This window comes from Enterococcus sp. DIV1316a, assembly GCF_050536915.1.
GTDB classification, from domain to species: Bacteria; Bacillota; Bacilli; order Lactobacillales; family Enterococcaceae; genus Enterococcus; species Enterococcus faecalis.
The window spans coordinates 631201-861886 of record NZ_CP172913.1 but is presented as its reverse complement, the minus strand read 5'-3'; the positions used below and the strand labels follow the sequence as shown (position 1 = coordinate 861886).

Genomic DNA, 230686 nt, shown 5'->3' with positions numbered 1-230686 from the left:
TGATAGAAATATCTTCTGGCACACGAATGGCTGCTTCTTGTAACGCCCGCATTGCACCAATCGCCAATGTATCACTTGCAGCGAAAAAAGCGGTTGGACGAGTGTCCGCTTCTTCAATAAAGTCTTTCATCGCTTGATAGCCTTCTTCAACAGAAAAAGCTGCTTCGACAACCCATTCTTGATGATAAAGGTCCAGATCTTTTAAGGTTTCTTTAAAAGCGACAAAACGTGGATCAACCAATGCCACGTGGGACTCTTTCGTATATTCTTGCCCAGAAAGCATACCAATTTTCTGATGCCCTTGCGCCAAAAATTCTTGCACAATTGTTTTAACACTTCCAGCAAAATCAACAACAATGGAGTTTTGGCCAAAAGCCATTGCATCAAAGTCTACAAATAGAAGAGGTGCGCCTAAGGCGGCTAAGGCCGCCACTTGCTTTTCATCAAATTTTCCTAGGGCAATTGTCCCATCAAATCTTTTTTGAGACAGGTTTGTCAGAGATTCTTTGACTAAAAGAAAACCCAATTCCTCTGCCCGCTTTTCAACACCTAAACGAATCGATAAATAGTAAATATCATCCAGTTCTTCTGGATCGCTGAACCATTGGACAAACCGAATTTTCTTTTTGCCTGCTTGTTTTTTTCTGGCTCGCTTTTTATAATTTAACGTTTCTGCTGTTTCAAATATTTTCTTCTTCGTTTCATCACTAACTGATAATGTTTCATCATAGTTCAAAACTCTCGAAACTGTCGCTGAAGAAACACCGACTTGCTCTGCTATATCTTTAATGGTTACGATGTTCCTCACCTCAAATTAATCATTTTCAATACATTGAATAAATCGTTCAAAAGCACGACGGCCTTCTTCATCACGTTTAAAGACGCCGGCATCTGTTAAAATTTGAACAAAAATTGTCCCAATTCCTTGTTGGATCACTTCTTTGACATTGGCTTCAGTGATGGTTTGCTGACTGAGTTCATCCGCCCAAGCTCGATGACTTTCAGCAATTTGATTGGGTTGCTTTAATAAATACTTTTCGACTTCTCTTAATTCTTGTGCCAGCCTTGGTGGCAAAATAGCTAGTCCCATTACTTCAATTAAGCCAATATTTTCTTTCTTAATATGTTGTACTTCTGGATGTGGATGAAAAATGCCATCTGGAAATTCCTCCGAAACATTATTATCTCGTAAAACTAAATCCAATTCAAATAATGACCCTTTGCGTCGGGCAATTGGCGTAATCGTATGATGCGGTGTGCCATCTTTTGAATAGGCCCGAACTGAGACACGTTCATCAGAATAATTGCGCCATTTGGTCAAAATTAATTCGGCCGCCTCAACTAGTTCCTCTTGACGATCACTTTGAAGACGAATCACAGACATCGGCCATTTTAAAATACCAGCAGTTATCTCAGGATATTTTTTCAAAGAAAATCTTTTTTCCATTGGTGCTAAATCCATTGGAAATGTATGACGTCCTGCTTGGTAATGATCATGAGATAAAATAGAACCACCAACAATTGGCAAATCTGCATTAGAGCCCACAAAATATTCAGGGAATAACTCCGTAATTTTAAGGAGTCGCTGGAACGTTTTTTTCTCGATTTTCATTTCTCGATGTTGTTGGTCCAAGAAAATCGCATGCTCATTATAGTAAGCATATGGCGAATATTGAAAGCCCCAAGCTTCGTCCTCTAAATTTAGTCGGATAATCCGATGGTTTGTACGTGCTGGATAATTTACACGGCCATAATAGCCTTCATTCTCCATACATAACATACACGCTGGATATTTTTTTTGACTCATTTTCTTTTCAGCCAAAATTTTTCGAGCATCCTTTTCTGGCTTCGATAAGTTAATGGTAATTTCTAGTTTACCATAGGGTGAGTCCATTGGGAAAATAATATTTTTGGCGATTGCTTTCGTTTTAATGTAGTTATTCGTTTTACATAACTGATAAAAATAATCCGTTGCTTTTCGTGGAGACTCTTGATAATAATCCATAAACTTCTGATTAATGATGGTTGGGGTCGGCGTAATAAAATCCATTAACTCCGCTTCTAGTTGTTCTGCTTCCGTAATTGAGTCATCGATTTGGTGATTGGCTTGTGCAATGTTTAAAAGATGTTCCACCACACGCAACGGTTCTTGCTCACAAGCAACCGCTTCTGGTTGTTCAAAAAAATCACAGCCAACTAGTTTGGCAATCCGATTCGTCAAATAATAACGGTCTGTTTCCGTCCAATCGCCATTTTCTATGATTATCTCTACAAATGCAGCAATCCATTTACTACTTTCTTTCATCATCTGATGTTCTCCTATTCATTATAGCCTTGAGGATGTTTCACATGCCATTGCCAAGCGGTGGCGATAATATCCTTGACCTCAGTTACTTCTGGTTGCCAGCCTAAAACTCGTTTGGCTTTTTCACTAGAAGCAATTAACGTACTAGGATCCCCTGCTCGGCGTGGGGCGATTGTCGCAGGAATTTCTTGACCTGTCACTTCGCGAGCAGCATCTAACATTTCTTTAACAGAATAGCCGTTGTTGCTACCCAGGTTAAAGACGTCACTTTCGCCGCCATTTTTCAAATATTCTAAAGCCAAAATATGTGCTGCAATCAAGTCTTCAATATAAACATAATCTCGAATGCACGTGCCATCTGGTGTATCATAATCATCCCCAAAAATACTTAGCTCTGCTCGTTGGCCCAATGCCACTTGTAAAATAATTGGCACAATATGCGTTTCTGGCGTGTGATCCTCACCAATTGAGGCATCTTTTTTTGCTCCTGCAACATTAAAATAACGCAAAGCAACATATTTCATTCCATAAGCGTTGTCGCACCATTTCATGATTTTTTCCATCATTAATTTACTTTCCCCATACGGATTTTTAGGATTCGTTGGGGTTTCTTCTGTAATAGGCATTGCTTTTGGTTCGCCATAAGTGGCCGCTGTGGAAGAAAAAACAATATGTTTCACTCCGAATTCTTGCATGACTTCCAAGGCAATTTGAGTGCCGTGAACATTGTTATTGAAATACATTAACGGTTTCTCCACGGATTCTCCTACTAAAGAATTGGCCGCAAAGTGCAACACCCCTTCAATTGATTCTTTTTCAAAGACGCTACGTAAAAAAGCTTTATCACGAATATCGCCTTCATAGAAAGTCGCTTGTTCATGAACTGCTGAACGATGCCCCGTTAATAAATTATCAACAACAATAACGGCATATCCTTTTGAAATTAATTGATCGACGGCATGTGAGCCAATGTAGCCTGCGCCACCTAATACTAAAATAGACATTTAAAGCCTTCCTTTCTAAAATAACTTTCTGGCACCATCATCAATTGATGCAGGATAAAAATCAGCAGCATAGCCAATTTTATCTTGATAACTCTGGCCAACAGCTTCAATAAATGCATCTATATTTTGCTTTGGTACCAAAGCAATACTACAACCGCCAAACCCTGCACCAGTCATCCGTGCGCCCAAAACGCCTGGTTGTTCTTGCGCACAAGCCACTAAGGTATCTAACTCAATGCCAGTTACTTCGTAATCTTCTTTTAGCGAACGATGTGAGGCATTTAATAATAAGCCAAATTCTTCCAAATCCCCTTCAGTTAGCGCTTGTTTTGCCAATAAAGTTCGTTCATTTTCTGTGACGGCATGACGCGCTCGTTTAATCAACGTTGGATCTCCAATCAATGCTTGATATTGTTCAAATGTCTCGCTGTCTAATTCACCTAAAAATTCAATAGATAACTCTTTTTGAAGCAAACGAACGGCTTCTTCGCATTCTGCACGGCGTTCATTATATTTTGAATCTGCTAATTCGCGACGTTTGTTAGTATTCATAATAACAATCGTATACTCACCTAATTTGGCGGGAACCATTTCATAGTGCATATTATTGGTATCTAGTAGAATAGCTTGATCTTTTTCTCCCATCCCTACGGCAAATTGGTCCATAATTCCTGAATTAACGCCAATAAATTCATTCTCCACTTTTTTACCGATTTGCACCAATTCAAGCATTGGACAGTGTAAAGCATATAAATCATTACAGATCGTTCCCATTAAAAGTTCAATAGAAGCAGAAGAAGACAAGCCAGCACCATTAGGAATCGTACCGTAGAAGAGCACATCTATGCCAGAATCAATATTGTGTCCGCTTTCAATCAAGTAATTTAAAACGCCTTTAGGATAATTTGCCCAATCATCTGAATCTGAATAGGTTAAATCTTCTAATGAAAATTCGATGAGACCAACCTCTTTAAAATTATCAGAAAACATCCGAATTTTTTGGTCGTCTCTTTTTCTTGCCACACCAAATGTCCCTAACGTAATAGCCGCTGGGAAAACATGACCGCCATTGTAATCTGTATGTTCACCAATCAAATTAATTCTTCCAGGGGCAAAATAACAGGCTGTCCCTTTCTCACCAAATATTTCTACAAATCGATTCATTAACAGTTCTTCCATCACTAATCGCTCCTTTCACTAGTAAACAAATTGTATAATATTTACTAAAATTTTGCAAATATTTACTTAACATTTCCTTAATTGTCATTTCGGTTGAAAACGTGTACAATACAATTAAATAAAGATTTATTTTCTTAGTGTTTCTTTTCGACTATTTAAATAATCTAAAAAACAAAATTAAATTTACTAAATATTTACTTAAAGGAAGGATTGATTATTTTGACTATTTCAACTGAATCATTTGGACAAGGAATGCTTCTTTACACACTGACGAATAAAAATGGTGTGACTTTAAAAGCAACAGATTTTGGTGCGCGAATTGTTGCGCTCGACGTTCCTCTTACAAAAAATGAATCCCGATCACTCGTGCTAGGCTTTCCCTCAGCAGATGAATATTTGTCTAAAGACTTATATTTTGGTGCAACAATTGGTCGAACAGCTGGCCGAATTGCCGATGGCTCCTTTGAACTAGCGGGTAAAAAGTATCAAACGATGATTAATACTCCTACTCAAACAACACTTCACGGTGGCACACCTGGGTTTGAAAGTAAAAAATGGCACAGCGAAATCCAAGAGGCACAAGCGAATCCTTCTGTGAAATTTTGGCTAGAGAGTCCTGCTGGTGAAAATGGTTTTCCTGGAAATCTCACTGTTTCAGTCACGTATACATTGACTGAAGAAAATGAATGGCAAATTGAGTATCAGGCAACTACAGATGAACAAACACTTTTTAATCCAACCAATCATGTCTACTTTAATTTAACTGGAAATCCTACAATCCCCATTGATGCACATGAGTTACAAATAAATGCCCAAAAGTTTGTCCCGCTTGATGAAAGAGTTTTACCGCTTGGAGAATTAGCTTCCGTCGACCAGACAGCTTTTGATTTACAAAAACCTAAAAAATTAGCTGAGGTTTTTTCAAGTACCGATGAACAAATTCAAAAGATGAACGGCTTCGATCACCCTTTCATCTTAACCAATCATGATTTAATTAACCCGGATGTTATCTTAAAAAGTCCTACTAAAGATATCACCTTAGAGATGTTCACTGATCAACCTTCAGTTGTTATTTTTTCAGCAAATTTTGCTGATAACGGTCCCGATATTCAAGGGCAAAAATTAGTCAATCACGGAGCGCTCACATTTGAAACCCAAGTCTGTCCTGGTGCTGAAAGATTTCCGTTGTTCGGTTCTATCACCCTCTCACCTGAACAGGAATTTCACTCAACGACCCGTTTCAAACTAATTTATTAAGTGAAATGGTGCTCTTAACCAAACTTATCTTCGAACTAAAAAAGATAAGAATGGTTAAGAGCACTTCTATTATTTGACATTTTTAATCGCTCCATTTACACTATTTTCAATTAGAAAGGCGGTGATGTCTATGTATGCAATCAAATTTTTTCATGGCTATTTAACTGCAGATGGCAAACGTACGCGAGATAAATCAGGTTGTTTAGTTTACCACTCTGAAAAAGAAGCACAAAAATTAGCAGATAAAATTGGCGGGAGAGTTAAAAAAATTGGATAACCTTAGGTAAAGGATAGATAAGCAAGGCTATTTTGCTATCTGTCCTTTTTTATTTTACATATTCCTCGACTTATTGTATTGATTTGATACAATAGAGAAAAAGCCTAAAGGAGCGCTTACATGAAACAAAATGACTTTGATTATATGCAAATGTTAAAAGGTGAATTATATTACGCCCCCACCATTTTACCCGAAAACAAATCAACAAAAGGCAAGGTGTTAGCTCAAAAAATCAATCAACTTCCTATCGATAATGTGAAAGAAATTGTGGCCCTAGAAAAAGAATTATTAGGAAAAACTGGCAATGAGTTATATATCACCCCACCCCTCCATGTAGATTACGGTCGCCATATTGAGGTAGGAGAAAATTTTTATGCAAATATGGATTGCATTTTTTTAGATGTAAACAAAATCATCTTCGGTGATAATGTCATGGTTGGCCCTCGTGCTAGTTTTTATACTGCCGGCCATCCAATTGATCCAACGATTCGAACTGCAGAATTAGAATTCGGGACGCCAATTATTGTTGAAGATAACGTGTGGATTGGCGGAAGTGCCACCATTTTACCTGGCGTTACAATTGGAAAAAATGCTATTGTTGCTGCTGGTGCTGTGGTTACAAAAGACGTTCCTGCCAACACGATTGTTGGGGGTAATCCAGCAAAAGTCATTCGCAAAATTGATGAAAACGATCAGCAATTTTGGACAGAAAAGCAACGGCAGTATCAAATCGCTAAGAAGCAATTCTTTCATGAATAAAAAATCCCCAATCCAATGAAAATAACGGATTGGGGATTTTTTTAATCTTCTTCATAATAATTAAACATCCAATGGATGCCAAACTGATCTTTTAGGGAACCATACTTTTTGGACCAAAAAGTTTCAGATAATGGCATTGTAACAGTGCCACCTTCAGATAATCGTTTAAATAAGCGATCAATTTTTTCATCATCATCTGTGCTAACCACGAGCGAAAGGTTATTTCCTTCCGTAACTTCAAAACCAAACATATCAGGAACATCTGAAATCATTACATAGGTTCCTTCAATAATGATACTTGCGTTCATCACTAAATCCTTTATCTCGTCGTTTATAGGATGCTCAGGATCCTCAGGTGCTTCGCCAAAAGTCATTAAATTTTGACATTTTGTATCAAAAACATCTTCATAGAACGCAATTGCTTCTTTTGCTTCACCTTTAAAATTTATATACAGCTCTAACAAATGACTCACCTTCTTTCATGATCAAATTTTATACTTTATTTTCTCATGATTTGTCAGAAAGCAAAAATAGTCTGCTTAAAAATCTGATTTTTCTAGTAACAAGGTAACAAATTTTTCCAAATACAGTTGGTCAACCGCATCATAGCTATTTGTTACACCACTATCAATATCTAAAACACCGACCAATTGATGATTTTTTACCATCGGTACAACGATTTCAGACATCGCAGCTGAGTCACAAGAAATATAATTGGCGTGTGTCTTCACGTTATCAACAATCAATGTAGCTTGTTTTTCCGCTGATTCACCACAGACACCTTTGCCCATTTTAATTCTGGTACAAGAGACTTTCCCTTGAAAAGGCCCCAAAACTAATTCTTCATCTTTATATAAATAATACCCAGCAAAAACGGTATCTGGTAATGTTTGTGCAATTAACGCGGACGAGTTTGCTAAATTTGCAATAGCATCCGTTTCTATTTCTAACAAACCGCTCAATTGTTGTAAGCACAATTCGTAGGCTGCTTTTTTGTTTTCTCTCGTTTGTTCAGTCATGCTTGGTTCATCTCCTTCATTTTGTCTTATTATAAAGGAAGATACGCAAAAGTGCTATGTTAAAGTGAGTCAAACAAACTTGAAACGCTGATCCACGTTGTGAGCAGAAGCACTTTATAAGGATTAAACTGTGACGAGTAACCGCTAGACTGACACTATGCGTTGCTCAGAGCTGAACCTTGTTTCCTCTGTTTGGCTTTTTAGCATTCTATTTCTACCTAATTTTAAAGCAAGTTAAACCCATTGTCCTTTCAACATAATCTGGCGTTTCTGTGGTTTTCTAGCAATCACTTCTGCTGTAGAAGCTGCTTCTGTAAAAATAAAGTTTGCTTCGTCTCCTTCTGTAAACCAAAGGCGTTCTTCTTCAAATGAAAAAGGTGCTTCTTTGCCACAGCCATGGACGTAAGCTTGAGTAAGTTGCTCTTCTGTAATCTTTCCTGTCATTTCACAAAAATTACGTAATTTTTCAAATAAATCACCTGAAACATTAGAACTCCAAGAGTCAAAAAAGCCATCACTACCTAAATGAACCGATACACCAGTTTGGCGTAACACATCAATTGGTGGCAATAAATAACGAGGATCATAGGGAATTGTAGACATAATCGCCGTTTGATGCGTTGCCAAGCGTTGGTATAGTTTTTCTTTTTCTGCTGGTCGTACATCTAGCAGCGCAAAGGCGTGACTGATAGCTGTTCGCTGAGTAAATTTTCGTTCTTCCAAAATGTCTAAAAATTTATCAATTGTATAAACACCCACTTCCCCCGTATCATGCAAGTGAATATCGATTCCTACTTGAAATTCTTCTGCCAGATCGAAAATAGTTTCTAAAGATTCTTCAATTGCATAATCAATGCCTGCAGGATCTAAACCGCCAACCATTGTTCCACCATTTTTTAGGGCTTCTCTCATGAGTAAAACCGTTTGGGGATTTTTTAATAATCCATGCTGTGGAAAGACAACAATATCATAATCAATCACATGCGCATATTTTTCTAAGGCTCTTTTGACGCCCCAGAAGTTTTCTAGTTCTACATAAGGATCAATGTTGACATGTGTCCGAATATAAGAGGCTCCATAACCAATCAATTTTTCAATCATGGCCGTCGCTCGTTGTTCTGTTGACGGAGCTAACAATTTAAGTTCACTGGCTTCGTCTGCTAAACGCTCTTTTAAATTTTTAACAGGTTGGCTAGCACGCCAGCCTAATGAAAGGTAGGTTTTATCTAAGTGATTATGGCTCTCTTGAAAAGCGGGAATAGCCAGTTGTCCGTTTAAATCAGTGCCTTGTTGCTTTTCAGTGACTTGATTTTGCGGAATAATCGCTTGGATTTTGCCTTCTTGAATCGCTAAAGTATAGCGTGCGGTTTTAGTATACGTTAATTCGTGGTGGTCTTTAGCAAAACCAGTTTCTAAACGAACATTATTCAAATAAACAATGGATGCTGTCATTCTTTTTCCCCCTTTTGAACGGCTTCAACCAGTTGTCCTTTTAGTATCAGTTGTTGGATTGGCTGTTGGCGTGCAATCACGTGAGCAGTGCTCTCAGCATTAAATAGTAGGAAATCTGCAGAATCGCCGACGTTAGGCCAAACTCGCTGCCCGTTAGGATCAAGAGGCGTTACAAAATTACTCGCTAAGCCCCATAAACGATTCAAGCGATACTCATCGCTAATTTTAAATCTTTGAGCGGCTGTATTTAATTTTTCTATTGTATTGCCACTGCCAAAAGGCGACCAATGATCCGTCAAACTGTCATGAGCCACAGAGATCTTAACACCTTGTTCAACCAAGGTTGGAATCGGCATGGTGGGCATTCCAATTGGTACAGTCGAAGTCAAATCAATACCTGTTTCGATGAATTTTTGCGCAATGTCTCTAATTGCTGCTTCTTCTAAGCCCCCTAAGGCTAAAGCATGACTTAAAGTGACTTCTCCAAACATCTTTGCTTGTTCTGTATAATCAACAAATTTATTAAATTCATAAAGTCCCAAAGTATCACGGGCGTGTAAATGAACATCAATTTTTTTATTAAATGTGGTAGCTAATTCAAATATTTTTGCGATTGAATGATCCACATGACGATCCACAAGGGCTGGATCAACGCCGCCGACATGAGTTGCCCCCATGCGTAAGGCTTCGCGCATCAAAGGTTCGACTTGTGAGCGGAGTAATCCGTGTTGAGGAAAAGCCACAATTTCATGAGTAATGTATTGTTCATATCGACTAAATGCTTCTTTAGTGATTTCAATATATTTCGTTCCAATAGATGGATCTACATTACAATGACTGCGAATATGATAATGGCCTTGTTGAATATACTGCTCAATAACTTGGCAAGCACGTTCTAAACTAGTTGGTAATTGTTCAGGTAACAGCCAAGTTTCTTCTTCAATACGTGTTAAAATTCCTTTCGTTAGTGGACGACAGGCCTTCCAAGGTCCCCCAAAATACGTTTTATCAATATGAATATGCATTTCTCTTAGAGCAGGTAAAACGAGTTGCTGATTCACATCGATAACTGTTTCGTTCTCTAAAGGCCTTAACTGCGGTGCGACCGCAGTACAGACCTCGTTTTCAATTCGAATATCATAGCTAGCTGTTTCTGTCGCAACAATTCGCTGATTCACAGTAGAAAATCCTGTTTCTAATTTACAGTTTTTTAAAAGCATGACAAACCCCTTCCTACCTTCATTCAATTAGTTAACATAAGCCCATTTTAAACTGTACGTAGGTCCAAATGAATGCCAATACAGATCCTTGATTTTTTGATTAGCTAATACAGAAATGCTTCGATTGTAGATTGGTGCTAAAACCGTTTCCTGATTCACCAAAATATCTTGTGCTTGAGCAAAGTCATTTAAACGAGCCTCTTGATCAGCCGCATGTGTTGTTCTAGTCTCTTGGATTAATTGATCATACGTATCACTCTTGAACGTTACGCCGCCCAAGGTACTATCCGAAGTAAAGATGCGCATAACTGTTAATGGATCACGATAATCGGTTCCCCAACCAGATAATTCTAAATCATAGTCTCTCGTTTGATCACGATCAACACGAATAGTAAAAGGAACTTGAGTAACATTCACTTCTAATCCATCTAGATTTTCTTCCAATTGAAATTGGAAAAACTCAGCAGCTTTTTTGGCGCTGTCTGTATCATCTGTTAAAAATTCTAATTTGATTTTATCCAGCCCAATTTCTTTTTTCCCTTTTTCCCAGAATTCTTTTGCTTTCGCTGTATCGTAGGTTAAGTAGTTATTTTTCTTAGCAGCTAGTTTTGTGAAATCTGTTCCATCTGGCGCAATCGTTTGTCCCGGAGGAATTACTTGATCTGTAGCCGTTGATTGATCTTGCAAGACTTCTTTTACAAAACTTTCTTTATCAAAAGCTTGTGCCAACGCTTTACGAATATTGTTGTTCGCTAAAGCCGGATTTTCTTTTCCATCACGAACGCTGTTCATTTTTAAAAAGTATGTGACGAATTGAGGAATTGAAAGAAAGTCTGGATTATCAACATAACCAGGAATAAATTCACCACTTAGCTTATTCACTACATCCAATTCATTCGAGTCAAACAAATTCACCGCTGTCGTTGGGCTCTTAATTACTGAAACTTTCGCTTCTGTTAATTTAACTTTTTCAGCATCCCAATACGTATCATTTTTTTCGTAGGTCCAGTCATCGGAAGAGGCATTATCCCATTCTTTCAATTTAAAAGGACCATTATAAATCAAATGTTCTGCATCAGTGGCATATTTATCCCCTTGTTCTTTGATATATTTTTCATTTTGCGGAAACAAAACAGGAAACGAAAGCAAAGATTTCAAATAAGGGGTGGGCCGTTCTAAAGTTATTTCTAACGTTTTATCATCTAGCGCCTTAACCCCAAGAGTATTCACATCTGCGCCTTCTAAAGCAATTTCCTTAGCATTTTTAATGACATCAAAAAATAAAGCTTGATGAATCGATCCTGATTTAGGGGAAGCAACTTGTTGCCATGCATAAACAAAGTCGTTTGCTGTTACTGGATCATCATTCGACCATTTGGCATCTTCTCTAATCTTAAATGTATAAACGGTTTCATCTTCAGAAATCGCTGGTTCTTCGGCAGCGACCCCCAACTCTAATTCATCTTCTTTACCTAAAACATAGAGTCCTTCATAAACTTGATTCATGACTAAAGTCGAGGTCGTATCCCCCGCTGTGTGTGGTTCCATTGTCGAAATAGCCGCTTCAGAACTAATTGCAATTTTTTGTTCCGCTGCTTTGTTACTATCAGCCGAGTTTCCCGTTCCCGCCTGACAAGCCGTTAAAGCTAAAAGCAAACCGACGCATCCTAACATTTTTAATTTCTTCATACCGATCCCTCCATTTTACAAACTATAACCTTCAAAGTTACCAGAATTTTCTGATAAAATATAGAAAAAGAAGCATATCTGATAAGAGTCTCAAAAAACTTACAGATTATAGAAATACTTGAGAAATTTAAAGTAGCTGAAACAATAGTAAAAGCATTAAAAATTAAGTATACTATTGCTATATCTTTAAACGATGCGTTTCTATAGGTTGTAAGCGCTGATTGTTCTTATTTGGTCATTTGTGACTACCAATCACGTAATGACTTGGAACTTTTTTCTATTAGTATAAGGATACCTTATTTTCCCTAAAATAGTTTTGTAACATCTTACAATAAATACACTTAATTTTTAGATAATTCATACAAAAGGAGGCCTTGCTAATGATGACGGTCAATGATCTACTCCATGCAGAAGAACTACCTGGTTTAACCTTATTGACGCACGAGACCAATTTAGATGCGCCAATTCTACAAGCAAATATTTTAGAAAATCCTGATGCTTTTGACTGGTTAACGCCAGGAGAAATTTTATTAACTACCGGCTATATTTTCAAAGATCAGCCTTGCTTGCAAAAACGTCTTATTCAAGAACTAGCAAATATGAACTGCGCTGCTCTAGGCTTTAAAGTCCAACGTTATTTCAATGAAGTTCCACAAGAGATGATCCAATTAGCGAATGACGTCGGATTACCAATTCTCTCAATCCCTTATAATTACAACTTTTCTCAAATTATTTCATTGGTCAATCGCCGAGTCAATCAACCTGACGAAACGATTAGCCAACATTCTGTTCATATGCATAATAAATTTTATACAATTATCAAAGCTGGCGGAAAAAGTACCCAATTACTGGAAGTATTAAGTGCCGCGATTCAAGCGCCTGTAATGCTTTTAGACGAGCGTTTTCAGATTATGAATCATTTTGATTTACCTGATGCGCCAACAAGAATCACCAGTATTTTAAACAACGCGACTCTCAAAAAACAGTTTGAGACAGCTTTAAAAGCCCAGAACAATGAGCTCCTATTATTTTATAAAGAACCATTGACTGTTGAATTTTCCTTAGCGAACCATCAGTTATCTTTGCGAATTTTACCCATCAAAAAGAAAAATCTCAGCTTATCTTACTTAGTGATTTGGCAAACTACCAAAAAATTACAGACGATTGATTTATTATCTGTAGAGGTCTGTGCTCACTACCTTTTACCACAACTTCAATTAGAATCTTCGGAAAATTTAACAACGAGGCAAAAGATCGGGGCGCTGTTTCAAGACCTTATCCAAGAAAAAAATACCAATCCTCAAGCTTGGCAAGAATTTAGTAATTATCTGCAATTAAATGAAAAAGATACATTTAGTCTCTTGCTTGTAGCCATTGAACAATTGGAACAACTGTTTAATCCGACTATTCAAATGAATAGCATTGGCCATCAATTGAATCATATTTTAGAAGGATATCGACAAAAAATTACTGCCTTTCCTACACAAACTGGCTTTATTTTATTACTAGAAAATCCAGCGCAAGAGGAAGCCACCTACCTTGCACAAACCACTCGTCTTGCCAAGAATTTACTAGAGCAACTAATGAAACTGAATCCAAAATTATCATTTAAATTAGCGATTGGGCCAACTGTCAAAAAAATCACCAATCTGTGTGATTCTTATAAATTAGCACAAGAAACATTCCACTTAGCACAAGCAAGTCAAGAATTACAACAACGAACTATTTTGAATTATGACGACCTCTTTTTTTATCGTTTAATGATCGAAACCCTGACCAAACAAGCCAAACAAAAAATATATCAACGATTGATTGAACCATTAGAAAAAGAAGATCAAAAACATGAAAGTTCCCTACTAGAAACCATCAACACCTACTTTCAATCGAATAAAAATATTTCGTTGACTGCCACAAATATGTATGTACATCGTAATACAATTATTTACCGCTTAAAAAAAATAGAAGAGATTCTTCACTTAACTTTAGAATTTCCTGATAGTTCGCTACAACTAAGTTTGGCTGTTTATTTATATAAACAAAAATTACTATAAAAAGGCCACCACGAATAGTAAATCGTGGCGGCTTTTTTAACTGTTTCAATTTTGTTAGCGAATAATCATTACAGAAATCGGTGCATATCGAGCCATATAAGCTGCTTGGCTACCAAAAAAGCTTTTTAATTTGCTAGTTGACTTGGAGCCAATAATTAACAAATCTGGTTTATTCAAAGGAATAAGCTTATTAATAATTAATTCTCCTGGGTTCCCTTCATTGACAATTACACTTACTTTATCGATGCCATTCGCTAACGCTTCTTGTTGATATTTTTCCGTTTGTTTCTCTAATTTCGCCAACTGTTCTTGCCAATAATTTTTATCTAACGATTGGTAAACATTAATCTCTTTCTCTTCTAAAATCGAAACAATAACCAATTCAGCTTGTTCTTCTTTTGCTTTTTGGATAGCATAATGAAATGCTTTTAACGCATCTGGCGACTCTTCAACACCAACCATAATTTTTGAAAATTTCATTATTTAACCTCCTCTACTTGTTGCTCCATAGCTGCAAGCTGCTGTGCATATCGTTTATCGCCTTTATATAATTCCACAACCGTCCAAACTAACAAGAGGATGACGAGTGCTATGATGACATAGGCGATATTATCGGCTAACGTAATTTGACTCGCTGTCGGATTATCACCGAAAAATCCTTCAATTTGATCAGGTAAGCCTTTCATATTGAGGTAAATTAAGCCAATGACAGAAACCCAGCCTAACAATTTAATTAACCACGAGTTTTTAAAATGTTCACCCATTTCAACACAGCTATCTGTAAACATCAGTAAAGGCAACATCGAAAATGGCAAAGCAAATGCTAGAAAAACTTGTGAATTGTTCATTAAATTATTAATCGCAATATGCTCCTCCACTGTACTTTTTCCGCTGGTCATTAAAACACAAATTAAGACAGGAATAACAGATAACAAACGTGTGACCATCCGACGTAACCAAATTGGTACGCGCATATGAATAAACCCTTCCATAATAATTTGACCAGTTAAGGTTCCTGTAATTGTTGAATTTTGTCCTGATGCCAATAAGGCTACCGCAAATAAAATTGATAAAATTCCAGAACCTGCAATATGCGCTAAAATAGAATTACTCATAACCGCTGGATTTGATAAAGCATCAAACAAACCAAAGAATGAAGGATCTTTGACACTGCCGGATTTAAAAACGGCCACACCCATAATCAATAACAAAGAGTTAACAAAAAATGCCATCGTTAATTGAATATTAGAATCCCAAGTTGAAAAGCGTAAAGCGCGTTGAATATCGGTTTTATCTTTACGATCAATTTTACGACTTTGCACAACAGAAGAATGTAAATACAAATTATGAGGCATCACTGTTGCACCAATAATCCCCAATGCACCTGTCAATGGCGTTTGCCCATTCACCGCATGTGATGTAGAAAAAGCTTCTGCGCTAGGAACCAGCCCTTTAATTACATCTCCCCATACTGGATTTGACAATGCCACTTGATAAGCAAAAATCACAAAAATAACAACAATTAAAGCAACAACAATAGCTTCAATTTTTCTAAAACCAATTTTTGTCAATAACAACAAAAGTAAAACATCAAATACCGTAATGAAGACAGCCAGACCTAAAGGAATATGAAATAATAAATATAAGGCAATTGCGCCCCCGATAACTTCAGCGATATCTGTAGCCATAATTGCTAACTCTGTTAAAATCCATAATACAATACCTAACGTCTTACTAGTTCTAGCACGAATCGCTTGTGCTAAATCCATCTGTGAAACAATGCCTAATTTAGCAGCCATATATTGGAGCAACATTGCAATCAAACTGGAAATTAAAATAATCGACATCAATAAATATTGAAAATTTTGTCCCCCAGTAATTGAAGTAGACCAGTTTCCTGGATCCATATACCCCACTGCTACCAATGCCCCTGGACCTGAGTAAGCAAATAACGTTTTCCAAAAACTCATATTTTTAGGCACGTCGATGGTGCCATTAATTTCTTCAAGCGAAGGACCATTTGCATATTCAATCAAATGATGTCTTTGCTTTGGTTCATGTTCTTCTGAATTTTTCAATTCAATTCCTTCTTTCGTTTTGCAATAATTTTAAAAGGCCCTTCCCGTTAGAAGGTTAACCTCTAATATATTTTAGGTACACCTAAAATATACTGCTAAAAATAACAAAATGCAAGACTTGAAAGAAAATTTTGACAGTGTAAAAATAGATTGTCGTAAATGTGCGATCTTAAAGTTTGAAGAAATCAGGGTAGCTGGTAGTTGATTATCTTAAGAAGTAGAAAATAAGGGACCTAAGTCATTTCGGCTTAGGTCCCTTATTTTATTTTTATTCGGTTATTCTATTAAGAATGGATGCTACAATTTCTGTCGTGTCAGCTGAATGATTTCTAAAAATCTCGGTAAACTTAATCTGACGAAAACCTTCAAATACTTCGGGCAACTTATTTTTCCCCCATTCAAAAGTTCCATCATTTCTTTTCAATAATCTCTGTAAAATTTCTTCTTTCTCGACCGCTAACAAAAAATGATAAACGTCAATGCCAGCTCGTCTCAAATAACCAATCAGCTCTTCTTCATATTCTTTTTTATAAAGGGTCATTGGAACAATAATCGGCCGTCCAGACTCTTTGGACATTCGTTTTAATAAATGAGCATTCCAGCAACGCCATTCCTGATACTCTTGAAAATCATTTTCTTTCATTTCTTCGGGAACTAACTCCATCAATGCACTACCAATAATTTCTGGATCATAAATGATTGCATTGGGAAGTTTTTGTTGTAACTCATGTGCAATGGTCGTTTTTCCGGCTCCAAACGCACCGTTTAACCAAATAATCATCATAATTTCCTTTCTTCTGAACAAATTTCTTTGTTGTTTAATTTAGGTGCTAGATTACTTTTAATTTTTTTAGCTTTTGTATTTGTTCATCTACGCTATGTGTGCCATCTAAAAGATAGTCTGAACTTACTGATACATTTTTTTCATGTTCTATAAATAGCGGTCTAACATTATTTAAATAGTTATGGGCCCACTTAATAATACTTTCTCCTTGAGAATAAGAATAATCTCTAATCACTTGGCGAGCAAAACAAACATCTAATGGCGTTTTCAGGTAGATCACAATATCAATAAAAGGCTTCAAATCATCGTGTAAATAGCCAAATGGAAAGTCTATAAAAATATAATTAAATTTGCCTTGAGCATTCACAGAAAAAAAGTCTTTCATTAACTGGGTAATATCGAATAAATTGACTGCAACGTTGAAATTTTTTAATAAAAAAGCATGGGATGGTGCCGATGGCAAAGCATCAATACTATAATCATCGAATGAAAGTACATAAGCATTTTCAACAGTATCAGATAAAGCATTAATGAGTGTCGTTTTTCCACTTGCTGTCACACCGCTAATTACTATCACTTTTGTTTTCAATACACTACCTCCCAAAATTTTATCCATTCACTTATAGTTACTACTTACATCTTTAACAGTAAACGAGACAAACTAAAAATACAACATCCTATGCTATTCACCTCGGGTTATATAACATACTCATCTGATAATTTCTCCCTAAAAAAACAGAATGTGGGCAATCTTTTTAAGAATCATTGAATAGAATAACAACAAACAGTAATTCAGGTATAACCAGCTAGAAATTGTTTTATTTTTAGTCACGAGTATGATAAGCATGTAAATCAAATAGAATCATATTAGGTGAGGTTACTCTGAAGAACACAGGTTATCGCTCGGAAATGTCGAGAGACAGTAACGAGTAAAGCAGGGATTGTCGAATTAAGGCTTTCCTAAGATAACTAGAATTTTTTTCTTACGTCTCAGAAAGCCAAAGCTCAATTATTGTGATTACCCTATAATCTTCTTTTATTCGGCGACCTCTTTAATATGATTAATTGGAGGTTTTTAAATTGAAAGCTGTCACTGCATCATCTAAGAAAAATACCCTACTTGCTAAAAGTATCGGGAATCTTACCTTGCTCATCATTTTAGGCATTTTCATTTTTATCATCGTCTTCTCTTGGCTAAAAATGAATCGCCCTCTCCACACCCTTCCCTCAGAAGAATTCCTCGCAACACCAAGTAAAACAGATGATTTCTTATCTCCATCAAATCTTTTTTACTTTTCAATTCGAACCATGTTTCGAATGATTGTGGGTATGGCTTGGTCCTTCCTGTTTTCCTTTGTTTTTGGTATTTTAGCCGTAAAATATAAAACGGCAAGAAGAGTCATTTTACCATTAGTTAATTTCCTTGAATCCGTTCCATTACTAGGATTTTTAACCTTTACAACTGCTTGGTTACTTGGTTTATTTCCAGGAAATGTGATGGGCGCAGAAGCGGTTGCTATTTTTGCCATCTTCACAGGTCAAGCTTGGAACATCATGTTGACTCTTTATCAAATAATGGAAGTTATTCCTTCAGATCTAGTCAATGTGACCGATCAGTTCAAGTACAATGCTTGGGAAAAATTTTGGCGGCTTGAATTTGTTTACTCAATTCCTGGCTTACTTTGGAACGTTATTATTTCTCAAACTGCGGCTTGGTTTGCCTTGGTGGCCAGCGAGCAAGCTTCTGTTGCCTTTCCTAAAGAAACCAACCTTTATTTACCAGGAATTGGTTCTTATATCCAAGTAGCATTAAATCGAGCCGACTTTAAATCCTGTTTATGGGCTGTTTTTGCCTTATTAATCAATGTGGTGATTTTAAACTTTTTAGTTTTTCAACCTTTAGTTCGAGCCACTTATTATTTTAAATATGAAACAGATGTCGAAAGTACAACGCCACCTAAATCCATCATTTATCATTTATTAAAAAAAGCAACTTTAACGAAATACTTTTCAAAAGCTTTTGTGAAATTCAGTCATTTTTGGATTTACGATTTACCAAAAGTTTGGTACTTTTTCAAGCTAGACTATCTCTATCGATTACTAGCAAAATTACGCCATTTCTTCAAAACATTATGGTATGTCAGCTTAACCATTATTGGGGTTTATTGTTCTATTAAGCTCTATCATTTCTTGCCCCATCAAGATTTCAGCATGATTCCTAGATTAACCCTTTATACTACGCTACGGGTTACCTTGGCTATGGTCGTTGCTGGCATTATCTTTACTCCCTTAGCAATCTGGGTTGCGAATGATAATCGGCGCTTAAGTATCGTTCAACCGATTGGACAAATTTTAGGCTCCATTCCGTCAAATGTTTATACTCCATTCATTGTGTTGATTATTAGTATGGGCTTCAACAAATTAGAATGGTGGATTTTACCACTCATCATGGTTGGTTGCCAATGGTATTTTTTCTTTAATGTAATTGCTGGCTACTTAGCCATCCCTGATGATATTCGTGACGTAACCAAACTTTTTAAATTATCTAAATGGCAATGGTGGACAAAATTTTTGATCCCTTCTATTTTACCTTACCTCATTACAGCAATTATTAACGCTGCTGGTGCTGCTTGGAACGCTGATATCGCAGCAGAAAGCATTCAATGGGGCAAAAAATCAATAGATGTTACTGGCCTAGGACAATATATTGCGGCAAACGATGGCGTAAAAGATAAATCTGCCTTAGGAACCTTAGCGATGTGTTTCGTTGTTGGTTTATGTATTGCCTTTGTTTGGCAACCTTTATATCGAGCAGCAAAACAAAAATTTCACTATTAATAGCTGGACGACTCAACTCGACTAAATTTTTAAGATAAACTAGAGAGGAGAACGATAGGTGATTTCCCTTGACCTATCTAATAAGACGATGGAAAATAAAGAATTATTAAGCATAAAATCAGTATATAAAGAATTTGAAATTGAAGGACATTCAGAACATTTAAAAGTCCTTGAAAATATTGATTTAACAGTTAAAACGAATGAATTTTTAAGTATTATCGGACAATCAGGAACAGGAAAATCAACGTTGCTCAGAAGTATCGCTGGACTTCTTCGTACAACTAGAGGTGAAATTACTTTTGAAGATAAAATCATTAATGAGCCTGATGCCAATATCGGCATGGTTTTTCAACATTTTGCCCTTTTTCCTTGGTTGACAGTTGAAAAAAATATCAGCTTTGGCTTAGAAAACCGTAAAGAAATTTCTCGCGAACAAATAAATAAAAGAGTCAGTAATCTCATTGAAATGATTGGTTTAACTGGTTTTGAAAAAGCTTATCCCAGAGAGTTATCTGGTGGAATGAAACAGCGTGTAGGCTTTGCTCGTGCTTTAGCCATCGAACCTAGCTTATTGCTCTTAGACGAACCTTTTTCAGCTTTAGATATCATTACAGCCAGCCAATTATCTAACGATTTATTAGAAATTTGGCTAAACAATCAAATTGCGACTAAATCAATTGTGATGATCACGCATGATGTTCAACAAGCAGTTCAACTTTCTGATCGGGTTGTATTAATGGATGCAAATCCTGGTCGTATTGCCAAAATTTACTCAATCGATATCCCCAGAAATCAACGTTCGCCAAAAACAACCATTGATATTGTAGAACAAATAACAGAAGAAATGGTTCGTCGCATTCATTTGTAAATAGAACTGTTTTGACTTCTGCTTATGTCTTGACAAAGAGTTACTTAAAAGACTATTATTTCTTTGTAATAAGTTAGGTGAGGCTCCTATACAAACATAAGCTATTGCTCAGAAATGTCGAGAGACACCAATGAGTAGAACAAGACTGGTCGAGGAGAAGGCTTTTCTCAAAATAGCTAAGAGTGATCTTTACGTTGTATAGTGCTAAAGCTCAACGTTCATGTTGATGTATCTTTTTAGTCTCTAGTTAATCAGTTAAGTACTTTTATTTAAAATTAAGAGAGGAGTGAAAGTATGACTACTATGTTAGCAATCATTGGAACTGTTGCAATCATCACAGTTCAAGTTATTGAATATAATATGACAGAAATTCATATTCCTACTGCAGGAACATTTAATGACGACGATGCAGAACCCCCACATTCTTCTGTAACCCTTGTATTTATTCGCACTATACTTATCACTCTCTCACTTAACTTTCCATCTCATTTTTTTGAGATGGTTTTTTTATGTATTCGAGAAAATAATAAACAAAAAAGACTGTTAAATCAATGATTTAACAGTCTTTAGTATACCGGCGGCCGGGGTCGAACCGGCACTCCCGTGAAGGAACTGGATTTTGAGTCCAGCGCGTCTGCCAATTCCGCCACGCCGGCAAGATATTTTGGAAGGCGGTAACCGGATTTGAACCGGTGATGAAGGTTTTGCAGACCTCTGCCTTACCACTTGGCTATACCGCCATATTCCATTTTTGTTACAAAAAAACTGGGGTAGCTGGATTCGAACCAACGCATGACGGAGTCAAAGTCCGTTGCCTTACCGCTTGGCTATACCCCAATAAAATTACAAAGGGCGACCGATGGGAATCGAACCCACGAATGCCAGAGCCACAATCTGGTGTGTTAACCACTTCACCACGATCGCCGTAATCTTAAAAAGTGTATCTATTAAATAATTAAATGGCAGGGGCAGCAGGAATTGAACCCACACCAACGGTTTTGGAGACCGTTGTTCTACCTTTAAACTATGCCCCTAAAATGGAGGAAAGTGGATTCGAACCACTGAACCCTAAGGAACGGATTTACAGTCCGTCGCGTTTAGCCACTTCGCTATTCCTCCATAAATGGCGTGAGACAGAGTCGAACTGCCGACACACGGAGCTTCAATCCGTTGCTCTACCAACTGAGCTACCACGCCTAAAACAAAAGCTTGTTCAAATAATTTTCAAGTAACAACATTAAATGGCGGTTCCGACGGGATTTGAACCCGCGATCTCCTGCGTGACAGGCAGGCATGTTAACCCCTACACCACGGAACCAACCGAGTAATGGAGGTTAACGGGATCGAACCGCTGACCCCCTGCTTGTAAGGCAGGTGCTCTCCCAGCTGAGCTAAACCTCCAAAAAGGAATGTTACTATTAAAATAAATGACCCGTACGGGACTCGAACCCGTGTTACCGCCGTGAAAGGGCGGTGTCTTAACCGCTTGACCAACGGGCCAGTTTGTAAATATGAAACGGAGAGTAAGGGATTCGAACCCTTGAGACAGTGTTTACCGCCTACATGATTTCCAATCATGCTCCTTCGGCCTCTCGGACAACTCTCCATAGCTGAAAGAAGCACATACTCATGATATTTCATATGTTAAACTCCGGCAGTAGGACTCGAACCTACGACATCATGATTAACAGTCATGCGCTACTACCAACTGAGCTATGCCGGAATAATCGCGTGGCGACGTCCTACTCTCACAAAGGGAAACCCTTCACTACAATCGGCGCTAAGAAGCTTAACTTCTGTGTTCGGCATGGGAACAGGTGTATCCTTCTCGCTATCGCCACCACACTGGGTGTTGTTTCTTATTGAGTTGAATCTTCATTCACTCAAAACTGGATTGAAGTTTGAATCAAAATAACCAAGTTGCTTTTACTTATCCATTCTTTGGTTAAGTCCTCGACCGATTAGTATTGGTCCGCTCCAACTATCACTAGCCTTCCACTTCCAACCTATCTACCTGATCATCTCTCAGGGGTCTTACTTTCTTAAAGAAATGGGAAATCTCATCTTGAGGTGGGCTTCACACTTAGATGCTTTCAGCGTTTATCCCTTCCCTACATAGCTACCCAGCAATGCCCTTGGCAGAACAACTGGTACACCAGCGGTAAGTCCATCCCGGTCCTCTCGTACTAAGGACAGCTCCTCTCAAATTTCCAACGCCCGCGACGGATAGGGACCGAACTGTCTCACGACGTTCTGAACCCAGCTCGCGTGCCGCTTTAATGGGCGAACAGCCCAACCCTTGGGACCGACTACAGCCCCAGGATGCGACGAGCCGACATCGAGGTGCCAAACCTCCCCGTCGATGTGGACTCTTGGGGGAGATAAGCCTGTTATCCCCAGGGTAGCTTTTATCCGTTGAGCGATGGCCCTTCCATGCGGAACCACCGGATCACTAAGCCCGACTTTCGTCCCTGCTCGACTTGTAGGTCTCGCAGTCAAGCTCCCTTCTGCCTTTACACTCTTCGAATGATTTCCAACCATTCTGAGGGAACCTTTGGGCGCCTCCGTTACCTTTTAGGAGGCGACCGCCCCAGTCAAACTGCCCATCTGACACTGTCTCCCACCACGATTAGTGGTGCGGGTTAGAGGGTTCATAACACAAGGGTAGTATCCCACCAGCGCCTCCTCCGAAACTAGCGTTCCGGTCTCATCGGCTCCTACCTATCCTGTACATGTGGTACAAACACTCAATATCAAACTACAGTAAAGCTCCATGGGGTCTTTCCGTCCTGTCGCGGGTAACCTGCATCTTCACAGGTACTAAAATTTCACCGAGTCTCTCGTTGAGACAGTGCCCAAATCGTTACGCCTTTCGTGCGGGTCGGAACTTACCCGACAAGGAATTTCGCTACCTTAGGACCGTTATAGTTACGGCCGCCGTTTACTGGGGCTTCAATTCTGAGCTTCGCCGAAGCTAACCCATCCTCTTAACCTTCCAGCACCGGGCAGGCGTCAGCCCCTATACTTCATCTTACGATTTTGCAGAGACCTGTGTTTTTGATAAACAGTCGCTTGGGCCTATTCACTGCGGCTGACCGAAGTCAGCACCCCTTCTCCCGAAGTTACGGGGTCATTTTGCCGAGTTCCTTAACGAGAGTTCGCTCGCTCACCTTAGGATACTCTCCTCGACTACCTGTGTCGGTTTACGGTACGGGCAGTTGTTTTCTCACTAGAAGCTTTTCTTGGCAGTGTGACATCAGGAACTTCGCTACTATTATTTCGCTCCCCGTCACAACTTGTCCTTAGAGAGTAAAGCATTTAACTCTACTCAAGACTCATTGCTTGGACATGCACTTCCAATCGCATGCATTCCTTAGCCTACTGCGTCCCTCCATTGCTCAAACAAAAACAACTGGTACAGGAATATCAACCTGTTGTCCATCGCCTACGCCTATCGGCCTCGGCTTAGGTCCCGACTAACCCTGGGCGGACGAGCCTTCCCCAGGAAACCTTAGTCATACGGTGGACAGGATTCTCACCTGTCTTTCGCTACTCATACCGGCATTCTCACTTCTAAGCGCTCCAGCCGTCCTCACGATCGACCTTCAACGCCCTTAGAACGCTCTCCTACCACTACACCTAATGGTGTAGTCCACAGCTTCGGTAATATGTTTAGCCCCGGTACATTTTCGGCGCAGGGTCACTCGACTAGTGAGCTATTACGCACTCTTTAAATGGTGGCTGCTTCTAAGCCAACATCCTAGTTGTCTGTGCAACCCCACATCCTTTTCCACTTAACATATATTTTGGGACCTTAGCTGGTGGTCTGGGCTGTTTCCCTTTCGACTACGGATCTTATCACTCGCAGTCTGACTCCCGGATATAAATGAATGGCATTCGGAGTTTATCTGAATTCGGTAACCCGAGATGGGCCCCTAGTCCAAACAGTGCTCTACCTCCATCATTCTCAATTCCGAGGCTAGCCCTAAAGCTATTTCGGAGAGAACCAGCTATCTCCAAGTTCGTTTGGAATTTCTCCGCTACCCACACCTCATCCCCGCACTTTTCAACGTACGTGGGTTCGGTCCTCCAGTGCGTTTTACCGCACCTTCAACCTGGACATGGGTAGATCACATGGTTTCGGGTCTACGACTACATACTCATTCGCCCTATTCAGACTCGCTTTCGCTGCGGCTCCGTCTCTTCGACTTAACCTCGCATGCAATCGTAACTCGCCGGTTCATTCTACAAAAGGCACGCCATCACTCATTAACGAGCTTTGACTTGTTGTAGGCACACGGTTTCAGGATCTATTTCACTCCCCTTCCGGGGTGCTTTTCACCTTTCCCTCACGGTACTGGTTCACTATCGGTCACTAGGGAGTATTTAGCCTTGCGGGATGGTCCCCGCGGATTCCGACGGAATTTCTCGTGTTCCGCCGTACTCAGGATCCTCCTAGGTGTTGTCAGCATTTCGTCTACGGGGCTTTCACCCTCTTTAGCGGAATTTTCCAAATCCTTCAACTATACTAACAGACTACCATATCGGAGTCCTACAACCCCAACAAGCAAGCTTGTTGGTTTGGGCTCTTCCCGTTTCGCTCGCCGCTACTCAGGGAATCGAATTTTCTTTCTCTTCCTGCAGGTACTAAGATGTTTCAGTTCTCTGCGTCTACCTCTAATCAGCTATGTATTCACTGAAAAGTAATATCCTATAAAAGATATTGGGTTCCCCCATTCGGAAATCTCTGGATCATAGCTTACTTACAGCTCCCCAAAGCATATCGGTGTTAGTCCCGTCCTTCATCGGCTCCTAGTGCCAAGGCATCCACCGTGCGCCCTTATTCACTTAACCTTATCAACCTTACGGTTGGGTCTTGATCACTTCTTCTAGCGATAGAAGGTTAATCAATAAATAAGCAATTGAACTTATTAAAAAACTCATTCAACGCGGTGTTCTCGGTTTGTTTTGATTCTTTTTACTTCAATATCCAGTTTTCAATGAACGAATCTGATAGCAAAAGCTATCAATGGAGCCTAGCGGGATCGAACCGCTGACCTCCTGCGTGCAAAGCAGGCGCTCTCCCAGCTGAGCTAAGGCCCCGAATTTATTTGATTGAGAGTAGACCTCTCAAAACTGAACAAAGTAAAGACGAAATGTGTATTTCCGTAATATTCCTTAGAAAGGAGGTGATCCAGCCGCACCTTCCGATACGGCTACCTTGTTACGACTTCACCCCAATCATCTATCCCACCTTAGGCGGCTGGCTCCAAAAAGGTTACCTCACCGACTTCGGGTGTTACAAACTCTCGTGGTGTGACGGGCGGTGTGTACAAGGCCCGGGAACGTATTCACCGCGGCGTGCTGATCCGCGATTACTAGCGATTCCGGCTTCATGCAGGCGAGTTGCAGCCTGCAATCCGAACTGAGAGAAGCTTTAAGAGATTTGCATGACCTCGCGGTCTAGCGACTCGTTGTACTTCCCATTGTAGCACGTGTGTAGCCCAGGTCATAAGGGGCATGATGATTTGACGTCATCCCCACCTTCCTCCGGTTTGTCACCGGCAGTCTCGCTAGAGTGCCCAACTAAATGATGGCAACTAACAATAAGGGTTGCGCTCGTTGCGGGACTTAACCCAACATCTCACGACACGAGCTGACGACAACCATGCACCACCTGTCACTTTGTCCCCGAAGGGAAAGCTCTATCTCTAGAGTGGTCAAAGGATGTCAAGACCTGGTAAGGTTCTTCGCGTTGCTTCGAATTAAACCACATGCTCCACCGCTTGTGCGGGCCCCCGTCAATTCCTTTGAGTTTCAACCTTGCGGTCGTACTCCCCAGGCGGAGTGCTTAATGCGTTTGCTGCAGCACTGAAGGGCGGAAACCCTCCAACACTTAGCACTCATCGTTTACGGCGTGGACTACCAGGGTATCTAATCCTGTTTGCTCCCCACGCTTTCGAGCCTCAGCGTCAGTTACAGACCAGAGAGCCGCCTTCGCCACTGGTGTTCCTCCATATATCTACGCATTTCACCGCTACACATGGAATTCCACTCTCCTCTTCTGCACTCAAGTCTCCCAGTTTCCAATGACCCTCCCCGGTTGAGCCGGGGGCTTTCACATCAGACTTAAGAAACCGCCTGCGCTCGCTTTACGCCCAATAAATCCGGACAACGCTTGCCACCTACGTATTACCGCGGCTGCTGGCACGTAGTTAGCCGTGGCTTTCTGGTTAGATACCGTCAGGGGACGTTCAGTTACTAACGTCCTTGTTCTTCTCTAACAACAGAGTTTTACGATCCGAAAACCTTCTTCACTCACGCGGCGTTGCTCGGTCAGACTTTCGTCCATTGCCGAAGATTCCCTACTGCTGCCTCCCGTAGGAGTCTGGGCCGTGTCTCAGTCCCAGTGTGGCCGATCACCCTCTCAGGTCGGCTATGCATCGTGGCCTTGGTGAGCCGTTACCTCACCAACTAGCTAATGCACCGCGGGTCCATCCATCAGCGACACCCGAAAGCGCCTTTCACTCTTATGCCATGCGGCATAAACTGTTATGCGGTATTAGCACCTGTTTCCAAGTGTTATCCCCCTCTGATGGGTAGGTTACCCACGTGTTACTCACCCGTCCGCCACTCCTCTTTCCAATTGAGTGCAAGCACTCGGGAGGAAAGAAGCGTTCGACTTGCATGTATTAGGCACGCCGCCAGCGTTCGTCCTGAGCCAGGATCAAACTCTCATAATAAAAGTTAGAACAATCTTGCGATTGTTAAGCTCAATTTGTTTGCTAGCATATTGCTTGCTTGTTAAAAATGTTTGTTGTCTTGAATTGAATCAAGACGCCCTACACATTTGGTTCGTCTATTCTTTGTTCAGTTTTCAAAGGTCTACGTTACCTCGCAGCAACTTTTATATCATAACAAACTTTCGTTCGAATGTCAATAACTTTTTTTAAAAAGTTTTTTAAGTTGTTTTGCTCGGTTGTTGTTGTCTGTTGTGACAACTTCTATATCTTATCATTATCTCAGTTGTTTGTCAACAACTTTTTAAAACTTTTTTGTTATTTTATAACAAGTTTTTTTGATCAAACGATTGATTTAAAAGCAATCTCTTTAACGACTTTGTTATTCTAACATGTTATTTATCTTTTCGTCAAGAAAAATTTTTAACTTTTTAAAACTTTTTTCTTAACGAACTGTTTGTCAGAACAGATATTAATATACCAAGGATTTTTCTAAAACGCAACTATTATTTTGCAGAAAAATAACATTTTTTTCAATTTCGAACGATGAATATTTTCTGCAAAGAAAACATTCGTTTCTTTATCTTATAATCCCTTTTCTCTTACTTAAATGTTCGTTAATCATTCGTAAAAAAAGCAACGTACTTTATTGTACGTTGCTCTCTTCTTTTATTCCAGCGATTGGAATAAAAATTCTAAAGATCGTTCCTTGATGCAATACGCTTTCTGCATCAATACGTCCTTTATAGTTTTCGACTAATTGTTTTGCAATCGATAGTCCTAAGCCATTACCGCCTTTATTTCTTGCACGGGCTTTATCTACTCGATAGAATCGATCAAATATTTTCTCCAAGTCTTCTTCAGTGATTCCTTCACCAAAATCTTGCACAGCTATTTCAAATTCATTCATCGTTCGAGAAATGGAAATATGCACTTCTTTTCGATCTGTTGAATATTTAATCGCATTATCTAATAGAATAATTAGCAATTGTTCAAAGTGATTACGATAGATTTTCAGTTCAACTTCGGTTGGTAAATCGTCATCTAACGTGATATGAAACTCAGGATAAACCAATTGGAAGTTATTAAATACTTGGTAGACTACTTGTTTAGCATCTGTTCGTTCATTTGCATATTGGGTGTCCACTTGTTCAGCGCGTGAAAGGTCAAGCATTTCTTGGACCAAACTCTTCATACGACTAATTTCTTGTAAACTGGCCTTTAATGATTCATCTAAAATTTCAGGATCGTCTTTCCCCCAACGATTTAAAAGGTTTAAATGGCCTTCCATAATCGCAACGGGCGTTCTTAATTCATGGGAAACATCTTCAACAAACTGCTCTTGTTGTTCGATATAGCGTCTCATACGATCTAACATTTCATTAAAGATTTCCGAGATATCTGCTAACTCATCTCTCGTATTAATCTCCGGCATGTGGACATCTGATTGCGGGTCTTTGCGGATTGTATCCATCGTGTCTCTCAATACTTTTAATGGTTTTAAGAAATAAGAAGAGAGGATAAAGCCTAAGACACTACTTACAATCAGAGAAATCACTTCTAAAACTACAAGTGTTAATAATAAATGATTACGAATTTCATAAAAAGAAGAAAGTTCATAAAACGCTTGAATATAGCCAATCTTTTCTCGTGTTTCTTTTGAAAAAATAGGTTCCACGGAATAAAAACCGGTTTTATCAAAAACAGTTCGAACAACAGGTAATTGTCGATCCAATTGTAATAACTTATCATATTCATTTTGTGTTTTAAAAACTAGCTTTTGGTTTGTGTCATACACAGATAAATAAAGTTCTGGTTGTCCTAGTTCAGATATGAAACTGTCCATTTCCATAAACGAACCTTCTACTGCTGTATGCTTATTATAGTAGTTTTCATCTCTTTCACTCGGCGTTTTTAAATAGTCAAAAACGTCTGTTACCGTTAAATTTTCATTGGCATTAGCTAATCGATTTGTTACTTCTGCAATCGTTGCTTCGACATTTTCCTTTTCTTTGGCAACAATAAGACTGACAGAAGACTTATAGGTAATCACCGCAAAAATGGTAAAAACTACAAATATAAAGAAAGAACTTGCGAAAGCCCACTTTATAGTTAAAGATGGGCCTTCCAGTTCTTTTTTAATCGTTCTTTTCATTAATTAGTTCTCACGAACGCATAACGTAGCCAGTTCCACGGACAGTTTGGATGTAGCTTTCTTCTCCAGGTACGTCAATTTTATTTCGCAAGTAGCGGATATATACATCCACAACGTTTGTTTCTACTTCTGTTTCATAGCCCCAAACTTTATTTAGTAACACATCACGTGCCAAGACAACGTTCACGTTTTCCATTAGCGTTAATAGTAATTCGTATTCGCGTTTTGTTAATTCAATCATTTCAGAATTACGACGAACGACACGATTTTCTTTTTCAATTGTTAAGTCACGATATGTAATCGTTGTTTGTTTTGCAACGTTTTTATCGCCCTCAATATCAATACGACGAAGTAACGCACGTAAACGAGCTAACAATTCTTCAATTGCAAATGGTTTAACAATATAATCATCCGCTCCATGGTCTAAGCCAGAAACACGGTCAATTACTGAATCACGCGCAGTCATCATAATAATTGGTGTATTTTTCACTTGGCGAACACGGCGACATACTTCTAATCCATTTAATTCTGGTAACATCAAATCAAGAAGGATAGCATCCCATTCGTTGTTAAGAGCGGCTTCCAATCCTGTACGACCATTGTAGTGTACTTCTGTCGTATACCCCTCATGTTTTAATTCAAGCTCAACGAATCTCGCTAAGTTCTTTTCATCTTCAATAATTAAAATGTTGCTCATTTGATTAATTGTCCTTTCTCTTTAAAAGCTATACTCAAGCTCAACCTTTTTACTCCTTACTACTTATTAGAGAATTACTACTCAATCTGTCTGGTTCTTTTTTAAGCCACAGTAAAACCATGAGCATGGTGAGCCACACTCATGGTCTCCAGCGTGTTTATTCTTCGTTGTACCAGCTGTAATGGTAGATTCCTTCTTTGTCTGTGCGTTCGTACGTATGAGCACCGAAGTAATCACGTTGTGCTTGAATTAAATTCGCTGGTAAGCGATCTGAACGATAAGAATCGTAATAAGCAATTGCAGATGAGAATGTTGGTACAGGAACACCTGCTTGAACAGCAATCGCAACAACTTCACGAACGGCTTGTTGATATTTTTTCGTAATTTCTACAAAGTATTCATCTAACAACAAGTTTTCAAGTGCTGGATTTTTTTCATATGCATCGGTAATTTTTTGTAAGAATTGTGCACGGATAATACAACCTGCTCGCCAGATTTTTGCAATTTCACCAAATGGCAAATCCCATCCGTATTCTTCAGAAGCTGCACGGAGTTGTGCAAAACCTTGCGCATAACTCATTAATTTACTAAAGTATAATGCTTCGCGAATTTTTTCAATCAATTCTTTTTTATCGCCTGCAAAGTTAAAGGCTGCAGGTTTTGATAAAATGCCACTTGCTTTTACGCGTTCTTCTTTGTAAGCCGAAATAAAACGTGCAAATACTGATTCTGTAATTAATGGTAATGGTACGCCAAGATCTAACGCACTTTGGCTTGTCCATTTACCTGTTCCTTTGTTGCCTGCTGCATCAAGAATAACATCAACGATTGGTTGGTCGGTTCCTTCATCATCTTTACGTGTCAAAATGTCAGCCGTGATCTCGATAAGGTAACTGTCTAATTCGCCTTCGTTCCATTCTTTGAAAATCTCTGCCATTTCATCAACAGATAAACCTAAGATTTGTTTCATTAAGTCGTAGGATTCAGCAATTAATTGCATGTCCCCATATTCAATCCCATTATGAACCATTTTTACATAATGTCCAGCACCATTTGGGCCAATGTAAGTCACACATGGTTCACCGTCTTCTGCTTTAGCTGAAATTTTTTCAAGAATTGGCGCAACTAACTCATACGCTTCTTTTTGTCCACCAGGCATGATAGATGGTCCTTTCAAGGCTCCTTCTTCTCCGCCAGAAACGCCAGTACCAATAAAGTTAATTCCTGAGTTTGCTAGTTCTTCATTACGTCGCATTGTGTCTTTGAAGAACGTATTACCGCCATCAATTAAGATGTCGCCTTTATCAAGGTGTGGTAACAATTCTTGGATTGTCGCATCTGTTGCAGGTCCAGCTTTAACCATCAACATAATTCGACGAGGTTTTTCAATTGCATTCACAAATTCCTCAATTGAGTATGTTGCTTGAAAGTTTTTGTCAGGATGTTCTTCAACCACTTCTGTTGTTTTTGATCCTGTACGGTTATACAGCGCAACTGTATAGCCTCTGCTTTCAATGTTTAAAGCAAGATTTTTTCCCATGACAGCCATGCCGACTACGCCAAATTGTTGTTTTGTCATTTTATGACCTCCTATATTATAATCAACGAAAATTCTATGAGCATTCTCTTATAATCCTCACTATTATAACGCACTATCTTTCATATGAAAACAATATAGTGCCAATAAATTTCCAATTTCTTCATATTTTCTTAAAAAAATACAAATCCCCTAGGCTCCATGGTTAGCCTAGGGGATTCAACATTTCAAAAAATGTTTTTATGCTTATGCTTCTTTAGACATTACGTCTTTTCCATCGTAGTGACCACATGCTGGACATACGTGATGGCTTTTTTTCATTTCACCACAGTTTGAGCATGCATTTAAGCCTTTGATTGTTAATTTGTAGTGTGTGCGACGTTTTGCTTTTTTCGCTTTAGAAGTTCTTCTAGCTGGTACTGCCATTGTTGTTCCACCTCCTTGTAAAGATGCGTGTATTTACATACACAATATATTCCAACCTAGCTGTTATCTTCCTCTTCAGCATTATCGCTGAGTAATTCTGATAGTTTAGCCAGACGAGGATCCACTGTTTGTTCTGCTGCTTTCTGCTTACTTTCCAAATATGCTTCTTCTGAAATCACTTCCCAGTCATTGCCACTTGGCATTTCTTGACTGTTTTGTTCTTCTTCCGTAAGCACTTGAATTGGAATGGACAATAGAATGTTGTCTTCGACAGATTCATCTAAATCAATTGTTGGCTTGTCCAATAAAATAATCTCTTCAGCTGCAAATCGTTCATCTCTTGTATCCATTTGTTCTTTTGTCATAAAGACTTCATCGACCGTGATTTGCATTGGCAAAGCCACAGGTTCTAAAGAACGGGATGAAGGAACGGTTACAGTTACCTGAATAGTGTAATGAAGTAAATATTCTGATTTATTGACTGCTAATAAGCCTTCTACTTTGATTGGACTAACATCCAACAAGGTATCATCTCGTTGAAGAAGCTCTTCTTTAAGATGCAATGTTTCTGAAAACACTAGCGGCTCTTCTTTGTATTTATTTAATTCTAACAAAGACCACTTCATAATTATCACTCCTAAGCAACAAAAGCTATTATACAGGGGTATGAAAGCTTTGTCAATGAAATTTTCTTGACAGCCCTTTCTTATTTCCTGTTTTTCTTTCGTTTTTTTTATAATTGTTTTTCTGTTGAAGATAACTTAGCGCTTATTTAATTAAATAACAAAATTTTTGTGTGAAATAACATAAATAATTTAAAACTCAGACATAATTTTACTATTTGCGCCCAACTCTTTATTTACTGAATACGTGTTTTCTGAACATTTCATACCACTGTCTTCCTTGTAAAAAAAGCTGAGACAAACTGACGAATCGGTTTGTCCCAGCTTTGCGTCCGAGTACATATTGCTTAAAATCAAATGATTGAATTAATTAGACTTAGATAGCTGTTGTTGCTCCGCGGTAAACAATACCACGACGAGGATCAACAGTAATCACTTCGTCATTATTAATTAATGATGTTGCATCTGCAGCACCTACGATAACTGGAATATTTTGCGCAATCGCTACAACAGCTGCATGAGAAGTTAAACCACCTTCTTCAACAACTAATGCTGATGCTTTTTCAATTGCAGGCATGTATTCTTTATCTGTTGTTTTTGTAACTAAAATAGCTCCTTCAGTCGCTTTAGCAACTGCTTCTTCAGCAGTTCCTGCCACAACGGCTTTTGCAATAATTGCTTCTTCGCCGACACCTTGACCTTGAACTAATTTAGAACCGATCATTTGAATTTTCATTAAGTTTGTTGTGCCTTTTTCGCCAACTGGAACACCAGCAGTGATAATGATTAAATCACCTTCTGAAGCATAACCTTCTTCTTGTGATACTTTTGAAGCTAAATTAAACATTTCATCTGTGCTTGATGGTTTGTCAGCAACTGTTGCGTAAACACCCCATGATAATGATAAGCTACGTGCTTTTTGTTCTGAGAACGTAATTGCAACGATATGTGCTTTTGGACGGTATTTAGAGATCATACGTGCTGTATGGCCTGATTCTGTTGCCGCAACGATTGTTTGGATACCCAAGTTACGTGCTGTATGACCAACAGATTGTCCGATTGCTTCAGTCATATCTGTTTTGCTATATAATTTCAATGCGAATGAATCTTGGTTAACTAATGTTTCTTCTGTACGAACTGCAATACGAGCCATTGTTTGAACAGCTTCTAATGGGTAATCCCCTGCTGCAGTTTCGCCTGATAACATTACTGCATCTGTTCCATCGTAGATTGCGTTTGCTACGTCATTTGCTTCCGCACGTGTTGGACGTGGGTTACGTTGCATTGAATCTAACATTTGTGTTGCAGTGATAACTGGTTTACCTAAAGCATTACATTTTTTAATTAAAGCTTTTTGGACAACTGGAACATCTTCTGTTGGAATTTCAACACCCATGTCACCACGAGCAACCATTAAACCATCAGAAACTTTTAAGATTTCATCGATATTATCGATACCTTCTTGGTTTTCGATTTTAGGAATGATTTGGATGTGTGTTGCGTTTTCTTCTTCTAAAATTTTAGTGATTTCTAAAACGTCAGAAGCACGACGAACGAAGCTAGCTGCGATAAAGTCAATTCCTTGACCAATTCCGAAACGGATATCGTTAGCATCTTTTTCAGTGATCCCTGGTAAGTTTACAGAAACGCCTGGTACGTTAACGCCTTTTTTGTTTTTCAAGACGCCTTCGTTTTTAACAACTGTTACGATTTCGTTTGCATCACGGTCGATATCAGTTACTTCTAAATCGATTAAACCATCATCTAAAAGAATGTGTGAACCTACGTTTACATCATTGATTAATTCTGGATAAGTGATTGAGAATTTTTCATTTGTTCCTAAAACTTCTGTCATAGAAATACGTACTGAATCACCAATTTTCATTGTGATTGCGCCATTTTCCATGTCATTTGTGCGGATTTCAGGACCTTTTGTATCTAGTAAGATCGCTACGCGTTTCCCTGTAATTTTTACAGCTTCACGAATGTTTTTAATACGAGCACCATGCTCTTCGTAGTCACCATGTGAAAAGTTCAAACGGCAAACATTCATACCTGCATTAATTAAGTTTACTAGCATATCAACGGATTCACTAGCTGGTCCAATCGTACATACGATTTTCGTTTTTTTCATTACTAAAACGCTCCTATTCCAAATTTGTTTATACAAAGCTAATAAGATTAGCTAATATACAAGATTAAAAAGAAATTTCATGATTTAACTCATAAAGAGATAAATCTGGTTTGTGTTTATTGTTTTCTAACGTGTCAATAATATCAGCTGCAACTACTTGGTTATCTAACATACCGATACATAAACCGCCTTTGCCTTCTTTTAGAAGTTCAACAGCATATGACCCAAATTTACTTGCTAATACACGGTCACGAGCACTTGGCGAGCCCCCACGAACCACGTGTCCTAAAATTGATACACGCGTATGGAAATCACCGTATTCAGAAAGTTTATCAGCAAATTCATTTCCGCCCATTACGCCTTCTGCTAAAATGATTAAGCAATGTTTTTTCCCGCGGTCGCGGCCTTCTTGAATACGTTTGGCAACGTTTTTCATATCAAAATCATGTTCAGGAATAATGATTTCATCTGCTCCGCCTGCCACGCCTGACCACAATGCGATATCACCAGCGTTACGTCCCATTACTTCGATAACGAATGTACGAACATGAGAAGTCGCTGTATCACGAATTCGGTCAATTGATTCCAAAACAGTGTTAATCGCTGTATCAAAACCGATTGTGAAATCTGTTCCAGGAATATCATTATCAATCGTTCCAGGAATTCCAACAGCGGGGAAACCACGTTTTGTCAAAGCCATTGCGCCATGATAAGAACCGTCTCCACCAATAACAACTAAGCCTTCAATACCGAATTTTTTCAATTGTTCGATTCCTTTTAATTGCCCTTCTTCAGTAGCAAATTCAGGATAACGAGCAGAGTACAAGAATGTTCCACCACGTTGAATCTTATCGCCAACGTCAGCAACATCTAAACGACGGATGTCGCCTGCGACTAAACCGGCAAATCCATAGTTAATACCGTAAACTTCGATTCCATCAAAAATACTTTTGCGTACGACTGCACGAATTGCAGCGTTCATTCCAGGGGCATCTCCCCCGCTGGTTAAAATACCAATGCGTTTCATTCGCTATTTCACCTCATATAATATACTTTCAACTGCCAAAAGAAACCTTTTCGCAAAAATTGATATACAAAAATATTACGTCATTCATTTTACCATTAAAGAACCAAAATGTCTTGAGTTAAGAAGAAAAAAATGAAAAAAGTTGAAAACAACTAGTATTTTTTACCGTAAATCATTTGAAAATGACGTTTTGCTCACCTAAAACGTAAGCTAATTGTTGCTGACTAGCGCTTGTATGAGCGACCCAATTTTCTTCATTTAATACTATTTTCTTTCCTGTTTTTTCAAAATAGACAATCACTGGAATGTGTCCAGCATGACGACTGAGTACCTCTTTCATTTTCTGAAAAACGTCCGTTTGTTCGACATCTTTTGTAATTCTGATAAAACACGTTTCGTCACTAATTGATGTTTCTACTTGTTGCGCTTTTTCTATTCGTTGAACCAATATTTGCAATTCTTGATTGTACGTACTGCGTTCCACTTTTCCTTCCACATAATAAACTTGCCCTTTCTCGACACTCTGTCTTAACTGGCGAAAAACGGTTGGGAACAACGTTAGTGAAATACTTCCTGTTGTATCATCCCCATCAACAAAGGCCATTTGTTCTCCCTTTTTGGTCCGAATCGTCCGAATGTTTTTGACATAAATCAATAATTTCGTGGGCTGATTTTCAACAAGTTCATGAACAAGTTGCGTTTGCTTGGCTAAGCGTGTTTTTTTGAACTCTTCTGTCGGATGTCCTGATAAATAGACCCCTAAATATTGTTCTTCTTGTTCTAGTCGCTCTTCTAGCGGATAATCGGCAATTTCTTCTTCCTTTGGCTTCAATGTTTCTAACAAATCCATACTACCACCGCTGAGAAGAATACTTTGGATATTACTCTCTAAACCTACCGCTAATTGACGGCGATTAGGCGCAATTTCGTCAAATGCACCGATGGCAATCAATGGTTCGATATTTTCAACTTTCAACCACTTACGGTCAATTCGCAAAAGAAACTCATCGAACGTTTTGTACGGTCCATTTTCTCGGCGTTCATTTAAAATATTTTGAATGAAGTCTCGGCGGATTCCTTTTAAAGAACTAAAACCAAATAAAATTTGCTGTTGCTGATTTAGGTAAAAGCTGTAGTGACTTTGGTTAATTGACGGCTGCAAAATCGTCTGCTTGTTTTTTCTAGCTTCGCCAATATATTCTTTAATTTTTGTTGGATTATGACGAACAGAATGCAACAATGCGACATAAAAAGCACTCGGATAATGAACCTTCAAGTAAGCCATTTGAAAACCAATAAAGGAATAGGCAAATGCATGCGAGCGGTTAAAGCCATAATTAGCAAAGCGCTCTATATAATCGTACACTTGGTTAGCTGTCTCTTGAGGATAGCCTTGTTGTAGCGCACCATTAACAAAATGATTTCGTTCTTCATCTAGCACATCTTTTTTCTTTTTACTAATGGCCCGACGTAAAATGTCAGCTTGCCCTAAAGAGAAGCCTGCCATTTTCGCAGCAACTTGCATAATCTGCTCTTGGTAAACAATAATTCCGTACGTATTTTCCAAAATGGGGGCGAGACTAGGCTCTGGATAACTAATTTGTTCCAAGCCTTTTTTCCGGCGGATGAAAACATCAATATTTTGCATCGGACCAGGACGATACAGGGCATTGACAGCAGCAATATCTTCAATGCTAGTTGGCCCTAATTTTCTTAATACATTCCGAATTCCAGCAGATTCAAACTGGAAAACGCCACTTGTTTCCCCTTTTCTAAATAAAGCCAGCGTTGTTTCGTCATCTAATGGAATCTGATTTAAACGAATGGTTCGATTATAGACGCGTTTAACAGCTGTGAGGGTATCATCAATGATGGATAAATTTCTTAAGCCCAAGAAATCCATTTTCAGAAGACCAATTTTTTCAACATCATTCATAGTAAATTGGGTCAATAAAATTTCATTCGATCCTGGTTGTAACGGAACCAAATTCAAAAGATTTTCATCACTAATTACCACACCTGCTGCGTGCGTAGAAACATGGCGAGGCAATCCTTCTAGCTGAACAGCTGTTTTATAGAGCAATTGATTATTTGGTGAAAAATTGACCAATTCTTGCATCCGTTTTGACTCTTGGTATGCTTCTTCTAACGTAATTTTCAGCTTGTTGGGGACAGCTGCCGACCAACGATTCGCTTCACTCTGGGACAACCCGAAAACACGTGCAACGTCCCGTAAAACCATTTTCGCAGCCATCGTACCAAACGTGGCAATTTGCGCCATATGATAATGACCATATTTTTGACTGACATAAGCTAAAACTTCCTCCCGCCGATTATCAGGAATATCTAAATCAATATCGGGCATCGTGTAGCGTTCTGGATTCAAAAAACGTTCAAAAAGCAAATCATATTTGATTGGATCTACATCTGTAATTGATAACACATAGGACACTAAAGAGCCTGCAGCTGAACCTCGGCCAGCGCCTGTAACAATTTGATTGTTATGACAGAAGTCCATCACATCCCAAACGATTAAAAAGTAATCATCAAAGCCCATATTGTGAATGATGGTTAACTCTTTTTCTAATCGTTTTTGGTAAACTTCATTTAGATGAGGCACTCTTTCTGGTAATTTTTCTAAACACAATGAGCGTAAATAAGAACCAGCCGTTTGATTATCAGGCACAGGAAAATGCGGTAATAATTTTTGATGTAAAGGAATGTCAACTCGGCAATTTTCAGCTAGCTGAATCGTATTCTGGACCACTTCTGAACCAGCTATTTGAAGCATTTGTTCCATCGTCGTCTCTGCTTCGCGCAAGTAATTCAGACCTTCTATTTCCGGTGTTTGGCTTGTAATATTCAATTGATTATTTTCTTTGATGCTCTCAAGAACAGTAACGGCAAAGCCTTCTTCCCTTGTTAAATGACGTACCTCTTGCAAAGCCACGCCAGGTAATTGTTCTCTTTGGTAAAAAGAAAAGAGCGCTGGATTGCGTTGTTGATTCATTGAAAAAGAATGTTCAACAAATAACGACTGGGGATCAAAATATGAAGCAAGTTGTTGGAAAGCGTGAACCGCTTGTTGTTCATCTTCAAAAAATGTTTGGGCGACTTCTCCTTTAGCTGACAAAGTCACGGCAAATAAATCACTTAATAAGGATTGATGTTCCGCTAAGTAAAAGGGACCCTCTGTCGTCATTTTGCTGCTAGATAGTTGCATTAATTGCTGATATCCTTTTAAATTTTTAGCAAATAAAAGCAACTCGGAATGCCCTTCTTTTTCTGCTGGGGTATATTCTAATCTTAAACCGATAATTGGTTGAATTCCCGCTTCTTGGCATGCTTCATAAAATTCAACCGCCCCATGCAAGACATTGATATCGGTAATCGCTAATGTTTGATAACCTAACGCTTTCGCTTGTTTTACATAGGAACGAATCCTAACCGTACTAGATAAAAGCGAGTAGGAAGTAACGGTATGTAATTGTGGAAATGACATTGGACAGCTCCTTTTTGAATCCTTGCTATTTTTTGCCTCTTCTCTTATTTTCCTATCGCGGATTCTTTACTTTTAAAGAAAATATGCTAAACTAAGAGCTAGAAAAGAGGTGCTCATATGCGTTATCTTGTTGTATTTTTCTGGACCTTCGCATTAGGCCAAGTCGTTGGATATATCGGCGGTGCATTATCTGGTGGTTCATACGACTTTAAAATGACAACGATTCTATCGTTGGCAACAGCCGTTATTATTTTATTAATTGCACACTTTGCAGTACCGAAAGAAACCAAACCTGTTAAATAAGAAAAAACCAGTTACTAAAGTTATTGTAACTGGTTTTTTTATCTTTTCAACTGTTTAGAGCTTTTTATTTAAAACTTTTCGGAAATTAAAGAAGGACAACCCAATGTTTCCTAAAACGAAACAAGCGGTTACCAGAAAAACAGAAGAATAGCCAAAACCATGGGCAACTGTCGACCCTACCATCGGTCCTAAAACTTGACCGAAATTACTACACATCTGATTGTAACTATAAACTCTACTTACGCCCTCCGTTGGCGTTATTTTACTAATTAACGTATTGATTGATGGCATTAAAGCACCTGTTGAAAAACCTAAAAGGAATCGTAAAACACCTAACTGAAAAGGTGTTTGCACAAACGCCATGGGAATGTAACAAATAAAAGAAAGAATTAATCCGCCTAATAAAACTTTTTGGTTCCCAATGCGGTCCCCAATTTTTCCCAAAGTTGGAGAAGAAATAATTGCTGAAACGCCGGCAATCGAAACAATCAAACCACTAACAAATAATACATTCTCTGTATCGCCACTTAAAGATCGAATATATAGCGTTAAGATTGGGCTGATACTTGTAATTCCTAATTGTAAAATTAACGTAGTCACAAACAAACCAATCAATACTGAAACATGATCCATCTTACTAAAAATTTCTTTAGTCGTTAATAAATCCTTTTTCTCAACTGGTTGAAAATCTTCTTTAACTAAAAAGATAGTCAACAACGTTGTAATGAATAAAATAACGCCGGTAATAATAAAGACATTTTCCATTCCAAACCACTGTGCCAACGCACCGCCAATTGATGGCGCAATTAACGTCCCAGCAATTGCACCTGTTGATAATGTCCCTAGAGCCCAGCCATTTTTCTCTTTTGGCGCCTGCGATGCAATCATCGCTGTTGCGTTAGGAATATAGCCGGATAAAATCCCGTTCATAAAACGCATAATCAACAGCCAGTATACATTAGGGACAAATGCTAACGCCCCCATTGTGATCGTCATTCCTGCTGCAGCCCGAATCATCATAATTTTCCGACCTTTTCGATCAGCTAAATTTCCCCAAATCGGTGCAACAATCGCAGCAGCAAACGCCGTGACAGAAATTGCCAATCCAGAAAACAACTCTACTTGACTCTTAGGCGTCCCTAATTGTTCAACGTATACTGGAATAAACGGCATAACTAAGCTAATACTCGCCCCTGTAAAAAAGCAACCAATCCATGCGACTAACAAATTCTGCTTCCATTTTATTTTCATACTTTTATCCACCTTATCACCTCTTCACCTACCACTATACTCTAAAAGAGTGAATCTCTCAAAAGAAAATTCTTTAAAAAAAAGTCTGACAGACCGGTCAAAACGACCAATCTGCCAGACTTCTTAACACTTGGGCTTAAGATAAACAGCTGAATAAATACAACACCTTCAAAGCTAACCGCTGTTATCTTAGCCTCACTTCTGTTTACTATAAAATAGCTAAGATTACAAAGTTTAAGATAAACAACGCATCAATGACCCAAATAATTGGTGAAACTTCTTTGGCTTTTCCTTTGACTACTTTCACCACTGCATAAAAGATGAACCCAGCAGCAATCCCATAAGAGATGCTATAACATAATCCCATGAAAATTGAAGCAAAAAATGCTGGAATCGCATCTTCTAAATCCGTCCAATTGATGTCTTTGAAAGAAGCTAACATCATAATTCCCACTAAAATTAACGCTGGAGCCGTAGCTTGTGCTGGTACAATAGCAATAAGTGGTGAAAAAAGACTACTTAAGGCAAATAGAATTGCTACCACTACCGATGTCAAACCTGTTCGACCACCCGCACCGATTCCTGCTGCACTTTCTACATAAGTTGTCGTATTCGATGTACCAAAAATCGCACCGATAGATGTTGCAATAGCATCTGCAAATAGAGCTTTGTCCATTTTAGTGCTGAAACCCTTACTATCTTCTAAAGCTAATTCATCTTCTTTAGAGAAAATCCCTGTTCGACGTCCCGTACCGATAAATGTTCCAATTGTATCAAACGTATCTGATAAACTGAAGGCAATAATGGTCATTAAGACTTGAGGAATTTTTGAAGAATCACTAAACAATGACTGTAAGCCCTCAGCACCAAAAGCAGCGCCAAAAGTTGTACCTAATTCTTTAAATGAATTGCCCAACGAATTAGCATGCCAATCAACCGAAGCAGTGTCTACCACCCCCATTGGAATTGCGACTAACGTAGTAACCACAATGCCAATTAAAATAGCCCCACGAACATTCGTGACAACTAAAATCGTTGTTAAAACTAACCCAATTACCGCCAAAATAATGGCTGGATTATCAAAATTTCCTAAAGCGGGCACGATACTCGAACCATTCACAACACCATTTTGAGGTTCTGCTTGTACTGTGAAACTTAGTAAGCCAGCATTTTTCAACCCTACATAAGCGACAAAAATTCCAATCCCACCACCAATAGCATGTTGTAAACTCTCTGGAATTGCTTTAATAATCATTTTGCGAATTTTTGTCACTGTAATTAAAATATTAATCAAACCACAAATAAAAACCATTGCTAATGCTTGTTGCCATGTATACCCCATCCCAAAAACGACCGTAAACGTGAAGAAAGCATTGAGTCCCATCCCCGGTGCTTGAGCGTAAGGTACATTAGCAAACAGCCCCATAATTAATGTACCGATGATTGAAGCAATAATGGTCGCTAAAAAAACAGCCTGAAAAGGCATCCCTGTTTCTGAAAGAATGGACGGATTAACAAATAAAATATAACTCATTGCAAAAAAGGTCGTGACCCCCGCCATTATTTCAGTTGATACCGTTGTCTTGTTTTCCTTTAATTTGAAAAACGTATTCATAATTGCACTTCTCTCCCTTAAAATCCATGTTTTCGAATAATTACTCTTTGATTATAAGAGAATCGCTATCTTTTTACAACAAAATATTAACTATTATATATATTTTTCTATATAACGTTCGTGTTTTGTGGGTATAAAAAAAGAAAAAGCTTTACATTGCTTCTTCTTTTCCTAATAATTGGATTAGCCCAAACAACAGCATCTGTAGAAACATCATTAATAAAATAAACATTAATTTTTGAAGGGACCAGTCAAAAAAGATAATTTTCACTGTTTCAATTGGACTCATAAAAAGATAGACACTGTGTAATCGATCAAAACGTCCAACATAAATCGCCAAAGCAGACAAGAAATGAAGGCTGGCTTGAAAGACTACAATTGTTCTATAGTCACAATAACTTTGCAATTTCTGACTAACAGTTGTTACTGTTTTCATCCCTAAAAGTCCATATATAACAATCCCGCTAGTTAAGCAAACAAACGCCCACCAATCACCAATTTGGTTTGCAAAAATCGTATTAAAGCCTCGATAAATAGATAGCGTTTCTAAATGAAAAAAATCCGTAAATAGGTACGGCGCATTAGGATAAAAAATTAACCAAGCAAAACCTATCAACCAATCCCTTTTACGTTTTTCTGCGTTTAAAAGATAACTAAGTTCAATTGGAATATAGGCTAACAACACGTTCAACGCCATAAAATGAAAATGCGTAGCAAATAACCACATATAGATACAATAGATTAAGGTGATCACTCGTAAATAATTTCTAGAATTTTTCAAGATGCTCTGCGCTCCTTTTTCAAACGGTTTATTTTAGTGTAGCATACTTCTTAAGCTTTTTTTTAAACCTTATAAATGAACATGCTTCTCCCCTTGATAATCTTCGGTTTTATGCTAGACTGAGTAAAAGGCATTTAGGAGGAATTTTTACTTGAAAAAATTAATTGCTATTGATTTAGACGGCACAACATTAAATGCACAGTCTTTAATCAGTCCAAAAACCGAACAAACACTAAAAAAAGCGATTGACAACGGTCATTACGTCAGTATTGCCACTGGACGTCCCTATAGAATGAGTCATCAATTTTACCAACAACTTGGCCTAACGACCCCTATGGTTAACTTTAACGGCGCTTTAGTCCACATTCCAGAGAAAAAATGGGACTTGGAAAGCGAAGCCAATATTGAGCGTGACCTAGTCTTTGACATTTTGGCACAGAAAAAAGAATTACAATTAGATTTTGTTGCTGCTGAAAACAAAGAAACATTTTATATCGATACGTTAGATGGGTTCGATCCGAAATTTTTTGCTTCCAAAGCAACCTTAGATAATTTACTTACTGCTAAAAATTTACGAACAAATCCTACCTCAATGATGGTTCGGACCACACCAAACCAAGCTGAAAAAGTTGCTGATACATTGACAAAACAATATGGTGATTATATTGATGTCCGCACTTGGGGCGGTCCAATGCCTATTTTAGAAATGGTCGCAAAAGGAATTCAAAAGGCCCATGGCGTTGATCAAGTGGCGAACTTTTTATCTGTCAAACCAGCTGATATCATTGCTTTTGGCGATGAACATAATGACGAAGAAATGTTAAGTTATGCTGGTTGGGGTGTTGCTATGAACAATGCCACGGATAAAATTAAATCCGTAGCCAACGATGTCACTGAAAAAACAAATGATCAAGATGGTTTAGCAGATTACTTAGAAAATTATTTAGATCTATAAAAGGCTAAAATAAAAGTATTTCTTTAAAAAGAACTCACTTTGGTTTAGCTGATAATCTTAAGATTACAAAAGTAGGGCATAAGTCGAAACGACTTATGCCCCACTTCCGTTTTTTTATTCCTTCAATGAATTTTGAAACGTGCTGATTTTTTCAGCCAATCTTTGATAAGTAGTAAAAGACGGATGCTGTAGCTCTTGTTCTTCGTTAACGGATAAAGTTTGTTGTGTCGTAATGGCCTTTGTTAGTGCATCTACAAAATGAATAAAAGAATTGTTGGTTTGTTTATTGTATCCTGGTGAATAATATTTCGATTGACGATAAAAAGGCCGCAGGGCTGTTTCTGTGATTTTTTCCTGTTCATCTGAAAAGTATTCATCATAGCTGACATGTTTTATTTTCTGCTCTTCTGTTATCACTTGAAGTCGAGCGATTAGGCCATTGCCTAAATCTTCTGCGTAACCGATATACGTTTCTTTCGATGGCTCTTTTAGCCAAGTGTCCATCTCTGCTGCTAAAGGCATTAATCCTTCACGCGCAGAAGTTGATGAACCGCGTACCGTATAAAAATTACCTGTAACACGATTTTCGTCACGCATTTGTTTTTCTACATAAGTAATACCATTAACAACGGTGACTAACGTATCGTCTGTACGCGTGTTGCTTGCTTGAAATTCAGGATAATCCGACAGGCGTTTGTTGACACCCGAATAGCGTGTATCATAATAAGGATCACTAGCAAACTCTGTAAACTCAACATTCAGAATCCTTTGCGTTTCAGGTTCCGTAATAATCTCTACAATGCCGTAATTTCCGCCAGTAAATACACCTTCATTTTTATAATAGTTACCCGTCATTAATCCCAAAGGCGGTTGATTGGACCAAAACATTTTTTTCTTTTTTTCTTCCGGTGTATATTTTGCTGGTGGGGTTGTTCCAAATGTCGTTTGTGTGGCCCCTGTAACCACTTCGTACGTGTATTCATGAGAATCAAAAGTCAATTGATTAGCAATCAGTTCGTCATTTTTAGTCGGCGCTTGTTTTTCCACCGCAGAAGTCGTTTGATTGGTGACGGTAACTTGCTTCACTTGCTTTGTCTCTTGCGGACCACTTGTTGTTTGTTTCGTTGGCTCTTGATCTGGCGCACAACCAACCAAAATAAATAATCCGATAAAAACCAACATTCCTTTAATATGTTTCATTCACTTCTCTCCTTTTTATAAACGCTTAATTTCCTCTTATCTCCAGTGTAGCAAACATTTATAAACCAAAACTGACGGAAAAATGAATAAATAATAAACAAAAACGCTAAGTCTCCTGCAGCTTAAGAGACTTAGCGTTTTTTTATTTAATTGCTTGGCGCTTTTGGCGCAACCACTCTTCTTTAATGTGTTCAGATAGGCGAATCATTCGTTTACCAACTTCACTATATTGGTTAGTAGCTAAATTGGCTAAAGAAATTCGAACTGACCATTTGTCACTCCCGAAAGCATCCGCTTTTAAAAGCATTAATTTTTCTTTTTCTGCTAACGAAGTTAATACTTTTGTGATCGTCCACGATTTCGTTAAATAACTTGAAAATTCTGGGCCATAACGTTTTTCTGTCCAATCTCTAAAGTTAATTTCACAATAGTATGCTGTATTTAAACTTGCTAAAGGCTCTTCAATGCCTAAGGTGCGGAACAAGAGCTTTTCACGCGTATGACAGATATCCATCACTTCGTCTTTATATGCTTGACCGTCTTTTAACAAAGCATACAAACTAAATAAAGCCATCATTGCTTGCTGAATAGAAGAAAGTCCCGCTGCATGGTTCAACGCAATATCGCGGCTGTCTGCGACTAAGCGGCTGATAAAGTTAATTTGGCTTGTGTCTGCATTCAATGTAGCATAACGTGCCTGTAATTCCATTTTTCGAGCCACTGGCAATTCTTTTAATAATTGATCAAAGATGTTCTCTTGACTGACCGCAATAGTCCCCACACGCCAACCGGTAGCGCCAAAGTATTTAGAATAAGAATAGATACAGGCTGTATTGTAAGGTAACTCCGTAAATAGTGAACGGAAAGCTGGCACAAAGGTTCCGTAAACGTCATCTGTTAAAATCATTAACTTAGGGTTATCCACTGCAACGATTTGTTTGATTTGTTCAATGGTAGGTTTTCCCATAGCATTAGCAGTTGGATTGCTGGGATTTACGACAAAAACCGCTTTGATGGACGGGTCTTTTAGTTTATCAATTTCCTTGTTTGAGTATTGATACGTCGTTTTTCCATCAATAATCATTTGCTCTGCTTTGATTTTAACCACGTCAAAGTCATAACGTGGTAGTTCTGGAATTTCTAAATAAGGAGCAAACGTTGGTAATAACAACGCAATACGATCACCTTTTTCTAGTAAATAATTATTTGCCAACGTATCAAACAAGTAACAAATCCCTGCTGTACCACCCTCAACGGCAAAAATATCAAACGGTTGTGCTTCGCTGGAAAATAATTCTTGATTTAAATATGCTTTAATCGGTTGTTCACACGCCTTCAAGCAACGAACAGGATTCGGATAATTATCCCCAATCACATAGTCTAACATGGCATCTAACCACATTTCCTTATCCATCCCAAAATAGTTATGCTCTGCTGTCCAAATTTCTTGTAAGAAGGTTGCCCCTTTGCTTGGATTTTCTGCTAAAAAGTTTAAGAAGCGTTGCGTTCTACCAAAACTTGGCTGAATCATACCAGCCGTTTGTTCGCTCCCCTCTCTTAACGTTTCTTTTGTAGCAAATTGACCTAATAAAAAAAAGGCTTCCCTTGGTGTTGGCGCCGTCCAATTAGGATTGCCTCGCCCTGCATTTAACAATGTTTCTAAATTATGATTTTCTTCATGTAATTTCTTCTCTAAAAATAGACTTAATTCAAACGGACTAAGGTTTTCTGTCAATTCATCACTTGTTATCATTTTATCCTCCTGAAGCACACACAGTCATTTAGTATTTAGTATGTAGTCTATACTACTCTTCTACCTCCAGATGTCAACCATTTAAGCGGAATATTCTGACAATTAATAAAAAAGAAACAATCCTTTATAAAAAATAAAGGATTGTTTCTTTTTTGCTGATTAACCAAAGAACCGTTGCATCTCAATTTTTGCTGATTGAACAGAATCAGAAGCATGGATTAAATTTTTGGTGACAGACAACCCATAATCCGCTCGTAAGGTGCCACTTTCAGCATCTAACGGATTCGTTGCTCCAACTAATTTACGCACTTTTTTAACCACATTGTCCCCTACAACGACCATCACAACCACTGGGCCACTTGTCATATAGGCTAATAATTCAGGGAAAAATAGTTCATCTTTTAAATGCTCATAATGTTCCTTCACTGTTTCTACTGTTAGTCGTTCGAATTTAAGGTGCAATAAGTCAATACCTTTATCTTCAAAACGTTGAATGATTTTGCCAACTAACTTTCGTTCAACGCCATCTGGCTTAATAATTACTAAACTTGTTTCCTTCATTTTTTCCATCCCTTTCAAAACTTCCTTTTGCCCTTTCCCAAGGGGTAGCTACAGAATAAAATGAAAGCGGATACTTTGTCAATGATAAATTTTCTTTTCCTTTTGATTAAATAAAAAATTAAAGATTATTCACAAGATTTGTGAATTGTTCTTTCAGTTCTGTATTGCTTGTTTCTTTTAAAAACAAATAAGGTTGCTCCTCTACTGGCTGTTCTTTACTCACATAGACTTTGGCTTCACCATTCACTAAAGTAAATAAATAGACATGCTTCTGGGCAACTTGTGTCGCACTGTCAGAGTATACTGCCACCAGACAATAACCCCCTTCGCTGCCTGTTTCTGACCAATTTAACCAAATGGGATTGTTCCCAATAGCTGGTTGTATTTTAGGTTCATAACTCAATAAATCATCAGGCACTTGAATCGTGTAAAAAGCTACAGAGTGACCTGGTTGGTACGCTTGATAGTTCTGATTGCGTTCTTGACCCCAGGTTTCCATGTATTGTCCTAACTGTTTTGCTTTTTGCTGATTCCAAATCGTCCCTTCTTCTGTAACTAATTCAGTTAATTCTTGTGTTTGCGTTGTTTGCTCTAATTCCAACGCCGTGGTTTGACTAACTTCGGTTGCTGAAATTGCTCTTGTTTCTTCAGTATTTACATTGTTTGTTTGTACGGTTTGTACTTTCTGTGATTCCTCTTTCGATTTTTGCCAACCACAGCCAGATAAAACGCTTCCAACAACCGTTATCATAATAATCCCGTTTAGTTTCATTCCTTAAACTCCTGTTTTTGTTTTTATTCTATCGAAATAAACCTAAAATCTCAATCCCTTTCTTTGGATAGTTGAAAACCATTTGGGAACTAGTAATTCTCCACAATTATAGTCCTCTAGTAATTGTTGGTATTGCTGTTCCATAGTCCTGATTTCTTTTTCACCAAAGCTCAGTGCCCAAACTAAAGAATAGAGTCCTGCGTGAAAAGTATAAAGCTTTTGAAACTGCCAAAATAAGGTAGGAACTTTCCCAGCAAAATAACCTTGTAATTGACCATAAGCAAACAATGGCGAAACATTTCTTGAAAAAAATTGTAACTTGTAAAATTCTTCATAAGGATCCCCAAAATCCCATCGATTAAAATCAATCACACCGACCTGCCTAGTTGGCAAGTAAATAAAATTTCCTACATGGAAATCTCCATGCTGATAAACTACAGGCCGTTGTTGCAATAACGGTAATTGTTTTTCTAAATATGAAATTATTGGCTGCTGGTACGGCATACAAAATTGAGATTCCTTATACTTATTTAGTTGGCTCTGCTTTTTTTCGTATAAATTTCGCGCAATCTCTCTTTGACTAATCCTTTCAGGCAACAAAAGCTTATGGATTTTGTTTAAATAGCGGCCTGCCTCTACGCCTAAGTTCAGTTGTCCTTTGGGAGAAAGAGCGGGTAAAACACCGCTTAAGTCTTCACCTTCTAGATACGTTAATAACATGTATCCTTGTTCACTTTCAGGAATAGGTGCACATAAAAAAGGTTTAGAACTGGGAAATCCTAACGCCGCTACTTTTTTGATAAATTGATATTCTTGTTGTTTGGCTAATAACTCTTCTTGTTGAAAAATTCGCAATAAAAAGGTTTCTTGATTTTTGGTAACTTTAAACTTTAAATCAGTTGACCAACCACGGTGAATAGCTTCAACTTTTTGCCATTGCTGAAACGCTGGAATCTTCTCAAACGCCCTCATTACTTTCGCCTCCATTTCCCTATTGGTTTTAGTATACCAAAGAAAAAAGGCTGGAGACAATTGGGGATAAATTGTCTCTAGCCTTCACTGGTTATCATTTTCTAGTTTTCCTTATATAAATCGTTCCACTCGTTACTAAGAAAGCTCCTCCTAAAACAACCCAGAAAGTACTAGGTACTTCTGCACCTGCTTTTGGTAATACTTTTTTGGGAAGCTGTTCTTGTTTCCCAATCATACTTTTATTAGAAAAAGCATGCGTACTTTCTGTTGATTTGGTTCCCTGATTTGCTGATGAATTCAGCGAATTATCTAAGGATGACTCACTAGTAGTTTTTCCAGCTTTGTCTGGGTTTTGGTTTTGATCTTTTCTTTCGATTGGTCCTTCACTTGTTTTTGTTTCTTTGTCTTTTTCTGGTTTGCCACTTGCATCTGAGTCTTTATCTTTTTCTGGTTCGCCACTTGCATCTGGTTCTTTGTCTTTATCTGGTTCGCCGCTTGCATTTGGCTCTTTGTCTTTGTCTGGTTCGCCACTTGCATCCGGCTCTTTGTCTTTATCTGGTTCGCCGCTTGCATTTGGGTCTTTGTCTTTGTCTGGTTCTTCTACATGTGGTTGATTTATCTTGTGGTTATTTTCAAATAAAGCACCTAATTGTAGCAACGTTCGGTCTTCATTTAATGCACTATTAAATTGAATCCCCAAAGGCAGTCCTTCTTTTGAAACGTAAGTTGGTACACTTAATGCTGGATGTCCAAATAAATTTGCTTGTTGTGTAAACGGTGTATATGTGAACGCCGTCAGCCATTGGTCATAAATCAATTGTTTTTGTTCTGCTGGTGACAATTGATCAATTTTTTCCATCTGTGCTGCATGTTCTGGTTTTAGTAACAGATTATCAATACTAGGTGCCGTGGCAGCTGTCGTTGGTGTTAATAAGATAGGATACTGTTGATAAAATTCGTCCATCGCTTGTGCTTGTAAAGCAATATCTGTCCAAGCCGCAGTTGTCTCTTCACTCGTTATATTTTTTCCTGTTTGAAAAAGCGCCCATGTTAACAGTTCTACATCATTTCGTTCAAGCGGTCTTTTTAATTTCTGCCGCGCCATAAAATCGGCAATTCCTGCTGAGCCAGCAGCTACAGTATAATAATTTTTCATTAGACGTTCCCCATCAACAGGGTGCTTCACTTCAACCAATGTGTACCCTTGGTCTTTTAAAAAAGCAACAGCTTCAGCGACCGCCTCTTTTGCTTCGGCACTTACAGGCGTTCCGGCAGGGGATTCTGTTGTATAAGCAATGGGTTGCGCTTGACTTAAATGTCCCGCAGGAAGATCTTTTTTGGTTAATAAGGTTTCAAATAATGCATTTGTATCCGCCACGGTTCGACTTAAACCAAAGTGAACAGTTTGACCTTTTGCACTATTAGAATTACCAATGATTACTCCTCTAGAAGGTTTCAAGCCTACGGTGCCTGTCCAAGAAGCAGGGATGCGGATAGAGCCACCAGCATCACTTCCAGAAGCAATGGGAACAAATGCCGCGGCGACACTAGCACCCGCTCCGCCTGAAGAACCACCTGAATAATGGTTAGGATTCCATGGATTGACGGAAACGCCATATAACTTTGAATCTGAAATATTCTTCCAACCTAATTCTGGATAATTCGTTTGACCAATGATTATGAATCCGGCATTTTGTAGTGCTTTGACAAAGGTCGATGTCCCACCAGCTACTTGATCTCGGAGAAAACCAAAACCGTTCGTGTTGCTTTCACCTTTCAAGGATTGTCCTAACCCTTTTAGTAAGAGCGGCACACCTAGAAATGGTTGACCTGTATCTTGTAAAGCTTTTGCTTCTGTCAAAGCCGCTTCTTCTCGTAAAGTAATGACCGCATTTAATGTAGGATTTTCACGTTTAGTGATGGCCAACGCAATTTTTACTAATTCTTCGCTCGTCACCTTTTTTTCTCTTACTAAAGTTGCTAACTCCAGTGCAGTTGCTTGTTTATAATCTGCTTCTGAAAAAGCATTCTCTGCAGAAACAGCTTTTCCATCTGTATCACTATTTTGTATCTCATTTGTGGTTTCAGTGGTTACTGCAACCACATTTCGGCTACTGCTTTCGGCGATTGCCGAAGAGGATTCTTTTTCCTGCATCACCGTTTGGCTAGTAGTTTCAGATTCCAAGTTAGCTACAGTCTGACTGGTTTCTGTTGTTACTGATTCCGTCTCTGTTTGAACGGTTGTTTCTAGTATACTTTCTTGTGCCAACATTGGTACCCCTACCAGTGTTTGGCTAATTAATAAAATAATCCCTAACTTTTTGAACAAAATCGACTTCTTCATAAGTCACATCCTTTATCTATTAATACAGATAAAAAATCTGTATTACTTATAGCATAAATGAAAGCGATTAAAAAGTAAAGTTCTCTTGAAAATTCCAATGTTCAACTTTTAGGCTAGGTTCTTTTTATATGCTAAAATAGAATAGAAACGGAGGTTTTTTAATGGAATGGATTGAAATTAAGCACGCAACACAAAATAATTTGAAGAATGTCTCTGTCAATATCCCTAAAAAGCAACTAACTGTTGTTACTGGACTTTCGGGTTCAGGAAAGTCCTCCTTAGTATTTGACACATTAGCCGCTGAATCACGTCGTGAACTAAATGATACATTTAGTTCGTTTGTTCAAAATTACTTACCCAAATATGGTCGTCCAGAAGTTGAAAAAATCGAGAATCTTCCTGTTGCAATTGTCATTGACCAGAAAAAAGTAGCAGGTAATTCTCGTTCGACAGTGGGAACGTACACAGATATTTATACGTTTTTACGTTTGCTGTTTTCACGAGCAGGTTCTCCATTTGTTGGTTATTCAGATACTTTTTCGTTTAATCATCCGGATGGAAAATGTCCAACATGCGATGGCTTAGGAAAGATTACCGAAATCAATCTTCATCAGCTAGTTGATTATGACAAATCATTAAACGAAGGGCCTATCGATTTCCCCACATTTACAGTTGGCAACTGGCGGTGGAAGCGTTATGCCCATAGTGGTCTATTTGATTTGGATAAAAAAATCAAGGACTATTCCCCTGAAGAGTTAGCATTATTTTTATATGCTCCACAACAAAAACTAGCTAATCCACCCAAAGAGTGGCCTCATACAGCTTTGTATGAAGGAATCGTCCCGCGCATGCAACGTAGCATATTGCATACAGACGAAGGCAAACGTCATCAAAAATACCTTAATCACTTTGTTACCGTAAAAAGATGTCCTGATTGTTTAGGAAGTAGAGTCAATGAACGTGTTCGTAGCTGCAAAATTAATCAGAAAAGTATTGCTGATGCTGTTGACATGCCACTCACTGAATTACATTCTTTTATTCGTTCAATGGACCTTTCCTTAATAAAAAATATTCAAGAAGAGCTACTTGTACGTCTAGAAGCATTAATTAATATCGGTCTCTCCTACCTCACATTAGGACGAGCAACTGAAACACTTTCTGGTGGTGAAGCACAGCGGATTAAAATTGCTAAGTATGTAAACAGCGCCTTAAACGATATTATGTATATTTTAGATGAACCAAGTGCTGGCTTACATCCAAAGGACATCGAACGGATCAGTCGTGCATTGCTCAATTTAAAAAATAAAGGAAACACCGTGGTTCTCGTGGAACATAATCCACAATTAATTAGAGAAGCTGATTTTATCATCGATATAGGACCTTTCGCAGGCGAAAATGGTGGCCATGTCCAGTTTTCAGGAACGTATGACGCATTTTTAGCCTCCAAAACCTTGACTAGTCAAGCCCTTCAAGAGCCGCTCCCTTTAAACGACCAACCAAGAAAAGCAAGGAAGTCTTTATCAATCGAACATGCGACACTGCATAATTTAAACAATCTATCTGTCGAAGTTCCGTTAGGAGTTTTGACTGTTATTTGTGGGGTCGCTGGTTCAGGTAAATCATCATTAGCGGAAGAAATTTATCAAAAAGCCCAAGCTGATAATCAAGAAATTATTCATCTTTCACAAAAAAGCATTACCGCAAATTTACGATCCACACCAATGACCTATCTCAATATTTTTGATAAGGTCCGCAAACTGTTTGCGGAAGAAAATCATGTTAGTCCAGCTTTATTTAGCTATAATTCCAAAGGCGCCTGTCCTACTTGTAAGGGGAAAGGCATAATTGTCTCCGATATGTCTTTTATGGAGGATGTTACTAGTATTTGCGAAACCTGTCACGGAACGCGTTACAAAGAAGAGGTGCTTCATTATCTGTATAACGGAAAAAATATCGTTGAAGTACTAGCTTTAAGCGTTAAAGATGGCTATGATTTTTTCAAAGACCAGCCTTTTGCTCTTTCATTAAAAAATTTACTGGAAGTTGGCTTAAGCTACCTTAAACTCAATCAATCGCTCTCAACATTATCTGGTGGCGAATTGCAAAGGGTAAAATTAGCAGACACACTTCACCAAAAAAAAGCTATCTATTTAATGGATGAACCTACAGATGGCTTACACTTAATTGATATCCAACAAAGTCTTCAACTTTTCAATCGAATGGTAGAAGAAGGAAACAGCTTGATTTTATTAGAACATCACATTGATGTGATTAAAAGTGCCGACTGGTTGATTGAACTAGGTCCCGAAGGTGGAGAAAATGGCGGACAGCTTCTTTTTACAGGAACCCCAGCAAATATGCTAAATTCCACTCATTCTATTACTAAAGGCTATCTGTAAAATAAAAAGTACAAACGGTGCAAGCAACAAGCACCGTTTGTACTTTTTCTATTTTAACCCAACTTCCATCTTCACAGGTTGGTGATCTGTATATTTAAATTGTTCGTCCTTTGTTTTCACGCTATGAACAGCCACATTATCAGAAACAATAAAACCATCAATTACATACACTTGAGATGTTTCATAAGAGCCAGTGTAAGGCTTATTAAGCACCCGCACAGTCGGTTGTTGATCATCATAAGCAAGTGAAAAATGTTTAGGTAAGTCTGCAGGATCAATTTCTCCTGGTGCCCAACCAGCTTCACCTAGGTTAGGATATCGATGACTGCCTTTGAAAACTTGATTAAAGTCACCTCCAGCAATTACATAGTTTCCTTTAGCGTATTCTTGGGATAATACGTCAGCTAACTTTTTGCTTTGAGCAATCTTCCCATCCCCATTGTCATAGGCTTCCAAATGTAAGTTAAAAACCACTAATTCTTTGTCTGTGCCTTTAATTGAAAAGCGCGTTTCTAGAAGCGCTCGTTTTAAGTTACTAATGCTAACGGGCCAACGAAAGGGATTGGGTAAAGCAATGCGTTTAGCCTCTGTTATTTTTTCATTTGATAATGTTAATAAACCACTTTCTACTCGTCCAATCGGCGGCCAAGGAATGGGCACATAATCTACCTTAAAATTATAAGCAAATGCGCTGTTCAGCTGTAGCTGTTTTTGTAATTCTTCCTCTTGATTGACTTCATAAGAACGTTGCGAGCGACGATCGACTTCTTGGAATAAGTAAATCATCGCTGGTAATTCTTTTAAGGTTCCTTCAATGCCTGTTAAATTCTGTTGGACTATTGCCTTATTAACTGGTTGGACAGTTTTGCCACCGTCCATAAAAAAATCTTCTGTTTGTCCTAGGCCAGCATAGCCTATGTTATACGTGACTAAAGAAATGGATTGATGTTTTTCGATGGTTTGCTCTGAAAATTGTTTATTTATAGCAACTGGTTCAACCGCTCGTGGTCGAAACTCTCGAAAGGTTAAATATCCTATCAAAATTAAAGCTATGCTTAAAAGAAGGACCATCAAGCTACCGAGATATTTAAAAAACTTTTTCATTGATTCCGATGTTCCTTTCACATTAGGTCAAACCAAAAGTAGCAATTATCTTCGTTGCTACTTCTTCTGGTGTCATGTTTGAATTATTTATTTTCGTTATTTTTACATTTGGAAATGTACTTTCTAGTTCACCTTCGTGGCTTACTAATCGATGTTCTTTAAAGGTATTGAGTAATTCTTTTCGAGAAAAGTCGACATCGCGTTTTGAAGGTTTTGCCTCTAGCCGTTCTGGATGAACATTTCGTTCTAGGCGGATTGATGTTGAAGAGACGAGTTCGACGAAATAAACGGACTCATGTTTACTAAGAAAAATTTCTGATATTTCTTCTAAAAATTGAAAATCCTGTTCTTGATCAAAAGCAATCACCACTGTAAAAATAATGTTTTTTGTTGTATTTGTGGCTGGATTTTCGACAAAGGCATGAAAAAGTTCCTTTCTAACGGAATCAGACAATTGAAATGCACGTTCCGTATACCCAAGATAGTTTGCAAATAAGTCAATGGTTTGATGATTAAATAGTAATTTAGCATCTAACTGCTTTTCTAAAGCCTTGCCAACGGTCATTTTCCCGACAGCTTGGGCACCAATTAAAACGATTAAAGACATCAACTTCCCCTCCTCTAGTCTAATTTTTAGGTGGCTATCTTCTACTATATCACACTATATTACAACACCTTACAAAACTGTTCGGAAAATTTTCTGTTTTTTATTACAAAAAAAAGACAAAAGACTCTATAATGAGAGAGGACTCGATTGATTATAGATGAGATAGGTGACGGAGAATGGCAATAGAAAAATATTTTCAAACAATAGATGGCAGTCAAATTTTTTATCAAATTTTTGGCAAAGAAACAAATTACCCCCTTGTGTTACTTCATGGTAATGGCAATGATCATACTTTTTTTAATTATCAAATTTCTTATTTCTCCAAGGAGTATCAAGTTATTGCGGTGGATACCCGCGGACATGGACGTTCCACCAATACACAAAGTCAATTAACTTTTCCGCTTTTGGCAGAAGATTTAGCTGGTATTATTCAACAAGAACACTTAACAAAAATTAATTTATTGGGCTTTAGTGACGGAGCAAATATTGCCATGGTTTTTACCCATTTATATCCTGATTTCGTCAACAAACTCGTCTTAAATTCTGGAAATGTCACCATGTCTGGTCTGAAAAAATATGTAACGATTGCCACTTATTTTCAATATTGGTTTTGTCGTATTGGCGCTTTTTTTTCAAAAAAATTGCGCACACGGCTCCCTATCGTGGCTCTGTTATTTGAAGATACTGGACTGACAAAACAAGATTTAGAACACATCCCCTGTCCTACTCTTGTTATTACTGGCAGTCGAGATTTAATTGCGCTTTCCCATTCACGGGCGATTGCTGATGCCATTCCTGATGGTAAATTGGTCTTGGTAAATAAACAGGGTCATTTATTTGCCAAAAACTCACCAGATATTTTTAATAAAACAATCGAAAAATTCTTAAAGGAAATGAAGGTGTCTAAATGAAACAAATTATTCATTGGATCAAAACGCATACAGGATTACTAAAAACACTGTTTGTTATTGCGGTCTCAATTATTGTTGTTGCCCAACTTTTATCAATTGGTAAAACGATCTCATTTGAACAGTTAAAACAGATTTTTGATGAGATTCCGCTATGGAAATTGTTATTGATGATGGTTATCGGTTTAGTTTCCGTTACTCCGATGCTAAATTATGACTTAACATTAAATCGCATTTTAAACTTGAAAGTCTCAAAACGGGAACTCCTTGAATCTAGCTGGATTGTCAATACTATCAATAATATTGGTGGATTCGGTGGTTTGGTCAGCATGGGACTTCGTTCTGAATTTTATGGAAATAAAACAGAGGAAAAGAAAATTTTACCTGCGTTAACCCATATTTTACTTTTTGTGTTATCCGGTCTATCTATTTATAGTATTCTTTGCTTTTTCCTTGTTCAGTTTGATCCAAAGATGGCTTATTTACAGCAATATTGGATTTGGTTATTAGGTGGCGGTCTTTATTTCCCGTTACTTTATCTTATTTTACATTTCCAAAAAAATAGTTCCTTTGGTAACCTCGATGCAAAAAATCGCTTATCTTTAGTTGTTTCTTCGTTTTTAGAATGGACAGGTGTTTTAATTACCTTTATCAGTATTGGTTACTTATTAGATGTACCGATTCCTTTAATTGATATTGTTCCTTTATATGTAGCAGCTTCGATTATTGGGATTGCTTCGATGATTCCAGGGGCTTTAGGTAGTTTTGATGTCATGATGATTTTAGGACTAAGCAACTTAGGTGTTGATCGTGAAATTATTGTTTTGTGGTTATTGCTCTATCGTTTATTCTATTATATTATTCCTTTCTTAATTGGCTGTTTGTTCTTTACAAAACACTTAAGCCAAAAGTTGGATACTCATTATCGTCAATTGCTAAAACAAATTACTTTGGAAATTGCCCACAAGCTGGAAGTGGTTTTACTTTATTTTTCAGGAATTATGATGGTGCTCCTAGCCACTATTCCAGAAGCCTTCACTCAAGTGCATTGGTTAAGAGATATTAACCCCTTCCGTTCTCATATTATTATTCAAATTCCGAGTATTGTCTTAGGCTTTGCATTATTAATTATGGGACGTGGGATTGCTGATCGTGTTAAAAGAGCCTATTATCCAACGATTATTTTATTAATTGGTGCTATCTTGTATTCATTTGTTGTTGACTTTAGTATGTTTTCCATTTTCTATTTAGCTATTTTATTATTTATCGTTATTTTTTCAAAATCAGAATTGTACCGTGAACAACTGGTTTACTCTTGGGAGTGGATGACGATTGATGGCTTTATCTTTGGCTTGTTGACTTTGTTATACCTGGTAATTGGTGTTTATAATTTACCGAACTTCCCACACCATCGTCATCATTTTGTGGAATTTTTCTTGTTCCCTTCCGAACGGATCTGGTTGTCAGGATTTATCGCTATCCTCTTAGTTATGAGTTTTAACTTTCTATTTGTTCGCTACCTCCAAGGGAAAAAACACCAAGTTGGTGAGTTTCCAGAAGATAGTATCTTGCATAATATCTTAACAACTTATGGCGGGAATATTGACAGTGAACTTGTCTTTCTTCATGATAAACAGGTTTTCTTATATCCCAAAGAAGAACCGACTGTCTTTTTACAATTCAACACCATTAATAATAAATGCGTTGTGATGGGCAACCCTTCTGGGAACAAAGAAGATTTTCCTGCGGCGATTGATGCATTCCTTAAAGAAACAGATCGTTTCGGCTATGTACCCGTCTTTTACGAAACCAATGAGGACAGCGTGATGTTACTACACGAATATGGCTACGAATTTATCAAAATGGGCGAAGAAGCCTTAGTTAATCTAGAAACATTTACGATGTCTGGGAAAAAATTCAAAGGTACCCGCGCAGTGTTTAATAAAATTACCAAAGCCGGCTATTCATTTGACGTACTCCAACCTCCTTTTAGTACCGAACAAATGCACGAATTAAAAGCTATTTCGGATAGTTGGTTAGACAATCGAAAAGAAAAAGGCTTTTCACTAGGATTTTTCGATGAAGCGTATCTTCAAAGAAACCCAATTGCTGTTGTCCGAAATGCTGAAGGAGAAATGGTCTCTTTCGCTAATATTATTCCTAGTTACACAAATGAAGTTGGTACCATCGACTTGATGCGTCACCATAAAGAAAAAGCCCCTTCTGGAAGTATGGATTTCCTATTTATTCATTTATTTGAATATATGAAAACAGAAAATATTCATTATTTCAATTTAGGGATGGCTCCGTTAGCCAACGTTGGTCAATCAAGAAAAAGTTTTATTCAAGAACGGATTGCTGCGTTAATTTATGAATTTGGTTCAGAAATTTACTCCTTCCAAGGATTACGCGAATACAAGGAAAAATTTGCTAGCAAATGGCAACCCCGCTATACACTTTATTCTAAAAGTAGCTGGATTGTCTACGTGATGATTGCTTTACTCATTGTCGATCAAAAAAATATTGACTAACAAAAAGAATCCCAATTAAGTATAAAAAGCTTGGCAACTTCACTGAAATTTAGTGAGGTTGCCAAGCTTTTTAATTTCTTTCATCTAGTTTTTCTTTAATTAAAAAGGCTGTTTCTTCGACAGATTTTGCGGTTACATCAATCACTGGGATGCCATACTTCGCAAAAATTTCTTCAGCATAAGCTAATTCTTGTTCAATCCGTTCAACATTGGTATAACTGGTCTCATTACCTAAACCTAAGGAAGCCAACCGACTGCTACGAATCTGTCCTAATGTTTCTGGCGAACAAACTAAACCAATCATTTTTTGTGGATCCATTTCTTCCAAAATTGGCGGCAATGGAACTTCTGGAATTAATGGTAAGTTAGAAACGCGGTAGCCTTGATTCGCTAAATACATACTGACTGGCGTTTTTGAGGTCCGCGAAACGCCTAACAACAATATATCAGAATCAAGAAACCCTTGAGGATTTTTGCCATCATCATATTTTACAGCAAATTCAATCGCTGAGATTTTATCAAAATAGGCACGATCTAGTTGGTGGCGTCGTCCAGGCTCTTCAATAGGATCTACTCCGGCTTTCGCTTGAATTAATTCAAAAAATGGCGCCATTAAATCTAAATATAACAACCCTGTTCGTTCACTAAATTCTTTCGCCGCTGTGATTAGTTGTTTACTGACTAATGTACTGACAACTAAGGCTTTATCTTTTAAGGCATCTTTTAAAATCTCTAATAATTCTTCTTCTGTTGTGACAAAAGAAAAATTGTATCGATTAAGAAAAGAAATATCTGGATATTGTGCGCTTGCTGCAGCTAACAATTTTTGTGATGTTTCTCCAAGTGAATCGGAAATAGTATAAACAATGATCTCTTTTTTCATAATTAAGCTCCCTTATCTGTTTTGTGCGGCTTCTTTCGCTTGTTGCGTAATATAGGTTAAAATTTTCGTTTTCGTAATTTTTCCAATAACTTTTTTAGGATTTTCTTTTTCAACGACTGGCAAAGAATCCACTTCGTATTTTTGCAAAGTGTCAGCAGCTTCAAGAATAGTAAATTCTGGTGTGCAGGTTTTCACATGTGGCACTCTTGTCATACAAACAGCAACAGGTGTGCCATCAATATTTGTATTTAAAGAGGCCCGTAATAAATCTTTTCGTGACAAAACCCCTAATAATTCTTTTGCTTCATCCATGACATAAAGAGAACCGACATCATACATAAATAAGTTGGTAATCGCATCTCGAATTGAGGTGTCTTGGGCAACCATCAATGGTGGACTCATGATCTCCTGAACTTTTGTTTGAAAAACATCAAAAAAGAAAAAAGCCTCCATATTATCACTTTCGTAAGTATACCCAACTTTCGGACTTGCTTTTAAAATTCCTGAAAGTGTTAAAAAAGACAAATCAGAACGCAATGTCGCACGTGAAACGGCTAGTATGTCCGAAATGCGTTCACCACTAACTGGCTGATGCTCTTTTACAACAGCGATAATTTGCTCTTGTCGTTTACTTAATTTCATCATTTCCTCCTCAATTCCTCTTAAACAAATTGTGCATTCGCTTACAATTATACACATATTTATTGTTTTTTCAACATATTGACAAGAAACTTTTTCTATTGACAAACTTATTTCCGTCTATTATGATGTTTATTGAACATATAAGACACATATTAAACGGAGGTCACGCATGAAAAAGTTTATTTATTCTTTTAACGAAACACACAATGAAGGTAAAGAGACTCTTGGTGGTAAAGGGGCAAACTTGGCAGAAATGACACGCTTAGGTTTGCCGATTCCACAAGGATTCACGATTACAACCCGTTGCTGTATGGACTATTTGGCAGATGCTACTTTCTTTGAAGAACACTTACAATCAGAAATTTTGAAAGCGGTTAAAAATCTAGAAACTGAAACAGGCAAATCTTTTACCGCGGACAATGAGATTCTCTTAGTTTCCGTTCGCAGCGGTGCTGCCTTCTCGATGCCTGGTATGATGGATACTATTTTAAATTTAGGTTTAAATGATCAACGTGTGAAAAAATTTGCGACCTTAACCTCTCCTGGTTTTGCTTTTGACTGTTATCGCCGACTTATTCAAATGTTTGGAGACGTCGTCTATCACATTCCCAAAGAATTATTTGACCAACAAAAAGAGCGCTTGGAACAAGAGCTAAACAAAAAAATTACCGCTTTTCAAGAAGCAGATCATTTCGCCTTGATTGTCCGCTACCAAGAAGTTTTCGAACAATATCATGTGGTCTTCCCACAAGACCCTGTCGCACAACTTTTTGAAGCAATCAAAGCTGTTTTTGATTCATGGAATAATCAACGTGCGGTGGTTTATCGAAACTTACATCATATTGCACATGATTTAGGTACAGCTGTCAACATTCAAGAAATGGTTTTCGGCAATCGTGGACTAGACAGTGGCACTGGCGTTGTCTTTACTAGAAATCCGGTCACAGGGGAAAATCAACTGTTTGGAGAGTTTCTTTTGAACGCGCAAGGAGAAGATGTAGTGGCTGGTATTCGGACGCCAGAACCCATTCGTCGTTTACGTTTGACTATGCCAAAAGTTTATCAAGATTTTCGCCATTACGCAGAACTTTTAGAATATCATTATCGTGACATGCAAGATATTGAATTTACCATTGAAAATGAAAAATTATATATTTTACAAACAAGAAACGGGAAACGAACCGCCGCAGCTACGGTTAAAATTGCTTTAGACTTAGCCAAAGAAAATCGCATTACTAAACAAGAAGCACTGTTGCGTGTGACACCTGATACGATTGATCAATTAATTCATCCCGTGTTTGATCAAGAGAAACGACAACACATGGAACGTTTAGCTATGGGACTTCCTGCTAGTCCTGGTGCAGCAAGTGGCCAAATTGTTTTTACAGCAGAAAAAGCCAAAGAACTGACCAATCTAGGAAAGAAAGTCATTCTTGTTCGTCAAGAAACTTCACCAGAAGATATTGAAGGCATGGTTGTAAGCGAAGCAATCGTGACCAGTCGTGGCGGAATGACTTCTCATGCCGCTGTGGTCGCACGAGGAATGGGAACTTGCTGTGTGACTGGTTGTGAAAGTTTAACCGTCAATGAAGAAGCCAAACAACTACACTGCGGGCCACAGGTCATCTTAGAAGGAACAATCATTTCCGTCGATGGCTCAACGGGGGAAATTTATCTTGGCGAAATTCCTACAATTTCTGCTGATAATAACGATGACCTTCAAGAGCTCTTGTCTTGGGCAGATGCATATGCTGATTTAACTGTTCGTGCCAATGCAGAAACTACACAAGATTTAGAGACTGCTATCCGTTTTGGCGCAGCGGGGATTGGTTTAGCGCGAACAGAGCATATGTTTTTCGGTGAAGAGCGTGTCTTGGAAATGCGTCGCCTGATTTTAGCAGAGTCTGAAAAGGAAGCAACCTATGCGTTGGAGCAACTTCTTCATTTTCAACAGGAAGACTTTTATCAAATGCTGAAAGTAGTTCAAGACAAACCCATGGTGGTCCGCTTGTTAGATCCGCCGATGCATGAGTTTTTACCTCATGAAAAGAATGATATTCAATTATTGGCGAAGCAACTACAACGGTTCCCGGTGACCATCGCCAAACAAATTGAACGGTTACAAGAAACCAATCCAATGTTGGGCCATCGTGGTTGTCGCTTAGGTGTGACCCAACCACAAATATACAAAATGCAAGTTACAGCCTTATTTACTAGTGCCATTCGATTAGTCAAAGAAGGAATTACTGTTTATCCAGAAGTGATGATTCCTCTAATCGCCGAAAAAGAAGAACTTCTCTATCTCAAACGCATTTTAAAAGAAACGATTGACGGTCTCTTTGAAGAACATAAAATGACTCCTTTCCCTTACGAAATCGGGACAATGATTGAACTACCTAGAGCTTGTCTGATTGCGGATCAGTTAGCAGAAGAAGCAGACTTTTTCAGCTTTGGAACAAATGATTTAACACAAATGACCTATGGTTTTTCTCGTGATGATATCGGTAAATTCATTAATACGTATCGGGAAAAGAAAATCATTACCCAAGATCCGTTTCAATCACTAGATCAAACAGGTGTTGGTCAACTGATTCAATTAGCTGTAGAGAAAGCGCGTCGTACTAAACCAAACATGAGTATTGGCGTATGTGGAGAAGTCGGTGGTGATCCGCAATCCATCACATTTTTCCAAACACTTGGCCTAAACTACATCTCTTGCTCACCTTATCGGGTACCTATTGCGAAACTCGCAGCTGCCCAAGCCAAAATTTTAACCGAACCGGCTGTGACTGAAGAACAAATGGTCCTTCTTTAATTTAACGTGTGTAACAAATGATTCATCCTTACAAGATAAAAAGTGCTAGGAACATCAGTCGAAACGCTTGATGTTCCTAGCACTAAATTTTAAGATCAATGATTGTACTCTGGTTATTTTCTTATAAACGCGGCATCTTTTGTCAAGGGGTCTGTTACATCTGATACATATCTTTCTACTTTCATATGCAAATCATATTTTTCTCTAAGTTCCGTAATACGGGTCATCATTGGAGAAGCGTGGTGTTTGTCTAATGCTTCCTGATCTGTCCAACTATCAATCAGCAGAACTGTTTCTTCATCGTCCATTGGAAAAAAGTATTCATAGCGACTATTCCCTTTTTCTGCACGAATCGCCTCTACAATTCCGCTGGCAATCATTTCTTTGGCAAATTCTCTTGCACCTCCATTTGTCCCACTATAATAAATATTTATAGTAATCGCCATCTGTCTTCCCCCCTAAATTTACTTGCCTTTTTACGTTCCCGACTGGAATTGAACCAGCGACCTACCGCTTAGGAGGCGGTTGCTCTATCCTACTGAGCTACGAGAACAATCTGTTTTAATTTTAGAAGTCTTCACTACATCTGTCAATAGACAAAAAGAAAGTATCCTGCATAAATAATTATGCGAGATACTTTCTTTCAGTGAAACACGTCGTTCGTTTATCTATTATTTTTTTTGCCGCCGATCAAGAATCATTTTTCCTAAATAATAAAGTCCTGTCGCAATAGCTATATATTGCCCAATTTTATTATTGCGTGCAACTTTTTCTTGTTTCGTTTTCGCCATTGTCCCCATCACCTTTCTAAAATAATTCTTTTTACATTTTTATTATAGTAGGTTCTGTCATTTTTTGCGAATAAACACACTTTTAAAAATAATCTTCTAAAATTGGCATGCCTTTGACTAAACGTTGTCCTAAACGTTGAGCTGTCGTTGCGTCTCCTTGCAAGCGTTCATAAAAAGATAACGTCTCTGCTGAACGATAGCCCAAGAATAGTTGCGTCCACGTTTGGATATCTGCTTTCAAAGCAGCAGTCCCTTCTTTTTCCGCAGCACCTTTAGTCACTGTTGCTTTTCCTTGTTCGTCAATTGTGATTGTCCAAATGCCTTCATTCCATGGCCCATAGGAATCTTCAATCTCTAAAGAATACGTTTCTTTTTCTCCTGATTGAAATGGATATTTTTCCAGAAATGTTTGTAACTCAACGATTCGTGCCATCATGTAAGGTAAAATTTTTACAGAAGCTGCTGGCGTTGGCATTAAATCATTTAAATCTTTTCCAGCAAAACCATTAATCCAATGGAACGATTGAACGGAACCACTATGTGAGCCAATAAACCCAGCTAAAGCTTTAAAAGCTGTATTAGTTAAATAGTTCCATTCTACGATTTCAAAGGTGCCAGCAGCTATCCGATAAATCACATAGCCTTCTGCTTTCCCTTCTGACGAATAATAAATCGCTTGATTATTTGGTTTACTTGCACGATTCAGCGTATAATCCAGCCACCAAGTTTCACGGATCACACCACCAGAGTGCGCTCTTTGATTTTCAAGGTATACGTCTTTAATGACCTCTTTACCGTCAGCCCAAGAAACTCGTTTAATGGTACCCGGAACTCGTTTAACACGTGGCCAATCTTCCGTTTTAATTGTATACTCTGCTTGTTCAAATGTTTGTTCATAGCCATATTGACGATAAAATGGATATGAAAACGGTGCTAAGTAAGAAAGGGCAACCTTTTGTTTCGCTAAATCAGCCAACATTTCTTTCATAATAGCAGAGATGCCGCCTTCACCACGATATTCTGGATAAGAAGCCACGTAGCCAATTCCAGCCATGGGATAGCGGACACCATGGAAATTCACTTGAAAAGGTGTCGCCATCACTTGACTTGTTAACTGCTCATCAATTAGGAAGCCATAGCTTTGCGTATGTGACAACAATTTTTCAAAACGTTCTTGGCGTTCCGCCGTGGGTTCCTGATTAAAAGCATAGATAACAAGATCAAACATCTCTTTCATTTCTTCTTTGCCCATTTTTTTGACTCTTTTAGTTGTCATTTTCTTTCCTCCTCGCACATTGTATCAATTCATTTTATCACAGAAACGGTTCTCTTTCTAAAAGCCGTTATTTGCTGTCATTTCTTTGAACCAACGACCGCTTTTCTTAATGGTCCGTTTCGCATCATCATCTAAATCCACAGCGATGAAGCCATAACGATTTTTATAGGCATTGAGCCAAGACCAGTTATCCATACACGTCCACATATGATATCCTTGAACATTACTACCTTCTTGAATCGCTTGGTGCACCCATTTCAAGTGATCTTGCACGAATTCAATCCGATAATCATCTTCAATGACTCCTTGTTCATTGACAAAGCGTTCTTCTCCTTCTACGCCCATGCCATTTTCTGAAATGTAGCAGCGAATGTTGCCATAATTTTCTTTTAAATTCATTAATGTATCATAAATACCTTTTTCGTAGATTTCCCAGCCACGGTAAGGATTCATTTTTTTGCCAGGCATATCGTAGACATCATAAAAATCTTCTGGAAGTAAGCCTTCTGGTCGTGTTTCAACAGGTGTTTCTTTTGCTTTGGCACGACGTGGTTGATAGTAGTTTACTCCTAATAAGTCCACAGTATTTTCAGCAATTATTGCTAAATCTTCTGGCGTTGTTTCTGGCAATAAGTCATTTGCTTTCGCCCAAGCAACCATATCTTCTGGAAAATGACCTTTAACAGCCGGGTCTAAAAACGAACGATTAAAGAAACCATCGACAAATTTAGCCGCATTTACATCGGCTTCGTTGTGCTCATCACGAGGATAAGTCGGCGTTAAGTTTAAAATAATGCCAATTTCACCTGATAAGTTCATAGAGTGATAGACGGCAATCGCTTTGGCACTAGCTAAAGCTTCATGATAGAGTACTTGAATCCCTTCTTTTAGATTCACTTTATCAGGATAATGCCAGCCATAGAGATAACCACCTTCAACTGGTACAATTGGTTCATTGTGCGTAAACCATTTTTTCACGCGATCGCCAAACAATTCAAAACAGGTTTTGGCAAAGTCAACATACAAATCAACCACTTCACGGCTTTCCCAACCGCCTTTTTCTTGAAGTACCATCGGCATATCAAAATGATACAAGTTCATAAAGGGCTCAATCCCGTGTTCTAATAAATCATCAATGACTTGATTATAAAAATCAACTGCTGTTTGATTGACTTTTCCTGTTGTAGGATCTGGAATTAAACGGCTCCATTGAATGGATGTTCGAAAAGAGTTATGTCCCGTTTCTTTCATTAACTGAATATCTTCTTGGTATTTTTTATAAAATTGTGAGGTCTTATCTGGACCGACTTGTTGAAAAAATTTTTCTGGCGCTTCTTGATACCAAAAATCCCAAATATTTTGACCTTTACCATCACCTTCAAAAACGCCTTCTGTTTGAGGACCGCTGGCTGCAGAACCCCACCAAAAATTTTCTGGAAATTGATATTTCATGTTATTTGCTCCTTTACGATTTAATCATTAAAAAAAGGATTGAACCCTCCGTAAGAGTCCGGACGATTCAATCCTTCGATTTTTTACTCAGCTGCTTCTGCGGCTGCTTCTTGTTTCAAGTATTGATCTGTTGCTACTTTTACGAAAGGCATGTAGATCAAAATAGAAATCAATAAGTTAACAGCTGCTAAAACTCCGCCGGCGATACTCTTCGTTGCTAAAAATCCGCCAATAATTGGTGGTGTTACCCAAGGTGGCATAAAGGTTGCAGCTGGTACTAAACCAGTTGCTGTCGCCACATACGCAACAGTTACAAGAACCATTGGGACTAAAATGAATGGGATAAACATAATTGGGTTTAAAACAATTGGTAAACCGAACATGACTGGTTCATTAATATTAAATAGTCCTGGTGCTAAACTTAAGTTTGTAATGACTTTGTATGGTTTGTTACGACGACCAACGATAAAGATAGCAATTAACAGACCTAATGTTGCCCCTGTTCCACCTAAGTTTACAAATGAATCAAAGAAAGGTTTGTTTACAATATAAGGAATTGCTTTACCTGCTTCTAAAGCTTTAATGTTCGCATCAATCGCTGGTACGTTGATTGTTTGCATTAATGGGTCAACCATGTTGGCACCATGTAAACCAAAGAACCATAAGAATGGTGTAATGAAAGCTAACAATAATGCTGATGGGTAGCTGTTTGCAAGTCCCATAAATGGTTGTTGAACTGCTTCATAGAATGAAATAACGATATTGTCAATTCCTAAAGCAAATAGAATTGATGTGATTAAACTAAATAAACTGATTGTAATCATTGCTGGTAATAATGCCGCAAATGATTTTGCTACTGCTGGTGGTACACCATCAGGCATTTTGATAACTAATTTAGGATTGCCAGATAAACGTTGGAATAGTTCTCCTGAAATAAGTGCAATAATCAAAGCAATAAATAATCCAGTTGCGCCCATACCTTCTAAGCCGCCAACTGCGAAGAATGAAGCTACAGAAACTGTACCGGCTGCAATGCCGTCTTTTCCATAAGATTTAACTAAATTGTGTGCTACTAAAAAGGCTACTAAAACGGCAAAGATTGCGAATGTACCGTTCCAAATGTTACCACCAAAGCTTTTCCAAATTGGTGCATCGTTATACATCATTGGGAAAATTTTGTTTAAAAAGTCCTCATATCCTGGAATTGGAATATTATTAATTAATACCGCCAAAGCCCCTAAAATCATTAATGGCATCGTTACGACAAACGCGTCACGAATTGCTACCAAGTGCCGTTGCGCTGCGATAACTGACGCTTTCGGCATAAAGTGTTTCTCCATCCATTGAACAAATCCGTCCATTGTTATTCCTCCTAATTAACGCTTTCTCAAGCGCGTTTTTCTTATAAGACGCATTGACAACGAGATTACTCGTTATCAATACGGCGATAAAGATCGATAATTTCTTTTGCTAAATCTGTAAATGCAATCGCAGTCATTAAATGATCTTGACTGTGCACTGTTAACAATGTTACTTGCATGTTATTGCCTTTTGCTTCTTCTGTTAACATTCCTGTTTGCGAATGATGTGCATGTACAAGTGATTCTTCTGCATCTGCAATTTTTTTGTCTGCTAATTCAAAATCCCCCGATTTTGCTGCGGCAATCGCTTCCATTGCATCGCTTTTAGCATTTCCGCCATACATGATTAAACCCATGATTGCTTCTAAGTTCTGTTGTCCGTCCATTACCTCTACCCCATTTTCTGCTCTAGTTTGATGATCCCATTAATGAAATTGCTTGATCTAAAACTTTTTCGCCATTCATCATGCCATAGTCCGCCATGTTAATGACATCTAAAGGAATCCCTTTTGGTTGTAATTTTTGTTCAAATTGCCCTTTCATGAAACGAACTTGTGGACCTAAAAGTAAAACATTCACCTCTTTATTTTCCAAGTTTGTATCTGCTTCAGAAGCCGATACTGCAAAGATGTCTGCTTCCATGCCACGATCTTCTGCTGCTTTTTGCATTTTTGTTACTAATAAACTTGTGCTCATTCCTGCGGAACAAACTAACATAATTGTTTTTTTTGCCATTTTCCTTCATCTCCTAAATTCTCTTTGTTTTGCTTTACACCTTTATATAAGCAAGAAGCGTGCCAAGTTTTAACACATTGAAAACCTTGATATGACAACGTTTTTCAACATGGAAAGCGTGTACACACTAAAAATAAAACGATTACACACAGCTTTTTTGTGTGCGTTTCCAAAATAATAGGGCCAAAAAAAAAAGTGAGCGATAAGTCGAAACGACTCATCGCTCACTTTCTAAAGCTGAAGAGAATCAACTGGACAAAAGCCGCTTTTTCCCTTTAAGCAGTTTCCATCATTTTAAGCATTTTATAAAACTGTTTCTTTTTAAAATAACTTAAAAAGATACCTAATACTGCATCATTCAGTTTTTGTAACGCCCCATAAGAAACCATTGTTTCTGTATAACGCAGTTCACAGCTTTTTTCATCAATTGGCTGGAGCTCATACCGCACCGAGAAATCATTTTTAGTTGTGGATGTTCGAAATTGATAGGTCTTATTTTCTACAGCTTCTTCAATAACTATTTTCGCGCGACTATTTTTACTATATTCTTTGATGTATTCAAACTTACGCAACTGCTTTCTTGTAAGAGTTTTGCCTGTTTGCTTACGGATATCAAAAATAACAGAATTCATTAATTGCGTGTAAAATTCATCTGCTGAAATAGTTAATGTTTTCGTAATTTCCATTACCGTTTCACCTCATCCTTTGTCGCCTCTTCTTCAGCAACTTTTTTTCCTTTAAAAAACAGGTAACCACCAAGTCCAATGAAAAAAATCCCCGTTGTCAGACTTAATAAATCATAGTTTAAGGAGCTGGGATTCAACGAATACAAAACAATCAAGAAGCCAATACTACATAAAAATAATCCATTTCTAATCATTTTCATCCATCCTATCTTTTTAGACTACCGTTGCTTGGAAGTATAAAACGCCACCCCAAGGTTGTTCCTTAATCAGCTGTTTTGCAACTTGTGCAGCAGTTTCAGGGTCTCCTTCAACTTCAAAAAATAACTTAATACCATTCTTTTCTTTAAAAGTAAATGTTTCATTTTCCCCTTGATATGCCTCTAATAAAGTAATAATTTCCTCTTGCTTCATTGCACTTGCAATCGAAATCATGCTGCTCGCTCCTTTCTATACAAGTAATTGCTGTTTTTATTGCCTATTGCTCACTTTCGCCTAATGCAGGATCCATTTTGTTAGCAGCGATAACAAACGGTGTCCAAATCAAGAAAGTGACTACCATACATACCAACGCTACGATTGGTGCGCGCCAGTCGGCACCTGTCGCTAAGAAAGATAATAGCAACGGCGGTGTCACCCATGCGACTTGTTGAGAAACTGGGGCGACTAGCCCAAGATACGTTGCAACCCAGCCAATTGTAGTAGCAACTAATGGCGCAATTACAAATGGAATAAACATAATTGGATTCAGAACAACTGGTAAACCAAACATAATCGGTTCATTGATATTAAAGATCCCAGGTCCTAATGATAATTTACCAACTGTTAAATAATCTGCTCGTTTGGAGAATAACAAGATTGCAATAATTAGGACAATTGTACCGCCTGAACCACCAAACCAAGCAAAAGCATCAAACGAACCACGGACCCACATGTAGGCTTTACCGTCGTCAATAGCGGCTAAAACCGCAGCTGTTCCTGTTTTTCCTTCATAACCTTTTTGGAAAATATCAATATTGATTAATTGTGCTTGTCCCCAAATTCCTTCAAGAACTGGTGCCAAAACGTTTGGACCGTGAATACCAAAGAACCAGAAAATTTGAACAAAAACCGTTACGATTAACACAGCGCCTAGTCCTTGTGATAACCCAAGGAACGGTTCCGCGATATATTTTTGAATTAAGTCAATTAATAATTGACCGCCTGAAAGTTTTGACACCGTAAAGTTAATAATTGCTACGACATACAATGCGATTGTTGCTGGTAAAATTGCCGCAAACGCTTTTGAAACTGCTGGTGGTACAGAATCAGGCATTTTTATTGTTAAATCCGCTTGCATTAATTTACAAAAAATAATGGTTGATAAAGCGCCCATAATCATCACTGTAAAGAAAGCGTTACCATTTAGATGGTTGAGATTTAACCAACCCCATGGATTGACAGTCAATTGATTATTAGCAATTGACGCACCAATTTCTGCCCCATTAATTGCGTTGGCAATCTTTTCTGGCACTTTTACAGCTAATTCAGCTGTGTTATTTGGTGCAAAAGCAACACCTGAAATTAAGGTAGCTAAACTGACAATCCCACCAGCTAGCTCATTCACATTGTATGCTTTCGCTAAGTTATAGCCCCAAGAAAAAGCGAAAATCAAACCAGCGATAGCCAATGTACCATTCCAAACAAAACCATTAATCCCAATGATGACATTCAATACTGCAAAAATACCTTTGTCTGCTTCCAAACTTGCCGCATAAGTTGAGACAAACTCTTGGGGAAGATCTCGAATAATTGCGTTAATCATTACGGCGACTGATCCAGCCATTGTCGCAGGTAATGTACCAATAAAAGCATCCCTTAGTGCCACCAGATGTTTCTGTGCACCAATTTTTGCGGCAGTTGGTAAGATATATTTTTCCATCCATGCCATTAATCCGTTCATTTTTATTCCTCCTGTATCCATTTATATTTATTAAAAAGGCAGTAGCCTCATTAAACGAATGAATCGAGCGTACAAAATAAAACCTTTGGTAACATGCACTATCCTTATTTGCTATTCACTTTTCTTAAACCTTTTAATTGCTTATCCCATTAATGAGATTGCTTGATCTAAAACTTTTTCGCCATTCATCATGCCATAATCTGCCATGTTAATTACATCTAAAGGAATCCCTTTTGGTTGTAATTTTTGTTCAAATTGCCCTTTCATGAAACGAACTTGTGGACCTAAAAGTAAAACATTCACCTCTTTATTTTCCAAGTTTGTATCAGCTTCAGAAGCCGATACTGCAAAGATGTCTGCTTCCATGCCACGATCTTCTGCTGCTTTTTGCATTTTTGTTACTAATAAACTTGTGCTCATTCCTGCGGAACAAACTAACATAATTGTTTTTTTTGCCATTTTTTCTTCATCTCCTTAAAAGTTATGACGTTATACACTTTATTTATAGCAATAATTGTGCCAAGTTTTTTCCTCATTAAAATACTGATATAACAGCTTTTGTCATCGAAAAAAGCGTGCACACACTAAAAGAAAACGCTTACACACATGAAATTGTGTGTAACTTACAAAAAGAAAACATCAAGAAAAAAGAGAGCGTTTTCTCATTTCTTGATGTTTTTTTATTTATTATTGTTTACTTTTAATTTCATTTTCTAAAAACATTTGGGTAACATGCGCAACTTCCGCTTCTGGAATCGTCACACGATACGCCCGTTCAATTAACATAAAATTCGTGCGTACGACATCGATTTCTAAACGATGTGTTTTAACATATTCCGCTAAGTTTGGAAAAGTTCTTGCTTCTTCTCCTTTAATTAAAGCATCTACCAGAAAAGCCAAATGAATCATGATTCCGGCATCCACCCCTGGTTCAACAATAATATGCATGTCTGTTTGTATTTGATGAACTGTTTTTTGTAACATGAGAATTAATTTTTGTAAGGAGTCCACAGAAGTAATGACGCCACTTAGTGAATGAACAATTGTATCAATCGCCACTTCATCACTAGCAATCCGTTTCAGTACATTTAATTTTTCATCATCAAAAATATCATAGACGGAAAAGAAGGGAATATTTTGATATTCAACATCCACAGTGCCCGCAATGGCCTTAATTTCATATTCCTCCATCAAGTTGTCGATATGCTTTTTAAACGTTTCTCGTTCAATAAATTGCATTTGAATCAGTTCCACTTTTGTTTCATCAATAACGGGTAAGATTCGTTGGTATAGTTTTGCGGCGACCCCTTCTCCTGTAAAGCACGTCACGATTACTGCTTTTTTTACGTTTTGACGTTTTTGCAGACTAGAACGAAATTGTTCTCTCACAACGCTTTCAAAAGAAAGTTGAATATTTTGGTAAATGTCCTCTAAACTTCGTCCCACGCTTGCCATTCGAATAGCTTCTAAGACAATCATTGTGCTCGTCATTGTAATCGCCTTCGTTCGGATACCTGTTTCTTCAAACAACATATTTCCAAACGAATTTAATGAACCCATATCCGTCAGTAATAAAATCCCATTATTTAACGATTCTTTTTGCGTAATTACTTGGTTTCGTAATTGTTCATACATTGTTTGAACTTCCATCGTTAACGGCATATTCATCGCTGTTCCGATTGACGTTCCTAAAAGTTCTTGGGCGGTTTTCAACATACTTGAGGCAGTAGAATCCCCATGCATTAAGACGAACACACCAACATTATTTTCTGGAGTTCTTTCTTCTTTACCGACATTAATAGATAAAAACATACTAATAAAGCCAATTTCATCGAAAGGAATCTCTATGTTGTTCTCTTCTTCAATAATAGAAGATAAATCTAAGGCTACTTGAAATTCTTTTTTCATATTTTTACGGACATTATTTAAATCAGGATGGACAATCACGTGACCTTCTTTGACACGTTCAATCGTACTTTGTAAATGAAGCGCAAAGGCAAAGCGTGCTGTTTCGTTGTACGTGTGTTCCAAACGCTCTTCTGCGATATCATAAAGACGATTCGTTAAGTCCCAAATAGCTTCTGGTAATAACTCCTTATGTAAAGAATGTTGGGTTAATTCTTCGACATAATTTTTAAAATACGCATTCATATCTTTAGAAATCAATTCTTCTAAATCAACATTTTCTAAGTCAGCTTCAGACAAGTCAGCGACTTTTTCTTCGATTTCATTGTAAACTTGCATGTCTCTAGCTGGATCTTGCGACCAAACAATTTTGTTGGTACCTGGTTGGAAAGATAAATAATTACTTTTACTGTCGACAAATTGATCCAAGCGCTCAGGTACTTCTTTAATTTTTAATAATCCTTTTTGGACAGGTAACGACAAATCCCGTTTACGGATAACCAAATGTTCTAAATTGTGCGTCCGATAATAAAGAAATGACTTAGCACAAACTAATTTTAAGTCCCGCTTCACCTGACCAATATTTCCTTCTGCATCGTATAACATGAACGCCAAAACTGCTTCGCGTTCGATATCAATTTGTTGGCCCAAACGTGTTGCCTCTTGCTGAATAAATAACGAAATGATGGCATAACGCTCATCTAGCGTCCGTGCATCTAAAGATGGTAATGTAATCGACATCGGAATCCGCCGATTAAAAGTGGTTAAAAAGTTTTCTGAGGATTCCGTTGTCGCACCAATAATTTGAACAGAGGCTTCATAGGTTTGACCACTTTCTCCTAATGGACGGTACACGCCTTTATCAATAAACGTAAAGAGCATTTCTTGACCTTCTGGCGGTAAACGATGAATTTCATCTAAAAAGAGAATCCCGCCATCTGCTTTTGCCATTAAGCCTGGACTATCTTCATTCGCACCAGTATAGGCGCCTTTTTTTACGCCAAAGATATGACCAAATAATAATTGTGGGTTTTGTGCATAATCAGCACAATTAAAAGAGACAAAAGGGGCATCTTCATCTAAGGTTTTTGAATCAATGGCAAAACGGTACATACATTCAGCAAAAAGAGATTTCCCTGTTCCTGTTTTCCCAAAAATAATCGTATGCAAACCTCTTGGTGGATATAAAATAGCCGCCTTGGCCTGCTGAATACTCACTTTTAAAGAATCATTGGCACCTACTAATGTGTCAAAACTAACAGAGGTGGACTCATCTACATGGACTTGTTCTCCTTCATTGATTGTTGGCACTGAATAGATAACAGGACGTCCAGTACTTCTAGTAATTTTCTTTTCTTTGAATAATTCATTTAAATAACGGCTGGCATTACTGCGATCAATCATTAACTGTTCTGCTACCGCTCCTGCCGTTAAGCCAGTTTCATTTTTTTGAAGTAACGCTAAGATTTCTTCCTTCCGAGATTTCATGGAATCCTCCTCGATACAACGTTCTGCTTGAAGCTCGTAAAGCGTTATTTCTTCGCTTTACGAGCTCCTTTGTTTTTCGTGTTTTTCTTTTTGTTTTTCTTCTTTTTGCGTGTTTCTTGCGGTTCTTTGACAACAGAATTTACTGTTTCTGGTTTTCTTTCTTTCGTACTCTTTTTTTCTGAATACGTATCTTTGACTACGTTCTTTTTTTCTAGTTCATCTTTGGCTTTTGGCTGCTCATGAAGTGCACCATCATATAAAAAGATTTCCTGATAAGGAATGGCCAATTGTTTCATCAAACGTTGATAATCCCTTTTGGTGCCATCGTTGATAAACGTAATCACTGCCCCTTGTGCACCCATCCGGCCAACGCGACCAGAACGATGAATATAGCTCTCTTCGGTTAAAGGAACATCTACGTTTACGACGTAAGGGACCCCTGTGAAATCTAAGCCCCGTGCCGCAATATCCGTGGTTAATAACAACTTCACTCGTTCTGCTTTAAATTGATCGATCGCCAATTTACGCAACTGTTTACTTTGATCTGAAGCCAGACCAATAGCTGGCACATTCTCATAAACTAATTTTTCTTCTGCTGCACCTAAATCAGCAACTTGATTGAAAAAGACCATGCTTCTGAATGCTTCTGTATGGGCCAAACGACGTAAGTAATCAGCTTTTTTTCTTGGTGCTAACCGAATAAAGTAGTGGGCGACTTGGCCTGCTGAAGTATCTTCTTCCGTCACATCAATCACCTGTAATTTTTGGCTTAAAGATTGCGCTTGATTCACGACACGATCAGCAGTCGCTGAATAAAAAACAAGTTGGTATCCGGTTGGTGTGTGTGTCAAAATTTGCTTGGTTAAACTTAGCTCTTCCTCTTGGAAAAGTTGATCAACTTCATCCATTACAATTGTTTTTAACAACTGAGCTTTGACTTTTTTGTTCTTCATTAACTCTAAAATTCGACCTGGTGTTCCGATTAACACTTCGGGACGTTTTTTTAACTTGTCAATCTGGCGTGAAACATTTGCCCCGCCGATTAACGTTTGAACCGTTAATTGAAGTGGCTTAGCCCAAGTCCGAGCAACTTCAGCAATTTGCATAGCTAATTCTTGAGACGGAGCAATAATCAACAATTGATTTCCCTGTCCTTTTTCAACAGTTAAGAGTAAAGGCAGCATATAAGCAAGTGTTTTTCCAGTTCCTGTCGGCGAAATTCCTAAAACATTTTCTCCTTCGCGAAGGGGCGTAAAACTTTTTTCTTGAATTGTTGATGGTTCGTTAAAGCCAGAAGCTTGCCACTGTTCTTGCCAAGCCTCTGGAAGTTGTTCTAAAAATCTCATATTGTTCCTTTCCTATCGCTTAATTCTTATTTATCAGCATCAAAAATAATGCCGGCACTATGACGTAAATCAGTGACTACTTTATTGACATTTCGAGCAAGCTCAACCCATTCTTCATACTTGGTGCCCCAATACTTATCTGTTGGGTTATTTAAAACTGCTGCAAAATCACGGGCTTCTTCAATCATTGGATTATCGGCTACTTGAATATCTAAGACATCACGTTCTTCATGTGCGCGATCATGGTACTCAGCCGAAGAAATAGCATTGACACTATCTAAAATCAAGGTCCCGTTTTCAAAGTAAATTTCGGATGGCGCAAAAGAATCACTAATTTTCCCAGTGTTTAACGTCACGTCAAACTGATCATAACGTAAAATAATTGTTCCTAAGCCATCGACACCTGTCGCAATTTTACTAGCAAAATAATGGCTTTCGTTTGGTACGCCAAACCAACCTAAGGCTGCATAAACTAAATAAACGCCTAAATCCGCTAAGGCCCCCCCAGAAAAATGAGGAGAAAAAATATTTGGCTCTTTGCCTTCTAATACTTGATCATAGCGAGAAGAATATTTCATATACGTAAAATTCGCACCTAAAATTTGGTTTTTTAATGGCAATAATTCAGCAATTTTTTGGAAACTTTGCTCATGAATATTACGGGCCGCTTCAAAGAAATACACACGATTTTTATTCGCTAATTCAATAATTTCTGCCATCTCATCAGGCGTTGAAAAAGCTGGTTTTTCAACAATTACATTTTTTTTCGCTAAAATTGCTTGCTTCGCTTGTTCAAAATGTAATGAATTTGGTGAGGCAATATAAACCGTATCCATATGTGCAATACCAAAAAACGTCTCTAAATCAATTGCATATTCCACATCCCCATAGCGAGAACCAAATTCTTGTGCCGTTGCTAGTTTCCGAGAATAAACAGCCGTTAAATCATACGCACCCGTTTCTAAAGCTGCTGCAACAAATTGATGACTAATCCAATTGGTACCAATTACGCCTAAATGTATCATAATCAAAAACCTCCATTTTTTGTTTATTTACTCTCTTTATAATAGTAATCTCTCGTACAAAAGTCACGTAATTACCCTGCCTTAAAGCGCTAGGAGTTCTTCAAGTTATTTATTAGGATCATCAAATGCCTGTAATAAATCAAAGGTTACCTGTGACTTAAGTTCAATCGTTGCTGGTGTTACGTGGCAATTGTAAGCAAGGACTTGCACACCTTGATCAATTGCAGCACCCACATTTTCAGCAAAGGCAGGTTGCATCTCTTGGTGAATCGTTGCTTGCTTAATTTCTTCAAATTGGACCACAAACAAAATGTAACAGCGGTAACCCGCTTTAGTTGCAGCCATTAGTTCAGTGACATGCTTCAAGCCACGAAGTGTTGGTGCGTCAGGAAAAGCACCGATGCCTTTATTTTCTAAAGTCATGCCTTTCACTTCGACAAAAGCTTGTTCGTCCGCATCCGTTTCCACTAGAAAATCAAATTTTGAATGTGCAAATCGTTGCTCACGTTTAACAGTTTGGATCGTACCAACTAAACCAGGAAGCACAATTTGACCATTTTTTAACGCTTCATTGACTAATGTATTCGGTACTTGGCTATCAATATTAATCCAAAAAGAACCTTTTTTTACTGCAATCAAATCGTAATCTGTTTTTCTTTTAGGCGATGGTTGATAACTAAGCGCCACAACAGCACCTGGTAAAAAAACTTCTTTCCCTCTGCCAGTATTTTTGACATGTGTGATTACTTCTTCATTCGTTTCCATTAAACGACAGTGTGCAATAAACCGATTGGGTCGTTCGATAAAATAAGCAAGTTGGACATTCGGGTACTTCATACACAGACTTCCTTTCTTACACACTATACCATAAAAAAACAAGGAAAAGTATAGACCAAAACCAACAATTTTACTATCTTGTGTCAATCATTAAATATTTGTCAATTCTCAGCGATTTAGTCGAATATTTTAGACAAGTTCTATATAATAAAGGTAACGAAGACGAATAAATGAAAATGAAGGTTAGGAGGAATTTCTTTGAAAAAACATTGGACTTTCTTGGTTGGTGCATCTTTACTTACTGGATTAGCAGGCTCTATCCTCTGGAAAAAAAATAAACAGCTCCCTTCCCCACAGGAGCTTCAACACAACTATACTGGACATTGGTGGTTTGTAGACGTGAAGAAAGCCACGCAACACACCTTGGAAATCACCTCATCTTTCAATGTTTTCATTGATGGCAAACAAACGCATGCCTTGCTTGTTGAATTAACCCCTAAACGCTTAGTTATCTTAGACAAGTTAGGTTACCATTTAATCATTCAATGTGAAAATGGTGTCCCTGCGACGCTTTACGATGAAGCCGACGACGAAACCTACACACTAGAACGGGCCATTTACAATTAATAAATCACCCATGACACATAAAATGAAGTATGTGTGGTGGGTGATTTATTTTTTTACATCCCTTGCAAAAGCATTCAGAAAGTTTTCTTACAACTTGAATATTATTAAATAGTCAAATGCGCCTTTTTCTGATAAACTTAGGATGATGTTTTTTTGAAAGGATGAGCCCCTATGACACCAAATCGCGAAGACTATTTAAAATTAATTTTTGAATTAGGTGGCGACGAAGTTAAAGTGAATAATAAACAAATTGTTTCTGGACTCGATGTTTCAGCAGCTTCGGTTAGTGAGATGATTTCAAAGTTAGTAAAAGAAGATTTGGTTGAGCATTCTCCTTATCAAGGGGTACAATTAACTGAAAAAGGCTTAAAAAAAGCGAGTACGTTAATTCGCAAACACCGAATCTGGGAAGTCTTTTTAGTAGAGCACTTAAATTACACTTGGAATGATGTGCACGAAGAGGCAGAAGTTTTAGAACATGTTACTTCACAGACGCTTGTGAACCGTTTAGCGGATTATTTAAATCATCCAGAATTTTGTCCACACGGTGGTGTTATTCCCGAAGATAATCAACCCATTCATGAGGAGAAACGCCAAACGTTAACAGACTACCCTGTTGGCACAAAAGTTCGGATTGCACGTGTCTTAGACGAAAAAGAATTACTGGATTATTTAGTTTCCATTGATTTAAATATTCAAGAAGAATATACGATTAAAGAAATTGCTGCATATGAAGGACCGATCACCATTTATAATGAAAACAAAGAATTATCCGTCAGCTTTAAAGCAGCAAACACAATTTTTGTTGAGCCGTTGATTAGAGAAAGTGAGGAAAACTAATGAATGAAAAAGTAGCATTATTTACTATTTTCGGGGGGACAGGTGATCTTGCCAAACGTAAATTGTATCCTTCCCTGTTCCGCTTATATAAAAAAGGATTATTAGCTGAGCGTTTTGCGGTGATTGGTACCGCACGTCGGGAATGGACAGACGAATACTATCGTGAAATCGTTCGTGAAACCATTCAAGACTTAAATCCCACGGCCGAAGAGGCAACTGAATTTTCTAGTCATTTCTATTACCAATCACATAATGTGAATGATACGGAACATTATAATACCTTAAAAGAATTATCTGATCGCCTAAATGAACAATACCACTTAGAAGGCAATCATGTTTACTATCTAGCTATGGCTCCTCAATTCTTTGGAACCATTGTTAATCATTTGAAATCACAACATATTATTTCGGAAGAAGGCTTTGATCGTCTAATTATCGAAAAGCCATTTGGTTCTGATTATGAATCTGCCTACGAATTAAATGAAGAAATTCGTGCTGCATTTCCTGAACAAGATATTTTCCGAATTGACCATTACTTAGGCAAAGAAATGATCCAAAATATTTCAGCCATTCGTTTTGCCAATAATATTTTTGAATCACAATGGAACAATCGTTACATTGATAATGTCCAAATCACCTTCGCTGAAAGCTTAGGTGTCGAGGATCGTGGCGGCTATTATGACCACAGTGGCGCACTAAAAGATATGGTTCAAAATCATATTTTACAAGTCGTTGCATTGCTTTCTATGGAGCCTCCTGTTGCCTTTTCTGAAAAAGAAATTCGGACTGAAAAAGTAAAAGCTTTACGTGCCATCCGCCTTTATTCTGAAGAAGAAGCCCTTCAAAATTTCGTGCGTGGACAATACGGCGAAGGTCAGCTAGCTGATCAAACATTTGCAGCCTATCGTGATGAACCAAATGTGGCAGAAACTTCATCCACTGAAACTTTTGTTGCTGGTAAATTTTTAATTGATAATTTCCGTTGGTCTGGCGTCCCTTTCTATGTTCGCACAGGTAAACGATTAACTGAAAAAGGCACACGCATTAACATCGTCTTTAAACAAGTACCTATTAATGTCTTCAAAGATGATACGTGTGAAGAATGCGATAAAACCGATTTACCACCGAATGTTTTAACTATCTATATCCAACCAACTGAAGGATTTTCATTAACCTTAAATGGAAAAGAAATCGGTCAAGGGTTCAATACAACTCCAGTGAAACTTGATTTCCGTCAAAGTGCTGAAATGACTGAAAATAGTCCAGAAGCATATGAAAAACTTCTATTAGACTGCCTAAATGGCGATAGTACAAACTTCTCTCATTGGGACGAAGTTGCCCAATCTTGGCGCATTGTTGACATTATTCGACATGCTTGGGATAAAACAGACGTTTCTTTCCCTAATTATGCCGCTGGCACAATGGGCCCGCAAGCTGCCTTCGACTTATTAGAAAAAGATGGCTTTACTTGGGAATGGCAACCAGATAACTGGTACCGTGACCGCGGTCAACTTGATCAATAAATAAGCCAAAAAAGATCCGCTAGTTAACAACTAGCGGATCTTTTTCCTTGTTTATTCGAATCCTTCAGCAACCGCTTCTGGATAGTTTTCTTCAACAATGTGTGCACAACGGCCACAAAGTGTTGGTAATTTTTCATCTGAGCCGACATCTTGACGAACGGAACGACAACGGTCACACGTTTCGCCTTCTGCTTTTTCAACTAAAATAGCCATGTCTTCAAATTGAACAGCTTCACTAGGTGCTACTTCTTTTGATACTTCAAAGTCGGAAACAATTAGTAATTGAGCAATATCTGCATCAACAGCTGTCATTAATTGACGAATTTGTTCATTTGGATAAACGGTCACTTTAGCTTCTAACGATTTACCGATTAATTTAGAATGACGAGCTTCTTCCAACGCTTTTAAGACATTGTCACGGAAATCCATAAAGGCTGCCCATGTATCCATCAATTCTTCTTCATTAGTAAACGTTTCGTAACCTGGGAATTCAGCTAATTGCACATACTCTTCTTCTTCTTGTAAGAAACTCCAAATTTCTTCCGCTGTATGTGGAATAATTGGTGTCAATAGTTTTGTTAATGAAACCAATGTTTGGTAGAAAACAGTCTGCATACAACGACGTTGATAATCGTTTTCAGCTTCAATATAAACGACATCTTTCGCAAAGTCTAAATAGAAAGAAGATAGATCCACAGTTAAGAAGTTCATAACTGTCCGATAAATATGCATGAAATTATATTTTTCATAACCATTTTCACGGATTTCTTGAATGACTTGATTTAAACGAACCGTCATGTATTTATCTACAGAACGTAAATCAGCATAAGCTACAGTATGCTCAGCTGGATTAAAATCACTCGTATTCGCTAACAAGAAACGCATAGTATTACGGATTTTCCGGTACACTTCAGATACTTGGTTTAAGATATCCATTGAGACACGCACATCGGCTTCCGCGTCAACACTACTTACCCACAAGCGTAAGATATCTGCACCCATTTGGTTGATAACTTTTTCAGGTAAGATAGTATTGCCTAACGATTTACTCATCTTACGGCCTTCGCCATCGAGAACCATCCCTTGAGAAATGATTGATTTATAAGGCGCTACCCCATTGATAGCAACACTTGTTGTAATACTTGAGTTAAACCAACCACGATATTGGTCAGAACCTTCTAAATACATATCTGCTGGGAAAGTTAACTCTTCTCTTTCTCGTAAAACTCCTTCATGTGAAGAACCTGAGTCAAACCAAACGTCCATGATATCTGTTTCTTTGGTAAACTCGCCATTTGGTGAACCTGGATGTGTAAAGCCGGCTGGTAGTAACTCTTTTGCTTCACGCATAAACCAGATATTTGATCCATGTTCTGCAAATAAATTCGCTACATGTTCAATTGTTTCTGGCGTAATGATGGCTTCCCCATTTTCAGCATAGAAGATCGGTAATGGTACACCCCACGCTCTTTGACGAGAGATTACCCAATCACCACGGTCACGAATCATATTATACAAACGTGTTTTTCCCCAAGGAATTAGCCAGTCAACTTTCTCAACTTCATCTAAAATATCTTGACGGAATTTAGAGATTGAAGCAAACCATTGTGGCGTTGCACGGTAGATAACTGGTTTTTTGGTACGCCAGTCATGTGGATAACTATGCGTAAAGAAATCTAATTTTAATAACGCGCCTTTTTCTTCTAATAACTCAGTAATCATTGGATTCGCTTTGTCATAGAAAATTCCTTCAAAACCAGGTGCTTCATCTGTAAAGACCCCTCGACTGTCAACAGGAGAAATAACAGGTAAATCATATTTACGGCTAACGATATAGTCATCTTCACCATGTCCTGGTGCGGTATGAACTAAGCCAGTCCCGGCATCTAGCGTCACGTGGTCGCCTAGCATAACAAGTGATGTTCGATCATAGAATGGATGTTGAGCTGTCATACGATCTAATTTTTCACCAGAAAATTCTCGCAAGACTTCTACTTCTTCCCAACCAATCGCTTCTTTAACTGTTGTTAATAAATCTTTAGCAATTACAAATTTACGACCGTCTGCTTTCACTTCAACATACGTAAAATCAGGATTAACTGAAATACCTAAGTTGGCTGGTAATGTCCAAGGGGTTGTCGTCCAGATGACGAAGGCTGTCTCGTTATCTAAAAGACCTTTACCATCGGCCACATTAAAAGCTACGTAAATAGAAGGTGATTTTACATCTTTGTATTCAATTTCTGCTTCTGCTAAAGAAGATTCACTTGAAGGAGACCAATAAATTGGTTTTAAGCCTTTATAAATATAGCCTTTTTCTGCCATCTTACCAAAAACACGAATTTCTGCTGCTTCATACTCTGGATCTAACGTAATGTATGGATGTTCCCAATCGCCTGACACACCTAAACGTTTAAAATCGTTACGTTGTTTATCGACTTGTGATAAGGCATACTCTTTACATTTTTCGCGATACTCAGCGACAGTCATTTCTTTACGTTTAACCCCTTTATTGGTTAACACTTGCTCAATTGGTAAACCATGAGTATCCCAACCAGGCACATAAGGAGAACGGAAACCAGACATTGATTTTGAACGAATAATAATATCTTTACTGATTTTATTCAAAGAATGTCCTAAATGAATATTTCCGTTTGCATACGGAGGGCCATCATGTAAAACAAAGGTTGGTTTTCCTTCGTTTAATTTTTGACGTTGTTCATATAAGCCTTTTTCTTCCCAATCTTTTTGCCATTCTGCTTCACGGTTTGGCAAGTTCCCACGCATTGGAAAAGCTGTTTTTCCTAATTGCAATGTTTCTTTCATTTTCATATGCATTTGCCTCGCTTTCATTTTATCGATTTAATTGTGTTAGTTCATACTAAAGATGAACGATAGCTGATAAAAGTAGATAAAAAAAGAGTACTCCATCCCAAGGGACGAAGTACTCGTGTTACCACCCAAATTCAAAGTAGAGTTGCCCCTACTTTCTCTGAAATTGATAACGGTAATTATCCGGCAATTCCTACTCAAGTGTTCAGAACTGCATCTAGGATAGAGGATCTGTTTAATGCCAGTGTCTGTCAAACTTTCACTATCATTGACTCGCTGCTAAGAATAAACATTAAACGTTCTGTTCTATCTATTTTGATTCTTCTTCAATTGTTTCTTCAGTGACTTCAATTACAGGCTTTTTTTCTACTACAGCATCTGTGTTCTCTTCAGAGTTTACAACAGTTTCATTTTCGTTGTCAAGGTCTTGTTCATCAAGAATTTCCTTAACTGCTGTATGTTTGTCTCCGACATAACTAGAAAAAGGCTTTAAAATCTCTTCCCACTCTTCACTCTTCACTTGCTCTAATTGAGTTTCAAGCATTAAGCTTAAGCGTTGATGGAAGACACGTGTTTTCTTCTTCAAGTCTTCTGTTTCCCCAGCTAATTGACGGGCACGTTCAATTGCTTCTGCTAAGATTTGTGTTGATTTCGCTTCAGCATCTGCAATCATTGCATTTGATTTACGTTCAGCTTCTACCAAGGTTTCTTTGGCTTGGTTATCTGCCGAAGTGATAATCATTTCTGATTCTTTATTGGCACTTGATTTCACTTTATCAGCGGTATCTTGTGCAACAATAATTGATTGGTTCAATGCATCTTTCAATTCATTGAAGTATTGTAATTTTTCTTCTGCGTGTTTTAATGATTTCTCAAGTTCACGATTTTTTTGTAATGCATCTTCATAATCACGTGTGACTTGATCTAAAAAGTCATCTACATCGTCTTGGTTATAGCCTCTCATTTTTGTTGAGAAGTCTTTGTTTTGAATATCTAATGGAGTTAATGCCATATTCCTTCACCTCTTTGGATTATTTTTGTAAAACCCCTTATGAACACATTCTCATACTAATCCTGAAATAGCAAATATCTTACTTTTTTTATTATACACAACTTCGTCTGAATGAACAGCCAAAATGGTTTTCTTAAACAAAAGTTCGAGATTATTTTCTCAATACCCCTAAGAGGACACGAAATTTTTCTTTCTTTGTTTTTCCTTCTAATTCTTGAATCTGAAGGCGCCCAAATCCCCGTATCGAAACAATATCTAATAAGTCTAAAGCAAAATCTGGTCGTGTCGTTTCTGTCCAATTGACTTTTACTTTACCAGATTCGATCAATTGTTTTGATCGCTGCCTTGAAATATTAAATACGGCGGAAATCACACTATCCAGCCGCAAAGAGCTCATAGTCGTTCGCTCTTCCTGCCAACCATCCTTCGGTATCAAAATTTGTGTATAATCACGCTCTTCTAAACGAACAGTAATTTTACCAATTTTGTCGACTTGGTTAACAACGAAGCCAGCTACTTCTTGTGCTATAAAAACCTGCCACTTATCACCATCGGAAATAATATCTCCAAAGGCTTCCCTACGAACCCCAACATTCATCAAGGTGCCTAAAATTTTCCCATGAGATAATGTCGCAAATTTAGATGGATAAATAATTTCAAATAATACAACACCAAAATCTGTCTCTTCTGGTATGTAATACGCTGGATAAATCAAGCAGCGTTTTCGTTCTGCTTGCTCATAACCACCATAAAAAGTAAACGATAAATCACTGTTTTGTCGAATCAACGTTTCCAAAATATACGCCTGTCTAGGATCAAGAAAGTCTGTCAAATAAGGCGCGTATTGCATCTCCACTTGCTCTAGCCAATCCCCGACAGTGTCAATAAAAGGATGTTCATCTTTGCGGAAATGTTGATACACATTTGCGTTCATAGATAAATCATCCTTTCTAAAAGTTATTAATAAACAATAGCTCGTAAAATGACTGCTAAGCCACCCGCTGCTAGGTTAAGGACAATAATCCCTACCATTACGTTAAATCCAACCATTCCAATCCTTAAATTCAAACGGTCAAACAAACTTAAGTATGGTTCACAAATTCTAGAGAGCAAACGCCCGAAAGCAGAATCATATGCTCCTGGAAACCATGAAAGTAGCGCGTAAATCACTAGTAATCCTGAATAGATTTGAACGCCTTTGTATAATAGAGTAATCAGTGTTGCGATAATAACACCTCCCTAAGGCTTAGAAATCAAAGAATTGTTTGTTGGCTAAAGATTGTGCTGTCGCACTATCAATTTCCATATTCGCTGGTGTGCATAAGAAGATTTCATTGCCAACGCGCTGAATATCTCCGTCTAAAGCATACACAGTACCAGTTAAGAAATCAACGATGCGTCGTGCTTGGTCTTCTTCTACTAATGTAAAATTAACTAGCACAGCTTCTTCAGCAAATAAATGTTTCGCAATGCTCATTGCTTCTGAATACACACGTGGTTCAATAATAGTAATTTTATGTGTTTTTGCATTGGCGGTGCTTTCTTGTGCTCGTCTTGTATTCGTAGTCGCTGATTGATTAGAACTACGCATAGAAACCACTTTTTTCTCTGTGTAAGCAGCTTGTTGTGTGTCTCTTTCTTGATGCGCTTCAGCAGAACGATAGCGTGCAGAAGGTTTTTCAACTACAGGCTCACTTTGTTGTGTATAAGCTGGCTGACTGTAACTTTCCTGTTGTTGAACAGGGCGTTGTGGTTTAGGCCGAGCTGCACGACGCGGTGGTTCATTAACTGCTTTGCGCTCTTCATATTCTTCGTAGTTATCATAATAATCATCTTCTTCGCCAGATAAGCCAAAAAAGCTCGATAACGCATCCTTGTTAAAAATTGACATAAATTCCTCTCCTTTACGCATCTCTGAATAACGCTGTTCCGATTCGTATAAAAGTTGCACCTTCTTCAACTGCGATTGGGAAATCGTTACTCATTCCCATGCTAAGTTCTGTACAAGGAGCAAAAGATAAATGTTTCTCATTTACGGTCATTTGCAGCTCTTTTAATTCTCTAAATGTTGCATGTAATACTTCTTCACTTGCCCCAAAAGGTGCCATAGTCATTAGACCGACGATTTGAATTTTGTCCAAATCAGCAAGTTCTTGAATGAAAGGTAAGACGTCTTCTTTACGAAAGCCGTGCTTGCTTTCTTCCCCAGTTATATTCACTTCAACAAAACAACGAATAACTTTCGTTGCTCTTTTTTGAATTTCTTTGGCTAGACTCAGACTATCTAATGCATGAAAATAATCTATCTCATTAATAATTAATTTTACCTTCCTACGTTGTAAATTACCAATTAAATGCCACTGAATATCATTAAATTTTTCCAATCCAGCTTTCTTTTCTAGTAACTTATCTACTCGGTTTTCAGCTAAATTCTGGACACCAAGCTGAACAAGCTCTGCTGCTTCCTCAATTCCTACTGATTTAGTGACGCCAATCATTGTCACATCAGCAACAGAGCGCTGTGAGCTTTTGCATGCTAGCTGAAGTTGATTATTAATATTTGTTAAGTTTTCAGCTATCATTTCTAATCGATGCTCCTTATCGTTTTCTGCGGAAAAATGGTGGCGTACTTAATTCGTCATCATTGTGATTTGGTTCTTCACGGTGGAATGTGTCAAATTCTTTTTTGTCTACTTGTTCTAATGAAGATTCATCAACTTTTGGACGTGTATTTTGTTCTCTGCGAATATCCCAATCGCCAAAAGCACTTGCTTCTTCTTGTGATTTTGGTTGATCCATTTCCACAGATTGAGTTGTTTGTTGCATTGGTTGAACCGCTTGTCTTGTTTGACGGTGCGGTTTTCTATCCTTTTTTGATTCATCAATACCTGTAGCGATTACTGTTACACGAATTTCGTCGCCTAAATCTTCGTTGATTGATGTACCTAGGATGATGTTCACATCACCTGAAGCAGCATTTGTAACGATATCTGAAGCATCTTGCGCTTCAAACAAGGTCATATCTAAGCCACCAGTAATGTTTAATAAGACTTGTTCCGCACCATCGATTGATGTTTCTAACAATGGTGAAGAAATAGCTTTTTTCGTTGCTTCAATTACGCGTTCTTCGCCGCTCGCTACACCAATTCCCATTAAAGCTGTTCCTTGGTTTTCCATCACTGTTTTCACGTCAGCAAAGTCCAAGTTTACGTAACCTGGTGCAGTGATTAAATCTGAAATCCCTTGAACACCTTGACGTAATACATTATCAGCTTCTCTAAATGCTTCAAGCATTGGCGTTTTCTTGTCAACGACTTCTAATAAGCGGTTGTTTGAGATAATTAATAGTGTATCAACGTTTTCTTTTAATAAGGCAATTCCTTCAGCGGCAAAACGACCACGCTTTGGACCTTCAAAACTAAATGGACGAGTTACTACACCAACTGTTAAAGCGCCTAATTCTTTAGCGATTTTTGCAACTACTGGGGCAGCACCTGTACCAGTTCCGCCACCCATACCAGCAGTAATGAAAATCATATCCGCGCCTTGTAATGATTCTGAAATCACTTGTTCACTTTCTTCTGCAGCTTTTTGGCCAACTTCGGGTTGTGAACCGGCACCTAAACCACGAGTGTATTTAGGGCCTAATTGAATCACTGTTTCTGCTTTTGAATGTTTTAATGCTTGAACGTCTGTATTGGCTGTGATAAATTCCACGCCTTTAACGTTTTCTTCGATCATACGGTTTACAGCGTTTCCGCCGCCGCCACCTACACCGATAACTTTAATGACTGCACCGTTGTTAATGTTATTGTCTAATGAAAATTCCATGATATCGTATCCTCCTGTTTGTGTGATTAGTCGAAAATGTTCGAGAAGAAGTCTTTGATTTTGCCTGTCACTTTTTCACCAGACTCACGTTCGTTGAATTCTTCGTATTCTTCTTGAGGCTGTTCAGCATATGTGTCATAGCGAACTTCTTGTTGGACAGCGACTGATTGTGCTGGTTTCGATTTTTCACCAGGGATTGCATATTTGGCAATGTGATAAATATCGTTTAGTTGCGCTGAATATTCCACAATGCTAATGACATTAGCAAAGACTGGGTTACGTAAGCCCATGTGATTTGGTACGTATAGTTTTACGTTGGCTTCAAAAATCTCTTGCGCCAAATCGACAATACCTGGCATACTAGCGGCGCCGCCAGTTAACACAACGCCTCCAGGTAATTCAAACGCATCAATTTCATCCAGAACTTCTTTTGATTTTCTCAAAATTTGTTCCACACGCGCTTCAATAATTTCTGAAAGATAACGTTCGTCCACTCTTACAGGCTCTGACTTACCGATAACATCAACAGGAAACTCTTCGTTTGCTGAAGTTCTTTCTGGATAAGCATCCCCATAATTAATTTTTAAGGCTTCGGCGTTGTTAAAAGAAGTATTCAATACGATTGAGATATCTTTCGTGATGAACTCACCGCCTTCTTGGTTAACATGAGTAAATTTCAATTGTTTGTCGTGGATAACAGATGTCGTTGTTTGACCGCCACCCATATCAATGACAATTGTTCCAAAGTCTTTTTCGCCATCTGTTAAAATTGTTTCCGTTAAAGCAAGCGGTGTAATCACTAATTCGTTAATTCCTAAGCCAGCTTTTTCAACACATTTACGGATGTTATGGATGATTGTTTTTGGTCCAGTATAGACAACGCCAAACATCTCCATGCGAACGCCAAGCATTCCACGTGGGTCTTTGATGCCTTCAAAGCCGTCGACGGTAAAGTCTTGCGGTAAGATTGCAACAATTTGACGTTCAGGAGGAGTTGAACGAACCAAAGCTGCAGATGCGACGTTGCGCACATCCTCATCTGTAATTTCTTTTGATTCACTGCTAACAGCTATCATTCCTTGACAGCTTTCTACTTCTAATAAATTCGCTGGTAATCCAACATTTACGCTTTTAATTTGAATGCCGGCTTTTTCTTCGGCTTGTCGAACGGCCCGTTGGATTGCTTGAACTGTTTGATCAATATCGACGACAATCCCTCGATTCAAACCGTCTGATTTTGCATTTCCAACGCCGATGATGTTCATTTGACCTTCAATATATTCAGCGACAACTACTTTGACAGAAGTTGTACCAATATCGAGGCCTACATACATTCCTGTTTTTGCCATGAACGGAATTCCTCCTCCTATTAATTCCAATATCTAAGCGGACAAAGGCGTCCGTTTAACTATCTCTTTTTTAGTATTATTCACTTCTTCCAATTTTACCATAAAAATGGGGGTTTTAGAAAGCAGATTATACGAATTTGTTCGTTAATTTTTGAAACATTTTTGTAAAAAACTTATTCTGCTTGTTGCACTTCTTGATTTTCTCCATTTGTCGGCGTACCGTTATTCGCTTCATCCGTTGCTGCGCCTGCATTTGGGTCCACAACTTCTTGATTTTCAACCGCTGAATCTTCGGAAACTTCACTGCCCGTTTCTTCACTTTCTTTTTCATACGGATAAGAAAAAATGCCGACTTCCATATCAACGATTCCAGGTTTGTCCATTTGCTCGGCTACTTGTGAATAATAAGCCATTTTTTCACTTAAATCAGAAATATTAACAATCACTCGATTTCCATCATTCATATAGACATTAATCAAGTCTTTATTGGTTTTTGATGGTGCATATTTAATTTCTGAAATTCCTTGTTTAATTTCTTGAGGTAATTTGTTGTAAGAGGCCATTAATTCAGGGATTAATTTATCCTCTTTGAAATTCTCAAAAATTGGTTTGCCACTTTCAGCAGCTTTGGTGGTTTCCGCCAAAGTTTTACCATTCTCTAAAATCGGATGATAGCCGCCTTTAGTCGCAGCAAGAGCGACAATTTGATACTCTTGAATATCAATTTTAAATGAATTAATACCATTTAACTTAATGTTCGCCTTTTTTATAATTGGAAACTTTTTCTGAATATTTGCAGAAAAATAATTTCTATTTGAATACTGCTCCCATAAGCCACTGCCCGTTTCAAGTTTTGACTGCTGAATAATTGCTTGGCTCTCCACACTTTTGTTACCTGAAACTGTTACTTCACTCAATCGACTAAGAGGCGAAACAAAATACAATGCCACTAAAATGGCTGTCCCTAAACAAGTTAAAATAAAGGCTAAACGCCTATATAAGCGCTTGTTCCGTGTTTTCTTAACGTTCGGTAAACGATCTGCAAAATGCTCCTCTTCTTCCACTGTTTCTTGTGGAAGATGTTGTTGAGGCTCTTCTTGACTTTGTTCTTGTAAAGTGATGGTGACTTCTGCTTGTTCGTTTTCACCTTTTGAAGCAGCTTCTTCCGCTTGCTTCTTCAAATATTCTTGGTTTTGTTTTTGCCAAGGTGTCAGTTCAGGTTGAGACTCTTCCGATTTTTTTGGAGGTAATGGTTTTCTTTTTTTGAATATATCGTTCTCGTTACTAATCTTCCACACCTCCTATCTCAGACTAACGTTTTCACAACTTGATACAAACGATCACTTGCATCTGGGATGCCTTCCCCTTTGGACGCCGTTGCCATCTGTTGTCTTTTTTCATTGTTTAATAAAATATCATCAATTGCCGCAACTAAACGAGCGCCGGTCAATTCTGCATCTGGAATCATTTCAACAGCACCAACTTTTACTAAGCTTTGCGCGTTTTTCGTTTGATGATCATTCGTGACGTAAGGACTCGGAATTAAAATTGCTGGTAATCCTAATGCGGTGAACTCCGCAATTGAGGTTGCTCCTGCACGTCCCACCATTAAATCGGTATTAGCCATCACTTCAACCATTTTATCAATATACGGTTGCACACTTATGTTTGTCAATTTCTTTTCAGAAAGCTTTAGACTTTCTTGAAGTTCCTGATAATATCTTTCTCCTGAAGCGTATAAAACTTGATACTCTCTCTCTTCAAACAAAGGAAAGGCCTGTTCAAACGCTTGATTGATTTTCAAGGCACCACGACTTCCGCCAAATAAAACCACCGTTTTCTTTGCTGGATCTAAGCCAAACTCTGATAAAATAGCTGACTTTTCCACCGTTACGACTTCTTGTCCCCGCGGGTTCCCTGTCAAAATTGTTTTTTCTTTCGGGAAAAAACTAGCGACATCCGGAAAACAAATCGCAATTTTATCTACATAACGACTTAAAAATTTATTTGTCATTCCAGGGATACTATTTTGTTCATGAATAATTGTCGGTATTTTTAATTGGTGGGCCGCATAAACTACTGCACCAGAAACATAACCGCCTGTACCAATGACCACATCTGGTTGAAATTCACGAATAATTTTTTTTGCTTTATTAATGCTTGTTAAAAATAAATAAATTGTTTTAAAATTTTGAGGACTTAGCGAACGCTTGAATCCTTGAATTTTAATCGTTTTAAATGGAATTTTCGCCTTTGGCACAATTTGACTTTCTAGACCATTTTCTGTTCCCACATACAAGAATTCTGTTGCAGGTGCTTCTTTTTTGACGTGTTCGACGAAGGATAACGCAGGATAGATATGCCCACCTGTGCCACCACCAGTTACTAGTATCTTCATTTTCTCACATTTCACTTTCTTTTAATTGTTGAACAGCTTGCATAAAGGCTTCCCCGCGTACTTCAAAATTCGGGTATTGATCCCAACTTGCGCAAGCAGGTGATAGTAAAATAGTATCATCTTTTTCCGAATAATCAAAGGCAATGGTAACCGCCGTTTGAACATTTTCAGCAAATAAAATTGTTTCAATGTTCGCTTTTTTAGCAGCTTCCGCCAATTTTTCTTTGGTTTCTCCAAATAAAACAATTGCTTTGAGTCCCAGCAGAGCAGGAACCAATTCATCAAATGAGTTACCGCGATCCAAGCCACCCGCAAGTAAAAGTAGCTTTTGGTTGTCAAACCCACTTAACGCCATCTCTGTAGCTAAAATATTGGTTGCTTTTGAATCGTTATAAAAACGTCTTTGCTGAACTTCGCCAACAAATTGCGTTCGATGGGGAACGCCTGAAAAGTTTGTCAAAGTTTGTCTAATCTGAGCATTCGATACATTTTTTAATTTAGCTACACAAATCGCTGCGAGTGCATTTTCAATATTGTGACTGCCAGGAATACCTAACTCATCGGCGGGCATAATATATTCTTCATTAAAATATAATTTCCCATCTAAAAGATAAGCCCCTTCTACTGCTTCTTTCGTTGAAAAAGGCAATACGTTGGCAGCTGTGGTTTTGGCTAACGTTTGAAGCTCTACTTGATTCCAATTTAAAATCAAGGTGTCCTCTACGGTCATGTTTTTTTGAATGGCCCATTTTGCAGCAACATATTCTTTCCGCGAACCATGATAATCCAAGTGTGCTTCAAAAATATTTGTAATTACTGCAATTTGTGGGTGAAACGTCTCAATTCCCATTAACTGAAAACTAGAAAGTTCCATCACAAGATCATCCTTGGCCGTTGCTTCTTGAGCCACCGTACTCGCTGGAAAACCAATATTTCCCGCCAAACGTGCCTCACCAGCCGTTCTGTCAGCGTTTAGCAGTAAACCAATCATCGTGGTCGTGGTTGTTTTACCATTGGTGCCCGTAATGCCGACAATTGGACATTCGGCAATTTGACCTGCTAATTCCACCTCAGTTATGATAGGAATTTTCCGAGTTAGTGCTTCTGCCACAAGTGGATTTGTATAAGGAATACCAGGATTTTTAACGATTAGTTCAAATTCTTCATCCAACAATTCAATTGGATGCCCTCCTGTAACAACACGAATACCCAAGGTTAATAAATCTTGGGCGTCAGGGTTTTGATCAAATTGTTTTGCGTCATTAACGGTAACGAGCGCACCTAACTCATGTAAGAGTTTCGCTGCGCTGACACCACTTTTAGCTAGTCCTAAAACCAACACTTTTTTGTTTTGATAGGTTGTTATTTTTTTCATTGTCAATTTCCCCTTTGATAGATTAGAAAAGAATCCATAATGTGATTCCTGAACAGATTAAACCGACAGACCAAAAGACAAAATCAATTTTCCATTCAGACCAACCACACATTTCAAAATGGTGATGAATTGGTGACATTTTAAAAATCCGTCGACCAAATAATTTAAATGAAGCAACTTGTAAAATAACACTTGCTGTTTCACAAACGTAGACAAGTCCAATTAAAAGTAGCGTCCATTCTTGATGCAAAATAATTGAAATTGCTGCTAACAATCCACCTAATGCTAATGAACCAACATCACCCATGAAGATTTTTGCTGGTTTTCTATTATAAGGGAAAAAGCCAATCAGACCACCAATCACACTTAGGCAGATAATCACAACATCAAATTGTTGTTGTTTCCAGGCAATAATTGCATAAGTACCAAATGAAATTGTTCCTAAACCAGCAACTAAGCCATCAATCCCATCTGTCAAATTCACGGCATTAGAAAAACCGACTAACCAAAAAATAATAAACACGCCATAAAAAATACCTAACGGAACTTCTGCTACTCCAAACAAATCTAAGGTGTCTGAAAAGCCTTCACTTCGATAAACAAAGTAGAAAACCAACCCACCAAAAATTTGACCAATTAATTTTTGACGAGAGTTCAAGCCCATGTTCCGTTTTTTAAAGACTTTTATGAAATCATCTAAATAACCTAGCAAACCGTATAATACTAAAATAAATAGAATAATTAGTAGAGACGGCGTAAATTGGTGGAAAAACAACCCCATTGCTAATGAAGTAATCAAGCTGGCTACAAGGAAAACGACTCCCCCCATTGTAGGGGTACCTGTTTTCACGCTATGCCAAGTTGGGCCATCTTCACGAGTAACCTGCCCTTGTTTTTTCATTTGAAAATAGCCAATGAATAGTGGCATTACGCTCACTGTAATGGCAAAACTCACCACTATGGGAATAAAAATCTGTGTCCACTCCATGTTATCTCTCCTAATTATTCTACGTTATTATTCTGTGCCTTCTAAAGTCACGGTTAATTTTTTCTCCGTAATTTCAGTTTCAGCAGCGATACTTTGTTTCGTCACATAGCCTTCACCTTTAAACTCGACAGTCAAACCTAATAGATCGCCAAACTTGGTAACATCGCTCTTCGACCAGCCGGTTAAATCAGGCATATAGTTCGTTCCGTTTGTGATCAAAATCAATTTTTGATTAGGCATTAATGTTTGACCAGACGGCGTTGATTGTTTCTTGATTTTTTCACCATCGCCGATAATCACAGGATCCACCCCGTTCACTTTGGCATTGGCCAACGCTTCCGCTGGCGTCATGTTTTTATAATCAGCAACTGTGACTTTATCAGAAGCTACTTTCGTTGTTTCCGGATCTGTCTCTTTAATGTCTAACGCTAATTTCATTAATGGGTTTGCAATTGCCGCCATTGCTTCTGAAGGCGAACCTGATTTTGCTTGTCTAAGTGTAATATACAAAACATATTCAGGATTATCCGCTGGGACCATTTCCACTACAGAAGACAAGACTTGACTTGCTCCATCAACGTACCCTTTACCATCTGAAATCTGGGCAGTTCCTGTTTTGGCAGCAACATGATAGCCTGGCACTTTATAAATATCATACGCAATCCCGTAAGTCGGGTCTTCAACAGTATCAATCATGTACGTACGAATCTGTTGAGCTGTTTGCGCTTTGATTGGGGTTCCTACGATTTGTGGTTCCGTAATCGTTTCTTTTCCTGTATTTTTGTCAACAATTTTGCTGATGTAATGAGGTTGCAACATTGAACCGTCATTTGCAATAGCTGAGAAACCTTTCATCATTTGGAAATTAGTAACCGTAATTGCTTGACCAAATGCCGACATTGCTCTATCTACAAAGTTTGTTCCTGGCAATTTACCAGCAGATTCACCACTTAAACCTGAATGCGTGCTCGTACCAAAACCAAATTTTTTCAAATACTCCATCCATTTTTCATCACCCATTTTTTGTTCTAGTTTTACCATACCAATATTACTAGACCAAGAAATGGCTTGACGATAATTCAAATATTCTTTGCCGTTCAACCGAGTGTAGTCATGGTCATTCACAGTTACATCCCCAACCTGAATTCCACCAACACGATTGAATAATTCATTAGGATTAAACTGTCCTTGTTCCATAGAAGCAGCTGTTGTAAATAATTTGATTGTTGAGCCTGGTTCATAAGGACTTTCAACTAATAGGTTCTGCCACGTGCCATTATCGTCTAACCCTTGTTTCGTTTCAGGATTAAATGTTGGCCGTTGAGACATGGCAACAATTTCGCCTGTTTTTGCTTCCATTAACATGGCAGTCATAGAAACTGGTTCATATTTTTCATTAACTTGCGTCATTAAATCTTCTAAGGTATTTTGCAAGCGACTATCTAGCGTCGTGTAAATATCTTGACCATCCACTGCTTTTTTCTCTTCCGCCACAGTTCCTGGTAAGGCATTGCCATAAATATCTTTTTCAAAATACACACGGCCATCGGTTCCACTTAAAATATCATTATAGGTCTGTTCTAGTCCCATTGCGCCTACTAAGCCTTCTTTATCATCATCTGGATTGGCTGCTTTTGTATAGCCAATAAAGTGAGAAGCAAACTGACCATTGGGATATAATCTGGCTGGATGTTCATTGAAATAAACACCTGAAATTTTTTTCTTTTTCAAATCTGCTTCAATTTTTTGGCGTGTTTCCAAGGTGATGTTTTGACCACCCGTACCAAATTCCACTTGATATTGTGTTGACCCATCTTCATGGATCCCATTATTCAAGTATTTCAATGCTGTTTTTTTGTCTAGTTTGGTATATTTCGCTAAAATTTCAGCAATATCATCGAAGTCTTTTTTCTCCGCATATAGCTTTTCATTATTTTGTCCCGTATATTTTTTTGATAATACGACATATAACGAATAGGAAGTAGCATCTTCTGCAATTGGATTACCATATCGATCTAAAATTGATCCTCGCTTAGCTTTTACCACTTGGCTTCCTTCATATAGAGAAGCTGTTTTTTCCTTTAGTGATACACCGGCTACTTTGCCTGTTGCCACAATGTATGTCGTTCTAAAGGCAAATAAAAAGAACAATCCAATACTCGTAGCGAATAAAATGATGCCTACTTTTTTACGATTGTTCATCGGATTTAAGTTTTTCTTTTTCATGAATTGTTTAAATTTATGTCTTTTACTCATTATTTAACAGTCCTAACATTGTCGCCGTTATTTTCTAGTCCTTGTTTTTTAGCGACATCTTTGATTCGATCTGATTTAGAAAGTTCGCTTCTTTCTTGTTCCAATTTCAAAGCGTTATCTTCCTTTTCTTTAATGACTGCTTGTGTTTCTGTAATATCGTTCATGGTTTGGACAATTGTCGTTCTTACTTGAATTGTCGCAATTGCAATACCAATCGTTGCACAAACTAATACAACACCGATTAATTTTTCTAGTAAAGAGACATTTTTTAGTTTCTTTTTGGGTAATAGAGTGGGGACAGGTAGTGTTTCCTCTTGCATTTTTCTGTCTTGCTCTGTTGCCACAATTGGCTGATCCATTTCTGGTGCTTCATAATGGAAATCATTTACTTTCTTCAATTCAGCCATGTGTCTACCCCTCTCTCTATCTAGATTTTATTTTTTCGGCAATGCGTAACTTCGCACTTCGTGAACGATTATTCTCAGATAACTCACTGTCACTTGGTAAAATTGGTTTTCTGGTAATTACTTTTAATTCTGGTTGAAATTCTTCTGGTACCACTGGAATGCCTGGTGGCAAATCTTGTACCGTACTGTATTCTTTAAACATTGTTTTAACAATACGATCTTCTAACGAATGGAACGTAATCACACTGATTCTGCCATTTTTCGCTAGCAAATCAATTGCTTGTTCTAGCGACTCTTCAACTGCCCCTAATTCATCATTAACGGCAATGCGAATTGCTTGGAAAATTCGTTTTGCAGGATGTCCACCTTTGCGTCTTGCTGGAGCTGGAATCGCCGTCTTAATAATCTCAACGAGTTCACCTGTTGTTTCAATTGGTTGCTTTTCACGAACACGTTCAATTTCTCGAGCAATCTGTTTCGAAAATTTCTCTTCCCCATAACGAAAGAAAATTTTTACTAACTCACTATAGCTATACGTATTCACCACTTCGCGAGCCGTCAAGGGTGCGTCTTGATCCATGCGCATATCTAAGGGCGCGTCTTGATGATAGCTAAAACCACGTTCCGCTTCATCTAATTGTGGTGAAGAAACACCTAAATCGTATAGAATCCCATCAACATGGAACACCCCGTGTTCTGCCAATTCTTCTTTAATATTTCTAAAATTTGATTTGATGAAGGTCACTTGACCTTTGTCTACATATTTCTGCAAACGAGTCTTAGCATGTGCCAACGCTTTTTGGTCTTGATCAAAGGCATATAAATGACCGTGCTCATTCAATTGTGTCAGTAAGTATTCACTATGTCCGGCACCACCGAGTGTGCAATCTACGTATACGCCATCCGGCTTCACTTGTAATCCATCCACTGTTTCTTTTAAAAGAACGGTGTAATGGCGAAATTCTTCAGTCATCATTTGCCTCATTCCTAAAATCCAAAATCAATCATTGTTTCTGCTAATTCATCAAAGTTTTCTTCAGCTTCATCAGAGAATGCATGCCAACGTTCGTCACTCCAAATTTCAATTCGGTTAGAGACGCCGATAACAACACAGCCTTTTTCTAAACTGGCATGTGTTCGTAAATTCGCTGGAATATTGATACGACCTTGCTTATCAATCTCACATTCTGTTGCAGCGGAATAAAAGAATCGTACAAAGGTACGTGCATCTTTCTTAGCTAAGGGCATTTCTTGAAGTTTTGCTTCAAGTTGTGACCATTCATTTAAAGGATAACCAAATAAACAGCCATCCATCCCTCTCGTTACCACAAATTTTTCACCAAGTTCCTCACGAAACTTTGATGGAACGATTAGGCGGCCTTTGGCATCGATATTATGTTGGTATTCACCCATAAGCATAGCCAATACACCCGCTTTTCCACTTGATAGAACAAGTCTACCACATCCCACCACTTTCTACCACTATAAATCTAAAAACTTCTATTTTTTAACTGTTATTTAAAATTTCTGTAATATTTACAGGGTTTTATGTAACAAGCATCACCCAACAAAAAATGTTATTATAACAAGGTTTTTACTATGTTTTTTTATAAAATAACCCCACAAATAACAAAAAAACCCCACGGAGTGGGGAGTTGTGGGGGACATTTTCCCACAGCGTATTTCCCCTATTGTCTCCACGCTTTATTACAGTAGATAATGACTGATATTTAGCAAGATAAGCAACACATACAACACAAACGTTAGTAAAAACGTCAACCGCCAAAACATCTTGAAATATCGTCTATATAAAATCTCTCCATAATAATAAGCTTGAAACAGGGCAACAGCGACTCCTAATAACAAAATAGAAATCACAAAATACGGCATAATCGATTCATCATAACTATCTTTGGATAACTCATGGATCCCTATGAATAAAAACGGAATGGCCAAATCCGGTGCTTTTATTTTCCAACGTTCCGTTAGGGAAAAAGTGGACACGAGAAAATTGCACGCAAAGAGCACAATTACCGGAAAAATATACCAAAATAACATTATTGCCGAAAACGACACCATTCTCTCAACAAATCCTTTCATTCCACCTGCTATAACTATACTTCATCAACGTTACACAGATGTTTCATTTCGTTTAAATATATGTGCTAAAAGCCCTTTTTGCTTGCTTTTTCATATAAAAAACGGATTACTTATCAAACCATTTTCAAAACGAGGCCTCACCTATCGCGGCCACTTATTTTTGAATGTTTTTTATAAGCTTTTCTTCTCGTATTGTGTCATACTTCTATTATAATGGATTTAGAACAAAAAATGTTGATTCGGGGTGAATCTTTTGATTAATTATTTATTATTGAAAAATGACTATTTTGAACCTTGTTCACCAGACGATGAAGCCCTAAGTTGGATTTCGGTAGAATCTCCTACAGAAGAAGAAATCGAGCGTCTCGTCAATCAATACCACTTACCAACAGATTATCTTACCGGCGTTTTAGATGATGAAGAAAATGCTCGAGTGGAAGGTTTCCGCCACGAAAAATTACAAACGCCTACGTTACTTTTATTTCGTTATCCCAAAGCTAGTATCAGTCCTAGTGGCTATCTGCAAGTAGAAACGGTGCCAATTGCTTTAATCGCAACCGTCGATAACAAACTAATTACTGTTAGCAATGGGCCTAACGACATCGTTCATGGAATTCAAAAAGAGGCGTTCACCCATCAAGATCTTTCTATTGAGAAGGCCTTAATTTTAGCCCTTTCATGGAAGATGGCCCTTTCCTTCAATAAAAACTTACAAGCACTTATCCAACAAACCAACAAACTTGAAGGAGAGCTCCAAGTAGCCACAGAAAATAGTCAATTGTATCAGATTATGGACATTCAAAAAAGTCTAGTTTATTTTGAAGCAGCTTTAACGGATAATTTAAAAGTATTAAAACGTTTATATAGCGCTGAAATTTTTAATCATCCAGAAAAACATTTGCCATTTTTAAGGGATATTCTGATTGAACTAGAACAAGGACTGAATACGACTAAAATACAACTAAAATTAGTTGATAACATTAGTAATACTTTTTCAGCAATCGTTTCAAATAACTTAAATAATGTCATGAAAATTTTAACATCCTTAACAATTGTCCTGACCATTCCAACCATCATCGGAGGAATTTACGGCATGAATGTGAAACTCCCTTTTGCAGAGCATGAATATTCCTTTTGGATTATTTTTGCCATCACTACCTTAATCTGCATAATTAGTATTCGAATTTTAAAGAAAAAGAATCTCTTATAACTTTAGGTTGCTGTTTTCAGGAAAAGGTTGTACACTATTAGCAGAAATTAAAAAGGACGTGTCATTTATGAACGACAAAGAACAAAGTCGCTTTTCAAAAATCACGAAAGTCGTGGTTTGGCTAATGCTGATCGCAATTGTAGGTTCAACTGTTTTAACAGCAATTCTTAGTCTTTAAACTGGAGAACTTTTTCACACATTAAAAGTAAAAAAACAGTCCCTTCTATCAATTGAAGGGGCTGTTTTTTTACTTGCTCAAATAGAGCGGCTATTTTTTCGCCATCGCCAACAGCTCTTGTGCATGTTCAATGGTTAATTTCGTAATTTCACTTCCTGCGAGCATACGTGCAATTTCGTTTACTCGCTCTTTTTCAGATAAAATTCGGACGCTTGTTTCTGTCCGACCCGCCACAATTTCTTTTTCAATAAAATAATGTTCATCAGCAACGGCTGCCACTTGTGGCAAGTGCGTGATACACAACACCTGCGAATTTTCTGAAATTTGATAAATTTTATCGGCAATCGCCTGTGCTACCCGGCCACTGACTCCTGTATCCACTTCATCAAAAACAATACTAGTGATCCCTTGCGTTTGAGAAAAGATTGTTTTCATAGCCAACATCACTCGCGAAAGTTCTCCGCCAGAAGCCACCCGAACTAACGGTTTTAATGGTTCCCCTGGGTTAGTAGTAATATAAAATTCTACTCCGTCTAAGCCATTTTCTTGTAAATGCTCAAGTTCTGTAAAGCGGACTTCAAATTCCGTTCGCTCCAAATATAGTTCTTTTAATTCGGTTAAAATTTGTTGTTCGAGCTCTTTGGCTAGGCGCTTTCGTTCTTTTCGCAAAGCTAACGCTTGTTGATGAGCCGCTTGTTGTTTCTCTGCAAGCAACGCTTCTAAGTCACCTGTACCGCCTTCCAAAAAATCAGCCTCTGCTAACTCTTTGGTAATTTCTTCATAGTAAGATAAAATCGTTTCGATCGAATCACCATATTTACGTTTCATTTGACGGATTAATTCCAAACGATTTTCTACTTCATTCAAGCGGCCTTCATCTAGTTCTAAGCCATCAATCAACCTAGAAAGATCTCCACTAGCTTCTTGTAGTAAGTAGTAGGCATTTTGAACAGTATCTGACAATGATTTATATTCTGGATCAAGGGATTCAATCGAAGCGAGTTCATTCATACTTGTTCCGATTTTATCCAAACTACTATCGTCTTCACCATTTAGCGCGGCATAACTAATCGTCAGTGCATCAGCAATCTTTTGAAAATTGTTCAGTTTATTGCGTTCTTCTAGCAATTGTTCTTCTTCGCCAGCGACTAACTGTGCACTAGCAATTTCATCACTTTGAAAATGAAGCATGTCCATTCTTTGGGCAAATTCTTTTTCATTTTTTTGTCGCTTTCTGACTTTGGCTTCGAGTGCGCGATACTCTTGATACGCCTGTGTATATTTTTCTTTGACTGCTAAAAGTTTTTTCCCACCAAATTCATCTAACATATCAATATGGCGTTCACTTTGCATCAATTCTTGATGTTCGTTTTGGCCATGAATATCTACTAAATATTCTCCAATTCTTTTTAAATTAGTAATGTTGACAATCCGTCCGTTGACACGGCAAACATTTTTACCAGAAGCGGAAATATCTCGTTGAATCACTAAAGAATCTTCTTCTGTTTCAATACCTAATTCTTCTAATAATTGCTTTAATTCTTGACTTTTCGGCATTGAAAAAAGTCCTTCTAAGGTGCATTTATTTGCTCCTTGACGAATATAGTCACTGGAGCCACGTCCGCCTGTGAGTAATCCCATTGCATCAATAATGATGGATTTCCCCGCACCCGTTTCTCCCGTTAAAACGGTCATACCCATTTGAAACTCTAATTGTAACGAAGAGATAATCGCAAAATTTTTCACGGAAAGTTCTTGTAACATCTTGTTCACCTCATTCTTTATAGATAGCTTAACAGCTCTTTATGAAGTTTTTCTGCTGCTTCCTCAGTTCGTGCAATCATGAGAACACTATCATCATCGTTGATGACGGCAAAAAGTTTCTCTTGGTAATTCTTTTCGATTAAACTACCACACGCCGCCGCATTGCCAGGAATGGTTCGTAATACGACATATTTTTCCATTTGTTCTGCAGCTACAAAGGCATCTTTTAAAAGCTTTGCAAGTTTAGCACTCGTATTAGCTTGTGTTTCTAATGGAAGGCTATATCGATAACCCCCTTCTGCAGAAGGAACTTTGATCAGTTTCATATCTTTAATGTCGCGAGAAATCGTTGCTTGTGTAACAGCTACGCCCTTTTCTTGTAAATAGTGGACAAAATCTTCTTGCTTTTGAATATTTTTTTCAGTCAATAAACGTGTAATTAAACGGTGTCTATCTTGCTTTCTCATGGCGCCGCTCTCCTTTTCAGTTTACTCTTGCCCTCATCATAGCTTATTTTTATGCATTTTAAAAGATGAATTACTAGATTTATACAAAAAAGAAGCTTTCACCTATAGGCGTCCACTTCTTTCTTCTAACTTTTCTCATCATTCCGCTAATTTTTGATGCGCATGCGCGACAACTTCTTCAATGGATTCTGTCGCTTGATAGGATCCTTCTCCCTCAACAGAAACTAAATGTGCCAAAAATTCAATGTTTCCTTCGCCACCAGTGATTGGTGAAAAATCCAAGTTTTTCACATCATAACCGTTATTCATGGCAAAGCGTGTAATTTCCTCCACAACCATTTGATGGGTTTCTGGATCACGCACGATTCCTTTTTTCCCAACAAACTCTTTGCCAGCTTCGAATTGTGGCTTAATTAACGCCACCACACTACCACCTTTTTTCAAAATATCATGAAGAGGTGGCAAAATTAAGCGTAATGAAATAAAGGAAACATCAATCGTTGCAATATCCGGCACCCCTTCGGTGAAATCTTCAGGTTTACTATAGCGAAAATTGGTACGTTCCATTACCACCACGCGTTCATCTTGCCGAATTTTCCATGCTAGTTGGTTATAGCCAACATCTAAAGCGTAACTCAAACGAGCCCCATTTTGTAAAGCAACATCGGTAAAACCACCTGTGGAGGAACCAATATCTAGCATTGTTTTGCCTTGAACGTTGATTGCAAAAACATTTAGTGCCTTCTCTAGTTTTAAGCCCCCACGAGAAACATAAGGCATTACTTGGCCCTTAGTATGTAAGGGTGTCTCCACAGAAATTTTTTCCCCTGGTTTATCTAAACGTTCATTTTTATCATTGTAAACCAAACCAGCCATCACGCTGCGTTTGGCTTTTTCTCGTGTTTCAAATAGTCCTTGATTAAACGCCAAGACATCGACGCGTTCTTTTTTCATAAGTGCCTTCTTTCTATCTCAATTGTAACTGAGTTAACAAGTTTGCTAAATGTTCTTCTGAAAAGTTGGGAACATTTGCTTTGATTTTTTCTAAAACAGCGCTGCCTTCTGCTAATTGATGTGTTAGCGCATCTTTCGCGCCAGCAATCCCTAGAAGAGCTGGATACGTACTTTTATTCAACGCTTCATCTCGGCCTACTTTTTTACCTAAATCTGCTTCTGTACTTGTGGCATCTAATAAGTCATCACGAATTTGAAAAGCCAAGCCATAGTGATGCGCAAACTGTGTCAGTAAACCAATGACTTCTTCTGTTTGATTGGCTAATACGCCCCCAGCAATTAAGGCGAATTCAATTAGCGCTCCAGTTTTCTTTTCATGAACAGCCGCTAACTCTTCTAAAGTCAAGCTGACTTTTTCTCCTTCAATATCACCCATTTGGCCGGCAACCATGCCTTGATTCCCCGCTGCCTTTGCCAGTTGTTGCATCAGTAAAACTTTTTCACTTAAGCCTAATTGGCTCAAAGAAAGTAACTGAAATGCACCTGTTAATAAGCCGTCCCCTGCTAAAATGGCAGTCGCTTCACCAAACACTTTATGATTGGTTGGTTTGCCACGACGTAAATCATCATCGTCCATTGCTGGTAAATCATCATGAATTAATGAATACGTATGAATCATCTCTAAAGAGGCAGCCACTTGATAGTCTTGTGTTTCCATCTCTTTTTGAAAAGCGGCCACTGTTGTTAACACTAATAGCGGGCGTAATCGTTTGCCACCTGCGTGTATTGAGTAGAGCATTGCTTCTTTCAAACGCTCATTTTCAGTATATTCTGCGATAAAATCGACCATGACTTTTTCAACCAACGGTAAATGCTGTTGACTAAAATTCGTCATTACGCTTCCTCGCTCTCTTCAAAAACAATTTCTTCATTGTTTTCTGTCATCATTTTCGTTAAAGTTTTTTCCGCTTTTTCCAATGTATCTTGACATTGTTTACTTAATGCCATGCCCTCTTGAAAGGCAGCTAAGGCTTCTTCCAAAGGAACATCTCCTCGTTCTAAGCGCTGAACGATTTCTTCTAAGGCATTTAATGATTCTTCAAACGTTTTTTCTTTTGCTGGCATGTTAAAACTCCTCTTTTTTCGCTGTTATTGTTTCGACGTTTGCTTGAACTGTACCGTCAGCATAATGAATCGTTAATTGATCTGCTGGCTGTAACTCGGTAACAGTTTTAACGACACGGTCCTCTTTTGTAGTATAACTATATCCTCGACCCATAATTTTGAGTGGGCTGAGTAAGTCTAATTGTTGAACAGCAGACGTGAATTGCTTTTGTTTGTTTAGGAACAATTGTGTCATTTGTGTTTGCAAGTTTCGTTGTAAAAATGCCAATTGTTGCTGACTTTCTCTTAATTGTCCCTTTGGTGTCTGTTGTTGCAATTGAGCGATAATTCCTTGGGCTTGACGTTGTTTTTGGTGATGAATCGTTGTCATTGCTTGGAAAAGACGTTGCGTCATTCGATCTAATTTAATCGTTTGACCTTCATAAAGCCGCTCAGGTTGCTTAAACACATAAGAATTTTGTAGTCGTTGGAAACGTTCTGTTCGTTGTTGTAAGAGATATAAAAAGCTTTGTTCTAAACGACTACGCCGTTCACTAATTCTTAATAGTTCTTCATTTAAAACTGGTACCGCTAGTTCCGCTGCTGCCGTTGGCGTTGCTGCACGAACATCTGCTACCATATCGGCAATTGTCACATCTGTTTCGTGACCAACCGATGAAATAATCGGTGTGGTGGCAGCATGAATGGCCCGAGCCACTTTTTCTTCATTAAATGGCCATAAATCCTCGATTGAACCACCGCCACGGCCGATGATCATCGTATCAAAATCGCCTTGCGCATCGGCTCGCTGAATGTTCCGCACAATGTCATCCGCCGCCTGCTCGCCTTGAACCAAGGTTGGAAAAAGGACCAGTTGTGCAATCGGATACCGTCTTTTGACTGTCGTAATGATATCCCGAATAACAGCACCACTAGGACTTGTAACCACAGCGATTCGTTTGGGATAACGAGGCAACTGTTGTTTAGGCCCTTCAAAAAGTCCTTCTTTTCCTAGTTTTTCTCTTAATTCTGCCAATGCTTGATAAAGTGCACCTACACCATCTGGTTCCATATGTTCAATATAAATTTGATAGGAGCCGCTGTTTTCATAAAGCGAAATCCGCCCCACCACCATGACTTTCATGCCTTCTTTTGGTTGAAACTTCAATTTTTGAAAGGCTGATTTAAACATAATTGCAGAAATCTTCGCATGGTCATCTTTTAAACTGAAGTACTGATGCGCGTTCGCTCGGAAGCGAAAGTTCGAAATTTCACCTGTTAAATAGACACGTCCTAAGTAAGGGTCTGCATCAAATTTACGTTTTAAATACTTCGTTAAGGCTGTTACTGTTAAATATTGTTGCGTCATTTTTTCACCTTACTTTTGTTTTTTTGCTGCCTCGACTGTTTGATACATTAACATGGTAATCGTCATTGGGCCAACACCTTTGGGAACCGGCGTGATATAGCTTGCAATTTCAGAAACTTCATCGAATGCTACATCACCAATCAGTTTTCCTTCTTGATTGCGATTCATACCCACATCAATCACTACCGCACCTGGTTTCACGAACTCTTTGGTGACAAAATGCCCGCGTCCAATTGCTACAACTAAAATATCCGCTTCTTTTGCAACTTCTGCTAAATGTTCAGTTTTAGAATGGGCAATCGTCACGGTCGCATTTTTCATTAACAATAATTGTGCCATTGGCTTGCCAACAATATTGCTTCGACCAATAACCACCGCACGTTTACCTGTTAAATCAATATCATAGGCTTCAAACATCTTCATAATTCCATACGGCGTGCAAGGAATCATTTCAGGTTTGCCTACAAACAAACGGCCTAAATTCATTGGATGGAACCCATCTACATCTTTTTTGGGATCAATCGCTAATAAAATCTTTTCTTCATCAATATGTTTTGGCAAAGGTAGTTGTACAAGAATGCCATGAAAGCGTGAATCTTGATTATATTTGTCAATCTCAGCCAATAATTCTTCTTCTGAAATAGTTTCTGGTAGTTTTTCGACCTTTGACAGAATGCCAATTTTGGCTGCTGCACGTTCTTTATTTCTCACATACGTTTGGCTGGCAGGATTTTCCCCAACTAATAAAACAACTAATCCTGGTTGGATGCCTTGTTGTGTCATCTTTTCTACATCTTTTTGAATCTCTGCTTGCATTTGATCTGCTAATTCACGACCGTTAATTACTGTACTCATTCCTTCGCTCCCTCTATTGTTTCTTTACTTCTTTAATAGTATTTATTTTAGCATATAACCCAGTATCTTAACACCAGTTAGATAGTAAAAAAAGATTCAGAGCTTACGCCTCTGAATCAATTTCTTTCATTACATTTGATAACACACCATTAACAAATTTACGTGAACGGTCGTCGCTGTATTTTTTACTTAACTCAACGGCTTCATTTAATGCCACAATGTTTGGCACATCTGAAACGTATAGCATTTCAAAAATAGCTAAACGTAAAATAACAATATCTATTTTTGCTAAGCGTTGCATAGACCAGTTATTACCTAAATGGTTCGTAATCACTTCGTCTAGTTCTGCTTTGCGGCTACACACACCGCCGACAAGTAAATCTAAATACGTAGGGACTAGGTCTTCGCCATCTTCACTGACGATTTCCCGATTATCATAAGCCAATGCATAATCAATGGCATCTTGTTTGGTTAAATCAGCATTAAAATCTAAAGGAAAAAGGGCTTGGAGCGCTTTTTCACGAATCTCGTGACGGGTTAATTCTGTTTTACTCATTCTCTTCTCCATCTTCATCTTCTGGGAATAATTCATTTAAGTCTGGTTGAGGGATTTTTTCAGGTACTACCGCTACAACATGAATATTCACTTCAACTAAATCAATATCTGTCATAAATAAGACTTGTTGTTTCACACGGTCTTGCATTTCTAACGCAACTTTTGGTACAGAAACACCGTAGTTCAAGTAACAATAGATATCGACTTTTAAGCCTTCTTCTTCTGTTCGTAAATATACACCTTTGCCGTGTGCTGCACGGCCTAATAATTCATTCACATTATTGGCAAACGTGCCGCGCATCCCATAAACGCCCTCTACTTTTGAAGCAGCGATTCCGATAATTACTTCAATGACTTCAGGAGCGATCACGATTTCTCCTAAAGAATCGTTTGCATTGATTACAAGATTTTTTTCTTCTGACATTTGGTTGTCCTCCTTATCTATTACGCACAAAATCGTTAAATAAACGATTTATTTGATGAATCACTAAGTCTCTTAAGGATTCTCTTTTAAGCAACGGATGATTCTTAAAAATTAAAACAACACTGGTTTCTTCAGTTAGTTGTGAAAGAACGTCCAAATTTTGCTTATCAATACTCGTTCTTAGTTTATCATTAATTAGCCTATTTCGCTACCAGAAAAGCTAAGTTCTGACTAAAAGAACAGATAATTTCTTGTCATAAATTTCTAATTCAAGCCTTTAGACGTAAAAATAAGAAAGACCAAGTAATTTTGGCTTTCTTATTTTTACATCTTTATTCTTCAGGATAACGTTCCATTAGTTTCGTCCGATGCTTTTGCATAATCATTTCTAAAGAGATGTCATATTTATCGGCTAAAATAAATAAATTATCCAACACATCGCCTAACTCTTCCGTTAAATTTTCCAGATTCTCTTCATCCGCCAAAACTGTTTCATCCGGTCGATCACGGCCAATTTCAATTGTCCGAATGGCCCGACAAACTTCGCCGACTTCTTCTGTTAAAAAGTTGGAACGAATAAACGGATCATATTGATACCAGTTACGTTTTTTATAAAACGCACTAATAAACCGCTGATACTCTTGGATATCCATGTTCTCCCAACCTTTATAAAATGATTAATTCTTTTGGCGCATGTGTTAATACACGATTACCTTCAGCAGTAATTAATAAATCGTCCTCAATACGCACGCCACCAATTCCTGGCAAATAAATTCCAGGTTCGTCCGTAATCACATTCCCTGGTACAAACTGTTTATCTGCTCGGAATGAAACATTTGGTCCTTCATGAATTTCTAACCCAATGCCATGACCAGTGCTGTGACCAAACGCATCGCCATAGCCATAGGAAGCAATATGATCCCGTGCAATCGCATCTAATTGAATGCCCGTCAACCCAGGTTTAGCTTCTGCTAACACTTTTAATTGTGCTTCTAAAACAATGTCATAAATTTCTTTTAGTTTTGGCTGAATACTACCAATGGCAAATGTCCGTGTCATATCAGAAACATAGCCTTCATAATAACAACCGAAATCTAAAGTGATTAACTCACCTTTTTCGATGACTTTATGGCTAGCAACACCATGTGGCATCGCCGAACGTAGACCGCTGGCCACAATTGTCTCAAAAGAAACACCACTGGCTCCTTTTGACCGCATGAAGAAATCTAATTGATTAGCCACTTCAATCTCTGTCATTCCAGGTTTAATCATCTCTAAGACAAAGGCAAATCCTTGATCCGCGATGGCACACGCTTTTTCAATAATCGCTACTTCTTCTTCATCTTTCACTTCTCTTAATTCTTCAATCAAACCCATTACAGGAACTAATTCACATGGTAAAATTTCTTCCAATAAGCTATAATCAGCGAAACTAACTTGCGTTTCTTCAAAAGCTAAATTATCTAATTGCAAACGTTCAGCTAAATCTGCTACTTCGTCAAAAATATGTCCTGTGTTTTTAACGATAGTAAAACCAGTTGCTTGTTCCGCAGCTTGTTCCGTATAACGAAAATCCGTTACAAAAAAAGCTTTATCTAATGTAATCATTGCCAAGCCTGTTGTCCCAGTAAAATTGGTTAAATAACGTAAATTATACGGACTTGTCACTAAAAATCCTTGTAAATTATTTTCTTTCATTAACTCCCGTAACTTTTCGACTCTTGCCATCATTGGTTCGACCTTCTTTCTTTTTTCTCATTTTTCATTATAGCAAATTTACTTCAGAAAAGCATGAATCACCAAAAAACTTCATCGAGAAAGTTTACTGAAAATTTTACCTTTCCTTATTTTTTGCTTAACACTTTTGTAGTAAACTAATTTAGCGACTTCAAGGAGGAAATTATGAACGTTTATTTATTTCTGGCACTATTTTTCATTATTATCGGCATTTTAAGCTATAGTTTTTTTATTGAACCTAACTGCTTAGTCATACACAAAAATCAAATTAAAGTAACAGAATCAGGGAAAACCTTACGGATTGTTCAACTCTCTGATATTCATTTAAAAAAGAATTATTCTGTGAAGGCCTTAAAACAGATTGTTGAAAAAACAAATACATTACAACCAGACATAGTCGTTTTTACAGGAGACTTATTTGATGATTATGCCCGTTTCGGTATCGAAATTCAGGATGAAGTGAGTCAACTTTTCCGTAAAATTAACGCCCCATATGGCAAATTCGCTATTTATGGCAACCACGAGTATAGCGGGTTAGATACCAATTTTTACGAAACAATCTTAGAAGCTGCCGACTTTACCGTACTAAAAAACACGGGCAAATTACTGCCTGTCTCACACCGCATCTCCTTGTACGTCGCTGGTTTAGAAGATTCGTTATATGGACAAACCGACTTAGCTGCAGCTTTAGTCAACCGCCCTACTGGAACGCCCACTCTGCTACTAACCCATGAGCCAGATGTCGCAGACTCAGCAGTCAACAAAAACATTGACCTCATTTTAGCAGGACATAGTCACGGCGGACAGATTCGCTTGCCTTTTTTCACTTACAAAAATCAGCTTGCTAAAAAATATACACATGGGCTTTATCATTTAGAAGATGAAACGCCGCTAATTGTTCACCCAGGAATCGGAACCACTAAAATCAGCGCACGCTTTGGTGTCTTACCAACAATTGAACTGATTGAGTTAACTATTTAACTATGCATTAAAAAGACCGCCCCACGTTAGAGAAAAATTCTCACGTTGGACGGTCTTTGATTATGTTCGATTAATGATGAAAATCTTGCTCGTGATCTTCTTCTACTTTCGCTTTTCCTAGCGTATAAAATTTGCTGCCATTTAACCCGAGAATAAATAGCACAACCACTAGTAAAAGAATTGATAAAGATAACAATAAAGTCTGCAAGCCATCGCCATGTGCAACCATTAATTGACGTAAAATTGCGGTTAAACAAATTAAAATCAAATAACGAATCGGAATATGGTGTCCTTCTTGAATATAGCGAAGAATCATCATAATAAACTCAAATAACATAAAGAATGAAATAATTTCTTGCATGATAACTGAAAAATTATCCGGCGTCATTGGCTTCATGAGATATGTAGCGAGGTCAACTAAATAACTAGCCATAAATACTAATAAGAAAACTCCTAAAATCCCTAATACAATATCCAAAATCAAATTCACGTACTTCTTTACTACACTAAAATTCTTCTGCATAATACCCTTCTTTCTTTTGACTCAATTATTTTATAACATGCTTGTTACTACATTAAATATATCATCAATTAACCTTGTCAGACAAGCAGTTAAACCCAATGTGAGATTTTTTTTATTTTAAGATCTTCCTCTATTTCCGTCTAACCCTTTAACAAGACAAAAAAAGCTGAATCCGCAGATTCAGCTTTTTAATCATATTAGTTAGCTACTGGATAAACTGATACTTGTTTTTTGTCGCGGCCTTTACGTTCGAAACGTACCACACCGTCAACTTTTGCAAATAACGTATCGTCGCCACCGATTCCAACGTTCACACCTGGATAAATTTTAGTTCCGCGTTGACGGTATAAAATTGAACCACCTGTAACTGTTTGGCCATCAGCACTTTTAGCGCCTAATCGTTTAGATTCAGAGTCACGGCCGTTTGATGTAGAACCGCCACCTTTTTTATGGGCAAATAATTGTAAATTCATAGTCAATAACATAGTCTGCACCTCCTATTTCTCAGTGATTGTTTTTATTTGAATAAATTCAGTATTTTCGTTCTCTATTGATTGTAAACCTAATAAAAGATTTTCTAATAGAATTTGGGCAATATTTTTTTGTTCCTGATTGACAGTTGTTAACATCTCGACATAAAGGTAGCCACCTTCTACATCGTCAACTTCGACAATCGGTTCAAAACCTGCTAAGGCATCAATCCCATTGACTGTGCTAATTGCTAAGGCAGAAACTGCCGCGCAAACCACATCGCTGCCATAAGGACCTGCTTCAGCATGCCCGGTTAATTCGAATGAAACGATTCGGCCGGAGCCTGTCCGTTTAAAAGAACCTTTAATCATTGATAGGCCTTCTTTCCTGTCAACAAGAGAGATTAAGCGTTGATTGCTTCGATCATAACTTTTGTATACGGTTGACGGTGACCTTGTTTACGGTGAGAGTGTTTTTTAGGTTTGTATTGGAAAGTCACGACTTTCTTTTGTTTGCCGTGTTTTTCAACAGTTCCTTCAACAGTTGCGCCTGCAACAGTTGGCGCACCAACTTTTGTAGATTCGCCACCTACTAAGATAACTTCGTCAAAAACAACTTTCTCGCCAGCCTCAACGTTTAATTTTTCAACGTAGATTGCTTGACCTACTTCAACTTTCACTTGTTTACCACCAGTTTTGATAATTGCGTACATGCTATACAGCACCTCCTTCTTCTAGACTTAGACTCGCCATCCCAAGTGATGATTACTCATGCTTAAAAACTTGTTCTGTGCGGTTGTAGCTGTGGAGACCACAATTACAACACTAACTATAATAACAGAACCAGAAAACCTCGTCAATATAAACTCTCTATTTTCTTCACTTTCTCTCTCCAAAAAAACTTCTTCTGTTATTTAAATTTCCGATTGACTTTCTAACACTACTTCCATTATAATTAGCTTTGTTGTGTTACAACTATTGTCATAGTAGCTCAGCAGGATAGAGCATCCGCCTTCTAAGCGGACGGTCGGGGGTTCGAATCCCTCCTGTGACGTAACAGACTGACAAAGACAGCGTTACCTTTAGAGGTGACGCTGTTTTTTTTAGAGTTTATCCAATTCTTTTCGATATGTTCTCGTCCATTCACGTTCTTTTTCCTCTAATTGTTGTCTATAACGATTTCCTTCTTGATGTATCAGATGATCACTTTGTTCCATTGCATGGTAAAATTGCTGTTTGTGCCATTGATCATTTTTCGTTAAATAATTGACTTTATCTACCAATTGTCCAGTTTCTCTTCTAAAGTTTACCAATTGATTACTCAGCACTTCTTGTTGGCGGTGAATTTTATTTTTTTCTTCATAATATTGTTCTTCTAAATATTGCCGTTTTCTTCGCTGTTCCTCCATTTGTCGGTCACTCTCCCTTGACAGGTGTTTTTAAATTTGGTCTCTGGCTTCCTTTTAAAAATTTTTCTGCTGATTCTGCACTTTTCCCCTGCAAAGCTCCGTTCAAGGCATTAGGTAGGGCACTATTTGTTTGTTGAAACATGGCTTCTGAAAGTTCTTTCAAACTTGCGGTTGTGTTTTGTTTGGTTGTAGTAATTCGTGTTTTTTTAGCAGTAATTACTGTCTGGATTGCTACTCGTTCACGAGCTTTTTGTTCTACTTCTAATTTTTCTTGAAATTCTCTTTCATCCATAAGAAAACCCTTTCATTTGTTATTTTTGAAATAAACTACTTCTTGCTTGTTGATCGTATGCTTGAATATTTTTAGCAACAGTTGTTAATTTTCCGCTAAAATCAGTTAATTTTTGCTTGTATTGCTTGGCTTGGTTGCTAGTATTTGTTGCTTCAGCGCTATCCCAAAGACGACTTTTTTCGTAAGGAGCAATCATTGCTTGAACTTCTGCATAGGATAGATACTGTCGGATACTCATTGCACTTTCACAAATTTCCTTTGAAACTGTCTGGACTTCATCTTCTGCTTCTTGGAGGATATTTTTCACAAGTAGTTCGTATTCTTTTCCAGCTTGCTGAGCTTGTTTTGCAACTAGTTCTGCTAATTCACTACGTAATTCAATCTTTTCACTACCTGAAGCACTGGCTAAACTTTTCTGAATACGACTCACTTTCCCTTGCCATTGGCTGGCAATTTTTGCTTCATGAATGATTTTTTCATATTCTTTGATGATTTTCTGGCGATTTTCTTCAGATAGCAGACTTAACAAAAATTGGAGACTGTTTTTAGCTAAGGATTCACCTGAAGCATCCATGATTTTCCCTAAATATTTATCAATAAGTTTGGAAACTTTTACTCCTGCCGCAAAAATATAGCCATGTTCCTTTAGATTGGCTTCTTTGGGCGTACCATCAGGATTTAATTGATACTGACCAAAATCATGACTAGAACCGTATTTGTCCGTCAGATCAAAAGTAGTGGTGAACGTTTTCGGTAATAGATAATGCACCCGACCAATTTCATCTACCCCTTTTTTATTTCGATTCAACATGGAGACAATATCAAACGCATTCACATAATAATCGATTTTCCCTTGTTCTTCTAATTGTTGAAGATTTTCCTGAGCTTGTTGAGACATTTTATTAATGCTTTCTCGCGCATCAGGCCCTTGAAACAATACTATTTTATCAATTTTAGCGAGATCTGCTTGGGGGAGATTGGCCACCGCTTGAATAGAAATCATGGTTCCTAAAGAATGACCTGTAATCGACATAGTCGCATTAGGGGCTTTAGCACTCATCTCCATTATCTTTTGATGCATGGCTTCATTGGCTAATTTTGCTTGAGGCAAATAGGCATTAAATAACGTAAAGGAACCATTATTATTGACCCAGTCATTCAAATTATTCCCTGACCAACCTTTTTTCACGTCCATTGAAACGCCGTCACTACCGCGAGTGGCAAAATATGTATGCTGCGTTTTTGGACTCAAGGTCGGCGTATCTGTTACATAATAAGAATTATAGCCAGCTTTCTCATCTGTTAATAACCCTTTTTTATAAAACGTTTCCCTACCTACCCAGTTTTTTTCTTTGATTGTTTTTACAGTGTTGTCGGGTTGGAGGTAGACAGTACTGGCGTCATTTCCGTGGGCGTCTTTGGCGTTGGGGAAGGTGAATGGAACAGCCTCTTTATTTCGGTACTTATCTAATTGTTTATCATTCCATTTCTTTGCACTATACGGAAATTGTATGGATCTGCCATTATAAGTTGCCTGCGCTAAATCCGCGTATAAATTACTATATTTTTCTAAGTCTGCCATATTATCCTCCTTCTGTATAGTAATCGTAGTCAGCATTAATCGTATACAGTTCTTTTATTTTAGTAGGCTCATTCCAATTATTTGGTTTTATTGCAAGTCCAAATGAATTTATTTTATTGTTATTATTATCAATAATTTGTATTCGGATAGATAGAATATCTCCTGCTCCTTGTGGAAGACCATTTCCCACTGACTCTTGTTCTAACGATTCCCAACAAAACGCAACTTTAGCAATCTTTTCATTTTGCTGTTTTACATACTCCGTCATTTCTTCTTCATGCTCTTTTAAAAAAGCAATTTGTCTTTCTTTTTCTGTTGGTTCAGTCATCTTCTTCACTCCAATCGTTCCAATTATGGCTAATGCTATTATTGTTGCAATTAACACACCAAATTTTATTCGCATTTTATTTTTCACTTTTTCACCTCCTTAATATGTATGGGGAAGAGTTTCTATGTGATTTTTTCGATTTTGATTGTTTTTGATTGACTTTTTCTATGTTGATAACCCTTTTTTATAAACCTTTTCCCTGCCTACCCAGTTTTTTTCTTTGATTGTTTTTACAGTGTTGTCGGGTTGGAGGTAGACAGTACTGGCGTCATTTCCGTGGGCGTCTTTGGCGTTGGGGAAATGGAATGTAGCATGTTCATTTAGCTTAAGCTCTTCTTTTTGAACTTGTGTCAATTTAGCAAACATAAACCCTTCTTTTCGACCGATGTATGCTCCTTGGGCTAAATCAGCATAAATATTAGTATACTTTTCTAAATTTGCCATTAAATTTCATCTCCTTAACTATTCAATATTTTTTATTTCAGTTGGATTTTTTACATTATCTGGAAGCACATATATTTCAAACCCATCTAATTTTTTACCAATACCATCAAAAATAGATACTTCAACAGCTATAGTTTTTGGGCTAAAAGCCATACTTCGAACTTCAATCACTGATTGCCAACTATAGGTTACTTCTTTAACATCATATTGTTTTAAAAGTACATATTCACTTTCATACTTTACATACTCCGTCATTTTCTCTTCATGCTTTTTCAAAAAAGCAATTTGTCTTTCTTTTTCTGTTGGTTTATTCATCTTCTTCACTCCAATCGTTCCGATTATAACTATTGCTATTATTGTTGCGATTAATATACCAAATTTTATCCGCTTTTTATTTTTCAATTTTTCACCTCCTTAATATGTATGGGGAAGAGTTACTATGTGATTTTTCTATTTTGATTGACTTTTCCTAGTTGTCGGGTTGGAGGTAGACAATTCCACTATTTGGGAGATTTTGACCTCCTTTAGTTCTATCTCCTTTTTCATCAATTACATCTAAAGAGTAATTAAATTCTTCTTTTTCCTTGCTATTTTGATATTTTGGAAAAGCGTTAGGTCTACCATTATAAGAACTCTCAGATAAACTTGCATAGATACAATTAAAGTTTTCTAAATTATTCATACAACATTCCTCCTATCCTAAAAGAATTATAACTTGTCATACTTTTAATACTTGGTAATTTAGTAGATTTATCAAATTTAAATTGTAAATAAAAGCTAGAATCATAAATACTATTGAATTTTCCATCAATCGTGAGTATTTTTCCAGCTCCTATAGGTGTTCCGTTACCAATAGTTCCAACCTCTACACTTTCCCAATCATATTGAACACTGTAAATCTTTGAATTTTGAGATTTTACATACTCCGTCATTTCTTCTTCATGCTCTTTCAAAAAAGCAATTTGTTTTTCTTTTTCTGTTGGTTCAGTCATCTTTTTCACTCCAATCGTGCCGATTATGGCTACTACTAGTATTGTTGCGATTAAAACACCGAAGTTTATTCGCTTTTTATTTTTCATTCATTTAGTCTCCCTTTGTATCTACATACAAGAATTAATCTTTCGCTTTCTCCTTTTATTCCATTGATTTATCAAGATTTTTACAGCCAGTTTTTCTTTGTTTACAGTTTATCAAAAATCAATCTGGCATTTTCTCAATTTTTTTAACGTTAGATTAATTATTAGAGAATATTGCTGTATTTCTATGACACACTAACTTTCTATCTCCAATTTTTTACTGCCTTGTTGATCACTACAGGATCATTGGTATTTTACTTCTATTGTAAAATAAAAAAAGAGCGTGGGACAAAAATCACTTTGGATTTTTGCTCCACGCTCAAAAACTAATAAACGGCGGGAACAGAAGCAACTCCTTCGGAAATAAGCCGAAATTCTCCAAAAATTAAAGAACAATTTTCGGAAATTCCTTCTTATTTCTCGGAGTTAAACACTTCTGTCCCGACCTCTCCTTACTACATTTCTTTTTCTAAAATTTCTGTTCGCTCTTCAAAATTTAGTTCTTGGTTAATTTGATGTACCATCCACATGTAACCAAATGGATCAACAAATAACGAATTTTGAATAGCTCCTTCCATCATTTCTGTAACTGGTTGCATCTCAATGCACTTATTTGCTAAGGCTTTTTTATGAGTTTGCACAATATCTGCTACCGTGATATTGAACCAAATTGTATTGGGATGTTCTGAATCTGGTGCTTTTAAACCAAATTCTTCATTAGCATCTAACATATGGAACCGAGTATCATATAAGTTAAACACTACTTCATTCCTTCCAACAGGATACTTTGTCGCTTCAACTACATGGACCTCAAAGATTTCTTTATATAAAGCTAATGCCTTTAAACTATCACTAACAATAAAATCAATTTCTGTGCCTGTAATCATTGATTGTTCCTCCTTAAAATTTTTTGCAGCAGAAAGCTACTTTTTATTTCTGTTTTCCGCAAACCCTTCAGAATTTCTTAATACTGGCTATTTTCCACTTCGTTATTCTTTTTTAGAAGTTCTTCGATTCATTTGTTTCAACACTTATTTTTCTGGCACTGGATATTTCACCGCATTTTTCTTCAACTTTTCTTCGATAATTTCGTCCAAATCAAACCCTAAATTATCAGCCATCATGTAGGAGTAAATGAGAACATCAGCCAATTCTTCTTTGATTCGTTCTTCTTGTTTGATGCCTTCTTCTGCTGTTTTCCATTGAAAAAGTTCTAACAATTCTGCTGCTTCTAAACAAATTGAGAGCGCCAAATCTTTTTCATTATGGTGGGGGCGCCAATTTCTTTCATCACGAAATTGATTAATTTTTGCCATTGTATCCATCTGTTTCCCTGCTTTCTTATTCATTTGATGGCAACTGAAACCCATCGAACGTTTCACCATCATAGTATTTTAATAACTGCTCTCTAGACAGTAATGAGGAGGTTATTTCTTCCTCTTCAACAACTGCTTGATTCTCTTCTCTATACAACAAATAAGCCTGTAAAAGCTGTTGGTAAAGTTTTTTTCGTGAAGAGGCTTCCGCTGAAAGAAACGTTAATTCTTTTAAGTGTCCGCGATAGACAGGCAAATCATCAACAAATTCGATTGGTAATTCTACTACAGTTAACTGAAATTCTTCAAAGACTTCTTCGTACATCTGCCATTCCTTCTTTCTGTCGATATTGTTTTGGGGTCATGCCCATTTCTTCTTTAAAACGTTTATAAAAAAAGGCTTTGTCTTGATAGCCGATTCGTTCAACAATCGTTTGAATCGATAAATCTGTTTGCTTCAAGTAGTTTTTCGCCAATTGGATTCGGTAGGCTAAGACAATTTCCGTAAACGTTTTGTTTGTTTTGTCTTTTAAAAAATTCGATAAGTAATTCGGATGAAAATGAAATTTAGCGGCGACTTCTGCTAAAGTGACATGTGCAATCTGTTGCTCAATATACGCTAAAATCACCTCAACACGTTGATGATTCGACAAATAATTATCTTGCATCTTTAAAGCTTCTCTAGGCAGTTGACCTAGTTCCACCACCAGCAAAACAAAGGCCGCTTTGGTCACTTTATTATTAAAATAGGCCATTTTCACAATTTGTTTCAGTAATAATAGCGAATAGACGTGAACATCCGAATTTGGTTGGCTAGCAAAAACGAAATATCGAGGAATGTTTTCAAATTCACTGCTAGCAATTTCTGTAAAAAAACGATACATGACTGGTTCTTCCGCCAGCTGGTTTAAGAGCGTATCAAGAAAATAGTGCTTTTTAAAATAAAATATAATCATAGACATTCCTTGCCCCTGATAGCTAACAGAGGTGGCCTCATTGACAATCATGACTTGGCCAGCCGAAACCGAACACCTTTGTTGATCCAAATAAGCATTGCCATCTTGCTCTAAACAATAGAGCATCCGAATAAATCCTTTCGGAACGTCAATTGTTTCCGAAGATGCCAGCATAAAGCCCGCAATTTCTCGATGCGGATTTTCCTTAAATTGCGCTACTTCATTCTCAAGAGCATTGGTAGTGGTTAAATAACAATCTAAGGTCTCTAAAAACTGATAAAATGCTGCATATTGCTCTTCTTTGCTTGCCAATTAATCACCTCATAATCCAACACTTTTTACTTTACTCCCTCTATTTTTTTCTTTGGCGTTTCCTTCTATACTAGATACATGGTAACACGAAAAAAGAGATTCAACAGTTTTTAGGAGGAATTTTTTATGAAAATTAGTTTTATCGGTGCTGGAAATATGGCATCCGCTATTGCCAAAGGTGCGCTAAAAAAGCAATTTATTGCCGCAGAAAACCTTTATTTTTATGATATTCAAGTCGAAAAAACCGCCGCTTTCGCACAAGAAATTGGTGCACACGCGGTTGCTTCACCACAAGAAGCCATTGCAGTAGCTGACTTAGTTATTTTAGCGGTGAAACCGCAATTCGTTCAAGCAGCTTTACTTGAAGCAAAAGAAGCAATTTTAGACAAGCAACCGTTAATTGTTTCCATTGCAGCAGGTACGACTATTGCAGAATTGTATCAACTGTTTGAGACTACCCAACCGCTCCGTCTCGTTCGTGTGATGCCCAATATGAATGCATTGATTGGCGCAGGTGCAGCAGCTGTTTGTGGCAACGCTTTTGCATCCCCTGAAGACATCCAGACTGTTTTATCGTTGTTTCGAGCAGTTGGCCAAGCCTGGGAATTAGAGGAACAGTATTTTTCGATTTTTACTGCTATTGCAGGTAGCACTCCTGCGTATGCTTTCTTATTTATTGATTCGATTGCCCGAGCAGCCGTTAAAAATGGTATGAACAAAGAGTTGGCCTTAGAAATTGCCACACAAGCTGTACTAGGCAGCGCTCAAACTTTGGCAAATAGCACAGAGAATCCTTGGACTTTAATCGACCAAGTCAGTTCTCCTGGTGGAACCACGGTTGCTGGGATTGTCGAATTAGAAAACAATGCGTTTATTTCAACAGTCATCAAAGGGATTGAGGCCACCATCCTTCGGGATCAAGAATTAGCCAAACAAGACTGATAAGAATAATTACATGAGCGAATAAATAAGAAAAAGCGCTGAAAATTCAGCGCTTTTTCTTATTTTAGTTGAATGAGTAAGCCAAAATGATCACTGACTATCGGTGTTTTCCTACCATCAAAAATTACTTCATATTTTCGTACGTGCCACTGTTTTGGAACAAATGCGTAGTCAATCCGCAAGGCTGCTTCATTTTCTTCCCAGCCATCTATTTTTTTCTCTACTGTCGCTTCACCGCTTGTCTCTTCCGCTACAACAAATGCATCTTGAATCGGCAAGTAACTATTTTCCACTAATTGATAGCCAGTTGTACCAGCTGGGTTGTTTAAATCGCCTAAAATGACTAACGGTTGTTGCCCCATCGCTAAGTATTTCTCTAATTGTAGCCATTCATAGGCAAAACCTGTACAGGGTGTTTCCCACCAAGAAAAGTGACCAGAGACAACAGTAAGCGTACCTTTTGAACTCTCTGTCTCCGCTACTAAGATTTTTCTTGTTCGATAATTCGTTGGTTCTTGGCTTTCTGAAATAAGGAGAGCTTCACTAGTCAACGGACATTTCGAAAGTAGTGCGTTCCCTTCTTCATAAATAGCGTAACCAATGTGGCTCATTTCCCAACTCCAATAATAGTGTTGGCCTTTTTCAGCTAGATATTGAACGATTAGATATGCAAAATTATCTTCATGGACCGGTGTTTGGGTCGCTACGGGACAAAAAGTAGTTAACTGTTCTAACGGCACTTTCTTGGAAGCGACTTTCTGATTCACTTCTTGTAAGGCAATTATTTCACTTTCAGAAGATAAAATCACCTTGGCAATCTCCTCTAATTTTTTTAACGGTTCTTCTTCTAACCAGCTATGAGTATTGATTGTTAAAAGATTCATCTTTTCCCCTTCTCTTACATGTTATTAGGTCAGTGAGTGGGACAAAAATCACTTTGGATTTTTGCTTCACGCGCAAAGCCTGATAAACGGCGGGAACAGAACCAACTCCTTCGGAAATAAGCCGAAATTATCCAAAAATTAAAAAGCAATTTCCGGAAATTCCTTCTTATTTCTCGGAGTTAAACGGTTCTGTCCCGACCTCATACCTAATCATTTAAATTTCAATCTGTCCGATCACAGTTCCCGCAGTGGTGGTTCCTAGTTGATTAATAACTACTTGTTCCACTTTGTCGCTGTTTGTAAAGGCGACAATAATCGTTGTTTCTTTGCCAGCTTGTTCAATCACATCCAAATTCATTTTAGCTAGTTTCGTCCCAGCTTTCAATGATTGTCCTTCTTTAACAAAAGATTCAAAAGCAGGTGTTGCCATTTCAACTGTATCAATCCCCATATGGACAAGTACTTCGATGCCTTCTTCTGTTTGTAGCCCAATCGCATGTTTGCTTGGGAAAACACTTAGGACTTTCCCCGAAATTGGTGCCACCACCTCTCCTTCTAGAGGCTTAACTGCAAATCCATCCCCCATCATTTTTTGTGAAAAGACAGGATCATTGACTTGCGCCATTGGAATAACTTCCCCTGTCGCCACAGCCACGAAATCTTTTTTCTTGCCTAAGAAATTCGTTGTTGGCACTCCTGTTGTACTTTCTGCTATAACTGGTTCTGGAATGTCAACGCCGGAAGCTAGTAAATCTTCAATATCGGATTTTAAAACATCGGCTTTTGGTCCATAAACGGCTTGAACACCATTATCTTTCACAATCAAGCCCATTGCGCCTGCCCGTTTCCACGCCTCTTCCGAACCGACTTTTTCTCGATCCTTTACACTGACACGTAAGCGTGTCATACACGCATCAACTTCTTTGATATTTTGTTTACCACCAAGTAAGTAGACAATTTGCGCGATTTGCTGATCGACGACACCTGAACCAGCCGCGCCAGATGCGATTTCTTCGCCGTTATCATTGTCGTAGTTTCCATTTCTTCCAGGTGTTGCGTAATTAAATTTTTTAATTAAGAAATTGGCTAAGAAATAAGTGACAGCACCAAAAATGATGACCATTAAAACAAAATTGATTAAATCGCCACCTAAACCAGCTTTTATTGCTAGCGGTGTTCTTGTTAACAATTCAATATTTCCAAACGAATGCACACGCAATGGTAAAATATCAGCCATTGCAAAAGCAGCACCTTGGATCACGGCATAAATCACATAAAGCGGCACTGCAGCAAACATAAACATGAATTCTAGCGGCTCTGTCACACCAGTTAAGAAAACAGCTAAAGCAGCAGAAAAATACATTGATTTATATTTAGCTTTTTTATCTGCATCGACATTACGATACATCGCCAAAGCCATCCCCATTAAAATCCCTGAAGAACCAATCATTTGGCCTACTTTGAATCGAGCTGGTGTCCAATTTTCTAAGACAAACTGATACTTGCTCATATCACCAGCGCCTTTAAGATTCACTAAGTCTGTTGCCCAAGCCAACCATAAAGGATCTTGACCAAAGACTTGGGTTCCAGCTTGTGCGCCAGATAAAATTTCATACGTTCCACCTAATTGTGTATAGTTGATTGGAATCGTCAACATATGATGTAACCCAAAAGGTAATAACAAACGTTCCAACGTTCCATATAAGAATGGCGCTAAAATAGGTGCACTATCTTGAGATTGCGCAATCCATAACCCAAAATTATTAATTCCCGCTTGAATATTTGGCCAAATAAGTGCTAATGCAATTGAGACAATTGTTGACCATAAAATAACGACAAATGGGACAAACCGTTTACCATTAAAAAATGATAGCGCATCTGGTAATTTCCGATAATTGTAATACTTGTTGTAAGCCATCGCACCGACAAAACCAGCAATAATCCCTACAAAGACACCCATATTTAATGCCGGAGCTTCTAAGACACTTGTAAAGAATCCCTTCACCATAATCTTGGTGCCAAATAAGGTATGCGTGAAAGCTTGTTCATCTGCCAACATTTCATTTGTTACACCAAAAATGGCTCCAGTAATACGGTTGATTAAAACAAAAGAAATCCCCGCTGCAAATGCGCCACCTGCACGATCTTTGGCCCAACTGCCACCTATTGCTAACGCAAATAGTAAATGTAAGTTGCCAATAATTGCCCAACCGATACTCTCCAGAACTCCGCCTGTTGTTACTAACAAGCCTAAATTAGGATCGATTAAGGGAAGCGATTTCCCAATACTAATCATTAAACCCGCTGCGGGCATTACTGCCACAACGACCATTAAAGCTTTCCCGAATTTTTGCCAAAACTCAAAACTAAACATTTTTTTCATTCCTGCCACTCCTTACGCAATCGGTTTCGTTATGTTGCCATTATATACTCCTGTTTCCTTTTTGTAAATGCTTTAATTTCAAAAATATTGTGGAAAACAACTCCCTACTACTTAATCCTTTTTTATTTTGTCTTTTAATAAAGCAAATAAAGCTCCTTCTAACCTACCTTTGTTTCAGCTTTTATTCATAAGATTACACTTTTTAAGCATTGACTATTGACTAATGCAATCGGTTGCGTTTATGATAGACCTATCAATAAAATCACTGAGGGGGATTCTCATGAAACAAATCAAACGTTTATTCCAAATTGATCCTTGGAAAATCCGTACTACACACTTAGATAAAGAAAATTTACGTTTACAAGAATCATTAACGAGCATTGGCAATGGCTATATGGGGATGCGGGGAAATTTTGAAGAACACTATTCTGGCGACCACCATCAAGGAACCTATTTAGCCGGTGTTTGGTATCCAGACAAAACACGTGTTGGTTGGTGGAAAAATGGTTATCCTGAATATTTTGGTAAAGTGATTAACGCAATTAATTTCATCGCAATGGACTTACAAATTGATGGACAAACAATTGATTTAGCCACTACACCTTACGAAGATTTTTCTTTAGAATTAGACATGCAAAATGGGGTCCTTTCTCGGCAATTCACCATCCAAACACCGAAGAACAAAGTGCGCTTCTCTTTTGAACGTTTTTTAAGCTTAGAAAAAAAAGAAGCGGCTTACATCCACTTAACAATTGAAATGCTGGAAGGTACAGGCACAATCACTCTTCACTCAAAATTGGATGGCGATGTTCAAAATGAAGACAGCAATTATGAAGAACATTTTTGGGAAGAAAGAGCTATTGAAACACAAGAAACACTTGGCTTTGTTACAACTAAGACCATTCCTAACAACTTTGAAATAGAGCGTTTTACAGTGACTGCAGGCATGCGCCATTTCATCGATGGAGCCTCTGTTGTGCCTACATATACACAACAGCCCTTGGCTTTAACCGCAGAATTGACGGTGTCTTTAAACGAAGGCGAAACGACCGCTATCACAAAAGAAGTGCTTGTCGTTACCAGTCGTGATGTGCCAGAAACGCAACAAATCACACGAGTAAACGAATTATTTTCAGAAATGACCACCTTGTACCCTGAAGCAAAAGCTGGGCAAGCTGCCGCTTGGGCAAAACGTTGGCAATTAGCTGATGTTGTTATTGAAGGAGATGATGAAGCCCAACAAGGCATTCGTTTTAATCTTTTCCAACTTTTCTCAACCTACTATGGCGAAGACGATCGTTTAAATATCGGACCAAAAGGCTTTACGGGCGAAAAATATGGTGGTGCCACATATTGGGATACTGAAGCATATGCTGTCCCACTTTACTTGGCGTTGGCTAAGCCCGAAGTTACTAAAAATCTACTGAAATATCGCCACAATCAATTGCCTCAAGCCATTCATAATGCCCAACAACAAGGGTTAAAGGGTGCGCTTTACCCAATGGTTACTTTTACTGGTGTCGAATGTCATAATGAGTGGGAAATCACTTTTGAAGAGATTCACAGAAATGGTGCGATTGCTTATGCGATTTATAATTATGTCAACTATACAGGAGACGAAGATTATCTAAAAGATGCTGGTCTAGAAGTGCTTGTGGCAATCGCTCGTTTTTGGGCAGATCGGGTCCACTTCTCACAACGTCATAAACAATATATGATTCATGGCGTAACGGGGCCAAATGAATATGAAAATAATATCAACAATAACTGGTATACCAATACCATCGCTGCGTGGGTTCTACGTTACACCCGTGAGTCTTATTTAAAATTCAAAGAAGAAACAACGCTCAAAATTGCAGACGACGAATTAGCTAAATGGGCAGACATTGTAGAAAATATGTACTTCCCAGTGGATAACGAATTAGGCATTTTTGTACAACATGACACTTTCTTAGATAAAGATTTAATGCCTGTTTCTGATTTACCACTTAGTGAGCTGCCTTTAAATCAACATTGGTCATGGGATAAAATTTTGCGGTCTTGTTTCATTAAACAAGCCGATGTTCTTCAAGGAATTTATTTCTTCAATGACGCCTTTTCTTTAGAAGAAAAACGCCGGAACTTTAACTTTTACGAACCAATGACTGTCCATGAATCTTCTCTTTCACCAAGCATTCATGCTGTGTTAGCTGCTGAATTAGGCATGGAAGAAAAAGCAGTGGAAATGTATCAACGAACAGCGCGCCTTGACTTAGATAATTACAATAATGATACAGAAGATGGCTTACACATTACCTCAATGACTGGTAGTTGGCTAGCGATTGTTCAAGGTTTTGCCCAAATGAAAACGGACCATCAACAACTAAAATTTGCACCCTTTTTACCAGCGACATGGACAGCCTACTCATTCCACATTAATTATCGGAATCGTTTACTATTTGTTGAAGTTGCAGCAGACCAAGTGGCCTTCACTTTACTCGACGGCCCTGCAATTCCATTAACTGTTTACGATCAAAAATACACATTAAAAGATCGATTAGTTTTACCGATCAGAAAGGAAGAAGTTCATGTTTAAAGGCGTTTTGTTTGATTTAGATGGCGTTATTACTGATACAGCAGAATTTCATTACCACGCTTGGAAAAAATTAGGGAACGAAATTGGAATTTCCATTGACCGTGTTTTCAACGAACAATTGAAAGGTGTAAGCCGTGAAGATTCTCTGCAGTTACTGTTAAAATACGGAAAAAAAGAAGGCACGTTTTCTTCTGAAGAATTTGCCCAGTTAGCGCAACGGAAAAACGATTATTACTTGGAAATGATCCAAGCGATTACGCCTGAAGATGTCTACCCAGGAATTCTTTCTTTATTAACGGAATTACGTGAAGCCAATATTAAAATCGCCTTGGCTTCTGCAAGTAAAAATGGGCCTTTCCTTTTAGAAAAAATGCAATTGACGCCCCTTTTTGATGCCATTGCTAATCCAGCAGACGTCCAGGCAGGCAAACCCGCTCCAGATATTTTCATTTTAGCTGCGAAAGAAATTGATTTGACACCAGCAGAATGTCTTGGCATTGAAGATGCCAAAGCTGGGATTCAAGCGATTCTTGCTAGTGGAGCGCAACCTGTTGGCGTTGGCCGCAAAGAAGAGTTAGGCGAAGGGTTGCCCATCGTGCCAGAGACGAGCGCTTTAACGTTTGATTACTTAAAAAAAGTGTGGCTTGATCATGAAGGATAATCGTATCACCGTAACCGATATTCCAAACACAAACTTAAAGAAAATTACTTTGAAGAACGACTTTTTAGAAGTCGCTCTTCTCAATTATGGCGCGCGCCTCCATCAACTTTTGATGCCAAACAAAAATAATCATTGGGAAAATATCCTTTTATCGTATGATTCGTATCAAGATGTATTAAAGGATCAAAGCTTTTTTGGCGCCACTGTTGGACCAGTTGCTGGACGCATTCGTAATGGCCATTGGCAAAATGGAATATTAGAACAAAATAGCGACGGTCACCATATCCATGGTGGCTCAAAGGGGTGGTCTTTTCAATATTGGACAGTCGAGCCCTTTGAAAAAAAAGATATCATTGGCGTTGCTTTTCATTTAACCGACACCATTTCTGGCTATCCTGGACCAATTGAGGCCACCATCACCTACCAGCTAGAGGATAATCATTTACGAATGATCAGTACTGGACGGAGTAAACAGGAAACACTTTTTAATCCTACGAACCACGCCTACTTTAATTTATCTGGCGATGGAAAGTTAGACATTCTGTCGCATTTGCTATCTTTGAACTGTCAAGGTATGTTAGAATTAGACGATAATAAGCTGCCTACTGGACGGATTTTACCAGCTTCTGAACTATCCATACGTTTTAATGAACTGACACCTATCGAAACAATCCTCCAACGCTATCCAACTGGGTTAGATGATGTTTTCCCCTTAGTTGGCTCTGACTTAAGACAGCCACAATTATGCTTACAAGAACCTACTTCTGGAAGAAAAATGACGATAGCAACAACGAACCAAAGTATGGTATTATTTTCTACGACTGGTTTTGAGGCTCCATTTTCTATTAATGGACAAGCGATGCATTCAAACTATGGCTTAGCAATTGAACCACAAGAGTATCCAGACATTGTTCATCATCCTCAGTGGGGCTCTATTTTATTACCAGCTAATAAAAAGCAAACCTACCAAACGGTTTATCAATTTAACCTTCTATAATTACTAAGAAAGGCGTGGCAAAAATGGCAATTACAGTAAAAGATGTCGCTAAGAAAGCGGGGGTTGCAACTTCAACCGTTTCGCGTGTCATTAACGATCATCCTAGTATTTCTGAATCGACAAAAAAGAAAGTGCGAAAAGTCATGGATGACTTAGGCTATGTGCCAAATATGACGGCACGGAATTTGGGTAAACGAATTTCAAGTGCCATTGGCGTAATTTTACCTCCTTTAGATTCGAAAGAACGGTTAGGGAATCCATTTTATTTAGAAATTATGGAAGCCATCAACGAAGAAGCCCGTCTTTACGATATGACTACTGCTATTGCAACTGCCAAAAGTTTTGATGTACTATTAGAAAACGTTAAAAGAATGCATCTTCAAAAACAAGTGGACGGTTTTATTCTTGTGTATTCAGATAGTAAGGACCCCGTCATTGATTACTTATATGAAAACAACATTCCCTTTACTTTAATTGGTCAACCTTACCAACATGAAACGGAAATAGTTTACGTGGATAATGATAATCAATTATTAGGGAAACAAGCGACGGAATTTTTAATTGAAAACGGCCATAAAAATATTTTATTTGTGACCAATACAACGCATGAAAGTTTGTACTTTGAACGTTACTTTGGTTATCAAAAAGCAATGATGATGCAAGGATTAACTGTTTTACCAAGCGTTGCGTTAGAAAAACCTGAAGATTACATGGCTTTTGATGACATTCTTCATCAAAATAATGCCACGGCGTTGGTGGTGATTGATGATATCTTTGCTTTGCGGACGATGCAACTTGCGCAAATCTATGGTTATCAAGTTCCTGAAACGTTATCCATTATTAGTTTTAACAACTCAATCTTTTCAACATTGACACATCCTTATCTAACAAGCATTGACATCGACACGTCAGAATTAGGTCGAATGGCGATGAAAAAATTATATGAATTAATCCATGAAGAATTGACGAATGGTGTCCGTCTCGTTATTCCTCACAAATTAATTAAGCGTGAAACAGTTATTCCTATTCATTAAAAAAGAAGCGTAAGCAGTTTAACACTGCTTACGCTTCTTTCTATGTGTACGCTCTTATTCGTATGTATTACTTTTATAAAATAACTTTTTGCGAAATTTTTTTCCAAAACGTTTCTTCTTTTGCATCAAATTGAGCTGGTTCCCCGTCAGACAATTTTTCATTTAATAATGATAATTTTTCTTGATGTTTTGCATACTCATCTTTTTTTATTAGCTCTAAACGATACGCACGATCCAAGATCGACTCTCGATAGTTAACATTCATTTTCGTTGCCTTCGCCATTTCTTACATTCCTTCCCAAAATAAATTTTCATTTTTTCGTTAAATTCTTCTATAATTATAACAAAAATATCAGAAAAATAAATATGAAACAAACGATAATTGCGAAAATTTTGTTTTTTCATGCAATTATCGTTCGATTATTTAAGAAATTAAAATTATTAACCAATAATTAATCAATCAGCAAACGCATTAAATGAACATCTAAAAATTCACCTTGGTCTGTTTTGGCGCCCCGAGGCATAATTGCCTCTGTTTCAAAACCTAATTTTTTATAGACATGAATCGCTCGTTGATTACGATCCTGTACCGTTAATTCCAAGCGACGAATAACATGACTTTCATGCGCCCAGCGAATAAGTTCTTCCATCAGGATACTGCCCAGTCCATAGCCCCAGTACTGTTTTAAAATACTAATGCCAATTTCACCAATATGCTCCATCCGCTTTTTAGAAGAAGCAGACACAGATGCGGTCCCAATGATCGCTTCTCCCGCTAATGCCACCAATAAAACATTATTTGGCGATTCATAGAGTGTTGCTAGATTTTCAGCCAATTCTGCTGTCGACATAGCCATTCCTCGCTCATCCATTACCAAATAGGGCGTTTCACTCCCAATTTTTGACATCACAGATAGTAATTGATCCGCATCAGTAGGCACTGCTTCTCGAATAGAAAATGTTTGTTCAGTCATATTCGCGAGCCTCCCACGCTTGTAAAATCTCTGCTATTCTTTCTTCTGCCAATGGACCAGTTCCGCGGAATTCAAGAACTCTCTTGTCCACTTCTTGAGAATCTTTATTTAAAATAATTTCTAAATAATCTTCTGGCAATTCTTCTTCAATCAAGCTGCCCCATTCTACAACGGATAGCCCATCTCCTTCAAAATACTCATCTAACCCTAATTCATCCGCACCCTCTTCAACACGATAGACATCCATATGGTATAACGGAAGTCGTCCTTGTGGATATTCTCGGATAATCGTATAGGTGGGACTTTTAATCATTTGGAAAATGCCTAATCCTAAAGCAATCCCTTTCGTCATTGTCGTCTTACCGGCCCCTAAATCACCAGTCAGGACAATTACATCACCAGCTTGTGCCTTTTGTCCAATGATTTTAGCAATTGCTTCTGTTTCCAATGGATTGTTCAGGACAATGTTCATTTTTTTGCCTCCCATCTGCAAGAATCTATGTATGAAAGTATACCGAAAATTCAATAAGTTGACTAGTGGCAGCTTCAAAAAAATAAAGTTGAGGCCCAAGTGTCCTGGGAACCTCAACTTCTACTTTGCTTATTTATCATGCTTCGACATAGTTAATTAGTCGTTCATTAATGTTTGAGCAGCTGTAATGATTGATAATTTATAAACATCTTCTTCGTTTGCACCACGTGATAAATCAGAAACTGGTTTGTTCAATCCTTGTAAGATTGGGCCAATTGCTTCAAAGTTACCTAAACGTTGAGCAATTTTGTAGCCAATATTTCCTGATTGTAAATCTGGGAATACAAAGACTGTTGCTTCTCCAGCAACTTTTGAGTTAGGCGCTTTTAATTGTGCGACAGAAGATACATAAGAAGCATCAAATTGTAATTCACCATCAATCGCATATTCAGGTGCTAATTCTTGCGCAATTTTTGTAGCTTCAGCAACTTTTGTTACTTCTGGTGCTTTTGCAGAACCTTTTGTTGAAAAACTTAACAATGAAACTTTTGGTTCAATGTCAAATAATTCAGCTGTTTTGGCACTATCAACAGCAATTTCAGCTAATTCTTGTGCAGTTGGGTTCACGTTAATCGCGCAGTCTGAGAATAAATATCTTTCTTGGTCACGACCACGAATCATTAAGAAAGCACCACTTGTACGGCTCACGCCTGGTTTTGTTTTAATGATTTGTAACGCAGGGCGAACTGTATCACCTGTTGAGTGGATAGCACCACTAACCATACCATCAGCAATACCCATGTAAGTTAACATAGTACCGAAATAGTTGACATCTTTTAAGATTTTTTCAGCATCTTCTTTAGTAGCTTTTCCATTACGGCGTTCAACAAATGCTTCGACCATTTCATCCCATTTTTCATAATCATTTGGGTTGATAATAATAAAGTTTGATGTGTTGATTCCACGAGCCATAGCAGCATTTGCGATATCTGTTGGATCACCAATTAAGATTGGTTCTACTAATTCATCAGATTTTAAGCGGGCAGCAGCACCTAAGATTCTAGGATCTGTTGCTTCAGGGAAAACAATTTTGATATTACGGCGTACGACTTTAAATTTTAAGCTATCGAATAATTCCACGATAAACCCTCCAGTTTTATATTTACAAAATCCATCATACACTATTCTCAATGAAAATAACAGTTTTTTCTAGCTGTATTAGTCAAAAAAACCAATAATCCGATAAACTTTTCACAAACTAACTCTTCTACACTATAACAGTTTGCACTGTTACATTACACTGTTTCAGGAAGTTGCCAATCAATCGGCGTTTCCCCTAAACGTTCTAGAGCGGCATTCGCTTGAGAAAACGGACGTGAGCCAAAAAAACCACGATGTGCTGACAATGGACTTGGATGTGGCGATTTGATAATCACATGCCGAGTCGTATCAATCATTTTAATTTTTTCTTGAGCTGGACGTCCCCATAAAATGAAAACAACGGGTTTTTCACGCTCATTCAACTTTTCGATAATGACATCTGTCAGTTGCTCCCACCCTTTACCTCGATGGGAATAGGCTTGACCTGCCCGAACGGTCAACACAGTATTTAATAACAACACGCCTTGTTTGGCCCAGCTTTCTAAAAAGCCATGGTTGACGGGTTGGTATCCTAAATCAGCTTGTAATTCTTTGTAAATATTCGCAAGAGATGGCGGCACTTTCACACCTGGCTGGACAGAGAAACTTAGTCCGTGTGCTTGATTGGGTCCATGATATGGATCTTGTCCCAAAATTACTACTTTTACTTCTTCAAAAGGGGTTAGTTCTAACGCTGAAAATAAATGATACATATCTGGATAAATCGTTTGTGTCTGATATTCTTTTTTCAAAAATTCCCGCAATTCTTGATAATACGGTTTTTCAAATTCAGCAGATAAAACGGTTTGCCAACTATTGTGAATAATTTCTTTCATAATGCTCACTCCTTCGCTCTCTAAGCATAACGAATTTCTCCAAACCTGACAAGAAATTTCTGGGTACTTTCTCTTGGAAAAACGTGGTAAACTATAGGTAAGCTTTAAATAGATAATGAGGTGTAGAGAATCGATGATTAAATTAATTGCTTCAGATATGGATGGAACACTTTTAGATGCAAAAATGAGCATCACAAATGATAACACTTCAGCAATTCGCGAAGCGGAACGTTTAGGAATCGAATTTATGGTTGCTACTGGCCGCGCATATACCGAAGCGAAACCCGCGTTAGAAGAAGCTGGAATTGACTGTGCCATGATTACTTTAAACGGCGCCCAAGTGTTCGACAAAGATGGACACTCACTTTTCACGGCTGGGATCGAAAAAGAAACAGTAACAGAAGTACTAACTATTTTGAGTCAACACAATGTTTACTATGAAATCTCTACAAATAAAGGTATTTTTTCTGAACATCAAGAAAAAAGAATTGAAAACTTTGCCGCTCATATTGCAGAATCCATGCCCCATTTAACTTATAAAGTGGCGATTGCCATGGCTTCAGCACACCTATCTTTATTGCATATTACCTATGTTGATCGTTTAGACGACATTTTAAAAGATGATTCGATTGAAGTCCTTAAAATTATTGGCTTCAGTATGGATGGGCCGAAAGTATTAGGCCCTGCTGGGATGGAAGTAGAAGAACTAGATGATTTGGTTGTTACCTCTTCTGCGCTTAATAATATTGAAATTAACCACCGCCTAGCACAAAAAGGGATTGCAGTTGCGCGCGTCGCTAAAGAACGTGGGATTCCCGCTGAACAAGTCATGACTATTGGTGATAATTTAAATGACGTCAGCATGATTCAATGGGCTGGGGTAAGTTTTGCAATGGGCAATGCCGAACTGGAATTAAAAGAATACGCTAAATATGAAACAGCCACTAATTTAGAAAATGGTGTTGGCGAAGCCATCCTGCGTGCAATAAGAGAAGATTTGTAATAAGCACTACCAGTTACAGCACTCATTTATATATAGAAAGGAGATCGTGTCGTGTCTGAATTTTTTATTCAAGAACAACAGTTAGGAAAAGTTACGCGAACCATCGTGAAAGACCAAGCAGGCCGTTCACTTTTTCTATTGGTGGGGCGCTGGGGCACACGAGGAGATGCGCTTTCTTTATATGCAATGAACGGAGAAATTCTAGCCAGTATTAAACAAGTTTCTTGGACTTTTGGTACACGATTTGAGTTATATCAGCGTTTTGAAAAAGTGGGTACTCTACGAAAACTGTTCAATTTGAATGCTGATTTCTATTATGTTCAAGGCCTTCACTGGGCAGTTGTTGGTGATATCAAAGCGCATCAATATTCAATTTATCAAGTCCATAAAAAAATTATGTCAATGGATAAAACCATGCTTTGTACAGGCGACTATTTTGTTTTAACTGTTGCCAATGATGAGGACGCACCGTTGTGCATCTGCATAGCAGCTGTCCTTGACTACTGGTTATATAATAAGAAAAAACAAAAAACTTCCGATGATTTTGGATTAGATTTTGATCCTTTAACGGATTAATGAAAAATAACGAAGCTAAAGTGATTGACTTTAGCTTCGTTATTTTTACACTTCTTTTTGCATATGATTGTACAAGTGACCACTAATAGTCATTGTTGTGACATCTTTAAAGCCTTTACTTGCGTATAACTTTCTCGCCCCTGGATTGTCAAAATCAACATTTAGACCCAAGGCTTGCTTCCCGCTAGCTTTGGCTACTTCAGGTAAAGCATCTAATAACTTAGAACCAATTCCCATTCCGCGGAAACGTTCATCCACAGAAATCGTGTCTAAATACCATTCATTAGGCAAGGTTTCTTCTTCAATAAATAGTCGAACATCTTCTGCTAAGCCATGTTTTTTAAAGACTTCTCTTAAAGGTTCATCAATAATCTTTTCATCTTCTGCAGGATAGCCGACAGCAATCCCTGCAACTTCACCTGCATGTTCATAAACTAAAATTCGTTGATAGCCATAGCGATAGGTTGGATACGCCGTTGCCTCTGCTAACAGGTCAATCATTTGTTCTTCTGAGACTTCTTCTAAAATTGGTAACTCCATATCTTTTAAAATAACTAAGACCAGCCGAGCAATCGCTTGACCGTCTTCTTTTGTTGCCGAGCGAATCATTGTAATTCTCCTTTACATTTAACTAAAAAAGAACTGGCTACTATCATTACTGACTTAGCCAATTCCTTTTATCTTGTCTTTAGTATAACAAATTTATTATTGAATTTCTACTGTAACCTGACGTCGTCCCCAAAGACGGCATTGGTCTACTGAATCAAAATGAACATCAATAATATTTCCTTGAATAGCGCCACCTGTATCTCCAGCAATAGCAAAGCCATAACCAGAGACTTTCACTAATGAACCTAGAGGAATTACACTTGGATCGACTGCAACTACATTGCTTTCTTTACTTAAGTCAATACCAGTAGCACTTAGATTACTTGCACCAGCTTCGCGCCAAGAATAAGCAGTTGATTCCATCTGAAGCACACGACCAGAGCCAGTTCCTGGTGTTGATGATTCGCCTGTCGATGATTCTGTCGTTGATGACGATTCGGATGAACTAGCTGAACTTGAAGATTCAGTGCTACTGCTTTCCGTACTTGTAGAAGAGCTTGATGCTTGACTGCTTGACTCTTCAGCAGCTTCGGCTTCTAGTTTAGCCGCCGCATCTGCTTGCGCTTGTTTGTCGGCAGCTGCTTGTTTCTTCGCTGCTTCTGCTTTGGCAGTTTCTGCCGCACGTTTTTTCTGTGCCTCAGCTGCTGCTTTTTCGCTGACTAAGCGTTGTTGCTCTTTCTGTTTGTCTGTCGAAATTTGAGCCAATAATTCTTCATTATTCGCCATTTTTTCTTTTAACTCAGAGACTTTATTATTCATTGAAGAAGCTTCAACTTGTAATTTCTCTTCATTTTGTTTTAAAGTTGTTTGCGTATTTTCAACTTTTTCTTGTAATGCAGCTAACTTTTCTTTTTCGCTAGTTAAGCTTTCAATCTTTTCCCGTTCAAAGTTTTGTAAAACGGTCATGGCATAGGCCCGATTAAAGAAATCTGATAAATTTTCTGCATCTAATAAGGCTTGCCAAGTACGTTGGTCACCATTTAATTGAATATCCTTCATACGATCGCCAACAGCTTCTTTACGACGAGAAATATTTTTTTCTGTTTTTTCTATTTCCTCTTTCGAAGTTTTCAACGTATCTTCCGCTTTTGAAATTTGCGTTTTTAAACGTTCGATTTCCGCATATTTAGCATTTACATCGTCTAAGGCTGAATTGATTTCTTTACTAATTAACTCCCCAGATTGTTTCGCTTGCGCTTCTTTTTCTTGCAACGAATCAAGTGATTCTGCTGCCGCAGCGACTGGAAGTCCAAAATTGATAAGCATCATTGTTGTTAAAAATGGTATCAACTTTTTAACCTTCACTAAATCCAACACCTTTCCTAACTTATCTAAAACACCTACTCATTATACTAGTCAGGAGGGCTTGTTTTATTTCAATCATGTTACAATTTGTTACAATTTAAATGCAACTCTTTTTTTATCCTGCGTTTATTCATTAGTCCATTTCTATCTCAATTCTTTAAGAATTTCTTAAGACGCCTTAAAAACTAGCTTTTGACGATTTTTCTTTTTTTCATCTCATTAGACCATTGATTGAAATATTTTGTAATATTTTTTGTTAATTATTGGCCCTTTTTCTTCAAATCTTCTAAGAGATGCCGAACTTCTTTGGAATTTTTAATGTTTTTTAAAGTTAGTTTTGGGTAATTGTTAATAAAACGACGTTGTTGGAAATTTAACCGATTTTGGAAATGCTCTTTTTTGGTTCGTTCTTTTAACTTCTGCCAATCAGCTGTAGCGATTTCCATTTTTGTGTTCAACCGTTGCTTAAATTCTTGTTGGTTCGTTTCCAACGTTTGGCCCATCTCGGTAATAAGTTTTTTGAAACCTTGCATGTTCAGCAACGTATAAATTAAGTCAAGCCCCATTACAATCACTATGCAAAGTGCTAAGTAGTTGCCAAAGATTGCTTGTAAAAAACTGACAACTTTGGCGATTTCTGGTTGAATAACTTTGACAATCAAGACACACCCCAATCCCCAAAAAAGAGAAACCGGTAAAGCCACGCGACCGTTTAAATTAAAAGGTACATCATGATAATCCCACCAAGAGGCATGGAACAATTTTTCCAAGCCATAACTAGTGACATATTCTAAAATCGTCACTAAAACAGCCGATCCGACATACAATACCAAGAGATTGTTCTCAAAGGGTTCCACAAAATAGAGAACGCTTAAGACCCCAAATCCATAAATAGGACAATAAGGCCCTACCAAAAATCCTCGATAAACAAATTTTTTGGCTTTTAATGAACAATACACCGTTTCCCATAACCAGCCGATAAAGGAATAAATAAAAAATAACAAAATAACCTGACTCATTTTTTCCACGTTTCTGTCACACTCCACTTCTTTGCGCTTTTCTTCTATTTTAACAGAAGTTGAGAAAATGTAGCGAACAACTTTCTTTCATTGAAAGATTAGGCTACAATGAGAGCAGCAAAGGGAGGAATCTTATGTTTGGTTTATTGAAATACGCAAAAAATTATCGAAAACAAATTATCCTCGGTCCAGTCTTCAAATTTTTAGAAGCTTGTTTCGAGTTAGTCTTGCCCTTATTCATGGCTCACTTAGTCGATGTCGGTATTCGTCAAAACGACCGACAGACTGTCATAGAAATGGCCCTCTGGATGCTTGTTATGTCGTTAGTTGGTTTATTTTTTGTCATGATTTGTCAATATTATGCTTCAGTCGCTTCGCAAGGTTTTGGGACGGAGCTAAGAAATCAATTAATGAAGAAAATTAATCAGCTTTCACACAAAGAATTGAATAGTTTTGGTACAGATACCCTCATCACCCGGACCACAAACGATATCAACCAGCTTCAATTGGCTTTAGCGATGTTTATTCGGTTGGTCATTCGGACACCTTTTTTAAGTATCGGTTCTGTGGTCATGGCTTTTTACATTGACGTGCAGATGGGCTTTCTTTTCCTATTACTTTTACCAATTTTTAGCCTTATTCTCTTTATTATCATTAAAATGACTGTGCCTTTATATCAAAAAGTCCAAGAATATTTGGATCGGTTAAACCGTCAAATTAGTCAAAATTTAAGCGGTGTCCGTGTGATCCGTGCGTTTGCTAGAAAGGAAACAGAGCAACGACATGTTGATAAAGCTTCAGATGATTTAGGCGATATTTACATTCGTGTATCGAATGTCTCTGCTTTATTAACGCCTTTAACCACTTTGATTATGAATGTTGGAATTTTATTTTTACTTTATTTTAGTGGCTTAAAAGTTTCTTTCGGTTCCCTGCAACAAGGGGAAGTTTTAGCATTGATCAATTATATGAATCAAATGATGCTCGCTTTAATTGTTGCTTCTAATCTCGTGGTAATTTTTACGCGAGCCGCCGCTTCCGCAAACCGTGTCAATGAGGTTTTAACTGTAGAAAGCCAGTTAACAGATACAACAGAATCAGCAAAAACATCGCCACAATTTGGTGATATTACCTTTGACCATGTAGATTTTCGCTATGAACCAGAGGCCGGTTTGGCTTTGGAAAATATCAATTTTACGATTCCTAAAGGCTCAATTCTCGGCATCACAGGACCTACCGGCAGCGGGAAAAGTACCTTAACCCAACTCATTCCCAGATTTTATGATGTGAGTGCAGGAAACCTTTTTATTAATGGTATAAATGTGCGCGATTGGCCGCTCTTTACTTTACGCCAACAAGTGGCAAGTGTCCCACAAACTGCCGTCTTATTTACAGGGACTATTCGAGAAAACTTACAATGGGGCAAACCAAATGCAACTGATGAAGACTGTTGGGAAGCATTAGCTATCGCCCAATGTAAAGAATTTGTTGAACAATTAGACCAAGGGTTAGACACGCCTGTTAACGAAGGCGGAAAAAACTTTTCTGGTGGACAAAGACAACGGTTGACCATTGCCCGTGCCTTGATTAGGAAACCGCATTTACTTATTTTAGATGATTCCTTGAGTGCCCTCGACTATCAAACAGATTTGAATCTGCGCCGTGCTTTACAAAAAGAACGAGCAGAGACAACCGTTATTTTAATTTCACAACGCGTGAGTTCGATTGCTACGGCGAATCAAATTTTAGTCCTAGATAGTGGAAAAGTCGCTGGCCTTGGCACCCACGAAGAATTACTTACTTCTTCTAAAGAGTATCAAGAAATCGTTGCATCACAGGAGGAGGATACCCATGCAAACTAAAAAAATTCATTTTGGTGCCTTCTCACGTTTTAAGCCGTATTTACTACGCTATCCAAAAGAAATTATCGGCGCCTTAATCCTAGGAATTCTCAGTGGTTTTTCGACTGTCCTCATGACTTATTATATAGGTAAATCCGTTGATACAATGGTTGGTAAAGGGCAAGTCAATGCTGCGCAACTCATCAAAATTTTAGGTTTATTAGCAGGGATTTTACTCGTAACCGTTCTAAGTCAATGGCTGATTCAACGTCTCGGTAATCGCGTGTCTTATTTATCGACCACACAGCTGAGAAAAGATGCCTTTGCCCATTTAAATCAATTACCGTTAAGTTATTATGACCAAACGTCACACGGAAATATCGTCAGTCGCTTTACCAACGATATTGACAATATTTCAATGGCTTGCTCGGCTGTCTTCAACCAATTATTTTCTGGCATGGCCACCGTCGTTGTTGCTTTGCTCTTTATGATTCGGCTAAGTCCCCTGCTCACATTAGTGGTTCTTATCAGTACGCCGATTATTTTTATTGTAAACTGGCTTGTTGCAAAAGCTTCACAAAAAAACTTTGCTGCACAACAAACGATTGTTGGTGAAATTTCCGGCTTCGTTTCAGAAATGGTTGGCAACCAAAAAATTGTTAAAGCCTTTCAACAAGAACAAGCTACGCAAGAAACATTTGAAGCATTGAATCAAACGTTGTATGAAAAAGGACAGAAGGCTCAGTTTTCTTCCTCCTTAACCAACCCACTTTCTCGATTTATCGACCATTTATCTTATTTATCGATTGGATTAGTCGGTGGCTTGTTAGTTTTAAGTGGCAATCCTTTAGTCACAGTTGGTGTTATTTCCAGTTTCACCATTTACTCTAGTCAATTTTCTAAACCTTTTATTGAACTCTCAGGAATCACCAACCAAATCCAAGCCGCCTTAGCTGGATTGGAACGTACCTTTGATATGATGGATCAACCAGTTGAACGTCCTGATGCCCCGAACGCAATTGTTTTGAAAGAAGCGCGAGGCCGTGTTGAATTTAAAGACGTTGATTTTTCTTACACGCCGACGCGACCTTTAATCGAAAACTTTAATTTAATTGCTGAACCAGGAGAAACAATTGCCATTGTTGGGCGAACTGGTGCGGGTAAATCAACATTAGTGAATTTGTTAATGCGCTTTTACGAGGTCGACCGTGGCCAAATTACGGTTGATACTCACGACATTACTCAAATTACTCGGGACAGCTTACGAAAAAGTTTTGGTATGGTTCTCCAAGATACTTGGCTATTCGATAGTTCCATTCGGGAAAATTTAACGTACGGAAATCCCGAAGCCTCTGACGAAGAAATTATAGAAGCCATGAAAAAAGCCCATATTTTTGATTTCGTCATGCGTTTACCTCAAGGACTAGATACCGAGATTGGTTCCCAAGGCGTTAAAATTTCTGAAGGACAACGACAATTAATGACTATTGCACGCACGATGATTAGTAATCCGCCGATGCTTATTTTAGATGAAGCGACCAGTTCAGTTGATACATTGACCGAGCAAAAAATTCAGGATGCTTTTTTACAAATGATGACTGGCCGGACCAGTTTTGTTATTGCCCATCGCTTAGCAACAATCAAAAGTGCTGAAAAAATTCTAGTTATGGATAATGGTCAAGTGGTTGAAATTGGCACCCATGACGAATTATTGCAAAAAGAACAGGGTTATTATCGTGACCTTTACGAAGCACAGTTTAATCAAAAAGCACAATAAAAAAGAGTCACTTTTCTGGGATGATGAAAAGTGACTCTTTTAATTTTAAATTTATTGATCTAATTCAGATAATGGCTTTCCAAATAAACGTTTAAAGGGAATTTTATTGCCTAAATAATAAGTGGCAATTACTTGAATAGGAAAGAAAATAACTGTTTTAATTAAGCGTGGCACCCACCAAGCAAAATTTGCTAGATTGACGCCATACATTAAACTTAACCACAAAGGAGTTAAAATGATATTAATTAAAACGGTGACCAACAATGTCGCCAAAATCACTCGTTGCCATGTCATTTCTTTCTTATAATAGAAATAACCATAAATAGCACCAGCCAAAAAGGCATTTAAAGTAAACCCAGGAAAATAGCCTGCCTTTGGAAAAAGCAACATTCCTACCACATCAGCCACCGCCGTGCCGATTCCAGCCCAAAAAGGTCCGAAAATCATCCCAATCAATGATTCTGGGATAAACGTGAAACTGATTTTTAAAAACGTTGTTTCATACGCAAAAAAGCGTGAAAAGACAACGACCACCGCAATGAGTACGCCCATTAACGCAATGGATTTTGTGCCAAATTTTTTCTTTGTCATTTTTAGCATCTCCTCTAAGAGCTGCTACATGACGAACCATGCAGCGAATGCGAAAACAAAACCGCGAACATTAAAAAGCTGAACGTGTTGTTCTGATGATAAGCAAAGTAAGAACCTTTGCTTTCTAGCAACACACTGTTTATGTTCTTCGTCCAAAAGGCAACATCCCATCCTTTTAGCACTTAACGCTTTGTCTCCTACTCTGTTATTTTATTTGGACAAAAGTCCTCATAAAATATACCACAAAATAGTCAAAATAACCATTAAGGTTCTCTAAAAAGCTAACGGTCGACGATCCCCTTCATGGATAACCTCACGGAAGTCCGCAAACCCCGCCTCGACACCTCTCAAAAGAATTTCAGCACTGCCGATATTGGTCGCTAAAGGAATTTCATAGACATCACTTAGACGAATCAAAGCCGTCACGTCTGGTTCATGCGGTTGCGCGGAAAGAGGATCTCTTAAAAAAATAACTAAATCAATGTTGTCTTCCGATATCATTGCGCCAATCTGTTGATCCCCACCTAATGGCCCCGATTTAAAGCAATGCACGGGTAAGCCAGTTGCTTCCATCACTTTCATGCCTGTCGTTCCCGTTGCATACAATTCATGTTTTTCTAAAATATGTTTATAAGCGGTTGCTAGTTTGATCATTAATGTTTTTTTACGATCATGAGCGATTAAAGCGATTTTCATGTTATCCAACTCCTGTCTTTGTTATATTATAACAAAAGTTTAGCGATAAATCCGCTGAGAGTGTTTGTCCTTTGTCACCTTGACGAAAAAGTCTTCTTTTTCTTGTGCAACTCTCCCTTGCTGAAAGATAGCGTTTTCATTTAAACTGTAAGTAACAAATCAAAAAGAAAAGAGTGACGTATCAAATGGTGGAAATGGCGCTTAGAAATGTGTATAAAAAATATGACAATGCAGAACATTATTCTGTTACAGATTTTAACTTAGAAATTACAGACCGTGAATTTATCGTCTTTGTCGGACCTTCTGGTTGCGGTAAATCAACAACATTGCGCATGATTGCTGGCTTAGAAGATATTACTGAAGGTGAATTATCAATTGGGGACAAAGTCATGAATGACGTTGCACCGAAAGATCGTGATATTGCCATGGTTTTCCAAAACTATGCGCTTTATCCGCATATGACTGTTTTTGATAACATGGCTTTTGGTTTAAAACTAAGAAAATATGATAAAGCTGAAATTAAAAAACGGGTGGAAAATGCTGCGGATATTCTGGGCTTAACAGAGTACTTACAACGTAAACCTGCGGCGCTTTCTGGTGGACAACGCCAACGTGTTGCACTTGGCCGGGCAATTGTCCGTGATGCCAAAGTCTTTTTAATGGATGAACCTTTATCAAACTTGGATGCAAAATTACGTGTAGCCATGCGTGCTGAAATCGCTAAACTACACCAACGTTTAGAAACTACGACAATTTATGTGACACATGACCAAACCGAAGCGATGACCATGGCTGACCGAATCGTAATTATGAAAGATGGCTTTATTCAACAAATTGGTTCACCAAAAGAAGTTTACAATACACCTAAAAATATGTTCGTAGCTGGGTTCATCGGCTCACCTGCCATGAATTTCTTCAAAGTTACCTTAAACAATGGGGTTATTTCTAACCAACATGGCTTAAAACTAGCAATTCCTGAAGGAAGAAACAAAGAGCTTGTTGAACATGGTTATGAAGGCAAAGAATTAATTTTCGGTATTCGTCCAGAAGATATTCATAGCGAACAAGTGGCTTTAACAGCAATGAAAGATGCGGTGATTAAATCTGAAGTCGTTGTTTCTGAATTATTAGGGGCTGAATCCATGCTTTATACAAAAATTGGTGATACAGAGTTTATCTCAAAAGTAGATGCTCGTGACTTCCACCATCCTGGTGAAATGATTGACTTAGCTTTTGATATTAACAAAGGACATTTCTTCGACCCTCAAACAGAAGAAGTCATTAAATAAAAAATCTCGAGGCATCCGTCACAATGACGGATGCCTCGATTGTTTCTCTTTATGCTAATTTAACCTTCTTCTTTATCACTTTGGGTTGTTTCGCTTCTGTAAAAGTTGGAATATCTACATGTTTACTTAAGGTACTTGCTAAAAAGTAGGCAATACTGAAATCCACCAAACTATGAATTAATCCACCAACGCCCATCAAAAGAAAAATAGAATACATGAAGCCGGCTGTATAATAGGTTCCTGGCAAGTTGCCCATTGTGTAAAATACAGAAACAACCACTAGCTCGGCAGCGGAATGAATCACTCCAATTCCCACGTTAAACAACTGTAATTTCCCATTTAATAAAGTGAATTTCCCCTCTTTATTGATTAAAATTTCTGGATGCTTTTGTAAAATCACTGCGCCAATGACTGCAAAAATCAAATGAGATAAGGCCCGCAAAGCAATAATCGGTGTTGCGGATAAGAAAAAACCAAAACCTGTTCCTAGACTAACTGCAATTGCCACCACTGGAGAAATAAACATGGCAATAAAAACTGGGACGTGACTTGCTAACGTAAAACTGGCTGGACCAATGGTAATTCTTGGCATAACCATTGGAATGATAATCCCCATTGCAATTAAAAGTGCTGAAATTGTTAAACGTTTTACTGAGTTTGTTTTCATTAAAACTGCCTCCTAAAGGTGTCATGACACCTTTTTGTTTTTCTCAAGTGTAGCTGAACATCCGCAATGTGTCAAGACACATAAAAGAACTTTCTGTTATTTCTCATAAATAACAGAAAGTTCTTTTTTATACTGGTTTATTTTTTTCTAAAGCATTACTTAAACGAGCGAATTCTTCTAAAGACAATGTTTCACCACGTCTAGAAGGATCAATTTCTGCTTCAGCTAGACTCTCTTTTAGCCAAGCCACCGTTTGTTCATCTTTCCCATAAAAATGCGTTAAGTTATTCCACAATGTTTTACGTCTTAATTGGAAACTGGCTTTGGTTAATTTGAAAAATTCTTTTTCATTGGTCACTGTCACTGCTGGTGTAGCACGGCGCGTCAATTTAATAATCGCCGAGTCAACATTGGGCTGCGGCACAAAAACTGTTTTTGGCACAATAAAGGCGACACTTGCTTCCATAAAATATTGGACAGCAATTGATAATGAGCCATAAGCTTTCGTTCCTGGTTTAGCAGCAATTCGATCAGCGACCTCTTTTTGCATCATCACAACCATTTCAGCTACATCTAAAGAAGATTCTAAAAAATGCATCATAATTGGCGTAGTAATATAGTAAGGTAGGTTAGCCACCACTTTAATCGGATACTTCTCTTGAAAAACTTGGTTGGTTGTCTCGACCAAATCAGCTTTTAAAACATCTTGATGCACCACTGTTACATTATCATAGCGACTTAAGGTATCCGCTAAGACAGGAATCAAGCGATCATCAATCTCAAAAGCCACAACTTGTGCCGCGTTCATCGCTAATTGCTCTGTTAATGCACCAATTCCAGGCCCGACTTCGACAACATTTGTCTGCTGATTGATTCCCGCTGTTTCTACAATTTTTCTTAAAATATTAGGCTCTGTCAAAAAATTTTGACCTAAACTCTTTTTAAATGAAAATCCATGTTTTTTTAGTATTTCTTTGGTTCTGGATGGTGTGGCAATTTCTTTATAGTCCGTCACGCTTGTTCCTCCATGTAGTTATTCTTCGTTTGCAAGTTCTTTTAAAATACGTGTCATGCTTTCTTTCAATTCTGTTTCTGTAATCCGAAACATGCTTAACCGTTTGACTAACTGTTTGCTATTTGTATAGCCAATTCTTAGGTCATCTCCTAATAATTCACGGTATTTTTTGGCATTTGCTCCCGCTATTAAACCATATTCAACTAGTGTTTGTCTAGGAATTTCTTGATAGTCTTCATCAGCTTGAACAGGTGTTACGACTTTTTTTAATGCTTCAATAATTGCTTCATCACTAGCATGTTCAACCCCTAGGCTACCGCCATTTTTTTTAGGCACTGCGACTTTTCTTGATAAAAAAGCATGCTTTGCATCAGGAACGACTTCCATTATTGTTTTACGAATTTTTTCGCCCGAATAGTCTGGATCTGTAAAAATAATTACGCCTCTCGTTTCTTGTGCGTGTTCAATTTGTGTCAAAATTTCATCATTGATAGCAGAACCAATCGTTTCAATCGTATCCGCTGCAACTACCTCTTGAATGCGGCGTGTGTCGTCTTTTCCTTCAACGACAATGATTTCTGCAACTTTCATTTTTTCCTTCATTTATCTATCCGAAACAAGCGATGAGCGTTGACTCTCGTTTGTTCTGCCACTTCTTCAAAGGTTAGTTGTCGTAATTCAGCAATTTTTTCCACTACGTATCGTGTATAGCCTGGTTCATTCCGTTTACCACGATAAGGAACGGGAGCTAAATAGGGTGCATCTGTTTCCACCAACATTCGTTCGAGTGGTACCGCCATCGCCGCTTCTTGAACATCCAACGCCTTTTTAAACGTTACGACGCCACTAAAAGAAATATGCAGACCTAAATCTAAAAATTTCTTCATCCACTCGGCATCACCACTGAAACTATGCATGATTCCACCAATATCTGAAATTTTTTCATCTTTTAAAATTCGATAGGTATCTTCTAATGCCTCTCTCGTATGCACACTAAACGGTAAATTCATTTCCCGAGCAATCGCAATTTGACGGCGAAAGACTTTTTCTTGCACCTCTTTAGGATCCTCCATCCAGTAATAATCAAGACCGATTTCACCTAATGCGACAATTTTTGGCAACGTTAATTGTTCTTGTAATCGTCGTTCAACCTCTGGCGTATAGTTACCCGCTTCTGTTGGATGCCAACCAATGATACTATAAATATTGGCATATTCCTGACTAAGTAAAAGAGATTTTTCAATCGTTGGTTCATCAAAACCGACCACGGCCATCTCTGTAACACCCAATTCTTGGGCATGTGCAATCGTTTCTGGAATATCATCATTAAATTGTTCTGCATTCAAATGTGTATGTGTATCAAAAATCATTATGATTGCCTCCTTTATCTCCTCTCTACTTTATCATATTTCTTGAAAAATCTGAATGACTAGGCGACAAGATTCGCCATTTCCTCATAAACAGCGCTTGCATTTATGCTAAAAGTAACGTATACTATTCAGTCATGTTATTAAAAGGAGGAACCTCCATGACCGATGAAAAAATTTATGAACAACAGCATTTAACAACGGTTTATCATGAGCTGCAAGCGGCTAAAAAAGTTTACGAAGAGCAATTGGCGAACACAATGAAAGATGGCAAACATATGCTAGAGGAATTTGGTCGCGATTCTAAGCTGAATTTTGATAGTTATGCCGATAATCTAGAAACGTTTGCCATGTTGGAAATGAAGAACCGTGAAATTGATCAGTGGAACTTAAAAAATGAAGCAACGGCTAAAAATTTAGACAAAGTGAAACGCCTATTACAAGTTCCTTATTTTGGCAAAATTGGCGTGACTTTTGAAGACAGCCCTGAAGAGCCAGAAAACTTTTATATTGGCGTAAACGATTTTACTTCTTTAGAAGAAGAAACGCGCATTCACGATTGGCGCTCACCGATTGCTTCGTTATTTTATGACAATGTTTTAGGGAAAACAGCCTACACGGCACATCAACAAACCATTCCTGTACAACTTGATTTGAAAAGACAGTTAATTATTGAAAAAGATCAATTAATCAACTATTTTGACACAACCATTGCGATTCAAGATGATGTGTTATTGCATTCTTTAGAAGAAGATGCTTCTCCTTATATGAAGGACATTACGACAACCATTCAACAAGAACAAAATCAAATAATTCGTGACGAAACGCAGCCACTCCTACTAGTCAACGGGATTGCTGGTAGTGGGAAAACGTCTGCGATTATGCAACGGATTGCTTATTTACTTTATCAACATCGAGCAGAAATTACAGCGGATAATATTTTATTACTTTCACCAAATTCAACATTTATTGATTATATTTCTCAAGTTTTACCGAATTTAGGCGAACGAAATCCCTTGAATTTGACTCTTTTACAATTTTTGCGCTTCACTACCAAAGAAGCATGGCCAATGGAAGAAGAAACGGACTATTTCGAACGCATTACTCGCTCTGAGGCAACGGAGCAAGAGCACGTTATTCGTTCAAAAGAATTTGCAACGTTTCTTTTAAGCAATCCTGAAAAAGCAGTTGTGCAGCCACATTTTTTCCGTCCTTTAACTTTTAAAAAGCAGACCATATTTACTTCAGAAACAATTTTTAAACTTTATCAAGAAACACCAGCTGACTTGAGTATTCGCCAACGAATTTCAGCCACAAAAGAAAAATTAACCAGTCTTTGGACACGGTACTTATTAAAACAAGCCCATTCTAAAAAAATGTTGGATCAATTCCAAGATTTAACAGAAGCTGAACAAGTTCGTTATTTTGGCACAGTGATTACCGAAGATAATGAAAAACATCTGGCTGATTTTGCTTTAAAACGTTTGAAGAAAAAATATCGCTCCATCACTGCCGCTATTAAAAATGATGCTTGGCTAGATCAATGGGCCTTTTTTGAAACGTTTTATTCTTTATTCACTGAAAAATCGTATCAAAAAGAGACAGCTGTTTTCACAGCCGATGAAATTGTGGCCCTTATTTTGGTGAAACATGCATTTATTGAAAATCTCGCCAACCAGCAAATGGCTTTTATCCTAGTCGATGAAGTCCAAGATTATACAGAAGCCCAATTATTATTACTGCTGACACTTTTCCCTAAAGCTAGTTTTACTTTAGCTGGTGATGAAAATCAAGCCATTTTTAATACAGCCATTGAATTTTCTGAAGCTCATGATTTATTGGTTAACGAAACCAGCCGTTCTGTTGGAACCTATCAATTATTAAACAGTTACCGTTCAAGTAAAGAAATTACACGACTCTTCCAAACATTAGGCACTCAACCAGAGCAATTAACCATTGTGCCCATCCGGCATGATGGAGAAAAGCCGACATTTATTCCTTGTGACTCTGCGTCTGACTATCTTAAAGCAATCGTCACTTCCATTGCAACTTTTGATCCGAAAGAAAGCACCGCCATTATTACTAAAACTTTTGCAGAAAAAGAACAATTAACAAAAGAACTTAGTGCTTCTCTTTCATTGGAAGAACATCCGTCACTGCAAGTTTTATCAATTGATATGGCAAAAGGTCTAGAATTTGATAATGTAATTCTTCATAACCCAAATGTTAATCGTTATTCCGACAATAAACGAGATAAAAAAATCCTGTATACTGCTATTTCTCGTGGAATGAAACGGGTCGTTTTACCTTATACCGGCACACTTTCTGAATGGTTTACACCTTACTTGGCAGCCCAGTAACTGAGACTTAAGGCGGATTTTATTTTTAGAAAAACCACTTATAATAGACGAGTAGGCACTGCTTTTTAATTAGCAGACCTACTCGTTTGTTGTCTCTTAAGTTGAGAGGAGCGTGAGAAGGTGAAACAATCACCTGATTTAGAAAATTTTTTAAAAACCTCTATCCAAAAAAATGTAACTATTGAGCGAAAACAACAAAACCAAACCATTTGGCACTGGCTACTGCTTATTTTATTTGGCTTGCTAACCTTTGGCTCACTGACACAGCAGTTACTCCTAATTGGCTTGTTTACACTTATTGCCGCTATTGTTAAAGGTCCCTTAATGCTCGTCTGGGGAACCATCTATTCGGCGTTAGTGGCTTTGTTTCCACCTTTCGCTTTAGTCCTATCTTTACTTTTTTTTATAATTAATTTAGGCACCGTTATGAAAAGTTGGCGTATTACTTTAACAAGTGCTTACTTTTATCTAATTCCTTTAGGTTTTAGCCTTTTGAAAACGACCGACTGGGTATCAACGCCTTATTTCCTGACAGGCTTGGCTTTGTTAAGTATTTTAGGGCTGCATTTTATATTAGAGTGGCTCTATAAAAATAATAGCTTAGGCCGTTTACTCACGTGGCAAATTATCAGTGTCCCTTTTTCACTCTTACTGATCATTTTACCAAGTCGCCTAACGAAAGGCCGTTTTGGTAAAAAACGAATACCTAAAAAAGTGAAACTCTAACATAGAAAAGCCTAGGAAAAATCGCAAATGATTTTTTCTAGGCTTTTCTTCGATTCTTTTAATTTAAAAATTCGTTGATTTTCGATTTTAGGACGTCGATAATATTATTTACTTCTATATCGCCACTTTCTATTTTTTTCCACAAAACAAAGCCCCAAATAATTATATTTATCGTAACTAAAGTACCAATAATACGTTTATTCCTAGCAGATGTATAGGCCTTTCTCCATTTTGGATCATTTTTACGTCTTTTTAAAAATTCATAAGTATGATAAGCCATCAAACTTCCCCCACATCAAATCACTTTTCTTCTAGTATACAAAAAAAGTAGTAAAGATAAAAGGTTACAATTCACCTTTTATCTTTACTACTTATGCTTTTATGCGATTCCTGCACCATTTGGCATTTCTTTTGGTGCTTCAACAATTTGAAGTTTCCCTTCTGGTGATTCAGCTGAAAGAATCATTCCTTGGCTAATTTGACCACGCATTTTTCTTGGTTTTAAGTTAGCCACAATGACTACTTTTTTGCCAATTAGCGCAGCTGGATCTGGATAAAATTCAGCAATACCTGAAAGAATTTGACGATGGTTTTCATCTCCAGCATCTAAACGGAATTGCAATAATTTATCTGCTCCTTTGACTTTTTTACAGTCAATAACTTCGGCAACTTTTAATTCCACTTTATCGAAATCATCGTACTTAATTTGTTTTTCTTTCGTTGAAACTAACGTTGTTTCTTCTGGATTCCATTTAATATCCTCTTCTGTAGCACTTTCGCTTTGGGACATTTTCTTTTGAATATACGTTACTTCTGTTTCAATTTCTAAACGTGGGAAAATAGGTGTTCCTTTACTTGTTACTGTTACGTCTGTTGGGAACTCACCAAAATGAATATTTTCCATGTTCATTGTTTCTGGATCTAAGCCTAATTGTTCGAAAATTTTCCCTGGTGTTTCTGTCATGACTGGTTGCAATAAGATTGCCACAATTCGTAAGCTTTCCGCTAAATGGATCATGACACTTTCTAATTCGTTGCGTTTCTCTTCTTCTTTAGCCAATACCCAAGGCGCTGTTTCATCAATATATTTATTGGCACGAGAAACTAGCGTCCAGATTTCTGCAATGGCCGTATTAAATTCCATTTTTTCCATTGCTTCATGATATTTTCCAATAACATTAGCCGCAGTTGTCGATAGTTCACTATCAAATGGGGTAACTTTTGAAGCATAGGCTGGTACTTTGCCATCACAATATTTATTAATCATCGCAATTGTTCGATTCAACAAGTTTCCTAAGTCATTAGCTAAATCATAATTTAAGCGAGAAACGAAATCTTCTGGTGTAAAGACGCCATCACTACCAAATGGAATTGCTCGTAATAAATAGTAACGTAACGCATCTAGACCGTAGCGTTCTACTAACATTTCAGGGTAAACAACATTTCCTTTAGATTTAGACATTTTTCCGTCTTTCATCAATAACCAACCATGTCCAAAGACTTTTTTCGGTAATGGTAAATCCAAGGCCATTAACATAATTGGCCAATAAATCGTATGGAAACGCACGATTTCTTTCCCAACCATTTGCACGTTCGCAGGCCAATATTTTTGGAATAATGAATCATCTTCTGAGCCATAACCTAGTGCTGTAATATAGTTTGATAACGCATCAATCCATACGTAAACCACATGTTTTGGATCATTTTTTAATGGAATTCCCCAAGAGAAAGTCGTTCTTGAAACGGCTAAATCTTCCAATCCTGGTTTGATGAAGTTATTTAGCATCTCATTTTTACGAGATTCTGGTTGAATAAATTCTGGATGTTCTTCGTAATATTGTACCAAGCGATCCGCATATTTACTCATGCGGAAGAAATAGGATTCTTCTTTAACTAATTCGACTTCGTGACCACTTGGTGCTTTCCCACCAATGACATTGCCTTCATCGTCACGATATACTTCAGCTAATTGTGTTTCAGTGAAAAATTCTTCATCAGAAACTGAATACCAACCTTCATATTCTCCAAGGTAGATATCTCCTTGTTCTACTAAACGGTCAAAAATTTGTTGCACGGCTGCCATGTGATAATCATCCGTTGTCCGAATAAATTTATCATAGCTGATATCTAATGTTTTCCATAATTTTTGAACATCTGCTGCCATTTTATCAACGTACTCTTTTGGTGTCACATTCAACTCAGCAGCTTTTTTTTCAATTTTTTGGCCATGTTCATCCACACCTGTTAAATAAAATACATCAAAACCCATTAAACGCTTGTAACGGGCCATTGCATCGCAGGCGATTGTTGTATATGAATTCCCAATATGTAACTTCCCACTTGGGTAATAAATTGGGGTGGTAATATAAAATGTTTCTTTCTGTGACATACAGAAAAAACCTCCTTTAGTCATTTTCCTAAACCCTCAGGATTTACTCCTAAACAGTATACCATAATTAGACATTATTAAACTATATTTCTTGTCGGTTTTCTCTTGAAAATGAAGAAAATGCCAGAAAGAAAAGAGAGAAACACCTGTCTATTTGACAAGTATTCCTCTCTTTTTTCGTTCATTTTTATTCTTTTGTCTCGAAACGAACGATACTATGGTGTCGTCCATAAAAGAAATAAATAGCCAAACCAATCACTACGGCTATGCCAAATACTTGCCAAGTAGCTAAAGACAATTGGAACATCAGAGCCGCACAAACCACGATTGAAATTAATGGTAGAACCGGCACAAGAGGCACTTTAAATTCACCTGCTTGCGGTTCTCCTTTCATTGTCCGTAATTTGATAATTCCTAAAGCGAGAAACATCAGATAAAAGAGTGTCACGATATTTGTAAGTTCAGCCAACATCTCCATTGGAACAATCCCAGCAAAAACCATTGCTAAAAATCCAGCTACATAGGTTGCATTCTTAGGTGTGTGCCGCTTCTCATCGATTTTGCTCATAAACTGCGGCAATAATCCATCTTTACTAATCGCATAAATCACACGGGCTAAACTGTACATCATCGCAATCGTCACTGTTAATAAGGTTAAAATAGCACCAACTGAAATGATTGTCGCAATTGCGCCATGATTAATGAAGCGCATCGCAAAAGCCACCGGATCCTTGACCCCTAAATCCGTAAATGGAACAATCCCAGTTAAAACTAACGTAACAACAATATATAACAATGTTGAAATAATAATGGAACCAATAATCCCTTTTGGAATATCTTTTTTCGGATTCTTCACTTCCTCCGCGGCCATGCTGACCGCATCAAACCCTAGAAAGGCAAAGAAAACTAAAGCAGCACCACTGAAAACGCCTGAAAAACCATAAGGAATAAATGGTTGCCAGTTCGTTGGTTTCACATAAAAGATTCCCACGAGAACAAATAATAAAATAATCCCAAACTTCACGAAAACCATTAAGTTATTTAAACGTAACGCTGTTTTCGCTTCTAAAGATACCCAAAAAGTTACGGCTACAACGACCAACATGGCAATCAAATCAATATATGTACCATTTGTTGGATTATAAGCGCCACTTAACGCTTGCGGTAAAGAAAAACCTAAGCTATCCAAAAAGCCATGAACATAGCCTGACCAACCTGAAGCAACGGATGAAACCGCCAAGAAAAACTCACAAATAATCATCCAACCAGTCATCCAAGCCACAATTTCTCCAAAGACCACATACATGTAGGCATACGGCCCACCAATGACCGGAATACGTGATGCAAATTCTGCATAGCATAAACCAGATAAAATAATCGCGGCTGCTGCTACCAGAAATGATAAGACGAGCCCTGGACCTGCATAGCGTTCCGCTGCGACACCTGTCACAACAAAAATCCCTGTTCCTACTACAGCCCCAATTCCTAGAAAAATTAAGTCCATCGTCTTAAGATTTTTTTTCATCCCACCACTGTCATTGACAGGCACAGTGATTTCTTTTTTTCTGAAAATAGACATGTGTTTACCCCCGTAAAAAAAATAAGCGTAAATAAACTATTTACGCTTTCATATACCCTAAAAGAATACCACCTAGAATAACAAAAATGCAACCAAAAATAACATAAAACATTTCTTTTTTTGATTTTCTTTCGCCTAAAAGGAAGATGCCCCCAAGAGTCGAAATAATAATCCCCATTTGTGATAAAGAGAAGCTAATAGCTAAGCCAATTTCACGCATGGTTAATAACATACAAATATTTCCTAAGCCCCAAAGCAGACCCGTCGTCATATTCATCCAAACAAAACGATCAACTTTGACTTTTTTGAAGGCAAAGAAACTAGCCCCCACTAACATACCAATACTTTGTGGCAAAATAATTCCCCACGGATCTAAACCAGTGGCATTAATAATGATGGTATAGACACCATACCCAACTGTTGAGAAAATCAACGCCCGAATCCCTTTATTAAAATCTAACATACTGTTTGAGGTTTTCGGTTGACTATCATCATCTTGTCGAGCTGTTAAATACACCCCAAAAACTAAAAAGGCTAAAGCGATAAAGCCCACAACAAAGTCTTTTGTTTTTGTCCATTCATGGAAAAAAACAGCCCCTGCAACGGTATTAACAACTAACTGCATCCCAGTTGAAATTGGTAAGCCAACTGAAACGCCCATATATTTCATGCTATGAAATTGTTGATTCTGTCCCAAACTCCAGAATAAACCAGATATAAATCCAACAATTAATGTGGCTGTCGTCAACGTAGGCTGGATGACAAAAAAGACAACAATTGAAAATAGTAATGCGCCGATTGTCATACCTAACGTTTGTTGATTGGCGCTTCCACCAATTTTACCGCTGACTAAACCAATACTGCCCCACGCAATCATGGGCACTAAAGCGATAAGTAAACTCATAATATTCTCCTAACAAATTTATTTCATTTCATTCTAACAATAAAAACGTTTTCTAAACAACTAAGAAGAGTAAGAGAAGTTAGCAAGAAAGTTTTAATAAATAAAAAAAGGCCTATCACCTCTTTAGTTTGCTGATAGACCTACTTTTTATTTCACTTCATTATAATAACTGAGGGAAGGGAAAAACAATGTCATCGTCGTACCTTGCCCTTCTGTCGATTCGACTGTTAAATCATGACCTAACTTTTTCGCTAAGCTATGGGCCAAATACAGGCCTAGACCAGTCGAATGCTGTTCACTTTTTCGCCCGTTTTCACCAGTAAATCCTTTATCAAAAATGCGTCGTTGATCTTGCGTCGGAATGCCAATTCCAGAATCTTTTAAAGATAAATAAACACCTTGTTTATTTTTGGAAATTAGGACCGTAATCGTGCCGCCTTCTGGCGTATACTTGACTGCATTACTTAATAATTGGCGGAAAATAAAAATGACCCATTTTCGGTCGGTTAAAACCGCTTCATCTTCCCCTTCAATTGAGAATTGCAATCTTTTTTGGATAAAATAATTTGCTTGCGTACGAACAACAGATTGCACAATTTCTTTTAAAGAATATTCTTGGAGTAAATAATCTCGAGAAAAGCTGTCCAGTCTAGCATAATATAGGACTTGCTCGACATATTCATCAATTTTACCTAACTCATTTTCCAATAGATAATATTTTTTCTCTGGAATATCATCTTCGACAGATTGTACCAGTAACGTGATAGCCGCTAGGGGGACTTTGATTTCATGAACCCAAGAGTCAATGTAATCTTTTTGGTCCTGTTGGTTGTTAATTGCTTGCTGCATGGTTTGTTGGTGCTCTTGCAATAAACCGTTAATATACGTTTGGACAAGTAGTTCTTCTTCTTTTTCTGCTGTATTCAAATATTCTTGTAAAGAAGGCGGCTCTTTTTCCGTTGCCAACGAAAGCCACCACTTACGTTTTAAATAATAATCAATTGTTAAAAATAGCGATAAAAAAACACTTTGCAGTAAAAAGATATAGCCAACCACTGTCCAATCTAAGCGGACATTAGGAGCCAACCATAAAATAAAACAAGTTAAGAACAGAAAAAATAACCAACCAATTAGTAATAACCAGCGATCTTTTAAATACTTTAGAATGGTCATTGTCTACTCCTATCTAGGGCACCATATAACCGACGCCCACTTTGGTTTCAATATAGCCAGCAATCCCTGCTTGCTCAATTTTTTTTCGTAAACGATTGATATTTACCGTCAACGTATTGTCATCCACAAAACGTTCATCGTCCCATAAAGCGCGCAATAGTTTTTCACGTGTTAAAATTTTTCCGTGCTTTTTCATTAAAAGATACAGTAATCGGTATTCATTTTTACTTAAATCGATCATTTCGCCTTTGATTTCCATTCGTCCATTGTCCACATTTAAAGTAATGCCATTATGTGAAAGCACTTCACTATCCGTATCGGAATAGTTATAAGAGCGGCGCAACAAAGCATTGATTTTAGCAATTAAAACATCTATCTGGAACGGTTTTGTAACAAAATCATCCGCGCCCATGTTCATCGCCATAATCATATCCATATTGGTACTACGACTCGAAATAAAAATAATTGGTACTTTAGAAACTTCACGAATTTTTTGACACCAATAGTACCCGTCGTACACAGGTAAATTAATATCCATCAAGACTAATTGGGGATTCTCCTCTTGAAAATCATCCAATACATCATTAAAATCGGTTGTTCCAATCGTTTCAAATTGCCATTTTTGTAATTCCTCGCTAATTAATTCTCGAATGGTTGTTTCATCTTCGACAATCATGATTTTAGCCATGCAATCCCACCTCTTTTATTTCTAAATTTTCATCTTTCTTATCCTAACAAACTTCATTCTTTTTGGATATAGGACTTTATGATGATTTTTACACTATTTCAAAAATAGGCGCTAATAATTCCCATTCTGATAACATGATGAATTTGCCAACGAAAGCAAAAATACCATCTAATAATAACACAGACATATTAATTCCTAATACAATAGAAGCTTTTTCGACAATTGGCATGGACTTTTTATTTTTCAAAATAAGATATAAAACAAAGTTCGTTCCATAAGTAAAAACTGTTAACAACACAATTAACTCAATCATTTTACCACTTCCTATTTTGGACTTTTCATTTTTCCTTCAATAATTTACTACTCTTAATTATAGCATAATCTTATAAAAAAATCGGCAGAGTCCTAACCCTTAAGATAAACAACAAAATAGAAGCAGCCTCTTTGGAACTCGCAAGAATCGAGCTTTTTTTAAGAGTTGAAGGTCTTGATCCTTAAAAGACAAGTCCTTCAACTCTAGTATGTTCCATGCATAGGAATTGATACCAACGTAACGAAGTGTAGTCGATCAGACAACCTCAGTTTTTCTAATGATTATATTTGTCATACACTTCTTTTAACTGGTTTAAATCTATTTTTTTCATTTGGTACAATTTTTTGGTCACTTCATTTGCTCTAGCTGGATTTGAGTCAGATAAATAACGTTTCAGTTCAGGATTGCCTGTTTGCCAACTGACCCCAAATTGATCTTCCATCCAGCCACACGGCCATTCTTTCCCTTTAGCAGTCACTTGTTGCCATAGCCGATCTATTTCCTCCTGATTTTCACAATCAATATAAATGGAGAAGGCCATGGTAAAATCAAAATCATGTTTATCTCGTGCATCCATTACTCGAAACGGTTGCTCCTGTAATGTGAAAAGTGCTTGCGCAATGTTCCCATCTTCATATTCAACTTTTTCAATTATTTCGCCTGGACCGTAAATCGCCAACCATTCTGATAGAGCTTTGGCTGCTTCGCCATATTTTTCATTAGCAAACATAAAGGTTGGTACAATTGTTTGTTCTTTTCCTGAAAAAGACACTTGCCAAGAGACACCAAATTTGTCCACTACCCAACCATATAAAGGACTAAAAGGATATTCCCCAAAAGGCATCAAAATCTGTCCGTCTGCTGTTAAATTTTTCCACAACGTTTCTGTTTGTGATAATGTTTTACATTCAACAAAAAATGAACTAGCTGGCGTAAAGGAAAATTCTGGTCCGCCATTTAAACCAATGATTGTTTGGTTCGCCAAGGTAAATTCAATGGTCATTAATGATGTTCCTTGAGGTTGATGCTCCTCATTAACGTAGTTCGTTTTACTTAGAATCGCACCTTTTTCAAAGATTGTTGTATAGAAGTTAGCAGCTTCTTCCGCTTGTGTGTCAAACCATAAACAAGGTGAAAATTTAGGCATTGTGGTTCCCTCCTTCGTTTTCTTTAGTGTAGTCAAAGATTGATAAATAAACAAAGAGAACGTTTTAGTATTTATTCATTTCCGTCTGATAGAATCGATAAATTGCTTGTTTTATTTCTTGAAGCAAGGAGGATTTTAAATGTCCCCGTGTCAAAAAATAAAAGGAACGCCAGTACTTTTCACCTAACGTTTGGAAGGGGATTTTTTCAGTAATCGCCTTTCTTGAAAGCAACGATTGCCCCATGCCCAATTCCAACATTTTAACAATCATTTCATTGTTTTTAACCGTCATGAGTGTTGGGCTTTGATTACTTTCTTCTAAATACTGTTGGGTATAATGAAAGACCCCAGAATCCTTTTCACGTACCAACCAATTCTGATTGGCAGGGTCCCCAGCTAAAACCAATTGATCCTGAATAATTTCTTCACGAGAGGCGCCTTTCGTAATTAATGGTTTTTCGATAAAGCCAAAATCAACTTGATGTTTCTCAACTTTTTCCACTACTTCTTCTGAATTGTTCATTTCTAAAACAAAATTGATCGTTGCATACTGTGTCTGTAAATGCTGCATCAGTTGCGGCAAATAATAAACTGCAAAAGTATTAGACGCAGCAATTCGGCAAGTTTCTTTAGGTAATCTCGCCTGATGAAGAGCTGTTAATGTTTCTTGCCAATCATCAGCTAAATTTAGCAAACGATTATACAAGACTTCTGCTTGCCTAGTAGGGACTACATCTTGTCGACCATTTCTTAAAAACAATGAACAGTCTAATTCTTCTTCTAATTGTTTGATTTGATTAGAAACGGCTGGTTGTGAGATATATAAGCAGGTAGCTGCTTTGGAAAAGTTCATTTGCTCATACACAATTTGAAAAGTCTTTAATAATTTAAACATAGGCATCCTTTCGATAACTTTCTATTATAAATATTATTTTAACTATTTATTTCTCAAATGTAAAAAATTTCGTTATACTGGAAGTAATGAACAAGAAAGAGAGATTTTTTCAATGAAAAATTCAGAAAATGATTATATCCAATCTTTATTCCAAATTCTTCCCGGCTTGCTAACAGCTTTCCTTGTCGCCTGCCTTAGCAAGTTTCTTGCCATCTGGTTACCTAGCTTAGGCGCCGCAACGATAGCTATTTTACTAGGAATCTTTTTGGGAAATACCTTTGTTCGCGGTGCCAATTTAAATCGCGGAACCAAAGTAGCCGAAAGTAAATTACTAGAATTTTCTGTTGTTTTATTGGGAACCACCGTGACCTTTCAAACGATTGCCCAAATTGGCTTACAAGGTGTCGCATTTATTCTCATTCAAATGTCGCTGACCATTATTTTTGCCTATTTGATCGGTAAAAAACTGGCTTTTTCTGATAATATGTCTTTATTGATGGCTGGTGGTAATGCCGTTTGTGGGTCTTCTGCTATTGCTTCGATTGCTCCAGCAATTCAAGCAGATGAGGAAGAAAAAGGCCAAATCATTACTTTAGTAAACTTATTAGGAACCGTTTTAATGTTGACCTTACCCATTTTAAGTGGGATTCTCTATGGTACCAATTTGTTGGCTCGTAGCGCACTAATCGGAGGGACTTTACAATCAGTTGGTCAGGTTGTCGCCAGTGCCAATATGGTCAATGAGAACGCAGTTCAACTTGCGATGCTCTTTAAAATTATGCGGATTGTCCTACTCGTAGCAGTTGTCTATTTATTTGGACGTTTCAAGCAAAGTAAGACGGCAGAATCAGAGGCTGAGTTGGTAGAAGTCACCAAAAAAAGCAGTGCCCTACCTTGGTATGTAGTTGGCTTTTTCATTGCCTGTGTCTTTAATAGTTTGATTCATTTCCCCGTCGTGATCAGTGAGACTGCTCATTTCTTTAGTTCTTGGTTTGAAATTACTGCCTTGGCAGCAATCGGGTTACGACTCGATTTTAAAAAGTTTTTCCAAGAAGGCAAACGTTTCTTAATCTATGGTTTATCAGTAGGAACTGTTCAAGTCGTCCTAGCCATTTTGTTGTTGGCACTGTTACAGTTCTAATAAAAAAGTTTGACGTTAACACGTCAAACTTTTTTATTTCAGCTTATTCATGCTATTATGAATAAGATTTTATTAACTTAAAGGAGTTTTTCGATGTTATTTAGTTTTAAAAAAAGCGAATGGTTAGGCAATGAACGAAATGATCTATTTGCGGGTCTCGTTTCTTCTGTCGCCATTTTACCAGAAGTAATCGGGTTTGCGATTATTGCTGGTGTTCACCCGCTTTCTGCAGTGTTTGCTTCAGCAGTTACTTTACTTGTGATTACTTTTACGGGCGGCCGTCCGGCAATGGTCTCGGCGTCTGCTGGTTCAATGGCCTTAGTCCTTGCAGGCTTAATTCAAGCACACGGTTTGTCATACATGCTTGCTGCGACTATTTTAACAGGCTTTCTGCAATTTATTTTAGGTTATTTAGGTATCCACAAATTGATGCGCTTTATTCCCAAGACAGTGATGTACGGATTCGTCAATGCGTTAGCCATTTTAATTTTCATGGCGCAAGTACAACAATTGCCTCATCAAACACTGTGGTCCTACGGCATGATTATCTGTAGTATCTTACTTATTTATCTATTACCTAAGTTTATTACAATTGTGCCTCCTGCTTTAATTGTTATTTTATTCATGACTATCCTGTCCTATTTTTTAAAAGGTCATTTACAAACGGTAGGTGATCTTGGTGAAATGAGCCAGTTTCATCCAGCGATCCGTTGGCCTAATGTACCCGTCAACTTAGAAACGTTGTGGATTATTTTACCTAGTTCTGTTGCCTTAGCAATGGTCGGGTTAATTGAATCTTTATTGACGATCCCCATTGTGGACAAAATGACAACGAGCCAAAGTGATAGCCAACGAGAAGTTAAGGCGCAAGGATTCGCTAATATAATTACCGGCTTTTTTGGTGGCCAAGCTGGCTGTGCGATGATCGGGCAAGCGGTCATTAATGTTAAATCAGGGGGACGAAAACGGCTTTCTACTTTGATTTCAGGTATTACCCTCCTTCTATTCATTTTTGTTTTTAAATCCGTGATGGTAGCCATTCCTACAGCTGCATTGATTGGGATCATGATGACAGTGGCAGTCGACACCTTTGATTGGGAAAGTTTACAGCTTTTCCGAACTTTTGAAATTACTGAAATTGTTATTTTACTCGTGACAGTGGGTGTGATCGTCTATACGCATAATTTAGCGATTGGAATTATTCTAGGTGTTCTTTTAAGTGGTCTTCTTTATCATTTTTTCAAAAAAGAACCAAAAAAAAGTTGCTAGCTTTAGCAACTTTTTTTATTTTTCCCAATATTTCTTCAACGCTGCTTTTTCTATTTTCTTAATGAACGCATCTTTGCCATCCATATATTTATCAATGCTATCGGGGTGTGCTTGGGCCAATTGCTTTTTTAATGTACCATAGGTTGTAGCAATTGCCGGATTTTCTCGTAAATAATTTCGAAAAGCAAGATGGCGCAAAATTTCTTGCGTATTGTCAAACTGATAAATATGCACATGATGTGTTCTTTTTATCGGGCCTTTTCGTAAATAACGACGTCCTGATAGCCCAAATTCCCCCATATATTCATAACCGATTCTTTCAAATTCCCCTTGTAACAGGTCTACTTTTTCAATTTCTTCAACAATGACCAAAAAATCAATAATTGGTTTGGCTGCTAAATTAGGCACAGATGTGCTACCGATATGTTCAACTTTAAGACAATTTTCCTTTAGAATCTGTTTCAACGCTTGGGCTTCTTCTTCAAACTGTTCCACCCAGGCTGGTTGATATTCAGTAACGATTACCCGCATGATTTCTTCCCTCTTTTCTATATCCGTTTCATATGTAAAATAGGAAACGGATTTCCTTGAGGATCTTCCTTTGATTCACCAATTACTTGAAACCCTTGAGATTGATAGAACTTCACTGCCCCTTCATTTTGTTTATTAGCATCAACAAAGATAATTGATTCTTGCTCTATTAACTTTTTGATAATTTCTCCACCATAGCCTTTACGAAAATAGACTGGGTCAATAAATAACATTTCCAAAGTTTGTTGATTTGTTCCACTAAAGCCCACACATTTCTGTTCTTCATTTAACCACATACTTAATTGAACTTGTTGAAAATAATCAGGTAAAACTACTTCGATTTTATCAATATCTGCCTGACTCAAAAACAAATGAGTAGCTTCTACTGAAGAACGCCATAGAGAAATTAATTGAGGATAATCGTTTTTTTTTACTTCTTTTTGGTTCAGCATTTTTAATTCCTCCCTATCTAATAAACAAAGTATACCACATTTTGTCTCTCTCAATTCCATAAAAAATAGTCAAATCAACCGTGTTTTTTCTGTCGATTTGACTGTCTCTCTATTAACTCTGATGGCTAAACGAGTAAACTAATCAAAGCCACGATAGCTAAACCGCCTTGTGTTAAAATAATTTTTTTATCACTACTTAAGCTACCGTACGCCGCCACTAAAATAATATAAATCAATAAAAATTTTGTCATCTCCATCGTTGCTTGCGCAAAGTAGACACTATAAATAAGTCCTGCACCGATTAGTCCATTATAGATTCCTTGATTTTTAAACAATGTAGTCACTGATTTTCTTTGTAACTCTTGCTTATCCATTTTAAAAACACGGCTTGTTGTCTCAGATGTTGGTACAATCGTTTCTAAATACATAATGTAGAAAAATTCTACAGCCACCAAGGTTACTAAAATTGTTGAAATTAATGTCATCTGCTCCCTCCTCCCATTCCTTTGAACGAAGTAATTTTATGTAATTTTTGCTATGATGTAAATAGATATGCCTAGCCTTAACGAAAGGAAGAAACCTATGACTTTTCAAGAAACTATTAGCGCCTATATCCAAGAACGTTATCAGATAACGCCCGATTTTCCTTTTAAAAAACATCCAGACTATCTCGTCTTTCGTCATCCTAGAAATGCAAAATGGTTTGCTTTAATTATGCCACTGGATGCACAACTGCTCGGCGCTACCGAGAATAAGCAGCTCACTATTTTAACCGTTAAATTTGCGCCTGAATTGATTGCCTTATTAAAGAACCAACCTGGCTATTTTCCTGCCTATCATATGAATAAAGAGCATTGGTTAAGTCTTTCTGAAGAAATTCCGCTCTCACAAGTTTTTTCATTTATAGATGAAAGTTACCAACGGAGTTATTAAAAAAAACACCCTACTCAAGGAGTAGGGTGTGAAAGATTATTTAAGCTTATTTGCTTAAAGCGTCTTTTGCTTGTTCAGCTAACGCTGTAAATGCTGCTGCATCGTTAACGGCTAAGTCAGCTAACATTTTGCGGTTGATATCAATCTCTGCCAATTTCAAACCGTGCATTAATTTAGAATAGCTTAAGCCATTCATGCGAGCTGCCGCGTTGATACGTGCAATCCATAATTTACGGAAGTCACGTTTCTTTTGACGACGGTCTCTGAATGCATAGTAATAAGAGTTCATTACTTGTTCTTTTGCTGATTTAAATAAAGTATGTTTTGATCCGTAGTAGCCTTTCGCTAACTTAAGGACTTTTTTACGACGTTTACGGGTTACTGTTCCACCTTTAACACGTGCCATGTTGAATTCCTCCTAATATCTTGTTTCTCTTGACGGTAATCTAAAAGTCACCGAGTTGTTTTATTTCATTCTTGCTAATTGTTGGCGGATACGTTTGTAATCGCCTTTTGCAACCATGCTTGCTTTACGCAATTGACGGCGTTGTTTTTTAGTTTTACCGTGGAAACGGTGAGATGTAAAGGCACGGCCACGTTTTAAGCCGCCTCCACCAGTACGTTTTACACGTTTTGCTAATCCGCGGTGTGTTTTTTGTTTTGGCATGACTAATTTTCCTCCTCAAAATCTTTGCTTCAAGTGAAAGACTCTAACAGTCACAACTGTCGAATATCCTTCTTGTAGAAATTACCAAAAGTCCGAATGCTCGGTCTCTTCGTTTACTTGTCGTTTTTCGGTGCCAGCGTTAGAAACATGCTGCGTCCGTCCATTTTCGCTTTTTGTTCCACTGTGGCGATGTCCGCAGTTTCTTCAGCTAAGCGATCAAGAACTTTCTGACCAATCTCTTTATGGGTAATGGCACGGCCTTTGAAACGGATAGAAGCTTTCACTTTGTCTCCTTTTTCTAAGAACTTACGCGCATTACGAAGTTTTGTATTGAAGTCATTTACGTCAATTGTTGGACTTAAACGAACTTCTTTGACGTTGATCACTTTTTGTTTCTTGCGAGCTTCACGCTCTTTCTTTTGTTGTTCGAAACGGAATTTTCCATAATCCATAATTCGCGCAACTGGTGGTTTCGCTCCTGGCGCTACAAGTACTAAATCCAAGTTTGCAGATTCAGCGATTTGTAATGCTTCTGCTTTGGTTTTTACACCTAATTGTTCACCATCTTGTCCGATCAAACGTAACTCGCGTGCACGAATGCCGTCGTTAACCATCATATCCTTTGCTATGGTCATTCACCTCCAAAATTTTTAAGAGAAAATCCTAACGGAAGTCTGCTTTGTTTGCTAAATGCAATAAAAAAACAGGTTCCTATCCAGAACCCGCCAACAGTCTGCCTTACTTAAAAAAATAAGGAATACTTTATCTAGCCCAGCGATATACTCAACTAAGGCGAGAAGCGGGTGCTTCTGCTTTCATTTCTCAACTTCACTAGTTTACCTTAGTTTATCCTAGTTGTCAATATATTTCCTCAAAAAAAAACGAATCTAGCACTAGATTCGTTTGAACTCGTATTTTGATCATTAATAATTAGTGGACTGTCCCAATGTGACTTCCTAGAAATAAATGGTTCAACACATGGTGTACATTTTCTATCCCCTAGGCGATCCCTGTAGTCCCTACAGTTCTTCTATTTATAAGGTTTCTCGTTTAGACAAGCCACGTTCTAAGATTTTTTGGCTTCTAAGATACTCTGAATTTTCTGTACTTTCAGAAAAAGACAACTCTGTTTCGATCTCCTCTGACTCAATACAAATGAGTTCTTTGCCATACCATTGTGCTTTATACAACAATTTAGCTAAAAATAAAGACCAAGCCAGTTCAGAACGATCATGTTTTGGCGGCCGCTCATTACTGTGATGGGCTTTTTCAATACAAATAACATCGTAACTTGAAACCAATTCCGTTGTAATTTTGTTTAAAATATCCGTTCGTTGGTTGGCTATTTTTTCGCGAATTTTTGCGACTTTTATTTTTTGTTTTTGATAATTTTTTGCTTGCGAAAGATCGACACCTTTTTCCAAAGCAATCATTTTACGCTTGTTTAATTTTCGTTCTTCTTGACGTAGTTTTTGCTTTAAATGCTTTGAACAATAGCTTTTTTCGAAGCTTTCACCATTCGAAAGCAGCGCAAATTTTTCCCTACTGCTACAAATTCCCACCATTTTTTGTTGCTTTGTTTTCGTTTCAATCGGCGCTTCACACAAAATGGAAACATAATAATTGTGACTCGCACTCATAGAAATAGTTACAGATTTTATCTCCCCCAGCGGTTGGCGGTGTACCTTCATTTTAATTAAAGATTTCAATTTAGGTACTTTCAAATAACGATTATCCAAAATTTTGACCGTGCCATGTTGATTGTTCGTAGTGTAGGAATGCACCGTTTCTTTCTTTTTCTTTTTTGGAAAGCCCATCCCTTTTTCCCGATAAAAATTTTTAAAGGCTCGATCCAAATAAACTTGTGCATTTGCCAAGGCTAAACTATCAACTTCTCTGAGGACAGGGTATTGTTTCTTATATTTAGCTGGCGTTGGCATTTTAAACGTTTGTTGAGGATTTTTTCGCATCTCTTTGTAGATATCAATCCGGTCTTGTAACATTAAATTATACACCAAGCGAACACAAGAAAATGTTTTTTGAATAAACTCTTCTTGTTTTGAGGTTGGATAAAGTCTGTATTTATAAGCTTTCAGAGCCTTCATCTCATAACCACCCTACCAAGATAGTTAGAAAAGAAGCTGGTTATAAACCAGCTTTTCTTTTCTTCTCTTCAATTTTTTCACGGTACATTGCAACTTCGTCTTCAGCACAATAAACATAGTGTCCATTGAGAATTTCACGGAGCTCACGATCTTTCCCATCTGCCGCTGCAGGCTGGTAAACGATCCGTTTACGTGTGCGTTCATAGTCTGGATCTGGTAATGGAATCGCAGAAAGCAAACTTTCTGTATAAGGATGAACGCCGAAATTATAGACATCATCACTTGTGCCCATTTCCAATAATTTCCCACTGTGCATTACGCCAATTCGGTCACTGATATGTTTTACCATCGATAAGTCATGTGCGATAAACAAGTAAGTTAAGCCTTGTTCTTTTTGTAAATCTTGTAATAAGTTTACTACTTGGGCTTGAATCGACACATCCAAAGCCGAAATTGGCTCATCACAGATAATGAAACGTGGATTAACCGCTAAAGCACGAGCAATCCCGATCCGTTGACGTTGCCCACCAGAAAACTCATGAGGATAACGCGTACTGTGACTTGGATTTAATCCCACCGTTTTTAAAAGTTCATTGACTTTTTCTTCCCGCTCTTTTGGTGTTTTAGCTAATCCATTGACATCGATTCCTTCAGCAATAATATCATTGACTTTCATTCTTGGATTCAATGAAGCATATGGATCTTGGAAGATCATTTGAACATCGCGACGGAATGCTTGCATGTCCGCTTTTGATTTAATTTTGCTAATGTCTTTTCCATCGAAAAGAATTTCACCAGCAGTTGGATCATATAAACGAATGACACTGCGACCAGTTGTTGATTTTCCACTTCCTGATTCGCCAACTAATCCAAAGGTTTCGCCTTCATAAATATGAAAACTAATGTCATCAATGGCTTTTACTTCGTCTTTACGACCAACATTGAAATACTGTTTCAAACCAGTGACTTCTAATAGGACTTTTTTCTCTTCTGCCATTAATTACTACCTCCTGGATTTTTTTGACGCTCTGCATAAATTGCCCAACGACGAACAATCTCTGCTGGAGGCGTAACTTTTGGTGCTTGTGGTGCTAATAACCACGTTGCTGCTTTGTGGGTTGGTGATACTTCAAAATAAGGTGGTTCTTTTTCTGTATCAATTTTTAAAGCAAACTCATTCCGTGGATAGAAGGCATCTCCAGTTGGTGGATCTAATAAATCTGGAGGTGAACCTGGAATCGCATAAAGTTTGTCTTCTGTTCCTTCCATCGTTGGCATTGACCCTAAAAGTCCCCAAGTATATGGATGTTGTGGATTATAGAAAATTTCTTCTGCTGTTCCCACTTCAACCAGACGTCCACCGTACATGACAGCGACACGGTCAGCCACGTTTGCTACTACCCCTAAATCATGGGTAATGAAAATAATCGAAGTGCTAATTTTTTCTTGTAAATCTTTTAATAACTCTAAAATTTGTGCTTGGATGGTTACATCCAACGCTGTAGTTGGTTCATCTGCAATTAGAACTTCTGGATAACAAATTAAAGCAATTGCAATGACAATCCGTTGACGTTGTCCACCAGAAAATTGGTGTGGATAGTTTTTCAAACGTTTTTCAGCATTAGGAATGCCGACTAATTTTAGTAATTCTAATGCTTGCGCTAAGCCTTCTTTTTTTGAGACTTTATTATGTTTGATTAATGATTCCGCCACTTGTTTGCCAATTGGCATCGTTGGGTCTAATGAAGTCATCGGATCTTGGAAAATCATTGCGATTTCTTTACCACGAATGGCTTGCATTTGTTTTTCTGTTTTATGAACAATATCTTGCCCTTTAAACAAAATTTCCCCGTTATCAATATTGGCATTACTGCTCAACAAACGCATAATACTGCGAGTTGTAACAGATTTACCACTCCCTGATTCACCTACGATGGCTAACGTTTCACCTTTATAAAGATCAAAACTCACACCACGAATGGCGTTGACTTTACCTGCAAATGTATCAAAGGAGATTCTTAAGTCTTTAACTTCTAATACTTTTTCCATAGTCATTCACCACTCTTACTCTTTCATCTTAGGATCAAATGCGTCACGTAAACCATCAGCTAACAAGTTGAAACAAATCATGATAACTGAAAGTGTTGCCGCTGGAATCCACATTAAATATGGAAGGAAACGGAAAGTTTTGTATCCTTCGTTTAACAAGGTTCCTAAAGATGCGGTTGGTGGACGTAAGCCTAACCCAATAAAACTTAGGAACGCTTCAAAGAAAATTGCCGATGGGATACTGAACATCATTTGGACAATAATGACACTTGAGATATTCGGTAAAATATGTTTAATAGCAATTTTCCAACGAGATTCGCCCAATGTTTCTGCTGCCATGACAAACTCTTGGTCTTTTAGTTTCATGGTCTGGGCTCGCACAATCCTGGCCATTGATATCCAGTTTGTAATAACCATGGCTAAAACAATCGAAACAATCCCTGGATCAAAGACTGTTAGCATCAAGATCATAACAACTAAGTTAGGAATACCAGAAAGAACTTCTAAAATACGTTGCATCACTGTATCGACACGACCGCCGACTAACCCGGAAATCAGTCCATACGTTACCCCAATCGTAATATCTAGAATTGCCGCGATAAACGCAATTAATAAGGAAATACGTGTTCCCATAAATAAACGACTTAGGACATCACGACCTAAACCATCTGTTCCTAGATAAAAGTTTACGTTATCTGGAACGTTTGCTTGTGCATATTTATCAACTAATTGACCAGCAACTGTTGTTTTACCATTTAAACCATTCACGCTTTCCAAGCCAGGAATTCGTGGTGGTAAGTTAATGTAAGAAACATTTTGTTTCGTTGGGTTATGTGGTGAAACCCAAATGGTAATAATAGAGATAAAGATAATAACTGCTAAGAAACTCATTGAGATAACTGCAGCTTTATTCTTTTTCAAACGACGCCATGAGTCTTGTAAGAAACTTAAAGACGGTGTGGCAATACGCTCTCTTTCTTTTAGAGTTGAAGTGTTTAGAGGCTGAAACTCATCTGCCGGAATATCTTTAATCGCTTGTGGTAGATTATTTTTATTGACTGTTTCCATTAGCCTTTTGCACCTCCTGATACGCGAATTCTTGGATCAATTAAACCATAAAGTAAATCAACAATCAGAATTACAACAACTAACATTGTTGAATACAAAATAGTTACTGCCATAATTGTTGGATAGTCGTTTGTCATAATTGATTTTACAAACTGTTCCCCAATTCCAGGGATGGCAAAAATATTTTCTACTACTAAAGAACCTGTCATTAAACCAACGGCTAAAGGTCCTAATAAGGTAATCAATGGAATTAAACTGTTTCTTAACCCGTGGCGGAATGCAACTTGCCAGCGACTCAAGCCTTTTGCTTTGGCTAATTCGACATAATCACTATGCAAGACCTCTACCATCTCGGTTCGAATAAACCTAGCCGAATCGGCCATTGGACTCATTGCCAAGGCAATAGTTGGCAAGATTGTGTAGGCAAAACCATTCCACATAGCAATTGGTAAGATTCTTAATTTCATTGCAAAAATGTATTGTAATAATACCGCGAAAACAAAGTTTGGAATAGAACGACCTAAAATGGCTAACAATGTTGCCAACGTATCTACCCAAGTATTTTGACGCATCGCTGCGATAATCCCCAATAAAATACCGACTAACGTACCAAAGATAATCGCTTGTCCACCCAGTTGAAGGGACGGCCCAATTCGACCAGCTAATAACTTAGCAACAGGTTGGTTTTTAAATTGGAATGAAATACCAAAGTCTCCTGTTACCAGGTTCTTTAAGTAAATTCCGTATTGAACAATCACTGGTTTATCTAAGCCAGATTGTTTATTCAACATAGCGATTGTTTCTGGACTAAGTTTTTCTTGGTTGGTATAAGGCGTACCTGGTAATAATTGCATTAAGAAAAACGTAATCGTTGCGATTAACCACAAAGTGATAATCATGAAAAAGATCCGTTTAAGAAAATATTTTCCAAAACTATTCAATAATGACACCTCCGAGATTTTTTTGACTTCCTCAGTTATTTTCGTTAAAGTAATGACTAGATAGACCACAATAATAGATAGGGTGAACACATGAAAACTTTTAAATGGCCAATTATTACAGCCGTTATTTCCAGTATCGGCATTTTTCTTTACTTATTAATAAGTAAAGAACCTATCACTACCTCCTCATTATCAGATACCTTCTTTATCGTTTCGCTTTTCTTTTTAATTATCGGCATTGCTTTATGGATTATGTCCTCTGGCTTTTTCGATAACTTTCAGCGCTCAATGAAAAACGCGTTTCGTTTTAAAAAGAAAAATGAACCGAAAGAGTTTATCCCGCTTTCAGTCATTGGCGATGCACATCGCTCTTTCTGGCTAAAAACTGGGGGCATCTTACTGATTCTGTCTTTAGGCTTTCTACTATTTTACTTGGTCTAAGACAAGATAGCAAGAGGACCGTTGCCTTTTATTCCATGGCAAAGGTCCTTTTTTGTTTGCTATCGATCTTTTGTCAGGTTATTCTGAAATGTATGCCCATTTGTAGTCATACGTTGCGCCAGCAGGATGAACTGCGACATCTTTGACTTTTTCAGCACGTAAATGCGCTTCTGATTTTTGGAATAATGGTACCACACCCATGTCTCCCATAATCGTTTTCTCTGCATTTAACATATCATCCCAACGTTTTTCAGGATCTGTCGCATCTGCACTACTTGCAGCTTTCACGAACTTGTCAAACTCTGGATTGTTATAACGTCCACGGTTATATGAGTTATCTGAAGCAAATAAGTCTAAGAAACTACTTGGATCAGCATAGTCAGCACTCCAACCACCGATTACTGCATCAAAGTCGCCTTTGTTTGAACGATCTAAACGAACGGAGAATGGAACCGGACTAACCGTTACCTTCACACCATCTAAAGCATCTTGAATTGACCCTTGAACAAATTCAACTGTTTTCTTAGAAGAATCTGCATCTGAAGAAAGAATATCCATTGTTAAGGTTGAAATCCCCAATTCTTTTTTCGCTTTTTCCCAGTATTCTTTAGCTTTTTTCGTATCATATTCAATTTGACTACCTGCTTCTTTAGCAAAGTCTTTGCCGCCACTTGGGTCTTTTGCCATATCTGCTGGTACTAAACCGTTTGGCTCGATAGAACCATCCCCTAAGATTGATTCAACTAACGCTTTACGGTCGATTGAGTAAGAAATTGCTTTACGTAAGTTCGCATTTCTAAATGGTGATTTTTCATCACGTTGATTTAGTTCCATATATTGTGTTGATGCTTCTTTTTGACTAACAAAAGATGGGTCATTGGCCATTTGTTGGGCTAATTCACCAGAAAGAACGACATCGTCTGTTTGTCCATCTTGGAACAAGTTCAACGCGGTTGGTGATTCTTTCACGACATTCACATCTACTGAGTCCAGTTTCACTGTGTCTTTATCCCAATATTGATCGTTTTTCTTGAATGACCATTTTGTATCTGTACCAGGACCATCAAAGCCGTCTAAGACGAATGGACCATTGTAGACAGCACTTTCGCTGTTTGATGCATAATTTTTACCATATTTTTCCACAATATCTTGACGTTGTGGGAAGAATGATGGGAAAGCTAATAAGTAATCAAAGTATGGTGTTGCTTTTTCTAAAGTGATTTCTAATTCTGTATCACTGACTGCTTTAATTCCTAATTCTGATTTATCTTTTTCCCCTTTAGCAATGGCATCACCATTTTTTACAGAGGCATACAGATAAGCATATTCAGAAGCTGTCGCTGGATCAACTGTTCGTTGCCATCCGTAAACATAGTCATTAGCAGTCACTGGTTTACCGTCTGACCATTTTGCATCTTTATTTAATTTAATTTTGTATGTTAGTCCATCTTCAGAAACTTCTGCTTTTTCCGCTGCACCTGCAGGTTGGACTTTGTTATCTTTGTCTAAACGATAAATTCCTTCATATACATTATTTAATGCAATAAAACTAATTCTGTCTGTTGCTAGTGATAAATCAGCTGTTGGCATTTCTTGTTGTTCTGTGACACGTAAAACTTGTTCGCCACTTGCCTTACCGCCACCAGACGCACTTGAGCTATCTGACGTTCCGCCGCCTCCACAAGCCGCTAAAGTTGTTACGCTAAATAATGTAATCACACCGAATGTTAATGACTTTTTCAATTTCATAGTGTTGCCTCCTAAAATAATACAATCTGTATTTTCTGAAAAATCAGAATTTAATAATTATTTATTGCTATGGAATATATCTTACATTTTTCATATTAAAATTGCAAGTCAAAATGTTAACTTTTTTTAATTTTTCTTCTCTTCCTATCAGAAACCCCTCTTTTTCTTCCTGTCTTTTATTGCAATTCTTTTGTCAGTTTTCTAAACATTATGGTAAATTAGGAAGTAAAGGAGTGACAAAATATGAAAAATTCTACGTTTTTAAAGGATTTGTTTGCTATTGATAAAGCAAATGACGAATTATTTCGGTTAGTTGGTGTCGCAATTTGTATGGCAATTCCATTATTAATTGGTTATTTTTCCAATAATTTACTCATTGGGACCTTTGGCTCGATGGGCATTTATACGTTTATTTATTATCAGCCGCTTCCTTTGCCTCAATTATTGCGCAGACTGAATATTGTTGGCTTTTTTATTGTTCTGGGCAACAGCTTAGGAATGCTAAGTCACCATGTACCTTGGTTGATTCCCATTACAATTGCCATCGTCGCTTTTCTTGCACGCTTACTTTTTAGATTGTATGGCATTGAGAAGCCTGGTGCTTTGTTAGTTATCATGTCAACCGCAATGGGAACAAGCAACAATTTTCCTTTACATAAGATTCCCATCATGGCCAGTTTTGTTCTTTTAGGAGTAGTGACCGGCATTATCATGGGCATTGTGCTTCATTTCATCGACAAGCGCCCCTACGTTTTTCAAAAACGGATGTCTCTTCAAGAACGACTTTATATTGATCCCGCTTCTTTATTAGATGCTTTGCATTATGCGGCCATTTTATTTTTAGCGGCTTATTTAAGTCAATCGCTTCATTTAGTCAACGCTTATTGGATGACGTTTACTTGCGCAGCCATTTTACAAGGGGAAAATTTACATTCTGTGATGCAGCGAAATGTGCAACGGATTCTAGGTACGAGTCTCGGTTTGTTGCTTTCTGCAATTTTATTAATGATTCCCTTTACACCTTTACAAACAATCGGTATCATTAGTATTCTATATGCAGCTTTTGAAGGATTCATTAACAGAAACTATGCGATTGCCAGCTTTTTTATTACCCCGATGTCCTTATTATTATCAAATCTTGCACGACAGCAAGTCATTAGTAATCTTTTAAACTATCGATTAGTCGGGATTGTGTTAGGTAGTTTACTTGGTTTTGCCGGCGCTTATGTTTTCACAACTGCGCTACGTTTCTATAATCGGGCCTACTCAATTGATGAAACCTTTGAAAATCAACAAGAAGAAAGAGGCGTTTTATGAAAATAACTTATCCCTTGCCACCAAATCTACCAGAACAACTTCCTCTATTAACGAACTGTCAATTAGAAGATGAGGCAATCTTAGAAAATCATTTGTATCAGCAGATTGATTTACCGAATCAAGAAGTTCGTAACTTAGTCTTTCGGGATGCTGTTTTCGATCATCTTTCATTAGCAAATGGCCAGTTTGCTTCTTTTGATTGTAGTAATGTGCGTTTTGAAGCTTGCGATTTTTCTAACGTCGAATGGCTGTCTGGCAGTTTTCATCGAGTGACTTTCCTTCGTTGCAATTTGACAGGAACGAATTTTGCAGATAGCTATTTAAAAGATTGTCTATTTGAGGATTGCAAAGCCGATTATGCTTCTTTTCGTTTTGCAAATTTTAATCTTGTTCACTTTAATCAGACTCGTTTAGTCGAAAGTGAATTTTTCGAGGTCACCTGGAAGAAACTCCTTCTAGAAGCTTGCGATTTAACCGAAAGTAATTGGCTAAATACTTCTTTAAAAGGATTGGATTTTTCCAAAAACACCTTTGAACGCTTGACTTTCTCACCAAACTATTTATCTGGTCTTAAAGTCACCCCTGAACAAGCCATTTATTTGGCAAGTGCCCTTGGTTTGGTGATTACCTAATAAAATTTTAAAAAAATAGCCGAATAACTGGTTCTGTCGGTTCTTTCTTATTAAATTGTTATTAATTTTTTGGAAAAACCAACGGAACCATTTTACTTGTGCCTTATTTTTAGGTAAACTATCTTAGGTTAAGCAATCTCTTTTTTTGGAACAAGAGAAACTTTTGGAATCATTTCCTATAAATCATGAAGAGATTATGACAAACGTTCTTCTAATCCAATAACGTCTTTTGTCCTATACTCGATTCTACTCAAAAGGAATGTCAGTGAATGAATATAAAAAAACAAGGCCTCGGTCAAGCGACGGGAAAAATCATTTTAATGGGGGAACACGCCGTTGTTTACGGCGAACCAGCAATCGCCTTTCCTTTTCAAGCGACAGAAATCACAGCCGTCTTTACCCCAGCAAAAACTATGCAGATTGATTGTGCATATTTTACAGGATCGCTTGAAGACGTGCCCCAAGAGCTAGCAAATATCAAGGAAGTTGTTCAGCAAACCTTACATTTTTTAAAGGAAGATACATTTAAAGGCACTTTGACCTTAACAAGTACGATTCCCGCTGAACGAGGAATGGGCTCAAGCGCAGCAACCGCTGTGGCCATCGTTCGAAGCCTTTTTGATTATTTTGATTACGCTTATACATATCAAGAATTGTTTGAGCTTGTTTCCTTAAGTGAGAAAATTGCTCATGGCAATCCTAGTGGTATCGATGCCGCAGCAACAAGCGGCGCTGATCCCTTATTTTTTACTAGAGGATTTCCGCCCACACATTTCTCGATGAATTTATCTAATGCCTACTTAGTAGTAGCTGATACGGGAATTAAAGGTCAAACACGTGAAGCAGTGAAAGACATTGCGCAGCTAGCTCAAAATAATCCCACAGCAATCGCTGAAACAATGAAACAATTAGGTTCTTTTACTAAAGAAGCGAAGCAGGCAATTTTACAAGATGATAAACAAAAATTAGGTCAGCTAATGACGTTAGCGCAAGAGCAACTCCAGCAATTAACCGTCAGCAACGATATGCTGGATCGACTAGTGGCTCTCTCTCTAGAACATGGCGCTCTAGGAGCAAAATTAACCGGCGGCGGTCGCGGTGGCTGTATGATTGCCTTAACAGATAATAAAAAGACCGCACAAACCATTGCACAGACTTTAGAAGAAAATGGAGCTGTTACTACATGGATTCAATCATTAGAGGTGAAAAAGTAATGCTTTCAGGAAAAGCACGAGCGCATACAAATATTGCTCTGATTAAATATTGGGGAAAAGCCAATGAAGAATACATTTTACCAATGAATAGTAGTTTATCATTAACATTAGATGCCTTTTACACAGAAACAACTGTGACATTTGATGCCCATTATTCAGAAGATGTATTTATTTTAGATGGTATCTTGCAAAACGAAAAACAAACAAAAAAAGTCAAAGAATTTTTGAACCTTGTTCGTCAACAAGCCGATTGTACTTGGTTTGCAAAAGTGGAAAGTCAAAATTTTGTGCCTACTGCAGCCGGTTTGGCTTCTTCAGCGAGTGGTCTAGCTGCTTTAGCAGGGGCCTGTAACGTAGCCTTAGGATTAAATCTTTCAGCAAAAGACTTATCACGTTTAGCGCGACGTGGTTCAGGTTCTGCTTGTCGTAGTATTTTTGGTGGTTTTGCTCAATGGAACAAAGGCCACTCTGATGAAACGTCGTTTGCTGAAAATATTCCAGCTAATAATTGGGAAAACGAATTGGCCATGCTCTTTATCTTAATTAATGATGGCGAAAAAGATGTTTCCAGCCGTGATGGAATGAAACGAACAGTAGAAACTTCTAGCTTTTATCAAGGTTGGTTGGACAATGTGGAAAAAGATTTATCCCAAGTTCATGAAGCAATTAAAACAAAAGACTTCCCTCGTTTAGGAGAAATCATTGAAGCCAATGGGTTAAGGATGCATGGAACCACCTTAGGCGCTGTCCCTCCATTTACTTACTGGTCCCCAGGCAGCTTACAAGCGATGGCTTTAGTTCGCCAAGCACGGGCCAAAGGAATTCCTTGCTACTTTACAATGGATGCAGGTCCGAATGTCAAGGTTTTAGTCGAAAAGAAAAACTTAGAAGCATTAAAAACATTTTTAAGTGAACATTTTTCAAAAGAGCAGTTAGTCCCAGCTTTTGCTGGTCCCGGAATTGAATTGTTTGAAACGAAAGGAATGGATAAATAAGCATGATTGAAGTTACTACGCCAGGAAAGTTATTTATTGCAGGAGAATATGCCGTTGTTGAACCTGGCCACCCTGCCATTATCGTTGCTGTGGATCAATTCGTAACTGTAACTGTCGAAGAAACAACAGATGAAGGCAGTATTCAATCTGCACAATACAGCTCTTTACCTATTCGTTGGACACGCCGAAATGGTGAGCTCGTATTAGATATTCGCGAAAATCCTTTTCATTATGTTCTAGCGGCGATTCATCTAACTGAAAAATATGCGCAAGAGCAAAACAAAGAATTGTCATTTTATCATTTAAAAGTGACGAGTGAATTAGATAGTTCAAATGGACGAAAATATGGTCTTGGTTCAAGCGGTGCAGTAACCGTTGGAACTGTCAAAGCCTTGAATATTTTTTATGACTTAGGTTTGGAAAATGAGGAAATTTTCAAATTATCAGCATTAGCTCACTTAGCCGTTCAAGGAAATGGTTCTTGCGGAGATATCGCCGCCAGCTGTTACGGGGGCTGGATTGCCTTTTCAACCTTCGATCATGATTGGGTCAATCAAAAAGTAACCACTGAAACATTAACTGATTTGTTAGCAATGGACTGGCCTGAATTAATGATTTTTCCGTTAAAAGTACCGAAACAACTACGTTTACTAATTGGTTGGACAGGTAGTCCTGCGTCCACTTCAGACTTAGTTGATCGAGTTCATCAATCAAAAGAAGAAAAACAAGCGGCTTATGAGCAGTTCTTAATGAAAAGTCGGCTTTGTGTCGAAACAATGATTAATGGCTTTAACACAGGAAAAATTTCTGTTATTCAAAAACAAATTACTAAAAATCGCCAATTGCTCGCCGAATTATCTTCACTGACTGGTGTGGTAATCGAAACAGAAGCCTTGAAAAATCTTTGTGATTTGGCTGAATCTTATACAGGAGCTGCGAAATCTTCTGGCGCTGGCGGGGGCGATTGTGGGATTGTAATTTTCCGCCAAAAATCTGGGATTTTACCATTAATGACTGCTTGGGAAAAAGACGGAATTACCCCACTGCCACTTCACGTCTATACCTATGGTCAAAAGGAGTGTAAGGAGAAGCATGAATCGAAAAGATGAACATCTATCATTAGCTAAAGCGTTCCACAAAGAAAAAAGTAATGACTTTGATCGTGTGCGTTTTGTTCACCAATCGTTTGCTGAATCCGCTGTTAACGAAGTGGATATTTCCACTTCGTTTCTTTCTTTTCAGCTTCCCCAACCTTTTTATGTCAATGCAATGACAGGTGGTAGTCAGCGTGCAAAAGAAATTAATCAGCAATTAGGCATTATTGCCAAAGAAACTGGCCTTTTAGTTGCGACAGGATCTGTCTCGGCAGCGTTAAAAGATGCTAGTTTAGCGGATACGTATCAAATTATGCGAAAAGAAAACCCAGATGGACTCATTTTTGCCAATATTGGTGCAGGCTTGGGTGTGGAAGAAGCAAAGCGAGCGCTTGATTTATTTCAAGCGAATGCCTTACAAATCCATGTAAATGTGCCCCAAGAATTGGTCATGCCTGAAGGAGATCGTGATTTCACTAATTGGCTAACCAAGATTGAAGCTATCGTACAGGCCGTAGAAGTGCCTGTCATTGTCAAAGAGGTTGGCTTTGGCATGAGCCAAGAAACCTTAGAAAAACTTACCTCTATCGGCGTTCAAGCAGCGGATGTGAGCGGCCAAGGCGGAACGAGTTTTACACAAATTGAAAATGCCCGGCGGAAGAAACGAGAACTTTCTTTCTTAGATGATTGGGGGCAATCAACGGTCATCTCTCTTCTGGAATCACAAAATTGGCAAAAGAAACTAACTATTCTCGGCTCTGGCGGTGTGCGTAACTCTCTTGATATTGTCAAAGGACTCGCTTTAGGTGCCAAAAGCATGGGAGTTGCTGGGACTATCTTAGCTTCCCTTATGAGTAAAAATGGTTTAGAAAATACCTTAGCCCTTGTACAGCAATGGCAAGAAGAAGTGAAAATGCTTTATACTCTTTTAGGAAAAAAGACGACAGAAGAATTGACGAGTACCGCACTTATCCTCGATCCAGTTTTAGTTAATTGGTGTCATAACCGTGGTATCGACAGCACTGTTTTCGCAAAACGTTAAAGAGACCAGAACATTAATGTTCTGGTCTCTTTATTTGAGTTCTTTTATCCTACATAAGCATCTAAGATAATTTGTTTTAGTTCACTAATTAATGGTTCTTTCGGATTTGCAGTTGTACATTGGTCTTCATATGCAAGTTCTGCCATACGATCAACCGTTGTGTCTAATGTTTCTTGTGAGACACCTTGGGCTTTCAAGTTCATGTCAATTCCGACTGATTTACCTAAGTCTGCTACTGCTGTTGCTAAAGCTTCTACTAATTCTGCGGTAGTATTTCCTTTTAAGCCTAAGAATTTTGCAATGTCTGCATAATCAGTATCGGCGCGGAAGTAATCATATTTAGGGAACATTGCGTGTTTTGATGGATCTTTCGCATTGTAACGAATAATATGTGGTAATAAAATCGCATTTGTACGACCATGTGGAATGCCATATTCCCCACCAATTTTATGAGCAATAGAGTGACAAATACCTAAGAATGCATTGGCAAATGCCATCCCTGCCATGGTTGATGCATTATGCATTTTTTCGCGAGATTCCATATCTGGACGTTTCACTGAATTTTCTAAATGATCGAAAACTAACTTGATTGCTTGTAAACTTAAACCACGTGTGTAATCTGAAGCCATCACGGAAACATAAGATTCAATAGCATGTGTTAAAACATCCATACCTGTATCTGCAGTGACTGAAGCTGGCACAGACATTACGAACTGTGGATCAACAATCGCTACATCTGGTGTTAACGCATAGTCTGCTAACGGATATTTCACGTGTGTTTCACTATCAGTAATAACGGCAAATGGTGTAACTTCTGAACCAGTTCCTGAAGTAGTTGGGATACAAACAAATTGTGTTTTTTCTGGTTTGGCAATTTTATATGTCCGTTTGCGGATATCTAAGAATTTTTGTTTTGCACCAAAGAACTCTGTATCTGGGTGTTCATAGAACATCCACATGCCTTTCGCCGCGTCCATTGCAGAACCGCCACCCAAGGCAATCACTGTATCTGGTTGGAAATCAACCATCATTTTGGTACCTGCATAAACAGTATTTGTTGATGGGTTTGGTTCAACATCAGAAAATACTTCGATTTTCACATCATTTTTACGTTTTTGTAGCTCTTTACGTACGATATCTGCATAGCCAAATTGAACCATACCTGGGTCACAAACTAACATGACACGTTCAACATTTTCCATTTTTTGTAGATATTGTAAAGAATTTTTTTCAAAGAAAATTTTTGGAGGTAATTTAAACCATTGCATATTATTTCTCCGTTTCGCTACCGTTTTAATATTAATTAAGTTAATGGCTGATACGTTTTTAGAAACAGAGTTTTTCCCGTATGAACCACAACCAAGTGTTAAAGATGGAATCATTTCGTTATAAATGTTACCGATACCGCCTTCTGCTGATGGAGTATTCACTAAAATACGACAAGCTTTCATACGTAAACCAAAAGCAACTTGTAACTCTTCATCTTCTGTATGAATTACTGCTGTATGTCCTAAACCACCTAAGTTTAACATCGCTTCACATAGTTCAAAAGCATGCTCTGCATTGTTTGATTTCATCATTGCTAAAACTGGCGATAATTTTTCTCTTGATAATGGATATTCTGGACCTGCACCTTCTAATTCAGCGACTAAAATTTTTGTGCCTTTTGGTACGCTAATTCCTGCTAATTCAGCAATTTTTTCTGCAGAGTTACCGACAATCGCTGGATTTACTGCGTATTTGCCTTCATTCATCACTGCATCTTCTAGTTTTTGTAATTCATTCGGTTTCACGAAGTAAACGTTATGTGCTTCAAACTCAGCTTTGACAGAAGCATAAATTTCTTTATCCACAATGACCGCTTGCTCAGAAGCACAAATCATTCCATTATCAAATGATTTTGAAACAATTAAATCATTAACCGCACGTTTTACTTTAGCCGTTTTTTCAATATAAGCTGGTACGTTCCCAGGACCAACGCCTAGTGCTGGTTTACCTGTTGAGTACGCAGATTTTACCATGCCTGCGCCACCAGTTGCTAAAACAATGGCAATCCCTGGATGATTCATCAAAGCAGATGTTGCATCAATCGATGGTTGTTCAATCCATTGAATACAATTTTCTGGTGCACCTGCTGCAATCGCCGCATCCCGTACAATACGTGCCGCTTCTGCCGAACATTTTTGTGCGCTAGGATGGAAAGCAAAAACAATTGGATTTCTTGTTTTTAAGGCAATTAGTGATTTAAAAATAGTTGTTGACGTTGGGTTCGTTGTTGGTGTGACCCCACATACCACGCCAACTGGCTCAGCAATTTCCATTAAGCCGGTTTGTTCGTCTTTGTTAATTACACCCACTGTTTTATCATGTTTAATATTATTCCAAATGTATTCAGATGCATACATATTTTTGATTGCTTTATCTTCATAGATTCCACGGCCAGTTTCTTCGACAGCCATTTTTGCTAAAGGCATATGTTGGTCTAACGCCGCCATCGCCATTTGATGGACAATGTGATCTACTTGTTCTTGTGTAAAATCTTCCATTGCTTTTAAAGCGACATTCGCTTTTGTTGCTAATTCATCAATCATTGATGAAACATCAACTGTTTCTGTCTTTTCTTTTTTTACTGTTTTAACCATGTTCATCCTCCTAAGAGTTTCATTTTAAAAAACTTTGTTAACTATTTCACATTCACATCATACAATATAAAATGAATCTTGTAAATAGTTTTTGTGATATTTTTCACAACTATTTATAATTTTTTTTATCTCAAAAAAAAAAGACCTATTCTTTTTTCTAGAATAAGTCTTCAATATCATGCCAGTCCCTTAAAGGATTTTTTGATGTCTGTGCCAATAATTGTTGATAGTCAAAAAATTCATTCGGCTTAACCTTCTGAATGTCTTTACGACAGTCTTTGACAGATAAATGGGTTTGTTTTTTCCAACGATAGGTGAGTAAATAAGTCAATAAATCTTCTTCGTTGATGGAAGAATAACCTAGTTCACGAAAATTTTGGCACTTCTTTTTAATACTTTTATTGAGCATTTTTTGTTGTAACCAACTTAATTTTTCCTTTGTCATGGGCTCTTCTCCTTCCAACCAAGCGAAAGATTGATCACTTTTTAACTATCTTCCAACACTATAAAAAGGAACCTTTTTTGTAAACTTAATAGTTAAAAAGGACTTAGGACGTAAGTCCAAATGACCTACCTTCCTAGTCCTACATTTTAAGATAAACGACACGAGCGGAATAGGAATTATCTCTTCTTATTGGCTTTCTCGTGTGACTACTGGTCACAGTTTCGCCTTTGAAAAGCCTGTTCCGCTCTCTTTAACCATTAAATGAATTAGTTGAATCGTTTAGTCTTTCTTTTCTTTTGAAGGATCTGATGTTTCAGGAACTTCAGTTACTTCTTCTGTGACTGTCTCTTCAACTTCTGTGACTGGTACACTAGTTACTGCTGAATCATTTGTAACGGCAGTTCCAGGTGTTACAGTTCGAATTGCTGCACGGTCAAATTCTAAGACAATACCTTCGCAATCGATTAAAACTGTTTTTTCGTTGATTTCACTTAAAACACCATGTAAACCACCAATTGTGACAACACTATCGCCAGTTTTCATTGCGTTTAGTTGTTTTTGACGTTCTTGCTGTTGTTTCTTTTGAGAACGTGTCATGAAAAACATCATTCCTCCTAAAAGGACTAATGTAAAAATCATTGTAAATCCGCCACCCATTTGTTTCACCTCACTCTGCATTATTCACACTACTAACTGTATCAAAAAAATGCTTGAAGAACTAGTTTTTTCCTCTAATTTTTAGAAACTTTTTGCATTCGCTTTATTAAAGCCATATTCTTCAAAAAACGCTTGTCGGAATTCTAATAAATTGTCGTCCATAATTGCTTGACGGACATTTTTCATTAAGTCTAACAAGAAGTATAAATTATGATACGATGTTAAACGGATTCCGAATGTTTCATCACATTTAATCAAATGACGAATATAGGCCCGCGTATAATTACGACAAACATAACAATCACATTTTTCATCAAGCGGACGAAAATCTCTTGCATATTGGGCATTTTTAACAACCAAGCGACCTTGTGAAGTCATACAAGTACCATTGCGCGCAATACGTGTTGGTAGCACACAATCAAACATGTCAATCCCACGAATCACTCCATCAATTAATGAATCAGGGGCACCCACACCCATTAAGTAACGTGGTTTATTTTCAGGAATTAACGGTGTCGTAAAGTCTAAGACTCGGTTCATTTCTTCCTTAGACTCACCAACAGATAAGCCACCAATCGAATAGCCAGGAAAATCCATACTCACTAAATCTTTGGCACTTTGACGACGTAAATCTTCAAATCCCGCACCTTGAACAATACCGAATAATCCCTGTCTATCAGGATTCGCATGGGCTTTTAAGCCACGCTCAGCCCAACGAGAAGTCCGTTCAATCGAGCGTTTGACATACTCATAGCTTTCATCAAATGGTGGACATTCATCAAAACTCATCATAATATCTGATCCTAATTTATTTTGAATATTGATCGCTTTTTCTGGAGAAAGGAACATTTTTGAACCATTTAAATGATTTCTAAAATGCACACCTTCTTCTTCGATTTTCCGCATATCACTTAATGAGAAGACTTGGAAGCCACCTGAATCAGTTAAAATAGGTTGATCCCAGTTCATAAATTTGTGTAAACCGCCTGCTTCTTCGACTAAATCTTCACCTGGGCGTAACCATAAATGGTAAGTATTACTTAAAATAACACCGGCACCCATTTCTTTTAATTCTTCTGGTGACATTGTTTTAACTGTCGCAAGTGTACCTACCGGCATAAACATTGGTGTTGGAAATGTGCCGTGAGGAGTAATTAATTCACCTAAACGCGCACCTGTGTGTTTATCTTTTTTGATTAAACGATAACGAATGGCTGGTTCCGTCATTCATTTCCCTACTTTCTACTATAATTTGTCCTCCCATCATCATACTTTTTTTTTATTGAATTTGCAAGGATTTCTCAAGGTTTCTTTTTTCAAAAAAGGATCCTTAAAAAACAGCAACTAGTTCAAATAATTCAAATGAGCTAGTTGCTGTTTGGCACTTATTTTGTCGCTGTATATTTTTCTAAATCTTGCATCGCTTTTTTCACAATTTCAGGGGTAATTTTTTGTTTCATATAATGAATCGTTTCGCCTTCTATACAAGCACGTTCTGCTACTTCTTGATACTCGGCTTCAGTTAAGTCCATCTCCATTTCTTTTAAAGAAATAGGCAAACCTAGTTGGTGATAGAAAGGAATCAATTCAGCGATTTCTTGCCATTTCTCTTCAATGGCTAATTGAACAAACACACCATACGCCACTTTGTTTCCATGCAATTGTCGATGGCTAGCTGGCAGCAAAGTTAGTGCATCATGAATGGAATGGGCACCTGCTGTCCGACCATAATCATCGCCAAAGCCACCCACCATTCCACCAATAATTAAATTCGTTTCGATGACATCAATAAACGATTGATTTAATTGCTGCTCTTCCATCGCTTTTAAAGCATTGATACTTTCATTTAACAAAATATCGCGACATTTTTCCGCGGCAAAATGAGAAACTTGAATAGGTAACACTTGGACATCTAACTGCGAAATAATCGCATCTGCTTCGTACCATTTAGCTAATGTATCCCCAATACCTGCCACCATTAAGGACCGAGGCGAATGCAATAACACTCTTGGTTCTACCAACACCAAAGCGTTTGCTTGCGGAAAAACGTCATACCGTTCCATTGCTCCATCTTCTCGATACATTACGCTCAATGGCGTGCACGGTGCACAAGTAGCTGCTAAAGTGGGTAAAATAATTACCGGTAACGCCATTTTGTGTGCTAAGGCTTTGCCCAAGTCGGCCACTTTTCCTCCACCAACAGCGACGATGGCCTCTAAATGATTGTCCAGCACTTGTGCTTCTAACTCTTGCACACGTTGATCTGTACAAACACCTCCATAGTTTTCAAAAACAGCTGTTACTTTTTGAAACGTCGGAAAATACGGTTTTGCCGCTTGCCATGACTCAGTCCCGTGTAAAATGAATACACGATGAATATTTCTGCATAATAGTTGTCCTTCTAATAATTCCCACGAACCAATTTCGCAAAGATACTCTTGTGGTGTCCCTCTCACAATTAATGATTGTTCCATCTTGAAAATCCCCTTCATTTTTGACTTTTGAAAATTTTTTTGAAAAAGTTGTATTTTTTCAACTCTACTACTTTTCCTTTTACATATTCTATGATATGATAAACCACATCATAACACAATAAATTTTTATACATTTATTCGCTTTTTTTGAATATTTATAAAAATAATACAAAAAGGAGTTTACGCAAATGACCAAATGTAAAAAATGGCTACAGACGATTTTACCAATTTTATTCTTGTTGCTCTCATTATTACCTATTAAAGAAACTTTTGCAGCCGAAAACGATCCAGTCTATGACAAAATCATCCAAAAGGGAGAACTAGTTGTCGGCTTATCCGCAGACTATGCCCCTTATGAATTTCATGCAAAAGTAGATGGTGAAGATAAAATTGTCGGTTTTGATATTTCTATTGCTCAAAAAATTGCCGACGATTTAGGCGTTAAATTAAAAATCGAAGAACTAGGCTTTGATGCTCTGTTAGGGGCCTTAAAAACTGGCAAGATTGACATGGTCATCTCTGGCATGTCGCCAACGCCTGAACGATTAAAAGAAGTAGCTTTTTCTCAACCATATATGAACGTTCAACAAAGAGTCATTGTTCGGAAAGAAGACAAAGATAAATTTCATTCCACTAAAGATTTCGAAGGCGTTCGTGCAGGTGCCCAAAAGCAAACGACACAAGAAGAATTAATTAAAACCGAATTAACCGGTGCTGTCCCTACTTCTCTTCAAAAAATTCCAGATTTAATTATGAATCTAAAAAATAATAAATTAGATGCAGTCGTTATGGAAGAACCGGTTGGCGAAGCCTATGTTTCTCAAAATGAGGATTTAGCTTTTGCTGATGTTACCTTTGAAAAAGGCTCAAAAGATACTGCCGTTGCTTTTCCTAAAGATGCGCCCGTTTTGACGGAGAAAGTAAATGCCTCTATTAAACAAATTAATGATCAAAAATTAATGGACGGTTATAAAAAAGAAGCCAATCAATTAATGTTCCAAAAAGATCAAAGCTTTTTACAAAAGTATGGAAAGTTCTACCTTAACGGTGCGGGCTATACCATTTTCCTAGCTTTCATTGGTGTTTTGTTTGGTGCCATTTTAGGGGCATTACTTGCCTTAATGAAGTTAGCCAATTCCAAAATTTTACGTGGCATTGCCATTGCTTATATTGAATATGTTCGTGGCACTCCTTTGCTTGTTCAAATTTTTATTGTCTATTTCGGGACAGGCGTTCTTGGTTTAGACTTATCAAAAGTAGCAGCTGGTTGTATTGCTCTTTCTTTAAACAGTGGTGCATATGTAGCAGAAATTATTCGTGCTGGTATTCAGGCAGTTAATAAAGGACAATTGGAAGCTGCTCGTTCTTTGGGAATGAATCAAAACCAAGCAATGCGATACATCATTTTCCCACAAGCTATTAAAAATATTTTACCAGCGTTAGGCAATGAATTTGTTACAGTAATTAAAGAATCTTCCGTTGTTTCAGTCATTGGTGTTTCAGAACTAATTTTCCAAGCTGGCAACGTTCAAGGAGCAAGTTTTAAACCCTTCTTACCTTACTTAATTGTATCGTTGATTTATTTCGTCCTAACCTTTACTATCTCGCGTCTATTAGGTGTTGCTGAAAGGAGAATGAGTACTAGTGATTAACATTAAAAACTTACAGAAAACATTTGGAAAAAATGAAGTACTTAAAGGAATTGACTTAGAAATTGAAGCTGGTGAAGTTGTCGTAATTATTGGCCCTTCTGGCAGTGGTAAAAGTACTTTTTTACGTTGCCTGAACTTATTAGAAACACCAACTGGTGGCAGCGTTGAATTTGAAGGAAAAAATTTATTAGATAAAAATACCAACATTGATCAACTTCGTCAAAAAATGGGAATGGTATTCCAAAATTTCAATCTTTTCCCGCATAAAAATGTCTTGGAAAACTTAACGATTAGTCCTGTTAAAGTAAAAAAAGAAGCCGCTGCTGAAGCCACAGAACATGCTCTTTCTTTACTGGAACAAGTTGGTTTATCAGATAAAAAAGAAAATTATCCCGCTCAACTTTCTGGTGGGCAACAACAACGGGTAGCGATTGCTCGTGCTTTAGCCATGCGCCCTGACGTGATGCTGTTCGATGAACCAACTTCTGCCTTAGACCCTGAAATGGTGGGCGAAGTGCTATCCGTTATGAAAAATTTAGCTATTGAAGGGATGACAATGGTGGTGGTTACCCACGAAATGGGCTTCGCAAAAGAAGTTGCGGACCGTGTCATTTTTATGGATGCAGGAATCATTCAAGAAGAAGGCACACCTGAAGAAATTTTTGATGCGCCACAAAACCCAAGAACACAAGATTTTCTAAGAAAAGTTTTATAAAAAGGAGCACCTGGTATGGATCGCAAGAATATCGCAACACGTTACCAACAACCTACTGAAAATTTACTCATGGATATTGCAACATTGGCGAAAAAGACCCCAAATTTAATCGATTTATCGATTGGTGACCCTGACTTAATTACCGATGAGCGGATTATCGAACAAGCAGCTAACGATGCCAAAAATGGGCATACAAAATATACCGCTTCTGATGGTAGCGAGGCATTCATTGAGGCGGTCATTCAGTTTTATCAGTCACATTATCAATTATCTTTTCAACCGAATCAAGTCCGGGCCACAGTTGGCGCTCTGCACGGAATGTACCTTGCCTTACAAGTGATTCTAAATCCTGGAGATGAAGTGATTATTCATGAACCTTATTTCTCTCCTTATAAAGACCAAGTCCTTTTAGCAGATGGCGTTCCGGTCTTTTTACCAACCTATGAAGAAGATGGTTTCCAAATTGATGTAGCTCTTTTGAAAGAAAAAATCACGCCTAAAACCAAAGCGATTATTCTTAATTCACCGAATAACCCAACAGGCGCTGTTTTCTCTGAAGAAACTTTCAGAGAAATCGCACAGGTAGCGATTGAACACAACTTATACATTCTTTCAGATGAAGTTTATGAAGCCTTTTGTTTCCAAGAAACGTTTACTCCCATGGCTACGTTTGCTCCAGAAAATACTATCACTTTTGGTAGCTTTTCAAAAGCCTTTGCAATGACTGGTTGGCGTATTGGTTATATGATTGCCCCAGACTATATTAACGAAGTAGCCAAATTAATTAATGAAGGCGTTACGTATTCTGCGCCTACGTTGTCACAGCAAGCAGGAATCTATGCGTTACAACATTTTGACGAATTTGTAGACCCAATCGTTGAAGTGTTCCAAACACGTTTAGAGTATGTGGCCCAACGAGTAGCAAAGATTCCTTTCCTTTCGCTTCATCCAGTCAAAGGAAGTATTTACGCCTTCATTAATATTCAAAAAACTGGACTAACTTCCGTTCCTTTTGTGGAAAAGCTTTTAAAAGAGACACAGGTATTAGTGATTCCTGGAAAAGCATTTGGTGAAACAACGGGCGATGAGTACATTCGTTTAGCCGCAACACAAAATTTAGATTTATTAAAGGAAGCGTTCGATCGAATTGAAAGAATGACCTTTGAATAAAAAAAGCTTCTGCATTAGCTAATAATCATAGCTAATGCAGAAGCTTTTTAGATTTCTTCTATCAATTCAATCGCTTGCCCACCAACATGCGGTGGAATTGACATAGTCATCGGCGGCAAGCCCACGACTGTGAAACGGACTTTGGTCCCTTTTTTCAAGTGAGACAGTGGGATACTTTCCTCTAACTGTTCAACAAGTATGTTTAAAATTACCCCATGAGAAAATAAGGGAACAATGGATTCTGGATCACTTTCTGCTTGGATATTTTCTAAATGTAATCGCATTGACAATGGCTGCGTCTCATTTAACACACCAGCCTCTGCTAATTTCCCTGTAAAAACAGCAAGTTTTTCAGTCATTTGTTTGCCTCCTTTTTAAACATCATATTGAAGAGAATTAATTCCATCCCCTAAAAATTCTGAAGCGTTGTTAAATTCGGCAGGATCATATTTGGTATAGGAAACTTGTAATGTCAAAGTAATATTTCTTAAGGTTTCAGAATGGGTAAATTTCTCTTGAGCTTGTTGTTTGAATTCTTTTCTAGTAGTGTATCCGTCATCCCCATCGCGGAAAATTAATAACGCCCAAGTCGGCGGTGTGCCGTCGATAAAGTATGGTAAGAAGCGATCATCCGTTGTCTCTTTAATCGCCGCTGTCACGATTTGTAGCAATTCATTTTTTTGTTCAGGACTTAATAAGTTACGAATACTTTCCCAATAGGCCACTCGGATCACGACTAAATATAACGGCGCTTCATAACGTGTAGAAATATCAGAAAATAAATCGAATCCTTCCTCGTACATTTTTGCTGTTCTTAAATTAGTTACTGCATCTAACGCATTTAACCGTGAAGTTTCTTTACGTAAGCGAATATTTTCTTCTTCAATCGTACGAATTTGATAAGTCACTGCATAGATTGTTAAACAGTAGAGCGGCGGCATGATTAGCCAAAATAATGAGCCATAGCTAAACAAATCATGATAGACATACTGATATACAACATAAGTCAATTGTAGAAAAATAAATATAAGCGAAAATGTTAACCCCGCTGTAATTCCTACAAAATAGGTAACGATAATTAAGATAACTGAAATTAATAGACAACTTAAGTCCACAAAGAAATCATTCGTTCCTAAGGCCATAAAGATGGTTGTGCCGACAACCAAAACAATTCCTACCAACAAAGTTAAATCCAAAAGTAAGGTCACTCGTTTTTGATTCACTCTATTCCCCACCTTTCAAATTCTTCTTCACGATGAAGAACGCACTTAATCCAATAATAGTCATACCAATTAAGAAGACAAATAGATAAATCATTAATTTATGATTATTGACAATTCGTTTACCTAATGATTCGTTGCTAACGTTGCTTACACGTTTTTTGAAACGATAATCATAGCGACGATAGTTCGGATCGACCACAATGGCATCTCCTTTGTACATAGAAGTATTCTTCTCTGTATTCACTTGTGTAGAGGCTAAAAAGACACCTTGTGATTTAGCTCCTGTTAAGATTAACGCCGCGGCTTTCGCATTATATGGAGAAAACATTAACTGCGCCGTACCGATTTGTTTACCATAATCTTTTTCAATGCTCAGTTTCTCGTTTGAAACAAAACGTGTGAAGTCCTTATCATAATGGAAATATAACTGATCGTTTAACTTACGAATCATCGGATTATCCTTAGGCGTACCAAAAATAATCAAGTTATGATTTTCTAATGCCGCATTTTTAGGCGCTTTTTTATAATACGTAATCTCACCGACATTACTTTCGGCATAATTACCAATTAAGTTAAATAAATTGGTCAACACTTTAAAATAGTTGTCGTCCATTTTTTCTGGTAATAAAATCGCTAAATCAGCAAAAGAACGGCTTCTGATAAAAATGTTCGGATAGTTGTTAAATAATATGTCATTCAGTTCTTCTGTTTGAATAAACGCATTCGAATTATTTTCAATAAAGGCCCATGGAGTCTGACCATTTCGTAAAACTTCTGGTGATTTAACATTCAAATCAAAAGCAACTTTTAAAACAAAACTATCAGCAATTTCTAAGTTCTTTGGAAATTCGAGATTTAATTCATCACCGTTTGCACGAGCAGCGCTTAATTTCTTGCTGCCAATTGGTTTATCATTGGCGTAAACCGTCACTAAAGAAGAATCAAAATCTAAGTTTTCAGCGTATTTAAAATGTAAATGCACGCGACTTCCATTGGCATTGTTTCGATCCACTGGTAAATTGACAAAGTACGTTTGTTCTTGGTGATAAGCCCCTTCTAGTTTGTCCCCCGTTGAGGTTAATGGATAATTTCCATCAAATTCTAAAGTTGAACTAAACGTATCGGTATTCTCATCAACTGTTGTCTCTTCTTTATCTGTTTGGGTCATTAATTCATAATTGGCTAAATAACGTCCCGCACGAACAAGTAAGTCCTCATCTTTAGAAGTAGCTACTAAAACATGCTTATCTGGTTGATTGAAAAATTTTAAGACAGCCTGGTCTTCCACGCGTTTGCTATCAATTTGACTTTTATACTGATCTGGTAATTTATCATAGCTGGCAATAATCAACTGATAGGGTGCTGACTGTTCTTTGTTCAAAGAAGCCATTGGCAACAATTCTTCTGAGGTAGTAATCAAACGAGCAGCACCAGCTAACGCATGGGTCGCTGCAGCTAATTCTTTTTCCGATGCATTTTCTGGTGTCAAAATAACACTGTGTTTATTCGCAATCGTGTCTGCTCCTACAAAATGATTATAAAAAGAATGAATTGTATTCTCTGGTAGTTGTAAATCGTATTGGAAGTTTACGTTAGATCCTTCATACATCGTTAACCAATTTGCCGGAGTTTCAATTAAATTATACATGTCGTTTCCTGCCTGATTAATAATTTGGCCTTCAACAGTCAATGTATTTGTCTCTTTAATCAGTTCCAAAGGGATTTCAATCGTCTTTTGTTGAATACCAGTCGTATTTTCAGGACGCCAAGAATAAAACTTCACACCATTAACTGCCACAGTTAAATCTGAGGTCTGATTATTTTTTAATTGTGTGATTTGGTAAGTCATATTGAATGATGCTTTTTTTACGTCCCAATAATCAATTTTTGTAAAATACATGGTGCTACGGACAGAAGTACCTGTTAAAGAGATTGTTTTATTTTGAAAAGGTTGTGTAAAGGTATGGTTGTCTTGTTCTTTGTTTTCGGCGTATACGGTCGGACTTGCGACACCAATCAGAATTGCCAGAAAGAACAACCCTATTAAAGTGACTGTTTTTTGTTTCATTGCACGTTTCCTCCTTATTTAAATCGTTCAGTTTTGTACCATTTTGTTTGTGTTTGTTTATGAAAAACATTTTCTTTAATATACATCACCATGCCATAAGCGGCGACTACTAGCCACATCTGACTGTATGTAATATACATCAAGGCAATAATTAAGATATTCTCTAAAGTCATTTCGCCTTTCTCGGTTGTAATACTGACAAAAGTACTGAAAATAAATAACAAAATCGCTAACAACCACAAGGAATTGCTAAATCCTTGCAGGGTCGTTGTTAAGTAACCAGACATTGATAAAACTAACATGATGTCTGACAAAACGAGCGATGTCATTAAGAGAAAATAAATGGACAAGAAATATAAAATATCAAAACGGATCCGACTCGCTTTAGGATTAAACAATAATTTAGCATTTTTAACAATGACATAAATATTGCCTTTGACCCATCGCGTCCGTTGTCGGAACCAAACTGACAAAGTTTGTGGCTCTTGCTCCCACGTCACTGCTTTTGGTTGAAACTTAATTTTATAGCCCATCATATAGATGCGGAAACTGATTTCTGTATCTTCGGCTAACGCTTTGTCATCCCAGCCGCCAATGGCTTCAATAATACTACGACGAACAATGAAATTTGTGCCAGGAATCGTGCATAACTTAAATAATTGAAAACGACCGGCTTGTGCCATCCATTGAAAGGCAAGTGTTTCGATATTAATAAAGCGTGTCAACAGGCTTGCATTGCGATTTCTCGTTCTAAATTTACCAATAACCGCGCCGTATTCCTCACTAGCAATTAACTCTCCAACTAAATAACGGAGTGCATTCGGTTCAGGTGTATTGTCCGCATCATAAATGGCAATCACGTCCCCCTTGGCTTGCTTGAAACCAATGTTTAAGGCATTAGACTTACCTTTACCACCTGTTATATTGTCTGTATTAATAATCTGCAAATTTCGATTAACCGCCTTTTTTTGGACGTTAGCTAAAAGCTCGGCACTATTATCACTTGAGTTGTCATTAATCACAATAATTTCATAGCGATCTTGCGGATAATTAAAATTCAATAACGCTTCAACTGTTCGCACAATGACAATTCCTTCATTATGGGCCGGCACCATAATTGAAACAAACGGCGCGTCTTCGTCCTCTACAGGTGGTGGTGCGACAGGATCTGTTTTTAAATAATAAACATAGCCAAAAATAACTAAGAGAATATTTACAATTAGTAGACTCCAAATAATGATAGTTGCTGTTAACATTACAATGTCAGCAATGGTCATTTGTCTTCCTCCTTATTAATATATTTCGACCGATAATTCTTTCGTCCAATCATAAACAAAATAATCAGGATGATTAAAGTCAGTGTCACAACGCCAATCAAAATATTGTTTGTGATACTGAAAAAGAATGAAAATAACCCTGTAAATCGTTGTTTTTCAACTGTTGAAGCCCCTGTATCAGCCAAACCATTGACAATTTGATTGTTTAAGAAGAACCGATTATTCCGAAATTCGATTTTCTGCGTTTGTGTTTGAACAGTGAAATGTTGATCCGCTTCTGAAACACTAAACACTATTGGTGCTTCCTTGACTTCTTGAATTAGATGATCCACTTCTTTTTTAGAATTTGGAAATGAAAAACTAATGGTGGTCGGCATTGGAAATCGATAGTCATTCGGATTATCTTTATCCGTCCATTCAATCCCCGATAAATAATCATACGGTAAATCAAACAAAGCATTCTTATAAGTGATTGATTCTCCCGTTTGGTTCCGATAAAAAACGCGTTCAATCGGCGGATTTTCTCTTAGAATCACTGTATCACTAATTGCTAGACCATCCTCTTGGTATTGAAGGTCTTGATTCCAGTATCCTGGAGCAGAAATGCCTACTGGATAGACATGTCTGTCGACCAATAAACTAATCTGCTGCTCCATCAATTGTTTCAAAGCACGTTGGTCATTTAAATCAACATTGTTAACGACCGGTGTTTCTAAGAAAATAACCCCCGTCGAAGCAAACGCACGTAACGCATTCGTAAATAGTTTATAAGGTAAAATCGTATTGTTTTGTGAAACGCTCGTACTGGATAAAATATAAGGATACGTGGTTTTAACTAATTCTTCTTGCAAATAGGTTGCCACAGACATATCTCTTAACGGGTTAAAATCAGAAATCGTCAAAAACGGCCGTGACATTTTTTCACTTTCCAGCCATTGACTAATTACGTCTAAGCTTTCTAAAAAAACAGCGCCTTTGCGTTCAAACATTGGTAGAAAAGCATGCCCATTCTCAATTACACCAAATGGATATTCTTCTGGTGCTAATTCTTGTGTTTTTAATCGGCCAACCGTCTGACCTTGCGTATTTTCCAGCACAACTGATTGATCTTGAAAAGGCAATACTTGAGAAAAACGGTTTTTTTCATCTTCTAACCGATATTGACGATGACTTAATTCTTTCCACGTACCGCTAAAATATTGTTTTTCATCGTCACGCATGTTTCGACCAATGTGTAATTGTTTGCCTTTAAAATGAACTCGATCTGCTAGAAAATCAGAGGCAATAACGCCGGCTTGTTCAGGCCAATTCACCATAGAAATCAAACTGTCATAGCCATCATTTAGCAATTCTCCAGGCACATAGTCTGACACCGCCACACTCTGAACTTCTACTCCAAAACTCGTCAACACTCGTTGTAAAGCATCCACATCATTTTCTTTTTTCCCAGCAATATTCAAGCTGTCATAGACAAGTAAGACATGTTTACTTGGTGCAGCCAGCGCCGGTTTGGCAAAGCCACAAAAAACGAAAAAGAGTAAGAAACACACCCAGCCAATAAGATATTGTTTATTTTTCAATTCCCTCTACCTCCCCAATGACTTGTGGTGTTGTATCTTGCCACATTCGTTTACCAATAACATCAGAAACAATTTGTAACAAGAGAAAATCTAAAAATACTGAGACTAAAAACAAATGACGTACTAAGTCACTATCCCCATCAATAATAATTGTTGAAATGAAAACAACTAATAAATTTAGATAAATTCCTGTCATTAAAAAGAAGCGAAAAACTAATCTGGGTTCGTTTCTCTTGAGTCCTCTGTATAAACCAACGCCATATAAACCAAACAGAATCACGCCTAATAATAGATAGAAAGCAAAGTTTTTAGGAAAAAAACTGGCTTTAATACGGTTATACACCATAAAAAATTTAGATTGTTCCAGCGGTGCACGCCCCGTCGTTTTCTCAAAATTCCCCACATTATTAGGCTTTACTAAGTAAACATTTGGGACCGCTGAATTCAGTCCTTGCCATAATTCAGATGGATAATTTAAATAATTCAATAACACCCATCCAAAACTCGTTTTATCAAAAAAATCTTTTTTCATTTGTTCAGAAGTTGGTGATACAGGACTGTATTCTTCAAAGTAGGAACGTCCCTTTTGCAACCCATATTGCGGGTTGATTCCGCCCTCTGACATCCGTTTATCCGGAACCTTACTATCCTTCATTACACCGCGCGTCATGCTGTGGTAGACATCACGTTCATAGATATCGTTAGGAACGATAAAAGCTGCTAACGTTGTAAAACCAATCAACGCAATTAAAAAGGCCGTCATTGACAATCGTTGGTAACGTTGTGACAAGTAGACAAAAAATCCTAATCCAGCAATAATTACGCCAATAATCAGCAAATATTCTTGGCGTGTTGTCCCTATTAAAAGTACTACTGCTTGTGCCAAGATAACCAAAACTATTCTTCTGAGCCAAGTTCGTGGTTTCGTCACCCGATAAAAATAGACTGAAAATGCTAAGACACTCACAGAAAGTAAAAAACTCGTCGCTTCTGTATAAAAGGAATTAAAATAAATCGTATAGGAGGTATCTCCCAAGATGAAAATAACCAACAAAGAGATAAGATAACTTTTTTTCAAAGACACGCCTTCGGTTAAGCCTCGTACCAGAATATAAATTGACACTAAAAAACAACTAAGATAAACGAAACCTAAGAAACGAATATCGAAAAGTGTTTGACTATAAAAAAGTTTATTAAGCCAAATGGCAATGGTGATGAAAAATTGTTGAGTGGAAACAAAGTGCGTCGTTGTTTCATTAAAATAACGCATAATTGAAAAGTCCTTAACAAAATAGGCCACATTGTCGTAGCTATCACCATTGACACGATAAAGACTATTTGAATTTAACACACGAAAATACTCGCCATTATCTCCCAAACCATTAATCGGATAAACGAATAACAAAATGCTTGTCACTAACCCAATCCCTAAAACGGCCAAAAGACTTGGAGAAATATAACGACTCAACCATTCAAAAGCCGAGTTCATGTATATTTTGATCTTTTCCATGCTTTCACCTCATCTAGAAATCATAGGCCAAAAGAGCCATTAAGTTATTATAGGAATAGACTTGTTTCGTAACTTTATCACCAAATCCTCCATAAATCGGACTGCTTGAATCCATAATTTGAAAATTATTAAGTACTGTAATTGCCGCACGATACAACTCTTTGTCATTTTCGGCAACACCAATTAAAGCCGCTATCGCATAACTGGCTGCAGATTGATTTTTATCCACAGGTGATCCATTTAAATCATACGAGTTAAAAAGCGTTCCTTGCTGAACTTGTTTTCGCACAAAATCAATACTAGTCTGCTTCGCCATACCCACTTCACTTAAATGGACAATCGTTAATAAAGATTCAATAATATTAAGTGTTCCGTTGTTTTCGTATTTATTTGTTTGATGATTAAACTTCGTTTGATAAAGAGGTAAATCATCAGAAATATAGCCATCATCTATTAATTGGTAATGATACTGCAAGTAGTCTGCTGAAATCCCAAATTCTTTGTATAGATAACCCAGCGTAATTAAGTCAATATAAAACAAAGAAGTTTCTGAAGACTGTTGTTTTGATTTACTATCGTAAAAATCAATTAGAATGTTATCTTTCATAGAGGTTTTCATAAAACTCTTGCCTAATTTTTTAATTTCTTGATCATACTGATCTGTTTTAAAATGACCCCCTGCTTCAATTAATGAACGAATGATCCGTAAATCATCAATCGAGGCATTGACATTGTATTTATTGCCTTGCTCGTCAATTCGATAACTAAATTGGACGCCGTCGTAAAAGGTGTCTTTCGTCTGCTTGTAAAAATTATCAAAACGTCCCTGCGTATCAAAAGCTAAATTACGCAAATATAGACCCGAAGACTCACTTAGCAGCTCATGTCCTGTGGCGACATCTTTACGTTCAGCATCTGGTAAATAATTGGTTAAAAAGCCGCCGTCTGTTTTGAGCCGGGTTTCAATAAAAAACTTCAACAAATCTTTGCGTTCAGCTGTTTCTTTTGTGTGAAATTCATGTTTTGTTAAAAAATGTTGTTTGTCTGTCGACATTAAGCGTTGAATTTTTGGATTCACTTTTTCCACCTCTACTTTATAGGATTTTTCTCTAAACAAAAGAAAATATCCTCCCAGAAGCACCACGAATACCCCAATAAAAATCCAAAGTTTTCTCTTCATTGTTACGCCTCTTTTCCTCACTTCTTTATTGTCAGTGTACACAAAAGTACTTGTTTTTGCGAAACTTACGCTACCTCTTCAAACGCAAGAAAAAAAGCAATCCATAAAAATAAAAGGATTGCTTTAACCGTTTCGTCGATCATTTCCTGTCATCGTAATCTCTTTTGACAGATAACGCACACGTTCCATAATTCGTCTGGCTTTTAGCGGCTCTTGTTCTCCTCGTTGCGTCACGGTTAAATGCTCTTCTAAAGCTTTTAAATCTAGATTGGAAGAGAAAAAAGTAACTAATTGTTCTTGCATTCGGTATTGCAAGATTACGCTTAAAACGTCGTCACGAATCCAACTAGTCATGGATTCCGCACCAATGTCATCAATCATTAATATAGGGGATTTTTTTACTGCATCGAGCTTTTCACCAACTTGATCGCGACCAATGGCTTGCTTCATTTCTACTGTAAATGTTGGAAAATGAACAATTGTCGTAGTAAATCCACGTTCTGCTAAAGCATTAGCCATCGCACCTAATAAGAAAGATTTTCCTACACCGAAGGGGCCTTGTAAATAGAGCCCTTTATGAAATTCTTTTGGTGTCGCAGGATATTCTCTTAAAAATTGCATTGCTTCTGCTAACGCTTTGGCTCGACCTTGAGAAGATGGATCGAAATCTCGTAAATTTGCTTCTCGGACATCTTTTGGCATGTCCATTGCCCTTACTCGATTACGAATTTCTTCTTCCTTCTGACGGGCGATTAAATCAGCCGTTGGGACATACGTTACATCAATGTAATGAAAATTCAACATTAATCTTGGCTCATAGCCTGGAGCAATCATTGCTGGATCGTTTAATTGAAATTTCTTTTTTTCTTGAACAAATTCATACAGCTTAGCATAACTTTTACGAATATCTTCATCGCTTAAACGCTCTCGGTTTGCTTGTATAAAGGCTTGAACATCTTGATCTTTCAATACTTCGTTAACCAGCTCTTCATATCGTTCATTGATGTCACGCTTCTGGATAATTTTTGACATTTCTTTTCCTACGTCTTCCATCATTGGTCACCTCCTTGGTTTAAAAATTCTTGAATTTGTCGATCTAACTCGGCTTGTTCTTCTGGGGAAAGTTTTGTTTCATCGTTTGGCTGATCGGCCCATTCTGGCAATCGCTCTTGTCGAACAGTTTGGCGTTTCCCTGAATAATTTTGTTGTCGCTGTTTTTGTTTGGTTTGGCTTTGTTTTGCCAATTCTCTGACATGTTCAATTGCTTTTTCTGGTGAATGAATGCCACTTTGTCCCCATTCATTCGCAATTCGATTCACATACTCCGCTTTTAAAGTCGGTTGTTGTTGAATGTTGTAAACATAGTTAATCAAAATATTAATCACACTAGTCGGTAAGCCTGATTTGGCAACCAAATATTTCACTAATGAACGTTCTTGTGGTGTCGTATAGCCGCCTCGACTATTTTTTAAAGCTTCTAAATATTGAATAGGCGGATTCTTTTCACTATCCATAATCATTTGAATATCCAGTTCAGAAAAACCATTCATTTTTAATGTGTTATATCGATACGTTTGTTGCTCTTCCACCGTCAATTGTGCTTGCTTGTTTGTCACTACGTTTGTTGGTTGTGGTTTTTTATCAGGATCAAACGCTTGATGAATCGTTCGCACTAATTCCTTAGGCAAAATTCGACTTGTATAATAGTCAAATGATTTCGAAGCAAAGTCTACCATATCTAACTCATTGATGCCATATAATTGATGAAAAACATAGACTTCTTCTTGAAAACTAGCCTCATCTTCAGGCAGTTGTAAACCTAAACGGTGCAAACCTTCCACAAAATAGTGCCAATCAAAAGAATCCGTTGATACAGAAATTTTCTTCGATTTTTCTTGTTGAGAAAAAGTTTCTTGAATCGTTGTCAATCGGTTCGCTTCGGAAACAATTTGTTCTTCTTTAAAGGCATAAACCTCTTGAAAGCTAGCGGAAACATTTTGATAGCCCTCTGTTTTGGTAGGATGCGGTTGGAACTTTTGCACTAATTGATCAAATTTCCGTTGTCCAACCCGATTAAATAACACTAAAGCTAACACTTCATCTTTAAAAAAACGAGCGGCTGTTTCAGGTGCTTTTAAATAATATAAATAACAATCTCCTAATTCCCGATCTGTTTTTTTATACGTTTCTAGCAACCCAATGCCTTCTAATTTGTAGCAAGCTTCTTCTAATTGTTGACAACTCAAGTCCAGCAAACTAATTAAATCTGCATGAAACAGCGAGCCATTCTCCTCTGAGTCTGTTGTTTCAGATAACAAAAGCCAATATAAACTAAACGCATTGGCGCCGACAATTGGTTGATATAAAAAGGTTAAAACCTCTTTCTCTTGATCAGAAAGCGGTGAATCAATAACCGCTTGAAAAATATTTTTTGGTTGGATTCTTTGCCGATTTCCTTTCAAAGAAAGACCTCCTTTTTAATTTTCTGAGTCAGGAGAAGAAGATTTTGCTTTGTCGACAATGTCCTGTAACTCTTTCAAAAACACGCTCATATCTTTGAATTGTCGATAAACACTCGCAAAGCGGATGTAGGCAATTTCATCTAGATTGACTAAATCTTCCATCACATATTCACCGATAAGCGTTGTAGAGACTTCATTTTCCCCTAAACTACGCACTCGATTTTCAACATTATCGACAATTTGAACCATTTGTTCCATAGCAACGGGTCTTTTTTCCGCAGAACGAATGAGCCCACGCAAAATTTTATCACGATTAAATTCTTCTCGATCCCCATTTTTCTTGATTACAAGTAATGGCGCCGCTTCAATTCTTTCAAATGTAGTGAACCGATAACTGCAATTTTCACATTCACGACGACGGCGAATTGCACGTCCATCATCTGCTTGACGGCTATCAATAACACGGGAATTATTATGATGACATCTTGGACAACGCATAACGTTCACCTCTTCTATTCTGTATAATTTTTGTTGCCTATATTATAACATGAAATTGCGCTATTACTAGGTCTTTAGAACTGGTTCTTAGTTGAATCTTTGCCATTCTTTAATAAAAACAAAGACTTTCACTGTTTTTTTCTGAAATTTTCAAAACATTTTACGCCATTTAAAAAATATTCACTTCTTTCCAGTTTGTTTCTCTAGCCACTTCTTCACTTGTTGTTCCGTTTCTTCTCTAGTTCCTTGGTTATCAAACACGATATCTGCTCGTTCTTTTTTCATTTCAATCGGCCATTGGCTAGCAATTCGTTGTTGCGCTTCTTCTTCTGTTAATTGGTTTCGGGCCATCAGACGCTCTTTTTGAATCTTTTCTGGTACATATACCACAGCAACTTGATCCATAATCGCCTCATAATGAGCTTCATAAAGCAGAGGAATATCAACAATAACCAGGGAGGCTTTCTTTTTAGCTTCTTCAATTTGACGTAAAATTTCTTTTCTTAAAAAAGGTTTCAGCGTTTCATTTAACAGCTCTCTTTTTTGAGGACTAGCGAAAATTAATTGTCCTAATTTTTTCCGATCCAATTCACCAGTTGTTAATACTATTTCTGGTCCGAAAGTTTCAACGATTGCGGCTAAGGCTGGTTGCCCTTTTGCAACAATTTCGCGGGCGATAATGTCGCCGTCAACAATTGGATAACCTGCTTTTTTAAAAAGAGCAACAACCGTACTTTTACCTGTCGCAATCCCTCCTGTAATGCCTAAAACTTTTGTCATTTCAATCGACGACCTTTCAATTGTTGGCATTGTGGACAATAATGCGTACCACGTTGTGCCACTTTTGTTTTAACAATTGGCGTACCACAACGATTGCAAGGTAAGCCTGTTTGCCCGTAGACATTCAACGCTACTTGAAAAGTCCCTGCTTCTCCTAACGCGTTTAGATAGGTTCGGATGGTGGTTCCACCTGCTTCAACAGCGCGTGCCAAGACGTCAATGATTGCTTGATACAACTTAGCAACTTCCGCAGGTTTTAAGGAATCTGCTGGTTGCTCTGGATGGATTTGCGCTTGCCAAAGTGCTTCATCTACATAAATATTCCCTAAGCCCGTCACTAGCTTTTGATCTAACAGCAATGGCTTAATTGCTTTATGATGCTTTTTCAAGCCTTGTTGAAAAGTAGCTAATTGGAAAACGTCTGGTGTTGGCTCTGGGCCCAAAGCTAAAATCCCTTTATATTGATGACCTTGATTCTTAGGAACCAATGTCATACGGCCAAATTTCCGTACATCTAAATAACGTAATTGCGTGCCATCTGTAAAAGTAAACATTACATGGGTATGTTTGGCAATTTCATCATCAGCCTGATGAAACTCATATTTTCCTTCCATCCGTAAGTGAGAAATCATATCATTATCAGACAATTTAAAAATCAGAAATTTTCCTCTTCGCTCAATCCCTTCAATCGTTTGACCAGCTAATTGACCTTGAAATACATCAACTTCTGGTGATTCAATAATTCTTGGCCAAAAAACAATGACTTCTTGAATGGTTTTTCCTACAACAAGTTTTTCAAGTCCTTTTCGCACTGTTTCTACTTCTGGTAATTCTGGCATTATTTTTGCTCCTTTATATAAAGAGGTCTGAACGCTTAGATATCAACGTCCAGATCCTACTTATCCTTATTTTATTCATCGTTCTTAATAGGTAAGCTATTATTTTGCTTCATACCATGTTTTTCCCCAACTGCTATCGGTGATAAGTGGCACATGTAAGGAAACTGCGTGCTCCATCACTTCTTTGACGAGTTGATTTAATTGTTCTAATTCTGATTCTGGTACTTCAAAAACTAATTCGTCGTGCACTTGTAATAACATTGTCGCTTGTAATTTTTCTTCTTTTAAACGACGCGCCATTTCAATCATCGCAATTTTTAAAATATCTGCGGCACTTCCCTGAATCGGTGTATTAATCGCTGTACGTTCAGCGAACGAACGTAGATTAAAGTTTCTTGAATTAATATCACTTAAATAACGACGGCGATGATACAATGTTTCCACATAGCCTTTGTCTTTGGCATCGCGGACAATCTCTTCCATGTACTGTTTCACGCCTGGATATTTTTCAAAATAGGTGTCAATATATTGTTGCGCTTGCTTTCTAGTAATGCCTAAGTTTTGGGACAAGCCGTAATCACTGATACCATAGACAATTCCAAAATTCACCGCTTTAGCTTGACGACGCATGTTAGGTGTGACATCTTCTGCTTTTTCAACACCGAAAACTCGCATTGCAGTGCTGGCATGGATATCTTGTCCTTCCACAAACGCTTCTTTTAAATGCTCATCATTAGAAATATGCGCGAGCACACGTAACTCAATTTGAGAGTAATCAGAAGAGAAAATCAACCAATTATCCTCTCTTGGTACGAACGCTTCTCTAATTTTTCGGCCTTCTTCTAAACGGATAGGAATGTTTTGTAAATTAGGATCTACTGAGCTTAATCGTCCTGTTTGTGTTAGTGTTTGTACATACCGAGTATGAATTTTATTATCTGGCTGAATTACTTTTAAAAGTCCTTCAACATAGGTCGATTGAATTTTGGCAATTTGACGATAAGTTAAAATATCGGCCACAATTGGTGCTTGTTCTTTTAGTTGTTCTAAAACATCTACCGCTGTTGAATAGCCAGTTTTCGTCTTTTTGATCACAGGTAAGCCCATTTTTTCAAATAAAATAACGCCTAATTGTTTAGGTGAATTCAAATTAAATTCTTCGCCAGCTTCTGCATAGATTTTTTCTTCGATTTCTTTCAAGCGTTCTGAAAATTCTACTTGCATTTCTTTTAAGCGTGTGGCATCAACACGGATACCAGTTATTTCCATATCGCCTAAAATACGAGAAAGTGGTAATTCCATTTTATAGAATAAATCAGCTTGATTTTTTTCTGTTAATTCGCTATCTAATTTGCTTGTTAAAAATTGAATTGCTTTAATCTTACGTGCTAAATGACCAAAGAAAACTTCTTCGTCCTCTGGCAAGCCTTTTTTGGCCCCTTTTCCATAAATGGCTTCATCAGATTGAATCGCATCATATCCGTAATGTTGTGCTACACCTTCAATATCAGCGTTATTGTCATTGGTATCAAGTAAATAAGCAGCCAATAAAACATCAAAGGCAATCCCTGTCATTTTTCCTACATAGCGATTTAGTGCAACGTACGTCCGTTTTGCATCGTAGACATTTTTTTTACGTGTCTCATCCATCAACCAGTCAATAAATGGCTGACTTTCAAAAACAGCTAAATTATTCGTGGTATAAATCTTCTTGTTGTTGCCCCAAGCAAGGCCGACAATCGGTGACGTATGATAGTTATCTTCCATCATCTCAACATAAAGAGCCATATCGTCTGTAAACATTTCATTGGTTAACTGATCTTCGACTACTTCAAATAAAATATCTTCCATTTCAACAGGTTCTTCTGTAATGTCCAACTTAGCTAAAAATTGTTTAAAGTCCATTTCTTTATAAAAAGGAACCAATTTTTCTAAGTTTTTCCCTTCATATGCCAAGTCTTCCACATTGACTTCGACTGGTGCATTGACTTCAATTGTCGCTAAACGTTTAGAAAGAAAGGCTTGCTCTTTATCATTAATCAAGTTTTCTTTCATTTTGCTTTTTTTCATTTCATCGATATTCTCATAAACCCCTTCAACTGAGCCATATTGTTTTAACAGCTTAATCGCGGTTTTCTCACCGATTTTCGTTACACCTGGAATGTTATCCGACGTGTCGCCAGCCAACCCTTTCATATCAATAATTTGCTTAGGCGTTAACCCATCATATTTTTCAGCAATATGCTCAGGCGTATATGATTCAATATCGCTAACTCCTTTAACAGTGATATCTACTTTGACAGTGTCCGTCGCTAATTGTGTCAAATCTCGGTCCCCTGATAACACGACAACATCAAATTCATCTTTATCAACTTTGTTGGCTAATGTACCAATAATATCATCTGCTTCATAGTTAGGTAGTTCATAATATTTTACGCCTAAACCTTCTAAAAGTTCACGAATATACGGCATTTGTTCTTTAAATTCCCCCGGTGTTTTTGAACGTCCGGCTTTATATTCTGAATAAAATTCTGTTCTGAATGTGGTTTTCCCTGCATCAAAAGCGACTAAAACATGAGTAGGCATTTCTTTTTGCATTACATTTTCAAACATATTGTTAAACGCATAAATAGCATTTGTATGCAAGCCGTTTTTATTTTTGAATCGTTCTAATGAGTTATGTAGCGCAAAAAATGCACGAAAGGCTACACTGTTTCCATCAACGAGTAATAATTTTTTTTTGGTCATTTTTTTCCCCTCATCTTTAGCAAACTAGTTTCTTTTCTATTTTAACAAAAAACTACAGAATTTGCAGTAGACGGAGATTGCCGAATGAAAGAAAAAGGTATTTGACATAGTTCCTTAGTGACAACTATATCAAATACCAAAATCAATCAGCAATACACGCTGGATCTTCACAAGTATGAGAATCTTTTTACGGCAAAACATTTCCCGCTGCACGATAAATATCGTACCAATCTTCGCGACTAATCACAATGTCTGCTGCTTTAGCAATTTCTTCAATTCTACCAAGATTCATACTTCCTGCGATGACTTGCATATTAGCAGGGTGGCGCAGAATCCAGCTGCTGGCTAAACCAGTTGGCGTTGTTTGATATTTTTCAGCCAATTCGCTTAATTTTTGATTTAACTCAGGGAATTTTTCATTTCCAATAAAGACACCTTCAAAATAACCATATTGGTACGGTGACCATGCTTGAATAGTCATTTGTTTCAACCGTGAATAATCTAAAATACCATGATCATAATCAATGCTTCCTGATATTTCCATATTTGTTTGTAAGCCTTGATCTACCATGCCAGTATGCTTGATGCCAAATTGTAATTGATTGGCTAATAACGGTTGTTTAACAGCTGTTTTTAAAAGTTCAATTTGTCCTGGCGTTTGGTTACTTACACCAAAATAGCGAACTTTCCCTTGTTTTTCTAATAAATGAAAAGCTTCAGCTACTTCTTCTGGTTCCACTAAAGTATCTGGACGATGCAACAATAATGCATCGACTGAATCTACACCTAAACGCTGTAAACTCCCTTCGACCGCTTCTAAAATATGTGCTTTTGAAAAGTCAAAAAAGCCCTGACGAATCCCACATTTCGTTTGTATAAAAATATCTTCACGACGAATGGTACTTTCTTTTAAGGCCTTACCAAAAATGGTTTCGCAGTCGCCGCCACCATAAATGTCGGCGTGATCAAAAAATGTAATGCCATGATCATAAGCAGTTTCAATTACCTGTTGAGGATTTTCAGCACCATTTAAGCGCATACATCCTAAGATAACCGAAGAAACTGTTTCGTCACTTGTACCAAATTGTAGTTGTTTCATTTTAATATCCTCCTCATCCATTCCTCTTACTTCTTCATTTTAACACTATTTAGACAAAATTGGACTTCTTACGATAGATTCGCTTCGACTTTTTCAAAAAAAGCAGGAGATAATTCCTCTGGCAAATAAACAACTGTCTCAGAAGAAAGCGCTACGTTCATCTGAAACAAATGATTGACAATTAAGAGGTGTGCTTGGTGAAGTTGATACGTTGGTTTTCCATGAATAATTGTAATATTCTTTTTTTCACTGAAATAGCTTTTTATAGATTGCCCCAACGCTTGTTCCTTTTCTGGAGGAAAGTCCGTCAATAGGCAAATAATATATTTTTTTTCATATAAAATCGGGTCAAATAAATCTAGGATGTGATAAAAATAGCAACTCGTCAATTCCCGTTCTTTTACTGAAGTAAAGGCTGGGTATAGGCGTTTTAAAAGCCTAATTAGTTTCTGTAATCTGTGCCAAGTTTGATGATAACGTACAGCGAGTGTTTGTTCCTGTTTATGAGCTGGCAACCATGCTTGTCCGTCTAATAAACTATTCATATGCGTACTTAAAAATCGACATAAATGAATTTCTTGATAATTAAAATGATGTTGTGTAAAATTTCTCCTAATTTCTTTCATAATAAAAATAGCTGTTTTTAAGCATAAACTTTCTATTTTCATTTGCTCATGAATAAAATACTTTCGCGCTCTCTTGCCAAAACAACCACCAAAATGTGCTTCAAGAATCACAAATAACGCTTTTTGTTCTTTAAGAGACATAAAAGAAGTGCTCAACACTTCCACACGAAATAAATAAAAAAAAGCACTTGTTTGTTGAAATAAATTAGCATTTGGCACTGAAATTTCATGCCCGCCTCTATATCGTTTCTCCCAAATATAAATTAGCCAACTAAGATGATTCTGTTGTGCTACATTTAAATCCAACTCAAAAAAGGTAATGATTTTCCGAGTCATTTCTCTGTTTTCTTCTAGACAGCTTTCTTGAAAAAACAAATAAAAACAAAGGATTAACTGTCGAATTTGCCATTCATTGCCAGTTAAATCGTAATGTTTTTGACGTACAATAATATCAAAATTAACTAGCCAACGTCGAATATTAGAAAGTTTCTTCCGAAGAGTTGATTCCTGTAATCCCAATACCTGGGTCAATTGCGCATAATTGATTCGCTCTTCAATTAGACAACGTAAAATATAAAATTCGGGAATAAAATAACAAAATTTTTGTCTAAATCGAGCCAAGCCACAAACGCATAATTCACGATATTTTACAATTCCTTTGGTCGTTGTATAAATCTTACAAAGCCCTTCTATCTTAAACGTTTCCTGCTTTTTTTCAAAACGTTGAATGTAACAATGGATGGTTTTGTCGCTCACCTTTAGTTTTTCTGCAGCCATCAAAACAGAAAATGTCTGCTCTTGTTGCAGTAAATCCAACAATTCCAACATATTTTTATGTTCAAAAGACAATAATTCCTTGAAATCCATATATCGTCCCCTTTCACTCCCTTGTTATAAGAATACGTCAAATAAGGCAAAAATTTTTTTAAGAAGAAAAAAATAGAGAACAAAAAGTATTGATTACTTTCCGCTCTCTACAATTATATCGAATTATTTTTTTGAAATATGCAGTGTCATAGCATTTGCTGCTACAATAATTGTACTTAATGACATCAAGACAGCACCTACAGCTGGATTTAAAACAATCCCAAGTGGTGCAAGGACCCCAGCCGCTAAAGGAATGGCGACAATATTGTACCCAGCTCCCCACCAAAGATTTTGGATCATTTTACGTCGTGTTTGTTTGGCTAAATCTAAGAACCTTAAAATATCTTTAGGATCACTATCCGTCAGTACAACATCTGCCGAATCAATCGCTACATCTGTACCAGCGCCTATCGCAATGCCGATTGAAGCACGGGCTAAACTTGGTGCATCGTTAATACCGTCTCCTACCATCATGACCTGATGTCCCTCAGTAAGATATTGTTGCACAATTTTTTCTTTATCTTCTGGTAAGAGCTCTGCGTAGTATTCCTTCATTCCTAAATAATTAGCAACTGCACTGGCGGCTGTTTGATTATCCCCTGTTAACATGACTGGCGTAATTCCTTGCGCTTGTAACTCTGCAATAAATGTTTTAGCTTCTGGTTTGACTTTATCTCCTAAAGCAAGCAGTGCGACTAATTGACCAGCGATGATTAAATAGCTCAAGGTATTTCCTTGCTCTTGATAGTTTGTTTTAATTGTTTCATCGAAGGTTAACTGTAACCGTGCAACTTCTTTTTCATTGACTATTTTGACTTCTTGGTTTTGAACAGTAGCAACCAGTCCTACGCCTGATAAAGCTTGCAGATTATGGGCTTCATAAGGTTGAACGGCTTGTTTATTTAAATAGTTCATGATCCCAATTGCCAACGGATGATTTGCATTTTTTTCCAATGCCCCAATATATTTAAGTGCTTCTTCTCTAGTAAACTGCTTACTCATTAATTCTAAGCCAGTAACTGTAAATTGTCCTTCTGTTAAAGTTCCAGTTTTATCCAGCAACACATATTCAACCTTATTGGCTTGTTCTAATGCATTCCGATTTTTTAAAAGTAAGCCATTTTTAGCAGCAATGGAGGTACTTCTAGCAATCACTAAAGGAATTGCTAAGCCTAACGCATGGGGACAGGCAATAATAAAAACTGTAACCATTCGTTCAAATGCTAGAGACAAATCTTTCGTTACGAGTAACCAACCGATAAATGCTAACACACCTACGAATAAGGCAATATAGAATAACCACTTGGCTACACGGTCTGAAATGGATTCTAGTTTTGATTTTTCCGATTGCGCTTGTTTAACCATCTCCATAACTTTTGACAGGTAACTATTTTCACCCGTGCCAGTTACCGAAATTTCAATCATTCCGTTGCCATTGACAGCTCCACCAATCACGGAGTCACCAATGTTTTTTTCTACTGTTTTTGATTCCCCTGTAACCATCGATTCGTCGACTGTTGTGCTTCCTTTCAAAATTTTACCGTCTGTCGGAATTTTATCTCCCGAACGAACAATCAAGCGATCGCCTTCTTGGACATCTTGCAAAGGAATTTCTTCTTCCCCATGTTCAGTCATTCGCTTGACTGTGTCAGGCAACAGTTCAGCCATTTTTTTCAAGGCATCACCAGCATTAGAAATAGCATTCATTTCAATCCAATGGCCTAAAAGCATAATAACAATCAGAGTGGCTAATTCCCAGAAAAAGTCCATCACGTGGGCCTGATTCGTAAAATGATTCATGTAAAACGCATATAAGCTGTAAAAATATGATACCGAAATCCCCATCGCAATTAACGTCATCATTGCTGGACTCTTTTGCTGTAATTCCATTCTAGCGCCACTTAAAAATGGTTGTCCACCATAAAAAAATAGCACAGTTGCTAAAATTAAGACCAACCAATCAGAACCTGGAAAAGTAAATTGAAAAGGTAATTGAAAACCCATCATTGGTGAAAGAACAATAATCGGAATAGCTAAAATCAATGACAGCCAGAATTTTTGTTTAAAATTCCCCATATGCATTGAATGATCCATTCCCTTCATTCCTTCATGTTGGTGTGACATAGCCATTTGTTCATGCGCCATGTCATGATTCATGTGATTCATTTTATCGTGGGACATTGTTGGCTGTTTTTCCTGGTGTTGTTCATGATTATGTTTTGCTGACATATGATCCCTTCTCTTCTTAAGTATTTTCATCTTAAGCATAGCACAAGATGAAAATTGTTAGAAATAATTACTTTTTTTAGTTTAGAAAAAAAAAAGAGCCGAATTTTGCGTATGTATATTTTAAGAACACCTTATCCTCATATTTATTACAAAAGGAGTGTTTCAATGAAAATTACTACAAAGCAAGTCGGGGCGCGCATGCGTGAAGCTCGAAAAAAGAAGAAGTACACTTTACGTTATTTAGCCAATAAAATTGGTTTATCTAGTGGAAGTACAATTAGTAACTGGGAATTAGGTTTGAATTTACCCAATAAACGATACTTAAAAAAAATCGCTAAAGCCTGCGATACAACAGTAGATTGGCTACTTTATGGTGATTTCGATCGATTTGTGCGCCAGCTATTAAAAGAAAATTTTCAAAATAAACAACTGCTAAAACCACCTTTTTTTACTCAGTTGATGGGACGTTTATCTGAAGAACAGCTATCCTATCACGATTCCTTAAAAATCATGATTCAAGCGCAAAAGTTACAGCAGTCCTTTTATGCTTTTCCTTTAACAGTAGAAGCCCCCTCTCATTCCCAAGAGAGTATTTCTATTTATGAACCAACAACTGCAGAAGAACAGTCTGACCAATCTTATTATCATCCGTTTATTTTGTCGGAACTACATGAATTATTTACACATTCTCAAAATCCAGAATTGGATTATTCTCTGATTATCGCTTTTCTTCCTTTGTTAAAAGTAGATCAATTAACTGAACCACAAAAAGAAGTCTTACTGGCCATCTTTAAGCGAATGAATTCCTTTAAAGACCAAACACTTTTAAATGAATTCTTTGTGGAATTACAGTATTTACTCTGATTCTACAAAAAAGATTGAGCCATGTATCTCAAGGACCTAGGCTCAATCTTTTAGTTAAATTTCTTCTATTTATGAACGATTCTTTCGTTCGACTAAGTGCGTTTTCCGTTGTGGGCCAATGATTAAAGGAACAGATTCATATTTGACTTCACTGTATTCCAAGCCAAACCAACTTTCAGGAGAGGTAGTTAAGTTTTTAATAGCTAATTTTGCCTGCATAATTTGTCGATCCCATTTTTTCAGTTCAGAAACGTTAGATAATTCTTCTTGAATTAATACAAATTGGAAATCGCCAACTTCTCTCCCTGGCGTTAATGAATAACGTTGTGGTTGTTTTGGCAAGCGGCCTGTTTTCATCAAGTCATGAACAATTTGTCTTAAATATACATTCACTTCTTGAGAAATATGGAAGCCTAAATATAGCTGAACTTGCACAATAAAATCAGTTCCTAGCATGTCAACAGAATACTCTTGAGTAAAGGGTTCATCTGTTACCTGAACATTAACAAACCAATAAACGTTCGCTCGTTTTGGTTGTTTGTCCAAAATCGAATAAATAATATTACGATTAATTTCGCCGTCCACTCGATCGGAGGTTAAAAAGACCACGTTGGTTTGATACATAGGTACAGATGTATCTTCTTTCAAAGCTTTAAGTTGTGGTACATATTTTTCCAGCGACACTTGTTCCGCCGTTGCTTCCTTAATCTCGTTGCCGCGTTCCCAAATAATCATGATGCATAACAAGAAGACTGCCATTCCCACAGCAACATATCCACCATGGAAAAACTTCGCAGCACTTGAAAAGAAAAAGACAACTTCAATGGCAGCAAAGAACAAGGAAATTAGATACGCAGACCAAGCTGGAATTTTATCCAAAAGATAAAACAACAATAAAATGGTTGTCATTAACATCGTAATCGTAATCGATAGACCATACGCAGCTTCCATGTGTGTCGATGTTCTAAAAGCCAGCACGATTGCTGAACAAGCTAACCACAAAATTAAATTTACCGCTGGAATATACATTTGACCGATATTGCTCCCAGGATAAATAATTTTAAGTCTTGGTAATAACTTCAATTTAATCGCTTCAGAAACTAAAGTATACGAACCTGATATTAACGCTTGCGAAGCAATCACTGCGGCGATTGTTGCAAAAACAACGCCAAATACGAGAATACCTCGTGGAATCATTTGGAAAAATGGGTTAATTTCAGCTAATGCCTGCATTTCAGGGTTTTCTTTGACCGTTAACAACCACGCAGCTTGCCCTAAATAATTAAGAATCAAACAAATCTTAATATACGGCCAGCTAATGCGGATATTCATTTTTCCTACATGCCCTAAATCAGAATATAAAGCTTCAGCACCAGTTGTAGCCAAGAAAATATTCCCTAAAATAAATAGACCTAATTTATTTTCTGGACTGACTAGTAATTGCAAAGCATAATATGGATTTAATGCACGAATAACTGTCCAATCTTGGCTAAAATTCATTAAACCAATGATGCCTAAAAAAGTGAACCACAAGAACATAATCGGCCCAAAAGCTTTCCCGACCAATTCTGTTCCAAATCGTTGAACAGAAAAAAGAATTAAAATAATCGTCAACGTAATAACCACTATAATCGTTTGGTCATTGCCAAAACGTTCAAAAAATGCCGGAATCCCCCGTAAGCCTTCAATCGCTGTCGTCACTGTCACAGCTGGGGTCAAAACGCCATCAGCCAGTAAAGCGGCGCCGCCAATCATTGCGGGAATAATCAAATACTTACTTTTTTTACGAACCAATGTATAAAGAGAGAAAATCCCACCTTCTCCATGGTTATCAGCATTTAAAGCAATAACAACATATTTAATCGTGGTTAAGATAGTCAATGTCCAAAAAATTAATGAGACCGAACCTAAAATAAACGATTCAGAAACCCGTGCCAAGCCACCATTATCTCCTACAATGGCTTTCATTACATATAAAGGGCTCGTTCCAATATCTCCATAGACAACGCCCATGGCAACTAAGATCCCTGCCATCGTAAATTTCCGACGATCAAACCCCTCTGCTTTGTGTAACACAATACTTTCCTCCTACAAAAGAAATGACTTCGTTTAGTTTAACCAACAGCTCCATAAAAACTTTTAAAACTCTTTATTATATAACGTTTTATATATCTTTTTCATTAGTCAAAAAGCGCTTTTTGACTAACGATGCTACTCACTATAATACGTTTTAAATCGTTTAGCAAGTCTTTTTATTAGAGAATGTTCATCTTAGATAAGAAACCCACCTATTTTGAAAAAAGGAAAATCAAAAATAAGTGGGGCAGCAGTCGAAACGACTGCTGCCCCACTTACTAACTATTAAGATAATTCCCTGAACAAAAGTAGCTCCTTTTATTCCTGTTAAATTTAAATCACTTCTTCTTCCTCTTCAACTTCAGAGAAATGGAACTTAATCATTTCATTGACGAAAATTGGCACAAAGGATAGGAAAATTGCTAACATCCAATGATTTAAACTAATATGCACTAATCCAAATAGTTCTTGTGTGAATGGTAATAAAGCAATGGTTGTGGTAATTAGTAATGCTAAAACGACCATTTCAAAGAGCGACTTGTTGCTTGATAATTTTACACGGAAAACAGAGTTCGCACTACGAACATTAAAGACATGTAAGATAGAGGAATAAGCTAAGATTAAAAATGCCACTGTTTGTCCAACTTCATAGCTGTTTGAAACATAGGCTGAAACACCTGGTACAAAGGCACCTAGGTAAAAACCAAACAAAGTAATGACTGTGAACACTGCTGCATTAATCCCAATCTTTTGCCACAAGCCTCGTGCAAAAATCCCTTCATTTTTAGGGATTGGTGCCTCATCCATAATTCCTTTTTCTGCTGGTTCTTTTCCTAATGCAAAACCAGGTAACCCATCTGCGACCACGTTAACAAACAACAATTGAACTGCAGTAAATGGCGCACCCCAACCAAGTAACATGGCAATTAAAACAATAAAAATCTCAGAAATATTACAGCTTAACAAGAAGTTAATGGCTTTACGAATATTTCGGTACACGGCACGTCCTTGCGCAACCGCATCAACAATAGTTGCAAAGTTATCGTCCGTCAAAATCATATCTGAAGCGCCTTGGGCCACATCTGTTCCAGTAATCCCCATTGCGCAACCGACATCACTAGCTTTCAAGGCTGGCGCATCATTCACGCCATCTCCGGTCATTGCTACAACAGCGCCAGAACGTTGCCATGATTGAACAATTCGAATTTTATCTTCAGGGGTTACACGTGCATAAACGGATAAATCTTTAACCCGTTTATCTAATTCTTCATCACTCATTTTTTTCAGTTCTGAACCAGATAAGGCTTCACTTTTATCTTTTAAAATTCCTAATTCTTTAGCAATTGCACTGGCTGTTACCACGTGATCACCAGTAATCATGACTGTTTTAATTCCAGCTTTTTTCGCACGAGCAATGGCGCCCTTACTTTCTGGACGTGGTGGATCAATCATGCCAATTAAGCCTAACAAGCGAAGATTTTTTTCTAAAGCCTCTGATGTAATTTCCTTGGGTGGTTCATCATATACGGCATAACCGACAGCAATAACTCGTAACGCTCGTTTTCCGAAACGATCATTAACAATAGCCGCTTGATCGACATCTCCGAAACCAAAACGTGGTAGTAACACATCAAAGGCTCCTTTAGTAATTGAGATGTACTTTTTCCCCCATTGATGGACCGTAGTCATCATTTTTCGTTCTGAATCAAAGGGAATTTCACCAATACGAGGATATTTTTCTTCAAGTTCTTCTTTCGTATGATAATTTTCTTCGACAGCACGAACAATTGCCGCTTCTGTCGGATTCCCTGTAACAGTTAGTTCATCGCCTTCTTTTTCCACAATGACATCTGTACATAAGGCAGCCATTTTCAGTACTTCCATGGCTTCATCGGTCATGGCATCTTCCGTATCCGTTACTTCATCACCACGATGCCATACTCGGCGGACACGCATTTTATTTTGTGTCAGTGTTCCTGTCTTATCAGAACAGATAACATTCGCAGTTCCTAGCGTTTCTACTGCTGGCAATCGGCGAATAATTGCATGTTTCTTAGCCATTTTTTGAACACCATATGCTAAGGTTAACGTTACAATCACGGTTAGTGTTTCTGGTACAGCTGCCACCGCTAAGGAAACGGCTGTCATAAACATTTCAAGAAGCGGTTCTCCTTGCAGTTCACCAATAATGAAAACAATTGCTGCAGCCCCTAAGGCTAACAAACTAATACGTTTGCCTAATTGATTCAAGCGTTTTTGTAATGGTGTTTTTTGCTGATCGCTGTTATTCAGTAACCCAGCAATTTTACCCATTTCCGTATTCATTCCTGTTGCAGTTACTACTGCTCGTCCGCGGCCATTCACAACGGTACAACCTTTGAAAATCATATTTATTTGATCTCCTAAGCCATCATCGTCATGCCCCACGTATGTAGGATCTTTTTCAACAGGTTCACTTTCACCTGTTAGTGCTGACTCTTCTACGCGCATTTGAGAAGCTTGAATAAGTCGTGCATCGGCTGTAATCATAGAACCAGCTTCAAGAACTAGAACATCTCCTACTACTAGTTCTTCAGCATCGACTTCGATTACCTTGCCATCTCGTAAGACTGCACTACTTTGCTTGTTCATGTCTTGTAAAGCCGCCAGAGATTTTTCAGCATTTCCTTCTTGAACAATGGCTAAAACAGCATTGATAATCACAATTGCAATAATTAAGATTCCTTCAAAATATTCGCCATGTTCTGTTACGATTGCTGTATAAAACGAAATTGCCGCAGCAACTAATAAAATAATCGTTGTAAAATCAGATAAACTGTGAATAAATTTCTTTAACACAGAATCCTTCTTAGCCTCTTCAAATTGATTGCGGCCATTTTCTTTCAGTCGTTGTTGGGCCTCTTGTTGTGTTAAACCAGTTTCAGTATTGACTGAAACTTCTTTTGTGACAGTATCGACAGATTGCTTGTAAGCTTCCATCCTATTCCCCCTCTAATTTTTTCTTCCTATATAATAGTGTCTCTATTAAATATAACATGATTTTTTTTGAACACGCAACTTTTTTCATCTTTGGCTTAGCGTTCTCTCATATATCCAGAAAAAACTGGTATTTTCGTTGTTGCTACAGCAATGTTTCTATTTGATTATGGGAATTTTATGAAAAAGGAAACGAATTCAGCCAAAAAGCAATGGACATTTTTTTCATTTTGTCTGATAAAAAAATAGTTTATTTCTATATATTCAACACAAAAACAACAAAAAATACAATGTTATTTAGTTCGCACAATTATTTATTTTACATGTTATAAAATAACCAGAAAAATATTATATTTAATCTTATTAATAAGTGTTATAATTTGCAAACGCTTCCAAAAAGTGCTATTCTTTAAGTGTAAGGAGGACATGCAAATCAATTGGTTGAAGATTTTCTCAGTAGATAAAAATCGGTAAACTCAAAGTTGTTAGAATTGCAAGATTCACCTGTAAACAATACGTGTAGAGTAATTGTTAGTGATAACTCGTATCGGAAAATAGGGAAAGGTTATAGAAGGATGGAGTTTCTATAAAGCATTTACCCTATCTGTTATCACCTAACGCAAGTTATCCACCATCCAAGCGTCGAAACTGTATGAAAACAAGGTTTTAGTTTCACCACATCACGTTCACCTTTTGCTTTACATGTATCGCGAAATGTAAACACTTATTCAACCAATTGATGTCTTCCCGTTAACAAGGCCGAGCTTAAATTTAAGCTCGGTTTTTTCTTTTAGGCAATAAAATATATTTGTATCAAATAATCATATGTGTTATATTCAAGGTGCACATTCTATTTTATCTTCTTTTAAAGGAGGGAATGCTATGCGAAAAAAGAAAAAATCTTCGTTTGAAAGTTCAATTCATGTTTATCGTGCTATGGCTCGTATGACCCAGCAAGATTTGGCCAATCGAGTCGGTGTCTCTCGACAAACAATTATTCAACTGGAACGAAACAAGTACAATCCTTCATTACTTCTTGCGCATGACATCGCGAACGTCTTTGGCGTAACCATTGATGATGTGTTCACCTTCAAAGAAACACTGAATGACGATGTAGAACAAGAAGCCTAAACAGTATAAGCTGTACTTAACAAGACAATTTTTCTGATTGTACTTGGAGTTGCCGAGGTACAACTTAGTACCGGCAATACGAAGAAAGCACTTCTTCGTATTGTTGTTTCAATAATTAATCTTTGCTTACATAAAAAAAGAACGGCGCAACCGTGGTTGCGCCGTTCTTTTTATTCTAAGATTGTCTACTAAGCACTTTTATCCTAGTAGCGTTTTGGTTTCTAACTTTATTATTTACAGGGGAAGAAAAAATAAAGCACACCTTTACTGTGATTCCAAAAATCACGTGTTTATCATAATATATTTTTGTTTCAATCCCAAGTATTCTGCTCACAAAGTGTCGCTTATTTAATAAACATTGCATCGCCAAAACTAAAGAAACGATATTTTTCCTCAATTGCATGTTGGTAAGCAGCCAATGTTAAGTCTTTTCCTGCAAAAGCACTCACAAGCATCACTAACGTAGACTTTGGTAAATGGAAGTTCGTTGAAAAAGCCTCTACGACTTTAAATTGATACCCTGGTGTGATAAAAATATCGGTCCAGCCACTGTCAGCCTGGATTTCACCATTAAATTTTGTGCCAATTGTTTCCAACGTACGAATAGAAGTTGTTCCAACCGCAACAATCCGACCGCCTGCTTGGCGTACTTCATTTAATTGCTTAGCCGCTTCTTCAGTTAAACGATAGAATTCGCTATGCATATGATGTTCTTCTATATTATCAACGCTCACGGGACGGAATGTTCCTAAACCGACATGTAACGTTAAATAAACGAGATGAACACCTTTTGCTTTAATCTCTTCTAATAGTTCTTTTGTAAAATGCAAACCCGCTGTTGGTGCTGCAGCTGAACCATTTTCTTCAGCATAAACCGTTTGATAACGATCTGGGTCATCTAGACGTTCTTTGATATATGGCGGCAATGGCATTTCTCCTAACGATTCTAAAATTTCTAAGAAAATACCATCATATTTAAATTCAATGATTCGACCACCATGTTCCAACTCTTCTTTAACCACCGCTTTTAGGCGACCATCGCCAAATTGAATTTCCGTGCCGACTTTTGCACGTTTCGCGGGTTTAATCAAGGTTTCCCATGTATCGCCTTCTGTATTTGTTAAAAGTAAAACTTCCAAATGACCGCCTGTTTCAGGTTTTTCTCCATATAAACGGGCCGGCAGTACCCGTGTGTTATTCATGACTAATGCATCCCCAGGCTGTAATTCATCAAGAATATCATGGAAATGTTTATCCTCCATGTCCCCTGTTTCTTTATTTACAACTAATAATCGTGAACTAGCGCGATCTTTTAGTGGGGTTTGAGCAATTAATTCTTCTGGTAAATCAAAATCAAAATCTTCTGTACTTAGCATTTCCGTCACTCTTTCTACTAGTTTTTATCTTGGTTATTCTAACACTTTTTCTTGTTTCTGGCTATGTCAGCCTTCTGAATCAAACTAAATAGTTGTCAAAAAATGTCAGAAGCACTATACTTACTTTAAGTAAGTATACATAGTTATTTAGAGGAGGAACTCAAAATGCATGCTCAATTTCATCATGTTTCACTATTAGCGCGTCATGGTCAAGAAAACCAATCATTCTATACAAAATTGTTAGGCTTACGTTTTGTCAAAAATACCGTAAATCAAGACAACAATCGCATGCCTCATTATTTTTATGGCGATTATCAAGGCACACCGGGAAGCTTAGTAACTTTTTTTATCGTGCCCTTATTAGGCAACCGCTATGAAGAAAAAAATTATTTAGCCACGATTGGCTTAAAAATTCCCCAAAACAGCCTTTCCTTTTGGGAACAACGTTTAACAGAAAACAAAATTCCATTTAACAAAAAAGAAAAGAGCCTACATTTCAGTGATCCAGATGATACGCATATTATCCTGACAGAAGTTCCTGAAAATCCATTAAAAGAAACACTCGTTGTTTCTAACGACATTCCAGCAGCGGTTCAAATTATCGGTTTGGCCTCTACTGAATTTCATGTGCCAGATTCTGAAAAAACCTTGGCCTTTTTTGAAACATTTCTTGGTTGGCAAGCAGTTGGCAATACGATTATTTTAAGTGAGACGGAAAGCTTTTCTGTTCATCAAACAACGTCGGATAAAACAAGCCGAATGGGGCGTGGCAGTATGGATCATATTGCTTTTTCTGTGGCTGATGATGAAGCATTACAAGAACTACACACGCGCGCTTTAGCACAAGGCTGGGAAATTGAAATGTATGTAAGTCGTGGATATTTTAAAAGTTTATACATTCGTGAACCAGGCGGGAATCGGGTTGAATTTGCTACTTTGACTCCTGGTTTTACATTGGATGAGCCTCTGGAACATTTAGGGGAAACATTGGCTTTACCGCCTTTTTTAGAACCAAAACGGACTGCAATTGAAGCCAACCTCTACAAAGACATGTAACCAACGCTTTAGAAAACAACGGAAGACGGACGTAATAATCGGTGACAAAATTACGTCCGTCTCTCTTCCCCTATGTTTGAATGTTTGAACAAGAGAATAAAAAATGACCTTCAGATTTTTCTGAACGTCATTGCACATTCCATAAAAAGCATCCTTCGTTCTTCCACTTCTTACTTCTTAAAAAAACTGGTAATTTTTTCAAAAATTCAGTAAAATAAAAGTGATCAATGGTTTCCATTGATTGAACGGGCAACTTGATGGTCCACTTGCACAGGTGACTATTCAAGGCTTCGTGATTTAGTTGCCGCTAAATCATGAAGCGCCTTTTTTTATTTTATTCCCTTGTTCTCTTTCCATTCTAATGAAAAACTCAGCTCCCGTCAACTTGCTATAAAGGACACTTTTCTTTGTTATAGCGGCTTTTCCCCCTTCTCAGAATACTCTTTTTAACATCTTGTTTCGTTCAGACAACTTTTACTAAACAATAGTTATCTTTTCTTTTTTTTAGAACGAATTAAAAAAATTTTACCGCCTTCTTTTTCCCATTAAAAATAGATTACATTTGTCGAAATCGCATTTTTATAGCATACTAGTAATAAGATACATTTTCAAAATATTTAGTTGAGGTGAGTAAGTTGATAGAATTTCAGCATGTATCAAAATTTTATAAAGGCGGAAAAGTCGCCGTTGATGACATTAATTTGTCTTTCGATAAAGGTGAATTTATCTGCTTCATCGGGACAAGTGGTAGTGGAAAAACGACATCAATGCGGATGCTTAACCGTATGACCGACCCTTCAAAAGGAAAAATTTTAATTGATGGCCAAGATATTCAAAAAATCAATCCTGTAGAGCTACGTCGCCAAATTGGCTATGTCATTCAAAATATCGGCTTGATGCCTCACATGACCATTCGTGAAAATATCGTTTTAGTGCCTAAATTATTAAAAGTACCTGTGGAAGAACGCAATAAGATAGCCGAAAAAATGATTGATTTGGTTGAGTTACCACGAGAAATGTTGGACCGCTATCCCAATGAACTTTCTGGGGGACAACAACAAAGAATCGGCGTTGTGCGGGCTTTAGCTGCCAATCAAGATATTATTCTAATGGATGAACCTTTTGGCGCTTTAGATCCTATCACCCGTGATTCATTACAAGATTTAGTGAAAGATTTACAAGAACGTTTAGGAAAAACTATTGTCTTTGTTACCCATGATATGGATGAAGCGTTGAAATTAGCAAATAAAATTGCCATTATGAGCGAAGGCAAAGTAATTCAATTTGACACACCAGATAATATCTTACGTCATCCAGCCAATGAATTTGTAGAAGAACTCATCGGAGAAGATCGCCTATTACAAGCCAAACCTGATTTCACCACAGTGGATGAAGTCATGTTAAATTCAGCAATTACTATCACGCCGGAAAAATCTTTACAAGAAGCGATTAAATTGATGCGTGAAAAACGGGTTGATACCTTATTAGTTGTTGATAATTCCCATGTGCTTAAAGGCTTTATCGATGTTGAAACATTAGATCAGCAACGTGGCAAAGCTTCTAGCGTTGGTGATATCTTGAATAAAGATGTCTTCTTTGTTCAAAAAACCGCTCTTTTACGTGATGCTTTACAAAGAATCTTAAAACGTGGCTTAAAATATGTGCCAGTCGTTGATGAACAAAAACGAGTGGTGGGCATCTTAACACGTGCTTCCCTTGTTGACATTGTTTATGATGTTATCTGGGGCGATGAAACAACGATTAGTGAAGCTGTAGAAGCAAAACAAAGCGAGTCCGAAACTGATAAAGAGGAGGCGTAAGCAATGAGTAGCTTCTTTCAAGAATATGGATCAGAAATGATTTCAAAAAGTATTGAACATATTTATATTTCATTCTTTGCACTTTTATTAGGGGTCGCTATCGCTGTGCCCGTTGGCGTTTGGTTAACACGTTTGCCCAAAGTAGCCAATATTGTCATTGGTTTAACAAGTGCCTTACAAACGGTTCCTTCGTTGGCTTTATTAGCTTTGATGATTCCAATTTTTGGTGTCGGCAAAACACCCGCTATTATCGCGCTATTCATCTATTCCCTTCTACCTATTTTAAGAAACACGTATATCGGAATGAAAAATGTCGATGAAAATTACCGAGATGTTGCTAAAGGCATGGGCATGACCAATTTACAGTCTATTTTTAGTGTTGAATTACCCATTGCCATGCCAACAATTATGGCCGGCATTCGTTTAGCTGCTGTCTATGTCATTGCTTGGGCTACACTGGCTTCTTATATTGGTGCAGGTGGTCTTGGTGATATGATTTTCAGTGGATTAAATAACTATCAGCCAGAATTAATCTTTGGCGGGACTATTCCGGTAACTATTTTAGCGCTTTTAGCAGATGTTCTTCTTGGATTATTAGAAAATCGTTTAACGCCAAAAGCTTTAAGGGAGGGCGAATAATGATGAAAAAGAAACTCAAGTTAAGCTTACTCTTCTTAAGCAGTTTACTTTTATTGGCAGGTTGTTCTTTACCTGGTCTTGCTTCAACTTCTGATGATAACACTGTCGCCATTACAGGTGGGATTACTTCAGAAGCGCAGATTTTAGGGAGCATTGTAGCGGATATGGTTGAGCATTACACAGATAAAAAAACAAATGTGATTAACAACTTAGCTACTACTACCATCAATCACCAAGCAATGTTAAACGGAGATGCCTCAATTTCTGCAGCTCGTTATACTGGTACTGACGTGACTACTACGCTTGGTTTACCAGCGGAAAAAGACCCTAAAAAAGCGTTTAACCTAGTTCAATCAGAATTTGAAAAACGTTATCAACAAACTTGGTTCCCTTCATATGGATTTGAAAATACTTATGTATTCTTAGTTACAAAAGAAACGGCTGAGAAATACAATTTAAAAACAGTCAGTGATTTAGGGAAAGTCGCAGACAAATTAGTTGCTGGTGTCGATACTGCGTGGATCACACGTGAAGGCGACGGTTATGAAGGCTTTAAAAAGGAATACAACTTCCAATTTAAATCTATTTTACCAATGCAAATTGGCTTGGTGTACGATGCAGTCAACGCTGGAAAAATGGACGTCATCTTAGGTTACTCAACAGATGGCCGGATTGGTAGTTACGATTTAGTCATGTTAAAAGATGACAAGCGCTTCTTCCCGCCTTATGATGCCGCTCCTGTGGTTAGTGACAAATTATTAAAAGAAACGCCGGAAATTAAAGATGTCTTAAATCGCTTAGATGGTAAAATTTCTACCAAAAAAATGCAAGAATTGAACTATCAAGCAGATAATGATTTAATTGAACCTGCTGTCGTAGCCGAACGTTTCTTAAAAGAAAATAACTATTTTGAGGGGGAGTAACAGATGAATAATATGAATTTATTCCAACAATTTATCTACTATTTCCAACAAAATGGCGGCTACGTCTTTCAACAATTTTTACGTCACTTTTTAATTTCGATTTATGGCGTAATCTTTGCTGCAATTGTCGGGATTCCTATTGGGATTATGATTTCACGTAAACGTAGCTTAGCCAACTGGATTATCCGTTTAGCGAACATTATCCAAACAGTACCAGCTTTGGCAATGCTTTCGATTTTAATGTTGGGAATGGGCTTAGGCGTCAACACGGTGGTTGTAACGGTCTTCCTTTATTCTCTCCTACCAATCATCAAGAATACGTACACTGGCATGATTCAAGTGGATCGCAATATTTTAGATGTTGGTAAAGGAATGGGTATGACAAAAGTACAACTTCTTTATATGGTCGAGTTACCTTTATCTGTTTCAGTAATCATGGCAGGTATTCGAAATGCGTTAGTCGTCGCAATCGGGATTACTGCGATTGGTGCTTTCGTTGGAGCTGGTGGTTTAGGGGATATTATTATTCGTGGAACCAATGCCACAGATGGTGCTTCTATCATTTTAGTCGGTGCCTTACCAACGGCCTTTATGGCGATTATCACAGATTGGGTTCTAGGGATTATTGAACGGCGTTTAGACCCAGCTAGCAAACATTCCAATTAATAAAAAATACAGAGCAGATCCAACATTGTTTCTTTTCAATGGGATCTGTTCTTTTATCTAGGAGATCAATAATGTCTAACTATACTATTATCGATTTAAACCAACAACCACACTTAATTCCGTCAGCTGCTCAATGGTTTAGCCAAAAGTGGCAAATCCCCGCTGAAGCGTATCAAGGAAGTATGCAGGAAATGCTAACTAGCGAAAACCACGTACCACATTGGTGGGTCTGCTTGAATAAACAGCAGGACATCGTTGCAGGCGTGGGCGTAATTGATAATGACTTCCACAATCGTGCAGACCTTACGCCAAACCTTTGTGCATTGTATGTCGAACCAACATTTCGTCACCAAGGCTTAGCAGGAATTCTTTTAACAACAGTTGGTGATTTTCTTGCTAATTCTGGATTTAAAAAGCTTTATCTGCTTACAGACCATACTACTTTTTATGAAAGATATGACTGGGAATTTTTGACAATGGTAACCACCGAAGAGCAGTCTTGCGCTAGAATTTATCAAAAACAATTACGTCAATAAAAAAATCTGCCATCAAAAGATGGCAGACTTTTTTTTTATTTTTTCAAGTGATAACTATAGGTAGCCACAATAATATTTTCCCGCCACGCTAAACGAATCCGCAAGCGTAAACTTGTTTGGTTATGCAAAATATTTTGCCAACGTTTATTCGGTACAAATTGTGGTACTAAAACCGTTGTACTGTAGTTATGCTTCGTGGCATTTTTACTAACCAAATCAACATAACGTAAGATAGGATTTTGCAGTGAACGATACGAAGAATGGACAATTGATAGACGAACGTCCGGGAAGTGTTTTTTAAACTCTTCCTGAATTTCTTTTTCCTTCTCAACATTTTCATCCATTGAGACATGCATGGCAACGACATAATCGCCAATGGAACGCGCATAATTCAAGGCGCCGACATTTGCCTTGGTTACGTTCCCTACTAAAACAATAACTGTATTCCCGTCAAACTCATGTAACTGTGCCCCATCTTCTAAACGTAGCTGTTCCGCCACATTTTTATAGTGAGTATTGACCCGATAAAATGCATAAATCAACACTGGCATAATAATAAAGAACGGCCAGATGTCCCCTAATCGATAAATAAACAAAATGGCGATAATCGCGAAAGAGATAAAGGCGCCGACAATATTAGCAATTGATTTTGGCAACCAATTTTTAGTTTCTTTTCGCCATTTTACAACCATCCCCGATTGAGACAAAGCAAACGGAATAAACACACCAATGGAATACAATGGGATTAAACGTTCTGTGGAACCTTGGAAAATCAATAATAAAACAATGGAACCAGCAGCTAAAGTTAAAATACCATTTGAATAGCCCAAACGGTCGCCACGATCCATATACATATGCGGCATAAACTTATCTTTGGCTAAGTTATAAGCCAAAACTGGAAAGGCTGAGAATCCTGTGTTAGCGGCAACCGCTAAAATTAAGGCTGTCGCAAACTGTAATAAATAATATAAAATATTTTGACCAAAGACCGCTTTCCCAATTTGTGAAAGAACTGTCACTTCTTCTTTGGGCACAATCCCATACCAATAGTTAATAAACGTAATCCCCACGAAGAAGAACCCTAAAATCGTTGCCATTAACGCTAACGTCCCAGCAGCATTTTTTGCTCGTGGTTTCTTAAAGAATGGCACTGCATTACTGATTGCTTCAACCCCTGTTAAGGAAGAAGAACCAGATGAAAACGCCCGTAAAACTAAGGCAATAGAAATTCCTGGAACCACGGCTCCTGGTAAAGCTGTCGCATTCAATGGCTGTGCGCCAGTCACAATTTTAAATAGCCCAACAACAATCAGTAATGTAATAATTGCGATAAAACTATACACTGGCAACATTAAGAACGAGGCAGATTCTCGCAGGCCTCTCAAGTTCATTAAGGTAATCAATATCACAATCCCAATAGAAATTGCTACTTGATGACCATATAACGCTGGAATCGCCGATATAATCGCCTCTGCACCCGCTGAAACTGAAACGGCTACTGTTAGCATATAATCGACTAACAACGAACCACCAGCCAATAAACCGGCATTTCTGCCGAGGTTTTCACTACTAACAACGTATGCGCCGCCGCCATGCGGATACGCATGAATAATTTGTCGGTACGACAATGTTAAAGAAATAAGTAAAATAATAACAAATGCAGCAATTGGCAATGAATACCAAATCGCAGCCGCCGACAAAGTAACCAGAACCACCACTATTTGTTCTGTACCATACGCAATGGATGAAAGTGCATCAGAAGATAACAACGCAAGCGCTGCAAATCTGCTTAATTTATGTTCATCATTTTCGGCTGATTTCAATGGTTTCCCAATGAACAGTCGTTTTAAATCCGCCATTTTTTTCTACTCCTTTTCTCTAGAGTGACCCGCTCACTTTTTTCATTATTTTTTATCAAACAAATCCATATGCTACGCTTCTCACAATGAAAAGTCAATTGATTTTTGTTACTGAAAAAGATAAAAAAATCACCATCTTTTTTTAATCAGACACTCATTTAAAGTCCCTCGCTTCCTTTATCTTATCAAGAGAATCCAGATAACAAAAGGATTTGCATTCTCTAAACAAAAAAGCGAGAGCTAAAAGTCTATTTGACCTTTTGGCTCTCGCTTGAAAACTTAGTTAATTATTCCCTTTTATTGTAACAAGTACGTATGATCGAAGGTAATTTCCACTTTATAACGACCAATTTTTTCATAAACTTGCCGCTGAATTTCCACACCCAGTTCAAATTCAGATAATTTTGATTCTGCAGGCAAAACCAAGTCGAACAAAATCTTTGGCTCTTCGCCATGGGTAACTAAGCGGATATCATGGACTTTTAAAGACGCATCAAAAGAACGAATAATCTTTTTGATTGTTTGATGAACAAATTGTTGTGTTGGGTCATACAAATTCACTGGATCAATATGACAAACAAGGTTAACATCTAATTCTTCTTTAAACTTCGCTTCAATCGCATCGATTGTCTGATGGGCTTTATTTAAATCCCAGCGATCATCAATTTCAATGTGAACAGACGCAAACGTTTGGCTGGGACCATAATTATGAATCAGTAAATCGTGATATCCTACAATTGTTTCTATTTTTGATAAGACATTCTTCATTTCATCAATTTCTGTTTGGCTCGGACGCATGCCCATCAACTCATTAATAAATTCGCGAATTAACTGCAGCCCACTATAAATAATATATGCAGCAATTAAAAAACCAATATATCCATCAATTCGCAAACCAGTGACGCCTTCAATAAATGCAGAAATCAAAACAGCTAATGTAGTATAAACATCATTAAAGCTATCCTTAGCAGAAGCAACTAATGCTTGAGAATCAATTTTTGCTGATACTTTTTTGTAAAACAGCCCTTGCCAAATTTTAATCCCAATTGACAAAGCTAAAACAGCAAATAAAATGGGTGTCACCTTGATTGATTCTGGATGCAGGATACGATCCACGGAGGTCGTTAGAAACTCAAACCCAATAAACGTAATCACTAATGATACAAGCATTCCACTAATATATTCAAAACGTTCATGGCCATAGGGATGTTCTTTATCCGCTGGCTTACCAGCAATATAAAAACCGACTAATGTTAAAACTGAAGAAATAGTATCGGACAAGCTATTAATGGCATCTGCCATGATTGAAACACTACCTGAAAGCAAGCCAATCATAAATTTACTAACGAATAAAAATAAATTAGAAACAAGCCCAATCCGCCCGGCAAAAGCACCGAATGCTGTTCGTTTTTCCAATTTACGACGTTCAATTTTTTTCTCATATCGTTGAAGCAATGCTTGAATCATTTTACAACCCCTACCCACTTTTTATTTCTTAAAAAAATACTATAAAACCTTTTTATACATTTGTACACAAAAAACCTCACTTTCTGAGGGAGATTTTATTATTTAGCATTGCCAAAAAGTCAAAAGCAAGAGCCCCCAAAACTTCTTTGTTAGGGTTGCCTTGAAAATAAAGAAAAACAAAAAGCCGAAAACGCTAGAGATGTTTTCAGCTTTTTGTTTTTTAATGGAATAAATGGCTCTTTTGTGCTAAAGCCGCAAATTTTTTCGATCTGTGTTCCAGATGTGGATAAAGAATTGCGCCGCCAATACTAAAGACGACTGAAATCCCCACCATAATCCAAATGGCAAACCAAGCATTTGGCCAGTAAATGCCTCCTGCTGATTCCCTTAGCAAGTTCACGGCATGCGTAAACGGCAAGAACGGATTAATCATTTGGAAGAATTTACCTGAGACTTGAATTGGGTAGTTCCCACCCCCACCAGAGATGGATAGTACCAAGATTATTATCGCAATTCCTTTCCCTACATTGCCAAAGAGAGCAACAAGCACATAAACCATTATCATAAACGTAATGGCAATCAATACCGCAAACCAGACGCTATACGCTGGATTACGAACATCTACGCCTAACGCAAAATAATTACCTAAGGTTACAATCAGTGCTTGACCAATCCCCATGACAATGAAGGTAAACATCCGTGCTGAAAATTGTTCCCGTTTAGAGAAGCGTTTTTTATCTTTTCCTTCAAGATAAACATCCGTTGTCGCAACACTTGAGAATAATACAGCACCAACCCATAAACACAAAGCTGTATAGAATGGCGTACTTGCCGAACCATTATTAGCAATCGGATAAACAGCATGTTCTTTGACTTCAACTGGTTGTGTAAAGAAGTCACTTTCTTTATTGGCATCTAATTTTAGTAATTTAAGAATTTCACCTAAATCAACTTCTTTTTCACCTTTACGGATTGCATTCGCTGCTTTGTGTAATCCTGTTTTGATATTTGGCCAATCATTAATAATCAGTTCGTTGGCTTTGTCTAAGGCCGCTTCAACATCTGGCATTTTCTCATTGACTGTTTTCAAGGTATTCGTTAAATCTTTTCGGATACCTGGATAGTCATTTTGCATAAAGGCTGCCGCTTTGCTGACTTTGTCTTGAATGACTGGTAAATCGTTTTTATACAAATCAGCACCACGATTAATGCCATTGACAATGGTTTCCATATTGCCATTCAACATCGTATTCGCATCATGAATTTCTTGTTTAATTGCCGGCATTTCGGCTTGATATTTTTCTAATAAAGAAATCGCATTAGTGACCGTTTGACTTGTTGAACTCAATAACCCTTCAAAGTCAATTTGTTGTGCTTTGTTTAGTTGACCTTGAGCGTTTTGGATGGTACTAGTTAGTTTGTTTAAAATGGTTGAAACGGTATTACTAATTCCGTTTACATCAACACTGCCCACAATACTAGAAATATTAGTTGCCATTTCGTCAATCTCATTTAAATAATTTTGTACTCCAGAGATATCACCCGCTTGGACTAAAGCATTTAATTGATTCAAGCGATTGCTAAAATCTGTTAATAAATCATTTACATGGCTTAATTGAGCAATCGCACCATCTAAGTCATGATTACCAGCATTTTCTTGGAGTTGTTTCATAAACGCAATAATGTCGTTAATTGCTTGCTGTTGCCGTTGGATATTAGTTGTGAAATCTTGTACTACTTCATTAATATGTTGTTTTTCTTCTGGCGTTAACTGTCCATCATCTAACGCTTGACGAATAGTCGCGACTACAGAAGTTGTTGTTGTAGCAACTTGCTGGATAGATTTCAAAGTCACTTCAACGCTATTCGTAATGCTTGGTAACGCCTCTTGCAATTTATTAGCGCCATCTAATGTGACATTCCCTAAATCATTGGCTTGATCACCTAGTTTACGAATATCTGGTAACGCCGTTTGGACTTGTTGAATGATTTCTAATCCTTGTTTTGCTTCTTGGATTCCTTCGCTCATTGTTTGTTCCACAGAGGCAAAGTCTTCATCAATCATAGCAATTTGTCGGCCAGCGTTTTGAATTTCTGGAATTTTTTCTTGTAACGTCAAAATAACACTAGCTTGTTCTTTGATGCTTGGCATTTTACCATTTAGCTCAACAATCTTCTCTCCTAAAGCATCAACTTCAGGTAAATATTTCATCGCATCGTTGGCTTTCGCTAATTTTTCTTTTAGCTCTGGCATCTTACCATGTAAGTCTGTGACTTGTTTTGCATACGTATCAATGGTTCCAATGTTGGCATCTGTATCTAAAATCATGCTCTTAACTTTTTGAATGCTGACCATGTTTTTATCAATATCATAGCCAATATCATTGAATGTTTTGATTAACGTACTACTTGCCGTTTTGATGAATTCTTCCGAAATTTGTGACTGAATGGAAGAAGCGCCTTTTGACGTGATTTTCGGCGCAATTGCATTAATTTTTTCGTTAATTGAGTATTCAATTTTAGGTTTATTGATGTCACCAGAAGTAAAACTTAGCAAATCTTTGGAAAAATCTTTAGGTAAATAAATCCCGGCAAAATATTTTCCTGATTGGACCCCTTTGTCTAATTCCTTTTTCGAATCAACAAAACGCCAACCTAATTGCTTGTTTTTCTTCAAGTTTTTCAAGACTTCATCACCAATATTGACCGATTTATCTTGAAAAGTTGCTGTTTGGTCATCACTATAGACCGCTATTGGTAACTCTCCTGTATTTGAATACGGATCCCATAGTGCTTTAATGTTAAACCATGCATATAATGATGGAATAATCATTAAGGCAACAATCAAAAATGTTGCTACTGGGTTTTTAAAAATTCTTTTCCAATCTAAAATAAATAGTTCCCATGTATTTTTTATATGTTTCATAAAATCACCTGCTTTTTTTTGTGCCTGAATAACTTTAGCATAAAATACAAGAGAATAACAAACAAAAGCTTGAATGTTACGACACATTTTTAAAATGTCGTAAGTTCAAGCTAAGATTGTTTATTTCATATTTTTAGAAAATTCCGAAACGACTTGTTTAACTTCATCAATGGCTTCTGGTTTTAAATAAGCCAAAAGTTTTGGTGCTTTTGTCATCAAGTACATTTTATCTAATTTGCCTGTTTGTTGGCGTTCAAACATTTCTGCAAGTAGCGCTTGCATTTTTTCTTTTTTATCTTCTTTTGTTCGATCTAGTATGAACGTTAAGAATTGTTCTTGTCCTTCTTTCATTCCCTATCCCTCCTTACAAACAGATTCTTTTCTATTATAAAACTTCTTTTTTAGAAAGGATAGTCCTTTTTTTAGGATCTATGATTTTGTGTACAGACTTAGCATGTCTTTTTTGGCGGATAAAGGTAAGCCGAGTCCCTCTTTTAAATAGCCCTCTACCGAACCAAAT

Annotated in this window: 210 protein-coding genes, 15 tRNA genes, 3 rRNA genes, 1 pseudogene, 3 riboswitches and 2 other annotated features (2 of these 234 running past the window's edge); of the genes and pseudogenes, 53 read left to right on the top strand and 176 right to left on the bottom strand. The window is 37.6% G+C overall.

Annotated elements, in window-relative coordinates; all coding sequences use genetic code 11:
* The 4 genes in view from IGL56_RS04230 to IGL56_RS04215 are tightly spaced (at most 15 nt apart) and all read right to left on the bottom strand, a layout consistent with a single transcriptional unit that may run on beyond the window.
* Positions 1-808, bottom strand: partial view of a LacI family DNA-binding transcriptional regulator gene (locus IGL56_RS04230; protein ID WP_002358146.1) — the 5' portion only. Its footprint begins 197 nt before the window's first position; only the first 808 of its 1005 coding nucleotides appear in the window; the start codon lies at positions 806-808; the stop codon falls past the left edge of the window.
* A 6-nt stretch (positions 809-814) separates the two neighbouring features.
* Entirely contained in the window at positions 815-2305 is a 1491-nt protein-coding gene (gene galT / locus IGL56_RS04225; protein WP_002358147.1) for a UDP-glucose--hexose-1-phosphate uridylyltransferase, read from the bottom strand.
* 14 nt (positions 2306-2319) lie between these two features.
* The gene (galE, locus tag IGL56_RS04220; protein WP_010773940.1) at positions 2320-3309 is read right to left on the bottom strand and encodes a UDP-glucose 4-epimerase GalE; all 990 of its coding nucleotides are present in this window, start codon (positions 3307-3309) and stop codon (positions 2320-2322) included.
* Positions 3310-3324: 15 nt separating this feature from the next.
* On the bottom strand, positions 3325-4488 hold the full coding sequence (locus IGL56_RS04215) for a galactokinase (RefSeq protein WP_002382009.1): 1164 nt from the start codon (positions 4486-4488) through the stop codon (positions 3325-3327).
* A gap of 252 nt (positions 4489-4740) precedes the next feature.
* On the opposite strand from IGL56_RS04215, the gene galM reads away from it, so the two are divergent.
* From galM to IGL56_RS04200, 3 genes are all read left to right on the top strand, one after another.
* Complete coding sequence (galM, locus tag IGL56_RS04210; RefSeq protein ID WP_002386026.1) at positions 4741-5745, top strand: galactose-1-epimerase; 1005 nt, start codon at positions 4741-4743, stop codon at positions 5743-5745.
* Positions 5746-5875: 130 nt separating this feature from the next.
* On the top strand, positions 5876-6022 hold the full coding sequence (locus IGL56_RS04205; RefSeq protein ID WP_002384758.1) for a hypothetical protein: 147 nt from the start codon (positions 5876-5878) through the stop codon (positions 6020-6022).
* Between the two features lie 120 nt (positions 6023-6142).
* A complete protein-coding gene (locus IGL56_RS04200; RefSeq protein WP_002379300.1) occupies positions 6143-6781 on the top strand; it encodes a sugar O-acetyltransferase in 639 nt (212 codons plus the stop codon).
* A 41-nt stretch (positions 6782-6822) separates the two neighbouring features.
* On the opposite strand, the gene IGL56_RS04195 is transcribed toward IGL56_RS04200, so the two are convergent.
* From IGL56_RS04195 to IGL56_RS04175, 5 genes are all read right to left on the bottom strand, one after another.
* Complete coding sequence (locus IGL56_RS04195; protein ID WP_002382065.1) at positions 6823-7254, bottom strand: VOC family protein; 432 nt, start codon at positions 7252-7254, stop codon at positions 6823-6825.
* 66 nt (positions 7255-7320) lie between these two features.
* The gene (locus IGL56_RS04190; RefSeq protein ID WP_002358155.1) at positions 7321-7800 is read right to left on the bottom strand and encodes a GAF domain-containing protein; all 480 of its coding nucleotides are present in this window, start codon (positions 7798-7800) and stop codon (positions 7321-7323) included.
* A gap of 234 nt (positions 7801-8034) precedes the next feature.
* Positions 8035-9252, bottom strand: a complete 1218-nt coding sequence (locus IGL56_RS04185) for an amidohydrolase (RefSeq protein WP_010815950.1) — start codon at positions 9250-9252, stop codon at positions 8035-8037.
* Positions 9249-10499, bottom strand: coding sequence for an amidohydrolase family protein (locus IGL56_RS04180; protein ID WP_025189097.1), 1251 nt, complete (start codon positions 10497-10499; stop codon positions 9249-9251). The genes IGL56_RS04185 and IGL56_RS04180 overlap by 4 nt, the downstream gene beginning before the upstream one ends.
* Entirely contained in the window at positions 10500-12161 is a 1662-nt protein-coding gene (locus IGL56_RS04175; RefSeq protein WP_010815948.1) for a peptide ABC transporter substrate-binding protein, read from the bottom strand.
* Between the two features lie 380 nt (positions 12162-12541).
* On the opposite strand from IGL56_RS04175, the gene IGL56_RS04170 reads away from it, so the two are divergent.
* On the top strand, positions 12542-14212 hold the full coding sequence (locus tag IGL56_RS04170; protein WP_429861290.1) for a PucR family transcriptional regulator: 1671 nt from the start codon (positions 12542-12544) through the stop codon (positions 14210-14212).
* A 54-nt stretch (positions 14213-14266) separates the two neighbouring features.
* On the opposite strand, the gene IGL56_RS04165 is transcribed toward IGL56_RS04170, so the two are convergent.
* The 4 genes from IGL56_RS04165 to IGL56_RS04150 all read right to left on the bottom strand — a co-directional run bounded on the left by IGL56_RS04165 (position 14267) and on the right by IGL56_RS04150 (position 17690).
* Complete coding sequence (locus IGL56_RS04165; protein WP_002358161.1) at positions 14267-14692, bottom strand: universal stress protein; 426 nt, start codon at positions 14690-14692, stop codon at positions 14267-14269.
* On the bottom strand, positions 14692-16290 hold the full coding sequence (locus tag IGL56_RS04160; protein ID WP_002396580.1) for an Nramp family divalent metal transporter: 1599 nt from the start codon (positions 16288-16290) through the stop codon (positions 14692-14694). The genes IGL56_RS04165 and IGL56_RS04160 overlap by 1 nt, the downstream gene beginning before the upstream one ends.
* 268 nt (positions 16291-16558) lie before the next feature.
* Positions 16559-17074: an AAA family ATPase gene (locus IGL56_RS04155; protein ID WP_002403045.1), complete on the bottom strand. Its 516-nt coding sequence runs from the start codon at positions 17072-17074 to the stop codon at positions 16559-16561.
* Between the two features lie 46 nt (positions 17075-17120).
* Complete coding sequence (locus tag IGL56_RS04150) at positions 17121-17690, bottom strand: adenylyl-sulfate kinase (protein ID WP_002386031.1); 570 nt, start codon at positions 17688-17690, stop codon at positions 17121-17123.
* Between the two features lie 240 nt (positions 17691-17930).
* Positions 17931-18098, top strand: a riboswitch (M-box (ykoK) riboswitch).
* 41 nt (positions 18099-18139) lie between these two features.
* Here IGL56_RS04150 and IGL56_RS04145 point away from each other — a divergent pair.
* The 3 genes from IGL56_RS04145 to IGL56_RS04135 all read left to right on the top strand — a co-directional run bounded on the left by IGL56_RS04145 (position 18140) and on the right by IGL56_RS04135 (position 21335).
* Positions 18140-19912 (top strand): ABC transporter permease subunit, encoded by a 1773-nt coding sequence (locus IGL56_RS04145; protein WP_002384764.1) that lies wholly within the window; start codon positions 18140-18142, stop codon positions 19910-19912.
* A gap of 88 nt (positions 19913-20000) precedes the next feature.
* A complete protein-coding gene (locus tag IGL56_RS04140) occupies positions 20001-20780 on the top strand; it encodes an ABC transporter ATP-binding protein (RefSeq protein WP_002360638.1) in 780 nt (259 codons plus the stop codon).
* A gap of 62 nt (positions 20781-20842) precedes the next feature.
* A riboswitch (M-box (ykoK) riboswitch) is annotated at positions 20843-21010 on the top strand.
* Between the two features lie 64 nt (positions 21011-21074).
* Positions 21075-21335 (top strand): hypothetical protein, encoded by a 261-nt coding sequence (locus IGL56_RS04135; RefSeq protein WP_002358168.1) that lies wholly within the window; start codon positions 21075-21077, stop codon positions 21333-21335.
* A gap of 17 nt (positions 21336-21352) precedes the next feature.
* Here IGL56_RS04135 and IGL56_RS04130 read toward each other — a convergent pair.
* The 24 genes from IGL56_RS04130 to dnaE form a co-directional block, all read right to left on the bottom strand.
* Positions 21353-21436: transfer RNA gene (locus IGL56_RS04130), tRNA-Leu, on the bottom strand.
* A 13-nt stretch (positions 21437-21449) separates the two neighbouring features.
* Positions 21450-21520: transfer RNA gene (locus IGL56_RS04125), tRNA-Cys, on the bottom strand.
* A 25-nt stretch (positions 21521-21545) separates the two neighbouring features.
* Positions 21546-21617 (bottom strand) — tRNA-Gln (locus IGL56_RS04120).
* 14 nt (positions 21618-21631) lie between these two features.
* Positions 21632-21704, bottom strand: a tRNA-His gene (locus tag IGL56_RS04115).
* 36 nt (positions 21705-21740) lie between these two features.
* Positions 21741-21814: transfer RNA gene (locus IGL56_RS04110), tRNA-Trp, on the bottom strand.
* A 4-nt stretch (positions 21815-21818) separates the two neighbouring features.
* A tRNA-Tyr gene (locus IGL56_RS04105) sits at positions 21819-21899 on the bottom strand.
* 5 nt (positions 21900-21904) lie between these two features.
* Positions 21905-21977: transfer RNA gene (locus tag IGL56_RS04100), tRNA-Phe, on the bottom strand.
* Positions 21978-22022: 45 nt separating this feature from the next.
* Positions 22023-22098 (bottom strand) — tRNA-Asp (locus IGL56_RS04095).
* Positions 22099-22108: 10 nt separating this feature from the next.
* Positions 22109-22181: transfer RNA gene (locus tag IGL56_RS04090), tRNA-Val, on the bottom strand.
* Between the two features lie 27 nt (positions 22182-22208).
* Positions 22209-22280: transfer RNA gene (locus IGL56_RS04085), tRNA-Glu, on the bottom strand.
* A 17-nt stretch (positions 22281-22297) separates the two neighbouring features.
* Positions 22298-22386: transfer RNA gene (locus IGL56_RS04080), tRNA-Ser, on the bottom strand.
* Positions 22387-22429: 43 nt separating this feature from the next.
* Positions 22430-22503: transfer RNA gene (locus IGL56_RS04075), tRNA-Asn, on the bottom strand.
* A gap of 6 nt (positions 22504-22509) precedes the next feature.
* A 5S ribosomal RNA gene (gene rrf, locus IGL56_RS04070) occupies positions 22510-22625 on the bottom strand.
* Positions 22626-22721: 96 nt separating this feature from the next.
* Positions 22722-25634 (bottom strand): 23S ribosomal RNA (locus IGL56_RS04065).
* A 176-nt stretch (positions 25635-25810) separates the two neighbouring features.
* Positions 25811-25883, bottom strand: a tRNA-Ala gene (locus tag IGL56_RS04060).
* Between the two features lie 79 nt (positions 25884-25962).
* A 16S ribosomal RNA gene (locus IGL56_RS04055) occupies positions 25963-27523 on the bottom strand.
* The 16S, 23S and 5S rRNA genes sit together here with 13 tRNA genes alongside, the layout of an rRNA operon.
* Before the next feature lie 643 nt (positions 27524-28166).
* A complete protein-coding gene (locus IGL56_RS04050) occupies positions 28167-29675 on the bottom strand; it encodes a HAMP domain-containing sensor histidine kinase (protein WP_002363430.1) in 1509 nt (502 codons plus the stop codon).
* 10 nt (positions 29676-29685) lie between these two features.
* The gene (locus tag IGL56_RS04045) at positions 29686-30372 is read right to left on the bottom strand and encodes a response regulator transcription factor (protein ID WP_002355954.1); all 687 of its coding nucleotides are present in this window, start codon (positions 30370-30372) and stop codon (positions 29686-29688) included.
* Positions 30373-30529: 157 nt separating this feature from the next.
* Positions 30530-31951: an NADP-dependent phosphogluconate dehydrogenase gene (gene gndA, locus IGL56_RS04040; RefSeq protein WP_002355953.1), complete on the bottom strand. Its 1422-nt coding sequence runs from the start codon at positions 31949-31951 to the stop codon at positions 30530-30532.
* Between the two features lie 204 nt (positions 31952-32155).
* The gene (rpmF, locus tag IGL56_RS04035) at positions 32156-32335 is read right to left on the bottom strand and encodes a 50S ribosomal protein L32 (protein WP_002355952.1); all 180 of its coding nucleotides are present in this window, start codon (positions 32333-32335) and stop codon (positions 32156-32158) included.
* A gap of 56 nt (positions 32336-32391) precedes the next feature.
* Positions 32392-32961: a YceD family protein gene (locus tag IGL56_RS04030; protein WP_002363429.1), complete on the bottom strand. Its 570-nt coding sequence runs from the start codon at positions 32959-32961 to the stop codon at positions 32392-32394.
* 373 nt (positions 32962-33334) lie between these two features.
* On the bottom strand, positions 33335-35092 hold the full coding sequence (gene pyk / locus IGL56_RS04025; RefSeq protein ID WP_002355949.1) for a pyruvate kinase: 1758 nt from the start codon (positions 35090-35092) through the stop codon (positions 33335-33337).
* A gap of 64 nt (positions 35093-35156) precedes the next feature.
* The gene (gene pfkA / locus IGL56_RS04020; RefSeq protein WP_002355947.1) at positions 35157-36119 is read right to left on the bottom strand and encodes a 6-phosphofructokinase; all 963 of its coding nucleotides are present in this window, start codon (positions 36117-36119) and stop codon (positions 35157-35159) included.
* 172 nt (positions 36120-36291) lie between these two features.
* On the bottom strand, positions 36292-39621 hold the full coding sequence (gene dnaE / locus IGL56_RS04015) for a DNA polymerase III subunit alpha (protein ID WP_002355946.1): 3330 nt from the start codon (positions 39619-39621) through the stop codon (positions 36292-36294).
* Positions 39622-39738: 117 nt separating this feature from the next.
* Here dnaE and IGL56_RS04010 point away from each other — a divergent pair, with 117 nt between their 5' ends.
* Positions 39739-39924 (top strand): YjzD family protein, encoded by a 186-nt coding sequence (locus tag IGL56_RS04010; protein ID WP_002355945.1) that lies wholly within the window; start codon positions 39739-39741, stop codon positions 39922-39924.
* Between the two features lie 54 nt (positions 39925-39978).
* On the opposite strand, the gene IGL56_RS04005 is transcribed toward IGL56_RS04010, so the two are convergent.
* The 3 genes from IGL56_RS04005 to IGL56_RS03995 form a co-directional block, all read right to left on the bottom strand.
* Complete coding sequence (locus IGL56_RS04005) at positions 39979-41175, bottom strand: multidrug efflux MFS transporter (RefSeq protein WP_002381323.1); 1197 nt, start codon at positions 41173-41175, stop codon at positions 39979-39981.
* Positions 41176-41383: 208 nt separating this feature from the next.
* Positions 41384-42790, bottom strand: coding sequence for an NCS2 family permease (locus IGL56_RS04000; RefSeq protein WP_002355943.1), 1407 nt, complete (start codon positions 42788-42790; stop codon positions 41384-41386).
* 151 nt (positions 42791-42941) lie between these two features.
* Positions 42942-43517 carry a DUF1361 domain-containing protein gene (locus IGL56_RS03995; protein WP_002386206.1) on the bottom strand — a complete coding sequence of 192 codons (576 nt, stop codon included), beginning with the start codon at positions 43515-43517 and terminating at the stop codon, positions 42942-42944.
* Positions 43518-43722: 205 nt separating this feature from the next.
* On the opposite strand from IGL56_RS03995, the gene IGL56_RS03990 reads away from it, so the two are divergent.
* Entirely contained in the window at positions 43723-44526 is an 804-nt protein-coding gene (locus tag IGL56_RS03990) for a Cof-type HAD-IIB family hydrolase (RefSeq protein WP_002355941.1), read from the top strand.
* Between the two features lie 114 nt (positions 44527-44640).
* Here the strand turns inward: IGL56_RS03990 and IGL56_RS03985 are convergent, their stop codons facing one another.
* The 6 genes from IGL56_RS03985 to IGL56_RS03960 form a co-directional block, all read right to left on the bottom strand.
* Positions 44641-45726, bottom strand: coding sequence for a lipoprotein (locus tag IGL56_RS03985; RefSeq protein ID WP_002386205.1), 1086 nt, complete (start codon positions 45724-45726; stop codon positions 44641-44643).
* 142 nt (positions 45727-45868) lie between these two features.
* On the bottom strand, positions 45869-47479 hold the full coding sequence (gene aspD / locus IGL56_RS03980; RefSeq protein WP_002355939.1) for an aspartate 4-decarboxylase: 1611 nt from the start codon (positions 47477-47479) through the stop codon (positions 45869-45871).
* 159 nt (positions 47480-47638) lie between these two features.
* Positions 47639-48049 (bottom strand): nucleoside-diphosphate kinase, encoded by a 411-nt coding sequence (gene ndk / locus IGL56_RS03975; protein ID WP_002381321.1) that lies wholly within the window; start codon positions 48047-48049, stop codon positions 47639-47641.
* 109 nt (positions 48050-48158) lie between these two features.
* A complete protein-coding gene (locus tag IGL56_RS03970; protein WP_002355936.1) occupies positions 48159-48812 on the bottom strand; it encodes a DUF4767 domain-containing protein in 654 nt (217 codons plus the stop codon).
* 42 nt (positions 48813-48854) lie between these two features.
* A complete protein-coding gene (locus IGL56_RS03965; protein WP_002386204.1) occupies positions 48855-49799 on the bottom strand; it encodes an aminoglycoside phosphotransferase family protein in 945 nt (314 codons plus the stop codon).
* A gap of 79 nt (positions 49800-49878) precedes the next feature.
* Positions 49879-52128 (bottom strand): amidase family protein, encoded by a 2250-nt coding sequence (locus IGL56_RS03960; protein ID WP_002386203.1) that lies wholly within the window; start codon positions 52126-52128, stop codon positions 49879-49881.
* A 161-nt stretch (positions 52129-52289) separates the two neighbouring features.
* Here IGL56_RS03960 and IGL56_RS03955 point away from each other — a divergent pair, with 161 nt between their 5' ends.
* Complete coding sequence (locus IGL56_RS03955; protein ID WP_002355933.1) at positions 52290-54527, top strand: ATP-binding cassette domain-containing protein; 2238 nt, start codon at positions 52290-52292, stop codon at positions 54525-54527.
* A 48-nt stretch (positions 54528-54575) separates the two neighbouring features.
* Here IGL56_RS03955 and IGL56_RS03950 read toward each other — a convergent pair whose 3' ends face one another.
* Both IGL56_RS03950 and IGL56_RS03945 read right to left on the bottom strand, forming a co-directional pair.
* Complete coding sequence (locus tag IGL56_RS03950) at positions 54576-55631, bottom strand: endonuclease (protein WP_263306755.1); 1056 nt, start codon at positions 55629-55631, stop codon at positions 54576-54578.
* Between the two features lie 22 nt (positions 55632-55653).
* Positions 55654-56238: a hypothetical protein gene (locus IGL56_RS03945; protein ID WP_002381317.1), complete on the bottom strand. Its 585-nt coding sequence runs from the start codon at positions 56236-56238 to the stop codon at positions 55654-55656.
* A gap of 176 nt (positions 56239-56414) precedes the next feature.
* Between IGL56_RS03945 and IGL56_RS03940 the strand changes: the two genes are divergently transcribed.
* Positions 56415-57149 carry an alpha/beta fold hydrolase gene (locus IGL56_RS03940; protein WP_002355929.1) on the top strand — a complete coding sequence of 245 codons (735 nt, stop codon included), beginning with the start codon at positions 56415-56417 and terminating at the stop codon, positions 57147-57149.
* Complete coding sequence (gene mprF / locus IGL56_RS03935; protein WP_002355928.1) at positions 57146-59677, top strand: bifunctional lysylphosphatidylglycerol flippase/synthetase MprF; 2532 nt, start codon at positions 57146-57148, stop codon at positions 59675-59677. The genes IGL56_RS03940 and mprF overlap by 4 nt, the downstream gene beginning before the upstream one ends.
* Before the next feature lie 70 nt (positions 59678-59747).
* Here the strand turns inward: mprF and IGL56_RS03930 are convergent, their stop codons facing one another.
* Together IGL56_RS03930 and IGL56_RS03925 are read right to left on the bottom strand one after the other, a co-directional pair.
* Complete coding sequence (locus IGL56_RS03930) at positions 59748-60560, bottom strand: pyruvate, water dikinase regulatory protein (RefSeq protein ID WP_002355927.1); 813 nt, start codon at positions 60558-60560, stop codon at positions 59748-59750.
* A 12-nt stretch (positions 60561-60572) separates the two neighbouring features.
* On the bottom strand, positions 60573-61202 hold the full coding sequence (locus IGL56_RS03925; protein WP_002355926.1) for a helix-turn-helix transcriptional regulator: 630 nt from the start codon (positions 61200-61202) through the stop codon (positions 60573-60575).
* A gap of 169 nt (positions 61203-61371) precedes the next feature.
* Between IGL56_RS03925 and ppdK the strand changes: the two genes are divergently transcribed.
* Positions 61372-64017, top strand: coding sequence for a pyruvate, phosphate dikinase (gene ppdK, locus IGL56_RS03920; protein WP_002358905.1), 2646 nt, complete (start codon positions 61372-61374; stop codon positions 64015-64017).
* Between the two features lie 113 nt (positions 64018-64130).
* Here the strand turns inward: ppdK and IGL56_RS03915 are convergent, their stop codons facing one another.
* The 16 genes from IGL56_RS03915 to sfsA all read right to left on the bottom strand — a co-directional run bounded on the left by IGL56_RS03915 (position 64131) and on the right by sfsA (position 78858).
* Positions 64131-64463 (bottom strand): putative quinol monooxygenase, encoded by a 333-nt coding sequence (locus IGL56_RS03915; RefSeq protein WP_002355924.1) that lies wholly within the window; start codon positions 64461-64463, stop codon positions 64131-64133.
* 33 nt (positions 64464-64496) lie between these two features.
* Positions 64497-64570 (bottom strand) — tRNA-Arg (locus IGL56_RS03910).
* A 320-nt stretch (positions 64571-64890) separates the two neighbouring features.
* Positions 64891-66084: a GNAT family N-acetyltransferase gene (locus IGL56_RS03905; RefSeq protein WP_002355922.1), complete on the bottom strand. Its 1194-nt coding sequence runs from the start codon at positions 66082-66084 to the stop codon at positions 64891-64893.
* 57 nt (positions 66085-66141) lie between these two features.
* Positions 66142-67536, bottom strand: coding sequence for a glycoside hydrolase family 1 protein (locus IGL56_RS03900; RefSeq protein WP_002355921.1), 1395 nt, complete (start codon positions 67534-67536; stop codon positions 66142-66144).
* An 83-nt stretch (positions 67537-67619) separates the two neighbouring features.
* Complete coding sequence (locus IGL56_RS03895; protein WP_002355920.1) at positions 67620-68897, bottom strand: PTS sugar transporter subunit IIC; 1278 nt, start codon at positions 68895-68897, stop codon at positions 67620-67622.
* Between the two features lie 65 nt (positions 68898-68962).
* Positions 68963-69283, bottom strand: coding sequence for a PTS lactose/cellobiose transporter subunit IIA (locus tag IGL56_RS03890; protein WP_002355919.1), 321 nt, complete (start codon positions 69281-69283; stop codon positions 68963-68965).
* Between the two features lie 22 nt (positions 69284-69305).
* Entirely contained in the window at positions 69306-69632 is a 327-nt protein-coding gene (locus IGL56_RS03885; protein WP_002355918.1) for a PTS sugar transporter subunit IIB, read from the bottom strand.
* Positions 69633-69907: 275 nt separating this feature from the next.
* On the bottom strand, positions 69908-70318 hold the full coding sequence (locus IGL56_RS03880) for a DUF3284 domain-containing protein (RefSeq protein ID WP_002355917.1): 411 nt from the start codon (positions 70316-70318) through the stop codon (positions 69908-69910).
* Positions 70318-70518 carry a DUF3188 domain-containing protein gene (locus IGL56_RS03875; protein WP_002355916.1) on the bottom strand — a complete coding sequence of 67 codons (201 nt, stop codon included), beginning with the start codon at positions 70516-70518 and terminating at the stop codon, positions 70318-70320. The genes IGL56_RS03880 and IGL56_RS03875 overlap by 1 nt, the downstream gene beginning before the upstream one ends.
* Positions 70519-70531: 13 nt before the next feature.
* Positions 70532-70750, bottom strand: a complete 219-nt coding sequence (locus tag IGL56_RS03870) for a hypothetical protein (protein ID WP_002355915.1) — start codon at positions 70748-70750, stop codon at positions 70532-70534.
* Between the two features lie 43 nt (positions 70751-70793).
* Entirely contained in the window at positions 70794-72257 is a 1464-nt protein-coding gene (locus IGL56_RS03865) for a PTS sugar transporter subunit IIC (protein WP_002364646.1), read from the bottom strand.
* A gap of 141 nt (positions 72258-72398) precedes the next feature.
* The gene (locus IGL56_RS03860) at positions 72399-72716 is read right to left on the bottom strand and encodes a PTS sugar transporter subunit IIB (protein ID WP_002355913.1); all 318 of its coding nucleotides are present in this window, start codon (positions 72714-72716) and stop codon (positions 72399-72401) included.
* 228 nt (positions 72717-72944) lie between these two features.
* Positions 72945-75650 carry a sigma 54-interacting transcriptional regulator gene (locus IGL56_RS03855; RefSeq protein ID WP_002355912.1) on the bottom strand — a complete coding sequence of 902 codons (2706 nt, stop codon included), beginning with the start codon at positions 75648-75650 and terminating at the stop codon, positions 72945-72947.
* 44 nt (positions 75651-75694) lie between these two features.
* Positions 75695-76996, bottom strand: coding sequence for a DEAD/DEAH box helicase (locus IGL56_RS03850; RefSeq protein WP_065813810.1), 1302 nt, complete (start codon positions 76994-76996; stop codon positions 75695-75697).
* Between the two features lie 26 nt (positions 76997-77022).
* Entirely contained in the window at positions 77023-78021 is a 999-nt protein-coding gene (locus tag IGL56_RS03845; RefSeq protein WP_002355910.1) for a Gfo/Idh/MocA family protein, read from the bottom strand.
* 105 nt (positions 78022-78126) lie between these two features.
* Positions 78127-78858, bottom strand: a complete 732-nt coding sequence (sfsA, locus tag IGL56_RS03840; RefSeq protein WP_002355909.1) for a DNA/RNA nuclease SfsA — start codon at positions 78856-78858, stop codon at positions 78127-78129.
* 198 nt (positions 78859-79056) lie between these two features.
* Here sfsA and IGL56_RS03835 point away from each other — a divergent pair, with 198 nt between their 5' ends.
* From IGL56_RS03835 to zwf, 3 genes are all read left to right on the top strand, one after another.
* Positions 79057-79425 carry a DUF4828 domain-containing protein gene (locus tag IGL56_RS03835; protein ID WP_002355908.1) on the top strand — a complete coding sequence of 123 codons (369 nt, stop codon included), beginning with the start codon at positions 79057-79059 and terminating at the stop codon, positions 79423-79425.
* A gap of 171 nt (positions 79426-79596) precedes the next feature.
* Complete coding sequence (locus tag IGL56_RS03830; protein ID WP_002355907.1) at positions 79597-80265, top strand: metal-dependent transcriptional regulator; 669 nt, start codon at positions 79597-79599, stop codon at positions 80263-80265.
* Entirely contained in the window at positions 80265-81788 is a 1524-nt protein-coding gene (gene zwf / locus IGL56_RS03825) for a glucose-6-phosphate dehydrogenase (RefSeq protein WP_002355906.1), read from the top strand. The genes IGL56_RS03830 and zwf overlap by 1 nt, the downstream gene beginning before the upstream one ends.
* 51 nt (positions 81789-81839) lie before the next feature.
* Here zwf and ileS read toward each other — a convergent pair whose 3' ends face one another.
* The 17 genes from ileS to IGL56_RS03740 form a co-directional block, all read right to left on the bottom strand.
* On the bottom strand, positions 81840-84620 hold the full coding sequence (ileS, locus tag IGL56_RS03820; protein ID WP_002381313.1) for an isoleucine--tRNA ligase: 2781 nt from the start codon (positions 84618-84620) through the stop codon (positions 81840-81842).
* Positions 84621-84930: 310 nt separating this feature from the next.
* Positions 84931-85632, bottom strand: coding sequence for a cell division protein DivIVA (gene divIVA / locus IGL56_RS03815; RefSeq protein ID WP_002355904.1), 702 nt, complete (start codon positions 85630-85632; stop codon positions 84931-84933).
* A 151-nt stretch (positions 85633-85783) separates the two neighbouring features.
* On the bottom strand, positions 85784-86566 hold the full coding sequence (locus IGL56_RS03810) for an RNA-binding protein (RefSeq protein ID WP_002355903.1): 783 nt from the start codon (positions 86564-86566) through the stop codon (positions 85784-85786).
* 26 nt (positions 86567-86592) lie between these two features.
* Positions 86593-86850: a YggT family protein gene (locus IGL56_RS03805; protein ID WP_002355902.1), complete on the bottom strand. Its 258-nt coding sequence runs from the start codon at positions 86848-86850 to the stop codon at positions 86593-86595.
* Between the two features lie 28 nt (positions 86851-86878).
* Positions 86879-87523 (bottom strand): cell division protein SepF, encoded by a 645-nt coding sequence (locus tag IGL56_RS03800; protein WP_002355901.1) that lies wholly within the window; start codon positions 87521-87523, stop codon positions 86879-86881.
* A 13-nt stretch (positions 87524-87536) separates the two neighbouring features.
* Positions 87537-88214 (bottom strand): YggS family pyridoxal phosphate-dependent enzyme, encoded by a 678-nt coding sequence (locus IGL56_RS03795; RefSeq protein WP_002358890.1) that lies wholly within the window; start codon positions 88212-88214, stop codon positions 87537-87539.
* Between the two features lie 16 nt (positions 88215-88230).
* The gene (gene ftsZ, locus IGL56_RS03790) at positions 88231-89463 is read right to left on the bottom strand and encodes a cell division protein FtsZ (RefSeq protein ID WP_002355899.1); all 1233 of its coding nucleotides are present in this window, start codon (positions 89461-89463) and stop codon (positions 88231-88233) included.
* Positions 89464-89489: 26 nt separating this feature from the next.
* Positions 89490-90812, bottom strand: coding sequence for a cell division protein FtsA (ftsA, locus tag IGL56_RS03785; RefSeq protein ID WP_002355898.1), 1323 nt, complete (start codon positions 90810-90812; stop codon positions 89490-89492).
* 173 nt (positions 90813-90985) lie between these two features.
* Positions 90986-92110: a cell division protein FtsQ/DivIB gene (locus IGL56_RS03780; RefSeq protein ID WP_002355897.1), complete on the bottom strand. Its 1125-nt coding sequence runs from the start codon at positions 92108-92110 to the stop codon at positions 90986-90988.
* Positions 92111-92118: 8 nt separating this feature from the next.
* Complete coding sequence (gene murG, locus IGL56_RS03775; RefSeq protein ID WP_002355896.1) at positions 92119-93210, bottom strand: undecaprenyldiphospho-muramoylpentapeptide beta-N-acetylglucosaminyltransferase; 1092 nt, start codon at positions 93208-93210, stop codon at positions 92119-92121.
* Between the two features lie 4 nt (positions 93211-93214).
* The gene (gene murD, locus IGL56_RS03770; protein ID WP_002355895.1) at positions 93215-94585 is read right to left on the bottom strand and encodes a UDP-N-acetylmuramoyl-L-alanine--D-glutamate ligase; all 1371 of its coding nucleotides are present in this window, start codon (positions 94583-94585) and stop codon (positions 93215-93217) included.
* A gap of 22 nt (positions 94586-94607) precedes the next feature.
* Positions 94608-95573 (bottom strand): phospho-N-acetylmuramoyl-pentapeptide-transferase, encoded by a 966-nt coding sequence (gene mraY, locus IGL56_RS03765; protein ID WP_002355894.1) that lies wholly within the window; start codon positions 95571-95573, stop codon positions 94608-94610.
* 27 nt (positions 95574-95600) lie between these two features.
* Positions 95601-97829, bottom strand: a complete 2229-nt coding sequence (locus tag IGL56_RS03760) for a penicillin-binding protein (protein WP_002381310.1) — start codon at positions 97827-97829, stop codon at positions 95601-95603.
* Positions 97829-98236 carry a cell division protein FtsL gene (ftsL, locus tag IGL56_RS03755; RefSeq protein WP_002355892.1) on the bottom strand — a complete coding sequence of 136 codons (408 nt, stop codon included), beginning with the start codon at positions 98234-98236 and terminating at the stop codon, positions 97829-97831. Before ftsL ends, IGL56_RS03760 begins: the two co-directional genes overlap by 1 nt.
* A 16-nt stretch (positions 98237-98252) precedes the next feature.
* Positions 98253-99209: a 16S rRNA (cytosine(1402)-N(4))-methyltransferase RsmH gene (rsmH, locus tag IGL56_RS03750; RefSeq protein WP_002355891.1), complete on the bottom strand. Its 957-nt coding sequence runs from the start codon at positions 99207-99209 to the stop codon at positions 98253-98255.
* Positions 99210-99223: 14 nt separating this feature from the next.
* Positions 99224-99709, bottom strand: coding sequence for a division/cell wall cluster transcriptional repressor MraZ (gene mraZ, locus IGL56_RS03745; RefSeq protein WP_002383402.1), 486 nt, complete (start codon positions 99707-99709; stop codon positions 99224-99226).
* A gap of 234 nt (positions 99710-99943) precedes the next feature.
* Complete coding sequence (locus IGL56_RS03740; protein WP_002383401.1) at positions 99944-100336, bottom strand: DUF3397 domain-containing protein; 393 nt, start codon at positions 100334-100336, stop codon at positions 99944-99946.
* Positions 100337-100580: 244 nt separating this feature from the next.
* Here IGL56_RS03740 and IGL56_RS03735 point away from each other — a divergent pair, with 244 nt between their 5' ends.
* Entirely contained in the window at positions 100581-101546 is a 966-nt protein-coding gene (locus IGL56_RS03735) for a magnesium transporter CorA family protein (protein ID WP_002386196.1), read from the top strand.
* A 67-nt stretch (positions 101547-101613) separates the two neighbouring features.
* Positions 101614-101724, top strand: a complete 111-nt coding sequence (locus tag IGL56_RS03730) for a DUF4044 domain-containing protein (protein WP_002383399.1) — start codon at positions 101614-101616, stop codon at positions 101722-101724.
* Positions 101725-101814: 90 nt separating this feature from the next.
* Here IGL56_RS03730 and recN read toward each other — a convergent pair whose 3' ends face one another.
* From recN to IGL56_RS03675, 11 genes are all read right to left on the bottom strand, one after another.
* Positions 101815-103488: a DNA repair protein RecN gene (gene recN / locus IGL56_RS03725; RefSeq protein WP_002386195.1), complete on the bottom strand. Its 1674-nt coding sequence runs from the start codon at positions 103486-103488 to the stop codon at positions 101815-101817.
* Positions 103489-103505: 17 nt separating this feature from the next.
* Positions 103506-103955, bottom strand: coding sequence for an arginine repressor (locus tag IGL56_RS03720; protein WP_002355883.1), 450 nt, complete (start codon positions 103953-103955; stop codon positions 103506-103508).
* Positions 103956-104093: 138 nt separating this feature from the next.
* On the bottom strand, positions 104094-104909 hold the full coding sequence (locus IGL56_RS03715; RefSeq protein ID WP_002355880.1) for a TlyA family RNA methyltransferase: 816 nt from the start codon (positions 104907-104909) through the stop codon (positions 104094-104096).
* Positions 104910-104922: 13 nt separating this feature from the next.
* Positions 104923-105804 (bottom strand): polyprenyl synthetase family protein, encoded by an 882-nt coding sequence (locus IGL56_RS03710; RefSeq protein ID WP_002355879.1) that lies wholly within the window; start codon positions 105802-105804, stop codon positions 104923-104925.
* Positions 105804-106034 carry an exodeoxyribonuclease VII small subunit gene (locus tag IGL56_RS03705; RefSeq protein ID WP_002355878.1) on the bottom strand — a complete coding sequence of 77 codons (231 nt, stop codon included), beginning with the start codon at positions 106032-106034 and terminating at the stop codon, positions 105804-105806. Before IGL56_RS03705 ends, IGL56_RS03710 begins: the two co-directional genes overlap by 1 nt.
* Before the next feature lies 1 nt (position 106035).
* A complete protein-coding gene (gene xseA, locus IGL56_RS03700) occupies positions 106036-107382 on the bottom strand; it encodes an exodeoxyribonuclease VII large subunit (protein WP_002355877.1) in 1347 nt (448 codons plus the stop codon).
* A gap of 9 nt (positions 107383-107391) precedes the next feature.
* Positions 107392-108237 carry a bifunctional methylenetetrahydrofolate dehydrogenase/methenyltetrahydrofolate cyclohydrolase gene (locus IGL56_RS03695; RefSeq protein ID WP_002355876.1) on the bottom strand — a complete coding sequence of 282 codons (846 nt, stop codon included), beginning with the start codon at positions 108235-108237 and terminating at the stop codon, positions 107392-107394.
* Between the two features lie 103 nt (positions 108238-108340).
* Positions 108341-108793: a transcription antitermination factor NusB gene (nusB, locus tag IGL56_RS03690; RefSeq protein ID WP_002355875.1), complete on the bottom strand. Its 453-nt coding sequence runs from the start codon at positions 108791-108793 to the stop codon at positions 108341-108343.
* Positions 108786-109217 carry an Asp23/Gls24 family envelope stress response protein gene (locus IGL56_RS03685; protein WP_002355874.1) on the bottom strand — a complete coding sequence of 144 codons (432 nt, stop codon included), beginning with the start codon at positions 109215-109217 and terminating at the stop codon, positions 108786-108788. Before IGL56_RS03685 ends, nusB begins: the two co-directional genes overlap by 8 nt.
* 332 nt (positions 109218-109549) lie before the next feature.
* Positions 109550-109870, bottom strand: a complete 321-nt coding sequence (locus IGL56_RS03680; RefSeq protein ID WP_002355872.1) for a MazG nucleotide pyrophosphohydrolase domain-containing protein — start codon at positions 109868-109870, stop codon at positions 109550-109552.
* 13 nt (positions 109871-109883) lie between these two features.
* Positions 109884-110948, bottom strand: a complete 1065-nt coding sequence (locus IGL56_RS03675; protein ID WP_002391500.1) for a M24 family metallopeptidase — start codon at positions 110946-110948, stop codon at positions 109884-109886.
* Positions 110949-111119: 171 nt separating this feature from the next.
* Here IGL56_RS03675 and IGL56_RS03670 point away from each other — a divergent pair, with 171 nt between their 5' ends.
* Positions 111120-111935 carry a metallophosphoesterase gene (locus tag IGL56_RS03670; protein WP_002355870.1) on the top strand — a complete coding sequence of 272 codons (816 nt, stop codon included), beginning with the start codon at positions 111120-111122 and terminating at the stop codon, positions 111933-111935.
* Positions 111936-112005: 70 nt separating this feature from the next.
* On the opposite strand, the gene psiE is transcribed toward IGL56_RS03670, so the two are convergent.
* The 4 genes from psiE to rplU all read right to left on the bottom strand — a co-directional run bounded on the left by psiE (position 112006) and on the right by rplU (position 113641).
* Positions 112006-112458, bottom strand: a complete 453-nt coding sequence (gene psiE, locus IGL56_RS03665; RefSeq protein ID WP_002355869.1) for a phosphate-starvation-inducible protein PsiE — start codon at positions 112456-112458, stop codon at positions 112006-112008.
* Positions 112459-112655: 197 nt separating this feature from the next.
* A complete protein-coding gene (gene rpmA / locus IGL56_RS03660) occupies positions 112656-112943 on the bottom strand; it encodes a 50S ribosomal protein L27 (protein WP_002355868.1) in 288 nt (95 codons plus the stop codon).
* A gap of 12 nt (positions 112944-112955) precedes the next feature.
* Positions 112956-113300, bottom strand: coding sequence for a ribosomal-processing cysteine protease Prp (locus IGL56_RS03655; protein WP_002355867.1), 345 nt, complete (start codon positions 113298-113300; stop codon positions 112956-112958).
* Positions 113301-113332: 32 nt separating this feature from the next.
* Positions 113333-113641: a 50S ribosomal protein L21 gene (gene rplU, locus IGL56_RS03650; RefSeq protein ID WP_002355866.1), complete on the bottom strand. Its 309-nt coding sequence runs from the start codon at positions 113639-113641 to the stop codon at positions 113333-113335.
* Positions 113642-113660: 19 nt separating this feature from the next.
* Positions 113661-113736 (bottom strand) — a sequence feature (ribosomal protein L21 leader region).
* Between the two features lie 172 nt (positions 113737-113908).
* On the opposite strand from rplU, the gene IGL56_RS03645 reads away from it, so the two are divergent.
* Positions 113909-113982 (top strand) — tRNA-Arg (locus IGL56_RS03645).
* A 49-nt stretch (positions 113983-114031) separates the two neighbouring features.
* Here the strand turns inward: IGL56_RS03645 and IGL56_RS03640 are convergent.
* The 12 genes and pseudogenes from IGL56_RS03640 to IGL56_RS03585 form a co-directional block, all read right to left on the bottom strand.
* The gene (locus tag IGL56_RS03640; RefSeq protein WP_002355865.1) at positions 114032-114337 is read right to left on the bottom strand and encodes a hypothetical protein; all 306 of its coding nucleotides are present in this window, start codon (positions 114335-114337) and stop codon (positions 114032-114034) included.
* 7 nt (positions 114338-114344) lie between these two features.
* Positions 114345-114629 carry a hypothetical protein gene (locus tag IGL56_RS03635; RefSeq protein WP_002355864.1) on the bottom strand — a complete coding sequence of 95 codons (285 nt, stop codon included), beginning with the start codon at positions 114627-114629 and terminating at the stop codon, positions 114345-114347.
* Between the two features lie 19 nt (positions 114630-114648).
* Entirely contained in the window at positions 114649-116211 is a 1563-nt protein-coding gene (locus tag IGL56_RS03630) for a cutinase family protein (RefSeq protein ID WP_002391498.1), read from the bottom strand.
* Position 116212: 1 nt separating this feature from the next.
* Entirely contained in the window at positions 116213-116626 is a 414-nt protein-coding gene (locus IGL56_RS03625; RefSeq protein WP_002364695.1) for a hypothetical protein, read from the bottom strand.
* 81 nt (positions 116627-116707) lie between these two features.
* A pseudogene (locus tag IGL56_RS03620) lies at positions 116708-116983 on the bottom strand (hypothetical protein); the annotation flags it as partial.
* Between the two features lie 18 nt (positions 116984-117001).
* Positions 117002-117385, bottom strand: coding sequence for a hypothetical protein (locus IGL56_RS03615; protein ID WP_002355860.1), 384 nt, complete (start codon positions 117383-117385; stop codon positions 117002-117004).
* A 67-nt stretch (positions 117386-117452) separates the two neighbouring features.
* Positions 117453-117665, bottom strand: a complete 213-nt coding sequence (locus IGL56_RS03610) for a hypothetical protein (protein WP_002355859.1) — start codon at positions 117663-117665, stop codon at positions 117453-117455.
* On the bottom strand, positions 117658-118062 hold the full coding sequence (locus tag IGL56_RS03605) for a hypothetical protein (protein WP_002355858.1): 405 nt from the start codon (positions 118060-118062) through the stop codon (positions 117658-117660). The genes IGL56_RS03610 and IGL56_RS03605 overlap by 8 nt, the downstream gene beginning before the upstream one ends.
* Positions 118063-118514: 452 nt before the next feature.
* Positions 118515-118946, bottom strand: a complete 432-nt coding sequence (locus tag IGL56_RS03600; protein ID WP_002355856.1) for a VOC family protein — start codon at positions 118944-118946, stop codon at positions 118515-118517.
* A gap of 144 nt (positions 118947-119090) precedes the next feature.
* Positions 119091-119408: a nucleotide pyrophosphohydrolase gene (locus tag IGL56_RS03595; RefSeq protein WP_002355855.1), complete on the bottom strand. Its 318-nt coding sequence runs from the start codon at positions 119406-119408 to the stop codon at positions 119091-119093.
* Entirely contained in the window at positions 119401-119700 is a 300-nt protein-coding gene (locus IGL56_RS03590; RefSeq protein WP_002355854.1) for a hypothetical protein, read from the bottom strand. Before IGL56_RS03590 ends, IGL56_RS03595 begins: the two co-directional genes overlap by 8 nt.
* Positions 119681-120643 carry a helix-turn-helix domain-containing protein gene (locus IGL56_RS03585; protein WP_002355853.1) on the bottom strand — a complete coding sequence of 321 codons (963 nt, stop codon included), beginning with the start codon at positions 120641-120643 and terminating at the stop codon, positions 119681-119683. Before IGL56_RS03585 ends, IGL56_RS03590 begins: the two co-directional genes overlap by 20 nt.
* A 126-nt stretch (positions 120644-120769) precedes the next feature.
* Between IGL56_RS03585 and proC the strand changes: the two genes are divergently transcribed.
* On the top strand, positions 120770-121585 hold the full coding sequence (gene proC, locus IGL56_RS03580; protein ID WP_002355848.1) for a pyrroline-5-carboxylate reductase: 816 nt from the start codon (positions 120770-120772) through the stop codon (positions 121583-121585).
* A 59-nt stretch (positions 121586-121644) separates the two neighbouring features.
* On the opposite strand, the gene mapP is transcribed toward proC, so the two are convergent.
* Positions 121645-122469 (bottom strand): maltose 6'-phosphate phosphatase, encoded by an 825-nt coding sequence (mapP, locus tag IGL56_RS03575; RefSeq protein WP_002355847.1) that lies wholly within the window; start codon positions 122467-122469, stop codon positions 121645-121647.
* 214 nt (positions 122470-122683) lie between these two features.
* The gene (locus IGL56_RS03570; RefSeq protein ID WP_002355846.1) at positions 122684-124852 is read right to left on the bottom strand and encodes a PTS transporter subunit IIBC; all 2169 of its coding nucleotides are present in this window, start codon (positions 124850-124852) and stop codon (positions 122684-122686) included.
* Between the two features lie 280 nt (positions 124853-125132).
* Here IGL56_RS03570 and IGL56_RS03565 point away from each other — a divergent pair, with 280 nt between their 5' ends.
* The 4 genes from IGL56_RS03565 to bopD are packed head-to-tail and all read left to right on the top strand — an operon-like array spanning position 125133 to position 130119.
* The gene (locus tag IGL56_RS03565; RefSeq protein ID WP_010815942.1) at positions 125133-127427 is read left to right on the top strand and encodes a glycoside hydrolase family 65 protein; all 2295 of its coding nucleotides are present in this window, start codon (positions 125133-125135) and stop codon (positions 127425-127427) included.
* The gene (pgmB, locus tag IGL56_RS03560; protein ID WP_002355844.1) at positions 127420-128088 is read left to right on the top strand and encodes a beta-phosphoglucomutase; all 669 of its coding nucleotides are present in this window, start codon (positions 127420-127422) and stop codon (positions 128086-128088) included. Before IGL56_RS03565 ends, pgmB begins: the two co-directional genes overlap by 8 nt.
* Positions 128078-129085, top strand: coding sequence for an aldose epimerase family protein (locus IGL56_RS03555; protein ID WP_002364699.1), 1008 nt, complete (start codon positions 128078-128080; stop codon positions 129083-129085). Before pgmB ends, IGL56_RS03555 begins: the two co-directional genes overlap by 11 nt.
* Before the next feature lie 23 nt (positions 129086-129108).
* Complete coding sequence (gene bopD, locus IGL56_RS03550) at positions 129109-130119, top strand: LacI family transcriptional regulator BopD (protein ID WP_002358859.1); 1011 nt, start codon at positions 129109-129111, stop codon at positions 130117-130119.
* Positions 130120-130192: 73 nt separating this feature from the next.
* Here bopD and IGL56_RS03545 read toward each other — a convergent pair whose 3' ends face one another.
* The 5 genes from IGL56_RS03545 to IGL56_RS03525 form a co-directional block, all read right to left on the bottom strand.
* Positions 130193-130402, bottom strand: coding sequence for a hypothetical protein (locus IGL56_RS03545; RefSeq protein ID WP_002355840.1), 210 nt, complete (start codon positions 130400-130402; stop codon positions 130193-130195).
* Positions 130403-130571: 169 nt separating this feature from the next.
* Positions 130572-131093 carry a GNAT family N-acetyltransferase gene (locus IGL56_RS03540; RefSeq protein WP_002355839.1) on the bottom strand — a complete coding sequence of 174 codons (522 nt, stop codon included), beginning with the start codon at positions 131091-131093 and terminating at the stop codon, positions 130572-130574.
* Positions 131086-131580 carry a tRNA (adenosine(37)-N6)-threonylcarbamoyltransferase complex ATPase subunit type 1 TsaE gene (tsaE, locus tag IGL56_RS03535; RefSeq protein ID WP_002397934.1) on the bottom strand — a complete coding sequence of 165 codons (495 nt, stop codon included), beginning with the start codon at positions 131578-131580 and terminating at the stop codon, positions 131086-131088. The genes IGL56_RS03540 and tsaE overlap by 8 nt, the downstream gene beginning before the upstream one ends.
* A gap of 141 nt (positions 131581-131721) precedes the next feature.
* Positions 131722-132705, bottom strand: coding sequence for a phosphate acetyltransferase (pta, locus tag IGL56_RS03530; RefSeq protein WP_002355836.1), 984 nt, complete (start codon positions 132703-132705; stop codon positions 131722-131724).
* A 155-nt stretch (positions 132706-132860) separates the two neighbouring features.
* Positions 132861-133541 (bottom strand): uracil-DNA glycosylase, encoded by a 681-nt coding sequence (locus tag IGL56_RS03525; protein ID WP_002363309.1) that lies wholly within the window; start codon positions 133539-133541, stop codon positions 132861-132863.
* A gap of 133 nt (positions 133542-133674) precedes the next feature.
* On the opposite strand from IGL56_RS03525, the gene IGL56_RS03520 reads away from it, so the two are divergent.
* Complete coding sequence (locus IGL56_RS03520; protein ID WP_002386188.1) at positions 133675-134544, top strand: Cof-type HAD-IIB family hydrolase; 870 nt, start codon at positions 133675-133677, stop codon at positions 134542-134544.
* A gap of 51 nt (positions 134545-134595) precedes the next feature.
* Positions 134596-135120 carry an LURP-one-related/scramblase family protein gene (locus IGL56_RS03515; RefSeq protein ID WP_002355833.1) on the top strand — a complete coding sequence of 175 codons (525 nt, stop codon included), beginning with the start codon at positions 134596-134598 and terminating at the stop codon, positions 135118-135120.
* 45 nt (positions 135121-135165) lie between these two features.
* Here IGL56_RS03515 and IGL56_RS03510 read toward each other — a convergent pair whose 3' ends face one another.
* From IGL56_RS03510 to IGL56_RS03500, 3 genes are all read right to left on the bottom strand, one after another.
* Complete coding sequence (locus tag IGL56_RS03510; RefSeq protein WP_002355832.1) at positions 135166-135729, bottom strand: GNAT family N-acetyltransferase; 564 nt, start codon at positions 135727-135729, stop codon at positions 135166-135168.
* A 96-nt stretch (positions 135730-135825) separates the two neighbouring features.
* Positions 135826-137046: a 3D domain-containing protein gene (locus tag IGL56_RS03505; RefSeq protein WP_002386187.1), complete on the bottom strand. Its 1221-nt coding sequence runs from the start codon at positions 137044-137046 to the stop codon at positions 135826-135828.
* 248 nt (positions 137047-137294) lie between these two features.
* The gene (locus IGL56_RS03500) at positions 137295-138062 is read right to left on the bottom strand and encodes a putative ABC transporter permease (protein ID WP_002391494.1); all 768 of its coding nucleotides are present in this window, start codon (positions 138060-138062) and stop codon (positions 137295-137297) included.
* 125 nt (positions 138063-138187) lie between these two features.
* On the opposite strand from IGL56_RS03500, the gene IGL56_RS03495 reads away from it, so the two are divergent.
* Positions 138188-139915 (top strand): ABC transporter ATP-binding protein, encoded by a 1728-nt coding sequence (locus IGL56_RS03495; protein WP_010815940.1) that lies wholly within the window; start codon positions 138188-138190, stop codon positions 139913-139915.
* Entirely contained in the window at positions 139905-141671 is a 1767-nt protein-coding gene (locus IGL56_RS03490; RefSeq protein ID WP_002355825.1) for an ABC transporter ATP-binding protein, read from the top strand. Before IGL56_RS03495 ends, IGL56_RS03490 begins: the two co-directional genes overlap by 11 nt.
* Positions 141672-141722: 51 nt before the next feature.
* Here the strand turns inward: IGL56_RS03490 and IGL56_RS03485 are convergent, their stop codons facing one another.
* Together IGL56_RS03485 and mgsA are read right to left on the bottom strand one after the other, a co-directional pair.
* The gene (locus IGL56_RS03485; protein WP_002385065.1) at positions 141723-142271 is read right to left on the bottom strand and encodes a folate family ECF transporter S component; all 549 of its coding nucleotides are present in this window, start codon (positions 142269-142271) and stop codon (positions 141723-141725) included.
* Positions 142272-142301: 30 nt separating this feature from the next.
* A riboswitch (THF riboswitch) is annotated at positions 142302-142469 on the bottom strand.
* A gap of 66 nt (positions 142470-142535) precedes the next feature.
* Positions 142536-142958: a methylglyoxal synthase gene (mgsA, locus tag IGL56_RS03480; RefSeq protein WP_002355823.1), complete on the bottom strand. Its 423-nt coding sequence runs from the start codon at positions 142956-142958 to the stop codon at positions 142536-142538.
* A gap of 185 nt (positions 142959-143143) precedes the next feature.
* On the opposite strand from mgsA, the gene IGL56_RS03475 reads away from it, so the two are divergent.
* Positions 143144-144247, top strand: coding sequence for an ABC transporter ATP-binding protein (locus tag IGL56_RS03475; RefSeq protein ID WP_002355822.1), 1104 nt, complete (start codon positions 143144-143146; stop codon positions 144245-144247).
* A 49-nt stretch (positions 144248-144296) separates the two neighbouring features.
* Here the strand turns inward: IGL56_RS03475 and IGL56_RS03470 are convergent, their stop codons facing one another.
* The 4 genes from IGL56_RS03470 to IGL56_RS03455 form a co-directional block, all read right to left on the bottom strand.
* The gene (locus tag IGL56_RS03470; protein ID WP_002355821.1) at positions 144297-144914 is read right to left on the bottom strand and encodes a hypothetical protein; all 618 of its coding nucleotides are present in this window, start codon (positions 144912-144914) and stop codon (positions 144297-144299) included.
* A 127-nt stretch (positions 144915-145041) separates the two neighbouring features.
* Positions 145042-145929 carry a 16S rRNA (adenine(1518)-N(6)/adenine(1519)-N(6))-dimethyltransferase RsmA gene (gene rsmA, locus IGL56_RS03465; RefSeq protein ID WP_002358849.1) on the bottom strand — a complete coding sequence of 296 codons (888 nt, stop codon included), beginning with the start codon at positions 145927-145929 and terminating at the stop codon, positions 145042-145044.
* An 18-nt stretch (positions 145930-145947) separates the two neighbouring features.
* Complete coding sequence (gene rnmV / locus IGL56_RS03460) at positions 145948-146532, bottom strand: ribonuclease M5 (protein WP_010815939.1); 585 nt, start codon at positions 146530-146532, stop codon at positions 145948-145950.
* Entirely contained in the window at positions 146529-147299 is a 771-nt protein-coding gene (locus IGL56_RS03455; RefSeq protein WP_065813808.1) for a TatD family hydrolase, read from the bottom strand. Before IGL56_RS03455 ends, rnmV begins: the two co-directional genes overlap by 4 nt.
* Positions 147300-147433: 134 nt before the next feature.
* Here IGL56_RS03455 and IGL56_RS03450 point away from each other — a divergent pair, with 134 nt between their 5' ends.
* Together IGL56_RS03450 and IGL56_RS03445 are read left to right on the top strand one after the other, a co-directional pair.
* Positions 147434-149656, top strand: coding sequence for a HelD family protein (locus IGL56_RS03450; RefSeq protein ID WP_025189095.1), 2223 nt, complete (start codon positions 147434-147436; stop codon positions 149654-149656).
* Between the two features lie 120 nt (positions 149657-149776).
* The gene (locus IGL56_RS03445; protein ID WP_002383359.1) at positions 149777-150382 is read left to right on the top strand and encodes a hypothetical protein; all 606 of its coding nucleotides are present in this window, start codon (positions 149777-149779) and stop codon (positions 150380-150382) included.
* Between the two features lie 58 nt (positions 150383-150440).
* Here IGL56_RS03445 and IGL56_RS03440 read toward each other — a convergent pair whose 3' ends face one another.
* The 9 genes from IGL56_RS03440 to IGL56_RS03400 all read right to left on the bottom strand — a co-directional run bounded on the left by IGL56_RS03440 (position 150441) and on the right by IGL56_RS03400 (position 159470).
* On the bottom strand, positions 150441-150662 hold the full coding sequence (locus IGL56_RS03440; RefSeq protein ID WP_002355814.1) for a hypothetical protein: 222 nt from the start codon (positions 150660-150662) through the stop codon (positions 150441-150443).
* Between the two features lie 99 nt (positions 150663-150761).
* Positions 150762-152771 carry a methionine--tRNA ligase gene (gene metG / locus IGL56_RS03435; protein ID WP_002355813.1) on the bottom strand — a complete coding sequence of 670 codons (2010 nt, stop codon included), beginning with the start codon at positions 152769-152771 and terminating at the stop codon, positions 150762-150764.
* 187 nt (positions 152772-152958) lie between these two features.
* Positions 152959-154350, bottom strand: a complete 1392-nt coding sequence (locus IGL56_RS03430; protein ID WP_002355812.1) for an amino acid permease — start codon at positions 154348-154350, stop codon at positions 152959-152961.
* Between the two features lie 40 nt (positions 154351-154390).
* Complete coding sequence (locus IGL56_RS03425; RefSeq protein WP_002355811.1) at positions 154391-155254, bottom strand: GRP family sugar transporter; 864 nt, start codon at positions 155252-155254, stop codon at positions 154391-154393.
* Between the two features lie 147 nt (positions 155255-155401).
* On the bottom strand, positions 155402-156427 hold the full coding sequence (gene sapS, locus IGL56_RS03420; protein ID WP_002355810.1) for a two-component system sensor histidine kinase SapS: 1026 nt from the start codon (positions 156425-156427) through the stop codon (positions 155402-155404).
* 13 nt (positions 156428-156440) lie between these two features.
* A complete protein-coding gene (sapR, locus tag IGL56_RS03415; RefSeq protein WP_002355809.1) occupies positions 156441-157115 on the bottom strand; it encodes a two-component system response regulator SapR in 675 nt (224 codons plus the stop codon).
* Between the two features lie 88 nt (positions 157116-157203).
* The gene (locus tag IGL56_RS03410; protein WP_002355808.1) at positions 157204-157428 is read right to left on the bottom strand and encodes a hypothetical protein; all 225 of its coding nucleotides are present in this window, start codon (positions 157426-157428) and stop codon (positions 157204-157206) included.
* A 274-nt stretch (positions 157429-157702) separates the two neighbouring features.
* A complete protein-coding gene (locus IGL56_RS03405; protein WP_065813807.1) occupies positions 157703-158575 on the bottom strand; it encodes a VOC family protein in 873 nt (290 codons plus the stop codon).
* 64 nt (positions 158576-158639) lie between these two features.
* On the bottom strand, positions 158640-159470 hold the full coding sequence (locus IGL56_RS03400; protein ID WP_263306756.1) for a LysR family transcriptional regulator: 831 nt from the start codon (positions 159468-159470) through the stop codon (positions 158640-158642).
* Positions 159471-159582: 112 nt separating this feature from the next.
* Between IGL56_RS03400 and IGL56_RS03395 the strand changes: the two genes are divergently transcribed.
* Both IGL56_RS03395 and IGL56_RS03390 read left to right on the top strand, forming a co-directional pair.
* Complete coding sequence (locus IGL56_RS03395) at positions 159583-160611, top strand: YeiH family protein (RefSeq protein WP_002355805.1); 1029 nt, start codon at positions 159583-159585, stop codon at positions 160609-160611.
* Between the two features lie 93 nt (positions 160612-160704).
* The gene (locus tag IGL56_RS03390; protein ID WP_002355804.1) at positions 160705-161880 is read left to right on the top strand and encodes a SulP family inorganic anion transporter; all 1176 of its coding nucleotides are present in this window, start codon (positions 160705-160707) and stop codon (positions 161878-161880) included.
* Between the two features lie 15 nt (positions 161881-161895).
* Here the strand turns inward: IGL56_RS03390 and IGL56_RS03385 are convergent, their stop codons facing one another.
* From IGL56_RS03385 to IGL56_RS03375, 3 genes are all read right to left on the bottom strand, one after another.
* Positions 161896-162411 (bottom strand): GrpB family protein, encoded by a 516-nt coding sequence (locus tag IGL56_RS03385; protein WP_002355803.1) that lies wholly within the window; start codon positions 162409-162411, stop codon positions 161896-161898.
* 17 nt (positions 162412-162428) lie between these two features.
* The gene (locus IGL56_RS03380) at positions 162429-162923 is read right to left on the bottom strand and encodes a GNAT family N-acetyltransferase (RefSeq protein ID WP_002364710.1); all 495 of its coding nucleotides are present in this window, start codon (positions 162921-162923) and stop codon (positions 162429-162431) included.
* A gap of 65 nt (positions 162924-162988) precedes the next feature.
* Positions 162989-163348, bottom strand: a complete 360-nt coding sequence (locus IGL56_RS03375) for a DUF1304 domain-containing protein (RefSeq protein ID WP_002355801.1) — start codon at positions 163346-163348, stop codon at positions 162989-162991.
* A gap of 67 nt (positions 163349-163415) precedes the next feature.
* Between IGL56_RS03375 and IGL56_RS03370 the strand changes: the two genes are divergently transcribed.
* On the top strand, positions 163416-163796 hold the full coding sequence (locus IGL56_RS03370; RefSeq protein ID WP_002386182.1) for an MmcQ/YjbR family DNA-binding protein: 381 nt from the start codon (positions 163416-163418) through the stop codon (positions 163794-163796).
* Positions 163797-163842: 46 nt separating this feature from the next.
* On the opposite strand, the gene rplT is transcribed toward IGL56_RS03370, so the two are convergent.
* From rplT to opp1B, 8 genes are all read right to left on the bottom strand, one after another.
* Entirely contained in the window at positions 163843-164202 is a 360-nt protein-coding gene (rplT, locus tag IGL56_RS03365) for a 50S ribosomal protein L20 (protein WP_002355799.1), read from the bottom strand.
* Positions 164203-164262: 60 nt separating this feature from the next.
* On the bottom strand, positions 164263-164463 hold the full coding sequence (gene rpmI / locus IGL56_RS03360; protein ID WP_002355798.1) for a 50S ribosomal protein L35: 201 nt from the start codon (positions 164461-164463) through the stop codon (positions 164263-164265).
* A 113-nt stretch (positions 164464-164576) separates the two neighbouring features.
* Positions 164577-165098 (bottom strand): translation initiation factor IF-3, encoded by a 522-nt coding sequence (infC, locus tag IGL56_RS03355; protein WP_002355797.1) that lies wholly within the window; start codon positions 165096-165098, stop codon positions 164577-164579.
* Between the two features lie 54 nt (positions 165099-165152).
* Positions 165153-165284 (bottom strand) — a sequence feature (ribosomal protein L20 leader region).
* Between the two features lie 213 nt (positions 165285-165497).
* Positions 165498-166568 (bottom strand): RNA-guided endonuclease TnpB family protein, encoded by a 1071-nt coding sequence (locus IGL56_RS03350; protein WP_002355796.1) that lies wholly within the window; start codon positions 166566-166568, stop codon positions 165498-165500.
* Positions 166569-166608: 40 nt separating this feature from the next.
* Positions 166609-167565 (bottom strand): oligopeptide ABC transporter ATP-binding protein Opp1F, encoded by a 957-nt coding sequence (gene opp1F, locus IGL56_RS03345; RefSeq protein WP_002355795.1) that lies wholly within the window; start codon positions 167563-167565, stop codon positions 166609-166611.
* Positions 167565-168623 carry an oligopeptide ABC transporter ATP-binding protein Opp1D gene (opp1D, locus tag IGL56_RS03340; RefSeq protein ID WP_002355794.1) on the bottom strand — a complete coding sequence of 353 codons (1059 nt, stop codon included), beginning with the start codon at positions 168621-168623 and terminating at the stop codon, positions 167565-167567. The genes opp1F and opp1D overlap by 1 nt, the downstream gene beginning before the upstream one ends.
* 9 nt (positions 168624-168632) lie before the next feature.
* The gene (opp1C, locus tag IGL56_RS03335; RefSeq protein WP_002355787.1) at positions 168633-169685 is read right to left on the bottom strand and encodes an oligopeptide ABC transporter permease Opp1C; all 1053 of its coding nucleotides are present in this window, start codon (positions 169683-169685) and stop codon (positions 168633-168635) included.
* Positions 169685-170626 carry an oligopeptide ABC transporter permease Opp1B gene (gene opp1B, locus IGL56_RS03330; protein ID WP_002381304.1) on the bottom strand — a complete coding sequence of 314 codons (942 nt, stop codon included), beginning with the start codon at positions 170624-170626 and terminating at the stop codon, positions 169685-169687. Before opp1B ends, opp1C begins: the two co-directional genes overlap by 1 nt.
* Before the next feature lie 90 nt (positions 170627-170716).
* Between opp1B and IGL56_RS03325 the strand changes: the two genes are divergently transcribed.
* On the top strand, positions 170717-171067 hold the full coding sequence (locus IGL56_RS03325) for a DUF3899 domain-containing protein (protein WP_002355784.1): 351 nt from the start codon (positions 170717-170719) through the stop codon (positions 171065-171067).
* 78 nt (positions 171068-171145) lie between these two features.
* Here IGL56_RS03325 and opp1A read toward each other — a convergent pair whose 3' ends face one another.
* On the bottom strand, positions 171146-172816 hold the full coding sequence (opp1A, locus tag IGL56_RS03320) for an oligopeptide ABC transporter substrate-binding protein Opp1A (protein WP_429861291.1): 1671 nt from the start codon (positions 172814-172816) through the stop codon (positions 171146-171148).
* A gap of 243 nt (positions 172817-173059) precedes the next feature.
* Between opp1A and IGL56_RS03315 the strand changes: the two genes are divergently transcribed.
* The 6 genes from IGL56_RS03315 to fni all read left to right on the top strand — a co-directional run bounded on the left by IGL56_RS03315 (position 173060) and on the right by fni (position 179110).
* Complete coding sequence (locus IGL56_RS03315; protein WP_002355782.1) at positions 173060-174133, top strand: FUSC family protein; 1074 nt, start codon at positions 173060-173062, stop codon at positions 174131-174133.
* Positions 174130-174765: a pentapeptide repeat-containing protein gene (locus IGL56_RS03310; RefSeq protein ID WP_065813806.1), complete on the top strand. Its 636-nt coding sequence runs from the start codon at positions 174130-174132 to the stop codon at positions 174763-174765. The genes IGL56_RS03315 and IGL56_RS03310 overlap by 4 nt, the downstream gene beginning before the upstream one ends.
* A gap of 269 nt (positions 174766-175034) precedes the next feature.
* Positions 175035-175979 carry a mevalonate kinase gene (mvk, locus tag IGL56_RS03305; protein ID WP_010815934.1) on the top strand — a complete coding sequence of 315 codons (945 nt, stop codon included), beginning with the start codon at positions 175035-175037 and terminating at the stop codon, positions 175977-175979.
* Positions 175979-176974, top strand: a complete 996-nt coding sequence (mvaD, locus tag IGL56_RS03300; protein ID WP_002355778.1) for a diphosphomevalonate decarboxylase — start codon at positions 175979-175981, stop codon at positions 176972-176974. The genes mvk and mvaD overlap by 1 nt, the downstream gene beginning before the upstream one ends.
* Before the next feature lie 2 nt (positions 176975-176976).
* Positions 176977-178083: a phosphomevalonate kinase gene (locus IGL56_RS03295; protein ID WP_002364717.1), complete on the top strand. Its 1107-nt coding sequence runs from the start codon at positions 176977-176979 to the stop codon at positions 178081-178083.
* Positions 178067-179110, top strand: a complete 1044-nt coding sequence (gene fni, locus IGL56_RS03290; protein ID WP_002381302.1) for a type 2 isopentenyl-diphosphate Delta-isomerase — start codon at positions 178067-178069, stop codon at positions 179108-179110. The genes IGL56_RS03295 and fni overlap by 17 nt, the downstream gene beginning before the upstream one ends.
* A 44-nt stretch (positions 179111-179154) precedes the next feature.
* Here fni and adhE read toward each other — a convergent pair whose 3' ends face one another.
* The 5 genes from adhE to IGL56_RS03265 all read right to left on the bottom strand — a co-directional run bounded on the left by adhE (position 179155) and on the right by IGL56_RS03265 (position 185346).
* On the bottom strand, positions 179155-181752 hold the full coding sequence (gene adhE, locus IGL56_RS03285; protein WP_002388933.1) for a bifunctional acetaldehyde-CoA/alcohol dehydrogenase: 2598 nt from the start codon (positions 181750-181752) through the stop codon (positions 179155-179157).
* 157 nt (positions 181753-181909) lie between these two features.
* Positions 181910-182215 (bottom strand): post-transcriptional regulator, encoded by a 306-nt coding sequence (locus IGL56_RS03280; protein ID WP_002355774.1) that lies wholly within the window; start codon positions 182213-182215, stop codon positions 181910-181912.
* Positions 182216-182476: 261 nt separating this feature from the next.
* The gene (gene yajC / locus IGL56_RS03275; RefSeq protein WP_002383336.1) at positions 182477-182875 is read right to left on the bottom strand and encodes a preprotein translocase subunit YajC; all 399 of its coding nucleotides are present in this window, start codon (positions 182873-182875) and stop codon (positions 182477-182479) included.
* A 60-nt stretch (positions 182876-182935) separates the two neighbouring features.
* On the bottom strand, positions 182936-184081 hold the full coding sequence (tgt, locus tag IGL56_RS03270; RefSeq protein WP_002355772.1) for a tRNA guanosine(34) transglycosylase Tgt: 1146 nt from the start codon (positions 184079-184081) through the stop codon (positions 182936-182938).
* Positions 184082-184239: 158 nt separating this feature from the next.
* Positions 184240-185346 (bottom strand): iron-containing alcohol dehydrogenase family protein, encoded by a 1107-nt coding sequence (locus IGL56_RS03265; RefSeq protein ID WP_002355771.1) that lies wholly within the window; start codon positions 185344-185346, stop codon positions 184240-184242.
* Positions 185347-185516: 170 nt separating this feature from the next.
* Between IGL56_RS03265 and IGL56_RS03260 the strand changes: the two genes are divergently transcribed.
* The 3 genes from IGL56_RS03260 to IGL56_RS03250 are packed head-to-tail and all read left to right on the top strand — an operon-like array spanning position 185517 to position 188865.
* Positions 185517-186980 (top strand): ABC transporter permease subunit, encoded by a 1464-nt coding sequence (locus IGL56_RS03260; protein ID WP_002355770.1) that lies wholly within the window; start codon positions 185517-185519, stop codon positions 186978-186980.
* Entirely contained in the window at positions 186973-187695 is a 723-nt protein-coding gene (locus IGL56_RS03255) for an amino acid ABC transporter ATP-binding protein (protein WP_002355769.1), read from the top strand. Before IGL56_RS03260 ends, IGL56_RS03255 begins: the two co-directional genes overlap by 8 nt.
* 15 nt (positions 187696-187710) lie before the next feature.
* Positions 187711-188865 (top strand): pyridoxal phosphate-dependent aminotransferase, encoded by a 1155-nt coding sequence (locus tag IGL56_RS03250; RefSeq protein WP_002355768.1) that lies wholly within the window; start codon positions 187711-187713, stop codon positions 188863-188865.
* Positions 188866-188912: 47 nt separating this feature from the next.
* On the opposite strand, the gene IGL56_RS03245 is transcribed toward IGL56_RS03250, so the two are convergent.
* From IGL56_RS03245 to IGL56_RS03170, 16 genes are all read right to left on the bottom strand, one after another.
* Entirely contained in the window at positions 188913-189224 is a 312-nt protein-coding gene (locus tag IGL56_RS03245; protein ID WP_002355767.1) for a hypothetical protein, read from the bottom strand.
* 15 nt (positions 189225-189239) lie between these two features.
* Positions 189240-190100 carry a hypothetical protein gene (locus tag IGL56_RS03240; RefSeq protein ID WP_002386179.1) on the bottom strand — a complete coding sequence of 287 codons (861 nt, stop codon included), beginning with the start codon at positions 190098-190100 and terminating at the stop codon, positions 189240-189242.
* Positions 190090-192156 carry a cellulose biosynthesis cyclic di-GMP-binding regulatory protein BcsB gene (locus IGL56_RS03235; RefSeq protein ID WP_002355765.1) on the bottom strand — a complete coding sequence of 689 codons (2067 nt, stop codon included), beginning with the start codon at positions 192154-192156 and terminating at the stop codon, positions 190090-190092. The genes IGL56_RS03240 and IGL56_RS03235 overlap by 11 nt, the downstream gene beginning before the upstream one ends.
* A 14-nt stretch (positions 192157-192170) precedes the next feature.
* Complete coding sequence (locus IGL56_RS03230; protein ID WP_002355764.1) at positions 192171-193433, bottom strand: glycosyltransferase; 1263 nt, start codon at positions 193431-193433, stop codon at positions 192171-192173.
* Complete coding sequence (locus IGL56_RS03225; RefSeq protein ID WP_002355763.1) at positions 193430-195013, bottom strand: hypothetical protein; 1584 nt, start codon at positions 195011-195013, stop codon at positions 193430-193432. The genes IGL56_RS03230 and IGL56_RS03225 overlap by 4 nt, the downstream gene beginning before the upstream one ends.
* Positions 195003-196523, bottom strand: a complete 1521-nt coding sequence (locus IGL56_RS03220; RefSeq protein WP_065813798.1) for a hypothetical protein — start codon at positions 196521-196523, stop codon at positions 195003-195005. The genes IGL56_RS03225 and IGL56_RS03220 overlap by 11 nt, the downstream gene beginning before the upstream one ends.
* Before the next feature lie 13 nt (positions 196524-196536).
* Positions 196537-197745, bottom strand: a complete 1209-nt coding sequence (locus tag IGL56_RS03215; RefSeq protein WP_002385036.1) for a hypothetical protein — start codon at positions 197743-197745, stop codon at positions 196537-196539.
* An 81-nt stretch (positions 197746-197826) separates the two neighbouring features.
* Positions 197827-198756, bottom strand: coding sequence for a primosomal protein DnaI (dnaI, locus tag IGL56_RS03210; RefSeq protein ID WP_002364725.1), 930 nt, complete (start codon positions 198754-198756; stop codon positions 197827-197829).
* A complete protein-coding gene (locus tag IGL56_RS03205) occupies positions 198756-200165 on the bottom strand; it encodes a replication initiation and membrane attachment family protein (protein WP_002364727.1) in 1410 nt (469 codons plus the stop codon). The genes dnaI and IGL56_RS03205 overlap by 1 nt, the downstream gene beginning before the upstream one ends.
* Before the next feature lie 15 nt (positions 200166-200180).
* On the bottom strand, positions 200181-200663 hold the full coding sequence (gene nrdR / locus IGL56_RS03200) for a transcriptional regulator NrdR (RefSeq protein ID WP_002381296.1): 483 nt from the start codon (positions 200661-200663) through the stop codon (positions 200181-200183).
* 180 nt (positions 200664-200843) lie between these two features.
* Positions 200844-201443, bottom strand: a complete 600-nt coding sequence (coaE, locus tag IGL56_RS03195; protein WP_002364728.1) for a dephospho-CoA kinase — start codon at positions 201441-201443, stop codon at positions 200844-200846.
* Positions 201440-202282: a DNA-formamidopyrimidine glycosylase gene (gene mutM, locus IGL56_RS03190; protein WP_002364730.1), complete on the bottom strand. Its 843-nt coding sequence runs from the start codon at positions 202280-202282 to the stop codon at positions 201440-201442. The genes coaE and mutM overlap by 4 nt, the downstream gene beginning before the upstream one ends.
* A gap of 99 nt (positions 202283-202381) precedes the next feature.
* Positions 202382-205030, bottom strand: coding sequence for a DNA polymerase I (gene polA / locus IGL56_RS03185; RefSeq protein ID WP_002355755.1), 2649 nt, complete (start codon positions 205028-205030; stop codon positions 202382-202384).
* 187 nt (positions 205031-205217) lie between these two features.
* Positions 205218-206129 carry an aldo/keto reductase gene (locus IGL56_RS03180; protein WP_002355754.1) on the bottom strand — a complete coding sequence of 304 codons (912 nt, stop codon included), beginning with the start codon at positions 206127-206129 and terminating at the stop codon, positions 205218-205220.
* Between the two features lie 68 nt (positions 206130-206197).
* On the bottom strand, positions 206198-207622 hold the full coding sequence (locus tag IGL56_RS03175) for a helix-turn-helix domain-containing protein (RefSeq protein ID WP_002371505.1): 1425 nt from the start codon (positions 207620-207622) through the stop codon (positions 206198-206200).
* A 123-nt stretch (positions 207623-207745) separates the two neighbouring features.
* Positions 207746-209890, bottom strand: a complete 2145-nt coding sequence (locus IGL56_RS03170; protein ID WP_002364734.1) for a heavy metal translocating P-type ATPase — start codon at positions 209888-209890, stop codon at positions 207746-207748.
* 126 nt (positions 209891-210016) lie between these two features.
* Here IGL56_RS03170 and IGL56_RS03165 point away from each other — a divergent pair, with 126 nt between their 5' ends.
* Complete coding sequence (locus IGL56_RS03165; protein WP_002381295.1) at positions 210017-210715, top strand: helix-turn-helix domain-containing protein; 699 nt, start codon at positions 210017-210019, stop codon at positions 210713-210715.
* Positions 210716-210784: 69 nt separating this feature from the next.
* On the opposite strand, the gene IGL56_RS03160 is transcribed toward IGL56_RS03165, so the two are convergent.
* Both IGL56_RS03160 and IGL56_RS03155 read right to left on the bottom strand, forming a co-directional pair.
* Entirely contained in the window at positions 210785-212791 is a 2007-nt protein-coding gene (locus IGL56_RS03160; protein WP_002381294.1) for a KUP/HAK/KT family potassium transporter, read from the bottom strand.
* A 333-nt stretch (positions 212792-213124) separates the two neighbouring features.
* Entirely contained in the window at positions 213125-215770 is a 2646-nt protein-coding gene (locus tag IGL56_RS03155; protein ID WP_002355749.1) for a calcium-translocating P-type ATPase, PMCA-type, read from the bottom strand.
* Positions 215771-216592: 822 nt separating this feature from the next.
* On the opposite strand from IGL56_RS03155, the gene IGL56_RS03150 reads away from it, so the two are divergent.
* Positions 216593-216898, top strand: a complete 306-nt coding sequence (locus IGL56_RS03150) for a helix-turn-helix transcriptional regulator (protein ID WP_002355748.1) — start codon at positions 216593-216595, stop codon at positions 216896-216898.
* 344 nt (positions 216899-217242) lie between these two features.
* Here IGL56_RS03150 and queA read toward each other — a convergent pair whose 3' ends face one another.
* Positions 217243-218274, bottom strand: coding sequence for a tRNA preQ1(34) S-adenosylmethionine ribosyltransferase-isomerase QueA (gene queA / locus IGL56_RS03145; protein ID WP_002355747.1), 1032 nt, complete (start codon positions 218272-218274; stop codon positions 217243-217245).
* Between the two features lie 165 nt (positions 218275-218439).
* Between queA and IGL56_RS03140 the strand changes: the two genes are divergently transcribed.
* The 6 genes from IGL56_RS03140 to IGL56_RS03115 all read left to right on the top strand — a co-directional run bounded on the left by IGL56_RS03140 (position 218440) and on the right by IGL56_RS03115 (position 223914).
* Positions 218440-219330, top strand: coding sequence for a ring-cleaving dioxygenase (locus tag IGL56_RS03140; protein WP_002355746.1), 891 nt, complete (start codon positions 218440-218442; stop codon positions 219328-219330).
* Positions 219331-219956: 626 nt separating this feature from the next.
* Positions 219957-221150 (top strand): betaine/proline/choline family ABC transporter ATP-binding protein, encoded by a 1194-nt coding sequence (locus IGL56_RS03135; RefSeq protein ID WP_002355745.1) that lies wholly within the window; start codon positions 219957-219959, stop codon positions 221148-221150.
* A 3-nt stretch (positions 221151-221153) separates the two neighbouring features.
* A complete protein-coding gene (locus IGL56_RS03130; RefSeq protein ID WP_002355744.1) occupies positions 221154-221789 on the top strand; it encodes an ABC transporter permease in 636 nt (211 codons plus the stop codon).
* A 2-nt stretch (positions 221790-221791) separates the two neighbouring features.
* Positions 221792-222712, top strand: coding sequence for an osmoprotectant ABC transporter substrate-binding protein (locus tag IGL56_RS03125; protein ID WP_002355743.1), 921 nt, complete (start codon positions 221792-221794; stop codon positions 222710-222712).
* A gap of 3 nt (positions 222713-222715) precedes the next feature.
* Positions 222716-223378, top strand: coding sequence for an ABC transporter permease (locus IGL56_RS03120; protein WP_002363261.1), 663 nt, complete (start codon positions 222716-222718; stop codon positions 223376-223378).
* 71 nt (positions 223379-223449) lie between these two features.
* Positions 223450-223914, top strand: coding sequence for a GNAT family N-acetyltransferase (locus IGL56_RS03115; protein ID WP_002355741.1), 465 nt, complete (start codon positions 223450-223452; stop codon positions 223912-223914).
* Between the two features lie 35 nt (positions 223915-223949).
* Here the strand turns inward: IGL56_RS03115 and IGL56_RS03110 are convergent, their stop codons facing one another.
* The 5 genes from IGL56_RS03110 to IGL56_RS03090 form a co-directional block, all read right to left on the bottom strand.
* Complete coding sequence (locus tag IGL56_RS03110; RefSeq protein WP_002379167.1) at positions 223950-225773, bottom strand: APC family permease; 1824 nt, start codon at positions 225771-225773, stop codon at positions 223950-223952.
* A gap of 297 nt (positions 225774-226070) precedes the next feature.
* Complete coding sequence (locus tag IGL56_RS03105) at positions 226071-227240, bottom strand: cation diffusion facilitator family transporter (RefSeq protein ID WP_002386172.1); 1170 nt, start codon at positions 227238-227240, stop codon at positions 226071-226073.
* Positions 227241-227460: 220 nt separating this feature from the next.
* The gene (locus IGL56_RS03100) at positions 227461-230166 is read right to left on the bottom strand and encodes a YhgE/Pip domain-containing protein (protein WP_002355738.1); all 2706 of its coding nucleotides are present in this window, start codon (positions 230164-230166) and stop codon (positions 227461-227463) included.
* 120 nt (positions 230167-230286) lie between these two features.
* Positions 230287-230517 carry a hypothetical protein gene (locus IGL56_RS03095; protein WP_002355737.1) on the bottom strand — a complete coding sequence of 77 codons (231 nt, stop codon included), beginning with the start codon at positions 230515-230517 and terminating at the stop codon, positions 230287-230289.
* A gap of 78 nt (positions 230518-230595) precedes the next feature.
* Positions 230596-230686 carry the 3' portion of a tyrosine-protein phosphatase gene (locus tag IGL56_RS03090; protein WP_002363253.1) on the bottom strand. It continues 662 nt past the right edge of the window, so only the last 91 of its 753 coding nucleotides appear in the window; its start codon lies beyond the right edge, outside the window — the gene reads right to left on this strand; the stop codon is at positions 230596-230598.

Coding starts and splice junctions, on each gene's coding strand:
- IGL56_RS03695 (WP_002355876.1), bottom strand. CDS start 108,237: ATGAGTACAGTAATTAACGGTCGTGAATTAGCAGATCAAATGCAAGCA.
- nusB (WP_002355875.1), bottom strand. CDS start 108,793: ATGAGTAAAACAGAATTAACCCGTCACGAGATTCGTGAAAAAGCGCTC.
- IGL56_RS03405 (WP_065813807.1), bottom strand. CDS start 158,575: ATGCCTAAATTTTCACCTTGTTTATGGTTTGACACACAAGCGGAAGAA.
- pgmB (WP_002355844.1), top strand. CDS start 127,420: ATGTTTAAAGGCGTTTTGTTTGATTTAGATGGCGTTATTACTGATACA.
- IGL56_RS03350 (WP_002355796.1), bottom strand. CDS start 166,568: ATGAAGGCTCTGAAAGCTTATAAATACAGACTTTATCCAACCTCAAAA.
- IGL56_RS03970 (WP_002355936.1), bottom strand. CDS start 48,812: ATGAAACTAAACGGGATTATTATGATAACGGTTGTTGGAAGCGTTTTA.
- IGL56_RS03875 (WP_002355916.1), bottom strand. CDS start 70,518: ATGAAAATGATTAGAAATGGATTATTTTTATGTAGTATTGGCTTCTTG.
- IGL56_RS03490 (WP_002355825.1), top strand. CDS start 139,905: ATGCAAACTAAAAAAATTCATTTTGGTGCCTTCTCACGTTTTAAGCCG.
- IGL56_RS03940 (WP_002355929.1), top strand. CDS start 56,415: ATGGCAATAGAAAAATATTTTCAAACAATAGATGGCAGTCAAATTTTT.
- mutM (WP_002364730.1), bottom strand. CDS start 202,282: ATGCCAGAATTACCAGAAGTAGAAACAGTGCGAAAAGGACTTGAAAAA.
- opp1C (WP_002355787.1), bottom strand. CDS start 169,685: ATGGAAACAGTCAATAAAAATAATCTACCACAAGCGATTAAAGATATT.
- IGL56_RS03450 (WP_025189095.1), top strand. CDS start 147,434: ATGTTATTAAAAGGAGGAACCTCCATGACCGATGAAAAAATTTATGAA.
- IGL56_RS04170 (WP_429861290.1), top strand. CDS start 12,542: ATGATGACGGTCAATGATCTACTCCATGCAGAAGAACTACCTGGTTTA.
- IGL56_RS03385 (WP_002355803.1), bottom strand. CDS start 162,411: ATGCGGGTAATCGTTACTGAATATCAACCAGCCTGGGTGGAACAGTTT.
- IGL56_RS03870 (WP_002355915.1), bottom strand. CDS start 70,750: ATGATTTCGATTGCAAGTGCAATGAAGCAAGAGGAAATTATTACTTTA.
- IGL56_RS03810 (WP_002355903.1), bottom strand. CDS start 86,566: ATGAACGCAAATGTGTATCAACATTTCCGCAAAGATGAACATCCTTTT.
- polA (WP_002355755.1), bottom strand. CDS start 205,030: ATGACCAAAAAAAAATTATTACTCGTTGATGGAAACAGTGTAGCCTTT.
- pyk (WP_002355949.1), bottom strand. CDS start 35,092: ATGAAAAAAACGAAAATCGTATGTACGATTGGACCAGCTAGTGAATCC.
- IGL56_RS03925 (WP_002355926.1), bottom strand. CDS start 61,202: ATGAAATTAAGTAAACGACAAGAGCAAATTATCGCTGTTGTAAAAGAG.
- rpmF (WP_002355952.1), bottom strand. CDS start 32,335: ATGGCAGTACCAGCTAGAAGAACTTCTAAAGCGAAAAAAGCAAAACGT.
- yajC (WP_002383336.1), bottom strand. CDS start 182,875: ATGCAGAGTGAGGTGAAACAAATGGGTGGCGGATTTACAATGATTTTT.
- IGL56_RS04000 (WP_002355943.1), bottom strand. CDS start 42,790: ATGAATACGTTTTTCAAATTAAAGGAAAACAAGACAACGGTATCAACT.
- IGL56_RS03600 (WP_002355856.1), bottom strand. CDS start 118,946: ATGATTACAGGCACAGAAATTGATTTTATTGTTAGTGATAGTTTAAAG.
- zwf (WP_002355906.1), top strand. CDS start 80,265: ATGAATGAAAAAGTAGCATTATTTACTATTTTCGGGGGGACAGGTGAT.
- IGL56_RS03730 (WP_002383399.1), top strand. CDS start 101,614: ATGAACGACAAAGAACAAAGTCGCTTTTCAAAAATCACGAAAGTCGTG.
- mvk (WP_010815934.1), top strand. CDS start 175,035: ATGAATATAAAAAAACAAGGCCTCGGTCAAGCGACGGGAAAAATCATT.
- IGL56_RS04030 (WP_002363429.1), bottom strand. CDS start 32,961: ATGAAGTGGTCTTTGTTAGAATTAAATAAATACAAAGAAGAGCCGCTA.
- IGL56_RS03740 (WP_002383401.1), bottom strand. CDS start 100,336: ATGAAAGGATTTGTTGAGAGAATGGTGTCGTTTTCGGCAATAATGTTA.
- IGL56_RS03410 (WP_002355808.1), bottom strand. CDS start 157,428: ATGATTGAGTTAATTGTGTTGTTAACAGTTTTTACTTATGGAACGAAC.
- IGL56_RS04165 (WP_002358161.1), bottom strand. CDS start 14,692: ATGAAATTTTCAAAAATTATGGTTGGTGTTGAAGAGTCGCCAGATGCG.
- mapP (WP_002355847.1), bottom strand. CDS start 122,469: ATGAATCTTTTAACAATCAATACTCATAGCTGGTTAGAAGAAGAACCG.
- IGL56_RS03955 (WP_002355933.1), top strand. CDS start 52,290: ATGGAATGGATTGAAATTAAGCACGCAACACAAAATAATTTGAAGAAT.
- IGL56_RS03850 (WP_065813810.1), bottom strand. CDS start 76,996: ATGAGATTTTTAGAACAACTTCCAGAGGCTTGGCAAGAACAGTGGCAA.
- IGL56_RS03985 (WP_002386205.1), bottom strand. CDS start 45,726: ATGAAACATATTAAAGGAATGTTGGTTTTTATCGGATTATTTATTTTG.
- IGL56_RS03455 (WP_065813808.1), bottom strand. CDS start 147,299: ATGATTTTTGATACACATACACATTTGAATGCAGAACAATTTAATGAT.
- ftsL (WP_002355892.1), bottom strand. CDS start 98,236: ATGGCTGAATTGAAGAAAGTAAATGATTTCCATTATGAAGCACCAGAA.
- recN (WP_002386195.1), bottom strand. CDS start 103,488: ATGTTACAAGAACTTTCCGTGAAAAATTTTGCGATTATCTCTTCGTTA.
- IGL56_RS03265 (WP_002355771.1), bottom strand. CDS start 185,346: ATGAAGGGGATTTTCAAGATGGAACAATCATTAATTGTGAGAGGGACA.
- mprF (WP_002355928.1), top strand. CDS start 57,146: ATGAAACAAATTATTCATTGGATCAAAACGCATACAGGATTACTAAAA.
- IGL56_RS03930 (WP_002355927.1), bottom strand. CDS start 60,560: ATGAAAAAAGAGATCATTGTTTATACTATTTCCGATTCACTTGGAGAA.
- rplT (WP_002355799.1), bottom strand. CDS start 164,202: ATGGCACGTGTTAAAGGTGGAACAGTAACCCGTAAACGTCGTAAAAAA.
- proC (WP_002355848.1), top strand. CDS start 120,770: ATGAAAATTAGTTTTATCGGTGCTGGAAATATGGCATCCGCTATTGCC.
- IGL56_RS03245 (WP_002355767.1), bottom strand. CDS start 189,224: ATGACTGAAAAACTTGCTGTTTTTACAGGGAAATTAGCAGAGGCTGGT.
- IGL56_RS03965 (WP_002386204.1), bottom strand. CDS start 49,799: ATGGAGGCGAAAGTAATGAGGGCGTTTGAGAAGATTCCAGCGTTTCAG.
- IGL56_RS03125 (WP_002355743.1), top strand. CDS start 221,792: ATGAAAAAGAAACTCAAGTTAAGCTTACTCTTCTTAAGCAGTTTACTT.
- dnaI (WP_002364725.1), bottom strand. CDS start 198,756: ATGGAAGACGTAGGAAAAGAAATGTCAAAAATTATCCAGAAGCGTGAC.
- IGL56_RS03180 (WP_002355754.1), bottom strand. CDS start 206,129: ATGAAACAACTACAATTTGGTACAAGTGACGAAACAGTTTCTTCGGTT.
- IGL56_RS04045 (WP_002355954.1), bottom strand. CDS start 30,372: ATGAGCAACATTTTAATTATTGAAGATGAAAAGAACTTAGCGAGATTC.
- mgsA (WP_002355823.1), bottom strand. CDS start 142,958: ATGAAAATCGCTTTAATCGCTCATGATCGTAAAAAAACATTAATGATC.
- murD (WP_002355895.1), bottom strand. CDS start 94,585: ATGAAAAAAATAACAACCTATCAAAACAAAAAAGTGTTGGTTTTAGGA.
- IGL56_RS03520 (WP_002386188.1), top strand. CDS start 133,675: ATGATTAAATTAATTGCTTCAGATATGGATGGAACACTTTTAGATGCA.
- IGL56_RS03235 (WP_002355765.1), bottom strand. CDS start 192,156: ATGAAACAAAAAACAGTCACTTTAATAGGGTTGTTCTTTCTGGCAATT.
- aspD (WP_002355939.1), bottom strand. CDS start 47,479: ATGATAACAAGTGATGAATTGACAGAAAACCTTAGTCCGTTTGAATTA.
- rplU (WP_002355866.1), bottom strand. CDS start 113,641: ATGTACGCAATTATCAAAACTGGTGGTAAACAAGTGAAAGTTGAAGTA.
- IGL56_RS03310 (WP_065813806.1), top strand. CDS start 174,130: ATGAAAATAACTTATCCCTTGCCACCAAATCTACCAGAACAACTTCCT.
- IGL56_RS03895 (WP_002355920.1), bottom strand. CDS start 68,897: ATGGACGGATTTGTTCAATGGATGGAGAAACACTTTATGCCGAAAGCG.
- IGL56_RS03510 (WP_002355832.1), bottom strand. CDS start 135,729: ATGATTCGCTCGGCAACAAAAGAAGACGGTCAAGCGATTGCTCGGCTG.
- IGL56_RS04205 (WP_002384758.1), top strand. CDS start 5,876: ATGTATGCAATCAAATTTTTTCATGGCTATTTAACTGCAGATGGCAAA.
- tsaE (WP_002397934.1), bottom strand. CDS start 131,580: ATGGGAGGCAAAAAAATGAACATTGTCCTGAACAATCCATTGGAAACA.
- psiE (WP_002355869.1), bottom strand. CDS start 112,458: ATGCAGAAGAATTTTAGTGTAGTAAAGAAGTACGTGAATTTGATTTTG.
- IGL56_RS03945 (WP_002381317.1), bottom strand. CDS start 56,238: ATGTCTTTAATCGTTTTAATTGGTGCCCAAGCTGTCGGGAAAATGACC.
- IGL56_RS03095 (WP_002355737.1), bottom strand. CDS start 230,517: ATGAAAGAAGGACAAGAACAATTCTTAACGTTCATACTAGATCGAACA.
- IGL56_RS03170 (WP_002364734.1), bottom strand. CDS start 209,890: ATGCTTAAGATGAAAATACTTAAGAAGAGAAGGGATCATATGTCAGCA.
- rnmV (WP_010815939.1), bottom strand. CDS start 146,532: ATGAAGGAAAAAATGAAAGTTGCAGAAATCATTGTCGTTGAAGGAAAA.
- IGL56_RS03795 (WP_002358890.1), bottom strand. CDS start 88,214: ATGATAGCTGAAAACTTAACAAATATTAATAATCAACTTCAGCTAGCA.
- IGL56_RS03800 (WP_002355901.1), bottom strand. CDS start 87,523: ATGTCAATTTTTAACAAGGATGCGTTATCGAGCTTTTTTGGCTTATCT.
- ppdK (WP_002358905.1), top strand. CDS start 61,372: ATGAAAAAGTTTATTTATTCTTTTAACGAAACACACAATGAAGGTAAA.
- IGL56_RS03995 (WP_002386206.1), bottom strand. CDS start 43,517: ATGTGGTTATTTGCTACGCATTTTCATTTTATGGCGTTGAACGTGTTG.
- IGL56_RS03635 (WP_002355864.1), bottom strand. CDS start 114,629: ATGGATGAAAGAGAATTTCAAGAAAAATTAGAAGTAGAACAAAAAGCT.
- IGL56_RS03565 (WP_010815942.1), top strand. CDS start 125,133: ATGAAACAAATCAAACGTTTATTCCAAATTGATCCTTGGAAAATCCGT.
- IGL56_RS03150 (WP_002355748.1), top strand. CDS start 216,593: ATGTGTTATATTCAAGGTGCACATTCTATTTTATCTTCTTTTAAAGGA.
- IGL56_RS03100 (WP_002355738.1), bottom strand. CDS start 230,166: ATGAAACATATAAAAAATACATGGGAACTATTTATTTTAGATTGGAAA.
- IGL56_RS04175 (WP_010815948.1), bottom strand. CDS start 12,161: ATGAAGAAATTAAAAATGTTAGGATGCGTCGGTTTGCTTTTAGCTTTA.
- IGL56_RS04135 (WP_002358168.1), top strand. CDS start 21,075: ATGACTACTATGTTAGCAATCATTGGAACTGTTGCAATCATCACAGTT.
- nrdR (WP_002381296.1), bottom strand. CDS start 200,663: ATGCGTTGTCCAAGATGTCATCATAATAATTCCCGTGTTATTGATAGC.
- IGL56_RS03250 (WP_002355768.1), top strand. CDS start 187,711: ATGGATCGCAAGAATATCGCAACACGTTACCAACAACCTACTGAAAAT.
- IGL56_RS03390 (WP_002355804.1), top strand. CDS start 160,705: ATGTTATTTAGTTTTAAAAAAAGCGAATGGTTAGGCAATGAACGAAAT.
- IGL56_RS04050 (WP_002363430.1), bottom strand. CDS start 29,675: ATGAAAAGAACGATTAAAAAAGAACTGGAAGGCCCATCTTTAACTATA.
- IGL56_RS04010 (WP_002355945.1), top strand. CDS start 39,739: ATGCGTTATCTTGTTGTATTTTTCTGGACCTTCGCATTAGGCCAAGTC.
- opp1A (WP_429861291.1), bottom strand. CDS start 172,816: ATGAAATTGAAAAAGTCATTAACATTCGGTGTGATTACATTATTTAGC.
- rpmI (WP_002355798.1), bottom strand. CDS start 164,463: ATGCCAAAACAAAAAACACACCGCGGATTAGCAAAACGTGTAAAACGT.
- IGL56_RS03845 (WP_002355910.1), bottom strand. CDS start 78,021: ATGATACATTTAGGCGTAATTGGTACCAATTGGATTAGTCATCAATTT.
- IGL56_RS03120 (WP_002363261.1), top strand. CDS start 222,716: ATGAATAATATGAATTTATTCCAACAATTTATCTACTATTTCCAACAA.
- murG (WP_002355896.1), bottom strand. CDS start 93,210: ATGAAGATACTAGTAACTGGTGGTGGCACAGGTGGGCATATCTATCCT.
- IGL56_RS03630 (WP_002391498.1), bottom strand. CDS start 116,211: ATGGCAGACTTAGAAAAATATAGTAATTTATACGCGGATTTAGCGCAG.
- IGL56_RS03890 (WP_002355919.1), bottom strand. CDS start 69,283: ATGGACGGACAACAGAACTTAGAAGCAATCATGGGTTTAATCATGTAT.
- IGL56_RS03220 (WP_065813798.1), bottom strand. CDS start 196,523: ATGGAAAAGATCAAAATATACATGAACTCGGCTTTTGAATGGTTGAGT.
- IGL56_RS03610 (WP_002355859.1), bottom strand. CDS start 117,665: ATGAATAATTTAGAAAACTTTAATTGTATCTATGCAAGTTTATCTGAG.
- mvaD (WP_002355778.1), top strand. CDS start 175,979: ATGCTTTCAGGAAAAGCACGAGCGCATACAAATATTGCTCTGATTAAA.
- IGL56_RS04005 (WP_002381323.1), bottom strand. CDS start 41,175: ATGAAAATAAAATGGAAGCAGAATTTGTTAGTCGCATGGATTGGTTGC.
- metG (WP_002355813.1), bottom strand. CDS start 152,771: ATGTCACAGAAAGAAACATTTTATATTACCACCCCAATTTATTACCCA.
- IGL56_RS03605 (WP_002355858.1), bottom strand. CDS start 118,062: ATGAAAAATAAAAAGCGAATAAACTTCGGTGTTTTAATCGCAACAATA.
- IGL56_RS03105 (WP_002386172.1), bottom strand. CDS start 227,240: ATGATTCAAGCATTGCTTCAACGATATGAGAAAAAAATTGAACGTCGT.
- IGL56_RS03675 (WP_002391500.1), bottom strand. CDS start 110,948: ATGATGGCAAGAGTCGAAAAGTTACGGGAGTTAATGAAAGAAAATAAT.
- IGL56_RS03475 (WP_002355822.1), top strand. CDS start 143,144: ATGGTGGAAATGGCGCTTAGAAATGTGTATAAAAAATATGACAATGCA.
- bopD (WP_002358859.1), top strand. CDS start 129,109: ATGGCAATTACAGTAAAAGATGTCGCTAAGAAAGCGGGGGTTGCAACT.
- IGL56_RS03485 (WP_002385065.1), bottom strand. CDS start 142,271: ATGCTAAAAATGACAAAGAAAAAATTTGGCACAAAATCCATTGCGTTA.
- IGL56_RS03865 (WP_002364646.1), bottom strand. CDS start 72,257: ATGAACGGATTAATGGCATGGATGGAAAAATATATCTTACCAACTGCC.
- coaE (WP_002364728.1), bottom strand. CDS start 201,443: ATGACAAAAGTTTTAGGCATTACAGGAGGGATTGCGACAGGTAAAAGT.
- infC (WP_002355797.1), bottom strand. CDS start 165,098: ATGACCATAGCAAAGGATATGATGGTTAACGACGGCATTCGTGCACGC.
- dnaE (WP_002355946.1), bottom strand. CDS start 39,621: ATGTCATTTCCACAATTACATACCGTTACTTCCTACTCGCTTTTATCT.
- galE (WP_010773940.1), bottom strand. CDS start 3,309: ATGTCTATTTTAGTATTAGGTGGCGCAGGCTACATTGGCTCACATGCC.
- IGL56_RS03380 (WP_002364710.1), bottom strand. CDS start 162,923: ATGGAATTGAGAGAGACAAAATGTGGTATACTTTGTTTATTAGATAGG.
- IGL56_RS04190 (WP_002358155.1), bottom strand. CDS start 7,800: ATGACTGAACAAACGAGAGAAAACAAAAAAGCAGCCTACGAATTGTGC.
- IGL56_RS03440 (WP_002355814.1), bottom strand. CDS start 150,662: ATGGCTTATCATACTTATGAATTTTTAAAAAGACGTAAAAATGATCCA.
- queA (WP_002355747.1), bottom strand. CDS start 218,274: ATGCTAAGTACAGAAGATTTTGATTTTGATTTACCAGAAGAATTAATT.
- sapR (WP_002355809.1), bottom strand. CDS start 157,115: ATGGCTAAAATCATGATTGTCGAAGATGAAACAACCATTCGAGAATTA.
- fni (WP_002381302.1), top strand. CDS start 178,067: ATGAATCGAAAAGATGAACATCTATCATTAGCTAAAGCGTTCCACAAA.
- mraY (WP_002355894.1), bottom strand. CDS start 95,573: ATGGAGTGGACACAGATTTTTATTCCCATAGTGGTGAGTTTTGCCATT.
- IGL56_RS03670 (WP_002355870.1), top strand. CDS start 111,120: ATGAACGTTTATTTATTTCTGGCACTATTTTTCATTATTATCGGCATT.
- IGL56_RS04215 (WP_002382009.1), bottom strand. CDS start 4,488: ATGGAAGAACTGTTAATGAATCGATTTGTAGAAATATTTGGTGAGAAA.
- IGL56_RS03400 (WP_263306756.1), bottom strand. CDS start 159,470: ATGTTTAAATTATTAAAGACTTTTCAAATTGTGTATGAGCAAATGAAC.
- IGL56_RS03905 (WP_002355922.1), bottom strand. CDS start 66,084: ATGACAACTAAAAGAGTCAAAAAAATGGGCAAAGAAGAAATGAAAGAG.
- galT (WP_002358147.1), bottom strand. CDS start 2,305: ATGAAAGAAAGTAGTAAATGGATTGCTGCATTTGTAGAGATAATCATA.
- IGL56_RS03570 (WP_002355846.1), bottom strand. CDS start 124,852: ATGAAAAAAATGTTTAGTTTTGAGTTTTGGCAAAAATTCGGGAAAGCT.
- IGL56_RS03315 (WP_002355782.1), top strand. CDS start 173,060: ATGAAAAATTCTACGTTTTTAAAGGATTTGTTTGCTATTGATAAAGCA.
- ftsZ (WP_002355899.1), bottom strand. CDS start 89,463: ATGGAATTTTCATTAGACAATAACATTAACAACGGTGCAGTCATTAAA.
- IGL56_RS03115 (WP_002355741.1), top strand. CDS start 223,450: ATGTCTAACTATACTATTATCGATTTAAACCAACAACCACACTTAATT.
- IGL56_RS03425 (WP_002355811.1), bottom strand. CDS start 155,254: ATGAGTTTACTTATCGCTTTAGTGCCCATGATTGCGTGGGGCAGTATT.
- pfkA (WP_002355947.1), bottom strand. CDS start 36,119: ATGAAACGCATTGGTATTTTAACCAGCGGGGGAGATGCCCCTGGAATG.
- IGL56_RS03960 (WP_002386203.1), bottom strand. CDS start 52,128: ATGAAGAAGTCGATTTTGTTCAAAAAGTTAGGGATTATTTTATTAATT.
- IGL56_RS03260 (WP_002355770.1), top strand. CDS start 185,517: ATGACCAAATGTAAAAAATGGCTACAGACGATTTTACCAATTTTATTC.
- tgt (WP_002355772.1), bottom strand. CDS start 184,081: ATGACGGAACCAGCCATTCGTTATCGTTTAATCAAAAAAGATAAACAC.
- IGL56_RS03555 (WP_002364699.1), top strand. CDS start 128,078: ATGAAGGATAATCGTATCACCGTAACCGATATTCCAAACACAAACTTA.
- xseA (WP_002355877.1), bottom strand. CDS start 107,382: ATGACGCAACAATATTTAACAGTAACAGCCTTAACGAAGTATTTAAAA.
- IGL56_RS03720 (WP_002355883.1), bottom strand. CDS start 103,955: ATGAGAAAGCAAGATAGACACCGTTTAATTACACGTTTATTGACTGAA.
- IGL56_RS04185 (WP_010815950.1), bottom strand. CDS start 9,252: ATGACAGCATCCATTGTTTATTTGAATAATGTTCGTTTAGAAACTGGT.
- IGL56_RS03430 (WP_002355812.1), bottom strand. CDS start 154,350: ATGTCTATTTTCAGAAAAAAAGAAATCACTGTGCCTGTCAATGACAGT.
- IGL56_RS03710 (WP_002355879.1), bottom strand. CDS start 105,804: ATGACGAATTTTAGTCAACAGCATTTACCGTTGGTTGAAAAAGTCATG.
- IGL56_RS03540 (WP_002355839.1), bottom strand. CDS start 131,093: ATGACTGAACAAACATTTTCTATTCGAGAAGCAGTGCCTACTGATGCG.
- IGL56_RS03230 (WP_002355764.1), bottom strand. CDS start 193,433: ATGACCATTGCTGACATTGTAATGTTAACAGCAACTATCATTATTTGG.
- IGL56_RS03155 (WP_002355749.1), bottom strand. CDS start 215,770: ATGGAAGCTTACAAGCAATCTGTCGATACTGTCACAAAAGAAGTTTCA.
- adhE (WP_002388933.1), bottom strand. CDS start 181,752: ATGGTTAAAACAGTAAAAAAAGAAAAGACAGAAACAGTTGATGTTTCA.
- ndk (WP_002381321.1), bottom strand. CDS start 48,049: ATGGAAAAAATGAAGGAAACAAGTTTAGTAATTATTAAGCCAGATGGC.
- IGL56_RS03175 (WP_002371505.1), bottom strand. CDS start 207,622: ATGGATTTCAAGGAATTATTGTCTTTTGAACATAAAAATATGTTGGAA.
- IGL56_RS03295 (WP_002364717.1), top strand. CDS start 176,977: ATGATTGAAGTTACTACGCCAGGAAAGTTATTTATTGCAGGAGAATAT.
- IGL56_RS03900 (WP_002355921.1), bottom strand. CDS start 67,536: ATGAAATATCAATTTCCAGAAAATTTTTGGTGGGGTTCTGCAGCCAGC.
- ftsA (WP_002355898.1), bottom strand. CDS start 90,812: ATGGCAAAAACAGGAATGTATGTAGGCCTCGATATTGGTACAACTTCT.
- IGL56_RS03680 (WP_002355872.1), bottom strand. CDS start 109,870: ATGGATATCCAAGAGTATCAGCGGTTTATTAGTGCGTTTTATAAAAAA.
- IGL56_RS03715 (WP_002355880.1), bottom strand. CDS start 104,909: ATGAAAAAAGAACGCGTCGATGTCTTGGCGTTTAATCAAGGACTATTT.
- IGL56_RS03685 (WP_002355874.1), bottom strand. CDS start 109,217: ATGTCAGAAGAAAAAAATCTTGTAATCAATGCAAACGATTCTTTAGGA.
- IGL56_RS04150 (WP_002386031.1), bottom strand. CDS start 17,690: ATGGATAAAATTTTGGGAGGTAGTGTATTGAAAACAAAAGTGATAGTA.
- sfsA (WP_002355909.1), bottom strand. CDS start 78,858: ATGAAGTACCCGAATGTCCAACTTGCTTATTTTATCGAACGACCCAAT.
- IGL56_RS03640 (WP_002355865.1), bottom strand. CDS start 114,337: ATGGAGGAACAGCGAAGAAAACGGCAATATTTAGAAGAACAATATTAT.
- opp1D (WP_002355794.1), bottom strand. CDS start 168,623: ATGACTATGGAAAAAGTATTAGAAGTTAAAGACTTAAGAATCTCCTTT.
- IGL56_RS03855 (WP_002355912.1), bottom strand. CDS start 75,650: ATGAAATCTCGGAAGGAAGAAATCTTAGCGTTACTTCAAAAAAATGAA.
- divIVA (WP_002355904.1), bottom strand. CDS start 85,632: ATGGCATTAACTCCATTAGATATTCAAAACAAAGACTTCTCAACAAAA.
- sapS (WP_002355810.1), bottom strand. CDS start 156,427: ATGACCATTCTAAAGTATTTAAAAGATCGCTGGTTATTACTAATTGGT.
- gndA (WP_002355953.1), bottom strand. CDS start 31,951: ATGACAAAACAACAATTTGGCGTAGTCGGCATGGCTGTCATGGGAAAA.
- IGL56_RS03595 (WP_002355855.1), bottom strand. CDS start 119,408: ATGAATAAGAAAGCAGGGAAACAGATGGATACAATGGCAAAAATTAAT.
- IGL56_RS03140 (WP_002355746.1), top strand. CDS start 218,440: ATGCATGCTCAATTTCATCATGTTTCACTATTAGCGCGTCATGGTCAA.
- IGL56_RS03525 (WP_002363309.1), bottom strand. CDS start 133,541: ATGAAAGAAATTATTCACAATAGTTGGCAAACCGTTTTATCTGCTGAA.
- IGL56_RS03375 (WP_002355801.1), bottom strand. CDS start 163,348: ATGACATTAATTTCAACAATTTTAGTAACCTTGGTGGCTGTAGAATTT.
- IGL56_RS03885 (WP_002355918.1), bottom strand. CDS start 69,632: ATGGCAAAAAAAACAATTATGTTAGTTTGTTCCGCAGGAATGAGCACA.
- IGL56_RS03705 (WP_002355878.1), bottom strand. CDS start 106,034: ATGCCAGCAAAAGAAAAAACGTTTGAAGAATCATTAAATGCCTTAGAA.
- IGL56_RS03110 (WP_002379167.1), bottom strand. CDS start 225,773: ATGGCGGATTTAAAACGACTGTTCATTGGGAAACCATTGAAATCAGCC.
- IGL56_RS03655 (WP_002355867.1), bottom strand. CDS start 113,300: ATGATTAAAGGTTCTTTTAAACGGACAGGCTCCGGCCGAATCGTTTCA.
- IGL56_RS03495 (WP_010815940.1), top strand. CDS start 138,188: ATGTTTGGTTTATTGAAATACGCAAAAAATTATCGAAAACAAATTATC.
- IGL56_RS03950 (WP_263306755.1), bottom strand. CDS start 55,631: ATGAAAAAGTTTTTTAAATATCTCGGTAGCTTGATGGTCCTTCTTTTA.
- IGL56_RS03325 (WP_002355784.1), top strand. CDS start 170,717: ATGAAAACTTTTAAATGGCCAATTATTACAGCCGTTATTTCCAGTATC.
- ileS (WP_002381313.1), bottom strand. CDS start 84,620: ATGAAAATGAAAGAAACATTGCAATTAGGAAAAACAGCTTTTCCAATG.
- IGL56_RS03760 (WP_002381310.1), bottom strand. CDS start 97,829: ATGAGTAAAAGACATAAATTTAAACAATTCATGAAAAAGAAAAACTTA.
- IGL56_RS03395 (WP_002355805.1), top strand. CDS start 159,583: ATGAAAAATTCAGAAAATGATTATATCCAATCTTTATTCCAAATTCTT.
- IGL56_RS04200 (WP_002379300.1), top strand. CDS start 6,143: ATGAAACAAAATGACTTTGATTATATGCAAATGTTAAAAGGTGAATTA.
- IGL56_RS03860 (WP_002355913.1), bottom strand. CDS start 72,716: ATGGCAAAAAAAACAATTATGTTAGTTTGTTCCGCAGGAATGAGCACA.
- IGL56_RS03165 (WP_002381295.1), top strand. CDS start 210,017: ATGAAAATTACTACAAAGCAAGTCGGGGCGCGCATGCGTGAAGCTCGA.
- galM (WP_002386026.1), top strand. CDS start 4,741: ATGCTTCTTTACACACTGACGAATAAAAATGGTGTGACTTTAAAAGCA.
- IGL56_RS03545 (WP_002355840.1), bottom strand. CDS start 130,402: ATGGCGAAGGCAACGAAAATGAATGTTAACTATCGAGAGTCGATCTTG.
- IGL56_RS04155 (WP_002403045.1), bottom strand. CDS start 17,074: ATGATGATTATTTGGTTAAACGGTGCGTTTGGAGCCGGAAAAACGACC.
- IGL56_RS03880 (WP_002355917.1), bottom strand. CDS start 70,318: ATGGAAATTACGAAAACATTAACTATTTCAGCAGATGAATTTTACACG.
- IGL56_RS03590 (WP_002355854.1), bottom strand. CDS start 119,700: ATGTACGAAGAAGTCTTTGAAGAATTTCAGTTAACTGTAGTAGAATTA.
- IGL56_RS03830 (WP_002355907.1), top strand. CDS start 79,597: ATGACACCAAATCGCGAAGACTATTTAAAATTAATTTTTGAATTAGGT.
- opp1F (WP_002355795.1), bottom strand. CDS start 167,565: ATGGCAGAAGAGAAAAAAGTCCTATTAGAAGTCACTGGTTTGAAACAG.
- IGL56_RS03370 (WP_002386182.1), top strand. CDS start 163,416: ATGCCTAGCCTTAACGAAAGGAAGAAACCTATGACTTTTCAAGAAACT.
- IGL56_RS03470 (WP_002355821.1), bottom strand. CDS start 144,914: ATGAAAACAAACTCAGTAAAACGTTTAACAATTTCAGCACTTTTAATT.
- IGL56_RS03130 (WP_002355744.1), top strand. CDS start 221,154: ATGAGTAGCTTCTTTCAAGAATATGGATCAGAAATGATTTCAAAAAGT.
- IGL56_RS04140 (WP_002360638.1), top strand. CDS start 20,001: ATGGAAAATAAAGAATTATTAAGCATAAAATCAGTATATAAAGAATTT.
- rpmA (WP_002355868.1), bottom strand. CDS start 112,943: ATGTTATTGACTATGAATTTACAATTATTTGCCCATAAAAAAGGTGGC.
- rsmH (WP_002355891.1), bottom strand. CDS start 99,209: ATGACTGAAGAATTTCGCCATTACACCGTTCTTTTAAAAGAAACAGTG.
- IGL56_RS03915 (WP_002355924.1), bottom strand. CDS start 64,463: ATGGCGATTACTATAAATATTTATTATAGTGGGACAAATGGAGGTGCA.